The sequence below is a fragment of the Ruegeria sp. BE1 genome (assembly GCF_056538885.1).
Genome location: NZ_JBQFTY010000003.1, coordinates 334,003 through 552,293 on the forward strand (window position 1 = coordinate 334,003; position 218,291 = coordinate 552,293).

General features: G+C 60.0%; 213 protein-coding genes, 1 other RNA gene, 1 pseudogene and 1 riboswitch (1 of these 216 running past the window's edge). Of the genes and pseudogenes, 135 read left to right on the forward strand and 80 right to left on the reverse strand.

Features of this window, described 5'->3' with window-relative positions:
- From ACR0J5_RS11795 to ACR0J5_RS11810, 4 genes are all read left to right on the forward strand, one after another.
- A protein-coding gene (locus ACR0J5_RS11795; RefSeq protein ID WP_480653529.1) for a metal ABC transporter permease crosses the window boundary here: on the forward strand, positions 1-777 show its 3' portion. 429 nt of this gene lie to the left of the window's left edge; 777 of the gene's 1,206 nt are visible here — the last part of the coding sequence; its start codon lies off the left edge, out of view; its stop codon occupies positions 775-777.
- Positions 774-1,703: a metal ABC transporter permease gene (locus ACR0J5_RS11800; RefSeq protein ID WP_480653530.1), complete on the forward strand. Its 930-nt coding sequence runs from the start codon at positions 774-776 to the stop codon at positions 1,701-1,703. Before ACR0J5_RS11795 ends, ACR0J5_RS11800 begins: the two co-directional genes overlap by 4 nt.
- Positions 1,704-1,985: 282 nt before the next feature.
- A complete protein-coding gene (mutL, locus tag ACR0J5_RS11805) occupies positions 1,986-3,845 on the forward strand; it encodes a DNA mismatch repair endonuclease MutL (protein WP_480653532.1) in 1,860 nt (619 codons plus the stop codon).
- Positions 3,846-3,897: 52 nt separating this feature from the next.
- Positions 3,898-5,127, forward strand: coding sequence for a DNA recombination protein RmuC (locus ACR0J5_RS11810; RefSeq protein ID WP_480653534.1), 1,230 nt, complete (start codon positions 3,898-3,900; stop codon positions 5,125-5,127).
- Positions 5,128-5,130: 3 nt separating this feature from the next.
- On the opposite strand, the gene ACR0J5_RS11815 is transcribed toward ACR0J5_RS11810, so the two are convergent.
- From ACR0J5_RS11815 to ACR0J5_RS11825, 3 genes are read right to left on the reverse strand one after another with little or no spacing between them, the layout of a single operon-like run.
- The gene (locus tag ACR0J5_RS11815) at positions 5,131-5,535 is read right to left on the reverse strand and encodes a hypothetical protein (protein ID WP_480653536.1); all 405 of its coding nucleotides are present in this window, start codon (positions 5,533-5,535) and stop codon (positions 5,131-5,133) included.
- A gap of 58 nt (positions 5,536-5,593) precedes the next feature.
- Entirely contained in the window at positions 5,594-6,244 is a 651-nt protein-coding gene (locus ACR0J5_RS11820) for a ChrR family anti-sigma-E factor (protein WP_480653538.1), read from the reverse strand.
- Positions 6,245-6,254: 10 nt separating this feature from the next.
- Entirely contained in the window at positions 6,255-6,911 is a 657-nt protein-coding gene (locus ACR0J5_RS11825) for a sigma-70 family RNA polymerase sigma factor (protein ID WP_480653540.1), read from the reverse strand.
- A 147-nt stretch (positions 6,912-7,058) separates the two neighbouring features.
- Between ACR0J5_RS11825 and ACR0J5_RS11830 the strand changes: the two genes are divergently transcribed.
- From ACR0J5_RS11830 to ACR0J5_RS11850, 5 genes are all read left to right on the forward strand, one after another.
- Positions 7,059-7,832, forward strand: a complete 774-nt coding sequence (locus ACR0J5_RS11830) for a DUF1365 domain-containing protein (protein ID WP_480653542.1) — start codon at positions 7,059-7,061, stop codon at positions 7,830-7,832.
- An 87-nt stretch (positions 7,833-7,919) separates the two neighbouring features.
- Positions 7,920-8,237: a DUF3775 domain-containing protein gene (locus ACR0J5_RS11835; protein ID WP_480653544.1), complete on the forward strand. Its 318-nt coding sequence runs from the start codon at positions 7,920-7,922 to the stop codon at positions 8,235-8,237.
- A gap of 63 nt (positions 8,238-8,300) precedes the next feature.
- Positions 8,301-8,780, forward strand: coding sequence for a tetratricopeptide repeat protein (locus tag ACR0J5_RS11840; RefSeq protein ID WP_480653546.1), 480 nt, complete (start codon positions 8,301-8,303; stop codon positions 8,778-8,780).
- 401 nt (positions 8,781-9,181) lie between these two features.
- Positions 9,182-9,418 (forward strand): DUF1127 domain-containing protein, encoded by a 237-nt coding sequence (locus tag ACR0J5_RS11845; RefSeq protein ID WP_480653548.1) that lies wholly within the window; start codon positions 9,182-9,184, stop codon positions 9,416-9,418.
- 30 nt (positions 9,419-9,448) lie between these two features.
- Positions 9,449-9,649 carry a DUF1127 domain-containing protein gene (locus ACR0J5_RS11850; RefSeq protein WP_480653550.1) on the forward strand — a complete coding sequence of 67 codons (201 nt, stop codon included), beginning with the start codon at positions 9,449-9,451 and terminating at the stop codon, positions 9,647-9,649.
- A gap of 58 nt (positions 9,650-9,707) precedes the next feature.
- Here ACR0J5_RS11850 and ACR0J5_RS11855 read toward each other — a convergent pair whose 3' ends face one another.
- From ACR0J5_RS11855 to ACR0J5_RS11870, 4 genes are read right to left on the reverse strand one after another with little or no spacing between them, the layout of a single operon-like run.
- Positions 9,708-10,850, reverse strand: a complete 1,143-nt coding sequence (locus tag ACR0J5_RS11855) for a saccharopine dehydrogenase family protein (protein WP_480653552.1) — start codon at positions 10,848-10,850, stop codon at positions 9,708-9,710.
- 3 nt (positions 10,851-10,853) lie between these two features.
- Positions 10,854-11,906, reverse strand: a complete 1,053-nt coding sequence (locus ACR0J5_RS11860) for a saccharopine dehydrogenase (protein ID WP_480653554.1) — start codon at positions 11,904-11,906, stop codon at positions 10,854-10,856.
- A 14-nt stretch (positions 11,907-11,920) separates the two neighbouring features.
- Complete coding sequence (locus ACR0J5_RS11865) at positions 11,921-12,535, reverse strand: glutathione S-transferase family protein (protein WP_480653556.1); 615 nt, start codon at positions 12,533-12,535, stop codon at positions 11,921-11,923.
- Between the two features lie 11 nt (positions 12,536-12,546).
- Complete coding sequence (locus tag ACR0J5_RS11870) at positions 12,547-13,197, reverse strand: histidine phosphatase family protein (protein ID WP_480653558.1); 651 nt, start codon at positions 13,195-13,197, stop codon at positions 12,547-12,549.
- Positions 13,198-13,546: 349 nt separating this feature from the next.
- Here ACR0J5_RS11870 and gcvT point away from each other — a divergent pair, with 349 nt between their 5' ends.
- The 6 genes from gcvT to ACR0J5_RS11900 all read left to right on the forward strand — a co-directional run bounded on the left by gcvT (position 13,547) and on the right by ACR0J5_RS11900 (position 21,893).
- Entirely contained in the window at positions 13,547-14,641 is a 1,095-nt protein-coding gene (gcvT, locus tag ACR0J5_RS11875) for a glycine cleavage system aminomethyltransferase GcvT (protein WP_480653560.1), read from the forward strand.
- Between the two features lie 18 nt (positions 14,642-14,659).
- On the forward strand, positions 14,660-15,025 hold the full coding sequence (gcvH, locus tag ACR0J5_RS11880; protein ID WP_480653562.1) for a glycine cleavage system protein GcvH: 366 nt from the start codon (positions 14,660-14,662) through the stop codon (positions 15,023-15,025).
- 145 nt (positions 15,026-15,170) lie between these two features.
- Complete coding sequence (gene gcvP / locus ACR0J5_RS11885; protein ID WP_480653564.1) at positions 15,171-18,026, forward strand: aminomethyl-transferring glycine dehydrogenase; 2,856 nt, start codon at positions 15,171-15,173, stop codon at positions 18,024-18,026.
- Positions 18,027-18,224: 198 nt separating this feature from the next.
- A complete protein-coding gene (locus ACR0J5_RS11890; protein ID WP_480653565.1) occupies positions 18,225-19,379 on the forward strand; it encodes a phosphoserine transaminase in 1,155 nt (384 codons plus the stop codon).
- A gap of 72 nt (positions 19,380-19,451) precedes the next feature.
- A complete protein-coding gene (gene serA, locus ACR0J5_RS11895; protein ID WP_480653567.1) occupies positions 19,452-21,047 on the forward strand; it encodes a phosphoglycerate dehydrogenase in 1,596 nt (531 codons plus the stop codon).
- Between the two features lie 120 nt (positions 21,048-21,167).
- The gene (locus ACR0J5_RS11900) at positions 21,168-21,893 is read left to right on the forward strand and encodes a metallophosphoesterase family protein (RefSeq protein ID WP_480653569.1); all 726 of its coding nucleotides are present in this window, start codon (positions 21,168-21,170) and stop codon (positions 21,891-21,893) included.
- Here ACR0J5_RS11900 and ACR0J5_RS11905 read toward each other — a convergent pair.
- From ACR0J5_RS11905 to ACR0J5_RS11915, 3 genes are all read right to left on the reverse strand, one after another.
- Positions 21,886-23,397 carry a malonate--CoA ligase gene (locus ACR0J5_RS11905; protein ID WP_480653571.1) on the reverse strand — a complete coding sequence of 504 codons (1,512 nt, stop codon included), beginning with the start codon at positions 23,395-23,397 and terminating at the stop codon, positions 21,886-21,888. The two genes, ACR0J5_RS11900 and ACR0J5_RS11905, sit on opposite strands and share 8 nt — an antisense overlap.
- 80 nt (positions 23,398-23,477) lie before the next feature.
- Positions 23,478-24,182: a UTRA domain-containing protein gene (locus tag ACR0J5_RS11910; protein WP_480653573.1), complete on the reverse strand. Its 705-nt coding sequence runs from the start codon at positions 24,180-24,182 to the stop codon at positions 23,478-23,480.
- Between the two features lie 9 nt (positions 24,183-24,191).
- Positions 24,192-25,547 (reverse strand): formimidoylglutamate deiminase, encoded by a 1,356-nt coding sequence (locus tag ACR0J5_RS11915; protein ID WP_480653575.1) that lies wholly within the window; start codon positions 25,545-25,547, stop codon positions 24,192-24,194.
- Positions 25,548-25,628: 81 nt separating this feature from the next.
- Here ACR0J5_RS11915 and hutI point away from each other — a divergent pair, with 81 nt between their 5' ends.
- The 8 genes from hutI (at position 25,629) to ACR0J5_RS11955 (ending at position 32,931) form a co-directional block, all read left to right on the forward strand.
- On the forward strand, positions 25,629-26,837 hold the full coding sequence (gene hutI / locus ACR0J5_RS11920) for an imidazolonepropionase (protein WP_480653577.1): 1,209 nt from the start codon (positions 25,629-25,631) through the stop codon (positions 26,835-26,837).
- Positions 26,834-28,369 (forward strand): histidine ammonia-lyase, encoded by a 1,536-nt coding sequence (gene hutH, locus ACR0J5_RS11925; protein WP_480653579.1) that lies wholly within the window; start codon positions 26,834-26,836, stop codon positions 28,367-28,369. The genes hutI and hutH overlap by 4 nt, the downstream gene beginning before the upstream one ends.
- Positions 28,369-29,166, forward strand: a complete 798-nt coding sequence (gene hutG, locus ACR0J5_RS11930; protein ID WP_480653581.1) for an N-formylglutamate deformylase — start codon at positions 28,369-28,371, stop codon at positions 29,164-29,166. The genes hutH and hutG overlap by 1 nt, the downstream gene beginning before the upstream one ends.
- Complete coding sequence (gene hutU / locus ACR0J5_RS11935) at positions 29,163-30,845, forward strand: urocanate hydratase (RefSeq protein WP_480653583.1); 1,683 nt, start codon at positions 29,163-29,165, stop codon at positions 30,843-30,845. Before hutG ends, hutU begins: the two co-directional genes overlap by 4 nt.
- A 62-nt stretch (positions 30,846-30,907) precedes the next feature.
- Positions 30,908-31,786, forward strand: a complete 879-nt coding sequence (gene serB / locus ACR0J5_RS11940) for a phosphoserine phosphatase SerB (protein ID WP_480653585.1) — start codon at positions 30,908-30,910, stop codon at positions 31,784-31,786.
- Positions 31,787-31,844: 58 nt separating this feature from the next.
- Positions 31,845-32,174 (forward strand): ArsR/SmtB family transcription factor, encoded by a 330-nt coding sequence (locus ACR0J5_RS11945; RefSeq protein ID WP_480653587.1) that lies wholly within the window; start codon positions 31,845-31,847, stop codon positions 32,172-32,174.
- On the forward strand, positions 32,162-32,587 hold the full coding sequence (locus ACR0J5_RS11950; RefSeq protein WP_480653589.1) for an SRPBCC family protein: 426 nt from the start codon (positions 32,162-32,164) through the stop codon (positions 32,585-32,587). The genes ACR0J5_RS11945 and ACR0J5_RS11950 overlap by 13 nt, the downstream gene beginning before the upstream one ends.
- 23 nt (positions 32,588-32,610) lie before the next feature.
- Positions 32,611-32,931 carry a YciI family protein gene (locus tag ACR0J5_RS11955; protein WP_480653591.1) on the forward strand — a complete coding sequence of 107 codons (321 nt, stop codon included), beginning with the start codon at positions 32,611-32,613 and terminating at the stop codon, positions 32,929-32,931.
- A 2-nt stretch (positions 32,932-32,933) separates the two neighbouring features.
- On the opposite strand, the gene ACR0J5_RS11960 is transcribed toward ACR0J5_RS11955, so the two are convergent.
- Entirely contained in the window at positions 32,934-33,932 is a 999-nt protein-coding gene (locus ACR0J5_RS11960; protein ID WP_480653593.1) for an asparaginase, read from the reverse strand.
- Positions 33,933-34,110: 178 nt separating this feature from the next.
- Here ACR0J5_RS11960 and ACR0J5_RS11965 point away from each other — a divergent pair, with 178 nt between their 5' ends.
- The 4 genes from ACR0J5_RS11965 to ACR0J5_RS11980 all read left to right on the forward strand — a co-directional run bounded on the left by ACR0J5_RS11965 (position 34,111) and on the right by ACR0J5_RS11980 (position 37,193).
- A complete protein-coding gene (locus tag ACR0J5_RS11965; protein ID WP_480653595.1) occupies positions 34,111-34,644 on the forward strand; it encodes an invasion associated locus B family protein in 534 nt (177 codons plus the stop codon).
- A gap of 55 nt (positions 34,645-34,699) precedes the next feature.
- On the forward strand, positions 34,700-35,077 hold the full coding sequence (locus tag ACR0J5_RS11970) for a lysozyme inhibitor LprI family protein (protein ID WP_480653597.1): 378 nt from the start codon (positions 34,700-34,702) through the stop codon (positions 35,075-35,077).
- 79 nt (positions 35,078-35,156) lie between these two features.
- Positions 35,157-36,344, forward strand: coding sequence for a dual-specificity RNA methyltransferase RlmN (rlmN, locus tag ACR0J5_RS11975; protein ID WP_480653599.1), 1,188 nt, complete (start codon positions 35,157-35,159; stop codon positions 36,342-36,344).
- 234 nt (positions 36,345-36,578) lie between these two features.
- Positions 36,579-37,193, forward strand: a complete 615-nt coding sequence (locus ACR0J5_RS11980; RefSeq protein ID WP_480653601.1) for a cytochrome P460 family protein — start codon at positions 36,579-36,581, stop codon at positions 37,191-37,193.
- Here ACR0J5_RS11980 and ACR0J5_RS11985 read toward each other — a convergent pair whose 3' ends face one another.
- Positions 37,194-37,532: a hypothetical protein gene (locus ACR0J5_RS11985; protein WP_480653603.1), complete on the reverse strand. Its 339-nt coding sequence runs from the start codon at positions 37,530-37,532 to the stop codon at positions 37,194-37,196.
- A complete protein-coding gene (locus ACR0J5_RS11990) occupies positions 37,529-38,446 on the reverse strand; it encodes a DnaJ C-terminal domain-containing protein (RefSeq protein ID WP_480653605.1) in 918 nt (305 codons plus the stop codon). Before ACR0J5_RS11990 ends, ACR0J5_RS11985 begins: the two co-directional genes overlap by 4 nt.
- A 142-nt stretch (positions 38,447-38,588) precedes the next feature.
- Here ACR0J5_RS11990 and ACR0J5_RS11995 point away from each other — a divergent pair, with 142 nt between their 5' ends.
- The gene (locus ACR0J5_RS11995; RefSeq protein WP_480653607.1) at positions 38,589-38,972 is read left to right on the forward strand and encodes a hypothetical protein; all 384 of its coding nucleotides are present in this window, start codon (positions 38,589-38,591) and stop codon (positions 38,970-38,972) included.
- Here ACR0J5_RS11995 and ACR0J5_RS12000 read toward each other — a convergent pair whose 3' ends face one another.
- Both ACR0J5_RS12000 and ACR0J5_RS12005 read right to left on the reverse strand, forming a co-directional pair.
- Positions 38,973-40,067: a cystathionine gamma-lyase gene (locus tag ACR0J5_RS12000; RefSeq protein ID WP_480653609.1), complete on the reverse strand. Its 1,095-nt coding sequence runs from the start codon at positions 40,065-40,067 to the stop codon at positions 38,973-38,975.
- A gap of 3 nt (positions 40,068-40,070) precedes the next feature.
- On the reverse strand, positions 40,071-40,913 hold the full coding sequence (locus tag ACR0J5_RS12005) for an LOG family protein (RefSeq protein ID WP_480653612.1): 843 nt from the start codon (positions 40,911-40,913) through the stop codon (positions 40,071-40,073).
- Between the two features lie 79 nt (positions 40,914-40,992).
- Between ACR0J5_RS12005 and ACR0J5_RS12010 the strand changes: the two genes are divergently transcribed.
- A complete protein-coding gene (locus ACR0J5_RS12010; protein ID WP_480653614.1) occupies positions 40,993-41,904 on the forward strand; it encodes a threonine/serine dehydratase in 912 nt (303 codons plus the stop codon).
- Between the two features lie 98 nt (positions 41,905-42,002).
- Positions 42,003-42,830 (forward strand): 2,3,4,5-tetrahydropyridine-2,6-dicarboxylate N-succinyltransferase, encoded by an 828-nt coding sequence (gene dapD, locus ACR0J5_RS12015; protein ID WP_480653616.1) that lies wholly within the window; start codon positions 42,003-42,005, stop codon positions 42,828-42,830.
- A 51-nt stretch (positions 42,831-42,881) separates the two neighbouring features.
- Here dapD and ACR0J5_RS12020 read toward each other — a convergent pair whose 3' ends face one another.
- Positions 42,882-43,217 (reverse strand): cupin domain-containing protein, encoded by a 336-nt coding sequence (locus ACR0J5_RS12020; protein ID WP_480653618.1) that lies wholly within the window; start codon positions 43,215-43,217, stop codon positions 42,882-42,884.
- Positions 43,218-43,316: 99 nt separating this feature from the next.
- On the opposite strand from ACR0J5_RS12020, the gene ACR0J5_RS12025 reads away from it, so the two are divergent.
- Entirely contained in the window at positions 43,317-43,661 is a 345-nt protein-coding gene (locus tag ACR0J5_RS12025; RefSeq protein ID WP_170427741.1) for a hypothetical protein, read from the forward strand.
- On the opposite strand, the gene ACR0J5_RS12030 is transcribed toward ACR0J5_RS12025, so the two are convergent.
- Complete coding sequence (locus tag ACR0J5_RS12030; RefSeq protein ID WP_480653620.1) at positions 43,658-44,716, reverse strand: transporter substrate-binding domain-containing protein; 1,059 nt, start codon at positions 44,714-44,716, stop codon at positions 43,658-43,660. The two genes, ACR0J5_RS12025 and ACR0J5_RS12030, sit on opposite strands and share 4 nt — an antisense overlap.
- A 197-nt stretch (positions 44,717-44,913) precedes the next feature.
- Between ACR0J5_RS12030 and dapE the strand changes: the two genes are divergently transcribed.
- Together dapE and rnr are read left to right on the forward strand one after the other, a co-directional pair.
- Complete coding sequence (dapE, locus tag ACR0J5_RS12035; protein ID WP_480653622.1) at positions 44,914-46,053, forward strand: succinyl-diaminopimelate desuccinylase; 1,140 nt, start codon at positions 44,914-44,916, stop codon at positions 46,051-46,053.
- 48 nt (positions 46,054-46,101) lie between these two features.
- Entirely contained in the window at positions 46,102-48,360 is a 2,259-nt protein-coding gene (gene rnr, locus ACR0J5_RS12040; RefSeq protein WP_480653625.1) for a ribonuclease R, read from the forward strand.
- Here rnr and ACR0J5_RS12045 read toward each other — a convergent pair.
- The gene (locus ACR0J5_RS12045) at positions 48,351-48,737 is read right to left on the reverse strand and encodes a DUF1801 domain-containing protein (RefSeq protein ID WP_480653627.1); all 387 of its coding nucleotides are present in this window, start codon (positions 48,735-48,737) and stop codon (positions 48,351-48,353) included. The two genes, rnr and ACR0J5_RS12045, sit on opposite strands and share 10 nt — an antisense overlap.
- A gap of 111 nt (positions 48,738-48,848) precedes the next feature.
- Between ACR0J5_RS12045 and ACR0J5_RS12050 the strand changes: the two genes are divergently transcribed.
- Complete coding sequence (locus ACR0J5_RS12050; RefSeq protein ID WP_480653629.1) at positions 48,849-50,147, forward strand: lytic murein transglycosylase; 1,299 nt, start codon at positions 48,849-48,851, stop codon at positions 50,145-50,147.
- A 75-nt stretch (positions 50,148-50,222) separates the two neighbouring features.
- On the opposite strand, the gene ACR0J5_RS12055 is transcribed toward ACR0J5_RS12050, so the two are convergent.
- A complete protein-coding gene (locus ACR0J5_RS12055; RefSeq protein ID WP_480653631.1) occupies positions 50,223-51,620 on the reverse strand; it encodes an aspartate aminotransferase family protein in 1,398 nt (465 codons plus the stop codon).
- A gap of 75 nt (positions 51,621-51,695) precedes the next feature.
- A complete protein-coding gene (locus ACR0J5_RS12060) occupies positions 51,696-52,379 on the reverse strand; it encodes a GntR family transcriptional regulator (protein ID WP_480653633.1) in 684 nt (227 codons plus the stop codon).
- A 140-nt stretch (positions 52,380-52,519) separates the two neighbouring features.
- Here ACR0J5_RS12060 and ACR0J5_RS12065 point away from each other — a divergent pair, with 140 nt between their 5' ends.
- The 5 genes from ACR0J5_RS12065 to ACR0J5_RS12085 all read left to right on the forward strand — a co-directional run bounded on the left by ACR0J5_RS12065 (position 52,520) and on the right by ACR0J5_RS12085 (position 57,807).
- On the forward strand, positions 52,520-53,608 hold the full coding sequence (locus ACR0J5_RS12065) for a polyamine ABC transporter substrate-binding protein (RefSeq protein WP_480653635.1): 1,089 nt from the start codon (positions 52,520-52,522) through the stop codon (positions 53,606-53,608).
- Between the two features lie 68 nt (positions 53,609-53,676).
- Positions 53,677-54,804, forward strand: coding sequence for an ABC transporter ATP-binding protein (locus ACR0J5_RS12070; RefSeq protein WP_480653637.1), 1,128 nt, complete (start codon positions 53,677-53,679; stop codon positions 54,802-54,804).
- Complete coding sequence (locus ACR0J5_RS12075) at positions 54,804-55,694, forward strand: ABC transporter permease subunit (RefSeq protein WP_480653639.1); 891 nt, start codon at positions 54,804-54,806, stop codon at positions 55,692-55,694. The genes ACR0J5_RS12070 and ACR0J5_RS12075 overlap by 1 nt, the downstream gene beginning before the upstream one ends.
- Entirely contained in the window at positions 55,691-56,509 is an 819-nt protein-coding gene (locus tag ACR0J5_RS12080) for an ABC transporter permease (protein ID WP_480653641.1), read from the forward strand. The genes ACR0J5_RS12075 and ACR0J5_RS12080 overlap by 4 nt, the downstream gene beginning before the upstream one ends.
- A complete protein-coding gene (locus ACR0J5_RS12085) occupies positions 56,506-57,807 on the forward strand; it encodes an NAD(P)/FAD-dependent oxidoreductase (RefSeq protein WP_480653643.1) in 1,302 nt (433 codons plus the stop codon). Before ACR0J5_RS12080 ends, ACR0J5_RS12085 begins: the two co-directional genes overlap by 4 nt.
- Before the next feature lie 3 nt (positions 57,808-57,810).
- Here ACR0J5_RS12085 and ACR0J5_RS12090 read toward each other — a convergent pair whose 3' ends face one another.
- The 3 genes from ACR0J5_RS12090 to ACR0J5_RS12100 form a co-directional block, all read right to left on the reverse strand.
- Complete coding sequence (locus ACR0J5_RS12090) at positions 57,811-58,644, reverse strand: phosphotransferase family protein (protein ID WP_480653645.1); 834 nt, start codon at positions 58,642-58,644, stop codon at positions 57,811-57,813.
- A gap of 85 nt (positions 58,645-58,729) precedes the next feature.
- A complete protein-coding gene (locus tag ACR0J5_RS12095; RefSeq protein ID WP_480653647.1) occupies positions 58,730-59,395 on the reverse strand; it encodes a flagellar hook capping FlgD N-terminal domain-containing protein in 666 nt (221 codons plus the stop codon).
- Between the two features lie 2 nt (positions 59,396-59,397).
- On the reverse strand, positions 59,398-60,603 hold the full coding sequence (locus tag ACR0J5_RS12100) for a flagellar hook-length control protein FliK (protein WP_480653649.1): 1,206 nt from the start codon (positions 60,601-60,603) through the stop codon (positions 59,398-59,400).
- Positions 60,604-60,714: 111 nt separating this feature from the next.
- Between ACR0J5_RS12100 and ACR0J5_RS12105 the strand changes: the two genes are divergently transcribed.
- The 6 genes from ACR0J5_RS12105 (at position 60,715) to ACR0J5_RS12130 (ending at position 64,438) form a co-directional block, all read left to right on the forward strand.
- Positions 60,715-60,996, forward strand: a complete 282-nt coding sequence (locus ACR0J5_RS12105; RefSeq protein ID WP_480653651.1) for a rod-binding protein — start codon at positions 60,715-60,717, stop codon at positions 60,994-60,996.
- Positions 60,980-61,339, forward strand: a complete 360-nt coding sequence (locus tag ACR0J5_RS12110) for a flagellar biosynthesis protein FlgN (protein WP_480653653.1) — start codon at positions 60,980-60,982, stop codon at positions 61,337-61,339. Before ACR0J5_RS12105 ends, ACR0J5_RS12110 begins: the two co-directional genes overlap by 17 nt.
- Before the next feature lie 210 nt (positions 61,340-61,549).
- Complete coding sequence (locus ACR0J5_RS12115) at positions 61,550-62,797, forward strand: flagellin N-terminal helical domain-containing protein (protein WP_480653655.1); 1,248 nt, start codon at positions 61,550-61,552, stop codon at positions 62,795-62,797.
- A 77-nt stretch (positions 62,798-62,874) separates the two neighbouring features.
- Positions 62,875-63,249 carry a flagellar biosynthesis regulator FlaF gene (gene flaF, locus ACR0J5_RS12120; RefSeq protein ID WP_480653657.1) on the forward strand — a complete coding sequence of 125 codons (375 nt, stop codon included), beginning with the start codon at positions 62,875-62,877 and terminating at the stop codon, positions 63,247-63,249.
- Positions 63,249-63,650 (forward strand): flagellar biosynthesis repressor FlbT, encoded by a 402-nt coding sequence (gene flbT / locus ACR0J5_RS12125; protein WP_480653659.1) that lies wholly within the window; start codon positions 63,249-63,251, stop codon positions 63,648-63,650. Before flaF ends, flbT begins: the two co-directional genes overlap by 1 nt.
- A complete protein-coding gene (locus tag ACR0J5_RS12130; RefSeq protein ID WP_480653661.1) occupies positions 63,647-64,438 on the forward strand; it encodes a DUF1217 domain-containing protein in 792 nt (263 codons plus the stop codon). Before flbT ends, ACR0J5_RS12130 begins: the two co-directional genes overlap by 4 nt.
- 41 nt (positions 64,439-64,479) lie before the next feature.
- Here ACR0J5_RS12130 and ACR0J5_RS12135 read toward each other — a convergent pair whose 3' ends face one another.
- The 3 genes from ACR0J5_RS12135 to ACR0J5_RS12145 all read right to left on the reverse strand — a co-directional run bounded on the left by ACR0J5_RS12135 (position 64,480) and on the right by ACR0J5_RS12145 (position 67,117).
- Positions 64,480-66,051 carry a DUF427 domain-containing protein gene (locus ACR0J5_RS12135; protein ID WP_480653663.1) on the reverse strand — a complete coding sequence of 524 codons (1,572 nt, stop codon included), beginning with the start codon at positions 66,049-66,051 and terminating at the stop codon, positions 64,480-64,482.
- A 105-nt stretch (positions 66,052-66,156) separates the two neighbouring features.
- Positions 66,157-66,858 carry a winged helix-turn-helix domain-containing protein gene (locus tag ACR0J5_RS12140; RefSeq protein ID WP_480653665.1) on the reverse strand — a complete coding sequence of 234 codons (702 nt, stop codon included), beginning with the start codon at positions 66,856-66,858 and terminating at the stop codon, positions 66,157-66,159.
- Positions 66,830-67,117, reverse strand: a complete 288-nt coding sequence (locus tag ACR0J5_RS12145) for a hypothetical protein (RefSeq protein WP_480653667.1) — start codon at positions 67,115-67,117, stop codon at positions 66,830-66,832. The genes ACR0J5_RS12140 and ACR0J5_RS12145 overlap by 29 nt, the downstream gene beginning before the upstream one ends.
- 177 nt (positions 67,118-67,294) lie before the next feature.
- Between ACR0J5_RS12145 and ACR0J5_RS12150 the strand changes: the two genes are divergently transcribed.
- The 4 genes from ACR0J5_RS12150 to ACR0J5_RS12165 all read left to right on the forward strand — a co-directional run bounded on the left by ACR0J5_RS12150 (position 67,295) and on the right by ACR0J5_RS12165 (position 71,258).
- Complete coding sequence (locus ACR0J5_RS12150; protein WP_480653669.1) at positions 67,295-67,783, forward strand: hypothetical protein; 489 nt, start codon at positions 67,295-67,297, stop codon at positions 67,781-67,783.
- Between the two features lie 112 nt (positions 67,784-67,895).
- A complete protein-coding gene (locus ACR0J5_RS12155; RefSeq protein WP_480653671.1) occupies positions 67,896-68,513 on the forward strand; it encodes a ribonuclease HII in 618 nt (205 codons plus the stop codon).
- A 107-nt stretch (positions 68,514-68,620) separates the two neighbouring features.
- Positions 68,621-69,724, forward strand: coding sequence for a DNA methyltransferase (locus ACR0J5_RS12160; RefSeq protein WP_480653673.1), 1,104 nt, complete (start codon positions 68,621-68,623; stop codon positions 69,722-69,724).
- A gap of 145 nt (positions 69,725-69,869) precedes the next feature.
- The gene (locus ACR0J5_RS12165) at positions 69,870-71,258 is read left to right on the forward strand and encodes an adenylate/guanylate cyclase domain-containing protein (protein WP_480653675.1); all 1,389 of its coding nucleotides are present in this window, start codon (positions 69,870-69,872) and stop codon (positions 71,256-71,258) included.
- Positions 71,259-71,336: 78 nt separating this feature from the next.
- Here the strand turns inward: ACR0J5_RS12165 and ACR0J5_RS12170 are convergent, their stop codons facing one another.
- Together ACR0J5_RS12170 and mutY are read right to left on the reverse strand one after the other, a co-directional pair.
- Positions 71,337-72,473: an alkane 1-monooxygenase gene (locus tag ACR0J5_RS12170; protein ID WP_480653677.1), complete on the reverse strand. Its 1,137-nt coding sequence runs from the start codon at positions 72,471-72,473 to the stop codon at positions 71,337-71,339.
- A gap of 68 nt (positions 72,474-72,541) precedes the next feature.
- The gene (gene mutY, locus ACR0J5_RS12175) at positions 72,542-73,594 is read right to left on the reverse strand and encodes an A/G-specific adenine glycosylase (RefSeq protein ID WP_480653679.1); all 1,053 of its coding nucleotides are present in this window, start codon (positions 73,592-73,594) and stop codon (positions 72,542-72,544) included.
- An 81-nt stretch (positions 73,595-73,675) separates the two neighbouring features.
- On the opposite strand from mutY, the gene ACR0J5_RS12180 reads away from it, so the two are divergent.
- A complete protein-coding gene (locus tag ACR0J5_RS12180; protein WP_480653681.1) occupies positions 73,676-74,182 on the forward strand; it encodes a DUF721 domain-containing protein in 507 nt (168 codons plus the stop codon).
- A 14-nt stretch (positions 74,183-74,196) separates the two neighbouring features.
- On the forward strand, positions 74,197-74,859 hold the full coding sequence (locus ACR0J5_RS12185; RefSeq protein WP_480653683.1) for a DsbA family protein: 663 nt from the start codon (positions 74,197-74,199) through the stop codon (positions 74,857-74,859).
- Between the two features lie 37 nt (positions 74,860-74,896).
- Here ACR0J5_RS12185 and lpxK read toward each other — a convergent pair whose 3' ends face one another.
- Genes lpxK through ACR0J5_RS12205 form a run of 4 tightly spaced genes read right to left on the reverse strand, consistent with a single transcriptional unit; the run spans position 74,897 to position 79,247 of the window.
- On the reverse strand, positions 74,897-75,895 hold the full coding sequence (gene lpxK, locus ACR0J5_RS12190) for a tetraacyldisaccharide 4'-kinase (RefSeq protein WP_480653933.1): 999 nt from the start codon (positions 75,893-75,895) through the stop codon (positions 74,897-74,899).
- The gene (locus ACR0J5_RS12195; RefSeq protein WP_480653685.1) at positions 75,882-77,117 is read right to left on the reverse strand and encodes a 3-deoxy-D-manno-octulosonic acid transferase; all 1,236 of its coding nucleotides are present in this window, start codon (positions 77,115-77,117) and stop codon (positions 75,882-75,884) included. Before ACR0J5_RS12195 ends, lpxK begins: the two co-directional genes overlap by 14 nt.
- Positions 77,114-77,914, reverse strand: coding sequence for an inositol monophosphatase family protein (locus ACR0J5_RS12200; RefSeq protein WP_480653687.1), 801 nt, complete (start codon positions 77,912-77,914; stop codon positions 77,114-77,116). Before ACR0J5_RS12200 ends, ACR0J5_RS12195 begins: the two co-directional genes overlap by 4 nt.
- A complete protein-coding gene (locus tag ACR0J5_RS12205) occupies positions 77,901-79,247 on the reverse strand; it encodes a TldD/PmbA family protein (RefSeq protein WP_480653689.1) in 1,347 nt (448 codons plus the stop codon). Before ACR0J5_RS12205 ends, ACR0J5_RS12200 begins: the two co-directional genes overlap by 14 nt.
- Positions 79,248-79,488: 241 nt before the next feature.
- On the opposite strand from ACR0J5_RS12205, the gene ACR0J5_RS12210 reads away from it, so the two are divergent.
- Positions 79,489-80,415 carry a hypothetical protein gene (locus ACR0J5_RS12210; RefSeq protein WP_480653691.1) on the forward strand — a complete coding sequence of 309 codons (927 nt, stop codon included), beginning with the start codon at positions 79,489-79,491 and terminating at the stop codon, positions 80,413-80,415.
- Between the two features lie 147 nt (positions 80,416-80,562).
- Here the strand turns inward: ACR0J5_RS12210 and ACR0J5_RS12215 are convergent, their stop codons facing one another.
- Positions 80,563-82,077 (reverse strand): DUF2125 domain-containing protein, encoded by a 1,515-nt coding sequence (locus tag ACR0J5_RS12215; RefSeq protein WP_480653693.1) that lies wholly within the window; start codon positions 82,075-82,077, stop codon positions 80,563-80,565.
- A 139-nt stretch (positions 82,078-82,216) separates the two neighbouring features.
- On the opposite strand from ACR0J5_RS12215, the gene ACR0J5_RS12220 reads away from it, so the two are divergent.
- From ACR0J5_RS12220 to ACR0J5_RS12230, 3 genes are read left to right on the forward strand one after another with little or no spacing between them, the layout of a single operon-like run.
- Positions 82,217-82,960, forward strand: a complete 744-nt coding sequence (locus ACR0J5_RS12220; protein WP_480653934.1) for an SDR family oxidoreductase — start codon at positions 82,217-82,219, stop codon at positions 82,958-82,960.
- Positions 82,957-83,565, forward strand: a complete 609-nt coding sequence (locus tag ACR0J5_RS12225; protein ID WP_480653695.1) for an enoyl-CoA hydratase/isomerase family protein — start codon at positions 82,957-82,959, stop codon at positions 83,563-83,565. The genes ACR0J5_RS12220 and ACR0J5_RS12225 overlap by 4 nt, the downstream gene beginning before the upstream one ends.
- The gene (locus ACR0J5_RS12230) at positions 83,562-84,299 is read left to right on the forward strand and encodes a VOC family protein (RefSeq protein WP_480653697.1); all 738 of its coding nucleotides are present in this window, start codon (positions 83,562-83,564) and stop codon (positions 84,297-84,299) included. The genes ACR0J5_RS12225 and ACR0J5_RS12230 overlap by 4 nt, the downstream gene beginning before the upstream one ends.
- Here the strand turns inward: ACR0J5_RS12230 and ACR0J5_RS12235 are convergent, their stop codons facing one another.
- A complete protein-coding gene (locus tag ACR0J5_RS12235) occupies positions 84,300-84,596 on the reverse strand; it encodes an HNH endonuclease (RefSeq protein WP_480653699.1) in 297 nt (98 codons plus the stop codon).
- A gap of 48 nt (positions 84,597-84,644) precedes the next feature.
- Between ACR0J5_RS12235 and ACR0J5_RS12240 the strand changes: the two genes are divergently transcribed.
- The gene (locus ACR0J5_RS12240; protein ID WP_480653700.1) at positions 84,645-85,829 is read left to right on the forward strand and encodes a TIGR03862 family flavoprotein; all 1,185 of its coding nucleotides are present in this window, start codon (positions 84,645-84,647) and stop codon (positions 85,827-85,829) included.
- Here the strand turns inward: ACR0J5_RS12240 and holA are convergent.
- The 4 genes from holA to ACR0J5_RS12260 form a co-directional block, all read right to left on the reverse strand.
- Positions 85,821-86,849, reverse strand: a complete 1,029-nt coding sequence (gene holA / locus ACR0J5_RS12245) for a DNA polymerase III subunit delta (protein WP_480653702.1) — start codon at positions 86,847-86,849, stop codon at positions 85,821-85,823. The genes ACR0J5_RS12240 and holA overlap by 9 nt on opposite strands.
- Positions 86,846-87,337, reverse strand: a complete 492-nt coding sequence (gene lptE, locus ACR0J5_RS12250) for an LPS assembly lipoprotein LptE (RefSeq protein WP_480653704.1) — start codon at positions 87,335-87,337, stop codon at positions 86,846-86,848. The genes holA and lptE overlap by 4 nt, the downstream gene beginning before the upstream one ends.
- Positions 87,324-89,858: a leucine--tRNA ligase gene (gene leuS / locus ACR0J5_RS12255; RefSeq protein ID WP_480653706.1), complete on the reverse strand. Its 2,535-nt coding sequence runs from the start codon at positions 89,856-89,858 to the stop codon at positions 87,324-87,326. The genes lptE and leuS overlap by 14 nt, the downstream gene beginning before the upstream one ends.
- Positions 89,859-89,930: 72 nt before the next feature.
- Positions 89,931-90,416 carry a DUF3576 domain-containing protein gene (locus ACR0J5_RS12260; protein WP_480653709.1) on the reverse strand — a complete coding sequence of 162 codons (486 nt, stop codon included), beginning with the start codon at positions 90,414-90,416 and terminating at the stop codon, positions 89,931-89,933.
- Positions 90,417-90,698: 282 nt separating this feature from the next.
- On the opposite strand from ACR0J5_RS12260, the gene ACR0J5_RS12265 reads away from it, so the two are divergent.
- Together ACR0J5_RS12265 and ACR0J5_RS12270 are read left to right on the forward strand one after the other, a co-directional pair.
- Positions 90,699-91,715 carry a porin gene (locus tag ACR0J5_RS12265; protein WP_480653711.1) on the forward strand — a complete coding sequence of 339 codons (1,017 nt, stop codon included), beginning with the start codon at positions 90,699-90,701 and terminating at the stop codon, positions 91,713-91,715.
- A gap of 102 nt (positions 91,716-91,817) precedes the next feature.
- Positions 91,818-92,477, forward strand: coding sequence for a YggS family pyridoxal phosphate-dependent enzyme (locus ACR0J5_RS12270; RefSeq protein WP_480653713.1), 660 nt, complete (start codon positions 91,818-91,820; stop codon positions 92,475-92,477).
- Here ACR0J5_RS12270 and ACR0J5_RS12275 read toward each other — a convergent pair.
- On the reverse strand, positions 92,461-92,961 hold the full coding sequence (locus ACR0J5_RS12275; RefSeq protein WP_480653715.1) for a L,D-transpeptidase family protein: 501 nt from the start codon (positions 92,959-92,961) through the stop codon (positions 92,461-92,463). The two genes, ACR0J5_RS12270 and ACR0J5_RS12275, sit on opposite strands and share 17 nt — an antisense overlap.
- Positions 92,958-94,052, reverse strand: coding sequence for a GTP cyclohydrolase II (ribA, locus tag ACR0J5_RS12280; protein WP_480653717.1), 1,095 nt, complete (start codon positions 94,050-94,052; stop codon positions 92,958-92,960). The genes ACR0J5_RS12275 and ribA overlap by 4 nt, the downstream gene beginning before the upstream one ends.
- A gap of 160 nt (positions 94,053-94,212) precedes the next feature.
- On the opposite strand from ribA, the gene ACR0J5_RS12285 reads away from it, so the two are divergent.
- The 6 genes from ACR0J5_RS12285 (at position 94,213) to ACR0J5_RS12310 (ending at position 98,282) form a co-directional block, all read left to right on the forward strand.
- Complete coding sequence (locus ACR0J5_RS12285; protein ID WP_480653719.1) at positions 94,213-94,899, forward strand: response regulator transcription factor; 687 nt, start codon at positions 94,213-94,215, stop codon at positions 94,897-94,899.
- Between the two features lie 288 nt (positions 94,900-95,187).
- The gene (locus ACR0J5_RS12290; protein ID WP_480653721.1) at positions 95,188-95,547 is read left to right on the forward strand and encodes a hypothetical protein; all 360 of its coding nucleotides are present in this window, start codon (positions 95,188-95,190) and stop codon (positions 95,545-95,547) included.
- A gap of 101 nt (positions 95,548-95,648) precedes the next feature.
- Positions 95,649-96,437: an exodeoxyribonuclease III gene (locus ACR0J5_RS12295; protein ID WP_480653723.1), complete on the forward strand. Its 789-nt coding sequence runs from the start codon at positions 95,649-95,651 to the stop codon at positions 96,435-96,437.
- A 76-nt stretch (positions 96,438-96,513) separates the two neighbouring features.
- Positions 96,514-97,431 (forward strand): thioredoxin, encoded by a 918-nt coding sequence (trxA, locus tag ACR0J5_RS12300; protein WP_480653725.1) that lies wholly within the window; start codon positions 96,514-96,516, stop codon positions 97,429-97,431.
- A 27-nt stretch (positions 97,432-97,458) separates the two neighbouring features.
- Positions 97,459-98,100, forward strand: a complete 642-nt coding sequence (locus tag ACR0J5_RS12305) for an LON peptidase substrate-binding domain-containing protein (RefSeq protein WP_480653727.1) — start codon at positions 97,459-97,461, stop codon at positions 98,098-98,100.
- Positions 98,097-98,282: a Trm112 family protein gene (locus ACR0J5_RS12310; protein WP_480653729.1), complete on the forward strand. Its 186-nt coding sequence runs from the start codon at positions 98,097-98,099 to the stop codon at positions 98,280-98,282. Before ACR0J5_RS12305 ends, ACR0J5_RS12310 begins: the two co-directional genes overlap by 4 nt.
- Here ACR0J5_RS12310 and ACR0J5_RS12315 read toward each other — a convergent pair.
- Entirely contained in the window at positions 98,279-99,541 is a 1,263-nt protein-coding gene (locus ACR0J5_RS12315; protein ID WP_480653731.1) for an FAD-dependent monooxygenase, read from the reverse strand. The two genes, ACR0J5_RS12310 and ACR0J5_RS12315, sit on opposite strands and share 4 nt — an antisense overlap.
- 52 nt (positions 99,542-99,593) lie before the next feature.
- Between ACR0J5_RS12315 and ACR0J5_RS12320 the strand changes: the two genes are divergently transcribed.
- The 4 genes from ACR0J5_RS12320 to ACR0J5_RS12335 all read left to right on the forward strand — a co-directional run bounded on the left by ACR0J5_RS12320 (position 99,594) and on the right by ACR0J5_RS12335 (position 105,756).
- Complete coding sequence (locus tag ACR0J5_RS12320; protein WP_480653733.1) at positions 99,594-100,922, forward strand: amidase; 1,329 nt, start codon at positions 99,594-99,596, stop codon at positions 100,920-100,922.
- Positions 100,923-101,029: 107 nt separating this feature from the next.
- Entirely contained in the window at positions 101,030-102,211 is a 1,182-nt protein-coding gene (locus ACR0J5_RS12325) for an aminotransferase class I/II-fold pyridoxal phosphate-dependent enzyme (protein WP_480653735.1), read from the forward strand.
- Between the two features lie 14 nt (positions 102,212-102,225).
- Positions 102,226-105,120 (forward strand): DNA translocase FtsK, encoded by a 2,895-nt coding sequence (locus ACR0J5_RS12330; RefSeq protein ID WP_480653736.1) that lies wholly within the window; start codon positions 102,226-102,228, stop codon positions 105,118-105,120.
- A gap of 39 nt (positions 105,121-105,159) precedes the next feature.
- Complete coding sequence (locus ACR0J5_RS12335; protein WP_480653738.1) at positions 105,160-105,756, forward strand: LolA family protein; 597 nt, start codon at positions 105,160-105,162, stop codon at positions 105,754-105,756.
- A gap of 13 nt (positions 105,757-105,769) precedes the next feature.
- Here ACR0J5_RS12335 and ACR0J5_RS12340 read toward each other — a convergent pair whose 3' ends face one another.
- Positions 105,770-106,351 carry a transglycosylase SLT domain-containing protein gene (locus ACR0J5_RS12340; RefSeq protein WP_480653740.1) on the reverse strand — a complete coding sequence of 194 codons (582 nt, stop codon included), beginning with the start codon at positions 106,349-106,351 and terminating at the stop codon, positions 105,770-105,772.
- Between the two features lie 60 nt (positions 106,352-106,411).
- The gene (locus ACR0J5_RS12345; protein WP_480653741.1) at positions 106,412-107,293 is read right to left on the reverse strand and encodes an AEC family transporter; all 882 of its coding nucleotides are present in this window, start codon (positions 107,291-107,293) and stop codon (positions 106,412-106,414) included.
- A gap of 80 nt (positions 107,294-107,373) precedes the next feature.
- Between ACR0J5_RS12345 and hspQ the strand changes: the two genes are divergently transcribed.
- Positions 107,374-107,700, forward strand: a complete 327-nt coding sequence (gene hspQ / locus ACR0J5_RS12350; protein WP_480653743.1) for a heat shock protein HspQ — start codon at positions 107,374-107,376, stop codon at positions 107,698-107,700.
- A gap of 4 nt (positions 107,701-107,704) precedes the next feature.
- Here the strand turns inward: hspQ and ACR0J5_RS12355 are convergent, their stop codons facing one another.
- The 3 genes from ACR0J5_RS12355 to ACR0J5_RS12365 all read right to left on the reverse strand — a co-directional run bounded on the left by ACR0J5_RS12355 (position 107,705) and on the right by ACR0J5_RS12365 (position 110,304).
- On the reverse strand, positions 107,705-109,282 hold the full coding sequence (locus ACR0J5_RS12355) for a gamma-glutamyltransferase family protein (RefSeq protein ID WP_480653744.1): 1,578 nt from the start codon (positions 109,280-109,282) through the stop codon (positions 107,705-107,707).
- A 212-nt stretch (positions 109,283-109,494) separates the two neighbouring features.
- Complete coding sequence (locus tag ACR0J5_RS12360; RefSeq protein WP_480653746.1) at positions 109,495-109,935, reverse strand: ATP-binding protein; 441 nt, start codon at positions 109,933-109,935, stop codon at positions 109,495-109,497.
- 30 nt (positions 109,936-109,965) lie between these two features.
- Entirely contained in the window at positions 109,966-110,304 is a 339-nt protein-coding gene (locus ACR0J5_RS12365; RefSeq protein WP_480653748.1) for an STAS domain-containing protein, read from the reverse strand.
- A gap of 103 nt (positions 110,305-110,407) precedes the next feature.
- On the opposite strand from ACR0J5_RS12365, the gene ACR0J5_RS12370 reads away from it, so the two are divergent.
- Positions 110,408-111,580: a thiolase family protein gene (locus tag ACR0J5_RS12370; RefSeq protein WP_480653750.1), complete on the forward strand. Its 1,173-nt coding sequence runs from the start codon at positions 110,408-110,410 to the stop codon at positions 111,578-111,580.
- A gap of 94 nt (positions 111,581-111,674) precedes the next feature.
- Positions 111,675-112,127 carry a GAF domain-containing protein gene (locus tag ACR0J5_RS12375; RefSeq protein ID WP_480653752.1) on the forward strand — a complete coding sequence of 151 codons (453 nt, stop codon included), beginning with the start codon at positions 111,675-111,677 and terminating at the stop codon, positions 112,125-112,127.
- 45 nt (positions 112,128-112,172) lie between these two features.
- Here ACR0J5_RS12375 and ACR0J5_RS12380 read toward each other — a convergent pair whose 3' ends face one another.
- Positions 112,173-112,562 (reverse strand): SHOCT domain-containing protein, encoded by a 390-nt coding sequence (locus tag ACR0J5_RS12380; protein ID WP_480653754.1) that lies wholly within the window; start codon positions 112,560-112,562, stop codon positions 112,173-112,175.
- 151 nt (positions 112,563-112,713) lie between these two features.
- On the opposite strand from ACR0J5_RS12380, the gene ACR0J5_RS12385 reads away from it, so the two are divergent.
- The 10 genes from ACR0J5_RS12385 (at position 112,714) to rarD (ending at position 124,315) form a co-directional block, all read left to right on the forward strand.
- A complete protein-coding gene (locus ACR0J5_RS12385; RefSeq protein ID WP_480653756.1) occupies positions 112,714-113,460 on the forward strand; it encodes a hypothetical protein in 747 nt (248 codons plus the stop codon).
- A gap of 156 nt (positions 113,461-113,616) precedes the next feature.
- Positions 113,617-114,192: a helix-turn-helix domain-containing protein gene (locus ACR0J5_RS12390; RefSeq protein WP_480653758.1), complete on the forward strand. Its 576-nt coding sequence runs from the start codon at positions 113,617-113,619 to the stop codon at positions 114,190-114,192.
- A complete protein-coding gene (locus tag ACR0J5_RS12395) occupies positions 114,193-114,816 on the forward strand; it encodes a LysE family translocator (protein ID WP_480653760.1) in 624 nt (207 codons plus the stop codon). It begins immediately after the preceding gene.
- Positions 114,817-114,820: 4 nt separating this feature from the next.
- Positions 114,821-115,201: a GFA family protein gene (locus ACR0J5_RS12400; RefSeq protein WP_480653762.1), complete on the forward strand. Its 381-nt coding sequence runs from the start codon at positions 114,821-114,823 to the stop codon at positions 115,199-115,201.
- 15 nt (positions 115,202-115,216) lie between these two features.
- Positions 115,217-117,664 (forward strand): GcvT family protein, encoded by a 2,448-nt coding sequence (locus ACR0J5_RS12405; RefSeq protein WP_480653764.1) that lies wholly within the window; start codon positions 115,217-115,219, stop codon positions 117,662-117,664.
- Between the two features lie 3 nt (positions 117,665-117,667).
- Positions 117,668-118,720: a zinc-binding dehydrogenase gene (locus tag ACR0J5_RS12410; RefSeq protein WP_480653765.1), complete on the forward strand. Its 1,053-nt coding sequence runs from the start codon at positions 117,668-117,670 to the stop codon at positions 118,718-118,720.
- Positions 118,721-118,733: 13 nt separating this feature from the next.
- On the forward strand, positions 118,734-119,627 hold the full coding sequence (locus ACR0J5_RS12415; RefSeq protein ID WP_480653767.1) for a homocysteine S-methyltransferase family protein: 894 nt from the start codon (positions 118,734-118,736) through the stop codon (positions 119,625-119,627).
- Between the two features lie 10 nt (positions 119,628-119,637).
- Positions 119,638-120,612, forward strand: a complete 975-nt coding sequence (locus tag ACR0J5_RS12420) for a GlxA family transcriptional regulator (protein WP_480653769.1) — start codon at positions 119,638-119,640, stop codon at positions 120,610-120,612.
- 89 nt (positions 120,613-120,701) lie between these two features.
- A complete protein-coding gene (locus tag ACR0J5_RS12425) occupies positions 120,702-123,155 on the forward strand; it encodes a GcvT family protein (protein WP_480653770.1) in 2,454 nt (817 codons plus the stop codon).
- A 254-nt stretch (positions 123,156-123,409) separates the two neighbouring features.
- The gene (rarD, locus tag ACR0J5_RS12430) at positions 123,410-124,315 is read left to right on the forward strand and encodes an EamA family transporter RarD (protein WP_480653772.1); all 906 of its coding nucleotides are present in this window, start codon (positions 123,410-123,412) and stop codon (positions 124,313-124,315) included.
- Here the strand turns inward: rarD and ACR0J5_RS12435 are convergent.
- Positions 124,306-125,010, reverse strand: a complete 705-nt coding sequence (locus ACR0J5_RS12435) for an SGNH/GDSL hydrolase family protein (protein WP_480653774.1) — start codon at positions 125,008-125,010, stop codon at positions 124,306-124,308. The genes rarD and ACR0J5_RS12435 overlap by 10 nt on opposite strands.
- Before the next feature lie 2 nt (positions 125,011-125,012).
- On the reverse strand, positions 125,013-125,423 hold the full coding sequence (locus ACR0J5_RS12440; protein ID WP_480653776.1) for a nuclear transport factor 2 family protein: 411 nt from the start codon (positions 125,421-125,423) through the stop codon (positions 125,013-125,015).
- Positions 125,424-125,520: 97 nt separating this feature from the next.
- Here ACR0J5_RS12440 and ACR0J5_RS12445 point away from each other — a divergent pair, with 97 nt between their 5' ends.
- A complete protein-coding gene (locus tag ACR0J5_RS12445; RefSeq protein WP_480653778.1) occupies positions 125,521-126,168 on the forward strand; it encodes an RluA family pseudouridine synthase in 648 nt (215 codons plus the stop codon).
- A gap of 3 nt (positions 126,169-126,171) precedes the next feature.
- On the opposite strand, the gene ACR0J5_RS12450 is transcribed toward ACR0J5_RS12445, so the two are convergent.
- Complete coding sequence (locus ACR0J5_RS12450; RefSeq protein WP_480653780.1) at positions 126,172-126,357, reverse strand: hypothetical protein; 186 nt, start codon at positions 126,355-126,357, stop codon at positions 126,172-126,174.
- Positions 126,358-126,459: 102 nt separating this feature from the next.
- Between ACR0J5_RS12450 and ACR0J5_RS12455 the strand changes: the two genes are divergently transcribed.
- From ACR0J5_RS12455 to ACR0J5_RS12470, 4 genes are all read left to right on the forward strand, one after another.
- Positions 126,460-127,152: a helix-turn-helix transcriptional regulator gene (locus ACR0J5_RS12455; protein ID WP_480653782.1), complete on the forward strand. Its 693-nt coding sequence runs from the start codon at positions 126,460-126,462 to the stop codon at positions 127,150-127,152.
- A gap of 118 nt (positions 127,153-127,270) precedes the next feature.
- Complete coding sequence (locus ACR0J5_RS12460; RefSeq protein ID WP_480653784.1) at positions 127,271-127,936, forward strand: YiaD family glycine zipper/OmpA-like lipoprotein; 666 nt, start codon at positions 127,271-127,273, stop codon at positions 127,934-127,936.
- 119 nt (positions 127,937-128,055) lie between these two features.
- Positions 128,056-128,598 (forward strand): NADPH-dependent FMN reductase, encoded by a 543-nt coding sequence (locus ACR0J5_RS12465; RefSeq protein ID WP_480653786.1) that lies wholly within the window; start codon positions 128,056-128,058, stop codon positions 128,596-128,598.
- A 103-nt stretch (positions 128,599-128,701) separates the two neighbouring features.
- Positions 128,702-129,610, forward strand: coding sequence for a hypothetical protein (locus ACR0J5_RS12470; RefSeq protein ID WP_480653788.1), 909 nt, complete (start codon positions 128,702-128,704; stop codon positions 129,608-129,610).
- Positions 129,611-129,652: 42 nt separating this feature from the next.
- On the opposite strand, the gene ACR0J5_RS12475 is transcribed toward ACR0J5_RS12470, so the two are convergent.
- Positions 129,653-130,687: an NAD(P)/FAD-dependent oxidoreductase gene (locus ACR0J5_RS12475; protein ID WP_480653790.1), complete on the reverse strand. Its 1,035-nt coding sequence runs from the start codon at positions 130,685-130,687 to the stop codon at positions 129,653-129,655.
- Positions 130,688-130,742: 55 nt separating this feature from the next.
- Between ACR0J5_RS12475 and mnmC2 the strand changes: the two genes are divergently transcribed.
- Both mnmC2 and ACR0J5_RS12485 read left to right on the forward strand, forming a co-directional pair.
- Positions 130,743-131,408: a tRNA (5-methylaminomethyl-2-thiouridine)(34)-methyltransferase MnmC2 gene (gene mnmC2 / locus ACR0J5_RS12480; protein WP_480653791.1), complete on the forward strand. Its 666-nt coding sequence runs from the start codon at positions 130,743-130,745 to the stop codon at positions 131,406-131,408.
- The gene (locus tag ACR0J5_RS12485) at positions 131,405-132,274 is read left to right on the forward strand and encodes a DMT family transporter (protein ID WP_480653793.1); all 870 of its coding nucleotides are present in this window, start codon (positions 131,405-131,407) and stop codon (positions 132,272-132,274) included. Before mnmC2 ends, ACR0J5_RS12485 begins: the two co-directional genes overlap by 4 nt.
- Here the strand turns inward: ACR0J5_RS12485 and ACR0J5_RS12490 are convergent.
- The gene (locus ACR0J5_RS12490) at positions 132,248-134,212 is read right to left on the reverse strand and encodes a lytic transglycosylase domain-containing protein (protein ID WP_480653795.1); all 1,965 of its coding nucleotides are present in this window, start codon (positions 134,210-134,212) and stop codon (positions 132,248-132,250) included. The genes ACR0J5_RS12485 and ACR0J5_RS12490 overlap by 27 nt on opposite strands.
- A 133-nt stretch (positions 134,213-134,345) precedes the next feature.
- Between ACR0J5_RS12490 and dapA the strand changes: the two genes are divergently transcribed.
- Entirely contained in the window at positions 134,346-135,218 is an 873-nt protein-coding gene (gene dapA, locus ACR0J5_RS12495) for a 4-hydroxy-tetrahydrodipicolinate synthase (RefSeq protein ID WP_480653797.1), read from the forward strand.
- Between the two features lie 95 nt (positions 135,219-135,313).
- Here dapA and ACR0J5_RS12500 read toward each other — a convergent pair whose 3' ends face one another.
- The 6 genes from ACR0J5_RS12500 to pdxR all read right to left on the reverse strand — a co-directional run bounded on the left by ACR0J5_RS12500 (position 135,314) and on the right by pdxR (position 144,476).
- Positions 135,314-136,201 carry a dimethyl sulfoxide reductase anchor subunit family protein gene (locus ACR0J5_RS12500; protein WP_480653798.1) on the reverse strand — a complete coding sequence of 296 codons (888 nt, stop codon included), beginning with the start codon at positions 136,199-136,201 and terminating at the stop codon, positions 135,314-135,316.
- A complete protein-coding gene (locus tag ACR0J5_RS12505) occupies positions 136,201-136,950 on the reverse strand; it encodes a 4Fe-4S dicluster domain-containing protein (protein WP_480653800.1) in 750 nt (249 codons plus the stop codon). The genes ACR0J5_RS12500 and ACR0J5_RS12505 overlap by 1 nt, the downstream gene beginning before the upstream one ends.
- 97 nt (positions 136,951-137,047) lie before the next feature.
- On the reverse strand, positions 137,048-139,867 hold the full coding sequence (locus ACR0J5_RS12510) for a molybdopterin oxidoreductase family protein (RefSeq protein ID WP_480653801.1): 2,820 nt from the start codon (positions 139,865-139,867) through the stop codon (positions 137,048-137,050).
- A 27-nt stretch (positions 139,868-139,894) separates the two neighbouring features.
- The gene (locus ACR0J5_RS12515; protein ID WP_480653803.1) at positions 139,895-140,926 is read right to left on the reverse strand and encodes a YeiH family protein; all 1,032 of its coding nucleotides are present in this window, start codon (positions 140,924-140,926) and stop codon (positions 139,895-139,897) included.
- A gap of 184 nt (positions 140,927-141,110) precedes the next feature.
- Complete coding sequence (gene xsc / locus ACR0J5_RS12520; protein WP_480653805.1) at positions 141,111-142,889, reverse strand: sulfoacetaldehyde acetyltransferase; 1,779 nt, start codon at positions 142,887-142,889, stop codon at positions 141,111-141,113.
- A 126-nt stretch (positions 142,890-143,015) separates the two neighbouring features.
- The gene (pdxR, locus tag ACR0J5_RS12525) at positions 143,016-144,476 is read right to left on the reverse strand and encodes a MocR-like pyridoxine biosynthesis transcription factor PdxR (protein WP_480653807.1); all 1,461 of its coding nucleotides are present in this window, start codon (positions 144,474-144,476) and stop codon (positions 143,016-143,018) included.
- 132 nt (positions 144,477-144,608) lie between these two features.
- Here pdxR and ACR0J5_RS12530 point away from each other — a divergent pair, with 132 nt between their 5' ends.
- Positions 144,609-144,965, forward strand: coding sequence for an ArsR/SmtB family transcription factor (locus tag ACR0J5_RS12530; RefSeq protein WP_480653809.1), 357 nt, complete (start codon positions 144,609-144,611; stop codon positions 144,963-144,965).
- A complete protein-coding gene (locus tag ACR0J5_RS12535; RefSeq protein ID WP_480653811.1) occupies positions 144,958-145,986 on the forward strand; it encodes a permease in 1,029 nt (342 codons plus the stop codon). The genes ACR0J5_RS12530 and ACR0J5_RS12535 overlap by 8 nt, the downstream gene beginning before the upstream one ends.
- Positions 145,987-146,024: 38 nt before the next feature.
- Here the strand turns inward: ACR0J5_RS12535 and ACR0J5_RS12540 are convergent, their stop codons facing one another.
- Together ACR0J5_RS12540 and ACR0J5_RS12545 are read right to left on the reverse strand one after the other, a co-directional pair.
- Positions 146,025-146,417, reverse strand: a complete 393-nt coding sequence (locus ACR0J5_RS12540) for a hypothetical protein (protein WP_480653813.1) — start codon at positions 146,415-146,417, stop codon at positions 146,025-146,027.
- Positions 146,418-146,467: 50 nt separating this feature from the next.
- The gene (locus ACR0J5_RS12545) at positions 146,468-147,229 is read right to left on the reverse strand and encodes a DUF1013 domain-containing protein (RefSeq protein WP_480653815.1); all 762 of its coding nucleotides are present in this window, start codon (positions 147,227-147,229) and stop codon (positions 146,468-146,470) included.
- A gap of 130 nt (positions 147,230-147,359) precedes the next feature.
- On the opposite strand from ACR0J5_RS12545, the gene ACR0J5_RS12550 reads away from it, so the two are divergent.
- Positions 147,360-147,989 (forward strand): ribonuclease T2 family protein, encoded by a 630-nt coding sequence (locus tag ACR0J5_RS12550; RefSeq protein ID WP_480653817.1) that lies wholly within the window; start codon positions 147,360-147,362, stop codon positions 147,987-147,989.
- Here ACR0J5_RS12550 and ACR0J5_RS12555 read toward each other — a convergent pair.
- From ACR0J5_RS12555 to ACR0J5_RS12570, 4 genes are all read right to left on the reverse strand, one after another.
- Positions 147,986-148,474 (reverse strand): hypothetical protein, encoded by a 489-nt coding sequence (locus ACR0J5_RS12555; RefSeq protein ID WP_480653819.1) that lies wholly within the window; start codon positions 148,472-148,474, stop codon positions 147,986-147,988. The two genes, ACR0J5_RS12550 and ACR0J5_RS12555, sit on opposite strands and share 4 nt — an antisense overlap.
- 626 nt (positions 148,475-149,100) lie before the next feature.
- A complete protein-coding gene (gene recR, locus ACR0J5_RS12560) occupies positions 149,101-149,694 on the reverse strand; it encodes a recombination mediator RecR (RefSeq protein ID WP_480653821.1) in 594 nt (197 codons plus the stop codon).
- Positions 149,695-149,755: 61 nt separating this feature from the next.
- Positions 149,756-150,100, reverse strand: coding sequence for a YbaB/EbfC family nucleoid-associated protein (locus ACR0J5_RS12565; RefSeq protein ID WP_170328851.1), 345 nt, complete (start codon positions 150,098-150,100; stop codon positions 149,756-149,758).
- Positions 150,101-150,286: 186 nt separating this feature from the next.
- Complete coding sequence (locus tag ACR0J5_RS12570) at positions 150,287-152,032, reverse strand: DNA polymerase III subunit gamma/tau (protein ID WP_480653824.1); 1,746 nt, start codon at positions 152,030-152,032, stop codon at positions 150,287-150,289.
- 67 nt (positions 152,033-152,099) lie between these two features.
- Here ACR0J5_RS12570 and ACR0J5_RS12575 point away from each other — a divergent pair, with 67 nt between their 5' ends.
- Positions 152,100-152,672, forward strand: coding sequence for a dual specificity protein phosphatase family protein (locus ACR0J5_RS12575; protein WP_480653826.1), 573 nt, complete (start codon positions 152,100-152,102; stop codon positions 152,670-152,672).
- A 1-nt stretch (position 152,673) separates the two neighbouring features.
- Here ACR0J5_RS12575 and ACR0J5_RS12580 read toward each other — a convergent pair whose 3' ends face one another.
- Entirely contained in the window at positions 152,674-153,081 is a 408-nt protein-coding gene (locus ACR0J5_RS12580) for a hypothetical protein (protein WP_480653828.1), read from the reverse strand.
- A gap of 80 nt (positions 153,082-153,161) precedes the next feature.
- A riboswitch (cobalamin riboswitch) is annotated at positions 153,162-153,383 on the reverse strand.
- A 140-nt stretch (positions 153,384-153,523) separates the two neighbouring features.
- On the opposite strand from ACR0J5_RS12580, the gene ACR0J5_RS12585 reads away from it, so the two are divergent.
- Entirely contained in the window at positions 153,524-154,381 is an 858-nt protein-coding gene (locus tag ACR0J5_RS12585) for an alpha/beta hydrolase family protein (RefSeq protein WP_480653830.1), read from the forward strand.
- Positions 154,382-154,407: 26 nt separating this feature from the next.
- Here ACR0J5_RS12585 and ffs read toward each other — a convergent pair.
- Together ffs and ACR0J5_RS12595 are read right to left on the reverse strand one after the other, a co-directional pair.
- Positions 154,408-154,506, reverse strand: an RNA gene (gene ffs / locus ACR0J5_RS12590) — signal recognition particle sRNA small type.
- Between the two features lie 39 nt (positions 154,507-154,545).
- Positions 154,546-156,426: a bifunctional 2',3'-cyclic-nucleotide 2'-phosphodiesterase/3'-nucleotidase gene (locus tag ACR0J5_RS12595; RefSeq protein WP_480653832.1), complete on the reverse strand. Its 1,881-nt coding sequence runs from the start codon at positions 156,424-156,426 to the stop codon at positions 154,546-154,548.
- A gap of 175 nt (positions 156,427-156,601) precedes the next feature.
- Here ACR0J5_RS12595 and nudC point away from each other — a divergent pair, with 175 nt between their 5' ends.
- Positions 156,602-157,582, forward strand: coding sequence for an NAD(+) diphosphatase (gene nudC / locus ACR0J5_RS12600; protein WP_480653834.1), 981 nt, complete (start codon positions 156,602-156,604; stop codon positions 157,580-157,582).
- Positions 157,583-157,623: 41 nt separating this feature from the next.
- The gene (locus ACR0J5_RS12605) at positions 157,624-158,091 is read left to right on the forward strand and encodes an SRPBCC family protein (RefSeq protein ID WP_480653836.1); all 468 of its coding nucleotides are present in this window, start codon (positions 157,624-157,626) and stop codon (positions 158,089-158,091) included.
- 176 nt (positions 158,092-158,267) lie between these two features.
- Here ACR0J5_RS12605 and ACR0J5_RS12610 read toward each other — a convergent pair whose 3' ends face one another.
- Positions 158,268-159,101: a prephenate dehydratase gene (locus ACR0J5_RS12610; protein WP_480653838.1), complete on the reverse strand. Its 834-nt coding sequence runs from the start codon at positions 159,099-159,101 to the stop codon at positions 158,268-158,270.
- 120 nt (positions 159,102-159,221) lie between these two features.
- Between ACR0J5_RS12610 and ACR0J5_RS12615 the strand changes: the two genes are divergently transcribed.
- The 5 genes from ACR0J5_RS12615 (at position 159,222) to ACR0J5_RS12635 (ending at position 165,590) form a co-directional block, all read left to right on the forward strand.
- Positions 159,222-159,731 carry a c-type cytochrome gene (locus ACR0J5_RS12615; RefSeq protein ID WP_480653936.1) on the forward strand — a complete coding sequence of 170 codons (510 nt, stop codon included), beginning with the start codon at positions 159,222-159,224 and terminating at the stop codon, positions 159,729-159,731.
- 175 nt (positions 159,732-159,906) lie between these two features.
- A complete protein-coding gene (locus ACR0J5_RS12620; RefSeq protein ID WP_480653839.1) occupies positions 159,907-161,814 on the forward strand; it encodes an extracellular solute-binding protein in 1,908 nt (635 codons plus the stop codon).
- 9 nt (positions 161,815-161,823) lie between these two features.
- Positions 161,824-162,909 carry a microcin C ABC transporter permease YejB gene (locus ACR0J5_RS12625; protein ID WP_480653841.1) on the forward strand — a complete coding sequence of 362 codons (1,086 nt, stop codon included), beginning with the start codon at positions 161,824-161,826 and terminating at the stop codon, positions 162,907-162,909.
- On the forward strand, positions 162,910-164,016 hold the full coding sequence (locus ACR0J5_RS12630; RefSeq protein WP_480653843.1) for an ABC transporter permease: 1,107 nt from the start codon (positions 162,910-162,912) through the stop codon (positions 164,014-164,016).
- Positions 164,013-165,590 carry an ABC transporter ATP-binding protein gene (locus tag ACR0J5_RS12635; protein ID WP_480653845.1) on the forward strand — a complete coding sequence of 526 codons (1,578 nt, stop codon included), beginning with the start codon at positions 164,013-164,015 and terminating at the stop codon, positions 165,588-165,590. Before ACR0J5_RS12630 ends, ACR0J5_RS12635 begins: the two co-directional genes overlap by 4 nt.
- 20 nt (positions 165,591-165,610) lie before the next feature.
- On the opposite strand, the gene ACR0J5_RS12640 is transcribed toward ACR0J5_RS12635, so the two are convergent.
- Positions 165,611-167,539: an elongation factor G gene (locus ACR0J5_RS12640; protein WP_480653847.1), complete on the reverse strand. Its 1,929-nt coding sequence runs from the start codon at positions 167,537-167,539 to the stop codon at positions 165,611-165,613.
- 204 nt (positions 167,540-167,743) lie between these two features.
- On the reverse strand, positions 167,744-169,099 hold the full coding sequence (gene hemN, locus ACR0J5_RS12645; protein WP_480653849.1) for an oxygen-independent coproporphyrinogen III oxidase: 1,356 nt from the start codon (positions 169,097-169,099) through the stop codon (positions 167,744-167,746).
- A gap of 61 nt (positions 169,100-169,160) precedes the next feature.
- Between hemN and fnrL the strand changes: the two genes are divergently transcribed.
- Together fnrL and ACR0J5_RS12655 are read left to right on the forward strand one after the other, a co-directional pair.
- Positions 169,161-169,904, forward strand: coding sequence for a transcriptional regulator FnrL (gene fnrL, locus ACR0J5_RS12650; protein WP_480653851.1), 744 nt, complete (start codon positions 169,161-169,163; stop codon positions 169,902-169,904).
- A gap of 44 nt (positions 169,905-169,948) precedes the next feature.
- Positions 169,949-170,200 (forward strand): GlsB/YeaQ/YmgE family stress response membrane protein, encoded by a 252-nt coding sequence (locus ACR0J5_RS12655; RefSeq protein WP_480653853.1) that lies wholly within the window; start codon positions 169,949-169,951, stop codon positions 170,198-170,200.
- Between the two features lie 30 nt (positions 170,201-170,230).
- Here ACR0J5_RS12655 and ACR0J5_RS12660 read toward each other — a convergent pair whose 3' ends face one another.
- A complete protein-coding gene (locus tag ACR0J5_RS12660) occupies positions 170,231-171,070 on the reverse strand; it encodes a universal stress protein (RefSeq protein ID WP_480653855.1) in 840 nt (279 codons plus the stop codon).
- A gap of 196 nt (positions 171,071-171,266) precedes the next feature.
- Between ACR0J5_RS12660 and ccoN the strand changes: the two genes are divergently transcribed.
- From ccoN to ccoP, 4 genes are read left to right on the forward strand one after another with little or no spacing between them, the layout of a single operon-like run.
- Positions 171,267-172,874: a cytochrome-c oxidase, cbb3-type subunit I gene (ccoN, locus tag ACR0J5_RS12665; RefSeq protein WP_480653857.1), complete on the forward strand. Its 1,608-nt coding sequence runs from the start codon at positions 171,267-171,269 to the stop codon at positions 172,872-172,874.
- 14 nt (positions 172,875-172,888) lie between these two features.
- Positions 172,889-173,617 carry a cytochrome-c oxidase, cbb3-type subunit II gene (ccoO, locus tag ACR0J5_RS12670; protein WP_480653859.1) on the forward strand — a complete coding sequence of 243 codons (729 nt, stop codon included), beginning with the start codon at positions 172,889-172,891 and terminating at the stop codon, positions 173,615-173,617.
- Between the two features lie 10 nt (positions 173,618-173,627).
- Entirely contained in the window at positions 173,628-173,813 is a 186-nt protein-coding gene (locus tag ACR0J5_RS12675) for a cbb3-type cytochrome c oxidase subunit 3 (protein WP_480653861.1), read from the forward strand.
- On the forward strand, positions 173,810-174,673 hold the full coding sequence (gene ccoP / locus ACR0J5_RS12680) for a cytochrome-c oxidase, cbb3-type subunit III (RefSeq protein ID WP_480653863.1): 864 nt from the start codon (positions 173,810-173,812) through the stop codon (positions 174,671-174,673). The genes ACR0J5_RS12675 and ccoP overlap by 4 nt, the downstream gene beginning before the upstream one ends.
- Positions 174,674-174,798: 125 nt before the next feature.
- On the opposite strand, the gene ACR0J5_RS12685 is transcribed toward ccoP, so the two are convergent.
- Positions 174,799-174,981 carry a hypothetical protein gene (locus ACR0J5_RS12685; RefSeq protein ID WP_480653864.1) on the reverse strand — a complete coding sequence of 61 codons (183 nt, stop codon included), beginning with the start codon at positions 174,979-174,981 and terminating at the stop codon, positions 174,799-174,801.
- A 100-nt stretch (positions 174,982-175,081) separates the two neighbouring features.
- On the opposite strand from ACR0J5_RS12685, the gene ACR0J5_RS12690 reads away from it, so the two are divergent.
- The 12 genes and pseudogenes from ACR0J5_RS12690 (at position 175,082) to rplA (ending at position 184,471) form a co-directional block, all read left to right on the forward strand.
- Positions 175,082-175,957, forward strand: a complete 876-nt coding sequence (locus ACR0J5_RS12690; protein WP_480653866.1) for a LysR family transcriptional regulator — start codon at positions 175,082-175,084, stop codon at positions 175,955-175,957.
- A gap of 99 nt (positions 175,958-176,056) precedes the next feature.
- Complete coding sequence (gene ccoG, locus ACR0J5_RS12695; RefSeq protein ID WP_480653867.1) at positions 176,057-177,484, forward strand: cytochrome c oxidase accessory protein CcoG; 1,428 nt, start codon at positions 176,057-176,059, stop codon at positions 177,482-177,484.
- A gap of 1 nt (position 177,485) precedes the next feature.
- The gene (locus ACR0J5_RS12700) at positions 177,486-177,947 is read left to right on the forward strand and encodes a FixH family protein (protein ID WP_480653869.1); all 462 of its coding nucleotides are present in this window, start codon (positions 177,486-177,488) and stop codon (positions 177,945-177,947) included.
- Positions 177,948-177,951: 4 nt separating this feature from the next.
- Positions 177,952-180,129 carry a heavy metal translocating P-type ATPase gene (locus ACR0J5_RS12705; RefSeq protein WP_480653871.1) on the forward strand — a complete coding sequence of 726 codons (2,178 nt, stop codon included), beginning with the start codon at positions 177,952-177,954 and terminating at the stop codon, positions 180,127-180,129.
- Positions 180,130-180,133: 4 nt separating this feature from the next.
- Positions 180,134-180,292: a cbb3-type cytochrome oxidase assembly protein CcoS gene (gene ccoS, locus ACR0J5_RS12710; RefSeq protein WP_170355309.1), complete on the forward strand. Its 159-nt coding sequence runs from the start codon at positions 180,134-180,136 to the stop codon at positions 180,290-180,292.
- Positions 180,293-180,360: 68 nt separating this feature from the next.
- Positions 180,361-180,558 (forward strand): preprotein translocase subunit SecE, encoded by a 198-nt coding sequence (gene secE / locus ACR0J5_RS12715; protein ID WP_480653873.1) that lies wholly within the window; start codon positions 180,361-180,363, stop codon positions 180,556-180,558.
- Between the two features lie 192 nt (positions 180,559-180,750).
- On the forward strand, positions 180,751-181,284 hold the full coding sequence (nusG, locus tag ACR0J5_RS12720) for a transcription termination/antitermination protein NusG (RefSeq protein ID WP_480575707.1): 534 nt from the start codon (positions 180,751-180,753) through the stop codon (positions 181,282-181,284).
- Positions 181,285-181,411: 127 nt separating this feature from the next.
- The gene (locus tag ACR0J5_RS12725) at positions 181,412-182,560 is read left to right on the forward strand and encodes an alpha-hydroxy acid oxidase (RefSeq protein WP_480653875.1); all 1,149 of its coding nucleotides are present in this window, start codon (positions 181,412-181,414) and stop codon (positions 182,558-182,560) included.
- Between the two features lie 236 nt (positions 182,561-182,796).
- Positions 182,797-182,901: pseudogene (locus ACR0J5_RS12730) on the forward strand (Ltp family lipoprotein); the annotation flags it as partial.
- Between the two features lie 12 nt (positions 182,902-182,913).
- A complete protein-coding gene (locus ACR0J5_RS12735) occupies positions 182,914-183,078 on the forward strand; it encodes an Ltp family lipoprotein (RefSeq protein ID WP_480653877.1) in 165 nt (54 codons plus the stop codon).
- Between the two features lie 243 nt (positions 183,079-183,321).
- Positions 183,322-183,771, forward strand: a complete 450-nt coding sequence (rplK, locus tag ACR0J5_RS12740) for a 50S ribosomal protein L11 (RefSeq protein WP_037314971.1) — start codon at positions 183,322-183,324, stop codon at positions 183,769-183,771.
- 1 nt (position 183,772) lies between these two features.
- Positions 183,773-184,471: a 50S ribosomal protein L1 gene (rplA, locus tag ACR0J5_RS12745; RefSeq protein WP_480653879.1), complete on the forward strand. Its 699-nt coding sequence runs from the start codon at positions 183,773-183,775 to the stop codon at positions 184,469-184,471.
- A 108-nt stretch (positions 184,472-184,579) separates the two neighbouring features.
- Here rplA and ACR0J5_RS12750 read toward each other — a convergent pair whose 3' ends face one another.
- Both ACR0J5_RS12750 and ACR0J5_RS12755 read right to left on the reverse strand, forming a co-directional pair.
- On the reverse strand, positions 184,580-185,605 hold the full coding sequence (locus tag ACR0J5_RS12750) for a Hint domain-containing protein (protein ID WP_480653881.1): 1,026 nt from the start codon (positions 185,603-185,605) through the stop codon (positions 184,580-184,582).
- A gap of 151 nt (positions 185,606-185,756) precedes the next feature.
- Positions 185,757-186,620, reverse strand: coding sequence for a phosphotransferase (locus ACR0J5_RS12755; protein ID WP_480653883.1), 864 nt, complete (start codon positions 186,618-186,620; stop codon positions 185,757-185,759).
- Between the two features lie 545 nt (positions 186,621-187,165).
- Here ACR0J5_RS12755 and rplJ point away from each other — a divergent pair.
- The 4 genes from rplJ (at position 187,166) to rpoC (ending at position 196,812) form a co-directional block, all read left to right on the forward strand.
- Positions 187,166-187,684 (forward strand): 50S ribosomal protein L10, encoded by a 519-nt coding sequence (gene rplJ, locus ACR0J5_RS12760; protein WP_170355300.1) that lies wholly within the window; start codon positions 187,166-187,168, stop codon positions 187,682-187,684.
- Positions 187,685-187,763: 79 nt separating this feature from the next.
- Positions 187,764-188,138 carry a 50S ribosomal protein L7/L12 gene (gene rplL, locus ACR0J5_RS12765; RefSeq protein ID WP_480653885.1) on the forward strand — a complete coding sequence of 125 codons (375 nt, stop codon included), beginning with the start codon at positions 187,764-187,766 and terminating at the stop codon, positions 188,136-188,138.
- A gap of 249 nt (positions 188,139-188,387) precedes the next feature.
- Positions 188,388-192,521, forward strand: a complete 4,134-nt coding sequence (gene rpoB, locus ACR0J5_RS12770; RefSeq protein WP_480653887.1) for a DNA-directed RNA polymerase subunit beta — start codon at positions 188,388-188,390, stop codon at positions 192,519-192,521.
- A gap of 49 nt (positions 192,522-192,570) precedes the next feature.
- On the forward strand, positions 192,571-196,812 hold the full coding sequence (gene rpoC / locus ACR0J5_RS12775) for a DNA-directed RNA polymerase subunit beta' (RefSeq protein ID WP_480653889.1): 4,242 nt from the start codon (positions 192,571-192,573) through the stop codon (positions 196,810-196,812).
- A 430-nt stretch (positions 196,813-197,242) separates the two neighbouring features.
- Here rpoC and ACR0J5_RS12780 read toward each other — a convergent pair whose 3' ends face one another.
- Positions 197,243-197,689 carry an Lrp/AsnC family transcriptional regulator gene (locus ACR0J5_RS12780; RefSeq protein ID WP_480653891.1) on the reverse strand — a complete coding sequence of 149 codons (447 nt, stop codon included), beginning with the start codon at positions 197,687-197,689 and terminating at the stop codon, positions 197,243-197,245.
- A gap of 522 nt (positions 197,690-198,211) precedes the next feature.
- On the opposite strand from ACR0J5_RS12780, the gene ACR0J5_RS12785 reads away from it, so the two are divergent.
- From ACR0J5_RS12785 to ACR0J5_RS12810, 6 genes are all read left to right on the forward strand, one after another.
- Entirely contained in the window at positions 198,212-199,303 is a 1,092-nt protein-coding gene (locus tag ACR0J5_RS12785) for an aromatic ring-hydroxylating oxygenase subunit alpha (protein ID WP_480653893.1), read from the forward strand.
- Positions 199,304-199,322: 19 nt separating this feature from the next.
- Entirely contained in the window at positions 199,323-199,757 is a 435-nt protein-coding gene (gene gloA / locus ACR0J5_RS12790) for a lactoylglutathione lyase (protein WP_480653895.1), read from the forward strand.
- A gap of 4 nt (positions 199,758-199,761) precedes the next feature.
- Positions 199,762-200,160, forward strand: coding sequence for a cupin domain-containing protein (locus ACR0J5_RS12795; protein ID WP_306201564.1), 399 nt, complete (start codon positions 199,762-199,764; stop codon positions 200,158-200,160).
- 104 nt (positions 200,161-200,264) lie between these two features.
- Complete coding sequence (locus ACR0J5_RS12800) at positions 200,265-201,704, forward strand: glutamine synthetase family protein (RefSeq protein WP_480653897.1); 1,440 nt, start codon at positions 200,265-200,267, stop codon at positions 201,702-201,704.
- A 16-nt stretch (positions 201,705-201,720) separates the two neighbouring features.
- Complete coding sequence (locus ACR0J5_RS12805; RefSeq protein ID WP_480653899.1) at positions 201,721-202,737, forward strand: alpha/beta fold hydrolase; 1,017 nt, start codon at positions 201,721-201,723, stop codon at positions 202,735-202,737.
- Between the two features lie 325 nt (positions 202,738-203,062).
- Positions 203,063-203,710 carry a tyrosine-type recombinase/integrase gene (locus ACR0J5_RS12810; protein ID WP_480653900.1) on the forward strand — a complete coding sequence of 216 codons (648 nt, stop codon included), beginning with the start codon at positions 203,063-203,065 and terminating at the stop codon, positions 203,708-203,710.
- 273 nt (positions 203,711-203,983) lie between these two features.
- On the opposite strand, the gene ACR0J5_RS12815 is transcribed toward ACR0J5_RS12810, so the two are convergent.
- From ACR0J5_RS12815 to ACR0J5_RS12830, 4 genes are read right to left on the reverse strand one after another with little or no spacing between them, the layout of a single operon-like run.
- Complete coding sequence (locus tag ACR0J5_RS12815; protein ID WP_480653901.1) at positions 203,984-205,297, reverse strand: aspartate aminotransferase family protein; 1,314 nt, start codon at positions 205,295-205,297, stop codon at positions 203,984-203,986.
- Positions 205,294-207,672: a GcvT family protein gene (locus ACR0J5_RS12820; RefSeq protein ID WP_480653903.1), complete on the reverse strand. Its 2,379-nt coding sequence runs from the start codon at positions 207,670-207,672 to the stop codon at positions 205,294-205,296. Before ACR0J5_RS12820 ends, ACR0J5_RS12815 begins: the two co-directional genes overlap by 4 nt.
- Positions 207,669-210,035: a GcvT family protein gene (locus ACR0J5_RS12825; RefSeq protein ID WP_480653905.1), complete on the reverse strand. Its 2,367-nt coding sequence runs from the start codon at positions 210,033-210,035 to the stop codon at positions 207,669-207,671. Before ACR0J5_RS12825 ends, ACR0J5_RS12820 begins: the two co-directional genes overlap by 4 nt.
- The gene (locus ACR0J5_RS12830) at positions 210,035-211,564 is read right to left on the reverse strand and encodes a trimethylamine methyltransferase family protein (protein WP_480653907.1); all 1,530 of its coding nucleotides are present in this window, start codon (positions 211,562-211,564) and stop codon (positions 210,035-210,037) included. The genes ACR0J5_RS12825 and ACR0J5_RS12830 overlap by 1 nt, the downstream gene beginning before the upstream one ends.
- 79 nt (positions 211,565-211,643) lie before the next feature.
- Between ACR0J5_RS12830 and ACR0J5_RS12835 the strand changes: the two genes are divergently transcribed.
- Positions 211,644-212,609, forward strand: a complete 966-nt coding sequence (locus ACR0J5_RS12835; protein ID WP_480653909.1) for a LysR family transcriptional regulator — start codon at positions 211,644-211,646, stop codon at positions 212,607-212,609.
- Positions 212,610-213,089: 480 nt separating this feature from the next.
- Positions 213,090-213,959, forward strand: a complete 870-nt coding sequence (locus ACR0J5_RS12840; RefSeq protein ID WP_480653911.1) for a DMT family transporter — start codon at positions 213,090-213,092, stop codon at positions 213,957-213,959.
- On the opposite strand, the gene ACR0J5_RS12845 is transcribed toward ACR0J5_RS12840, so the two are convergent.
- Positions 213,944-214,750: a putative rhamnosyl transferase gene (locus ACR0J5_RS12845; protein ID WP_480653913.1), complete on the reverse strand. Its 807-nt coding sequence runs from the start codon at positions 214,748-214,750 to the stop codon at positions 213,944-213,946. The genes ACR0J5_RS12840 and ACR0J5_RS12845 overlap by 16 nt on opposite strands.
- Before the next feature lie 396 nt (positions 214,751-215,146).
- Here ACR0J5_RS12845 and rpsL point away from each other — a divergent pair, with 396 nt between their 5' ends.
- From rpsL to ACR0J5_RS12865, 4 genes are all read left to right on the forward strand, one after another.
- Positions 215,147-215,518 carry a 30S ribosomal protein S12 gene (rpsL, locus tag ACR0J5_RS12850; protein WP_005621086.1) on the forward strand — a complete coding sequence of 124 codons (372 nt, stop codon included), beginning with the start codon at positions 215,147-215,149 and terminating at the stop codon, positions 215,516-215,518.
- Positions 215,519-215,533: 15 nt separating this feature from the next.
- Entirely contained in the window at positions 215,534-216,004 is a 471-nt protein-coding gene (gene rpsG, locus ACR0J5_RS12855; RefSeq protein WP_039529242.1) for a 30S ribosomal protein S7, read from the forward strand.
- A gap of 18 nt (positions 216,005-216,022) precedes the next feature.
- On the forward strand, positions 216,023-218,140 hold the full coding sequence (gene fusA, locus ACR0J5_RS12860; RefSeq protein WP_480653915.1) for an elongation factor G: 2,118 nt from the start codon (positions 216,023-216,025) through the stop codon (positions 218,138-218,140).
- A gap of 60 nt (positions 218,141-218,200) precedes the next feature.
- Positions 218,201-218,291 (forward strand): GTP-binding protein (locus ACR0J5_RS12865; RefSeq protein ID WP_215675807.1); only part of this gene is annotated, 91 nt, incomplete at its 3' end.

Below are 218,291 nucleotides of genomic sequence, written 5' to 3' on the forward strand. Positions count from 1 at the left end.
GGGATGTTGTGGGCGGATGCGCTCACCATTGCGCTGGGCGGGGCGGCGACGCTGATCCTGGTGATGATCATCCGGCGCCCCATGACGATGGTGGCGTTTGATCCTGAATATGCTGCCGCACGGGGCCTGCCGGTGCATCGCATTGACCTTGCGATGATGGGCTTGGTCATGGCGGTCACCGTGGTCGGCCTCAAGATTGTCGGCCTGATCCTGATTGTGGCCCTGCTGATCATTCCCGCCGTGACAGCGCGGTTCTGGACGGATCGGTCCGACCGGGTGGTGGTGCTGGCCGGGCTTGCGGGCGGGCTGGCGGGGTATCTGGGGGCGGCGCTGTCGGCTTCGGCCCCCAATCTGCCGACCGGTCCGATCATCGTTTTGGTCAGCTTTGGCTTTTTCGCACTGTCGCTGCTGTTCGCTCCGGTGCGCGGGGTTCTGGCGGCTGTGCTGAAACACCTGAAGTTCCAGCGCCGGGTTCATATCCGTCAGGGCTTGTTGGCACTGGCGCAGGACCAAAAGATTTATGAACCGCTGACCCTGCGCCTGTTGACCCGCGCCGGGCTGGCCCGTGCCGATGGCGTCGCGACCGAGGCGGGCAAAGCCCGCGCGGCCAAGGCCCTGCGCGATGAAAAACGCTGGGAAATCGTGCGCGCGGATCAGGCGCATGAGGCGACAGCCGCGCTTTATGACGGGTTGCGCGACATCGAGACCGTGCTGACCCGCGACCAGATTGCCGAGATCGACCGCCGCATTGGCGGCCCGCAGGGGGTGCCGTCATGAGCGGTGAGGAATTTGTACCCCTGTCCCTGACGCCTTTGCTGATCGGCACCTTTGCGGCCATTGCCTGCGCGCTGCCGGGCAATTTTCTGGTGCTGCGCAAACAGGCGCTGATCGGGGATGCGATCAGCCATGTGGTGCTGCCGGGGATCGTGGTGGCGTTCATCCTGACCGGAACGATTTCGACCTGGCCCATGATGCTGGGCGCGGCGGGCGCGTCGATTGTCGCGGTGCTGATGATCGAGGCGGTGCGCCGTCTGGGGCAGATCGAACCCGGCGCCGCGATGGGCGTGGTCTTTACGACGATGTTCGCCGCTGGTGTGCTGTTGCTGGAGCAGACCGATACGTCATCGGTGCATCTGGACGTGGAACATGCGCTCTATGGCAATCTGGAAAGCCTGATCTGGCTGGACGCGACGGGGTGGTCCTCGGTCCTGGATTTCACCGCGCTTGCGGGGCTGCCGCCGGAACTGCCGCGCATTGCGGTCACTCTGGTCGGCGTGGTCTTGTTTGTCACACTGCTGTGGCGGCCGCTGAAAATCTCGACCTTTGACGAAGGCTTTGCCCGCACCATCGGTATCCGCACCGGCCCCTTGGGCTTTGCGCTGGTGATCGTCGCCGCGATTGCCGCTGTGGCCGCGTTTGATGCTGTGGGATCGATCATCGTGATCGCCATGTTCATCTGCCCCCCGGCGGCGGCGCGGATGATGACCAACCGGCTGGAAACCCAGATCGCGTGGAGCGTCGCCTTTGCCATCCTCTCGGCTGTCACCGGCTATGTTCTGGCGGGCTACGGCCCGCTTTGGCTGGGTGGTGCGGACGCTGTCAGCGCGGCGGGCATGATTGCAACACTGTCCGGCCTGATCCTGGCCTGCGCCGCCCTTTGGGGCCCCTGCCGCACCCGCGCCGGAGCCCCCCAGAGCCCTTGACACGGCGTGTTCCTGCCGCCCCGTTCTGCGCGCGATCGGCTGGAATCTGCTCAGTTACCTGGTGCTTGCAAAGTTAACCACTTTCAATGCGTTATTCGTGCTAACACCGTCGCCATTACATTTGGATGACCACCACTCACTTCGGATCGTTCGGACAATCGTGACCTGATTTGCCGCCATTTTAGACAAGCTGGATGCGATTGTTCGAACGCCCCCTCCCCCAAAATTTGAGAACGCCAAACCAGTGGTAGAATCGTGCGCGAATGTGCTAGGTCTGGTGGTATGGTGCAGGCAAACCCCAATATCAGCGAAAACCGACCCGTAATTCGGCAACTCGACGATGCTGCGATCAACCGCATTGCGGCGGGCGAAGTGGTCGAAAGGCCAGCCTCGGCCGTCAAGGAATTGGTGGAAAATGCCATCGACGCCGGGGCCAGCCGGATCGCGATCGATGTGGCGGATGGGGGCAAGACGCTGATTCGTGTCACGGATGATGGTTGCGGAATCTCGGCCGGGGATTTGCCTTTGGCCCTGTCTCGGCACGCGACGTCCAAGATTGATGGCACAGATTTGCTGAACATCCACACGTTTGGGTTCCGGGGTGAGGCCCTCCCGTCGCTGGGCGCGGTGGGGCGGCTGACCATCACCAGCCGGGTGCCGGGGGCCGAGGCGGCGTCGATGCATGTATCGGGCGGCAAGATCGGCGCGGTGAAACCCGCGGCTCTGCGCGCAGGCACGGTGGTTGAACTGCGCGATCTGTTCTTTGCCACGCCTGCGCGGTTGAAATTCATGCGCACCGACCGGGCCGAGGCGCAGGCGATCACCGACACCGTCAAACGTCTGGCGATGGCCGAGCCCGCGATCACCTTTACCCTGCGCGATGTCTCGGGCGGGGGTGAGGGGCGGGTGACCTTCCGCGCCGACCGCGAGAATGGCGATCTGTTCGATGCGCTGCACGCCCGTCTGGCCCGCGTGATCGGACGCGAGTTCGCCGAGAACGCCTTGCAAATTGACGCCACGCGTGAGGGGATCAGGCTGTATGGCTATGCTGCCTTGCCGACCTATTCGCGGGGCGCGGCGGTGGCGCAATACCTTTTCGTCAATGGCCGCCCGGTGCGGGACAAGATGCTGACCGGTGCGCTGCGGGCGGCGTATTTCGATTTCCTCAGCCGGGATCGCCATCCGGCGGCGGCGCTGTTCATCGATTGTGACCCGACGCTGGTGGATGTGAACGTGCATCCCGCGAAATCCGAGGTCCGGTTCCGCGATCCCGGCGTGGCGCGCGGGTTGATCGTCTCGGCCCTGCGGCACACGCTGGCCGAGGCCGGGCATCGGGCATCCTCGACCGTGGCCAATGCGACCTTGGGCGCGATGCGGCCGGAACCTGCGTTGCCGGCACAACCCGCACCGGCGCGGGTGTATCAGATGGATCGCCCCTCGCCCGCGGCGCGGCAGGCGGCCTTTCGGGCGCAGGCGCCGGGTTTTGCGGAACTGTCGCAGGATTACAGCGGCAGCATTGTGGAGCCGACACCAGTGGTTGCAGAGGAACCCCCGTCGCAGGACCTGCCATTGGGCGCGGCGCGTGGACAGGTGCATGAGAACTACATCATCGCCCAGACCGCCGATGGCATGGTGATCGTCGACCAGCACGCCGCGCATGAGCGGTTGGTATATGAAAAACTGAAAACCCAGATGGCCGAAAATGGCGTCGCCGCGCAGGCACTGCTGATCCCCGAGATTGTCGAACTGTCCGAAAGCGACTGCGCGCGCCTCATGGCGGTGGCCGATGACCTGACGCGCCTTGGCCTGACGTTGGAGCCTTTCGGCGGCGGGGCTATCGCCGTGCGCGAAACGCCCGCGATTCTAGGTGAGGTCGATGCCCGCGCGATGATCCTGGATATCCTCGATGAACTGGCCGATCAGGGTGAAAGCCAGACGGTTCAGGCGCGGATCGAAGCGATCCTCAGCCGCGTGGCCTGCCACGGCTCGGTCCGGTCGGGCCGCCGGATGCGGGCTGAGGAAATGAACGCCCTGCTGCGCGAGATGGAGGCGACGCCCCATTCCGGTCAGTGCAACCATGGGCGGCCGACTTATGTGGAGCTAAAACTGGCCGATATCGAACGTCTGTTCGGGCGCAGTTGATCCCGCGCGCACCGCGCGCTAAGAAGAATAAAACAAGAACATTCGAGGCGACATGATCGAGATTGCTGGAACACAAATTGCCCTGAACGACCCCGTGATCCTGATCGGGGGCGGTTTGGTTGCGCTGATCCTGCTGCTGCTGTTCCTGTCGCTACGCGCCGCCAACCGATCCGCCCGCATGGCCGAGCCTCTGGCCCGGCAGATGGCACATCTGGGCCAGCATGTGCAGCAATTGGGGCAGGGGCAGGAACAGCTGCGCGGGGGCCTCCAGCATGTTTCGGACACGCAGGCCAATGCGCAGGTGCAGGTGATCCAGACGGTTGAATCCCGCCTGTCCTCGGTGCAGCAGCAGATGAATGACCGGTTAGCGGATAACGCGATGAAGTCGGCCCGCGCACTGGCCGAGATGCAGGAGCGGATGAAGGAATCGCTGCATGGTTCGTCGAAACAAACCGCGACCTCGCTGACGCAATTGCAGGAACGGCTGGCGGCCATCGACAAGGCGCAGGACAATATCACCAAACTGTCGGGCGATGTGCTGTCGCTGCAGGACATCCTGTCAAACAAACAGACCCGCGGCGCGTTTGGTGAGATTCAGCTGAACGATATTGTGTCCAAGGCGCTGCCTTCGGACAGTTTCCAGCTGCAAGCAACCCTGTCGAACGGTCGGCGCGCGGACTGCCTGATCCACTTGCCCAATCCGCCGGGGCCCATCGTGATCGACAGTAAATTCCCATTGGAGGCGTATGAAGCGCTGATTGGCTCGACCAACGATGCCGAGTTGAAAGCGGCGGTGCAGATGTTCCGCAGCACGGTGCGCAAACACATCAACGACATTGCCGAGAAATACATTCTGGACGGCGAAACCGCCGATGGCGCGCTGATGTTCCTGCCGTCCGAGGCGGTCTATGCCGAGTTGCACGCCAAGTTCCCCGAGCTGGTGCAGGAAAGCTTCAGTAAACGCGTCTGGATCGTATCCCCCACCACCTGCATGGCCACGCTGAACACCATGCGCGCGATCCTCAAAGACGCTCGGATGCGGGAACAGGCGGGTGCCATCCGCAAGGAATTGGGGTTGCTGCACAAGGATGTCGAACGTCTGGGCGACCGGGTGTCCAATCTGGACCGTCATTTCGGGCAAGCTGCCAAAGATATATCCGAGATCAAGATCAGCGCCGAAAAGGCCGGTCGTCGGGCGCAGCGTCTGGACAACTTCGATTTTGAGGAACTGGCCCCCGACGATCACACCAACGTGGTGCCGCTGGGCCAGTCTGAAGGTTAGGCCCTATTGGATCGACAGGTCCAAATTATAGCCAACCGTCTTGCCGGTATCACGGTCGTTACCCATCAGGTAGACGCGGATCGTGAAATCTCCGCTTTCAGGCAGGGCGATGCGGGCGGTGTTGCCATCGATTGAGCCGATATACATCGCCTCGCCTTCGCTGTTCGGGGGCAGGATGTTGAAGTAGATCACTCCGTTGCCATTGGTGTCGCTGACATTGAGTTCAGCGAACATTTCCTGCCCGGCCTGCGCAAGCAGTTTGTAATCGAAATACTCGTCTCCGGTGATGGTTCCGCTGACCGTTGCGCCGTAGTTCCCGGCCTCGAACTTCACATCCGCCGCTCTCTGGGCGGATGAGGCCGAGGCACAGACTGCCAGAAATAGGGAAAAGGCCAATATGCGTTTCATGATACCAATCTCCTGCAAGGGGTGACCGGGCCATTTGGCGGCAGATTGGCCCGCTCGGTCAAATTCTGAGGAACGGCTGAAACAGGCGCGGCATCAGCTTGTTGAACTTCAGCGGCGCGTCTGTGACGGCCAGACAGATGCAGTCCTCGGAAATGTCGGCTGTTGGCGTGTGGTGCAGGTCTTCATCCGCGATCTCAACATCGCCGCGGGCGAAATGATCGACTTCATCCGAGAACGCGCCTTGCAGAACCATCGTCAATTCCATGCCGTTATGGCTGTGGTCCGGCACGGCGGCACCGGCGGGAATGAACAGCAAACGCGCCGTCGCCTCGCGCGTGGTCGGCAGGATGGCCTGTTTCACGCCCATGCCGATAGATCGCCATTTGATGTCATTGACGTCGCCGCCCACATAATCCTGCAACGGCGTCGGTAGGACCGCGCAGCCCGGACGCGCCGGTTTTGCAATCGGGGCACCTTGGGCAATCATCGCCATGGTGGCGGCCAGCGACCCGTCGCTCATGCTGACGGAGGTGTCCTGTTCCTGCAACACGCATCCGCCCACCGCGTCAAAGCTTTCGGCCCGTGCGCGGCAATGGTCGCACAGGGACAAATGCGTGGCGACCATCAGGTCGAACGCCTCGGGCAGAGTGCCTGTGGCATAGGCCATCAGCAGATCGTCTGTCAGGTGATGTTTGATCTTGTTGCTCATCTTCGTCATCTCAATTCATTGCATGGCGCAAGCGGTCCAGCGCCAGCCGTATACGTGATTTGATCGTGCCCAGCGGCAACCCGGTCTGCGTCGCAATCTCGCGATGGCTCAGGTCGCCAAAATAGGCCTTCTCAATCAATTCTCTCTGCGCGTCGGGCAACGCCGCCATGGCGTTACGCAGCTGCGCGGTTTCCTGTTGCATCGCCAGTACGTCGTCCTGTTCCGGCTCTGCCTCGGGGCCCCATCCCAGATCTTCGGGTTCGGGCCGACGTTGTTTGCGCAACACATCGATGCGCTTGTTTCGTGCAATCGTGAACACCCAGGTGGCCACGGTCGCGCGGGCCGGGTCGAACAAATGGGCCTTGTGCCACAAGGTTGCCATCACCTCTTGTGCGCATTCTTCGGCCGTCGTGGCGTCTGATCCTGACTTGATCAGGAACGCCTTGATACGAGGCGCAAAGTGCTGGAACAACTCGGCAAAAGCCGCCTGATCCTGCGCGTCGCGGATACGTCTGACGTGGGACACCCACTCAGTCCTGGTCTCACATATGCCATCCGCTTTGTTCACCGGCTTGCCCCTGATGCGTTTCTTCGCGCGCCAAGGTTTCTGTGCTGGCCGTTCGGCCACCGGTTCATCCAAGGTCACGGTATCGATCTCGGTAAACATAACCACATTACGCAGGCCAGCCCAAGACGGATCACTCTGGATAAAGTTTTTGATCCGCGCAGAGCAGAGTCGCGTATTATCTGTTAAGCAAGGATGCGGGAAATAAATGCCGTTAGAATGGTTTACAGGCAGTTTGGGGAAAAAGGCGTGAACGGGATCGACCATATAGCAGGCCATACGTTTCACGGGCGCAAGGGGGCTATTCAAAACGCCTTTCGCTATTCCGTGGACTACATCCTGTTCGATCCCGAGGCGCAGACCAAAACGCCGCTGCTGTTTTCACTGAACCGCGCCAATGTCACCAACTGGCGCGACCGCGACCATGGAGGAGAGCCCGGACAGGGGCGCGGGGCCGTCTGGCTGCGTGAACAGTTCGACCAATTGGGCGTGACGCAGCCATCGCGCCTGATCCTGCTGACCCAGGCGCGCGTATTCGGCCATGTGTTCAACCCGGTCAGCTTCTGGTTCTGTTTCGACGCGGATGATCACCTCTACGCTGTTGTGGCCGAGGTCACGAACACCTTTGGCACGCGCCACAGCTACCTGTGCCACAATGCGAATTTCTCACCGATCCGACCAACGGACAGGATCGTGGCGGATAAGCTGATGCACGTCTCGCCATTCCAGAAGATTGTGGGGACGTACACGTTCCGCTTTGACTATCGGCCGGACCGCGTGGGCGTTTGGATCGACTATGGGCGTGAGGGTGGCGGGCTGATCGCCACACTCACCGGCCCGCGCGCGCCGCTGAGCGATGGCAAAATCCTGTGGTCCTTGCTGCGCCGCCCGTTTGGTGCGCGCCGTGCCTTTACCCTGATCCTGTGGCAAGCCCTGAAACTGTGGTTGAAAAAGGCCCGGTTCCGCCCGTTTCGCACAGCGCCCGTGCCCGACCACCCGGTTTCCCGCATTCGCGAGCCCTGAACCGGGTCTGTTTGCGTAAGATCAAAGACTCAGACGCCTTGGGGTGGTTTTCGTAGGATGAGAACCGCGAACAGTAGGAGTTGGGTCATGTTGGAAATCTCGGCAAGAAAGATCGCTCAGGTCGCCATGATGGGGCGCGAGTTGGACCGCGCCGAGGGTGAGCTGCGGGCCTTTATCGACCGTATGGGTGAAGATGAGCAGGCCGAACTGGTCGCCGTCATGTGGATCGGGCGCGAAAGCTTTTTCGCCGAAGACCTGCCCGAAGCGATCGCCACCGCCAAGTCCGAGGCCTCGACCCCCTGCGCCGATTACCTGATCGGCACGCCGCACCTGTCGGACCATCTGGAAAACGGTCTGGATGCGTTGGGCATTTCGGCAGAGGATGTGGAAAACGACTTGATGTAGGGGCACTTTACAAGGCGCTGCCCGTTTGGTTCAGTGCGGCCAGATATACTTCTGGTTGTTTGAATGACGTCTGAAAATCCTTCCACTTCTCCCAAACGCAAAGTGACCTTTGTGCGCGTGGCCATTGTTGTTGTCATGCTGGCCACTGTTGCGACGCTGGCCTTGAGTCAAAAACGGGATGAATTGATCGACATCTGCAGCTCGGCCGAGGGTGATGTGCAAACCACCCTCGACGCCTGCGATTGGTTGCTGGACTGGGCCGTCTTCAACCCGGCTGAGCGGTCTATGGCGTATCGCAACAAGATGCGGCTTTACATGGGGTTGAAGGATTGGGAGGCCGCAAGGCGCGAGGCCGACCTGGCGATTGCAGCCGATCCCGACAGCGAAGTGCCGTTGCAATGGAAGGCATTTGTTTTGACGCGTACCAAAGATTACGCAGGTGCGTTGGTGGCAATTGAGGCGGCATTGGAACGCGCACCAGACAACCACTATTCGCTGGACATGAAGAGAAAACTGCTGCGGTCCATGGGGCAGAACGACTAGTTACCAGCCTGTCTCGGATTGAGAGCAAAATAGCCCACCTTTGTCTTCTGAACAGCAGACCACTCATCTGGGATTTTGAGGCTAGTTGTTCCTTAGGAAGAAGCGGAACGCTTCATTATGGTTAGTGCCGTCTTCGACTGCGTTTTCCCCGAAAATACATCTACCCACTCCAGTATATCGGCCCTGAGGGGGACGATGCTGCGAGAGTTTGGGCGCATTTATTCACCCCGCCTCTGCGTCAAAACCTGCTTGATCTGGCGTATTTCTACCTGAATGCACCCCACCAAGCACAGTGATCCATCGCATTAAGCGGTCTTAACGTGGCAGGAAGGGCCTCTTAATCCTGACCTCTTTTATCTGTTTAGCAACGCCAATCGCAATTCAGGGAAAAGGAGAAAGTCATGGGATACGCGCAGACAGCAACGCCGCAAAAGGGGCTCTTCTTCGGTTTGTTCTCGAACTATGCTGAAGCACGGGTCGAGCTTTACCGGCGGGGCATCTTTGCCAAAACCGTGCGGTCGCTGGAGCAACTGACCGACAAGCAGTTGGATGACATCGGAATTCCGCGCAGCGAAATCAAGCAGCGCGCTTATCAGAGCGTGTATGAGGGCAAATCCGTAAGCCACTATTCGCACTGATCCGCCGCACAGCATATCGAGGAGGAGACGATGCTGGATTTCAAACCCACAAGTGATGCGCCAGTCAAGGCAAGTACTGTGCTGTTGTTCGACCGGGCCATGCGCCTGCAGACGATCCGAACAGACATCGTGCGCGCAGCACAGGAGCTGAACCGTCTGACCGATCAGGACCTGGCCGAACTGGGCATCAACCGCAGTGATATCGATGACGTCATCCAACGCTACATCTGAAGGATCGCGGTCAAGCGATGCAAAAGCCATTCCGGGAATTCGGAATGGCTTTTGTTGTTTAGTTCAGGTGGTCGACGACCTGTAGGTGTTGGGCCAGCGTGTCGATCTCGGCCATCCAGTCCTGCACCAGTTTCGGATCGCTGGGGGCGGCGTGGACACCGGCGGCGATGGCACGGTTCAGGACTGCCTCGACCGCCAGCGACACGGGGATCGACACCAGACGGGCCATCGCCGTGCCGCGCGCGTCGCCCCAGGCATCCATGACATAGGTCTTGTTCCAGACCGGGATGCCGTCTTTTTCAGCCTTCAGGCCCACGCACAGAACCACGCGGTCGGGTTCGCCTTCGTCATAGGCGTTCTCGGCCCAGAACTGATCCGACATCTCTTTCAGACGCGCATCGCCCTCGGGGCCCGAGAGGGTTTCGATCTCGGTGAACACATCCGACCACGCATCGGCCCAGCCGTTCAGGCGCAGGGTGCCGCGGACGAATTCCTTGACGGTCCAGTGATCCTCGAACTGGTATTCGGCCATGAAAGGCAGCGAGTCGCGGTTGGGATAGACTTCAAAGCTTTCCGGTGTCGGCAGCGGCGCGATATAGCTGCTGATCGCGTCCCAGGGGCGGGCGACGTCCAGCGGGGCGTAGTCGCGGATCGACTTGGACGGGGACCGCAGCGCCTTGAGCACGCCCAGAGGCGACCAGCTGAACTTGTACCGGAACGGGTTGGGGGTCTTGGGGATACCACCGCAATAAGAGATAAAGCTCAGGTGGTTTTGCGCATCGAACGCGTCCGAGGCGCGGTAGTCCGCGACCAGAGCGTGCGCCATCAGGTGGTCGATGCCCGGGTCCAGTCCGACCTCATTGACCAGCGCCACACCGGCCTCGCGCGCTTTGTCGTCCAGTACGCGCATTTCGGGGGCGATGTATGAGGACGAGACAAAGTTGGCCTCTTTCGAGATCGCCAGTTCCGCCAGCGGCACATGCCAGTCGCCGGGCAGCATGGACACGATCACGTCGCCCTTTTTCAGCACAGCGCCAAGCGCGTCGATGTCAAAGGCGCGGATGTCGTCGGTCAGGTCTCCGACCACGGCCTTGGCTTTTTCGATGGTCCGGTTCCAGACGGTAACCTTGTGCCCGCCGTCGATCAGGCGGCGCAGGCCGGGGATGGCCGACAGGCCGGTGCCACACCAGTGAATCGTCATCTCTCAGAGTCCTTCAATATGGGTTTTGTAAGTTGCTTCTGCCCGACCCCAGACGCCGCTGTCCAGATCGGTCAGCGTCAGCAATGAGGGCAGCAGCTGCGCGGCATAGTCCTGCGAGCTTTCGACAGGCAGCATTGAGGGCAGGTTGTCAATGGCCATCACATCCATCACCGGATCATCGGCCACGCGCAGGGCGGGGGCGTCCCAAGTTGTGGCGCGGTCATAGACCGGGACCGGGTTGTAATCGCTGTCCGGGTCGCAGGCCACGTCACCGATCGCGGTCAGTTTGCGCGGTGCGGTCAGCGCCTCGCGCGGGACAAAGACCGGCGTACCGGGGCGCGCAAAGATGCAGTTCAGGAACAGGTCGTGATCAAGGATTTCGGGGAAGGGTCCGCCGCTGGCGGTCTCGGCCATATCCCAATTCGTCACGGCAACGCCCATCGCCTCGCACAGATCCGCGGCGCCCGTGCCCACGCGGCCCAAGGCGCCGATGACGATGGCGGTGGGGCGGGTGCCGGTGGCGTCCAACTGTGCCAGCAATTCGGCGTTCAAGGCGTCCTTGCCGGGATATACACCGACCGGGGGGCACTTCTGCCCCTGTTGCTGGGCAACCCATGTCTTCAGCGTGACGGCAGCGCCCGCATACCCGGCCCAATAGCCAAAGGCGGCCACGCGGCGGCCGTCTTCATCTACCAGATATTCCAGATCATAAAGCGTGCCGCCGCCCGCCTTAAACCGTTCCAACAACGCATGGCCCGAGTGCTGGCCCTTGTAGGCATGGCCAAACATGATGTGGCGGTGGGGCAGGGGCGTGCCGTCTTCGGGCAGCTCTTTCAGGCCAAAGATGATCGCATCCATTGCGGCCTCGGGCCATGAATTCTCGGCCGCGATCTCACACCCGGCCTCTTTGTAGCCATCCAGCGGGATGGCGCGGACCGAACTTTCCTCGACCGTTACGCGGATGCCTGCGGCGATGAGGGCGGCGGCGCCATCGGGGGTCAGTCCAACCCGTTCCTCGTTCGGGCGCTGTTCTGCCCGGACCCAGAGATGTGTCATTTTCGTTCCTTTTGTCAGAGCATTCCGGCGGCACGCACCGCCTGAACTGAAGGTCTCGCCTCCATCGCCTCGCGGAAGGCGATAATCTTGGGAAAGGCCCGGACATCAACCCCGTCCCCTTCCAGCCAGCTGCACACCACATAGAGATAGGCGTCGGCCAGCGAGAACGCCTCGCCCAGCACATACGGACCGCGCAGCCCGTTCGAGCAGATATAGTCGCAAGAGGCAGTCATGGTCTGCGCGACCTTGTCCTTCATGTCTTTCCAGCTGGATTTCTTGTCGGCCCAGCGGTGCCCGCGCATCTTGTGCGCGTGGTTCACATGCATGGTTGAGGCAAGGTAATACATCACCTCACGCATCCGCGCCGCCATGACCGGATTTTCCGGGATCAATCCGGCCTGCAGTGCAATGGTGGCAATGTAGTCCAGCAACGCGCCGGTCTCGGTCAGGATCCCGCCATCCACCACCAAGGCGGGCACGCGGCCTTTGGGGTTGATCTGCCGATAGGCTGGCTTGGTCTGCTCTCCGCCGGCAAAGTCCAGCTGGATCGCCTCATAGCCCAGACCGGCTTCCTCCAGCGCGATGGCCACGGCGACCGAGATCGTACGGGGGGCATAGTAAAGCTGCATCCGGGGGCTCCTTACAGGTGGGTCTGTGCGTATTGGCGGTCTGGCGCTTCCAGATGCGGAACGGCGTTGAACAGGACCGGGCTAAGCTGTGCGCCAATCGGGTGCAGACGATGCATTGACGTGTTCATGATGGCAAGCGCCACCCGCGCCATCGCCGGAATCTCCAGCCCCATTGCCTGACGCACCACCATCGAGATCAGCGCCCCCGAGGTCACGACAATCGCCGGGCCGCCCTCGGTTCCGATCTCGCGCAGGGCGTCGCTGACGCGGGTTTCGAACGCGTCAAACGTTTCCGGTGCGCCCGCGATCTCTCCGTTGGCCCAGGCTGTGAAGGTCCGCGGCAGGTGATCGACGAACCCCTCACGGTCGGTCGGGATCGCGATGCCGTGCTGCTGTTCATAGAGCTGCGCGATGGTGAAATATTCGATCTCATTCAGGCGCGGGTCGCGTATGGGATCGGGCAATCCCATGCTGGCTGCGGTTTCCACATGCCGCCGCAGGGTGCCGCAATAGACACGCGGATAATGCGCGCGCGTATCCTGCAGATGGCGCCCAAGCCAGCGCGCCTGCTGATGGCCCAGATCGCTGAGCTTGTCATAGCTTTCCTCGTCACGCGCGGCGGTGTTGGCCTGACCGTGACGCACCAGTGTGATATGTGACATGGCGCTCCCTCTTGGGGCGAAGTCTTAGGGCAGGTTGCAGGCCGGGGCCAGAGGCGTTCAGCGTCCAATTGTCAAAAATCCTTGGCGGTAAAAGCGGTGGCTTTACGCTCAACAGGAAGGTCTTAGAAAAATTGAGGTTGCGCAACGGAAAAAAGTTTCCTATTGGAAACATGAGAGCGGCATGCGGGTGTATACCACTAAGGCGACCCCGCCCTGCCTGCCATGACACAGGTCAAATTCGCAAGCCTGTTGACTTACGCAAAAGTCATGAGAGGCTGTGTTAAACCGTTTCTGTGCAGGGCAGGCTTTTGCGGCGCTCTGTGGCAACGGCTTAGGAAAGAACAGACCCATGACCGAGACGAAGCGCACACCCCTGTACGACCTGCATGTCGAACTTGGCGGTAAGATGGTTGATTTCGCGGGATGGGAGATGCCCGTTCAGTACCCTTTGGGGATCATGGGGGAACATAAGCAGTGCCGCGAAAAGGCCGCTTTGTTCGATGTCAGCCATATGGGTCAGGCGATCCTGCGCGGCGAGAATGTAGGCGAAAAGCTGGAATCGCTTTGCCCGCAGGCTTTTGCGACGTTGAAAGAGGGCAAGGCGCGGTACGGGTTCTTTACCAATGCGGACGGCGGGATCATGGATGATCTGATCGTGTCGAATGCGGGCGATCATTATTTCGTGGTGGTGAACGCAGCGCTGCGCCATCAGGACATTCCGCATATGCAGGCCCATCTGGATGGCGTCGAGGTGACCGAAATCTTCGACCGCGCGCTGGTTGCAGTGCAGGGACCGAAGGCTGAGGACGTGGTGGGCGACCTGTGCCCGGCGGCCCGCGATCTGACTTTCATGGAAACCACCGTGGCCGAGATCATGGGCGTCGAATGCCGCATCTCGCGCCTTGGTTACACAGGTGAAGACGGGTACGAGATTTCGATCCCCGAGGATAAGGCCATAGAGATCACCCGCGCCTTTCTTGATCATGACGATTGCGAACCGGCGGGTCTGGGCGCGCGCGACAGCCTGCGGCTGGAGGCGGGGCTTTGCCTATATGGCAATGACATCGACCAGAGCACCTCGCCGATTGAAGCGTCTCTGAGCTGGGCGATTCAGAAACGCCGCAAGGAAGAGGGTGGTTTTCCCGGCGCGGACCGTATCCAGAGGGAACTCGCCGAAGGCCCCGTGCGCAAGCTGGTGGGCATCAAGCCCGAGGGCCGCGCGCCTGCCCGTCAAGGCGTGGAAATCCAATGCGCCGAGGGCAATACCATCGGTGAAATCACCTCGGGCGGGTTTGGTCCGACGGTCGGCGGACCGGTTGCGATGGGCTATGTCGCGGCGGGACACACGGAACCGGGCGAGACCGTCAATCTGATCATCCGGGGCAAGCCGCAACCGGCGCAGATCGTGGCGCTGCCCTTCGTCACACAAAACTACAAGCGTTGAAGTCAGGAGAAAAACCCAATGGCAACCTATTATTCCGAAGAGCACGAGTGGATCGATGTTGACGGCGACACCGCCACTCTGGGCATCACCAAACACGCGGCGGAACAATTGGGCGATGTGGTCTTCGTTGAACAGCAAGAGGTTGGCGAAGAATTCGCCAAGGATGGCGAGATCGGCGTTATCGAATCCGTCAAGGCGGCCTCGGAACTCTATGCCCCCGTCGATGGTGAGATCACCGAAGTGAACGAAGCACTGGCCGACAATCCCGGCGCGCTGAATGAAGACCCCGAAGGTGAGGCATGGATCTACAAGATCAAGATCACCGACGCGTCTCAGCTGGAAGATCTGATGGATGAGGCCGGCTACAAGACCTTCATCGGTTAACTCTCACATTGGGGCCTTTTCATTGGGGCTCCGCCCGTTCGGGCCTGAAACTGTCCCCCGGACAGTTTCCAAGACGGCCCTCACTCCCCGCCGGAGGCATCTGTTACAGCGGCCCAGGCGGGACATTCCTTGAGGAGCGCAACACATGGCCTTCAAACTGACCGACTACGAAGCCTATGACTTCGCCAACCGCCGCCATATTGGTCCCAGCCCGACCGAGATGCGCGATATGCTCAAGGTGATCGGTTTCAAGACGCTGGACGCGCTGATCGACGCCACCGTTCCGCCGGCGATCCGCCAGAAGGACCCGCTGGACTGGGGTCCCGCGATGACCGAGCGTGATGCTCTCTTCCACATGAAAGAAGTGGCGAGCAAGAACACCGTTCTGACCTCGCTGATCGGTCAGGGCTATTACGGCACCACAACGCCCGCGCCGATCCTGCGCAACATTCTGGAAAACCCGGCTTGGTACACCGCTTATACGCCCTATCAGCCCGAGATCAGCCAAGGCCGACTTGAAGCTCTCCTGAACTTCCAGACAATGGTAAGCGATCTGACCGGTCTGGATGTGGCGAACGCGTCCTTGCTGGACGAAGCCACCGCCGCGGCCGAAGCCATGGCGATGGCCAAGCGCGGCGGCCGGTCCAAGGCCAACAACGCGGCGTTCTTTGTCGACCGCAACTGCCACCCGCAAACCATCGCGGTGATCAAAACCCGGGCTGAGCCTCTGGGCATCGACGTGCAGGTGGGTGTCCCCGATCAACTGGATGCAGGCGCGGTCTTTGGCGCGATCTTCCAGTATCCCGGCACCCATGGTCATGTACGCGACTTCACCGCCGAGATCGCAGCGCTGCACGAACACAAAGCCATCGCCATCGTCGCTGCCGACATCCTGTCGCTGGCGCTGCTGAAGTCACCGGGTGAGATGGGCGCGGATATTGCCATCGGCTCGACCCAACGGTTTGGCGTTCCGATGGGCTATGGCGGGCCGCACGCGGCCTATATGGCAACCACCGACAAGCTGAAACGCGCCATGCCGGGCCGGATCATCGGCGTCAGCATCGACAGCCGCGGCAACAAGGCTTATCGCCTCGCCCTGCAGACCCGCGAGCAGCACATTCGCCGCGAAAAGGCGAACTCGAACGTCTGCACCGCACAGGCGCTGCTGGCCGTCATCGCCTCGATGTATGCCGTGTACCACGGTCCCGATGGCATCAAGGCTATCGCGCAATCGGTGCACCGCAAGACATCACGCCTGGCCGCTGGTCTGGAAGAGGCGGGCTTCTCGGTCGAACCCGAAGTGTTCTTTGACACCATCACGGTCGAAGTCGGCCATTTGCAGAAAACGGTCATGGAGGCCGCCGTCGCCCGGGGCGTCAACCTGCGCAAGGTCGGTGACACGAAAGTGGGCATCAGCCTCGATGAGCAGACCCGCGCTGAAACCATCGAGGCGGTCTGGGGCGCCTTTGGCATCGACCGCAAGGACGACAGCTCAAACGTGGCTTACCGCCTGCCGGATTACGCCCTGCGCGAGACGCCTTATCTGACCCACCCGATCTTCCACAAGAACCGGGCCGAGGCCGAGATGACCCGCTATATGCGCCGTCTGGCCGACCGCGATCTGGCGCTGGACCGGGCGATGATCCCGCTGGGATCCTGCACCATGAAGCTGAACGCCACGATCGAGATGATCCCGGTCACCTGGCCCGAGTTCGGCAATCTGCACCCGTTCTGCCCCGAAGATCAGGCGCAGGGCTATCATGAGATGATCGCCGACCTGAACGACAAGCTGTGCCAGATCACCGGCTATGACGCGATCTCCCAGCAGCCCAACTCGGGCGCGCAGGGCGAGTATGCGGGGCTTCTGACCATCCGCAACTATCACTTCGCGCGTGGCGAAGGGCACCGCAATGTTTGCCTGATCCCGACCTCGGCGCACGGAACCAACCCGGCCTCGGCGCAGATGGTGGGCTGGCAGGTGGTGCCGGTGCAATCGGATGAGAACGGCAATATCGACCTGAATGACTTCCGCGCCAAGGCCGAGAAGCATTCCGATCATCTGGCCGGGTGCATGATTACCTACCCCTCGACCCATGGTGTGTTCGAGACCACCGTGCAGGAGGTCTGCCAGATCACCCATGATCACGGCGGTCAGGTCTATATCGACGGGGCCAACATGAACGCCATGGTTGGCCTGTCGCGCCCCGGTGACATTGGCGGCGATGTCAGCCACCTGAACCTGCACAAGACCTTCTGCATCCCCCATGGCGGTGGTGGCCCCGGCATGGGCCCCATCGGCGTCAAGGCGCATCTGGAGGAACATCTGCCCGGCCACCCGGAATACGGCACCGCCGTGGGACCGGTCTCGGCGGCGCCCTTCGGCTCGCCGTCGATCCTGCCGGTTAGCTGGGCCTATGTGCTGCTGATGGGCGGTGCGGGTTTGACGCAGGCGACCAAGGTGGCAATCCTGAACGCCAACTATATCGCGGCCCGTCTGCAGGATGCCTATCCGATCCTCTATACCTCTGAGTCTGGCCGGGTGGCGCATGAATGTATCCTTGATACCCGCCCGCTGGATGCCGAGGCGCATGTGACCGTGGATGACGTGGCCAAGCGTCTGGTCGATTCAGGCTTCCACGCGCCGACAATGAGCTGGCCCGTGGCAGGCACCCTGATGGTGGAACCGACGGAATCGGAACCCAAGGACGAGTTGGACCGCTTCTGCGACGCCATGCTGTCCATCCGGGCCGAGGCGCAGGACATTATCGACGGCAAGATCGACGCGGAAAACAACCCGCTGAAGAACGCCCCTCATACGGTGCGTGATCTGGTCGGTGACTGGGATCGCCCCTATAGCCGCGAGCAGGCTTGCTTCCCTCCGGGGTCGATGGGGGTCGACAAATACTGGTCGCCGGTGAACCGCGTCGACAATGCATACGGCGACCGGAACCTTGTCTGCACATGCCCGCCGATGTCGGACTATGAGGAAGCCGCTGAATAAAGACGCAACAAACCCCGCCCCTAAACCGGCGGGGTTTTTCGCCAATCGGAAACCTGTGTTCCGATCTGTAACCTGTTTCCGTGTCGTTTTCCGCGCGACTTGGGTCTTTTTTGCTTGCTGCGCCTGTAATCGCCCCATACCCCTGTAGGTGGGACACCCCTCCCCAACGAGGGGCGTGTATCTGGAAGGGTAATACAGATGACAAAAGAACAACCGGTCACGCGGCCGGCGAATCCGCGTTTTTCCTCGGGCCCTTGTGCCAAACCCCCTACATTTGATCTGTCTAAACTGGCCGATGCTGCGCTGGGCCGCTCGCACCGTGCCGCTGTCGGTAAGGATAAGCTGAAGGCAGCCATCGAAGGCACGCGTGAGGTTCTGGGCATTCCGGCAGATTACAAGATCGGCATCGTTCCCGCCTCGGATACCGGCGCGGTTGAGATGGCGCTGTGGTCGCTGCTGGGCGAACGCAAGGTCGAGATGCTGGCATGGGAGAGCTTCGGTGCGGGCTGGGTCACGGACGTGGTCAAGCAGTTGAAGATCAATGCCGAGGTGAAAACGGCAGAGTATGGGCAGATCGTTGATCTGGCCTCGGTCGATTTCGCCAACGACGTAGTGTTTACGTGGAACGGCACCACCTCGGGCGTGCGGGTTCCCAACGGTGACTGGATCGCGGATGACCGTCAGGGTCTGACCATCTGTGACGCGACCTCGGCCGCGTTTGCGATGGACCTGCCGTGGGACAAGCTGGATGTGACCACGTTCAGCTGGCAAAAAGTGCTGGGTGGTGAGGCCGCGCATGGCATGCTGATCCTCAGCCCCCGTGCGGTGGAGCGGCTGGAAAGCTACACCCCTGCATGGCCGCTGCCCAAGATTTTCCGCCTGACCAAAGGTGGAAAACTGATCGAGGGTATCTTTACCGGGGCCACGATCAACACGCCTTCGATGCTGGCGGTTGAGGATTATCTGTTCGCACTGGACTGGGCGCGCTCGGTCGGTGGGCTGCAGGGCTTGATTGCCCGCGCGGATGCCAATGCCGGGGCGGTGCACGCGTTTTGCGACCAGAACGACTGGATCGCCAATTTGGCCAACGACGTGGCGACGCAATCGAACACGTCCGTTTGCCTGAAGTTTACCGACCCGCGCATTCAGGATGGTGCGACATTCGCCAAGGCCGTGGCCAAACGGCTTGAGGCTGAGAATATCGCGCTGGACATTGGGGCCTATCGCGACGCTCCTGCGGGTTTGCGCATCTGGTGTGGCGGCACGGTCGAGACCTCGGACATTCAGGCCATGCTGCCCTGGTTGGCCTGGGCCTTTGAGGCCGAGATCGCTGCGCAATCGGCAGCCGCCTGACAAGATTTTTCGACGAAAAATCTGGGCCCGCCTGTGGCCCGGACATCTCCCTATAGTTCAAGGACCAGAGATATGGCCCCCAAAGTACTCGTATCTGACAAGCTCAGCGAAACCGCCGTGCAGATTTTCCGCGATCGCGGCATTGATGTGGATTTCATGCCCGATCTGGGCAAGGACAAAGACAAACTGGTCGAGGTGATCGGCCAGTATGACGGCCTCGCCATCCGCTCGGCCACAAAGGTCACGCCGACCCTGTTGGAGAAAGCCGACAATCTGAAAGTGATCGGTCGCGCCGGGATCGGCACCGACAATGTCGACAAGGAAGCGGCCTCGAAGAAAGGTGTGATCGTGATGAACACGCCTTTTGGCAACATGATCACCACCGCCGAACACGCCATCGCGATGATGTTCGCCGTGGCGCGGCAAATCCCCGAGGCCAGCACCTCGACCCATGCGGGTAAGTGGGAAAAGTCCAAGTTCATGGGGATCGAACTGACCAACAAGACGCTGGGTGTGATCGGTGCTGGCAACATTGGCGGCATTGTTTGCGAGCGTGCGCTGGGGCTGAAGATGAAGGTCGTCGCATATGACCCTTATCTGAGCGAAGAGAAAGCCGACAAGATGGGTGTTGAAAAGGTTGAGCTGGATGAACTCTTGTCTCGCGCCGATTTCATCACCCTGCACGTGCCGTTGACGGACCAGACCCGCAACATCCTGAGCCGCGAAAACCTGGCCAAGACCAAACCCGGTGTGCGCATCGTCAACTGTGCCCGTGGCGGTCTGGTTGACGAAGAGGCGCTGGCCGAGATGCTGCAATCCGGTCACGTCGCCGGCGCGGCCTTTGACGTGTTCAGCGAGGAACCGGCCAAAGAAAACGCCCTGTTCAACCTGCCCAACGTAGTCTGCACCCCTCACCTTGGGGCGGCCACGACTGAGGCGCAGGAAAACGTGGCGCTGCAGGTGGCCGAGCAGATCTCGAATTATCTGCTGACCGGGGCGGTGGAAAACGCGCTGAACATGCCCAGCGTGACGGCGGAAGAGGCCAAGGTCATGGGCCCCTGGATCAAGCTGGCCGGTCATCTTGGCAGCTTTATCGGCCAGATGACGGATGAACCGATCAAGGCGATCAACATCCTCTATGATGGTGTTGCGGCCGAGATGAACCTGGCGGCGCTGAATTGTTCGGTCGTCGCGGGGATCATGAAAAAGTTCAACCCCGAGGTGAACATGGTCTCGGCCCCGGTTGTCGCGAAAGAGCGCGGCATCCAGATCTCGACCACCAATCAGGACAAAACCGGCGTCTTTGACGGCTATATCAAGGTCACAGTTGTCACCACCAAGCGTGAGCGGTCAATCGCGGGCACCGTGTTCAGCGACGGCAAGCCGCGCTTTATCCAGATCAAAGGCATTACAATCGATGCCGAGGTGGGCGCGCATATGCTCTATACCACCAACGAAGATGTGCCGGGCATCATCGGTGCGCTGGGTCAGACGATGGGCGAGAACGACGTGAACATCGCCAACTTTACCCTTGGCCGGTCCGGGGCCGGGGGCGAGGCCATTGCGCTGCTATATGTCGACGAGCCGGTCCCGGCCGAGGCACGGGCCAAGCTGGCCGAGACGGGTTTGTTCACCCAGATCAAGCCGCTGGAATTTGACGTCGCCTGACCTGCGGTGTTGGAATTCTGAGACTCTTCTTACCCGCGTCCCCCAGGGCGCGGGTATTTGCTTTTCTACCCCCGTCATTCGCGGCACAAACGGGGCAATCGTTTCGCCCAAGGATTTCTCATGACCTCCCCCATCTATGCCATTGGTGACATCCACGGCCAGCTGAGCATGCTGGAGAACGCCCTGCGCCTGATCGAACAGGATGGAGGGTCGGACGCGCGGGTTGTGTTTCTGGGCGACTATGTGGATCGCGGACCAGACAGCCGGGGTGTTCTGGACCTGTTGGTCGAAGGTCAACGCGCCGGGCGCAACTGGGTGATGGTCAAGGGCAACCACGACCGGATGATGGCCCGGTTCGTGCAGGACTGCGAGATTGCCGATAGCCATCTGCCCGTTACGCTCAGCTGGCTGCATCCGCGTTTGGGCGGGCGCGAGACACTGGCCTCATACTGGGTGGATGTCACTGACAATGATCGTATTGTCAACGTTCATCAACGCGCGGTTGATGCTGTTCCGCCGCAGCATCTGGATTTCCTCAACGCGCTGCCGAACTACCACCAAGAGGGCGAATTGCTGTTTGTTCACGCGGGTATCCGACCGGGCCTTCCGCTGGAACAACAATCCGAGAATGACCTGATCTGGATTCGCAACGAGTTTCTGATCGAAGCCGCCCCGCATCCGTGGCTGGTTGTCCATGGTCACACGCCCGTCGATCAGGCCGAGCATTGCGGCAATCGCGTCAATCTGGACACAGGTGCAGGGTATGGCCACCCGTTGGCCACGGCTGTTTTCGTAGGGCGTAAGAGCTGGCTTTTGACCCCGACCGGACGCGTGCCGCTCAGGTAAAGAGCTCGGAGAAACGCTCGCGCAGGGCGTTTTTCTGCACCTTGCCCATGGTGTTGCGGGGCAGTTCGTTCACAACGATCAGCTTTCGGGGATGTTTGAACCGGGCCAGTGCGTTTTGCACATTGGCCAGAATGGCCCCGGGGTCCGGGGTCTGCCCCGGTGAGGGCACCAGAATGCCCACGGGGGTTTCGCCGAAATCCGGGTGCGGCACGCCGATCACCGCGCTTTCCAGCACGCCGGGCTGGTCATCCAGCAGCAGTTCGATTTCTTTGGGATAGATGTTGTAGCCGCCCGAAATGATCAGATCCTTGCCGCGCCCGACGATATGGACATAACCGTCCGCATCCACCCGCCCCAGATCACCGGTGATGAAGAACCCGTCCGGGCGCAGCTCGGCGGCTGTCTTCTCGGGCATTTGCCAATAGCCTTTGAACACGTTCGGGCCGCGCACCTCGATCATGCCGATCTCGCCCTGCGGCAGCACATCGCCGGTTTCGGGATCGGTCACTTTCAATTCAACGTCCGGCAAGGGGAAGCCGACTGTGCCCGCGCGGCGTTCACCCTCGTAGGGGTTCGAGGTGTTCATGTTGGTTTCGGTCATCCCATAGCGTTCAAGGATGCGGTGGCCGGTGCGGGATTCAAACCGCTCATGGGTTTCTGCCAGCAAAGGGGCCGAGCCCGAGATGAACAGCCGCATATGCCGCGCGAGATTGCCGGTAAAGCGCGCATCCCCCAGCAAGCGGGTGTAAAAGGTTGGGACCCCCATCATCGAGGTCGCCTGCGGCATCAGGCGCAGCATGTCATCAAGATCGAACTTCGGCAGAAAGATCATCGACCCGCCCGCGGCCAACACCACGTTGGTCGCCACGAACAGCCCGTGCGTGTGGAAAATCGGCAGGGCGTGCAGCAGCGCGTCATCGGCTGTGAACCGCCATTCCCGCACCAGCGTTTCCGCATTCGACAAAAGGTTGGCCTGCGTCAGCATCGCGCCTTTGGACCGACCGGTGGTGCCCGAGGTGTACAGGAACGCAGCCAGATCATCCTCAGTGCGGCGCACGGGTTCGAACGCGGGAAGCATGCCCAAAGACCGCCGCATCAGACTGCCTGACCCATCGGCGTTCAGTGTCTCTAACCTTGCGTTTTGCGCGGCAGCGATCGGGGTCAGCCCCTTGGCCTTGGTGTCATCGCAGACGACCAGCTTGGCGCCGCTGTTTTCGATGAAATACTGCAACTCGGCTGTCGTGTAGCCGGTGTTCAATGGCAAAAAGATCAGCCCGGTCTGCGCGCAGGCCGCGTACAATGCCAGCGCCTGAGGGGATTTTTCCACCTGAACGGCCACCCGTTCGCCCGGTTCCAATTCATACCCGGTTAAGGCATTGGCGATCTGTGCGGCCATATCCAGAAACGCGGCATGGGTCAGGGTCTGACCATCCGGCAGATGCAGGAACGGGGTATCCTTGCCCGCATGAATGCCAAACAGCCGGTCATAAAGCGGGTTGCCCATATCGTCCTTCCTTTACGCCTGTTTCAAAGCCGAATCTGGATCGGATCAACCTGTTGGTAAAGCGGAAATCGGGGGCAGGTCTAGAATTGCGTCGTCATCCGGTAGCCTGCCGCGAAATACATCTTGGCAAAGGTCACAGGCTGGCCTTGCAGCCAGGTGATCCGCTCGCCGGTGAAGACAGGTTCACCCTCTGGCACGTCCAGAAACCCGGCGACCGTGGCATCGGCGCGGCTGGCCAGAAAGCTCAGCTCGACATTGGTGAAGGGTACGGTCTGGATCAGCCATTCATTGGGGCCGATTGCCGTGAAATCCGCCTGTTCCACCTGCGGGACCGAGGCGGTGACGATCCAGCGATCCTCATACTGAAACGGGGTGTTGCCGTTGAAATGCATGCAGCGCACATGCACCACGCTCTGCCCCGGTTGCAGCGCCAGACGGGCGCTTAGCCATTCGGGCGCAGTTTCGGTGCCCGATGACACCAGCGCATAGCGATAGGTGCCGCCAAGCGCCTCAACCTCATCGCGGACCATGGGGATGGTGAACCGCGCCTGCCGCTGAGGCGCGCTGAGCACGCGGGTTCCGGCCTTGCGGCGGCGTTCCAGATAGCCCTCCTCGGCCAGTTCGCGCATCGCCCGGTTGACCGTCGTGCGGGTGCACGAGAACTCGACCGCAAGCTCCTGTTCGTTGGGTAGCAGCGTGTCGGGCTGCCATTCGCCCGACCGGATACGCTCCAGAACGGTGTGCTTGATGTCTTTGTAGCTGGTGGTCTCGGTGGATTGGGGCATGGTGTAGCTCTAGACCGAGGCCAGCAGCTCTGCAATTGCAGACCGATAGGCAGGGATGATCCGGTCACGCGCGACATGGCGACCCTGTTTGACCACATGCCGCCCGGCCGACCACAAATCAGTGACCAGCCCGTCGGGCGCTGCAAAGCACAGCCCGTCCAGCAGTTGGTCATCTCGCAAGGCGCAAAGGGACGGGTGGGTCCGGTCAAATGCCACCAGATCGGCCAGTTTCCCCTCGGCGATCTCACCGGCATCGCGACCCAACGCCTGCGCGCCGCCCTGTGCTGCGCCGGTATACAGGGCGTGGCCGACGGACCCCTCGCCATTGACCAGAACCGCGCGCTGCTGGTCGCGCAGGCGCTGGGAATATTCCAGCATGCGCAGCTCTTCGGGCAGCGAAATTCTGACATTAGAGTCTGACCCAACGCCGAACCGCCCCCCGTCGGCGATGTACTGCGCGCCGTTGAAGATGCCATCGCCCAGATTGGCCTCGGTGATTGTGCAAAGTCCCGCAACGGCGCCTGATTGGGCCACAGCGCGGGTTTCTGCGTCGGTCATGTGGGTCGCGTGGATCAGACACCATCGCTGGTCCACCGGCGCATTGTTCAGCAGCCATTCGACTGGGCGTTGACCGAGTGCCTGCTGCACGTCGGCGATTTCCTTCACCTGTTCCGCAATGTGGATATGGACCGGCCCGTCAGGCGTGGCGTCCAGAGCCTCGGTCAGGTCCGCAGGAGAGGTGGCCCGCAGGGAATGTGGCGCAATACCTAGATTAGAGTCTGTTTCCGGCAAGTTGGCACGACATTCATCGACCAGTTTAAGAAACCGATCCACATCATTGCCAAAACGCAGCTGGCCGCCCGCCAACCCCTCCTGTCCGACACCGCCATAGGTGTAGAGGACCGGCAGGTGCGTCAGGCCAATCCCCGTCTCCTGCGCGGCGGCAAAGATGTGCTGGCTGAGTTCCGACAGCTGCGCATAGGGCGCGCCACCGGGTTGGTGATGGACATAGTGAAACTCACCGACCGAGGCATATCCGGCCTCCTGCATCTCCATGAACACCAGCGCGGCGATGGCCTGTATCTGCTCGGGCGTCAGGCGGTCGAGAAAGCGGTACATCAGGTCGCGCCATGTCCAAAAGCTCTCGCGCCCGGCGGCGCGGGTTTCGGTCATCCCCGCCATCGCGCGCTGAAAGGCGTGGCTATGCAGGTTCCCAAGGGCCGGCAACAGGACGTCAACACGCAGGTCATCGGGCAAAGCGCCGACACCTGTTTCAAGATCACGGATACGTCCCTGATCGATCCGCAGCCGAACATCCTGAGCCCAGTCAGAGCCTATCAAGGCGGTTTTGGCGTGAATCAACATACCACTTCCAATTTGTGTAGACTTTATACTTTTACACATATACGAAAAAATCAAACAAGAGGGGAGCGGAAAAGAATCGCCATGACCCAAAGAAAGGTCCTGACCAGCGCTGCGATGGCCACGATGCGGCAAGGCGGTACGCCTTATGGCCTCTGCCCGGATGCGGCGATTGCCATTGACGGAACCGACATTGCTTGGTCGGGCGCGCGGTGCGACTTGCCTGCCGATTATACCGATTGGCCTATGACCGATTTCGGCGCGCGTCTGATCACGCCAGCCCTGATCGATGCCCATACGCATGTGGTCTTTGGCGGCAATCGCGCGGCCGAGTTTGAGATGCGCCTGAACGGGGCCTCATACGAAGACATCGCGCGGGCAGGCGGGGGTATTCTATCCACGGTCAATGCAACGCGGTCCGCGACCGAAGATGAGCTGCTGAGTGACGCGCTGACCCGGGTTGATGCACTGTTGGCCGAAGGGGTCAGCACGATTGAGGTCAAATCCGGCTATGGTCTGGACACCGAGACCGAGCTGAAGATGCTGCGCGTGGCCCGCCGGATTGCCCGGATACGCCCGGTGCACATAAAGACCAGCTTCCTGGGGGCCCATGCGGTGCCGCCCGAATTCTCGGGCAAGGCGGACGATTACATCCGGGATGTCTGTATCCCGACCTTGCGGCAGGCCGATGCTGAGGGGTTGGTGGATGCGGTGGACGGGTTCTGTGAGGGTATCGCCTTTACTCCCCCCCAGATCGCTCAAGTTTTCGATGTGGCGCAGGAGTTGGGCCTGCCCGTCAAACTGCATGCCGAGCAATTGTCCAACCTGGGCGGTGCGCGACTGGCGGCGTCTTACGGGGCGCTGTCCGCCGATCACATCGAGTATCTGGATGCCGATGGCGTATCGGCCATGGCCGAGGCCGGAACATCCGCTGTTTTGCTGCCGGGCGCCTTCTATACGCTACGCGAAACGCAGGTGCCACCAGTTGACCTGTTGCGCCAACACAATGTGCCTTTGGTGCTGGCCACGGATTGCAACCCCGGCTCGTCCCCGCTGACCTCGCTGTTGCTGACGATGAACATGGGCTGCACCCTGTTCCGCCTGACGCCCGAAGAGGCCCTGGCCGGTGTCACACGCAACGCGGCCCTTGCGCTGGGGCTTGGCGATACAGGCTCTATTACGAAGGGAAAGCGGGCTGATCTGGCTGTCTGGGACGTGGACCACCCTGCCGAACTGTCCTATCGCGTTGGCTTCAACCCCCTGCACAAACGTATCTTCGGAGGTGCAGTATGACGTCTCTGTCTTTACAACCCGGCCATGTGTCACTGGGTCAATTGGCGAGGGTCTATTGGGACCAGACGCCGGTGACTTTGGACCCGTCCTGCAAGCCTGCGGTTGAGGCTGCGGCGCAGCGTATCCAGACCGCCGCGCAGGGGGATGCGCCGGTCTATGGCGTCAATACGGGCTTTGGCAAACTGGCCAGTCACAAGATCGCGCCCGCTGATACCTCGACCCTGCAGCGCAACCTGATCCTCAGCCATTGTTGCGGGGTCGGCCCGGCGGTGCCCCGACGGGTGACGCGTTTGATGATGACGCTCAAGCTGCTGTCCTTTGGGCGCGGTGCGTCCGGCGTGCGGTGGGAACTGATCGAACTGCTGCAGCAGATGCTGGCCAAAGGGGTCACGCCAGTGATCCCGGCGCAGGGATCGGTCGGCGCGTCGGGTGATCTGGCGCCGCTGGCCCATATGACCGCCGTTGTGATCGGGGCAGGTGAGGCCGAGGTAAACGGACAGACCCTGCCGGGCGAACAGGCGTTGAAATCAACCGGTTTAGAGCCTATTCAGCTAGGCCCGAAAGAGGGTCTGGCCTTCATCAACGGCACGCAGTTTTCAACCGCCTTTGCCTTGGCGGGACTGTTTGAATCGTGGCGTGCAGCGCAGAACGCGCTGGTGATCTCGGCCTTGTCCACGGATGCGATTATGGGGTCCACGGCCCCGTTGCAGCCCGAAATTCACACCCTGCGCGGCCATCGCGGCCAGACCGAGGCCGCCAGTGCCATGCGGGCAACCCTGGCCGGGTCCGAGATACGTGAAAGCCATCGCGACGGGGATACTCGGGTGCAGGACCCGTATTGCATCCGCTGTCAGCCTCAGGTCACCGGGGCGGCGATGGATGTGATGCGCCAAGCGGCGATGACGCTTGAGATCGAGGCCAACGCCGCCACCGACAATCCCTTGGTCTTGACCGAAGCCGGGGCCATCGTATCGGGCGGAAATTTCCATGCCGAGCCAGTGGGCTTTGCCGCCGACATGATCGCGCTGGCCCTGTCCGAGATCGGTGCGATTGCCCAACGGCGCATCGCGCTGATGGTGGATCCCGCGCTCAGCTTTGATCTGCCGCCCTTCCTGACCCCTGATCCGGGTCTGAATTCGGGCCTGATGATCGCCGAAGTCACCGCCGCCGCGCTGATGAGCGAGAACAAGCATCTGGCCAACCCTTGCGTGACGGACAGCACGCCCACGTCGGCCAACCAAGAGGATCACGTCTCGATGGCCGCCCACGGGGCGCGGCGTCTGAGCCGGATGGTCGAGAATCTGAGTTATATTCTGGGGGTCGAACTGCTTTGTGCCGCGCAGGGGGTGGAATTCCGAGCGCCTTTGACCACAAGCGGCCCGTTGCAGCAGGTTATCGCCCGGCTGCGGGCCGACATTCCCGCACTGAACGAAGATCGCTATCTGGCGCCTGAGTTGGAAATTGCGAAAACACTGGTATCGGACGGGGCCGTTCTGGCCGCTGTTGGCACACCTCTGCCGGAGCTGATGTGATGCAGGTGGTCAGCGTCGCGCGCGGCGATAGCCCGATCGTGCTGGGCCAGCCCCACGGCGGTACTTTTGTGCCAGATGGTATTGCGGCCCGGCTGAACTGGGCGGGGCGGGCGCTGGCGGATACGGATTGGCACATAAACAGGCTCTATCATGGGCTTTTGGGCTGTGTGACGGTGGTGCAATCCCACATCCATCGCTATGTCATCGATGCCAACCGCGATCCCAACGGGGTCTCGCTCTATCCCGGGCAGAACACCACGACGCTGGTGCCGTCGACCGATTTTGACGGGCAGCCGATCTGGCAGGACGGGCAGGAACCCTCAGATGATGAGGTCGCGCAGCGCAGACTGGCCTATCACGCCCCCTATCACGCGGCCCTGTCCGAAGAGTTGCAGCGCGTCCGTGACCGTCACGGCGTGGCGATTCTGTTCGATTGCCACTCGATCCGCAGCCACATTCCGTTTCTGTTTGAAGGCACTTTGCCTGACCTGAATATCGGCACGGATGGAGGCGTGACTTGTGCGCCAAAAATCGAGTCTATTACAGGAGATTTGGCAGCCTCATCCCCCTATAGCACCGTTCTGAACGGTCGATTCCGGGGCGGCTGGACAACGCGCCACTATGGCCGTCCAGCCGACGGGGTGCACGCCATTCAGATGGAACTGGCGCAATCCACCTATTTGTCCTCGGAGGCCGCGCCCTGGGGCTATGACGCCGCCAAGGCCAACCAACTACGCCCCTGGCTGCGCGATATTCTGATTGCCATCCAAGACACTGCATTGGAGCTGACAGCATGACCGATCCTCGCAAGAACACCCGTGACGTCTATCCGCCCACCGGCACCGAGCTGAACGCCAAAAGCTGGCTGACCGAGGCCCCTTTGCGGATGCTGATGAACAACCTGCACCCCGATGTGGCCGAGAACCCGCATGAGCTGGTGGTCTATGGCGGGATCGGGCGTGCCGCGCGCACGTGGAAGGATTTTGACACGATCGTGGCCGGTTTGAAGGATCTGGAAGAGGATGAGACCCTGATCGTCCAGTCCGGCAAGCCCGTTGCCATCATCCGCACCCACAAGGATGCGCCGCGTGTGCTGATCGCGAATTCGAACCTCGTGCCGCATTGGGCGACCTGGGATCACTTCAACGAGCTCGATAAGAAAGGTCTGATGATGTACGGCCAGATGACCGCTGGCTCTTGGATTTACATCGGCACGCAGGGCATCGTGCAGGGCACCTATGAGACCTTTGCCGAGGCCGGGCGTCAGCATTATGGCGGAGATCTGACGGGCAAGTGGATTCTGACTGGCGGTCTGGGTGGCATGGGCGGTGCGCAGCCGCTGGCGGCGGTGTTTGCCGGGGCCAGCTGTCTGGCGGTTGAATGCAACCCCGACAGCATCGATTTCCGTCTGCGCACCAAATATCTGGATGAAAAGGCCGAGACGCTGGACGAAGCGTTGGAGATGATCGACCGCTGGACCAGGGCGGGCGAGGCGAAATCGGTGGGTTTGCTGGGGAACGCGGCAGAGGTGTTCCCCGAGATTTACCGCCGCATGGCGGCAGGTGGCATGCGCCCGGATATTGTCACCGATCAGACCAGCGCCCATGATCCGATCAACGGCTATCTTCCGCTGGGCTGGTCGATGGCCGACTGGCGCGAAAAGCGCGAAACAGACCCTAAAGCGGTGGAGAAAGCTGCGCGCGCCTCGATGAAACAGCATGTCGCAGCGATGGTCGATTTCTGGAATGCGGGCGTTCCGACGCTGGATTACGGCAACAACATCCGTCAGGTGGCGCAGGATGAGGGGTTGGAAAGCGCCTTTGCCTTCCCCGGTTTCGTGCCTGCCTATATCCGTCCGCTCTTCTGTAAGGGGATCGGCCCGTTCCGCTGGTGTGCTTTGTCCGGCGACCCCGAGGACATTTACAAAACAGACGCCAAGATGAAGGAGCTGTTCCCCGAGAACGAGCACCTGCACCGCTGGCTGGACATGGCGCAGGACCGCATTGCATTTCAGGGCCTGCCAGCGCGGATTTGCTGGATCGGGCTGGGCGACCGTCACCGCGCCGGGCTGGCCTTTAACGAGATGGTTGCAAATGGCGAGCTGAAAGCGCCGGTTGTGATTGGGCGGGACCATCTGGACAGCGGCTCGGTCGCCAGCCCAAACCGCGAGACCGAGGCGATGCTGGATGGCTCGGACGCGGTCAGCGACTGGCCTCTGCTGAATGCGCTGATCAACACGGCCAGCGGGGCGACCTGGGTGTCGCTGCATCACGGTGGTGGTGTCGGCATGGGGTTCAGCCAGCACGCGGGCGTGGTGATCTGCGCCGATGGCACCGAGGACGCCGCGCGGCGGTTGGAGCGGGTGTTGTGGAACGATCCGGCCTCGGGCGTATGGCGGCATGCGGATGCGGGGTACGAGGTCGCCAAGGATTGCGCCCGCGCGCATGGGTTACGCCTGCCGGGCATTCTTGGCTAAGTGTCTCTGGTGAATTGGCCCTCTCTGCGCTATGCGCAGGGAACCCCCGCAGGAGACCGACCATGTACGTAGCCACTTTGTTGACCGACCCAAACACGCCAAAGCTGGATGAGGCTTTGGTCGAGACGCTGTGCAACGCCTGGGGCGGGTCTGAGCCGGTCTGGTTGAGCGAAAACGAGGCTGCAGAATTCCGGTTTCCCGAAAAGACCGACAACCAGTGGGAGGTGTGGGCCGAACTGCAATTGCTTGAGGTCGATCTGATCGTTCAGCCTCTTGGCAAGCGCCGCAAGCTGATGCTGCTGGCCGATATGGACAGCACCATGATCCGGCAGGAATGCATTGATGAATTGGCCGATGAGGCCGGTGTCGGTGACCGCGTCAAAGAGATCACCGCCCGCGCCATGAACGGTGAGCTGGATTTCGAAGGCGCGCTGATCGAACGGGTCGGGTTGCTGAAAGGGCTGGATGAGGCAGTGATCGGCAAGGTGCTTGAGGAACGTATCACGCTGATGCCGGGCGGTCGGGAATTGGTGACCACGATGCGCGTGAATGGCGGCTACGCGGCGCTGGTGTCGGGCGGGTTCACGGCTTTTACCGCCAATGTGGCGGAGCAATTGGGCTTTAACGAAAACCGCGCCAACACGCTGCTGGCCGAGAACGGTAAACTGACCGGCGATGTGCAGCGGCCGATTCTGGGCAAACAGGCCAAGGTGGATGCGTTGGAACAGATCACCAAACGTCTTGGTCTTTCCGAGGATGACGTTCTGGCCGTGGGCGACGGGGCCAATGATCTGGGCATGTTGGGTCGGGCCGGAACTGGGGTTGCGCTGCACGCCAAGCCCTCGGTCGCGCGGCAATGCGATATTCGCGTGAACTATGGCGATCTGACCGCATTGCTGTACTTGCAGGGCTATTCCCGCGCGGCGTTTGCGGACGTCTGACACAAAGCTCTTTCTCTTGGGGCTTTCTTTTATTTAACAAAAATGTTAAACAGTGGTCATGAACACGCTTCTGACCGCTTTCTCGGCCTTGTCCGATGCCACCCGATTCTCAATCGTTGAGCAGTTGATGCAGGACGGGGAATTGCCAGTAAGTGAGTTGATCGAAGGCCGCGGCATGTCCGGTGCCGCGATCTCGCGCCATCTGAAGCTGCTGCGTGAGGCGGGTCTGGTTCAGCAACGGGTGCACGGCAGCCAGCGGATGTATTCCATCCGGTCCGAGGGGCTGCGGGCAATTGCCGAATGGACCATCTCGAAACGGCAATTCTGGGAAAGCAGTCTGGATCGTCTTGCCGACGCAATCGAAAGGGAAAATTCATGGCCGACCTGAAACTGGAACGCACGTTCCCGACCAGCCCGGAAAACCTGTTTGCCTGGATCAGCGATGGCGCAAAGCTGTTGCAATGGTGGGGGCCCGAAGGAATGCACGTGCCGGACCATGATCTGGATTTCTCGCGCATAGGGCCGTGGTTTTCGGTCATGGTGAATGGAGAAGGACAGCGATTCAAGGTCTCGGGCCACGTTACCCATGTCGATCCGCCCAATTCGGTGGGGTTCACCTGGGGATGGCATGACGATCAGGATCAGCGCGGTGCGGAAAGCCATGTCACGTTGACAGTCACCGCAACAGCAACGGGTGCAAAACTGGTTCTGGACCATCGCGACCTGGCCGATGCCGAGGTCGCCGGGAACCACAATCAGGGTTGGACCTCGTCACTGCGCAAGCTCGAAGCTCAGTTTTAAGGATTTCAACATGGAGGACGACAATGCCCCAATTTCTGTTTGTCTATCACGGCGGTCATACCCCAACCGATCCCGCCGAAATCGAAGCAACCATGGCCGCATGGGGCGCGTGGTTTCAAAACATGGGTGAAGCGCTGGACATCCCCGGCAACCCGGTCGGCCAGTCCTATACGGTCAGCGCAGGCGGTGTCGTCGACAATGGCGGTGCAAACCCGGCCTCGGGCTTTACCGTCATCAAGGCCGACAGCATCGATGCCGCGACCGAGATGGCCAAGGGGTGCCCCATGGTCGTGAATGGCTCAGGCTCGGTCGAGGTGGCCGAGGTGCATCCGATCGAGATGTAGCCTTAGACCGGAAACCCCGGCGCAGGACGGATCACGCCGCATTCCAGCCCGCGGCGGCTGTACTGCACGGCGTTCATGAATTTGAGCGTGGCCGGGTGATCCGCCTCTAACACGCCCAGATGCACCAAAAGGGCCGCAATGGCGCATTCGCTGGCGCGGGTGGTACCATCGGTGATTTTCAACGCGACGCCCATTCGTTTTTCCGGCAGGATAGCGACGAAAACGGCCTCGGCCCCGGTTTTAATCGCGGCGCGACCGTTCATGGCGCGCATCAGCTCGGTACAGGCGCGGGTTTCTCCGGCGACCAGTTCGGGATGTTTGATCATCGCTGCCGTCAACTGCTGTGCCGCGTCGCTGGCCCGATCCGACCGGTCTGCAGCGCTGGCAAACCACGCCATCGACCGCGCAAGCCCAACCAGCGACGTTGCAAAGTTCGGCGCGGAACAGCCATCGATCCCATAGGCGGGGCTGGTTTCACCCGTGGTTTCTTCCAGCGCGGACAGGCAGGCTTGTTGCACCGGGTGGTCGATGTCCAAATATTCCGGCCCCGCGCCCATGTGCTGGGCCACGGTCAGAAAGCCGCAATGCTTGCCCGAACAGTTGTTGTGGATCTGGCAGGGCGTGTCGTCGGCCAGAATAAGCCCGTCGCGCGCCGCCATGTCCTGTGGCTCTTGCGGGCCGCAGCGCAGGTCGGGTTCGGACAGGCCCAGATGGTCCAGCCAGGCGGACACGCGGTCTGTGTGGATATGCGCGCCACTATGCGAGGCGCAGGCCAGCGCCAGATGTTCCGAATTCAGCCCATATTTGGCCGCCGCGCCCGAGGTGATCAGCGGCAGTGCCTGGATCATCTTGGCCGAGGATCGCGGATAGATCACCGCGTTCGGATCGCCCCAGCTTTGCACGATCTGGCCGCTGTCATCGCAGATCACCGCATGGCCCAGATGCAGGCTTTCCAGCAGGGGCCCGCGCCACAGTTCTGTCATTGGTACCGGCTGCGTCATCTGGCCCCTCCTCAATATGCGCAAAATTCTGCCAATCGCCCTTTCGCCTGTGGCGAAACCTGCGTTAGTGTGTGTATGTCGACAATCATCGGAATACGCAACTTAACAGACGAACCGGCAGAGTTCGCAGCAATGTCCGATGGGTATGAGGTATTAGGTCGAGCTAGGAGGCTGGACAATGGGATCGAAACTCGTCCGCGTGATCGCGGGCCTGTGCGTGGCAGGGATGGCCACCACTGCAATCGCTCAGCAAGCGACAAGCACCAATCGCGTGGCCGCCAAGACGGACTGGAGTGTGTTCGTCGAAGATGATCCCACCGAATGCTGGAGCGTGTCCGCCCCCAAGGAAACGGTCAATACACGTGGTGGACGAGTGGTGTCGGTGCGCCGCAGCGATATTTTGCTGTTCGTATTCTATCGCCCCAACGCCGAGGTCAAAGGTCAGGTAACCTTCACCGGTGGCTATCCCTTTGCCGCAGGATCGACCGTCAATCTTGAGATCGACGGGACCGAGTTCGAACTGATCACCGAGGGCGAATGGGCCTGGCCTGCAACCGAAGGTGAGGACCTGAAAGTTGTGGCTGCGATGAAACGCGGGACCGAGGCGGTGCTGACCGCACGCTCAGAACGGGGCACGCAAACCAAAGACACATTCTCATTGCTGGGTTTCACCGCAGCGATCGAGGATGCGGAAAAGCGTTGCACCAACTGATCCGGTCACGGCGATGATGTGGTAACATAGGGCGTCCGCTATCGGAGGCCCTGCTATGCGTTACACCCTTCTTTTCTGCCTGTTTCCCTGTTTGGCTTTGGCCGACCCGATGCTGGAATGCGCCGATGCCGCGTCGCAGGTCGAAATTGGCGCCTGCGTGTCTGATGTGGAACGGCGCGTGGATATGGCGTTGCAGGCCGCATATGGTTTTGCCCTTGATGCCGCTCAGGAATTGGACGAAGTGACCGGCCGCACCGTGGCCCAACCCGCCCTTGAGACGGCGCAGGTGGCCTGGAGCACCTATCGTGATGCGCAATGCGAGGCCGTGGGGGCTTCGTTCGGCGGAGGGTCGGGCACGGGGATCGGCATCACTGCGTGCCGGGTCGATTTGGGCCGGGCGCGTGTAGATGAATTGCTGCGCATGGCAAATTAAGCGGCACGATTTCTTTTGATCTTTGCGCGCGATCCTATATAGAGGCGCATCCCAAGCCAGAATCCTCAGAGATACGCCAATGTCGCCCAAAGCGCCGATCACTCAAGACGTCATGACCATCCCCCGCAAACTGCCCGAGGGGAAGGTGAACCTCGTCGGTTTGACCCGCGATCAACTGCGCGCGGCGCTGATCGAACATGGCACGCCGGAAAAGCAGGCCAAGATGCGGACCGGGCAGATCTGGCAGTGGATCTATCAGTGGGGTGTGCGCGACTTTGCGCAGATGACCAATCTGGCCAAAGCCTATCGCGCGCAACTGGCTGAGAGCTTTGTGATCGAAATCCCCGAAGTGGTCACCCGTCAGGTGTCCGAGGACGGCACCCGCAAATACCTGTGCCGCATCGCAGGCGGGCACGAGGTTGAGGTGGTGTATATCCCCGAGGATGACCGCGGCACGCTGTGTATCTCATCGCAGGTGGGGTGCACGCTGACCTGTTCCTTCTGTCATACCGGTACGCAGAAACTGGTGCGCAACCTGACCGCGGCGGAAATTGTCGGTCAGGTGATGATGGCCCGCGACGATCTTGAGGAATGGCCGGTCCCCGGTGCGCCCAAGGATGAAACGCGGCTGCTGTCGAACATCGTTCTGATGGGCATGGGCGAGCCCCTGTACAATTTCGACAACGTGCGCGACGCGATGAAGATCGCCATGGACCCCGAGGGGATTTCCCTGTCGCGCCGCCGGATCACCCTGTCGACCAGCGGTGTGGTGCCCGAAATCGCGCGCACGGCGGAAGAGATTGGCTGTCTGCTGGCGATTTCCTTCCATGCCACCACGGATGAAACCCGCGATGTGCTGGTGCCGATCAACAAGCGTTGGAACATCGAGGAACTGCTGGGCGCGCTGGCAAGCTATCCCAAGGCGTCGAACTCGGAACGGATTACCTTTGAATATGTGATGCTGGATGGTGTGAATGACAGCGACGAAGACGCGCATCGCCTGATTGACCATATCAAGCGCCACAAAATCCCGGCCAAGATCAACCTGATCCCGTTCAACGAATGGCCGGGCGCGCCCTATAAGCGCAGCTCGAACAACCGTATCCGGGCTTTTGCGAATATCATCTATCAGGCTGGCTATGCCTCACCCATCCGTAAGACACGTGGCGAGGATATCATGGCCGCCTGCGGGCAGCTGAAATCGGCCACCGAACGGGCGCGGAAGTCACGCAAGCAGATTGAAGCCGAGGCTGGCATGCGACGCTGAGCTGCCCAATTGTGCCTAAGTGGGCAACAATAATTTAATGTTGCCCCTTCTGTCTTTCGCATAGGAAATTTGATATATTTGGGCTGTCACGGCAGGATGGACGTGTCTCACTCTTGCGCACAAAGCGGTGAAGACCGCGATCTTGTGGTGGCATGTTTGTTCAGCGCCGCTATCTGAATTACAGCACGACACGCGGCGTTCAGGCGAACCTTATGGATCAGGTGGGCCAGTTATATGTTTTTTGGATTTATACGACTTTCGACGTTACTCATTGTAATCTTTTCGTTTTCGGGCGTCTCCGCTCAACAATCCCCGGGTGAGGATGCACATATCACCATTGAAAACCCTGCAGAGCTGACCAAGGCCGAAGCGGCGCAAATCTATGAATCGCTGCAGCGGCGCATGGCGCGCGGGTATGGGGCAGCGCAGTTGGATTTGCTGCTGAATTATCAGAACTGGCCGCTGTTCAACGATGCGCCCTATATCTCGGCCACCCATGGCCAGCGCTATGTGAACAGCTATGCCAACCGGATGGCGCATAATTATGGCACCTTGCAAGAGGGTGAGGTGCTGCCTGTCGGCTCGGTTCTGGCCAAGGACAGCGTGACTGTCACGGATGAGGGCAATATCCACCCCGGTGCCCTGTTCGTTATGGAAAAGCTGCCCGCAGGCACCAGCCCTGACACTGCGGATTGGCGCTATATCATGGTGCTGCCGGACGGGTCTCTGTTCGGTGACACGATGGGGGACCGCGCCCGTGCCGTAGCCTATTGCCATGACTGTCACGAGGCGGTCGCGGATCGCGACTACACGTTTTTCGTGCCCGAGGACTATATCGCCGGGAACTGATTATCCGCGTTTGAACCGTGCCGCCCCGATCACCTCGATCAGGGATTGGCGCACAGGTTCGGGCTGTGCCTCAACCGCGTTCAGCACCTCGCGCAGTTCAGCACGCAATCCGTGCATCTGGTCGATCAGCGAGATCATCATGGACAGGGCGTCGGGCTCCATCTCGTATTGATCGTGCAGCTCGCAGGCCAGTTCCAATCGGGCAACGTCGAGGCTGCGATAGACAAGGCCCTGTTCGCCCTGTTCCGGGATCACGATTTCAGCCGCCAGATACTCGGTCAACCGGGTCGAGGTCAGGCGGGTAACGGTTGCGATCAGTTCCTTTTCGGTCAGGGTCATGATGGCATTCCTTTGCGCGGATCATAGCTGTTGGTCTCGCGCCATGTCTCCATGAAGTTCTTCAGGTCCTCGTCAATCTGGTCGGGCATGGTCACGGTCAGTTCGATCAACTGATCCCCCCGGTTGGTCGAGCCGCGCTTCTTCACCCCCTTGCCGCGCAGGCGCAGGGTCTTGCCGCTGCTGGTGCCCGGCGGGACGCTGACATTGACACCGCCGTCGATCGTGGGGGCGGGGACTTTGCCGCCCAAAATGGCCTCATCAATGGTGATCGGCAGGGTGATGTGGATGTCGTCACCCTGACGGTCGAAAACCGGATGTTTTGCAACCGAAACCGTGACCAGAGCATCCCCAGCGGGGCTATTCCCAAAGCCCGGATCGCCCTTGCCGCGCAGGCGGATGGTCTGGCCATCGGTGATGCCTGCGGGAATTTTCACCTCGATCCGGTCGCCATCGGGCAGGGTCAGTTTCTGGCTGGCGCCAAAGACAGCGTCCAGAAAGCTGATCTGCAGGCTGTAGGCCCGATTGTGGCCGGGCGCGTGGAATTCCTGGCTGCGCTGGCCATACCCGCCGCGCCCCCGCATGAACTCGGCAAAGATGTCCGACATGTCCTCCGGGTCCGCCTGACGCCCGCGATAGGGGTTCCCGGCGGCTTCGGCATAGTCGCGGTAATATTGCTGTTTGGGCCGCTCCTGACCCGAGGCGCCAATTTCGCCCCGGTCAAACTGCGCCCGTTTCTCGGGGTCTTTCAGCAGATCATAGGCGGCGGCTGCGGCTTTGAACTTGGCTTCGGCCTCGGCGTCGCCGGGTTTGAGGTCCGGGTGGCACTCTTTGGCGATGCGCCGATAGGCTTTTTTGATCTCGGCATCGCTGGCGTCTTTGGTGACGCCAAGGGCGGAATAGGGATCGTCGCTCATCTCACCTCTCGCGGGTCGGTCTGAACAGGTGGTTTTATCATGCGTTTTCAACGGCCCAAAAGGAAGAGGCTTTTGAAACCGCTCGCAAATCCCTAAAGACCTGCTAACATATGCATGTTTTTATTGTATGACCGGAGGCCCCATGACGCGCCGATTGAAATCCATTCTGGCCCTGCTGGCCGGGAACGCCATCGGGCTGTTGCTGGCGGCGATTTTGCTGCCGGAATTTGCGATCAAGCCGATCTCGTTTGTCGTGGTGGTGATCGTCTTCACGCTGGTGCAATGGGTGGCCGAGCCCTTGATCCTGAAGCTGGGCGAAAAGAAAGCACCTGCGCTGAAAGGTGGGATTGCGCTGATCGTCACATTTGTGGGGCTGCTGATCACCGATCTGGTGACCAACGGGCTGACCGTGGGTGGGATTTCCAACCTGCTGGCGGCGACGCTGCTGGTGTGGCTGGGCGCGCTGGTGGCCAGCATTGTGCTGCCCATCTATCTGTTCCCCGAACTGCGTGGACCCAAGAAGTAACTACAGCGCATCCAGGCTGGCTTTGATGGCCTGCCACAGCTCATCCACCGGTTCGCATCCCACCGACAGGCGGATAAAGGCGGGGTCGACATCGTCACCCCAGCGCGCGCGGCGCTCGGCGGAACTGTGGACGCCGCCAAAGGACGTTGCGGGGCGCAGCATCGGGCAGGCGTTGATGAAGGTTTCGGCCTTCGCTTCGCTGTCCAGCGTGATCGACATCAGGAACCCGAACCGGCTGGTCTGCGCCTTGGCCAGAGCGTGCGAAGGGTCGCCGGGAAGGCCCGGATAGCGGATATGTTTGACCGCAGGGTGATCGGCCAGTCGTTCTGCCAAAACCTGCGTTGAACTGCACATGCGGTCAAAGCGCACCTCCAGCGTCTCTAACCCGCGATGCAGCAGCCAAGCCTCATGCGGGCCGGGGATCGCGCCGGACACGCGCCGCCATTCTTCGACCCGTTCCATGATCTGCGCATTGCGGCTGGCGACATGGCCCATCAGCAGGTCGGAATGCCCGCCCATGGCCTTGGTGTCCGAGGCCACAACCACATCTACGCCCAGATCCAGCGGGCGTTGGCCCAGCGGCGTCATGGTCGTGTTGTCGGCAATTGTGATGCCTCCGCCCGCGCGCACGGCTTTGGCGATGGCCGGCAGGTCCATCATGTCCAGCCCGGGGTTCGACGGACTTTCAACAAAGACCACATCGAACCCGTCAAACCCGCCCTCGGCAAAGGTGGTCGTCGGGCGTTCTGTGACCGTAACCCCCAGCCCGGACAGGAACCGGTCGGCCAGCACGCGGGTGACGTAGTACCCGTCCGAGGGGATCAGCAGGCGCGATCCGGCCTTCAGCGTCGCAAACAGCGTGGCTGAGATTGCCCCCATCCCTGATGGAAAGACCAAACAGGGCGCGTCTTCGAGATGGGCCAAAACATGTTCCAGATGCGTCCAGGTGGGGTTGTCAGCCCGGCCATAGGTGGGCAACCCGTCAGGCGCGCCCGGCAGGTGGTACATGCTGCTTTGGGTCAGCGGCAGCGCCACCGGATCGCCGGGGTTCAGCGCATTGCCGCGCAGGTGCAACATCTCTCCGGGTTTGGGCATCCCTCAGCGCCCCGGGATTTCGTCGCGCGGCGGGGCGGGTTCCCAGTTCTCGATAATGTCGACCGCTTCTTGCGCGGTGTCGACAAAGCGGAACAGGTCCAGATCTTCGTCCGAGATGGTGCCCGCATCTGCCAGCGCTTCCCAGTTGATGACCTTTTCCCAGAATTCCCGGCCGAACAGCAGGAAGGGCACGCGCTCCATCCGGCCGGTCTGAATCAGGGTCAGCGACTCGAACAACTCATCCATCGTGCCGAAGCCGCCGGGGAAAATGGTGATGGCACGGGCACGCATCAGGAAGTGCATCTTGCGGATGGCGAAATAGTGGAAGTTAAAGCTGAGGTCCGGCGTTACATACAGGTTCGGTGCCTGCTCATGCGGCAGTACGATGTTCAGACCGATGGAACAGCCGCCCGCATCCTGCGCGCCGCGGTTCCCGGCCTCCATCACGCCGGGGCCGCCACCGGTGACGATGACGTTCTCGCGGCAGCCTGTCTGGTTCGATTTTTCGGTCATCAGCCGGGCGAACTCGCGCGCTTCGTCATAATATTCCGACAAATCGGCCAGTGTTTGGGTGCGCGCGGTGTGTTTCTGCGACGGCTCGGGGATGCGCGCGCCACCGAACATGACGATGGTCGAGGTGATCTCACGCTCGGTCATGATCATCTCGGGTTTAAGCAGTTCCAGTTGCAGGCGCACCGGGCGCAGCTCATCCCGGCACAGGAAATCGTCATCGGCAAAGGCAAGGCGATAGGCCGGAGACCGGGTTTGCGGCGTATCGGGGACCTCGCTCGCGGTTGAGCGGTCAGTCTGTGCGTCGCGGAAGGGGCTCAGGCGGTCTTCTCTCATGTGTGATGGTTCCCTGCTTGCGTGTTCACAAAACAGCTATAGGGTTCGCGGCCAGAGCGCCAGTCACGGAAGAACAACAATGAATTGGAAAAGCGAGATTTCAGCCGCCGCAGACCGGATCGCCGGACATGCGCAGGTGACACCGGTGATGGAGAGCGACATGCTGGGCTATCCCATCGAGCTGAAGCTGGAGCATCTCCAGCACACCGGCAGTTTCAAGGCGCGCGGGGCGTTTAACACATTGCTCAGTTCGGACGTGCCCGAGGCAGGCGTCGTGGCCGCATCGGGCGGCAATCACGGAGCGGCGGCGGCTTATGCGGCGCGGGCGCTGGGCTATCCAGCCAAAATCTTTGTGCCGGAAATTGCGGGGCCGTCCAAGATTGCCCTGATCGAACAGACCGGTGCGGACCTGAGCGTGGTGTCGGGGGAATACGCAAATGCCCTGACCGGCGCGCAGGCGCATGAAGAGGCGACCGGCGCGATGCAAATCCATGCCTATGACGCGCCCGCCACCGTGGCCGGGCAGGGCACTTGTTTTGCCGAGTGGGAGGCGCAGGGCCTGAAGGCCGATACGGTTCTGGTTGCCGTTGGCGGCGGCGGGCTGATCGCAGGTGCTTTGGGTTGGTTCGAGGGCGCGCGCAAGGTCGTTGCGGTGGAACCCGAAACCTCATGCGCGCTGAACGCGGCGCTACAGGCCGGGGAACCGGTGGATGTGAGCGTTTCAGGTATCGCCGCCAACGCGCTGGGCGCGCGGCGGATCGGGTCGATCTGTTTCGATCTGGCGCAGGGGATGACCTCGGTTCTGGTCAGCGATGACGCCATTGCCGAGGCCCAGCAACTGCTATGGCGCGCGCATCGGATATTGGTGGAACCCGCAGGGGCTGCGGCGCTGGCGGCGCTGTTGTCGGGGGCGTATCAGCCCGAGCCGGAAGAGCGGGTGGCAGTGCTGATTTGCGGCGGCAATATCGCGCCGGACCCGCTGGGCGGGTGAAACAGCCGCAAACCGCGCGTTCTGCGTCGCATTGCGCCATGGATGGCGCTTGCGTATAGGCAAAACCAACGTGAACAGATTCGTCAGGGAGCCCCGAAATGTCCAACGCCCAACTGGAAGCCGCCATCGAAGCCGCATGGGAGGCACGTGACACCATCACCCCCGCCACCACCGGCGAAACGCGTGAGGCCATCGAAGACACGCTGAACGCGCTGGACAGCGGCGCGCTGCGCGTGGCGGAAAAGCTGGAAAGCGGTGACTGGCATGTGAACCAGTGGGCCAAAAAGGCGGTTCTGCTGGGGTTCCGCATCAAGGACATGGAGCATCAGGCCGGCGGCCCGCAAGACGGTGGCTGGTGGGACAAGGTGGACAGCAAGTTCGCCGGTTGGGGCGAAAACCAGTGGCAGGCTGCCGGGTTCCGCGCTGTGCCGAACTGCGTTGTCCGCAAATCCGCCTATATTGCACCCGGCGTTGTGCTGATGCCGTCCTTTGTGAACCTGGGCGCCTATGTGGACAGCGGCACCATGGTTGATACCTGGGCCACCGTGGGCTCGTGTGCCCAGATCGGCAAGAACGTGCACCTGTCGGGTGGCGTCGGGATCGGCGGCGTGCTGGAACCGATGCAGGCCGGACCGACCATTATCGAAGACAACTGCTTTATCGGCGCGCGGTCCGAGGTGGTCGAGGGCTGCATCGTCCGCGAAGGCTCGGTTCTGGGCATGGGCGTCTTTATCGGCAAGTCAACCAAGATCGTCGACCGCGAAACCGGTGAGGTCACCTATGGCGAGGTTCCGCCTTATTCGGTGGTTGTTGCAGGTTCGATGCCGTCCAAGAACAACATCAGCCTCTATTGCGCTGTGATCGTAAAGCGGGTGGATGAGAAGACCCGCTCGAAAACCGGGATCAATGAACTGCTGCGCGACTAACCCGCGCGCAGAACAGACAGGGGCCGCAGCACCGCGCTGCGGCCTTTTTTGTTACCCTTTGATCGGATAGCGGTCGGGTTCCTCGAAAACGTCGATCACCCGCGACCCGGCCTTGATCTTGCCGCCATGTTCCACACCCGACGGGATCGAATAGCTGTCGCCGGGGCGGTAGATGCGCGTTTCATCGCCAATGGTCAGCTCAACCTCACCCTCGACCACGGTGCCCCATTGGGCCTTGTGCGAATGCATGGGCAGTTCGAAATCCTGCAAAAAGGTGAAAAACGCCACCAGCCCGGCATCGGATCGGATGACGGCTGTCTGCACCACGTCTTCGGGGAACGGCACATCAAGGCTGGGAAAATCGGTGATGAAATCGGGATAGGTCATAAGCTGTCCTTGCTGGCTAATCGCGCGGTTACTATGGCGTCGTGGCTGCATTGTTGCAATTGCTTGACCGGACAGGGGCGCGCGGCTATGGCCCCTTGCATGGAAAAGCAAAAGAAACCTTCCCGTCAGCAAGTCTATACCCTGCTTGTGCAGATCGGCCGCAAGGATGGCGATGGCCTGCCCGAAGGCGCGACCGGGGCGGCGCTGATGTGCTTTGCCAGCGGCGTGGACGAGGCCGAGGCGGTGCGCGAAACCGTGGCGATCCTGAAACAGGCCGACACCGCGCCTTTGGATGTGACGGGCTATGGCACTCTGGCCGAGCGTGAGGCGCAGGGCCATGACATCGACCCGGATGAGCGCGCCCTGATGCAGCGCGCGCTGGATGAGAACGCCGTCATAGTCGCGCAGATGACACCGTTTTTCGGGGATGAGGGAACCGCCTAGTTCCGCACTCCGAACCAATTGCGGTAAATCTCGTCATAGGTGCCGTCTTCACGCAGGGCCAGCAGCGCCTGATTGACATCCTCGACCAGCGGAGAGCCGGTCGGGAAAGCAATCCCGTAGCTTTCGCGCAGGAATACCCCTCCGGTCATCGTCGCGATCCGGCGCCCTTCATGCGAGGCGTAGTAGGACAGGATCGGCGCGTCGAATACCACCGCGTCCAAGTCCTTGTTCTCGAACGCGGCCAGCAACTCATCCAGACCGGCGTAACCGGTGAATTCAACCTCGCGCCGGTTCAGAAAGCTGGCGGCGGTCGAGTTTGAGATGGTGCCGACCTGCTTGCCATAGAGGTCATTGACCGAATTCACACTGCCGCTGATCGCATCCACCGTCATGACCGAGGTGATACGCGCCGTAAACACCGACACGATGAACAGCGACGAAACCACAAGGACGACGCCCAGCAGGCGGCCAAAGGGGGTGCGGGGCATACGCTCTTCGAACCCGCCATTGACCACGAGGTTCAGCGCCCACCAAAAGGACGGGAACCACGCCTCGTCCAGGCTGCGGTCAAAATAGGGTTGCGCGCGGCGTTCAAATGTCCACATCAGCATGCCGCCGCCCAAAAGGATGGCAAAGGCCAGGCCAATGGCGATGAACAGCTCGCGCGAGAGAAGCGCCGACAGCAGCGACGGCTGGCGCGCGGCCTCGGACGGGACCATGATCTGCAGGCCGGCCTCAAAGATCGGCTGGCTGAAGTCCATCAGTGTTTCCCGCGAGGCGGTGATCGAGATATTGGCGATGGCCAGATCGGCCGCGCCTTCCTGCACGGCCCCCAGCATGTCGCTGAACCCTTCGACCCGGTTAACCTCGTAGTCCCAGTTCAGAGACTCGGCCAGCGCTGCCAGCAGGTCCATGGAAAACCCGGTCTGTGCCCCGTCCTCGACATAGGAAAACGGGGGGCGGGTCACCGTGGTGACAGTCAGTGTCTGTGCCTGGCTTTGCTGAGCGAGAGCGGCGAAAGTCAGGCACAACCATACGAAAAGCGCGCGTATCATCGTCAAGTTACCTGTTTCGGCGGGCTCTAGCGCAATTCCACGCGACCGGGCAAGCGTGCCGCTGCGAAAACGCGTTGTTTTGTTGGAGTGTCAGAGCGATACGCCTGAAAAAATGGCGGATTTTTCACTCGGGTAGGGGTTGGCAATCCGCTCAATTCGTTGAATCTGTGTGCGCAAACCAATCAGAGGGGGCCGCGATGACTGATCCGGTGAAACTGACTGCAGACCTGATCCGTTGCCCATCGGTCACACCCGAGGAAGGCGGTGCCTTGGTTCTTTTGGACAACCTGCTGTCCGAGGAGGGCTTTTCCTGCACCCGCGTCGACCGTGGTGGCATCAGCAATCTGTTCGCGCGTTGGGGTGACAAAGCGCATCCGCGCAGCTTTGGGTTCAACGGCCATACGGATGTGGTTCCGGTCGGGGACAAGGCCGCGTGGACCATGCCGCCATTTGGCGCGGAGATCCGCGATGGGGTGATGTATGGCCGGGGCACCACGGATATGAAATCAGGCGTGGCGGCCTTTGCCGCGGCGGCCATTGATTTCGTGCGCGACACCCCGCCCGACGGGGCTATCATCCTGACCATCACCGGGGATGAAGAAGGCGACGCGCTGGATGGCACCACGGCTCTGCTGGACTATATGGATCGCGAGGGCGAGGCGATGTCGGTCTGTCTGGTGGGTGAGCCGACCTGCCCCAATACCATGGGCGAGATGATAAAGATCGGGCGGCGCGGCTCGATGAATATCTGGTTCACGGTGACCGGCGTGCAGGGCCACGCGGCCTATCCGCACCGGGCCAAAAACCCGATGCCCGCGATGGCGCGGCTGATGGACCGGCTGGCCAGTCATGAGCTGGATCAGGGCACGGACCATTTCGACGCCTCAACGCTGGCGGTTGTGAACATCGATACCGGCAACCCGGCCACCAACGTGATCCCGGCGCAATGCAGCGGCACGGTGAATATCCGGTTCAACGATCTGCATTCGGGCGAAAGCCTCAGCACGTGGCTACGGGCCGAGGCCGCAGCCGTCGCCGACGCCTTTGGCGTCGAAATCGATGTGCGGATCAAGATTTCAGGCGAAAGCTTTCTGACCCCGCCAGGCCCCCTGTCCGATCTGGTGGCTAATGCGGTTCAGGCGGAAACGGGTGTTGCGCCTGAACTCTCGACCTCAGGCGGGACTTCGGATGCGCGGTTTGTCAAAAACCACTGCCCGGTGGTCGAGTTTGGCCTTGTGGGCCGCACCATGCATCAGGTGGACGAATGCGTTGAGGTGGCGCAGATCGAACAGCTTCGGGCGATTTACGCGCGCATTCTGCGGGACTATTTCGCCTGATCCGTTTTTAGTCATGACGCGGTCGCATACCCGTGCTAGGCCGGGATTATGACTCGCATCCCCACCAAGCAAGAGGTCCTTGACTGGATCTCGGCGAACCCCACCCTGACCTCGAAACGCGATATTGCCAAAGCCTTTGGGATCAAGGGCGCGGCGCGGATCGACCTGAAACGCATCCTGCGCGAGCTTGAGGCCGAAGGTCATCTGGAAAAGCGCAAGCGCAGCTATAGCGACCCGGATCGTCTGCCGCCTGTCAGTGTGCTGCAGGTGAAGGCCCCGAACGCTGATGGCGACCTGTTCGCCCGCCCGCTGGAATGGCATGGCGAAGGGGTCGAACCCATCGTGCTGCTGATCACCCGCGCCAGCGATCCGGCGTTGGGCGAAGGCGACCGGATTCTGGCGCGCCTGACCGTGGTGCATGAAGAAGACCATAACTATGAGGCGCGCCTGATCCGCCGCATTGGCACCAACCCGCGCAAGATCGTCGGCATTTTCCGCAAAGGGGCCGAAGGCGGGCGGATCGTGCCCATCGACAAAGCGGGCCAAAACGAATGGCTGGTGCCCGACGGCGCGGTGCATGGGGCCAAGGACGGTGAGCTGGTCGAGGCCGAACAGGCCGGGCCCAAGAATCGCATGGGCCTGCCCCGCGCGCGGATTGTCGAACGGTTGGGCGACCCGACCGCGCCCAAAGCCGTCTCGCTGATCGCGATCCACCAGCACGGCATCCCGGACGACTTCCCCGACAAGGTGATCGATGAGGCCGACAAGGCCAAACCCGTCGGTCTGAAAGGGCGCGACGACCTGCGGGATATGCCGCTGCTGACCATCGACCCCTCGGATGCGCGGGATCACGACGATGCTTGTTATGCCCACGCCGACGATGATCCGAAGAACCCCGGCGGCCATGTAATCTGGGTCGCGATTGCCGATGTCGCCGCCTATGTGCAGCCCGGCACCGCGCTGGACCGCGAGGCGCGCAAGCGGGGCAATTCCAGCTATTTCCCCGACCGCGTGGTGCCGATGCTGCCGGATCGTCTGTCGGGCGATCTGTGTTCGCTGCACGAAGGCGTCCCGCGCGCCTGTATCGCCGTGCGGATGCAGATCGATGCGGATGGCAACAAGATCGGTCACCGGTTCGTGCGGGGCCTGATGCGCTCGGCCGCATCACTGCATTATGCCGAGGTGCAGGAGGCCATCGACGGCAATCCCAACGACCGCACCGGGCCGCTGTTAGAGACGGTCTTGAAACCGCTCTATGCCGCTTATGCCGCGCTGAAAAAGGCGCGGGCGGAACGGCAGCCACTGGATCTGGACCTGCCTGAGCGTCAGATCGTACTCAGTGACACGGGCGAAGTGACCAGCGTGGCCTTCCGCGATCGGCTGGACGCGCATAAGCTGATCGAAGAGTTCATGATCCTCGCCAATGTCGCTGCGGCTGAGACGCTGATCGCCAAACGCCGCCCGCTGCTGTTCCGCGTCCACGAAGAACCCGCGCCGGAAAAACTGGAAAGCCTGCGGGAAACCGCGCAGGCTGCGGGGCTGAATCTGGCCAAAGGGCAGGTGCTGCAGACCCGCCACCTGAACGCCCTGCTGAACGCCGCCGCCGGGACCGAGGATGCGGAGCTGATCAATCTGTCCACCCTTCGGTCGATGGCGCAGGCGTACTACAACCCCGAGAATTTCGGCCACTTTGGTTTGGCGCTGCGGAATTACGCGCATTTCACATCTCCCATCCGCCGCTATGCGGACCTGATCGTGCACCGCGCGCTGATCTCGGCCCATGGCTGGGGCAAGGATGGGCTGACCGAGGATGAAATCGCGCGGCTGGACGAAACCGCCACCCATATCTCGGATACTGAACGCCGTTCTATGATGGCGGAACGGGATACCACCGACCGCTATCTAGCGGCCTATCTGAGCGAACGGGTGGGCAATGAGTTCACAGGTCGCATCAGCGGTATTGCCCGCTTTGGGGCCTTTGTGAAAATGGATGAAACCGGCGCGGATGGGCTGGTTCCTGTGCGGTCTCTGGGGCGTGAGTTCTTTCATTTTGACCGCGAGGCCGGGACGCTGATGGGATCGGATACCGGGTTGATCATCGCAATCGGTCAGCGTGTTACCGTGCGCCTGGCTGCGGCGACGCCTGTGACCGGCGGATTGGAGCTGGAGCTTCTCTCAATCGACGATCAGGCTCTGCCGCGCGGGCGAGGTTCCACGAAACGTGGCGCGCGTCGCAAGGCGGTCAGCACCAAGCGCAAGAAGGACAAGATCAAGCGCAAGGTCGAACGCAAACGCCGTCAAAGGTGATAGGTCAAAGCCCGCGCAATCAGCCAGCCGTGGCGCGTTGCGTCGATCTGTGCAGGGTCGTCGAACAGCACCGCCCTGTTGCCCTCAATCCGGTCCTCGCCGGGAAAGGCCGAGGTGAAATCCCCCATCAACCGGCTTTGGCAATGTACAAACAGTGCAAAGCTGGCCGCTTTGTGCCCGCCCAGACGGATGGTCGACCCCTTGGGGGCCAGATAGGCTGGCTGACCCCAGCGCAGCGCCTCTTGCAGCGGGTGTGCGCGGGGCAGGGACGCCGCAGTCTCAAAGATCAATTCACGCAGAGCCAAAGCGCCGTTGCGGGCCTCGGGTGAAAGAGTGTCATAGGCGGCGGCGACTTTCGGGTCGGTAAAAGGTGTCATGCCAGCAGCTTAACTGCTTTGTGTGGTCACGTCAGACATTTCGCTCAGAGCGCTTTGTGAAAATCGCTTTTTGCGCTATTCTATGCCTGAGCAGTAATCAGGAAAATCGGAATGCGTAAATGCATGGGTGGCGTCGTTGCCGCCGCATTATGGGCATCCATTGTGCAGGCGGAAACTCTCAACACACCGGATGGGCTGAGATCCATCCAGCTGGCCTCGGCGGATGTGACGGTGTCCATCCGACCCGTCTTGCGGCCCCAGATTAAGGAGGTTCGGGTGTCGACCGAAGGAAACGCGCGGTTTCAGGCGTGGCTGGGCGCGTTTCGCGAGCGGGCGCAGGCACAGGGGATTTCTGCGGCAACGCTTGATCAGGCTTTGGCGGGCCTGACCTATGACAAGAAGATCATCGAGCGGGACCGAAATCAGGCCGAGTTCTCGAAACCGATTTGGGAATATCTGGACGCCGCCGCCTCAGACCGGCGGATCGCGAACGGGCGCGCGGCGCTGGATCAGCATGGGGCAACCCTGACCCGGATCGAGGCGCAATATGGCGTCGAAAAAGAGGTCGTGACCGCGATTTGGGGGCTTGAGACCTCGTTCGGTACGTTCCGGGGCAGTGATCACACGATCCGGTCGCTGGCCACGCTGGCCTTTGACGCGCGCCGGTCACAGTTCTTTGAGACCCAGCTGGTCGCCGCCCTGCAGATCATTCAGGCCGGCGATGTCAGCGCCAACCAAATGATTGGCAGCTGGGCCGGGGCCATGGGGCATACGCAGTTCATGCCGACCTCATACCTAGAGCACGCGGTGGATTTCGACCGCGATGGGCGGCGCGATATCTGGTCGGATGACCCGACCGACGCGCTGGCCTCGGCGGCGTCATACCTGGCGCGGCATGGTTGGACCAGGGGGCAACCTTGGGGGGTGGAAGTCCGTTTGCCCGATGGGTTCGACTATGCGGCGGCGCGTCGGGATTTCACCCTGCTGCCTTCGGATTGGGCCGCACGCGGGGTTGTTGACCGGACCGGTCAGCCTGTGCCTGATCACGGTCAGGCCGCCATCCTGCTGCCGGCCGGAGGGCAGGGTGTGGCGCTGATGATCTTCGACAATTTCCGCGTGATTGAGGCTTATAATGGTGCGGATGCCTATGTCATCGGCATCGGCCACTTGTCCGACCGTTTGTCAGGCCGCGTACCGTTTCAGGCCAACTGGCCGCGCGGTGACCGGACTCTGAGCTTCACGGAAAAGAAAGAGCTGCAAACCCGCCTGACCGAAGCCGGGTTCGACACGCAGGGTATCGACGGGCGAACCGGGCCGAATACGGTGAACGCTGTGCGCGCCTATCAACTGGCGCAAGGGTTGGTGCCGGATGGGTATCCGTCCCTGCGGCTGCTTGAGCGGCTGAGGTAGGGGAGGGGGCTCTGCCCCCGCCGCGGCAAGCCGCGACTCCCCCGGGATATTTTTGGCCAGATGAAGCTGCGCGGATCAGCTTGCCGCTTTCATTAGTCCCTGTTCGATGATGTCGGTCTGCGCCTCATCCAGCGATTTGTGAATGCGTATGAACATCTCGTCGATATCCGCAGGCGTCAGGATCAGCGGGGGAGAGATGATCATCCGGTCGCCCACATGGCGCATGATCAGGTTGTTGCCAAAGCAGCGGTCGCGACAGACATAACCCACGGTGCCTGGGGCTGACGCAAACTTGGCGCGGCTGGCCTTGTCCGGGGTCAGCGCGATTGAGGCCATCATGCCGACGATCTTGGCCTCGCCCACCAGGGGGTGATCGGCCAGGGCCTCCCATTTCTCTTTCAGGTAGGGGGCGGCCACGTCGCGGACATGCTCGACGATCTTTTCCTCTTCTAGGATACGCAGGTTTTCCAGCGCCACGGCGGCGGCGACCGGGTGGCCGGAATAGGTGTAGCCGTGGTTAAACTCCGTGCCGCCGATCACCTCGGCAATCTCGTCATTGACGATGGACCCGCCGATGGGCGCGTAGCCCGAGCTGAGGCCCTTGGCGATGGTCATGATGTGCGGCTTGATGCCCACGGTTTGTGAGCCGAACCAGTTGCCGGTACGGCCGAAACCGCAGATCACCTCATCCGCGATCAACAGGATGTCGTATTTGTCGCAAATGCGCTGGATTTCCGGCCAATAGGTGTCGGGTGCCACGATCACGCCGCCTGCGCCCTGCACCGGTTCGGCGATAAAGGCGGCGACGCGGTTTTCGCCCAGTTCCTCAATCGCCTCTTCCAGCTCGCGCGCGCGGGCGAGGCCGAACTCTTCGGGCGACATGTCACCGCCCTCGGCCCACCAGTTGGGTTGGTTGATGTGGTGGATGTTCGGGATCGGAATGCCACCTTGTGCGTGCATCCCTGCCATTCCGCCCAGCGAAGCCGACCCAACCGACGAGCCATGATAGGCGTTGTGGCGGCTGATGATGATGTTTTTGTCAGGCTGGCCTTTTTCGGCCCAGTAAGTACGGACCAGGCGGATGTTGGTGTCATTTGCCTCGGACCCGCCCGCAGCGAAGAAGACGTGGTTCAAGTCGCCCGGGGCCAATTCGGCCAATTTGATGGCCAGCGCGATGGCGGGCACGTGGGTCGTCTTGAAGAAGGTGTTGTAATAGGGCAGCTCGCGCATCTGGCGGGCGGCGACCTCGGCCAATTCATCGCGGCCATAGCCGATATTGACGCACCACAGACCGGCCATGGCGTCCAGAATCTCTTCACCTTCGCTGTCGGTCAGGTAGACGCCCTTGGCACGGGTGATGACACGGGCGCCTTCTTTGCCCAGTGCGCCGTTGGCCGAGAACGGGTGCATGTGATGGGCTGCATCCAGCGCCTGCAATTCGGCGGTGGGCATGTGGTTGGTGATGGTGGACATCCGAAATCCTCCTGAAAGAGCGGTTGGCTTTCACAATATGATCAAATTTTTTCCTGTCAATCGAATCGCACAAGGTCAGTCTTTGGCAAGGGCATCCGCCATCAGCTCCATCCCCTGTTCGATGTCCTGAGCGGTTGCTTTCGCCACTGCATCGGCGTCCCGGGCGCGCAAGGCTGTGATGATGTCCTTGTGCCTGTCCGGCAGGCTGCGGGTGCCAAAACGCCCGCAGACCACCCGCAGCGAAGGCCCGAATCTGAGCCACAACCGCTCGGCCAGATCGCTGAGAATCGGAGCGTCGGCATGGGCATAGAGCATCTCGTGGAACTGGTGGTTCAGGCGCAGATAGCCGCTGACATCCCCATCGGCGATGGTTCGGTCCAATTGCTGATCTGTTTGCTCAAGCTCGTCGATATCAGCACTGTCCATATTACCGGCAGCGCGCCTGGAAAGCTCTGATTCTATTGATATTCTGGCGAAGATCATCTGTTCGACATCATCTTTGGACAACAAAGGCACACTGACCCGTCGGTTGCCCTGAAACACCAGCGCGCCGTCCGAGATCAGCCTGCGAATCGCCTCGCGTACCGGGGTCATGCCGACACCCAGAGAATCGGTCAGCCCCTGGATCGTTACGGGTTGTCCGGGCACCAGATCACCAAACATGATCTGTGCTTTGAGGGTGTGGTAGACCTGTTCGTGCGCGGGTCTTTTCTCGGTGTCCGCTTTTGGGGCGAATGCCTTGTTTTTGATCAAATCCAATTGGTTTGCCCTGTTTCGACTGATGCTGCATTGCCAGGTATCTGACCTCATGGAATCATACGCGTGATCGGGGGAAAACGCAAAACTTGATCAAATCCAAAAAAACGGGAAAATACCCGAACACTTGCAGGGAGAAGAAAATGTCAATCAAAACGCTGACCGTGACAGCGGCGGTAATCGCATTGGGGACTTCGGCGGGTTTCGCCGAGGAAGTGCGTGTCTACAACTGGTCCGACTATATCGATGAGGGCCTTCTGGAGAAGTTTGAGGAAGAAACCGGCCTGACGCTGATCTACGATGTGTTCGACAGCAACGAAGTACTGGAAACCAAGATGCTGGCCGGTGGGTCGGGATATGACGTCGTGGTTCCGACCGGCAGCTTTATGAGCCGCCAGATTCAGGCTGGCGCGTTTCAGCAACTGGACCCGGCGCAGCTGTCCAATCTCGGCAATGCCTGGGATGTCATCGCCGAGCGGGTGGCGCAGTTCGATCCCGGCAACAAGCATTCGGTCAACTATATGTGGGGCACCACCGGGCTGGGCGTGAATGTCGGCAAGGTACAGGAAGTGCTGGGTGAAGATGCACCGCTGGATTCGATGGAGCTGATCTTCAACCCCGACAACATGGCCAAGCTGGCCGAATGCGGTGTCTATTTCCTGGACGCGCCGGATGAGATGGTTCCGGCCGCTCTGGTCTATGCCGGGCTGGATCCGAACAGCCACGACAAGGATGACATCGCCAAGGCCGAAGAGGTGTTTGCCGCCGTCCGTCCCTATGTGACCAAGTTCCACAGTTCGGAATATATCAATGCGCTGGCCAATGGGGACATCTGTGTGGCCGTCGGTTTCTCGGGCGATGTGCTGCAAGCCCGCGATCGCGCAGCTGAGGCCGATAACGGAGTCGAGATTGCCTATAACGCCTTCAAGGAAGGCTCGCAGATGTGGTTCGACCAGATGGCCGTGCCAGTTGATGCGCCGAACCCCGAAGGCGCGCATAAGTTCATCAACTTCATGCTGGATGCGCAGAACATGGCGGCGGCATCGAACTATGTCTACTACGCCAACGGTAACAAAGCCTCGCAGGAATTTCTTGAGGAAGACGTGATCACCGATCCGGCGATCTATCCGTCGGCTGAGGCGATGGACAATACCTATATCAAAGGGCCCTACCCGCAGAAGACGCAGCGCGTCGTGACGCGGATGTGGACCAAGATCAAATCGGGCACCTGACCGGGTGTCTGCGCGGGGCGGTATGAACCGCCCTGCGTGCTATTCCAGACCGATGCACGGGGGCCGATTTGAACGCTGACGTTTTTGCGCCGTGGGAAGACCCGCAGGCGAAACCCTTGATCCAGTTCCGCAATGTCACCAAACGGTTTGGCGACTTTACGGCCATCGATAACCTGTCTCTGGACATTTTCGAGCGTGAGTTTTTCGCTCTGCTGGGGCCGTCGGGCTGCGGCAAGACCACCATGATGCGGATGCTGGCAGGGTTTGAGACACCCACCGAAGGACATATCATGCTGGGGGGTCAGGACATTGATCCAATCCCGCCGAACAAGCGGGCGGTGAACATGATGTTCCAGTCCTACGCGCTGTTTCCTCACTTAAGTATCTGGGAAAATATCGCCTTTGGCCTGCGCCGGGACAACATGCCCAAGCATGATCTTGAAGACCGGGTGGAAGAAATGCTGCGCCTCACCCGGCTGGAGCAATTCGCCCGCCGCAAACCGCATCAGATCTCGGGCGGACAACGCCAGCGGGTGGCTCTTGCCCGGTCTCTGGCCAAAGCGCCCAAGCTGTTGCTGCTGGACGAACCGCTGGGCGCGCTGGACAAGAAACTGCGGCAGGACACGCAGTTTGAACTGATGGATATTCAGGAAAAGACCGGCACCACCTTCGTGATCGTGACCCATGATCAGGAAGAGGCCATGACCGTCGCCAGCCGCGTGGCCGTGATGGATCAGGGCAAGCTGATGCAGGTGGCCACGCCGGATCGGATTTATGAGAATCCGAACTCGGTCTATGTGGCTGATTTCATTGGCGACGTGAATATCATCCAAGGTCGTGCCTCGGCCAATGGTGAGGATACCTATCAGATCGACTGGGCCGAAGGACAAGCGCCGCTGACCGCGACCTCGGCCAACGGGTTTGCGCAGGGGCAGTGGTGCCATCTGGCCATCCGCCCGGAAAAAGTGACGATCTCTGCCGACCGTCCCACGGATGCGATCAATGCGGTGCAGGGCAAGGTGCATGACATCGCCTATCTGGGCAACCTGTCCACTTATTACGTCGAGCTGCCGAACGGCACGATCATCAAGGCGCAGACGGCCAATACCCGCCGTATCTCGCGCCGGTCCTTTACATGGGAAGACCCGGTCTGGCTGTCCTGGACAGCCACCGCTGCGGTTCTGCTGGCCGACTGATGCGCCGCGCGGTTCTGATTGCCATCCCCTATGTCTGGCTGTTGGCGCTGTTTCTGGTGCCGTTTTTCATCGTCCTGAAAATCTCTCTGTCGGACACGGAACTGGCAATACCGCCCTATACACCCACGCTGGATCTGTCGCAGGGTTGGGCGGGTATCAAAGAGTTCTTCGGTCAGCTTGATCTGGAAAACTATGTCTGGCTGGCTGAGGATGATCTGTATTGGAAAGCCTACCTCTCCAGCGTCAAGATCGCGGTGATTTCCACGTTTTTCACGCTGCTGGTGGGTTATCCCATCGCCTATGGCATGGCCCGCGCACCTGCAGAATGGCGTCCGACGCTGATGATGTTGGTGATCCTGCCCTTCTGGACCTCGTTCCTGATCCGCGTTTATGCGTGGATGGGCATCCTGTCGAACGAAGGGTATCTGAACCAGTTCCTGCTGTGGACAGGGATTATCTCAACCCCGTTGACCATTCTGAATACACCCACGGCGGTCTATATCGGGATCATCTACACCTATCTGCCGTTTATGATCCTGCCGATCTATTCGGCGTTGGAACGCATGGACGAGTCGCTGATCGAAGCGGCCGAAGACCTTGGCTGTTCGCGCCTGCAGGCTTTTTGGCTGGTGACAATCCCGCTGTCGCGCCCCGGCATCATCGCGGGATGCTTCCTTGTGATGATCCCGGTGATTGGTGAGTTCGTGATCCCCTCGCTGCTGGGTGGCTCAGGCACGCTGATGATCGGTAAAGTGCTATGGGAGGAGTTCTTCTCGAACCGCGACTGGCCGGTGGCCAGCGCCGTGGCTGTGGTGCTGCTGCTGATCCTCGTGATCCCGATCGTGCTGTTCCAGCGCAACCAGCAGAAACAGACGGAGGCCGAGCGATGAACAGGCTAAGCTGGTTCAACACGGTGTCGCTGACGCTGGGGTTCGCGTTTCTCTACATCCCGATGGTCATCCTGATCCTGTATTCGTTTAACGAAAGCAAACTCGTCACCGTCTGGGCCGGGTTCTCGACCAAATGGTACGGCGAGTTGATGCAGAACGAAGGGTTTCTGGATGCGGCCTGGGTGACAATCCGTGTGGCCGTATTCTCATCGACATTGGCGACGATTCTGGGGACCGCTGCGGCCTATGTTCTGGTGCGGGGCGGGCGGTTCTTTGGCCGCACCCTGTTTTCCGGGATGATCTATGCGCCGCTGGTGATGCCCGAGGTGATCACCGGCCTGTCGCTGCTATTGCTGTTCATCGGAATCGGGCTGGACCGAGGCATTCTGACCATCGTTCTGGCCCATACGACCTTTTCGATGTGCTTTGTTTCGGTCGTCGTCTCGTCGCGTCTTGTGACTTTCGACAAGTCGCTGGAAGAGGCCGCGCTCGACCTTGGCTGCTCACCCGCGCAGGCGTTCCGGCTGGTGACCCTACCGATTATCGCGCCCGCCGTGATTTCGGGCTGGTTGCTGGCTTTTACCCTGTCTCTGGATGATCTGGTGATCGCGTCCTTTACCTCGGGGCCGTCGGCGACAACCTTGCCGATCAAGATTTTCTCGGCGGTCAGGTTGGGTGTCAGCCCTGAGATCAACGCCTTGTCCACCCTGATGATTGCGGTTGTGACGGTGGGCGTCATCACCGCATCCCTGGTGACCAAACGCGCAATGATGCGGCAAAAACAGGACGAAATGGCCGCCGCGCGCGCCGAATGAGACGGATTTTCCCTGACTATACCTATGGGGACGGGCCGCGCTCGGGTTGCTGGTGGGATGACACGGCAGACAGCCCGGACTGGCCTGTCCTGCATGGCGATCTGACCACAGATGTGGTGATTGTTGGGGGTGGGTTCACGGGGCTGGCCGCCGCTTTGCATCTGGTTGAATCCGGCGCGTCGGTTGCTGTGCTTGAGGCCGAGACACCGGGCTGGGGTGCATCTGGGCGCAATGGCGGGTTTTGCTGTCTGGGCGGTTCGAAACTAAGCCCCGCTGCGATGACCCGTCGGTTCGGGGACGAGGCAACCCGCCACTATGAACAGGCCGAGGAAGAGGCCGTGCACCTTGTCGCGGACTTGCTCTCGGCCCACGGGATCAAGGCGGATACGCATTCGAAGGGTGAGACGCAGCTGGCCCATACCCCACGCGCGATGGAGCGGCTGCGGCGTCAGGCCGGACCTGCGGGCACGCTTCACGAAGCGGGTGATTTGCCCGGTCTGGGCTTTGGGGCCGGGTTTTATGGCGGGTACACAAATCCGGTTGGCTTTGCTCTGAACCCCCGAAAATACCTGTTTGGTCTGGCCCATGCAGTGCAATCGCGCGGTGGCGGCCTGTTTCAGAAGACACCGGCGCAGTCTATCACCAAAAACCGCTCTGGGTTCGAGATTCAGACAGGATCGGGCGCGATCCGGGCGACCAATGTGCTGATCTGCACCAACGGATACTCCAGCGAGGATGTCCCTGATTGGATGTCCGGGCGCTACATGCCCACGCAATCCACGGTTCTTGTGACGCGCCCGATGTCACAAGATGAGTTGCAGGCGCAGGGCTGGACCACGGGACAGATGTCCTACGATACCCGCAACCTGCTGCATTATTTCCGCCTGATGCCCGACGGCAGATTTCTGTTTGGCACGCGTGGTGGTTTGCTATCCTCAGCCCGGGCCGAGGCCGCCATTCGGCGCAAAGCCCTAAAGGATTTCAGGCGCATGTTCCCGCATTGGGCAGGCGTTGAGGTCACGCATATGTGGTCAGGCATGGTGTGCCTGTCGCGCGCGCTGACGCCGTATGCCGGGCCCGTGCCCGATCAGCCGGGCCTGTTCGCGGGGTTTGCCTATCACGGGAACGGGGTGGCGATGGGCACCTATTGCGGGCGGGCGCTGGCCCGGATGGTCCTGGGTCAGGACGCGAACCTGCCCGAGCCGATCGCACAGCCGCCGGGGCGATTCCCGCTTGGCCGCTGGCGGCGCGCTTTGAAGCCGCCTGCCTATGCCGCGATGACATTTACGGATTTCTAGCGGTCAGAGCGTCGCAAGCTCCAACTCTAACCCCGCCGCGTAATCTGCAGCCCCGTTTTCGACGCGCCACAGGCAATAGGCGGCCATTCGCCACGCATACCATTGGCGCAAGGCGACGTACCGGGTCACGATCTGCGCATCGCCATAAGCGGACAGGAAGTGTTTCTCTTCCGTCTGGGTCAGGGCCTTGCCGCGATACACATGCTGCATTGCGGGTGACAGGAACAACGCAATATCCTCGCAGGGATCACCCTGCGCCGGGCATTGCCAGTCGATCAGGGTCAGTCCCGACGGGGCCGACAGGATGTTGCCGGGGACCGGATCGCCGTGGATCAAACAGGTGCGGTCGGTGGGCGGCACATCATCCTTCGGCCTAAGCTGTTCCAACCGTCCGCGTGTGTGCGTTGCGCATCGGTCAAGAATGCTATGCCCATGCGCAGCAAGATCCGCGCTGCCGTTGCACCCCGATGGGGCCTTCACGGAAACCGACAGGCCATGCAGCTTGCGCAGCAATTCCCCCACCGGCGCAGTCCCTTCACGCCAGGTCGATCCCGGAGCGTGATCGTAAAACACCCATTGGCCGGTTTCATGCTGCCCTGCTGCGCGCAAACGCGGCACGAATCCCGTGTGCTCCAGCGCCGTCAGGCATTGCGCCTCTAGCGCGGCGTCATTGCGAAACAGTGGATTGCGCAGGCCGGATCGGTACAGTTTCAAAACCTTGCCGCCGTTTTCCCCAACCACTTTCCATACCTGATTGGTGCGCCCGCCATACAGGGTCTGAAACTGCGTTTCCTGCGCAATCAATCTTCGGTCGCGCAGGTCTTCAACTAGGTCCACAGGAGGCGTCGGGTCAGGCAGAGGGATCACCGGTACAATAAGCGAGTCGCAGGTTGCACAGGTGTGGCCCGTCCTGCCGGGCAGATCAAGCTCCGGTTCGGACCGCTGTTACCAATGCCACGGGTACAACCTCGCCGCTTTCCAGGGTCAGCATCACCGTGTCATCGCCAACCTGCGCCTCAACCACCTGATTATAGCTTGAGACCGGTTGGCTCGATAGCAGCTCCTCTCCGTCATAGCTTTCGAGGCTGGCCGAATATGTGCCTGCGGGCAAAGGGCTGCCATCACCTGCGGTCCCGGCCCAGACAAATTCCGTTTGATCGATTGGGACGGAAATGCGTTCGATTTCGGTGCCTTTGCTGTCGCGGATCACCATGACAGCACCGTCAGCCGTCGGCGCAGCCTGGGCAAACAGATTCACAGGCTCACCGTCAAACCGAAACGGCGCAGTTGTTCGCACATCCATGCCAACCCAGTTGGCCAATTCTTCGAGTTTTATGCCGCCCAGTGACGCCACCAGCTCGACCAGCGATTCGTTGGTCTGAACTTGCTGCTCGACCATCGAGAACTGCGCCAATTGCGAGGCATATTCGCTGGAATCCATCGGCTCCAACGGGTCCTGATTCTGGGCCTGGGTCGTCATCAACAGCAGAAACGTGTCGAAATCTGAGGCTACAGTCGCAGCCTGTGATCGCGACGCTGTCTGCGCTGTTGTGCTGGCCTGCGTGGCTGATTGAGTGGGGTTAATCATGGTCAAAGCCTCATATCGATGCGCCCATCCGGGCCGATGCGTGGGTATGTGGGGGCCGTGTCGGTAAGCGGTTCGGCTTGCACGGCTGTGAATTCAGCCTCTTCACCGCTGTCCGATGCGTCTTGTTGTGTATCCGCCGAGGTGCCGAGGTCAAAGGACAGATCACCCAGCCCGAAATTCTTGAATTCGGCCTCGAGCACCGACAGATGGCGGCGCATCATGTCCAGAGTTTCTGGGCGTTCGGCGCTGATCGTCAGGTGCAAGCCGTCGTCCCGACCATTCAGAACGATTGAGACCCGCCCGAGCTCCTCAGGGTTCAGCGCAACTTCGATCGCGCCGGGCTGGGATCGCACGTTGACCGCGGTGGCCATCTGATTCGCAATGGCCCGCGCCGTTTCCGCGCGAGCGGTAGCTGTCATCGCCTGAATGCCGGGGGCCGTGTCGCGGGTTGCCGCAAGCGTCGGGGCCTCGCGCGCGGGCTGGATGTCATCAACCTCGGCCCCCTGTGTGGTATCTGCCTGAACGGTGACCGGGTCCGAGGCCAAAAGCTGTATCTGCGCAAAACTTGTTGCGCGTTCCGGCCCTTTTGGTGCTTGCGCCTTGGGGGCGATCGGTGTCTGGACCGGCGCCTCTGGTAGCGCCGCAGTAAACGAAGTGCGCGTCATGTCTTGTGGTCCGCCGCCCATCGGTTGCGGAGTCACAGGGTGCATCTTGGGCGGGATGGCCGTCTCTGGTTTTCGAGACTGGCGCTCAGCGCCCAGCATAAGTGCCGTAAACGCTGAGGAGACAAGCTGTTGTGCCGGATGCTCGGTTTGGGGCGCTGTCTCGGGGTTTGGGGCATCGGGCTGGGGTTGCTTTATCGCGGTCTCAGCCACTTGGGGAGACGAAGAAGCAGCCTCGGGCGGGGTAACTGAATCTGATTCCGGCGGCAGAACATCGACGGCAGGGCGGGCTTTATCGGGCTGTTGACCTTCAACCGGCACGGGCAGTTCGGTACCTTCGACCTCGGCTGTGGACCCCTCTAGCTCGGCAGCTTCATCAGGCGCTTGCACCAACAGATACGTCAATTCTGCTTCGCCCGAATCCGGGTTGGTTTCCTGATCCATGACCGATTGAAACGATGCAGCCTCGCCGGTTTTGGGGGGGGCAGCATCGGGTTTGGCGGTCGCGGTTGGTGAGGAGATCACCGCTGTAAGAGGGTTGGGCATTTTGCTCCGACTCCGGTTGTGTCGCCAGTAATCTGCCCGCAGGAAGTTACGTTTATTTTAACTGCTTTCGCCTTTGATCAAGAAAGTTCGATGCAAATTTCGGAGAACCCGATGAAGATTTCCACGCCCCTTCCCACCGCCCAACCTCCAACGATAAACCAAAAACTAAAGGCTGCCGCCGTCGAGTTGGAGGCAGCATTTCTTGCCGAAATGCTCAAGTCTTCGGGTCTGGGTAAAACCAGCGAGTCCTTTGGCGGCGGCGCGGGTGAGGATCAGTTCGCCTCGTTCCTTGTGCAGCATCAGGCGCGGGCGCTGGCCGAATCCGGCGGCGTCGGGCTGTCCGAAATTCTGTTTCAGTCCATGATGGAGAAAACCAATGCCGACGAAACCTGAAACCGATCTGATCACGTCTTTGGAAGAGGTGCTGGACCTTGAGAGGGCCGCGCTTGTCGATGGCGATCTGGATCGGTTGAATCACATGGCGCCGGAAAAGGAAAAGCTGATCGGTGCGATCAATGAGCTGCAGGTGCTGGACAGTGCCGAATTGATTCGCCTGCAACAAAAGGTCGAGCGGAATCAGGCGCTGTTGAACAGTGCGGCCGAAGGGATTCGCGCCGTGGCCAGCCGTATGGCCGAACTGCGCCGCGTGCGGCAGGAATTCAGCACCTACGGGGCGGATGGTCAGCGCAACGGATACACCATGCGCCATCATGCCAAGCTGGAGAAACGGGCTTAGCGATGGGTTTGATTCAAATCCTAAGTTTCTGATTGGGGCGCTTTAGCACTCCGTTAGGAGATCAGGGTCAAAGGTGGTCGGGCACCTGAAACAGCAGGTGGCGCGAACAGCCGGACGGCGGATCGCAGTGATCAGAAAGACGTTAAAGCCCGCAGATGGTGCGGGGTTAGCACGGGCGCAAAGGGCCCATACGTAAAAAAGGAAGAAGCTATGTCCAGCATTCTGACCAACAATGGCGCAATGGTTGCGCTGCAGACCCTGAAATCGGTCAACAAGAACCTGGCAATGACCCAGAACGCGATCTCGACCGGTAAGGACGTCGCAACTGCCAAAGACAACTCGGCCGTCTGGGCGATCTCGAAAGTGATGGAATCCGACGTCAAAGGCTTCAATGCGATCAAGGACAGCCTGGCGCTGGGTGAATCGACCGTTGCGGTGGCGCGGAACGCGTCGGAGACCGTGACCGATCTGCTGAACCAGATGAAAGGCAAGATCGTCGCGGCGCAAGAAGACAACGTGGACCGCGGCAAGATCAACGCAGACGTGAGCGCGCTGAAGGATCAGATCGAATCCGTCGTTGGTGCGGCGCAGTTCAACGGTCTGAATCTGGTCAACGGGTCCTCGGGTCCGGCATCGATTCTGTCGTCGCTGGATCGTGATGCCGGCGGTAATGTCTCGGCTTCATCGATCAGCGTTGCCGCGCAGGATCTGTCGGTGGGTGGCTACACGGCCAAGGGTGTTCTGGCGGGGTCGGATAACGTGACCACCGACAATGACACTGCCGGTTTCACCATGGATAAGACCGGTGGTACTGGTGACATCGTGATCGACAGCTCGACCGACAACTTCGAGGCGGGTGACAAGGTCTCGATTGCGGTGGGTGATCAGGTTGCGACCTACACCATCCAAGCCTCCGATCTGGATCCGTCGGGCACCTATGATGCGGCCTATACCGATGCCGTTGTTGCCGTGGGTCTGAAAAACAAGATCGACTCTCTGGGTGTCACCGGTGTCGCGATTGACTACGACTCGGGCGACCCTGGGCGTTTGACATTCGTGACCGGTACCGCAACTGCGGGCGCTGATGCGGATCGTGATGTGACCGTTGCGGCACAGTTCACCAACGCCGGTGCTGGTGGTCTTGGTGCCCTGGATTCGATCGACGTTTCCACGGATGCGGGTGCATTGGCTGCTTTGGGTACCATCGAAACGCTGATCGACACGGCCATTGATGCCTCAGCCGCCTTCGGCTCGGCGCAGGGTCGGATCGAGACGCAGAAAGAGTTCATCTCGAACCTGTCGGACTCGTTCAAATCCGGCATCGGCTCTTTGGTTGACGCCGACATGGAAGAGACCTCGGCCCGTCTGCAGGCCCTGCAGGTGCAGCAGCAGCTGGCGACACAGTCGCTGTCGATTGCCAACCAGGCACCGCAGTCGATCCTGTCTCTGTTCCGTTAATCTTTGGAACCTGGTCGGGGCGTGGAAACGCGCCCCGACACTGACCGGCAAAAGACGGCTTATTGGAAGGATTTCAAGTGACACCGCACTCTCTTGCACAGCGAGCCTATGCGCAGACCGCCGCGCCCACCCGCACCCCGCGCGACACCGAATACGAGGCAATCTCAAAGATCACGCATCGGCTCAAGGCCGCTGCCGCCCGACAAAAGACAGATTTTGGCGGATTCGTTCAGGCCCTGCACGAAAATCGCCGCCTTTGGAGTGTGCTGGCCAGTGGCGTCACCGATTCCGACAATGGATTGCCCAATGAGCTGCGGGCGCGGATTTTCTATCTGGCCGAGTTTACCGAACAGCACAGCAGTCAGGTTTTGGGCAATAAGGCCACTGTTGAACCATTGTTGGAGATCAACATGGCCGTTCTGCGGGGTCTTCGGCAGATGAGGGCCACCTGATGGGCGGGTTGGTTCTGAAACTGGCACCGAAAGAAAGGGTGCTGATCAACGGTGTTGTTGTCGAAAACGGGGACCGGCGCAGCCGGTTCTCTATCATGACGCCAGAGGCGAATGTTCTGCGTCTGCGGGATGCCATTCACCCTGATGAGGTGAACACCCCGGTCCGGCGCGTATGTTATGCGACGCAGCTTGTTCTGTCGGGCGATATGGCCCCCGAACAGGCCCGCCAGCAATTGCTGCGGCGGGTCGAAGAACTGAGCCAGGTCTTCACCGATGCGGACAGCCGCCGTGTTCTGTCCGAGGCGACCGAGGCACTGTTGGCCGAGCAGTATTACAAGTGTCTGAAATCCTTGCGCGCCCTGTTGCCGCGCGAAGAGCGTTTGATGGCGTATCAGCAATGACCTTTCAACCTGTCATCCCCACAGGCGGTATCGTCGGCTGGCGGTTTCTGCAGCGCACCTATGACGCGCAGCTGGACAGCTTTTCGTCCTCCTCCGTCAATGAGAGGGAGACGCAGTATTTTCTGGACAATATCGGTAAGGTTGAAACGGCCGAGGATCTGGTCTCGGACCGGCGACTGTTGCAGGTGGCACTGGGGGCTTTTGGGTTGGAGGAGGATATCAACAACCGCTATTTCATCCAGAAAATCCTGTCCGATGGCACCAGCGCCGAAGACGCCCTTTCGAACCGCTTGTCCGATGGGCGGTATCGGGAATTTGCCGAGGCTTTCGGTCTGGGCCCTGGTGAGATACGGAGGACAGGTCTTGTGACCTTCATGGAGGACATTGTCCGTAACAATGTCGTCTCGCGTTTTGAAGTGGCGGTGGGCCAATCTGATGAAACCATGCGGATTGCCCTTTACGCGCAGCATGCGCTTGCTGATCTGGCGTCAGAGAGCAGCAGCAAGGATACCAAGTGGTTTGATTTGATGGGCCTGCCACCGCTGCGCAACATGATGGAAACGGCGCTTGGGCTGCCATCGAGTTTTGCCCAGCTGGACCTCGACCGTCAGCTTGAGGTTTTCAAAGGCCGGCTTTCGGGGCTGACGGGATCGGATGATCTGGCGCAATTCACGGATGAAGACGCCGTGGCGCAGCTCACCGACCGCTTTCTGGCCCGCAGCCAGATCGCGCAGTTGCAAAGCACGATGTCACCTGCGCAAACGGCCCTGATCTTGCTGGGCGGCTAGGACCGGGCTGCACAATACAGTCCCAGAGGGTCAGGAGACCGTCACGCGTCCAGAACTGCGTCCGCGGCTGTACGTAGCGCAAAGGATGTCACCGGCTGGGACACGTTGTGCAGTTTGACCTCGCCCAGCGGAACCGCATTTGCGCAGGCGGGCTGAATATCGGCTGACACAACGATCCGGTGGCCGAGCTTTTTGCCATATTCGCCAAGCCGCGCTGCCACGTTCGCCGCCTGCCCGATAACGGTGAAATCCAGCCGCTCTCGCGACCCTATATTGCCATAGGTCACACGCCCATAGGCGACGCCGATCGAGCAATCGCAATGGGTGTCAGACCCGGATTGGCGCAGCTCACCCAGTTTTTCGACGATTTCGGTTGCGGATTTCTGGGCGTTGCCACGCGCCGCATCCGGGTCGTCGCCTGCGGGGAACACGGCCAATACCGCGTCTCCGATGAACTTCAGCACTTCGCCGCCATTGTCATGCACAATACCCGACACGGTTTCGAAGAAATCGTTCAGCAGGTTGATATAGGCGGCGCGGCCAAGGCGTTCTTCCAGACTGGTTGAGTTGCGCAGGTCGCAGAACATGATGGCGGCGTCGATCTCATCGCCATCGCCACGCCGTATCTCACCCCCCAACACCCGCGCGCCCGAGCGTTTGCCGACATAGGTCTCTAGCAGCACCTGCGCATTCTCGCGCTGCATGAAGACCTCATAGTACCGGGCAATCACGGCAGAACATTCAAACACCAGCCCAAGATTTTCGGTGGTAAAGCCATCGGGGTGGTCGCAGGTCAGGGTCAGAACATTGGTTCGCCCGTCCGAGAACGGCAGCGGCATGGCAACATAGTCGGTGGCCCCTTTGGCGCGCAAATCCTCCATGATCGGAAAGCTGTTATGCGGGTTTTCGTCGTTCAGCCGCTGACGCACGCCGCCCAACCCGTTCGACACATGGCGCAGGGGACTGTTGATATAGGCTGGGTGGTCATGGATTTCATAGGTGGGCACGTTGGTCGAAATCTCTGCCTCACCCTTTTCCCAGATGTAGTGTTTGCCCGCGATCAGGGGATGCAGCGACCATGCCAGAATACTGAGGCGCTGAATCGCGAGACCATGGTCCAGCATCTTTTCGGCCAGCGCCTTGGTGAATGCCTCGGGCGTCTGGTTTTCAGATGCGCCGCGCATCAGCCAGTCGATCAGAGGGCCGCTGATATTGCCGTCTTCGGGCTCGTGCAGTTGATTTTCACCCAGATCGATCCGCGTATAAGCATCGGGCATGAAACCGATATGGCCCTGAATGCTGGTGCTTTCGGGCAGGGCGTCCTCATAGGCCCAAACGGAATTCGCAAGACGCTGCCCCGCGACGACGATGTCGTGATAGGTCGCTGTGCCTTTGAACGGGCAAAAGGTCTGAAGCTCGGTCTCTTCGCCCAGGTCGATGCACACATCCTGGCGCGGAATATAGACCGTGGCGGGCAGCCGGGTCTCATACATGACTTTGGCGTTGTGGCTTTCGGCCAGCAGGATGTCATCCCGGTAGATCGCAATCCGGCCGCTCAGGTCCTGAACCGAGATGCCATAGCCTTTGGTCTTTGGGGTGGTGTGGATGTTCATCATCAGACTCCCTGACGCGAGTCCTTATAGGATGGGCCTTTCCGCACCGCTTTCCAAGGGGGTCGGGCTGGTTTTGCCACACAGGCCCTGTGCGCGGTGGCAGGTTCAGACCATCTGGATCACATCTTTTTCGATGGACAGCATATAGCCCTTTTTGGCGATATTCTTGACCAACAGCTCACTGACCATCTGATTGCCCAAGGCATCCCGCAGTCGCTTGATGCGGGTGGCACCGGCGGCCTCATCGCAATCGGCAGCGTCCCGGCCCGAGATCACGGATTCGATCTGGGCACCGGACAGGACCTCATCATCCAACCGGGATTCGGCCAGCACCGACAGGGTTTCCATCGCGGCGGGGGTCAGTTTGAAATCCATGTTGTTGAGGTAGACGGTGTTTTCCTCGCGGCTGATCAGCAGGGATGTGACCTGAATCCCATTGCGTTCGATCTGCGCCATGCGGCGGTTCAAAAACACCAGCATCACCAGAAACACCAGGGCCGAGATCAGCATTGCGCTGGCAAAGACCAGCAGCACAAAGATCACCATACGGTAGCTGGACAGCGTATCGGCAAAGGCGGTGCCGGACTGGGCCAGAATCTCCAACAAGCGGATTTCGGTTTGCGAGGTCAGGTCGCTTTCGATGAACAACCGTTCGACCCGGGCGTTAAAGGCGTTGGCGTCGGGCAGGGTCCAGAACAGGAACACCGCCGCCGTTACCAGAATCAAAACGATCGCCGCGATGCCCACGCCAACCAGCCTGACACCCGACCGGCGGGCCTCAGTAACGGAGATAGAATTGTCCGGCATTGGCCTTCCTCTTATCCAACCCTTCCGGTCCGAAAACGGACATGATGTTCAGCAGGGTCCAGCCCGACCTTTGCAGGCGCTGGGCGACTTCGCGTTTTGCCTGCCCTTTGTCACAGGCTGACACCTGCATGACACCGTAATGCAGGCGCAGCGGGTTGTCCTGTTTTGCCTTGTAATCAGCATAGCAATCGGCCGCCGCAGCAGCAGAGCCAAGCGATAGCAGGGCAATCAGGACCAGAGAAGAGAGGATCTGTTTCATAGGCCGCATCCTGCGCATGGGTTGGCGGGATATTCAATAACCTAAGGGGGTTCGGGGACCTGATATCGAATAACATCCCCGCGTTATTGCTTGTCTGAAGGGCGCAGGCCCAGTGTCGGGTCATCGAGCACACGGCCCGTCACCCGGGCCTTCCAAGACGACTGAAGGACACACACCATGCATAAGAAATTCATCGCCCTGATCATAGCTTCGGCTGTTGCCATCACCGGAGTGTCCGCGTCGCAGGCGCGGGCCGCAGATGCCGAGGACATTATCGGTGGTCTTGCGGCGCTGGCGCTGTTGGGCGTCGCGGTCAAGCACTTTAACGACGAGCGCAAACAGAACACCGTGACGCACAACTACAACCACGTCTATCAGCTGCCCAAGCAGCCAGCCTACACCAAGCCCAAGCCGAAACCGCATCATGTGCGCCCGCTGCCCAAACATGTGGCCCGCTATAACCTGCCGCAGCGCTGCCTGCGGACCTTCAAGGCTTATTCACACAACAAACGCCTGTTGGGGCAGACTTGTCTGAAAAATCACTACAAATACGCCAAAAGCCTGCCGCACCAGTGCAAGGTGAAGTTCTGGAATGGCAAAAAGACCAAGCGGGCATATCACCCCGGCTGTCTGCGCCAGAACGGTTACCGGATCAGTTACAAGTAACGTGTTTCGAGCAGGAGCGGCGCCACAGAAGCGCCGCGCAGAGAGGGGGTGGCGCAAGCTGCCCTCTCTTTTTTGGCTTGCGATGCTGTGTGAAACGCTGTTTTCCGGGGGTATGACGCAACCGGATTACGAAATTGAAAAGGCCGCCCATGCGCAGGGCTATCTGCGCATCGCGGGCGTGGACGAGGTCGGGCGCGGGCCATTGGCCGGGCCCGTTGTGGCCGCTGCGGTGGTTCTGAACCCGGCAGACATCCCCGAAGGGCTGAATGATTCCAAGAAACTGACGGCTAAGCGCCGTGCCACGCTTGAGACCGCCCTGCGCGAATGTGCCGAAGTTGCAATTGCCGAGGCATCGGTGGCTGAAATCGACGAACACAACATCTTGCGCGCCTCGCATCTGGCGATGGAACGCGCGGTGGCGGCGTTGGACCCACCGCCCGACTATCTGCTGATTGATGGAAACCTGATTCCGCGCGGGCTGACGATCCCGGCACAAGCGGTGGTGAAAGGCGACGCGCATTCGGTGTCGATTGCGGCAGCCTCGATCGTTGCGAAAAACTGGCGCGATCAACTGATGGTGGATTTGGCGCAACAGCATCCGGGCTACGGGTGGGAGACAAATGCAGGTTATCCGTCAAAACAACACAGGGATGCGCTGCGAAATCTTGGTGTAACCCCACACCATAGACGTTCGTTCAAACCGGTCCACAATATCTTGTATCAAGAGTAAATTGTAAGTCGCTGATTCAAAAAAGAAATTGACGACGATTCGTCTTTGACTCATCCTTGTCTCAACCAAATGAGCGCAAAAGCGCCGTGGACACTTGAGGCAGTGATATGACTACGACCACCAAAAAGGGCGCAAAAGCGCTCCCTTTAAACACGATTCTATCCGGGGACTGCATCGATGTGATGAACAGTCTGCCCGAGGCGTCGGTTGACCTGATCTTTGCAGATCCCCCCTATAACCTTCAGTTGAAAGGCCAGTTGCATCGGCCGGACAACTCTCAGGTGGATGCAGTTGACGATCACTGGGACCAGTTTTCGAGCTTTGGGGCCTATGATCAATTCACCCGCGACTGGCTGAAGGCGGCGCATCGGTTGCTCAAGCCCAATGGCGCGATCTGGGTGATCGGATCTTATCACAATATCTTCCGCGTGGGTTCGGCCCTGCAGGATGCCGGGTACTGGATTCTGAACGATGTCGTTTGGCGCAAGTCGAACCCGATGCCGAATTTCCGCGGCAAACGCTTCACCAATGCGCATGAGACGATGATCTGGGCGTCCAAGCGGGAAGGCGCGAAATACACGTTCAACTACGAGGCGCTGAAGGCGCTGAACGAAGGTGTGCAGATGCGCAGCGATTGGGTACTGCCGATCTGCACCGGGCATGAACGTCTCAAGGATGAAAACGGCGACAAGGCCCATCCGACGCAAAAACCGGAATCACTGTTGCACCGCGTTCTGGTCGGTTCGACCAATCCCGGCGATGTGATTTTGGACCCGTTCTTTGGGACCGGCACGACCGGTGCGGTGGCCAAGATGCTGGGGCGCGAATTCATCGGCATCGAGCGCGAGGAAAGCTATCGCAAAGTGGCCGAAAAGCGCATCTCCAAGGTCCGAAAATTCGACCGCGAGGCGCTGGAGGTCAGCGCCAGCAAACGCGCCGAGCCGCGCGTGCCCTTTGGCCAGTTGGTCGAACGCGGCATGCTGCGCCCGGGCGAAGAGCTTTACTCCATGAACCAGCGCCACAAGGCCAAGGTGCGCGCCGATGGCACGCTGGTCGGCGACAACGTCAAGGGCTCGATCCACCAAGTGGGCGCGCATCTGGAAAACGCGCCGTCATGCAACGGTTGGACCTACTGGTGCTTTAAGCGCGACGGCAAAACGGTGCCGATTGACGTGCTGCGTCAGCAGATCCGCGCGGAGCTGCACAACTGATTTCACGAATACCGCCGGTGCCTGTGGCCTGACACAAGGCACTACGCCTTGCCCCGCCGTTCTCGGCGGGGTCTTTTGTTTTCTTCACATTCTTGTTTCTGTATGAGTTCCTTAAAGCCCGCAGCGCAGCGAGGGAGCCTCAGCAATGTCGGATACCACAGTCGGCGAGTCCCGTTTTGGTCGGTTTTTTGTAACCCAGCCCGAAACATACGATCTGGACAACAAATACACCGAGGCCGCTTTGGAACGGCACAAGCGCGAAGGGTTGGAGCTGGCCGTCCGAGCCCGCTGGATTGCGATGGGGCTGACCGGGGTGTTGCTGGTCTTTCTCAACCCTGCTTGGGACGTGATGTGGTATCATTTCATCCTGCTTTTGATCTGCGCGAATGGCTGGCTGATCCGGCGGGCGGGTCGTGTTGGGCAGTCTCGGGTCGAGCTGCTGCTGATTTTCGTCGATCTGCTGATCATGACCCTGGGTATGATCGTTCCGAACCCGTTCAGTGATGATGTGCGCCCGCTGGCGATGCAGTACCGGTTCGACAACTTTCAGTATTTCTTCATCATTCTGGCTGCGGGGACACTGGCCTATTCCTGGCGCACGGTGATTGCGCTTGGATCCTGGACCGCAGGCATATGGACGGCGGGATGGATCATCGCGTGGTGGGTGGCGACCCCGATGCCCGACCTCAGCGAACGGGTGGCCGGGGCTTTGGCCGGGTTCCCTGATGTGGCCGAGTTGCTGGACCCCAACAGCTTTGATCCATCGCTGCGCATACAGCAGGTGATTGTCTTCATGATGGTTGCGGTGACTTTGGGCGTGTCGATGCGGCGGCTCAACCGGTTGCTGATGACCAATGCGGGGTTGGAGAGGGAGCGGGCGAACCTGTCGCGGTATTTCTCACCCAATGTGGTCGAGGAGCTGAGCCAGAATGACGAGCCGCTCAAGCAGGTGCGCAAAGAGAATATCGCCGTGCTGTTTGTCGATATCGTCGGGTTCACAAAATACGCTGCCGGGCGCGATCCCTATGAGGTGATCGAGGTTTTGCGGGGGTTTCATGCACGGATGGAAACCGAAGTATTTCGCCACCACGGGACGCTGGACAAGTATCTGGGCGATGGGTTGATGGCGACCTTTGGAACGCCGGTTCCCACACCTTTGGATGCCAGTAACGCATTGGCCTGCGCCCGTGCGATGGTCGAGGTGATGAACCGTTGGAACACCGAGCGCCGTCGGGCAGGCGAGCCCGAGATACATGTGGGGATCGGGGTGCACTACGGGGCCGTTGTTCTGGGTGACATCGGAGCCAACCGATTGGAGTTTGCAGTGATCGGGGATGCGGTGAACGTGGCCGCCAAGTTAGAGGCGCTGACCCGCGAGTTGCAGGCCCGGGTGGTGATCAGTGACGCGGTGCGGGACCAGTTGCGAAACGAAGGCAACAGCGCGCCGGAACTGATGACAGGCTTTGACAGGCGCGCAAACTATGCCGTTCGGGGGGTCGTCGCGCCGATGGACGTGTGGGAACTGAAGGGTTAGGGGCTCCCGCCCGTTGCCCCTGCATCAAAGATGCAAGGCCACCCGTTGGGCCCGGCAGCGCGCTGGCGCGCGCTGCGGTCAGGCCCGTGGGTGCGGGTTTTCTGCGCGATTATAGAGCGTCCAATCTGTAACCTCGGGGTAGTATTGGCGCCGCCAGGCGCGGACGCGGGGGTTCATGACGCGCCGCCACAGCGGTGGGATCATGGCCGCGACGGTCATCACCGGGTAGCCATAGGGCAGTTGTGGGGCTGCGTCTTCGGAATGGTGTTGCAGCAGGGGAAAGCGGCGGTTGGGCTTGTAATGGTGGTCGGAATGGCGCTGCAGGTTGATCAGCAGCCAGTTCGACGCTTTTTGCGAGGCATTCCACGAATGGCGCGGCTGGATGTGTTCGTATTTTCCGTCGCCCAGATGTTTGCGGGTCAGGCCGTAATGTTCGACATAGTTGACCAGTTCGAGCTGCCAGATGGCCGTGCCCGCCTGAATCAGGAACAGGGCGAGGCCGGGCAGTCCTCCGATCAGCAGCGCCAGAGCCAGCATCGCGCCTTGCAGCGCCCAGTAGCGCCAGAACGGGTTTGCTGCGTCTGTCCAGGGGCGATCTTTGCGGGCGAGTTTTTCGCGTTCGGCCCGGAAGGCCGAGGTCAGGCAGGCGATCAGGACGCGTGGGTAAAAACGGTGGAACCCTTCGTTATAGCGCGCGGTCACCGGATCGCGCGGCGTTCCGACATAGCGGTGATGGACCAGCAGGTGCTCGGACCGGAAATGCGAATAAAGCACCATCGCCAGAAGGATATCCCCCAGCCAGCGTTCGAACCGGCCTTTCTGGTGCATCAGCTCGTGGCTGTAATTGATGCCGATCGTGCCCGAGATCACACCCATGCCAAAAAACAGCCCGATCTTGGCCGGTGTGGACAGATGGTCGGTATGGGTGGCGTACCAGATCAGCCCATAGAGGGTGAGGAACTGCACCGGCACCCATAGTTTGGTCAGCAGAATGTACCAGCGCAGGACCGTGTCGGGCGTGTCGGGGTCAGCGTTACCCAGTTCCAGCCCGGTCAGCCGGTCCAGCACAGCAAAGGCCCACCAGGTCGACAGAGGGACCAGCAAGACCCACCAGCCGCCCGCGACCGCCGCGAACCAGATCAGAGGGATCAGCAGGAATGAGACCCAGAACGGCAGGGCCGATTGCCAGCGGGACAAAGTGGCTGATGCGATCATTCTTGACCTCCGAACACCTGGGGTGAGCCTAGCCCCAGCCTGATATATAGTACAATGGTGACCGGGCGTTACGGATTGCGCCAGAGGTCATGGGCCTTGCGCATCACGGTCGGCAGGTCGCTGGGTCGAAAATCATGTTTGCCGATCAGGATCAGACCGTCTGGGATTGGTTCCGACAGGGTGGCCGACCAGACGCGCAGGATCAAATGAAAATGGGTGAAGGTATGGCGCACCTCGCCCGCAAGCATTTGCCACTGCGCTGCAAAAGGTGGGGCCTCGGCGGGGTTTTCCGACCAGTCTGAGCCGGGCCAGCCCAGCATACCGCCCAGCAGGCCCTTGTCGGGGCGGCGTTCAAGCAACAGGGCGCCATCGGCGTCTTGAGCGATGTAGATATGGCCGTAGCGCGTGGGTTTGGGCTTTTTCGGGGTTTTGCGCGGCAGGTCAGGCTGCGTGCCGGCAACACGGGCCTGACACGGGTCGCGCAGCGGGCAGATGCCACAGGCCGGGGATTTCGGTGTGCAAATCGTCGCGCCCAGATCCATCACCGCCTGCGCATAATCGCCGGGGCGCGTGTCGGGCGTCAACGCGCTTGCCTTGTCCTTTAGCAGGGGTTTTGAGCCGGGCAGCGGGTCGTGGATGTCGTAAAGGCGCGCCATGACGCGTTCGACATTGCCGTCCAGAACGGTTTCAGGCCGGTCAAAGGCAATGGCCGAAATGGCGGCAGCGGTATAGGGGCCGATGCCGGGCAACTTCAGCAAGGCGTCATAAGTGTCGGGGAATTTGCCACCATGGTCCTGCGCAACCACGCGGGCGCATTTCAACAGGTTGCGGGCGCGGGCGTAATAGCCCAGCCCGGCCCACTCTCCCATGACCTGGTCATCGGGGGCCGCTGCCAGCGCCTCAACCGTCGGCCAACGCGTTGTAAAGCGGGTGAAATAGTCACGAACGGCGGCCACGGTTGTCTGTTGCAGCATCACCTCGGACAGCCATACGCGATAGGGGTCCGGCACGACGCCCGCCGCCCGATCCGCCGGGCCAACACGCCACGGCATCTCGCGGGCGTGGCGATCGTACCAGTCCAGCAGGGCAAGGCTCAGGTCAAAGTCACCGGTGTCACGCAATTTTTAACTATCTCCCTGTCGGGTTTCGCTGGCGCCTGTAGCTGTGCCCTTTACAATAGCGGCGCAGGAGTTGGAAACCAGATGCAGCGCAGACGTTCTTCGACCCGCGGGTTCAAACGCACCGCGACATTGCTGAACGGCCAGATTCGGCGGGCCGGTGAAAGCCGGGGCTTTGCCGTATCGCGCCTGCTGACCCATTGGGCCGAGATCGTCGGTCAGGATCTGGCCGCCATCGCGCGCCCGGTCAAGGTAGGCTATGGCCGCGAAGGAATGGGGGCGACGCTGACGGTGCTGACGACAGGCCCGCAGGCCCCGATGCTGGAAATGCAAAAGGAATCCCTGCGCGGCAAGGTGAATGCGGTTTACGGCTATAACGCCATCAGCCGGGTGCGCATCACTCAGACCGCTCCGACCGGATTTGCCGAGGGGCAGGCCAGTTTCGATCACAAGCCGAAATCGATCAAACCCAGGATCGACCCAGAAATTGCCGCCGAGGCCGACCGGGCCGCAGGTGACGTTCACGACAATGATCTGCGTGCAGCCCTTGAACGTCTGGGCCGTAACGTTTTATCCAAGCAAAAACGCTGAGAAAGGGCTGAGAGATGAGCCGTATTGCAACCGGAATCTGCGCGGCTGTTGCCGTGGCCGCAGGCGGCTATTGGCTGTCGCTGTCGAATTCCACCACTTCCTATCCGCTGATCAGCAGCGCCGAGGCACAAGAGGCCGAGCTGGACACCTCGACCATTGTCGAGATGACGCTGGGGGCCGAGGACGCACCGGTCGAGATCATCGAGTACGCCTCGTACACCTGCCCGCATTGCGCGAATTTCCACAATGGCGCGTTCAAGCAGCTGAAAGAGGATTTCATCGACACCGGCAAGGTCAAATTCATCTACCGTGAGGTGTATTTTGACCGCTATGGCCTGTGGGCCTCGATGGTGGCGCGGTGTGACGGCCCTGAAAAGTTCTTTGGCATCTCGGATCTGATCTATGAAGGCCAGTCCGAATGGACGCGCGCGGGTGGCCCGGCCGAGATCGTCGACGAATTGCGCAAGATCGGGCGTCTGGCCGGGATCGACAATGATCAGCTTGAGGCCTGTCTGCAGGACGGTACCAACGCGCAGACGCTGGTCGCGTGGTATCAGGAAAATGCCGAACGTGATGGCGTGCAGGCCACACCGTCCTTTGTTGTGAACGGCAAGAAGGTCGACAACCAGTCGTATTCTGAATTCAAACAGCTGATCGAAGACGAACTGGGCAGCTAAGTACCTGACGCGACCGGCCTGTAACTGGCCGGTCGCCCTAGGGTGACGGTGCGATCTGCAACAGCATCTGCCGCACCTTGTCCCCCTCATCCACCTGCAAACGCACCGGGAGTGTCAGGACCTTGCTGCGGAAGGCAGTGGGCAGGCGCACGGCGTCTTTTTCGGTGGTCACCATCTGTGCACCCAGCAGGCGTGCCTCGTTTTCCAGCCGAGTCATCAGGGCAGGTGTCAGGGGTTGGTGATCATCCAGCGCTTCGGACCGCAGCAATTTTGCGCCCTGTTGGCGCAAAGTGCGAAAGAACTTCTCGGGGTGCCCGATCCCGGCAAAGGCCAGAACCGGCGTATCCGTCCAGTCCATGCCCGTCTGTAGCGGAGCGACTTCTCCGGTCGCGTGCGGCACTGTCAGGGCGCTGCTCCAGCGATCTGCGAACTGGCTTTGGGCCTCGGCATCCCCCAGTGACAGCACCAGATCGGCCCGTTGCAGGCCGACATCCACCGGCTCACGCAGGGGGCCTGCGGGCAGGCACAGGCCGTTTCCGAACCCGCGTGCCGCATCCACAACAATGACCGAGAAATCCTTGGCGACCGAGGGGTTCTGAAACCCGTCATCCAGCAGGATCACGGTCGCCCCGGCCTTTGCGGCAGCTTGTGCCCCTGCGGCGCGATCCTTGGCCACCCACACTTCGGCAAAGGCGGCCAGCAGCAGCGGCTCGTCCCCCACCTGTGCGGCGGTGTGTTTGGCAGGGTCCACGCGTACGGGCCCCTCCAGCGATCCGCCATGGCCGCGAGTGACCACGTGGGTCGTGTGCCATGCGTCGCGCAATTGCTCGATCATCCAGATCACGGTGGGGGTTTTGCCGGTGCCGCCTGCATTCAGGTTGCCGATACAGATCACCGGGACCCCCGGTTTCACACCGGCCTCAGACTTCACCCGACGTGCTGTGGCCGCCGCATAGATCCGCCCCAGAGGGGCCAGCAGTCTGGCGCGGAAATCCAGTTGCCCGGGCGCGGTATTCCAGAAATCAGGTGCGCGCATCATCTGTCCCCCGCCGATCCAGATAGTCCTGTACCATATCAATCAGGCGATCCGTTTGCGGCGCACCCTCAGACACGATCTGCCAGCCGGCCAATGCCATGTCTGCGGCGCGATCCGGCGAAAGCAACTCGACCACGGCGTTGCCCAGTTCGGTCGCGGTTTTCACCATACGCGCCGCGCCGCCGCGATCCAACTGATCATAGGTCTGCTGATGGCGGTGCACAAACGGTCCATGCACGACCGACGACCCCAGCGCGACTGCGACAAGGGGATCATGCCCTCCGGCCCCGCGCTCCAGCGAATTGCCCATGAACGTGACCGGCGACACCCGGTGCCACAGGCCAAGATCATCGCGTTCTGCGGATAGAATGACCTGCGAGGTATCCTCGATCTGCCCGGTTGCATCCCAGTTGGAGCAGCGCAGGTCCATATTTTCGAGGCGGCGACGCAGCGGCTCGGCTTCGGCCGTATCGGCCACATGCAGAACCAGTGTCAGCCGCGGCAACATGCGCATCGCCTGACGATGGGCGCTGAGGACCGAGATGAATTCTTTGTTGCCGACGCAGGCGGCAAGCCAGACCGGGCGACCGGCGAGGGCGTGATTGGTCTCGATTAGTTCATCTTCGGGCCATGGCTTTGGATTCGGGCTGACTTGCAGCGGGGGCGATTCATTGACCTTGTTCGACGCGATCCCCAACCTGCGGATCGTCCGGCTGGTTTCCGAGGTTGTGGTCAGGATCGTCCTGAAACAATCCAGAGTATAACGCGTGATATCCGGCAGCCATCGTGCGCCACGTGCGGTTCGGATGTCGATCTGCGCTTCGATCAGGATCAGAGGGATGCCGCGTTCCTCGGCACGGGTGATCACGTTGGGCATCAGCCCGCCCCCGACCCAAAGCCCCAGATCGGGCTGCCAATGGTCCAGAAAGGCCCGTGCTGCGCCGGTCTGTTCCAGCGGCAGGTTGATCAGCAGGTAGTCATCCAGATCCCACTGCCGCACATCCGCATCGGGCGGGGCGGTCAGCAGGATGTTCAGTGTGGGTCGGATCTGCTGCAGCCGTTGGCAGAAATCCACCACGGCCCGTTGCCTGTGTTGGGCGTCGATATGCACCCAGATCAACTCGCCCTCGGGGCGCGGCGTGCCGGTGTGACTGGCCGCGTCAGACACGCCCCAGGACAGCACCCGATAGGCCGCCAGGCTGAGAGAGCGCGGCTTGCTCATGACCCGATACCGCTGCTGTTGGGGTCAAGCTGCGCGTGCAGGGCGTTATGCACGAAACGGCCTGCGGCGACGACGCCGTTCAGGCGCGGATGCGCATTGTTGAACCGCAACGGATGATTCAGCCGGTCCGAACACAGACCGCCCGCCTCGCGAATGATCAGATCCCCGGCGGCGATGTCCCATTCCCAACTGGGTCTGAGTGTCAGCATCCCGTCAAACCGCCCTTGCCCTACCAAAGCCATGCGGTAGGCCAGTGACGGGCGATAGGCCCGTTGAAACGCGGGGACCTGACCGTCTTGCCAATGGCGTGGGTCCATGTTGGGCTTGGCGGCCAAAAGTTCGGCCGTTTTCAGGTCCGTGATGCCAGAGGTGTGGATCGCGTGCCCGTTCAACGTCGCGCCCTCATCCTTGGCCGCCGCATACAGCAGATCGCGTTGCGGGAGGTAAATCACGGCGGCCACGACCTCACCCTGTTCGGCGACGGCCAGCGAATGTGCCCATGTGCGGGAGCCTTCGGCAAAGCTGCGGGTGCCGTCGATCGGGTCGATGATGAACACGCGGTCGCGCGTCAGGCGATCGGTGGAATCCTCAGTCTCTTCGCTTAGCCAGCCATAGCCCGGGCGGGCGGCTGGCAGGCGCTGTTCCAGCATAGCGTTGACGGCCAGATCGGCCTCGGTCACGGGGCCTGCGCCGTCCGGTTTGTCCCACCGTTGCGCCGTTGTGCCCGTATATCGCGTGGCAATCTTTCCCGCCTCGCGGGCGGCGTCGATCAACAGATGCAGGTCAGCTGCCGGCAAGTGTCATTCCTTCGATCAGCACCGACGGCACCACCCGCGACAGATGCGGCCGCGCATCATTGGCCGGGATGATCCGTTTCAGCATATCGCGCAGGTTGCCCGCGATGGTGCATTCATTGACCGGGTGCGTGATCTCACCGTTTTCAACCCAAAACCCTGACGCGCCGCGCGAATAGTCACCGGTGTTGGGGTTGATGGTCGATCCGATCATCGACGTGACCAAAAGGCCGGTGCCCATGTCACGCAACAGGTCTGCACGGCTGTGACTGCCCGGCGTCAGGCTCACGTTCCAGCTGCTGGGCGAAGGGGGGCCGGATACGCCACGCGCGGCGTTCCCCGTTGATGCCATATCCAGCTTGCGCCCGCTGGACAGGTCCAGCGTCCAGCCGGTCAGAATGCCGTTTTCGACAATGGCACGCCGCTGGGTCGCCAGCCCCTCGGCATCGAAAGGGCGCGAGCCCGAGATGCGTGGCCGGTGCGGGTTTTCGATCAGCGACAGATGTGCGGGCAGGACCTGTTCGCCAAGGCAATCCTTGAGCCATGAGGCCCCTCGCGCGATCGCCGCCCCGTTGCTGGCCCCCAGCAGATGTCCGATCAGCGAAGACGAAATACGTTCGTCAAACAGCACCGGGAAACTGCCGGTCGCGGGCTTTTGGGCCCCAACCATGGCCACAACGCGCTCACCTGCCGTGCGCCCGATTTCAGAGGGGCTGCGCAGGTCGCATTGAAAGGTGCGGCTGTCGCCGTCATAGTCGCGCTCCATCCCGGTGCCTTCGCCGGAAATGGCCACGCACGAGGTGGATCGGCTGCTGCGGGAATAGCCGCCAGAAAACCCGTTGGTGGCCGCCAGGTGGACGCGATGCGTGCCATAGCTTGCAGCGGCATCCGAGACTTGGGTGACACCTTCAACAGCCAGCGCTGCGGCTTCGGCCTCAAGCGCATCTTGCAGCAGGGCCTCTGAGGCCGGCTCAGGGGTGGGGTCAAACAGTTCCAGCGCGGCCAGGTCCCAACCTGTCGTCAGCTGGTCCGGTGCGGCCAGCCCGGTAAAGGGATCTTCGGGTGCCTCGCGCGCCATGGCTACCGCGCGCTCGGCCATCGTGGTCAAGGTCTCGGGGCGGCTGTCGGAACTGGACACGATGGCCTGCCGCCGACCCAGAAAGACACGCAACCCCAGATCGGTGCCTTCTGACCGTTCCGCATGTTCCAGCGCCCCGCCGCGCACCTCGACCGAAATCGATGACCCATCCAGCACAATGGCATCCGCCGCCTCGGCCCCGGCTTTGCGGGCGGCGTCCAACAGGGCCTGGCTGATCTCTTCGGGTGTACGTGTCATGCGACCTCCGGTTGTCATGCATTGGACCTAGCCTTGGACTGTCCGTCCCGCAAGACCTCTGGACGGATTGATCCCTTGTTAAACCTTGTTCGCTATGCGTGAAATCAATTGGAATGGCCGAAGGGTTTACATTTCAGGTGAAACTTCCATTAGTTGGGGCAACTAAATGATTTGCAGAACTGCAATCACAACAGGTTGAAACCTTCGTCCGTTTGGGTGGCGGTATACAGGAGTGCTTGGTTTGGCCCAGTTTTTTGTTGTCAAATTTAACGAACCCCATGTCATTGCTGTCGGCAAGGGGTCGAAGAATGTCATCAACCACTTCACGAAATCGCTGAACAACCTGAAGGTCAATGCCGAGGTTTTGACGTTTGAAGAATTGATGGCGCGCGGGCCAACCACTGATCCCAAAAGCTATGTTCTGTTGCATTACAACGAGCTTTTCGTGGTCCAGCACGACAAGGTCGATTGGCTGCGCGCGCGCGAGGCAGAGCTTACAGCCCTGGGTTACAAGATGGTTCACTCCATTGAGCAGGGCCGCGTCGTTGGTCACAAGGTACGACAGAACAAAGTTCTGACAGCCGCTGAGGTGCCCATGCCGCAACTGATTGAGGCCGGGGATCAATTTGACACGGTATTCTCAAACCAGGTGTCGAATGCGCATGTTCCGGTTCAATTGCTCAAAGAGGCCGATGAATTGGATCCAGAACGGTATAACACCGAATATGTCGATTGCCGGCATGAATTCCGTGGTGAGACCTGGAATGTCTGCATCCGGGCGCAAGCTATTGGTGAGCAGGTCCTGTTTTCCTGGATTCGCGCCGGTAAAGGACCCAGTGTGCATACCAAAGATACGCCCGTGGATGTTGAGCTGGTTCACCATTTCCACAAGAAACTCATTACGCCCAATAAAGACCAGATCAATGAGATCGCCAAAGGTGTCAAAAAGGCCCTGGGTGTCGGTCTGTATGCGCATGACATACTCCCCTGTGCCAAGACCGGGCGATTGTTTTTGTGCGAAACGAATTTCAAGTTTTATGATGGCAACCACCGGTTCCACATGGTGTCGATTGCGGACAGGCACCCCAACCCTGCAATGTTTCACGGTACAAAGGTCGGTCGCCGCATAGCGCGCGCTCTGGTGCAGGAACTTGAATTGAACCCCTAAAGCGTCTCGGGTTCAACTTGAGACACGAAAACCCTGCCATGCCTGCGGCGTACTCGGGACATTCGTGTCGCAGAGTGATTCAGGTAAAACCCGAAGCGCTTTAAAGGGGTCAGGGGCGAAGCTTGGGTAAGCTTCGCCCGGCAAGCATCACTTGATGCGCTGACCGTTGGCCAGGATGTGGCCTTCATCGGTGAATTCGATCTTGGAGTTCAGTGTGTCGGGTTCTTCGCCCGGCACCGCCATCAGACCCATCATCATGCGCGCACCCAACGCATCGCTTTCCTGCAACAGACCCATGCCGATCAGTTTGTCGATCAGCGCATTGGCCCCGACCAGTTCCAGGTTGGCGACACCTTCCGGTGCGGGCAGGCCGTCGAACTCTTCGGTATTGGTGTTGTCAAAGGTGAAATCCGCGTCGCCCGTCAGCTTTGCCCCCACCAGCGAAACCAGCAATTTGTTGATCTTCAACGAATTCAGTTCGCCCGGTGCCTCGTCCAGATTCTCCAGCGCTTCGGGGTCGAAGAAATCGGTCAGGATTTTCGCGGTTCCTGTCGTGTCCAGCGCGATGGTCGCCGGGTCGCGGGGCAGGGTACCTGCAGGGTCAAAGATGCTCCACAACACGTCCGACATGGTAAAGTCGGTCAGGTTGATGGCAAAGCCAAAGGGCTGCTCTTCTTCCGATTTCTGAACCGGGAACTCAAAGCTCAGCCCGGTTTTGGCCATCGCCATTTCGATCGGGAAGGGTAGGTCGGCAGTGGTAACGGCCAGTTTGGTGCTGTTTTGTTCAATGTCATACGCCAGGCGCTGTTCATCGAGGCTGGCGCCGAACCGGCCGCCCTCGGATTCGCTGCCCATCGAAAAGGGCTGCCCCTCGCTCGTGCCGGCAATCGCCGTCTGTCCCGCGCCATAGGTGAACAGGCCCGAAAACGCAGTGTTGCCCTTGAAGAAAGATGTCGGATCAGAGGCATCGAAATCCGAGGGGATCACGCTGATGCCTTCGAAGGTCAGATCGCTCATCGAGCCGTCGATCTTGCCGTTGCCTTCCCCCTCGGGATCGGTAAAGGCCAGATCATAGGTCAGACCCTTGGCGGTGAATTTCTGATCCATGTCGCGGTTCTCGCCGATTTTCATCTGCGAGCTGCCTTCAACCTCGGTCAGTTTGACATCAACGGCCAGGGCATCTGCGGGGATTGCCTCTCCGTCGACGGTCAGGTTGCTGAGCTTAATGCCGACGGACGGGGCTGTGTAGTCATAGGTCACGTCGTCGGGATCACCCGAGACGACCGTTTCAAGCCCGTCATGGTAGTATTCGATACCGGCCGAGAATGAACTGTCCTCGGCACCGCCTGATATGGTCAGAGGGAAGCTTTCGGGAAAGTCGATGTTCACGGTGCCGTTGCCATTTTCCGTCAGCGTCATCTGCGGAAGGGACATCTGCATATCGCCCTCGCCGTCGAGGCCATCAACTGACATGACCAAATTGGTGATCGTGGTTACATTGCCGGAAACGGATTGTTCGGCGGTGACCGTATAGCCCATCTGGGTCAGATAGGCCTGCCAGTCCTCCCAGACCTGTTGTGCGGTGACATCGGCCAGCGCACCCTGCGTGACAACGGAGTAAGCCAAAACTGCGCCGCCGCAGCGGCGAAGGAAAACGGACATCAGAGAACCCTTCTTGATCAATTTTGCCGGCATCGTCGTGCTTGCAGCGTCGGGCGTCAAGGGGCAAGGACTGGACCCTTTCCCCGTCGGCGGGTTAGAGATTCACACAATCTCAAGCCAACGGAGGTACAGCGGTCAAATGCAGGGCAAAACCGTACTGATAACAGGGGCAAGTCGCGGCATCGGGGCCGAGGCAGGGCGCGTATTTGCCGCAGCGGGTGCAAATGTCGCGCTGGTCGCGCGCAATCGTGAACAGATCGATGCGCTGGCTGAGGCGCTGGGCGAGAACGCGATCGCCCTGCAATGCGATGTCAGCGATTTCGCGCAGGTCGAACAGGCCGTTGCCGACTGCGTCAACCGGTTTGGCGGGCTGGACGTTCTGATCGGTAATGCAGGTGTAATCGATCCGATCTTTCACCTCTCCAACGCCGATGTTGCCGCCTGGGGCGCGGCCATCGACATCAACCTCAAAGGGGTTTTCCACGGCATGCGTGCGGCCTTGCCGGTGATGCGCGCGGCAGGGGGCGGCACGGTGATCACGGTGTCATCGGGCGCAGCCTCGAACCCGATTGAGGCGTGGAGCCATTATTGCGCCTCGAAAGCCGGGGCCAAGATGCTGACCGAATGCCTGCATCTTGAGGAATCGATCCACGGTATTCGCGCGATGGGCCTGTCGCCGGGCACTGTGGCCACCGATATGCAGCGGGTGATCAAGGCCAGCGGGATCAACGCCGTCAGCCAGTTGGACTGGAGCGATCACATTCCAGCCGACTGGCCCGCGCAGGCGCTGCTGTGGATGTGCTCGGCGGACGCGGATGAGTTTCTGGGCGGCGAAATCTCATTGCGGCGCGAGGATATTCGCCAACGGGTTGGCCTGACGTGATTGATCTGACCAAATCTGACGGGCTGTGGACAGTCACGCTCAACAACCCGGACAAGGCCAACGCGCTGACGGGCGCGATGCTGACCGAACTGGCCGAGATTGCCGAGGGTGCGGGCGAGGCCCGCGCCCTGATCCTGACGGGTGCCGGTAAGGTGTTCAGCGCCGGGGCCGATCTGGATGAGGCCCGCGCGGGGCTTGCCACGTCGGACCTGTGGGAAAGGCTGTCAGGGGCGATTGCGGCGCTGCCTTGCCTGACGATTGCCGCGCTGAACGGAACGCTGGCGGGCGGCGCAAACGGGATGGCTTTGGCCTGTGACATTCGCATTGCGGTGCCGCAGGCGAAAGTCTTTTACCCGGTGATGAGGCTGGGCTTTCTGCCGCAACCGTCTGATCCGGTGCGTATGGCGGCCCTGATCGGGCCTGCGCGCACCAAGATGATCCTGATGGGCGGGCAGAAAATCACGGCGGCTGAGGCTTTTGCCTATGGTCTGGTGGATCGGGTGGTGGCCCCGGACGAACTGTTGCCCACCGCACATGCACTTGTGGCCGACAGCTTGGCCGCCGACCCCGAAATTGCCGCTGGTATTGCAAGGATGTGCCAATGAGGATGTCAGCCGTTTTGCTGCGCGTTGCCGACCCCGACGCTTTGGCCAGGTTCTACACGGACATGCTGGGCATGCGCGCGCAGGCACAGGGCCCGAACCGCCGCGTGGGGTATGCGGGGCAGGATGCTGACCTGCTGTTGATGCCCGGTGGCGGTGGCTACACCCATGACGGCGGGCAACGTTATTGGAAGATCGGGATCACCGTGCCGGATGTGGACCTTGCCGCCGCATATCTGCGCCGGAACGGGGTTGAGGTGTCGAATCCGAAACAGTTCCTCGACATCGGATACATGTGCCATCTGAAAGACCCCGAGGGCTTTGTGATCGAGTTGTTGCAGCATGATTTCCAAGGCAACCGCCCGGAAAATGCCGGTGATCCGGCCGATCCGTTTGCCAAAGCCTGCATCGGCCAGATCACCTTGCGCACCGGGGATATTGCGGCCGAGGATGCGTTTTGCCGCGCGCAGGGCATGCGATTGCTTTCGGTGCAGGATGTGGCCCAATACGGGTTCGACCTGCATTTCTATGCCTTCACGGATGAGGTTCCGCCAAATTCCGATCTCTGGTCCGTAGACAACCGCGAATGGCTGTGGAAACGCCCCTATACCACGTTGGAGTTTCAGCATCTGGCAGGCGCGCAATTCGCGCCCGCCCCGGATTATCGCGGGTTGGAGGTTCAGGGGCTGGAGGCGTCCATCCGGGATGCCTTTGGTGATCCTGTGCGCCCCGGCTGATCACCGCCCGCGCCGCTTGCCCGGTACTTTGGATCGAAATCCGGGCGGACGCTTGCGGACCCAGTTCAGGAATTTCTCCAGCCTTGGATGGGTGCGCAGTGCCTCAACCGTGTTGAAGCTGCGCGCCAGTTCGGCCTCGGACAGGGTGGCGTGCACCTCTTTGTGGCAGATGATGTGCAGCAAAACCGTGGGTCCACCCTTGCCCCCTTTGAGTTTTGGGATCAGATGGTGCAGGCTGCCGCCCCCATCCGGAATGGGGCGGTCACAAAGCGGGCAGATCGGTTCGCTGGTCGACATATCACGGACAAACTTGCGCCGGATGGCGTCAAAGGCAAGGGGACAGCAATGGCACAGGCAGTGGTAATCGGGGCCGGACCCGCCGGTCTGATGGCCGCCGAGGAACTGGCCGCCGCTGGCCACGACGTACTGGTGGCCGAGGCCAAGCCATCGGTCGCGCGTAAATTTCTGATGGCGGGCAAGTCTGGCTTGAATCTGGCCAAGGATGAGCCGTTTGACGTTTTGATGCAGGCTTATGGTGACGCCGCAGACTGGTTGCGCCCGATGATTGCCGATTGTGATGCTGCCCATGTGCAACGCTGGGCGCAGGATCTTGGGCAGGAGATATTCACAGGCTCGACCGGACGTGTGTTTCCCACGGCGATGAAAGCCTCACCGCTATTGCGGGCGTGGTTGGGGCATCTGGATGCAGCGGGCGTGCGGGTTGAGACGCGGTGGCGGTGGCTGGGCTGGGACGGCGATACATTGTTGTTTGACACGACCCAAGGCACGCGACGCGTTACGCCCGATGTCACCGTGCTGGCGCTGGGCGGGGCCAGTTGGGCGCGGTTGGGCTCAGACGGGCACTGGGCCGACACCCTGCGGGAAAAAGGCGTCGATCTCGCGCCCTTCGCCCCGTCAAATTCTGCGCTTTCGGTGGGTTGGAGCACCCATATGCAGCCGCACTTTGGTGCTGCGCTGAAATCGGTGCGCTGGATGGCCGGAGAGTTGGACAGCCGGGGGGAGGCTACGATCTCGGCGACCGGGTTGGAGGGTGGAGGGCTGTATTCCCTGACCCCGGCTGTGCGAATGGGTTCGGATTTGTGCGTCGATCTGCTGCCTGATCTGGGCATTGAGACGTTGCAGGCGCGATTTGCGGCCAAGAACCCAAAGACCACATTCACCCAATGGCTGAAGAAATCGCTGAAACTGCCAGCGCAGAAGGTTGCGCTGTTCCATGAGATGTCCAAGAAAATGGCCTTGCCCAAGGGGCAGGAGGTTGCGGCGCTCAAACAGCTTCCGATCTTTGGCGCGCAGTTGCGTCCGATGGATGAGGCGATCTCGACGGCGGGTGGCGTCAGGCGCGCGGCCCTGAACGACGGGCTGATGCTGACAGCATTGCCGGGCGTGTTCTGCGCCGGTGAGATGCTGGATTGGGAGGCCCCGACCGGGGGCTATCTGCTGACGGCCTGTTTTGCCACGGGGCGCTGGGCCGGGCGGTCTGCGGCTGATTGGCTGACCGGCTCAGCGTGACCGCGCCAGCATCGCCAATCGGATCATGGCCCGTTCGACCAGCGCCATCGCGGGTGCGGTTTGCCCGGCGGATCGCAGCGACAGGTCGGTATCGGTCAGCACGGTCAAAGCGGTTTGCAATTTCGGGGCACCCCATCCCTGCGCCTGCCGCAGAATACGGTCGCGGCGTTTTCCGTAAACCGGCGGACGCAGCTTGCCGATGCCCTGCGCCGCGCCGCCCGGGTCGGACGCGCAGGCATAAAGCGTTCGGAAATGCCGGGTCGCCCCGATGCAGAGGCTGACCGCGTTGGTGCCTTGCGATTGCAGGCGACGGATTAGCGGGCCGATCTCACCGGCGCGGCCCTCGGCCACCACGTTCAACACATCGTCCAGCGCGGCCTCGGTCGAGCGGGGCGCGCAGGCTTCGATATCCTCAATGGTCAGTTCCGACGCATCGCCACGTTTATAGAGCGACAGTTTTTCAATGGTTTGCGTGAAATCACCCGGGCTGATCCCGGTGGCCAGTTCGGCCAGGGCCGACATCGAATCGCGGGGGATGTTCTTTAGACCCGCCTCGGACAGTATCCGCTCAATCTCACCGCGTGAGGGCGGATCGTCATAGATGCCAACCGCATAGGCGGCAGGGTGCGATTCGAACGCTTTGCGGATTTTTGAGCTGGGTTTCAGCTGGCCTGCGGTCACGATGATCTGGGCATCGCCGGGGGCCCAATCCTGAAACGCGGTGATGATCGCGGGGGCGGCCACATCGGTGGTGTCTTCGACAAAGACAGCGCGCGGGCCGGGGAAAAACCCCACCGCTTTGACTGCATCCAGCAACAAGGCAGGGTCACCGCGCAGGTCACTGCCCGGCATGCGGGTCAGGCGCATTTCTTCTTCGGCGTTTGCACCGAGCAGCGCGGCCAGAACTTGCTGACGCTTTAGCGCCACGCGCATCGCATCTGCGCCATAGATCAGCAACCCGGCCTTGTCGGCGTCTGGCCGTGCAAAATATCCCTCAGCCTCGCGCGGGCTAAGCTTCATGAGCCAAGGCCCGGCGCGGCATAAAGCTCGTTCACGATCTGATCCGCCAGAATCACCATAAGCCGTTGGCGTGCGTCACGTTCATCGGCCAGTGTGGATACCGTTGATCCAGCCGCGGAATAGCCAACGAAGTTATTGACCCTGCCCGAGGCTATGATCTGGCCGGTGGTATTGGAGGTCAGGGCGTAATTCGCGGTGCCTTCGATAGTCAGACGGTTGATCTCATTGGTGGTTGTGATTGCCGCCGATCGGATCGCCGTGGTGACGCTGACATCCAGTTCATAGGCATTGCCGGACGTTGCGCTGCGCCCCAGCCTTTGTTCCAGATTCTGGACCAGCAAAAAGCTGTTGGTCGAGTTCGGGGCCGATACCGCGACCTGACCGTCCAGTGCGGCCCCCGCGCCGCCGGGGGCGTAGACCGGTTCAAAGCCGCAGGCAGCAAGTGCCAGCGGCATCATCAACAGGGTTCTGCGATCAAACAACGACATTCACGATCCGGCCCGGCACAACAATCACCTTCTTGGGCGCATTGCCTTCCAGCGCCTTTTGCACAGCTTCGGTGCTGAGCGCGATTTTTTCAACCTCATCCTTAGGCATATCTTTGGCCACGCTGATTTCTGCGCGGCGCTTGCCGTTGATCTGAATGGGCAGCGTAACAGTGTCGTCGACCAGCATCGCCTCATCCGCGACGGGCCAAGGGGCGGTGGCGACCAACCCTTCGCCGCCCAGAAGTTGCCACAGTTCTTCGGACAGGTGCGGGGTCATGGGGGACATCAACTGCGCCAGTGTCTTGGCCGCCTGACGTTTGGCATCGCTGCCCGCCTTGGATTTCGCCAGCGTGTTGGTGAACGCATAGAGCTTGGCGATGGACGCGTTGAACCCAAAGGATTCAACGCCGCCGGACACATCATGGATCGCCTTGTGCATTTCGCGCAGCAAGGTTTCGTCTTCACCATTGGCCGGAACGTCCGACTCGGCGATTTCCGAGGCGATGCGGTGCACACGGCTCAGGTGCTTGAACGCAGCCTCGGCCCCGGATGCGGTCCATTCCACGTCGCGTTCAGGCGGCGAATCGGACAGGACGAACCAGCGCGCAGTGTCGGCACCGAAGGCCGAGATGATGCTGACCGGGTCCACCACGTTTTTCTTGGATTTCGACATTTTGGCCGAGGGGATGATCTCAACCTCGGTGCCGTCGGCCAGTTTGCCGTCGGTCACGTCTTCGGGCAGGTGATAAATCGGGCGGCCATTGGCGTCACGGGTCTGGTAAATTTCATGCGTGACCATGCCCTGCGTGAACAGCGCATTGAACGGTTCAATGGCTTTTTTCGGCAGGTGTCCGGTGATCTGCATCGCCCGTGCGAAAAAGCGCGAGTAGAGCAGGTGAAGAATCGCATGCTCAATCCCGCCGATATACTGGTCTACGTTCATCCAGTATTCGGCCTCGGCCAGATCGGTCGGCGTTTCTGCGCGCGGGGCGGTGAAACGAGCGAAATACCAAGACGAATCAACGAATGTGTCCATCGTGTCGGTTTCGCGTTTCGCTGGTGCACCACATTTCGGGCAGGCGCAATCACGCCATGTCGGGTGACGATCCAGCGGGTTGCCCGGTTTGTCAAAGGTGACATCGTCAGGCAGCTGAACGGGCAGGTTCTCTTTCTTTTCAGGCACCACGCCGCAGGTGTCGCAATGCACCACGGGAATCGGGCAACCCCAATAGCGCTGACGGCTCAGGCCCCAGTCTCGCAGGCGATACTTGGTGACACCTTCACCCCAACCGGCCTTTTCGGCGAAATCGACGGTGGCGTTGATCGCCTCATCGCCTGTTGCCTCGGTCAGGCCCGCGAAATGGTTCACCCAGCGCACTTTCTCGGTTTTGGGCGGGACGAAGGCGGTTTTGTCGACCGGCGTGTCATCGTCCAGCGCAAAGAACGTATCGACCACGGGCAGATCGTACTTGCGGCAGAAATCCAAATCGCGCTGGTCATGCGCCGGGCAGGCAAAGATCGCGCCGGTGCCGTAATCCATCAGGATAAAGTTGGCGATCCAGACCGGCAGTTCCCAGTTCGGGTCCAGCGGGTGTTTGACGGTGATGCCAGTGTCATAACCCAGCTTTTCAGCCGTTTCGATCGCCTCTTCTGTGGTGCCGCCCTTGCGGCATTCGGCAACGAATTCAGCGACTTCTGGGTTCTCGGCTTCCAACGCTTTGGCAATCGGGTGATCCGGTGAGATGCCAACAAAAGACGCACCCAACAGCGTGTCGGGGCGCGTCGTGTAGACGGTGATCGGTTCCCCCCCATCGGTGCGGTCAAACGAGAATTGCAGACCGCGCGACTTGCCGATCCAGTTTTCCTGCATCAGGCGCACTTTGGCCGGCCAGTTTTCCAGTGTGTCCAGCGCGTCCAGCAATTCCTCGGAATAGTCCGAGATTTTGAAGAACCATTGTGTCAGCTCGCGCCGTTCCACCAAAGCGCCCGAGCGCCAACCGCGCCCATTTTCCACCTGCTCGTTGGCCAGAACGGTCATGTCAACCGGGTCCCAGTTCACCACGGCGTTCTTGCGATAGACCAGCCCGGCCTCAAGCATATCGAGAAACAGTGCCTGCTGCTGGCCGTAATATTCCGGGTCGCAGGTGGCGAATTCGCGCGACCAGTCGATGGACAGCCCCAGCGGTTTCATCTGCCCGCGCATGTCGGCAATGTTGCCATAGGTCCAGTCTTTCGGGTGGCCGCCAATCGCCATCGCCGCATTCTCGGCGGGCATCCCGAAGGCGTCCCAGCCCATCGGGTGCAGCACGTTATGGCCGGTGGCCAGCTTGTGCCGCGCGATAACGTCGCCCATCGTGTAGTTGCGCACATGCCCCATATGGATTCGGCCGGACGGGTAGGGGAACATCTCAAGCACGTAGTATTTCGGCTTGTCCGCCTTGTGATCGGCAGCGAAGATTCCGGCCTTATCCCAGGCCTCTTGCCATTTTGCTTCGATTTCGGTGGCCGAATAGCGCGACATCGTGCGGTCCTTCGTGAATGAAAACGCCGGGCGTGAACCCGGCGTGGTAATATTGTGATTTTCAGCGGGTGGCTAGAGCTTGTTGTCCGCAATACGCAGCTGACGGGCCCGCGACAGGATCGCATCCTCAATCGCGCGGGATGTGGCCGCACTGACCGGAGCGCCGCCGCTGGTCTGCAGTGAGACCGACAGGGACCGGGCTGCAAGCGCCGGATCGCTGATATGCACGGTTGCGCGATACTGACGTCCACCGCCCGGAGGAGTGCCATAACCCGTTACGATCACACCCGTAAACGGGTCGACCTCTTGCACGGGCAGGAAATTCAGCACGTCCAGAGACGCGGCCCAGAGATAACGGTTCACATTTGTGACTTGCTCGGCATTTCCGTTGTTGAACAGATCCCAAATGGTCGAGCGATTCGGATCATTGAATTCCTGCTCGTCCGAATTGCCGCCCGTTGCCAGCACATTCGGATTGGGATCGGCCCCCCGATTCAGTCCGCAGGCCGACACGGCAGCAGTCATTATGATCAAACCGAAAATCGTCTGCAGGCGCATTGTCGACTGGTCCTGTTCACTATGGTCCTATTGTTACGGACTACTCCTAGACAAGGACCCGTTTCGCAACAACCCTATTATTGTCACTAAAGGGTGGGGCCGGGACGTATCTGGGCTGAAATCCGACTGTGGCATCCTTGCACCAATTTTGTGGCAATGCGCCCGGATCATTTATGCCAAGCTTGCGTGACAGGGGCAAAAAGAGCGAAACGGTTCCCGTGCTGAGACATGTGCTTAGGCATGTGTCGAGTAGATAAACTTTTTGAAACCGAGGGAAACAAGATGAAAAAAGTTCTCTTCGCATCGACCGCTCTGATCGCGACCGCCGGTATGGCAGCCGCAGAGTCCGGTGTTAACTTCAGCGGTTACGGCCGTTTTGGTATTGGCTACGTTGAAGATCGTACCGGTACTGTTCCGAACTTCACCTCTGCAGGTGCTGCAGCTGGCACAGCTACCGTCGACACCGATGACGCGATCCTGATCTCGCGTTTCCGTCTGAACATCGACGGCTTCACCGAAACCGACGGTGGTGTTCGCTTTGAAGGTCGTGTTCGTCTGCAAGCCGACGAAAACAGCGGCAACGGCGAAGCCAACACTGCTGGCCTGAACGGCGCACGCTTCTCGGTCATCTACGGTGGTCTGCGTGTTGACGCGGGCAACGTTGCCGGCGCGTTCGACAACCTGGCAAACTACTACGGTAACGAAGTTGGTCTGGAACTGTTCGCAGGTCAGTACTCGGGCGTTAACTACAACTTCCTGGCCTACAGCTCGACCGGCGCAGGTTCGAACGCTGTGTTCTTCCAGTACGCAGTTGGCGACTTCGCTTTCGGCGCATCGTATGACCAAGCGACCATCGGCATCAACGGCGCGTCCGACGATGCAGACCGCTGGGACATTAGCGCGACCTACACCTTCAACAACATCACCGCAGCTGTTGCTTACGGTCAGACCGACAACCCGTTCGCGGGCGGCGACGATCCGAGCCTGGCAGTCCTGACACTGGGTGCTGAATTCGGCGACTTCTCGGGTACTTTGTTCCTGGCGGACGATAACACCGAGATCGACGCAACTGACGGCACCGCATGGGGTCTGTCGGCTGCTTACAACCTGGGCGCAGCAACCACCCTGCTGTTCACCTATGGTGACGGTAACGCAGACGCCGACCTGCAGCAGATCGCTCTGGGTGCCATTTACGACCTGGGTGGCGGTGCATCGCTGCGCGGTGGTATCGGCCGCAACGACTCCGACGCTGGCGACGACTCGATCGTTGCTGACTTCGGTGCGCAGTTCAACTTCTAAGTTGATCTGAACCGCAAGGTTTAAGGGCAGGTCTTCGGACCTGCCCTTTTCTTTTGTGCCGACATGGTGTTTCTCTGCGGGCAAAGCAGATTGAGGAACCCCATGTCGCTGCAGGAAATCACCGCTCGTATCGCCAAAGCCGAAACCGCTGCCGGGCGGGAGGCCGGGTCTGTCAAACTGATCGCGGTGTCCAAAGTGCAACCAAATGACCGCGTTCAGGCCGTTCTGGAACAAGGTCATCGTTGTTTCGGCGAAAACCGGGTGCAAGAAGCCGCAGGCAAATGGCCTGACTTCAAGGGCACGTATCCGGATGTCGACCTGCATCTGATTGGTCCGCTGCAATCCAACAAGGTCCGGCAAGCGATGGAGTTGTTCGACGTGATGCATTCCGTTGATCGGCCCAAGCTGGCCAATACCCTGGCCCGATTGGCGCAAGAGATCGGCGCATGCCCCGATCTGTTCATTCAGGTCAATACCGGTGAAGAAGACCAAAAGGCGGGTATCTTGCCGTCCGAAGCAGACGCTTTTGTTGCCGAATGTCGCGCTCTGGATCTTCCGGTTCAGGGGCTGATGTGCCTTCCGCCGGTTGATGAAGAACCCGCGCTGCACTTTGCCCTTTTGGCCAAGATCGCGGCGCGCAACGGGCTTGACGGCCTTTCAATGGGCATGAGCGGCGATTTCGAAAGCGCGATTGCGTTGGGGGCAACACATGTGCGCGTCGGCTCCGCCATTTTTGGCGAGCGCGTCAAAACTCAGGAATAAGGACCCGCGTACCAAGGGTCACGTGTTCCGCAATCCAGCGTAGGTGATCGCGGCGAAAGGCAAGGCAGCCCTCAGTCGGATAGCCGGGGCGGCGCCATTGGTGGATAAAAATGGCCGAGCCGCGCCCGGGTACGGCATTGGGCCAGTTCCAGTCGGTGATCAGCACCAGATCATACAAGGGATCTGCGCGGCGCAGCTTTTCGTGGCTATGGGCATAGGGCGCAGTGACGAGGTGGTTATAGCCAGCGTCCCGAACATCATCCGACCAAAGATCACGTGGTCCAATGGGAATCGCCCAGTCCACCGGCTGTGTGATCCGGTCCGGGCGGTACAACATGCCTACGATGTGATGCGTACCGGTTGGGGTGGCGCCATCCCCTTCGTGTTTCGCATTGCTCAGGCCGCCTTTGCCAATCGAACAGGGAAAGAGACGACCGGCAAAGCGCACCCCGCGCGGCGTCAGAACCAGATCGGCAGGGGTCACAGCAGGTGCCCGGACTTGGCGGCTTTGGTGGCCAGATACCCTTGGTTATGGGCTGTTTCGCCGACTTTCAGCGGCACGCGTTCGGTCACGGCGATTCCGGTTTTCTCCATCATCGCGATCTTTGCCGGGTTATTGGTCAGCAGACGGACCGAGTTAAAGCCCAGAGATTTCAGTATGTCCGAGCCCAACCGGAAATCGCGCTCGTCATCCTCAAACCCAAGGCGATGGTTGGCCTCAACCGTGTCAAAGCCCTGATCCTGCAGGAAATAGGCGCGCATCTTGTTGGCCAGGCCGATGCCACGGCCCTCCTGATTGAGGTACAGCAGAACACCGGCCCCTTCGGCCCCCATCTGCGCCAGCGCCCCCCGCAGCTGCGGCCCGCAATCGCATTTCAGGCTGCCCATCAGGTCGCCGGTAAAACAGGCCGAGTGCAACCGGGCCAGAACCGGTTTGTCACGGTCGGGGCGGCCGATTTCGACCGCGTAGTGCTCTTCGCCGCCATCCTCGGGACGGAAAACATGCAACCGCCCGGCCTCAGAGACTTCCATGGGCAGGCGAGCGGCCACCACTTCATTCAGCGCGCTGCGATTCGCCAGGTAGGGTGCGGCACGAGTGTGATCGATGCAGGTCAGACCGTTTGCCGCGGCAAACGCGCGACCACCCTCGACGGGCACCACCACAGCTGCCGGCAGCAGACGCGCGGATTTGGTCAGGGCGATGGCGATGCGATGCAGGTTGGTATTGCCCTGACGCTCAGTCATCAGGGGGCCCTTCATGGGAGTATTCAGATCGTCCGACGGGTCGGCTACGGCCTGCACCCACGCAATGTCGGCATCGGCGGGGATGATGACACGCGCCAGATCGCCATCATAGGCGCGCGCCTTCAGGGTTTCGGCCCGGCGCCCGGTGATGGCGACAACCGGTTCAGGCCCAAGACCGCGCAGATCGGCCAGCCTTTGGGCGCTGAGCGTTTCAGCCGCAACGGCCAGCACGCTGAAACCGCTGGCATCCGTCAGCACAACGGCCACCCCCATGCGCAAATCGGCGCGGGCCCGCGCCAGCAATTCTGAAATATCCGGGATCAGACTCATCTATGTTACCCTGTAACGCTCTGGCCTTCCTGTAGCCTGATAAGACGGAAATGTGAAACAATTCCTCCCCGTCAGACACGAGGGCGTGAAAGTATTGCAGCAAACCTTGTTGATTGCATTCAATATACGCAAGTGGTGGAAAAGCTTAGGAGGACCGGGAATGGCACAGCTTAAGAAAATCCTGCTGGTGGATGACGACGAAGACCTGCGCGAAGCGCTGAGTGAGCAACTTGTGATGACCGAAGACTTTGACGTGTTCGAAGCGTCAGACGGGTCGTCCGCGATGGAGCGTGCGCGCGAAGCGATTTACGACCTGGTCATTCTGGACGTCGGTCTGCCGGACACGGACGGTCGTGAACTGTGCCGCCTGATGCGCAAGCAAGGCGTCAAAAGCCCGATCCTGATGCTGACCGGTCATGACAGCGATGCCGATACCATCCTGGGCCTAGACGCTGGTGCCAATGACTATGTCTCTAAGCCATTCAAATTCCCGGTTCTCCTGGCCCGCATCCGCGCCCAGCTGCGCCAGCACGAACAATCCGAGGACGCCGTTTTTGTTTTGGGGCCGTACACGTTCAAGCCCTCGATGAAGATGCTGATCACCGAAGAGGATCGCAAAATCCGGCTGACCGAGAAAGAGACGAACATCCTCAAGTTCCTCTATCGCTCGACCGATGGGGTTGTCGCCCGCGACGTGCTGCTGCATGAGGTCTGGGGCTATAACGCCGGTGTCACCACCCACACGCTGGAAACCCACATCTATCGCCTGCGCCAGAAGATCGAGCCCGATCCCTCGAATGCACGCCTTTTGGTCACAGAATCGGGCGGATATCGACTGGTCTCTTAACTCGTTGTGGATTGACGTAGATCAAAGTGATACTCTGGATGCGTAATTAGGTTACTCCCATCCCGCACATGTCCGGGTTATGACATGTACCTCCCTGTTGGACTGCCGGGCCTTTGGCCCGGCTTTTTTTGCCCCAAGCGAATTTCTACGGCTCGTGACGCATCCATTCTTGACGGCCTTGATGCTGGCCTAGAGTGTGTCGGTTGTTTGGGATTCATATCTAAGTTGAAGGGGTGACAACTTTTGGCGGGAACAAATACGAAGCCACTACCGGCTCTGGAAAAAGGGATGTCATGGTGGGTAGTTGAAAGTAAGCGTCTCAATCTAAGTACCAAAACTACGTTTCGGGTTTTCGAAGCGGTAATTGCAAATTCCAAAGAACAAGCGATCCATCACGCGAATATTTCGGATTCGCAACTTAACACTGCATTGATGAACGCAGCGATACGTAGAGGTGACATCAAAGGCCAATATGATTGGCAACCGATCAGTCAACTGGTTGAACGCCTGGCGATTTTGCCAGTTCTTACTCAAGAAGAAATAGCCGCACTAGACCCGGTGTTGCTTGGTATGCTGCTTGAGCATGAATTCTTCATTGACGAGTTTTCTGAAGACCCTGAAATGGCAGTTGGGGGGGGGAATATATGACTATGAGCCACTAAATTAGGTCGCTCATACACTCTATTTCCGATGGCCCATCCTCTCTGACCACGCTAACCTCCGTCCAACCCGTGACAGAGGAATCCCCCATGCCCTTTACCCTTGCCACCTGGAACATCAACTCGGTCCGTCTGCGTGAGCCTATCGTGCTGAAATTGCTGCAGGAAGAGGCCCCCGATGTTCTGTGTCTGCAAGAGTGTAAATCTCCGGTTGAGAAAATCCCGACCGAAGGCTTTGCCGAGCTGGGCTACACCCACATGGTGGCGCGCGGGCAGAAGGGGTATAACGGCGTCGCCATCCTGTCGCGCATCCCGATGGAGGAGGTGGGCGACAAGGATTTCGCCGGTCTCGGCCATGCCCGCCACATCGCGGCGCGGCTGGAAAATGGGGTGACCATCCAGAATTTCTATGTCCCCGCCGGTGGCGACGTGCCGGATCGTGAGGTGAATGAGAAGTTCGGCCAGAAACTCGACTACCTCTCTGATATGCGCGACTGGTTCCGCGCCGAAAAACCCGAGAAATCGATCTTGGTGGGCGATCTGAATATAGCTCCGCGTGAGGATGATGTGTGGTCGCACAAGCAACTGCTCAAGGTCGTCTCACACACTCCGATCGAGGTTGAGGCACTGGCCGAGACGCAGGAAGCCGGCGGTTGGGTCGATGTCACGCGGCAGGATATTCCCGAGGGGCAGCTTTATAGCTGGTGGTCTTACCGGGCGCGCGATTGGGATGCGGCGGATAAGGGGCGGCGGCTGGATCACGTCTGGGCGACGCCCGACATTTCGAATGCGGGTCATTCCAGCCGCGTTCTGCGGGACGCGCGCGGGTGGGAAAAACCCAGCGACCACGCCCCTGTTTTCGCCACATTCGACCTGTAATTGCGCAAATCTGCCCTTGGTTTCCGCCGCGCGCGGCTGCATATAAGGCGCAAATTCGAACCGGAGACCTATAGCCATGGACCTTTTGAACACTGCCACCGGCCCCGCAGCGAGTGACCTGATCAAGGACGGATCTGAGGCCACCTTTATGGCCGATGTTGTCGAAGCCTCTCAGGAGGTCCCGGTCATCGTCGATTTCTGGGCGCCCTGGTGTGGTCCCTGCAAAACGCTGGGCCCGATGCTGGAAGAGGCCGTGACCGCCGCCAAAGGCGCGGTGAAGATGGTCAAGATCAATGTGGATGAGGCGCAGATGATCGCGGGTCAATTGCGCATCCAGTCGATCCCGACGGTTTATGCCTTTTTCAAGGGCCAGCCCGTGGATGGTTTTCAGGGCGCGGTTCCAGGGTCCGAGATCAAGGCATTTATCGACCGCGTGATCGAAGCGGCAGGCGGTGAAAGCCCCGGTGGGCAGTTGGATGATGCCGTCGCAGCAGCCGAGGAAATGCTGGCTGAGGGTGCGGCCACGGATGCGGCACAGACCTTTGCCGCCATTCTGGGTGAAGACCCCAACCACGCCGGTGCTTATGGCGGGCTGGTGCGCGCCCACATCGCGGCGGATGATCTGGAGCAGGCCGAAGCGATCCTGAACGGCGCCCCGGCCGAAATTTCTGCCTCGCCCGAGCTGGAAGCCGCGCATGCGCAGCTGGAACTGGCCAAGCAGGCCGCCGATGCGGGCCCTGTGGCGGAACTGACGGCGACGGTTGAGGCCGAGCCCGACAACCATCAGGCCCGCTTTGATCTGGCGCAGGCGCTGCATGCCAATGGTCAGGTCGAAGAAGCCGTGGCGCAATTGCTGGAACTGTTCCGCCGGGATCGCGAGTGGAATGAGGGTGCAGCCAAGGCACAGTTGTTCACGATCTTCGACGCGCTCAAGCCCAATGACCCGATTGTTCTGAACGGGCGGCGCAAGCTCAGCTCGATGATATTTGCCTAATCTCTGATCAGAGCTACACTCGGGTCTATGATGCATCCTGCCGACTTGCCGGAAACGGTATCCGTGTTTCCATTGCCCGGGGCGCTTCTGTTGCCCCGATCGCGCCTGCCCCTGCATATTTTTGAACCGCGTTACCTGCAGATGCTGGATGACGCGCTGAAAACACAGGAACGGCTGATTGCGATGGTGCAGCCCAACCCCAGCAAAAGCGATGAGAACCGCTTGCACCGGATCGGGTGTGCCGGTCGGGTGACGCAGTTTTCGGAAACCGAAGATGGCCGCTATCTGATCACGCTGACGGGAATTTCGCGTTTCCGTATCCAGTCCGAGCTGGACGCCTTTACACCTTACCGGCGCTGCGCCGTGTCCTGGGACGGGTTTGAACGCGATCTGGGCAAGACCGAGCATGACAGCGGGTTCAACCGCGCCGGATTTCTGAACCTGCTGGAACGGTATTTTTCGTCCCGCAATCTGTCGACCGATTGGGAAACGCTCAAGGATGCGGATAATGAATTGCTGGTCAATTCGCTGTCGATGCTGCTGGAGTTCGACCCCGAAGAAAAGCAGGCCCTGCTTGAGGCACCTTGCCTCAGCACCCGGCGCGAGACATTGGTGACACTGATCGAATTCGCCATGCGCGGCGGATCGAATGAGGAAAAACTGCAATGAGCGACGCTGAACACCCCTTTGACCGTCATATGCTTGAGGCGCTGATCTGCCCGCAGACGCATACCACGTTGCAATATGACGCCGACCAGCAGGAACTGGTGTCGAAAGCCGCCGGTCTGGCTTTTCCCATTCGCAACGGCATACCGGTCATGCTGGTCGATGAGGCGCGGCAGCTGGATTAAATTGCCCGACCTTGCAGCAATTTCGGCAGGTCTCCGGTCAGGCCCGCGGCCTCACGCACGAAGTTGCGGCGCAGGCCCGGCATTGATCCGACAATCCCCATGCCGATGTCCCGCCCGATGCGCAGCAGCGGATTGTCGTTGGAAAACAGCTTGTTGAACACATCCGTCGCCATCGCCAGCGATGCCGTGTCGAACCGCCGCCATTCCTGATAACGCTCTAACACCAGAACGGATCCAAAGTCTTCGCCCCGGCGTCCGGCCAGGGTCAGCACTTCGGCCAGCGCACCCACATCGCGCAAACCCGCGTTCAGCCCCTGACCTGCGATGGGGTGCATGCCGTGGGCCGCATCCCCCACCAGCGCCAACCGATCCCCGATAAAGGAATTGGCGATGGTCAGGTTCAGCGGATAGGTGAACCGATCTCCGGCCAGCCGGATATCGCCCAGAAAATCGCCGAAACGGGGGCGCAGAACCTGCAGATACTCGGCCTCATGCAGGGCGTTTATGCGCTGCGCTGTCTCGGTCCGTTCGCTCCAGACAATGGAACTGCGATTGCCGGTCAGCGGCAGGATCGCCAGCGGACCGGGCGGCATAAAGAACTGATGCGCGATGCCGTTGTGGGGCAGGTCATGTTCAATCGCGCAGACCAGCGCGGTTTGACCGTAATCCCAGCCGGTGCGTTTGATGCCAGCGCGCGCGGCGGTTCCGCTGCGGCGACCGTCACAACCAACCAACAGGCCACCGTGCAGGGTCGCGCCGTCGTCCAGCGTTACGGTCACGCCGGTTGCTCCGGCCTCTTGTGCAACCACGGTCCGGCCACTGATCTGCGTGATCCGGGTTTCCCCGTCCATCGCGTCCAGAAACGCGCGGCGCAGGTGGCGGTCCTCGACCATATAGCCCATCGGGCCTTCTTCGATCTCGGCATGGTCGAAATGCATGAAAAACGGCGAGGGGCCCGCGCCCGCATGGCCGTCCGTGACCTTGATTTCCAGCATCGGCTGGGCGTGGTCTGCGACGCGCTCCCACACGCCCACCGCGTCCAGTAACCGTTGCGAGGCCAGCGCCAGCGCATAGGCGCGTCCGTCAAACGCTGCGTCTTTGCGCACGGTTTCGTCCAGCGCGTCAATCACGGTGACGGAATGCCCCGTCTGTGCCAGAGCCAGTGCCAGCGCCGGGCCGTTCAACCCTCCGCCTACGATCACGATGTCGGTCTTGTGTTCCATGCCCCGCAATATGCGCCCCGTTTCGGGATTGTCCATGTGCGGTCCTGTCGCTACCGTCCTGTCAAGACGATTTTCCAAGGGGGCAGGGATGCAGGACTGGTTGACCATGACGGCATGTGATCTGGGGCGCGGCATCGGCATGGGTCGGATCGACCCGGTGGACCTGACCGAGACCTATCTGGCCGCCATCGACGCCCATCCGCACCGCGACCGCATCTATGCCCGCGTGACACATGACCGCGCGCGAGCCGAGGCTAAGGCCGCGCAGGAACGGGCGGGCTTGGGCCTGCGCCGATCTCTGCTGGATGGCGTGCCGATCAGTTGGAAGGACCTGTTCGACACAGCGGGCACCGCGACCGAGGCCGGATCGGCCCTGTTGAAAGGCCGCGTGCCGGACGCCGATGCGGTTGTTCTGTGCAATGCCACTGCCATGGGGTCGGTTTGTCTTGGCAAAACCCATATGAGCGAGCTGGCCTTTTCCGGCCTTGGCCTGAACCCGATCACCGACACGCCGCCTTGCATCGACAATGAGGATGCGGTGCCCGGCGGGTCATCTTCGGGCGCGGGGGCGTCGGTGGCCTGGGGGCTGGCGGCGGGCGGCATCGGCTCAGACACGGGCGGATCGGTGCGCATTCCGGCGGCGTGGAACAATCTGGTGGGGCTGAAAACCACCGCCGGACGTGTCAGTCTTGAGGGGACGGTGCCGTTGTGCCTGCGGTTTGACACTGTTGGCCCGCTGGCCCGCTCGGTCGAGGACGCCGCACATCTGCTGGCCTTGCTAGAGGGCGGCACGCCTGCCGATCTGCGCGGCGTCAGCCTGAAAGGCCGCCGTTTTGCCGAATTGCGGACCGTTGCGCAGGACGATCTGCGCGACGCACCGCGACAGGCGTTTGAAGACTCGCTGGCCCGATTGCGCGACGCCGGGGCCGAGATCGTGCCGCTGGAAGTTCCTGAACTGACCGACACGATGGGCCTGTCCGGGGTCCTCTATACGACCGAAGCCTACGGGCTGTGGCGCGATGTGATCGAGGCCAACCCGGACGCGATGTATCCCGAGATTCTCGAACGATTCCGTGCGGGCAAGACCGTCTCGGGCCCCGATTACGTCGCAGCTTGGTCCAGGTTAAAGGCCAGCCGGGCCGCCTGGGATGCGGCCACGTCGGGCTTTGACGCGGTTCTGGCCCCGACGGCCCCCATCCTGCCGCCGAATTTGAACCGGCTGATGACCGACCATGATTATTACATCGCCGAAAACCTGCTGGCCCTGCGCAATACACGGATCGGCAACCTGATGGGGCTGGCGGCGCTGACATTGCCCACCGGAACGCCCGGCTGCGGGTTGATGATGATGGGCTATCCGGGGTCCGAAGAGGCGCTGCTGCGGCTTGGAACAGCCGCCGAGGCCGCATTGGCCTGAATGCCACAATCCCCTGATTCGACGTCTCTTTGGCTGGACGAAGCGGGGTGTGATCTGTAACCTGCCAGAAAACGGGGCGGTATGATCCCGATATTGAGGCAGTAGATATGAAGTTCCCCGAGCGGTTTTCGAACCTACCGGAATACGCATTTCCGCGTCTGCGCACCCTGTTGGACCACCACCAGCCGGGCGGTGACGTGATTCACATGACCATTGGCGCGCCGATGCACGATTTCCCGGCCTGGGTGACCGATGTCATCACCGAGAATGCGGCAGGGTTTCAGGGCTACCCGCCCAATGAAGGCTCACCCGAACTGCGGGGTGCCATCACCGACTGGATCGCGCGCCGCTACGGTGTGACGATGGACCCGGACACTAACGTGATGGCCCTGAATGGCACGCGCGAGGGGCTGTACAACGCCGCGATGGCACTGCTGCCGGAACAGAAGAACGGGAAAAACCCGGTCGTTCTGTGCCCGAACCCGTTTTATCAGGTCTATATGGTCGCCTCGATCTCGGTCCGGGCCGAGCCGGTTTTTGTGCCGGCCACAGCCGCGACCGGCCATCTGCCGGACTACGCAAGCCTGCCCGAGGACGTTCTGAACCGCACTGTTGCGGCCTATATCTGCTCGCCCGCCAACCCGCAGGGGGCCGTTGCCTCGCGCGCCTATTGGGCCGAATTGATCGGGCTGGCCGAGAAATACGATTTCCGTATTTTCGCTGACGAATGCTACTCCGAGATTTATCGCGACGAGGCTCCGGTTGGCGCCCTTACCGTTGCGCAGGAACTGGGTGCTAATCCCGAACGGGTTACGCTGTTCAACTCACTGTCGAAACGGTCCAATCTGGCGGGCCTGCGATCGGGTCTGATTGCCGGTGGGCCCGAGACGATCAAACAGGTCAAACAGCTGCGCAATTATGCGGGTGCACCGCTGCCGCTGCCGTTGCAGGCCGCTGCGGCCCGTGTCTGGGCTGATGAAGAACACGTCGCCGAGAACCGCGCGCTGTATCAGGAGAAATACGCGATTGCCGATGAGGCTTTCGCGGGTCTTCAGGGCTATATGTCGCCCGAGGCCGGGTTTTTCCTGTGGCTGCCGGTCGAAAACGGCGAAGAGACCGCATTGAAGCTGTGGCAGCAGACCGGAGTCCGCGTGCTGCCGGGCGCATATCTTTCCCAAGGCGACCCGGGGCAAAACCCGGGCGAGCAATTTATCCGGGCCGCTTTGGTGGCTCCAAAAAATGAGATGCAGCAGGGGCTGATCAAGCTGCGTGACTGCATCTATTCGTGAGGTACGAGGGCAAAATGGCATCATTGAACGCGCGCAACCGTGATCCATTACTGGACAGCACCACTCAGGCCGCGATTGAGCGGCGCAGCAAGGAACTGATCGGGATCGCCCTGATCCTTCTGGGGTTGGCCGCTGCCGCGATGATCTGGTCTTACACGCCGGAGGACCCGAATTGGATGGTGTCAACAGATGCGCCGGTGCAGAACTGGATGGGCCGGATTGGCGCGTCCATTGCCGCGCCCTTGTTCATGATCGTTGGCTGGGGCAGCTGGAGCATTGCCATGGTTCTGATCGGCTGGGGCGTGCGCTTTGCCGGTCACTTTGGTGAAGATCGTGCCATTTCCCGCCTGATCTTTGCGCCGATCTGGATTGCCGTTGTCTCGGTCTATGCTGCCACCTTGGTGCCCGATGAGGCATGGCGCGCGACCCATAGCTTTGGTCTGGGTGGCCTGTTTGGTGATACCGTCATGGGGGCATTGCTGACCCTGTTGCCGATTTCCTCGCATTTCATGGTCAAACTGATGTCGCTGGCGATGGCTGTCGGCATGCTGGCGCTGGGCGTGTTTGTTCTGGGCTTCACCCGGGCCGATGTGCGCAAGGGGTTCCGTGCCTTCCTGCTGGGACTTGTGATGTCCTATGATATGCTGATGAACCTGCTGGGCCGGGGGGCGTCGGCCACGGCTCAGGTGGCACGTGACCGTCGTGCGCAATGGGAAGACCGCAAGGCCGCGCGGGTCGAGCCTGCGTTCGACGACGATCTGGCCTATGCCGACCCGATGTTTGAAGAGTTCGAGGTTGAGGAGGAAGAACCCGCCAAGCCCGGCCTTCTGGCCCGGATGCCCAGCCTGATCCGCCGTCCTGAACCGATGCCTGAGCCCGAGTTGATTGACCGTGAACCGGTTGCAGATTTCGACGAAATGCCGGGCGAAGACCGCATTCGCTCGAAAATCTCAGCCGCCGTGCGCAATCGCAAGGTCGCGGCGGGTGAAATGGCGCCCGCGCATGATCCGAACCTGCCCTTGACCAAGGGCCGTGGCCGTGGACCGGACCCGCTGATCCTGAACCCCCGAGGAACAGAAGAGCTGCCGCCCGAACCGCCGGTGACGTCGGCCGGTCTGCCGCCCGAACCGATGCTGACCGCAGATTCTGAACCGGAATGGCAACAAGAGCCCCTGCATCAGGATTTCGCGCCGGAACAGGAGTTCGAAGAAGAGGCTGTGTTCGAGGATGACCCGATGCCTGAACCCGCGCCGCAAGCGCGCCCTGCGATGAAAATTCCGGTGGCCGAACCGCGCAAGCCGGTGGTTGCACAGCCCGTGCGCCGTACCCCCCCGCCATCGCGTCGGGCGCAGGCCGAAGCACAGCCGGCGTTGTCCTTCGAGGACAAACATGCGGATTTCGAACTGCCCCCGCTGGGTCTGTTGTCGAACCCCGCCGCGATTCAGCGTCATCACCTCAGCGATGAAGCGCTGGAAGAAAACGCGCGGATGTTGGAGAACGTATTGGATGACTACGGCGTCAAAGGTGAGATCGTCAGCGTCCGCCCCGGCCCGGTGGTTACCATGTATGAACTGGAGCCCGCGCCCGGTCTGAAAGCAAGCCGCGTGATCGGTCTGGCTGACGATATTGCACGGTCGATGTCGGCGCTGTCTGCGCGGGTGTCGACCCTGCCGGGCCGCTCGGTCATCGGGATCGAACTGCCCAATGAAAACCGCGAGATGGTGGTGCTGCGCGAAATTCTGGCCAGCCGTGATTTTGGCGACGGCAATCACGCGCTGCCGCTGGCACTGGGTAAGGATATCGGCGGCGAATCTGTCGTGGCGAACCTTGCGAAGATGCCTCACCTGCTGATCGCTGGGACCACGGGCTCGGGTAAATCGGTGGCAATCAACACGATGATTCTGTCGCTGTTGTACAAGCTGACGCCGGACGAATGCCGCCTGATCATGATCGACCCCAAGATGCTGGAATTGTCCGTTTATGATGGCATCCCGCATCTGCTCTCGCCCGTTGTGACCGACCCGAAAAAGGCTGTTGTCGCCCTGAAATGGGTCGTGGGCGAGATGGAGGATCGTTATCGCAAGATGTCCAAAATGGGCGTGCGCAACATTGCCGGTTACAATGGCCGCGTAAAAGACGCTCTGGCCAAGGGCGAGATGTTCAGCCGCACGGTCCAAACCGGCTTTGACGATGAAACCGGCGAACCAATGTTCGAGACGGAAGAATTCGCGCCCGAAGCGATGCCCTATATCGTCGTCATCGTTGATGAGATGGCCGACCTGATGATGGTCGCGGGCAAAGAGATCGAAGCCTGCATCCAACGTCTGGCACAGATGGCGCGGGCCTCGGGCATTCACCTGATCATGGCGACGCAGCGCCCCTCGGTCGATGTCATCACCGGTACGATCAAGGCGAACTTCCCCACGCGGATCTCGTTCCAGGTGACGTCGAAAGTCGACAGCCGCACCATTCTGGGCGAAATGGGGGCTGAGCAACTGCTGGGGCAGGGCGATATGCTGTATATGGCCGGCGGAGCCAAGATCACCCGTTGCCACGGGCCCTTTGTTTCGGACGAAGAGGTTGAGGAAATCGTCAACCACCTGAAACAGTTCGGCCCGCCCGACTACATGAGCGGCGTGGTCGATGGCCCTGCCGAGGAAAAGGCAGACAATATCGACGCCGTTCTGGGCCTGAATACCGGCGGCAACACGAACGGAGAGGATGCCTTGTACGATCAGGCGGTGGCGATTGTGATCAAAGATCGCAAATGCTCGACCTCATACATCCAGCGGAAACTTGCCATCGGCTACAACAAAGCCGCGCGGCTGGTTGAGCAGATGGAGGACGAAGGCGTTGTTTCGGCGGCAAATCACGTCGGTAAGCGGGAAATCCTCGTCCCCGAGCAATAGGATATTTAATAACAAGGGCGGAACGCCTATCTGTGAGCCATGAAACAGATTGCTTTTGCCCTTGCCCTGACCCTGGCCGCCCCGGCGGCCTGGGCGGCTGATAAACTGCCCTTGTCGCAGATTTCCAACTATCTGAACGATTTGAAAACCGTTCAGACGACGTTCACTCAGGTCAATGATGATGGCACGCTCAGCACGGGTAAGCTGTGGATGCAGCGGCCCGGCAAGATGCGGTTCGAATATGATCCGCCTAGCAGCGCTGTGGTTCTGGCCAATACGGGCACCGTGCAGATCTTTGACCCGAAATCAAACCAACCGCCCGAGCAATACCCGTTGCGGCGCACACCCCTGTCACTGGTGCTGGCGCGGAATGTGAATCTGGGGCAGGCGAATATGGTAGTGGGCCATACGTTCGACGGAACGGCCACGGTTGTGACTGCTCAGGACCCCAAGAACCCCGAATCCGGCCGGATTGAGCTGATGTTCACCGATAATCCGATTGAGCTGCGCAAATGGGTGATCCATGACAACGCGGGGACCCAAACAACCGTGTTGCTGGGGCAGTTGGATACAGATGCCGACCTGAGCCGCGATTTGTTCTCAAAAGCAAAAAGAACCGGGTCAGCCAACCGCTGACCCGTATCCCGTTTTAATAGCGGCAGCCTGACAGCTGCGCCTGATACAGCTTGGCCCGTGCATCCACGTCATTGGCGACGTTCAGCAGCCATGTCTTGCTGTAGTGGCTGCCGCGGGCATAGCCGGTATGGCCTTCGTGATAGGCCAAATACTGGTTGCGCGTGTCGCTGGGGTGGATGCCGTTACGCTCATAGCTTTTGTTCATGTACCAGCCGATGAAATCCGACGCATCGCGGATGCGGTCGCGTTTGGCGCGGCGCTTGCCGGTTTCGCGCTGGTATTCCTCCCATGTGCCGTCCAGCGCCTGACTAAAGCCATAGGCGCTGCTTTGACGGCCCATCGGGATCACGCCCAGAACATATTGATGCGGCGTGCGCGCGTCATGCTTATAGCGGCTTTCCTGATAGATCGTCGCCATCTGAACGTGAACGGGAACACCCCATTTCCGTTCCGTGCTTTTGAACGCCTTGATGAATTCGGGCCGCTCGCGCGCAATACTGCACGCGTCATTCAGCTTGCTGGGTGGCTGTTTCGAGCCACCCCCACAGGATGCCAAAAGCAGCACCCCGAAGAGTACGAAAAGAATTCTGCTCATGTGCCTCATGCCTTTTTCTTTTATTCTAGCGCAGATTGAGCTTTTTGGAAATCACAATCGTTACAAAACAATAGCTAGAATTAAGGGCAATGCGCCCACAGACAGGATGGTTGAGATCATGACCATCCCCGCAACCGCATCCGCATCCGCGTTGAACCGCGCCGCCAGCAGGTAGGATGTCACCGCGACCGGGGTGCACATCTGCAGAACCATCACCCCAAATCCGACCGTATCCAGACGGAACAGAACCGCCAAAACCCAGCCCAGCACAAAACACACAATCAGCTTGAGCACAGACAGCCAGATCGCCTGTCCGATCTTTTGCGTGGTCAGCCGGGCAATCGCGACCCCCACCGTGATCAGCATCATCGGAATGGCCATCTGGCCCAAAAGCTCAAGCGTGTTGGTCAGGAAAACCGGGGTCTGCCAGCCACGCCACAGGAACAGGGCCCCCAGCAACGTGGCCCAGACCATAGGCTCGCGCACCGCTTTGCCAAACCCGCCTTTGCCCGCCACGACATAAAGCCCGTAGGTGAAAGACAGCAGCGCGGTGACCGCCAGGAAAATGACCGCATAGCCCAACCCCGCCTGACCAAAGGCGAAAATGCACAGGGGCAGGCCCAGATTGCCGGAGTTGCCGAATACCAGAGGCGACAGATAGGTCCTGCGATCCAGACCGCGCAGGCGCACGAATACCTCGAACACGAGGGCCAGCCCGACATGCCCGGCAATGGCAGCCAGCGTAAAGCGCGTCAGCTCTCCGGCCGGGATTTCGGTCTGCATAAGGGCCACAAAGATCAGGCTCGGCACTGCCAGCGTGACGCCCAGACGGGTCACAAACTCCAACCGATATTCGAAGCCCAGCTTGACCCAGGCAAAGCCTACCGCCGCCAAAAGAAAGACCGGAGCGGCGATTTCGAACACTGTCAGCAGAAGGTTCACAGACTGTTTCCCTTAATTTCAGATCAATGATTGGCATTTTTTCCCGGAACGAGGTAGTAAGACCTTTGGGGGCATAAACAATGCTGAAGACACATGCCAAGTACGGGTTGGGCCAGGTTGTCCGCCACAAAAAACATCCCTTCCGAGGGGTGATTTTTGACGTGGATCCAGAGTTTTCGAACACCGAAGAATGGTATCAGGCCATCCCCGAAGACAGCCGCCCGATCAAGGATCAGCCGTTTTATCACCTGCTGGCCGAGAACGACCAATCCTTCTATGTGGCTTATGTTTCTGAACAAAACCTGATTGAAGACCAGTCGGGTGAGCCGGTTGAGCATCCCGACATCCCCGACATGTTTGGCCCGTTCGAAAACGGTGCTTACCCGCTGCACTTCCATTTGAACTGATGGCTCAGTAGCCAAGCGCACACCCGTCTTTTCGCGGATCGCTTGCGCCTTTCAACACACCGGTGTCGCAGATTCGAATGGCTTGCGCGCCACCCAGCGGTGTTTCCGGAACATCGACGTTGTGCCCCATTTCCGACAATTGTTGGGCGACCTTAGGCGAAATTCCGCGTTCCAGCTTGAGAACACCCTTGTCGGCAAAGGCGCGCGGGGCATCGATGCTGGCTTGCAGCCCCAACCCGTGATCCGTCATGTTCGACAGGAACCGCGCGTGGCCGGTTGGCTGATAGGCCCCGCCCATCACGCCAAAGGGCATCAAGACCTTGCCATCTTGTTTCAGCGCGCCGGGAATAATCGTGTGCATGGGGCGCTTGCCGCCGCCCAGTTCGTTGGGATGGCCCGCCTGCAGGGTAAAGCCCGCCCCCCGGTTTTGCAGCAGAATGCCATATTTCTCTGATGCGATACCCGAGCCAAAGCTGTGAAAGATCGAATAGATCAGCGAGACCGCCATCCTGTCCCGATCCACCACGGTGATGTAAACTGTGTCTTTGTGGATGGCCTCGGTCAGCGGGGCTGCTGCTGGCATCGCGCGTCTTGGGTCGATCAGAGCGGCCAGCTTATCTGCCACATCCTGATCCAAAAACCGATCCGCATGCGTTGTGTGATCCGGGTCGGCGATGAACCGGTTGCGCGCATCATAGGCGAGTTTCGAGGCTTCGGCCTCAAGATGCAGCCGTTCCGCACCAAACGGGTCCATGCCGGACAGGTCGAAATTCTTGAGTATATTCAACAGCAAAATCGCCGTTGCACCCTGGCCGTTGGGCGGATGTTCAACCAGCTCTATCCCGTTATACATCCCGCTGACGGACTGAGTGTCCGTGCAGGCAGTGGTCAGAAAATCATCTGCCGTGTGGGTGCCGCCAAGTTTGGTGAGGGTCGAGATCATGTCCTCGGCAATCTCGCCCGAATAAAAGGCGTCGCGCCCGTTTCGGGCGATCTGGCGCAGAACTTCGGCCTGACCGGGTGCGCGGAACACCTGACCCAGTTCTGGCGGTTGGTCGTCGAACAGGTAATGCGCCCGTGCCGCGCCTTGCAGGGCCTCAGCCCCGGATCGCCAATCCTGCGCGACCCTCTGGGCAACCGGGACGCCTGTGTCGGCATAGTGAATGGCAGGCTGAAGAATGGCGTCCAGCCCCAGCTTGCCCTCGGTCTCGGCCAGATGGCAGAACGCATCGACAGCCCCCGGAACAGTCACCGCATCGGGCGAATTCAGCGGAACCGAGGCCAGACCTTGCGCGCGCAACCGTTCAGCATCCGCCGCGGCGGGCGCACGGCCCGAACCGTTCAGCGCGCGGATTTCATCCTCGCCCGCCCGGTTGTAGAGGACAAAGCAATCGCCGCCCAAACCGGTCATCTGCGGCTCGCAAATTCCCAGCAGAACGGCCCCGGCAATGGCGGCGTCCATCGCGTTGCCACCTTGCTGCAGGATATCCACCGCCACTTTCGCGGCCAGAGGGTGCGACGTGGCGCACATCCCCTCGGTTGCCAGAACTTCGGACCGGCCCGGAGTGTGAAAATCCCGCATGGTGTACTTCCCCGATTTGAACGCGCCGAAGGTACCGCGCGGTCGGAACTTGTCCAGTAAAATCAGTGGGAAGATCCTCGGCGCCGTTCACTGGGTGGGGGCTGTGACACATGGCGCCGAGGGAAGCTATCTGAGCTACAGGTACAGTTTTGTCCCTTGTTTGCGGCGCCACAATGGTTCGATCTGGGCCTTATTGTGACGTTTTTGCGCCGTCAGGCCGGTTCGGGAAAGTCAAACCGCAGCGACAGGCGATTGCAGCCGTTGCTGCGTTCATACCGGATATCATTGGTCAATTCGTGGATCAGGAACCAGCCGAACCCGCCCTCTGGCAACTCATCCACGCAAGACCCAAGCGGCGCTGGAACGCCATCGGGCACCCGAAATCCTGGCAACGGATTGCCTGTGTCCGAAATCAGAATATCCAGCCAGTCCCGGTGCAGATGACACCGCACCTGCACCTTTGCCGGGGTCACATCCGCATAGGCGTGTTCGACAACATTGTTGATCGCCTCGGCCAGCGCGATCTTTACATCTGCGGCCTTGTGCATTGGCAAACCTTTGGCGGCAAGGCACCGGCTGAGCTGCGCAATGCCGCTACTGGCTTCGGCCTCGGTTGCCGCAAAAGTCAGATTTACACACTTGCCGTCACACATAGGGGGTGGCCTGCTCAGAAGATCGGAAAATCAATCAGCGGTGGCCGAAAGGGCGTCATCCAATGTCGGGAACAGCTTAAAGACCGTATCCATGCGGGTCAGCCGAAAGACCTTTTCGACAAAGGGATGCAGGCCTGCCAAATCCAGCCTGCGGTCATTGCCAAGCTGCTTCATCGAGGCAACGATGGCCCCCAAACCGCTGGAATCAATAAACTCGACACTGCTGAGATCCAGAACCACACGCTTTATGCGACCGTCGGCCTGATTTCGCATATCTTCCTTGAACTGAATGGCCATAGCGGCATCAATGCGGTCAGAATGGACCTTGATGATCTGAGTGTCGTCGGTCGTAGTACTTGTCAGGGCCATTCGCGACGGTCCTTTGATCTGAAATTCACTGGTAGAAATACGCTAGACGGCAAATCTTACCATTCGGTATCCATCGATACTGAAAAAGAGGAGGAACATCGTGATGAAACAGGTCGTAATCGCGGGTGCCGCACGCACTCCTATGGGTGGGTTTCAGGGTATGTTCGACGGAGTTCCGGCGGCGGAACTTGGCGGAACCGCCATCCGCGCTGCGTTAACGGGCGCTGGCACCGCGACGGTCGATGAGGTTCTGATGGGCTGTGTTCTGCCCGCAGGGCAGGGGCAAGCGCCCGCACGGCAGGCCGGTTTCGCGGCGGGTCTGGGCGAAGAGGTGCCGGCAACGACGCTCAACAAGATGTGCGGATCGGGGATGAAAGCCGCGATGATGGCCTTTGACCACATCGCGCTCGGCCATGCCGATACGATGGTCGCAGGCGGGATGGAGAGTATGACCAACGCCCCGTACCTTCTGCCGAAAATGCGTGGCGGCGCGCGGATCGGGCACGGTCAGGTGGTTGATCACATGTTCCTGGACGGGCTCGAGGACGCCTATGACAAAGGCCGGTTGATGGGTACATTCGCCGAGGACTGCGCCGAAGCCTATCAGTTCACTCGCGAGGCGCAGGATGAATACGCGCTGCAATCGCTGTCGAACGCCCTGACCGCGCAGGAAAGCGGTGCCTTTGCAGATGAGATAACATCTGTGACCACCCGCACCCGCAAGGGCGAGGTCACCTGCGCACAAGACGAACAACCCCAATCCGCACGCCCCGACAAGATCCCGACTCTGAAACCGGCCTTTCGCAAGGACGGAACCGTGACAGCCGCCAATTCCTCATCCATCTCGGATGGTGCGGCGGCCCTTGTGCTGGCCTCAGCGGACGCGGCCGAGGCGCAGGGCCTGACCGTCCGCGCCCGGATCGTCGGCCACGCCAGCCACGCGCAGGCACCGGGCCTTTTCACCACCGCGCCTGTTCCCGCAGCTCAAAAGCTCCTCTCTGCCATCGGTTGGTCCAAAGACGATGTGGACCTGTGGGAGGTGAACGAGGCTTTCGCCGTCGTCCCCATGGCCTTCATGCAGGAAATGGGCCTGCCGCGTGACAAGGTGAACGTCAACGGCGGCGCCTGCGCGCTGGGCCACCCAATCGGTGCCTCAGGTGCCCGGATCATGGTCACATTGCTCAACGCGTTGGAGAAACGAAACCTCAACCGTGGCATTGCGGCCATCTGCATCGGCGGCGGCGAAGGTACAGCCATCGCCATAGAACGCGTTTGACCCTTCTTCTTGTTTCAAATACGGCGGGGGTGAATTGAGCCATCGGCTCAAGAGGGGGCGGCGCCCCCTTGCCCCGTCGCAAAAAGGCACCACCATGACCACAGACTTCGCCACGCTTGCAAAAACCATAACTTCAATCACCGAAGGTGAAACGGACCAGATCGCACTGATGGCCACGATCGCCTGTGAGGTGCACCACGCCGATGACCGCTTCAACTGGACCGGCTTTTACCGCGTGACCGAGCCCAATCTGCTGAAGATCGGGCCCTATCAGGGTGGGCATGGCTGTCTGGTCATTCCCTTTGAACGCGGCGTCTGCGGCGCAGCGGCCCGGACCGGAGAAGTGCAGCTTGTTCCCGATGTGGACGCTTTTCCGGGCCATATCGCCTGCGCGTCCTCAACGCGTTCCGAGCTGGTGCTGCCGGTGCGGGATACATTGGGCACTGTGATTGCGGTGTTTGATATCGACAGTGATCAGCCCGACGCTTTTACGGAAACGGACGCGGCAGCACTCACCACGATTCTGAACAGCGTCTTTGCCAGATGAACTCGACCGAGCGCGCCCGGTCGACACTCTTTTCAGAACAAGAGATCAGGCGCCAAGCACCTTGGCTTTCTGTGCGGCAAATTCCTCATCCGTCAGATGGCCTTTGTCCTTGAGCGCGGCCAATCGCTCAAGCTCGTCTGCGGCAGATACGCTGGCAACGGACCGGATGTAGTCCTTTTGTGCCTCTTCGATCTGGGTCATGGTTTCAACGCTATGCTGGTGCATCTTGTCGCCGCGAATGATCAGGTAGCACAAGACGCCAAGCCATGGGATCAGGATCACAAAGGCGATCCAAACAGCCTTGCCGCCACCGCTCAGGTCTTTTGAGCGAAAGACATCGGCCACCACCGAAATCATCACCCAGAACCAGGCGACCATCAGGAACAGCCAGAAGATCGACCAGACGATATCGAAGAACCCAAGTCCGTTTTCCATTGTTTACATCCTTTGAATGCTAATGAGGAACGACACCTCTCAATAGTGCCCGTTTGTAACAGGCGTCGAGCTTTTTGGTTAGAGTGTTGTTACAAGTATCAATTTCATGGATAGCTCTTGGTTGTACTTGCGATGAATTGAGGGCGGAAAAATGCTGGGTTCAGATGGGCTATTCATCAACCGTGTGTATGATGCCCCGATCAGAAGAATTGCCGTTATGGGTGAACGATCTTCGGGCACAAACGTTAGTAAATTTGTGCTTGAACGCGCATTTCGCTTGGAAAAAGATGGAAAGCTTGGCTGGAAACACGGCTTTGTTCAGGGTTCTGGAATTGCTAAGGACACTTTGGTCGTTGTTTCTGTACGCGCGCCATATGACTGGGTCATCAGTATGTTCGACAAACCATGGCATTGTACCGAAACGATGCGAAATCTTGAGTTTCCTGGGTTTATTCGCGCCCCGTGGGATACCGTTGTGGATCGGCCCAAGGCATATTTTGGACTGCCGCGAAAAGAGTACGCAAGCGTGCCGTTGTTGCAGGACCGTGATCCTATGACCGGTAGACGATTTAGTAACCTAATGCAGATGCGGACTGCAAAGCTGAGACATTGGACGGGATTGCGCCATGACCTTTGCAATTTGGTTGTTTGGCGTTTCGAGTCGTTCAAAAAGACTCCGGAAGATATTATTCGAGCCGTTTCCAGAAGTTTTGATCTGGACGTCGACAAAGTTGAATGGCCTGTGCGGGCCTTGGGAAGTATGCGGCCTGATTTGCGCCAGGGTAAAATTCAAAAAGTAGAAGCCCAAGACATGCGTTTCATCAATTCTCAACTCGACCCGGCTTTGGAGAAAAGTCTTGGCTACCAACTACAAGAGCCTGGCGGTCAGTCATTTTGATCGTCACGGAATAGGCTAGTTTTCTCGCCTTAGATTACCGGTTCGGCCAGCCCCTCCAAAAAGGCATACTTTGGTGACCCGCGTGAAAAAACGCTTGGAAATTTCACCGACTCGGGTCATCGTGAAAAAAGACCGTCAATTTTCACGCACCCGGAGATGTCAGTGAACACCCAAGCCCCGAACCGAGCGACCCTTGGTGCCGATATCCGGGCCTTGCGCAAGGCGCGTGGGTTGACCTTGACCGAGATCGCAGAGCGGCTGAACCGGTCGGTCGGCTGGCTCAGCCAGGTTGAGCGGGACATGTCTGACCCCTCGATTTCCGATCTGCGGCAGATCGCGACATGTCTGGGTGTTCCGATGTCGATGCTGTTCGCCCATTCCGCGGCACCCGCAGATGAGCAGGGATACGTGGTGCGCGCAGGCTCACGCCGCCCGATGGGGTCGGGTGAGGAAGGGTTGATCGAAGAATTGCTCTCGCCCGATCTGACCGATGATTTTGAGATGGTGCATTCCACCTTTGAGCCTCGTTCCAAGATGCAAACCCCGGCCCACCGTCCGACGCAAGAGGTCGGCTATATGGTCTCGGGCCGATTGGACCTGATCATCGGAGGGCGGCAATTCTCGGTCGGGCCGGGTGACAGTTTCCGCATCAAACATGAACCCTATCAATGGGCGAACCCTTTTGATGAGCCCGCCGTGGCCATCTGGGTCATCGCCCCGCCGGTGTATTGAATGAGCTTTGAGGCATGGACCATATTCGCCCTGTTCTGGGTGGTGTTCGTCACCACGCCGGGGCCGAATGCGGTCAATTGCATCTCAAACGGGATGAGCCTGCCCTTTCCCAAAGCCATGCTGGGCGTGCTGGCGATCTTGACGCAGGCCAGTGCGTTTCTGATCCTGTCGGCGCTGGGCATCACGGCGCTGATTGCGGCTTCGCCCATGGGATTTTTCATTGCGAAACTGATCGGTGCCGGGTTCCTGATCTGGATGGGTATCCGCGGCTGGATCAACGCCAGCAAGCCCGCACCCGCGTCCGAGCGGCCCGCGCGCCACGTCTATCTGCACGCGCTGGCTGTAGCCACGATCAACCCCAAAAGCGTGGCCGGGTATCTGGCGGCGTTTTCACAATTCGTGCAGCCCGACGTGCCGGTCTGGCAGCAGATGGGGGTGATCATGCCCACTGCGCTGGTCATCACGACGCTCAGCTATACCGGGTTCACCCTGCTGGGCGCGCTGATGGGCAAAGCCGCGCTGGGCGCGGTGTTCAACATCTGGGTCCGCCGCATGATGGCGACCTGTTTCATCATCTACGGCGTGTTGCTGGGCACCAGCACATCGCCCACAGCAAGGGGGTAAAGACATGCACACCGGTTCCTGCCTCTGCGGCAAGGTTGCCTTCACCATTGACGGAGACCTCAGCCCGCCCAATGCCTGCCATTGCGGCCAATGCCGCAGGCAATCGGGACATCTTTGGGCCTCATGCGAGACGCATCAGGACAACCTCAGATTTACCTCGGACGAGACGCTGGGATGGTACCACGCCTCGGACATCGCCAAGCGCGGCTTTTGCAGCGCCTGCGGCTCGTTCCTGTTCTGGCAGCACAATGACGAGGACACGATTGCAGTTTCGGTGGGATCGTTGGACGAACCCACCGGGCTGAAACTCGCCCAGCACATCTTTGTGGCGGACAAGGGCGACTACTACGACATCACAGACGACCTGCCCAAGCGGGCACATTAATAGGGAAGCAAGACCATGAGTGATTTTCCAACCAAGGCCCGTGTGGTCATCATCGGCGGCGGCGTTGTCGGCTGTTCGTCGCTTTATCATCTGGCCAAAAAGGGCTGGACCGACTGCGTTCTGCTGGAAAAGAACGAACTGACCGCCGGCTCCACCTGGCACGCCGCGGGCAACGTGCCGACCTTTTCGACCTCTTGGGCGATCATGAACATGCAGCGCTATTCGACCGAGCTGTATGCGCGCCTTGCGGATGAGGTCGATTACCCGATGAACTACCACGTTTCGGGCTCGATCCGTCTGGCGCACAGCAAAGAGCGGATGCAGGAGTTCGAGCGCGCCCTGTCCATGGGCCGCTACCAAGGCATCCCGATGGAGATGTGGACGCCCGAACAGGCGAAAGAGCGGTATCCGTTCCTTGAAACCCATGACCTAGAAGGCGTGCTGTACGACCCGACCGATGGCGATATCGACCCGGCCCAGCTGACGCAAGCCTTTGCCAAAGGCGCGCGGGATTTGGGCCAGAAGATTATCCGCTTCTGCCCGGCGACCAATGTGACCCAGCATGACGATGGCACCTGGACCGTGCACACAGATCAGGGCGACATTGCCTGCGACTACGTGGTCAACGCCGCAGGTTACTATGCGCAGCGCGTGGGTGAGATGTTCAAGCCATACGGTGGTCGCACCGTGCCCGCGATGGTGATGAGCCATCAGTATTTGCTGACCGACGAAGTGCCCGAGGTTGAGGCGTGGTCGAAAGAAAACGGTGGCAAGCTGCCCCTACTGCGCGACGTGGATATTTCGTACTATCTGCGGCAGGAAAAGAATGGCTTCAACCTTGGTCCCTATGAGCCCAACTGCAAGGGCCACTGGATGACCGAAGATGACCCGATGCCCGAGGATTTCAGCTTCCAACTGTGGAACGACGATCTGGACCGGATCGAGGATATCATGATGGACGCGATGGAGCGGGTGCCGCTGATGGCAACTTCGGGTGTGGGTCGTGTCATCAACGGCCCGATCCCGTACGCGCCGGATGGTCTGCCGCTGATCGGCCCGATGCCCGGCGTGGCAAACGCGTTTGAGGCGCACAGCTTTACCTTCGGCATCGCGCAAGGTGGTGGTGCGGGTAAAGTGCTGGCCGAATGGATCGTCGATGGCGCGACCGAGTGGGACATGTGGGCCGTCGATCCGCGTCGCTACACCGACTACACCGATCAGGATTACTGCAACCAGAAGGGCATGGAGGTCTATGGTAACGAATACGCCATGCACTTCCCGCATCACGAATGGCCTGCGGCGCGGGATAAGAAGGTTTCGCCTGTTCACGCCAAGATCAAGGAACTGGGCGGTGTCATGGGCGCCTATAACGGCTGGGAGCGCGCCAACTGGTTCGCCAAGCCGGGCGACGACACCTCGCTTGAGGCCACGCACACATGGGGTCGGTCAGGCCCGTGGGAGCAGCGGATCAAGGAAGAATGCGAGGCGGTGCGCGATCATTGCGGCGTGCTGGACCTGCCGGGCTTCTCGCGCTTCATGGTCAAGGGCGACGGCGCGGCTGAGGCGCTGCGTGGTCTGGTTACGGGTGGTCTGCCCAAAGTGGGTCGGATCAATCTGGTCTATATCTCGGACGACCGGGGCCGCATCCTGACCGAAATGTCCTGCCTGCGTCTGGGCGAGGATGAGTTCGTCATGATCACCGCCGCCACTGCGCAATGGCATGACCGCGACATTCTGGTGAATGCGATGCCCTCGGGCGTCAGTGTCGAGGATGTCACCACCACCCGCGATACGCTGATCGTAACCGGCCCGAAATCGCGTGAGATCCTGTCGGGCCTGACCGATGCAGATCTGTCGCTGGGCTGGCTGACCCATCAGTCGGCCACCGTGGCGGGGCAGCCTGCTCATCTGATCCGCGTCTCCTTTGCCGGTGAGCTTGGATGGGAGGTTCACGCCCTGAACGACCACATGCCTGCGATCTATGACGCGATCCTCGGTGCGGGTGCCACACCGTTTGGCATGTATGCGCTGAACTCGCTGCGGATCGAGAAAGGCTACCGCGCGTGGAAGGGTGATCTGTCCACCGATTACTCGCTGCTGGAAGGCGGGCTGGGGCGGTTTGTCAAACTGGACAAACCGCAGGACTTCCCCGGCAAGGCCGCGATCCTGAACGAAAAGCAGCAGGGCGTGAAGAAGTCGTTCGTGACCCTGACGGTCGAGGCCGGTGACTGCGACGCGCCCTACATGTCCTGCATCTGGCAAGGCGATCAGATCGTGGGTGAGACGACGTCCGGAGCATGGGGTTATCGCGTCGGCAAATCCATCGCGCTGGGCATGGTCAAGGCCGAACTCGCCAACCCCGGCACCACGTTGGAGGTTGAAATCTACGGTCAGAAATACCCTGCCGTGGTGCAAGAAGATCAGCCCCTCTGGGATCCGGCCAACGACCGGCTGCGGGCCTGATCCATGACTGCTCCGCGCGTCATGCAAGGCGTCTACCTGACCCGTCACGGCGGGCCAGAGGCGCTGGAGTGGCGCGCGGATATTCCCGTGCCGCACCCCGGACCCGGCCAGGTTCTGGTTCGGGTCGCGGCAGCCGGGGTGAACAACACTGACATCAACACGCGCGTCGGTTGGTATTCGTCGGATGTGACCGGTGCGACCGACGCGGTGGATCAGGATGTAGAGGCCGGAGGCTGGGGTGGCGCGCTGCACTTCCCCCGCATTCAGGGCGGCGATCTGTGTGGCGTTGTCGAACAGGCCGCACCGGATACCGGGTTCCGCCCCGGTCAGCGCGTGACCTGCCCGATCAACCTGCCACGTCCGCGCCCCGGCAACCCGACCGGGTTTATTGCGCTGGGGTCGGAAATCGACGGGGCCTTTGCGCAGTATTGTCTGGTTGAAGCGTCTGATCTGTATGATGTCTCAGCCTCACCCTTGTCGGATATTGAGATTGCCGCCATTCCCTGCGCCTTTGGTACGGCTGAGAACCTGCTGACCCGGGCCGGTGTGACTTCAGGGCAAAAGGTGCTGATCACCGGTGCCTCGGGCGGAGTCGGCTTGGCAGCGGTACAACTGGCCGCGTTGCGCGGGGCCACGGTGTGGGGTGTGACCAGCCCCGCCAAGGCCGATGTGGTCAAAGGGCAGGGCGCGGTCGATATCTTTGCGCGCGATGCGACACTGCCTGCGGACATGTTTGACGTGGTGATTGATGTGGTGGGCGGACCCGCATGGCCCGGCCTGATCCTCGCCCTGAAACCGGGCGGTCATTATGCGGTGTCCGGCGCGATCGCCGGGCCGATGGTCCAGGCTGATCTGCGTGACATCTATCTGCGCGACATCACCATTCACGGCTGCACCCATCAGGCCTTTGACGTGTTTGGACGTCTGGTCGAGATGATCAATGCCGGTCGGATCAAGCCATTGATCTCAAAAACTTATCCGTTAAGGGATATCGCCACGGCGCAGCAGGATTTCCAATCCAAAGCCTATCCGGGCAAACTTGTCCTGATTCCGTGAAAGGGCTGGGAAAATGGCACAAATCACTCTACTGGATGGCTCTGTCGGGCAAGAGCTGGTCAAGCGCAGCGGTGAAAAGCCGACCCCTTTGTGGTCGACCCGGGTAATGATCGACCACCCCGAACTGGTCGGGGATGTGCATGCCGATTACTTCCTTCGCGGTGCGACCGTCGCCACCACGAATACCTACGCCGTTCACCGCTCGCGCCTTGTGCGCGAAGGGTTGGATGATCAGCTGGCCGCGCTGATCGATGCTGCGTTGACACAGGCTGAACAGGCGCGCGCGAAAACAGGCGGGCGGATCGCGGGGGCATTGGGGCCCTTACTGGCCAGCTACCGCCCGGACCTGAACCCCGACGTGACCGAGGCAGCCGAAAAATTCGGCGAACTGGCCGCCCTGATGGCCGGTCGGGTCGATCTGTTTCTGATCGAAACCGTCTCATCCGTGCAAGAGGCCGAAGGGGTCCTGCGCGGTGTGGCAGATCTGGGCAAACCCGTCTGGCTGGCGCTGTCGGTCATGGATGCGGATGGAACATATCTGCGCTCGGGCGAGCCCTTGTCAGAGATCGCGCCTTTGGTTGCCCAATTCGCGCCCGAGGCCGTGCTGATCAATTGCTCGCGCCCCGAGGCGATTCCGGCTGCGTTAAAGGTCATTGCCACACTGGGTCGGCCGTTTGGGGCCTATGCGAACGGTTTCACTGGGATCACCCAGCAGTTTCTCGAAGACGCGCCCACAGTCGATGCGTTGGAGCAACGGCAGGATTTGGGGCCTGATGCCTATGCCGATCATGCGATGGCCTGGGTCGAACAGGGCGCCAGCATTGTCGGCGGCTGTTGCGAGGTTGGCCCCGATCACATCGAAACCCTTGCCAAACGGCTGCGCGCCGCCGGGCATGAGATCGTCTAGGGAACCGCTGATGCCCAAGGCTGCGCCCTCATCCCCCCGGACCGATCAGCACCATTTCGATATTCTGGTCGCGCCGGGCTTTGTGCTGCTGGAGCTGGCGTCGCTGGTCGAGGTGCTGCGCCTGGCAAACCGGGTGTGCCCGGCCCCTCCGTTTACCTTTACCTACAGATCGCTCAGGGGTGGGCCGATTGCCAGCAGCAGCGACGCGGTGGTGCAGACCGAGCCCGTTTCAGCGCAGCCCCGGGCCGACTACCTGTTCGTGGTTGGCAATTCCGACCCGGACCACCCTGACCTGTCCCTTGGGCGCGTTGTCTCGGGCTACACATATCGCGGGGCGCAGGTGTTTCTGCTGGCCGAGGCCGCCAGCCGTTACATCAAAGAACAGGGCAAGGACAATATGGCGACCCATTGGGAGAACGCCTCGTTCCTGCGCGAGCGCGGTGCCCGGTTCGAGGCCAAGCTGTCTATCGCCACCGAACAGGGCGCCGTCGTCACCTGCGCCGGGATGGAGGCGACAACGGATGTGGCACTGGCCGTGATCGGGCGGCATATCTCGGGGCCGGCCAAAATGACGGTGGCAGACATCATGCTGCATGAAAACATCCGCGATTTTTCATCGATGCAGCCTTTTTCGGGCACGCGCCTGACGGCCACCGGGGATGCCAAGCTGGATCAGTGTATCAAGCTGATGCAGGCCAATATCGAAGACCCTCTGCCTATCAACCAGATTGTCGACGAATTGCACCTGTCCAACCGATCGCTCGAACGTAAGTTCAAAACGTTCTTTGGCACCACCCCCAACGGGTTTTATCGCGAAATGCGGCTGGCCAAGGCCAATAACCTGCTGCTGAACACCACCATGAGTGTGCGCGAGATCGGCCTGGCCTGCGGCTTTCCGAACGGGTTTTCCTCGGTCTACAAAAGCTTTTTTGGTGTGACGCCCTTTGTTTTGCGGCGCGAGAAACGGGCGGCTGCACATCGGTGATTTTCGCCAATAGAGTGACGCTTTTGGTGCATTTATTGTCGATCTTTCATGGCATTTTGCCCGAAACCTGACAGTGCGGAGATTTCAGGATGGTTGATCTTCCCAACAAGGCCCGTGTGGTCATCATCGGCGGCGGCGTCATCGGATGCTCGGTCGCGTATCACCTGACCAAAAAGGGCTGGAGCGATGTTGTCCTGCTGGAACGCAAGCAGTTGACCAGCGGCACCACATGGCACGCCGCCGGCCTGATCGCGCAGCTGCGGGCGACGGCAAACATGACCAAGCTGGCGAAATACAGTCAGGAGCTTTACGGCTCGCTCGAAGAGGAAACCGGTGTTGCGACCGGGTTCAAACGCTGTGGTTCGATCACCGTGGCCCTGACCGACGAGCGCAAGGAAGAGATTTACCGTCAGGCCGCCATGGCCCGCGCCTTTGGGGTCGAGGTTGAAGAAATTTCGAACGAGCGCGTGGCCGAACTGTATCCGCATCTGAACATCGAAGACGTCAAAGGTGCTGTTTACCTGCCGTTGGACGGGCAAGGCGATCCGGCGAACATCGCGCTGGCGCTGGCCAAGGGTGCGCGTCAACGCGGCGGGATCGTCAAGGAACGCGTAAAGGTCACTGACATTGTCCGACAAGGGCGCAAAGTGACCGGCGTGGACTGGGTTGCGGATGATGGCAGCGCCTCGGGCCATATCGAATGCGACATGGTGGTGAACTGCGCGGGGATGTGGGGGCATGAGGTCGGCCGGATGGCAGGCGTGAACGTTCCCCTGCACGCGTGCGAGCATTTCTATATCGTCACCGAAGGTATCGATGGCCTGACCCAGCTGCCGGTTCTGCGCGTGCCGGACGAATGCGCCTATTACAAGGAAGACGCGGGTAAAATTCTGCTGGGCGCGTTTGAACCCAACGCGAAACCCTGGGCGGTGGAAGGCATCCCCGACAGTTTCGAGTTCGACCAACTGCCCGAAGATTTCGACCATTTTGAGCCGATCCTTGAGGCCGCAGTGAACCGGATGCCGATGCTGGCCGAGGCGGGGATTCATACCTTCTTCAACGGGCCTGAATCCTTTACCCCCGACGATGCCTACCATCTGGGTCTTGCGCCCGAGATGGACAATGTCTGGGTCGCCGCCGGGTTCAACTCGATCGGTATCCAATCCGCCGGCGGTGCTGGCATGGCGCTGGCCGAGTGGATGGATAGTGGCGAAAAGCCCTTTGATCTGGGCGACGTGGATATTGGCCGGATGCAGCCGTTTCAGGGCAACAAACAGTACCTGTTTGAACGGTCCAAGGAAACGCTGGGCCTGCTCTACGCAGACCACTACCCCTATCGCCAGAAGGCCACCGCGCGCGGAGTACGGCGCACGCCCTTCCACCATCACCTGCTGGAGCAGGGTGCCGTCATGGGGGAACTGGCCGGGTGGGAGCGCGCCAATTGGTTCGCCAATGAAGGCCAGGAACGCGAATACCACTACAGCTGGAAACGCCAGAACTGGTTCGAAAACTCAGCCGCAGAACACCGTGCGGTGCGCGAGAATGTGGGCATGTATGACATGTCCTCCTTCGGCAAAATCCGCGTCGAAGGGCCGGATGCTGACCGGTTCATGAACTATATCGGCGGTGGCGATTATTCGGTTCCCAATGGCAAGATCGTCTATACCCAGTTCCTGAACCGCACAGGCGGGATTGAGGCGGACGTGACCGTCACCCGCCTGTCCGAGACCGCCTATCTGGTGGTCACGCCCGCAGCGACACGTCTGGCGGACCAGACCTGGATGATGCGTAACAAGGGTGATTTCAATGTGATCATCACCGATGTGACCGCAGGCGAAGGGGTTCTGGCCATCATGGGCCCGAACGCGCGCACGCTGCTGCAAAAGGTCTCGCCCAGTGATTTCTCAAACGCGGCCAACCCGTTCGGCACCGCGCAAGAGATCGAGATCGGCATGGGCCTCGCCCGCGCCCACCGCGTGACTTACGTGGGTGAACTTGGGTGGGAGATCTATGTCTCTTCTGACATGGCCGGACACGTGTTTGAGACGCTGCATGAGGCCGGACAGGACATGGGCCTCAAGCTTTGCGGCATGCATATGATGGACAGCTGCCGGATCGAGAAGGGCTTCCGCCACTTTGGTCACGACATCACCTGTGAAGACCATGTTGTGGATGCGGGGCTGGGCTTTGCCGTGAAAACTGACAAAGGCAGTGATTTTATTGGTCGCGAAGCAGTGATCGCACGCAAGGAAAGCGGGCCCAAAAGCCGTCTGGTTCAGTTCAAACTGGCTGATGCCGAGCCACTGTTGTTCCACAATGAGCCGATCATCCGGGATGGCGAATATGTGGGTTATCTGAGTTCGGGCAATTACGGCCACACCCTTGGCGCTGCCATTGGTCTGGGATATGTGCCATGCGAGGGTGAGAAACCAGCGGATGTGCTTTCGTCTACCTATGAGATCGACGTCTGCGGCGTAAAGGTCAGGGCCGAGGCCTCGCTGAAACCCATGTATGACCCAAAATCCGAACGCGTCAAACTGTGATGAGGGCCGAAGGGGGCGCTGCCCCCGCCGCCCGTTCCGGGCGACTCCCCCGGGATATTTAAGGCCAGATGAAGTCGGGATCCCTTGTTCATCTGTCCAAAAATATCCCGGAGCGCGAGGCAGAGCCTCGCATGATGACAGGGCGCCACCAGCGTGACCTATCACGTTTCCTGATGACCTGCTTCACAGTTTTCGCAGTTTCCAACCCGGTCTGATTTGCCGTAGAGAAGCGCAATATCAATCGGAGACGTGCTGTGGCAGATACCCCTGTACCACCGAACAGAGAAGACACGCCCAAGGGGTTGGCACTGGCTGTAACGGCCTATCTCCTGTGGGGGTTTTTGCCTTTGTATATGAAAGCTTTGTCCCATGTTGGCCCGATTGAAATCGTATCGCATCGCATCATCTGGTCGGTTCCGGTGGCGGGGCTGCTTTTGGTGGCGCTGGGGCGGACCCGAGACCTGAAGGCGGCTTTGACGAACCCAAAGATGCTGGGCATGGCCTGTTTGACGGCGGCGCTGATCTCGGTGAACTGGGCGATTTATGTCTGGGCGATCGCCAATGATCGGGCGCTGGATGCGGCGCTGGGGTATTACATTAACCCCCTGTTCAGCATTGCGTTGGGCGCTGTTTTGCTGCGCGAGCCGTTGACGAAGACGCAATTGGCTGCCGTTGCCATCGCGGCGCTGGGTGTGCTGGTTCTGGTGATAGAGGCGGGCAGCCTGCCATGGCCTGCGCTGGGTTTGATGATCAGTTGGGGCTTTTATGCGTTTTTCAAACGGTCGCTGCCCATAGGCCCCAATCAGGGGTTTCTGCTTGAGGTACTGATACTGCTGATCCCGGCGCTGGTGTATGTCACGTGGCTGGGCGTGCAGGGCACCGGGCATTTCGGCGTTGGGGCTTCGGACACTATCTTGTTGGCCAGTGCCGGGGTTGTCACGGCTGTACCGCTGCTGGTCTATGCAAACGGGGCCAAGCTGGTGCGGCTGTCGACCATGGGTATTCTGCAATATATCGCACCGACCATGATCTTTGTCACAGCCATCACTCTGTTCGGCGAACAGATCGACCGGGGCCGCATGATTGCCTTTCCGCTGATCTGGACGGCGCTGGTGGTGTATTCGATTCCAATGATCCGGCAGATGCGGGCTCAGGCCTGACGCAACAGCCGGGCGGCTTCTTCTGCCCAGATTGCATATGTTTTTGGGCTGGGGTGATAGCCATCCGGCGCGGCCAAAGCAGGGTCATCGGGCAGGTCCAGTTGCAGATGCCGCGCCTGCGGGTATTGGGCCGCGACCTGTTGCAACCCGCGATCCAGACGTGCGGCTTGTTTCCCCAGAACCCACGCCAGCGGTTGCGGCAGGGCCGGGAAGCGGTGCATCTGTGGCACCGCCGTGACGACCAGTCTGCGCACGCCAAGCGGACCGGTCAGAAGCCCAAGCAATTCGGTCTGGCGGGTGATGAATTGTTGGCGCGTGACGCCTCGGGTTACGTCGTTTACGCCAAGCGCTGTGATCGCCATGTCAAACTGGCCGGTTAGGCCGCTCAGCCGATCAACCGTGTCTGACGTGGTGTGCCCGGTTGTGGCCTCGAGCCGCCATTCGACCGAATAGTGTTTGGCCAGCAGTGAAACGAGATGCCCGGACAGGGCCTGTGTTTGCGTTCCGGCGCCGACGCCTGCTGCCGAACTGTCGCCCGCAATGAGCAGCCGCAGACGGGGGCCGCGACCTGCGCGCCCCTCGCGCGGGCCTGTGGGTTCGGGCAACAGCTGCGCCCTGCGGCGCACAGACAGGCCCTGTGCGGCCAAAACCGGCAACAGGGGAACCCGCAACAGCTGATCAGCAGCCACGGGCATGGTCAGCTCAGCGCATTCTTGTATTCGAGGAAGCGGGGATCGGTCATGACCCGTGCCATCATCGCCTCGCGTAGGGCGCCGATGGTTTTATAGGGGCGCATGACGACCTCAAACTCCTGTATCAGCCCGTCATCGTTCAGGGTGATCAGGTCGACCCCCACCGCATCCAGATCGCCAACCTTGCACTGAAACTCCAGCGCCCAGTCGTTCCCCGCGCCCATCACGCGGCGGTAGCGGAAGTCGGAAAACACCTGCCCCACGTGACCCAGCACCGCTGCCACCGGCGCACGGCCAGTCCATGTGCTGTAATAGGTGGGCGGGGAGAACCGGACATCTTCGGCCAACAGGTCATGAATCAGGCTCTCATCGCCTTTGGCGACCACCTCTTGCATGCGTTCGATCGTGGGGTGCATGGGCTCTCCTCTCAGTTCGCGGTCAGAGTTGCTGAACCGCTCCGTTCAGGCAAGGCCGACGTTGCGGGAGGTGGCGCGCTGCGATAGGCAGGCGCGCATGAGCGAGACCTATGATCCCCCGATGACGCCCTTGGATGTGCTGCACGAGGATGCGCAGCTGATTGTGGTGAACAAACCGCCGGGCCTGTTGTCGGTGCCGGGACGGGGAGAACATCTGGCCGATTGTCTGCTGACCCGTGTACAGGCGGCGTTTCCACAGGCGTTGCTGGTGCATCGGCTGGACCGGGACACCTCGGGCGTGATGGTCTTTGCCCAGACCCCCCATGCGCAGCGTCATCTGAGCATGCAGTTCGAGGCTCGCCAGACCCGCAAGACCTATGTGGCGCGTGTCTGGGGACGGGTTGAGCCGAAAACCGGAACCGTCGATTTGCCGCTGATCGTCGATTGGCCCAACCGTCCGCGTCAGATGGTGTGTCATGAGACCGGCAAACCGGCTGTCACCGATTGGCGCGTGTTGAAACACGAAGGCGATACGACCCGTGTGCGCCTGTCCCCGAAAACGGGGCGGTCGCATCAGTTGCGGGTACATATGCTGGCGCTGGGCCACCCGATTTTAGGTGACCCGTTCTATGCCGAAGGCGCTGCGCGGGACTTTCCGCGCCTGATGCTGCATTCCGAGGAACTGCGCCTGAAGAACCCCGAAGGCGGTGTCTCGATGAAATTCCGCGCCAAGGCAGATTTCTGACCCTCAGGCCGCGCTGGTCCACAGCATTTTCAAATTACCCAACGAAAACCGTCTGCGCCGCGTGCGCGGGGCGCTGGGCTGGCGGGCGGCCATGATCTCGCGTTCGATCTCAAAGCCGCGCAGGGTGTGATCCTGTGCCCAGCGGTCCAGTTTCAGGGTCATCAGCACGTGATTGTCGTGATACGGCATCGGTGATCTCCTTTTTTCCGCGATCAACCTTTGCCCATTACTGCTGACACCACCTTGTCAGGGGGGTGTGCTAGAGTGTCAGCAGATGAACCGGAGACACCCATGCGCCGTTCCACCCGCTTGTTTGAGATCATTCAGATTCTGCGCGCCGCCGAGGCCCCTGTGACGGCGGACACGCTGGCCGAAAAACTTGAGGTGTCGGTGCGCACGGTCTATCGCGACATCGCTGCCCTGCAGGCGCAACGCACCCCGATTGAGGGCGAGGCGGGCGTCGGCTATCTGATGCGGCGCGGCTATGATCTGCCACCGCTGAATTTTGACGCCGAAGAGGTTGAGGCGCTGTGGGTTGGCTTGTCGATGCTGGCCCGGACCGGGGACAGCACGTTGCAACAGGCCGCTGATCGGGTGTGCCGCAAGATCGAGGCGCTGCGTGTGCCCACCGACTGGTTGCAGGTCGCGCCATGGGGTGCGCCGCTGGACGACCCGGAAAAGGGCTGTATCCCCGTCGTCAATTACCGCGAGGCCATTCGGGATGAACGCAAGATTCGCATCACCTATATCAGTGGCGAAGGCGTTCAGACCGAACGTGTCATCCGTCCCGTTGCCCTGATCTATCATATCGAATGCACCATGCTGGCGGCCTGGTGCGAGCTGCGCAACGGATTTCGCCATTTCCGTACAGATCGTGTCTGGGCCTGCGAACTGACGGGCGATCACTTTTGCGGACAGGGGCAACCTCTGCGGGCAATCTGGCAGGAACAGACGGACTGGGATCAGACGACGCGGGTGTCCTGAATGGCGGGTATTTGCCGCATTCACCGGATTGTTGCTTGAGAACACAGGCTGACAAGGCGATATACTGCTTTGAACAAGACGTACCCGGTAAACGGGTGCCAGAGCAGAAGGTGATACCATGACGATTTCCAAGTTTGTTTTGTCTGCCGGGCTGTGCTCGGCTTTGTTTCTGGGCGCCTGTACGGACCCGGGCACGCTGAACCTGCCGGCCGATCCCAACCAGAACGCTAAACAAGGCGCGATTCTGGGTGGTCTGATCGGCGCCGGGGTAGGCGCGATCGCAAATGATTCCGATCCGCTGTTGGGCGCGCTGGCCGGGGGCGCCATTGGCGCAGCCGGTGGCGGTGTGATCGGCAACCAGTTGGACAAGCAAGCGGCCGAGCTGCGCCAGCAACTGGCCAATCAGGGTATCACCGTGACCAATGCGGGTGACCGCCTGATCGTGACCGTGCCCAATGACATCACCTTTGACACCGACAGCGCGACGGTCCGCCCGGCGCTGCGGGCCGATCTGGTGCGGGTGGGTCAGAACCTGACGCGCTATCCGAATTCGAACGTGCAGGTCATCGGCAATACCGACAGTGATGGCTCGGCGGCGTATAATCAGGGTCTGTCCGAGCGTCGCGCGCGCTCGGTTGCGGATATCCTGCAGGCCAACGGCGTCAACGGCGCGCGGATCACCACAATCGGTCAGGGTGAAAGCCGTCCCATTGCGTCCAACCTGACGCCCGAGGGCAAGGCCCAGAACCGCCGCGTGGATATCGAGATCATTCCCAGCGGCTGATCCAATCAAACAGGGCACCTTCGGGTGCCCTTTTTTGCACAGTGACTGCGCGTCATGTGGTCTTTGGCTACCCGCGCTGTTGCGCTAGCTATTGGGAAACATCATGACGGAGTTTCCCAATGTCCGAACCGATCCTGCTGAGCCTGTCGGGTTCCCTGCGCCAAACCGCCACCAACCGCAAATTGCTGCGCGAAGCAGCACGTCTGTTCAATCCCGGCACCTATATCGAGGCTGATCTGAACCTGCCGCTCTATGACGGTGATCTGGAGGCTGGCGAAGGTATTCCCGCAGCCGTGCAGACCCTGTCGGATCAGATCGCGCAGGCGCATGCGGTGATCATTTCGACACCGGAATACAACAAGGGCCCCTCGGGCGTTCTGAAGAACGCGCTGGATTGGGTGAGCCGGACCAAGGGTAGCCCCTGGGCCGATAAACCGGTGGCCGTGATGTCTGCGGCAGCGGGCCGTGCAGGTGGCGAACGCGCGCAGATGGTGCTGCGTGGGTATATGGTGCCGTTCCAGCCGCGTATCCTGCAGGGGCCGGAAATCCATCTGGCCGACAGCTCCAACGAATTCGACGAAAACGGCAAGCTGACCAGCGAGCGTTATGAGAGCAGTCTGAAGGTCCTGATGGATAAACTGCGGGCCGAGGCAGGCTTCTGACTATATGAAACCATTAAATAACATTGGTTTTTTCTCGAAAGCCAAATTACATAATCTCAAAACAGGACATATCTAAGACGCAATTTTTTCCTAACTTCTAACCATGGAACGGCCCGTTTTTACATTTAGACAAGCGCAGTCTGCATTTGACCTGATCTCGCATTTGCAATCGTTTGATGATGAGCGTTTGATGCGCGTTGGTGGTGACGCACTTGTGAGAATTGTGCGCGAATGTGCGTGCCGTTTTGAGCGTCAGACCGATGCCGCATGCTTCGAAGCGCTTGCCACTTCGGCGTTAGACGCGGCAGAGGAATCGGAGATTGCAGTCGCTTTGCTTGTTGCTAACGCACTCCAACAAGGGTTGTGGGCCGATGACACGGCTGAGTTTGCCGAGGCAGCGGTTGAACGCGTTTGCAACGCACCCAGAAGTCTCCGCACGGCGGTTTTGCGCGGTTTGGATACCGTTCAGGACTTTACCAATCCGTACGAACAGGCGGTGTACCTCGTGCCGAACGAAGACCGCCTGACCCGGCCTATGGATCAGATTTTACCATCTCTATGCAAGATCGCACGCAACATGGACCAGTCGACACGCAGCAGTGTTGCTGCCGCCGATTATGGGGATCGTACAGACGAACACCTGAGAGCGTTGAATGAAGTTCTTTCTACTGCTGACTGCCGGTTTCCTGATGGCGAAATGTGGTTTCCAAGCGAAGTCGTCGAACTTGTGGCGCATGTCAGAAGTACCCCTGGATTTGTTCCCTGCACGGCCCTTTTATTGGCAAATGCCCTTCCGGTCATGGATCACTTCGGATGGTTCGAGTTTCGTTGGGAAAATCTTGCTGTTGAGTATAATGCCTTGCCTGACAGCGTTCGTCCGACCATTCTGGCGGGGATAAGGTATCTCTACGAAGAGGATACCACATTCCTGCAGCACTCACCGGGGGCGTCCTGGGATCCCGTTCTCGCTCCGGGCCGCATGATACATTTGGTTGATCTTCCCGAAGACTGAAATTTGGATTGAGGCGCATTGAAAAGGGGTGCGCCGCCTCGGTCAGAGTGACGCCTCGGGCCGGAAATCTTCGGGGATGGTATCGCGGCCGTCCAGCATCAGATCGGCCATGACCTCAGCCACCTTCGGGGCCATGCCGAACCCGATCTTGAACCCGCCATTGGCGATGAACTGGCCCGGATGCAGCGGATGCGCCCCCAGCATGGGCGCACGGCTTTTGCTGCGGGGGCGGACCCCGGCCCAGCGGTCGATCACCTGCGCGCCATGCAACAGCGGCAGCGCCCGCACGGCGCGGTCCAGAACATCGTCCAATGCGCTGTCCGTACTGTTTGGATCGTCATACTCGCGTTCCGAGGTGGACCCGATGGCCAACGTGCCATCCGCGTGGGGAATGATGTGAAGGGCGTCTGCAAAGAGTTGCGGCACCGCTCCGGCATCGAACCGCAGCAGCGCCGCCTGACCCTTGACGCCATTGCCGACGGTTTTGCCCAGTGCGGTGCTTAACTCTTGCAAGCCCGCGACCCCTGTTGCGTGGATGACCTGTCCCTTGTCGGGGGCTTCTGCCTGAATGTGAACGCCCATGACTTCCAGCGCGGCAACCAGAGCAGCACAGGCGCGGCGCGGGTGCATCCGGGCGCTGAGCGTATCGTGGATCACGAACCCTGTCGGGCTGGGCGGGCACCATGCGCCCAAAGCCTCGGCCTCGACCACGCGCCATTCGGCGCGGCCCTGCCACAACGTAGCTGCGGTTTCGGCGCGGGCATGGGCCAGCTCCAGCGTGCGCGCGTCCGCGATGGGCTGTAATCGGCCAAGCCGGGCGTAACCCGGGGACACGCCCCCGGTGTCTTCGACCTGCGCCCAAAAGGGATCAGCCATGATCAGACTGTCGAACTGAAAAGCTTTCTTGGCGTTCCAGTTTTCAGGCACATGCGGGGCCAACGCGCCGACCAATCCGCCGCTGGACCCTGCGCCGGGGCCAAACGGGTCGACAACCTGAACGCTGGCACCGCGCCGGGCACAGGTCCAGGCGACGGACAGGCCAAAGATGCCCGCCCCGCGCACCGTTACATCGACCATTGCCAATCCCCTTTTCCTTGTTCAGTGTCGCGCCGCTTAGCTACAGGATTCCCCGATGGCAGACCAGCATGCAGACCTGACATGGCGAGACGGGCAGATTCCCGTCTCAGAGCGGTTCGATGACCCCTATTTCTCGCTGCAGAACGGGCTGGAAGAGACGCGGCATGTGTTCCTTGCAGGCAATGATCTGCCCGCCCGGTTTGCGCCGGGTTTCCGTATAGCCGAGCTGGGTTTTGGCACCGGCCTGAACATGCTGACCGTCTGGGCCGCGTGGGAGGCATCGGGCCAGACGACGCCCCTGACCTTCACCAGTTTCGAGGCCTTCCCCATGGCGCCCGACGACATGTCCCGCGCCTTGGCGGCCTTCCCCGAGCTTGCCCACTGGAGCGACCGTTTTCTTGCCCGGTGGCAGGGCGGGCGCTGCGATCTGGGAACATTGCGGCTTGAGGTGATCGAAGGGGACGCGCGCCAGACCCTGCCGGTGTGGGATGGGGCTGCGGATGCGTGGTTTCTGGACGGGTTCTCTCCGGCCAAGAACCCCGAGCTTTGGGGCGCGGACCTGATGCAGCAGGTGGCGGATCACACCGCCACGGGCGGCAGCGCTGCGACCTATACCGCCGCTGGTTTCGTGCGGCGCGGGCTTGAGGAGGCCGGGTTCACTGTCACCCGCGCCCCCGGCTATGGCCGCAAACGCCACATGACCCGGGCGGTCAGGGAATGACGCAACAGAACAATATCCGCGCGGGTATCGCGCTGATGATCGCGGCGACGGTTGTGTTTGCGCTGCAGGACGGAATCTCGCGCCATCTGGCAGGCACTTACAACACCTATATGGTCGTGATGATCCGCTATTGGTTCTTCGCCGCCTTCGTGATCGCATTGGCTGCACGTGCGCCCGGAGGGCTGAAAGAGGCGGCCCGGACCAGCCAATTGCGACTTCAGATATTCCGGGGCCTTTTGCTGGCTACTGAGATCTGCGTCGCCGTCTTTGCCTTTACCGTCCTTGGGTTGATTGAAAGTATGGCGGTGTTCATCTGCTACCCGCTGGTGGTCGCCGCGCTCAGCGGGCCGGTTCTGGGTGAAAAGGTCGGTTGGCGGCGCTGGGCTGCGATCGGCGTGGGGTGCGCCGGTGTTCTGATCATCCTGCAGCCGGGCATGGGTGTGTTTAACCCGTGGGCCATTGTGCCGCTGATCTCGGCGTTTCTGTTCGCGCTTTATGGGCTTCTGACCCGCTATGCCGCCCGCAAGGACAGCGCCGCTACCAGCTTTTTCTGGACCGGGGTTGCGGGGGCCGTTGCGATGACACTGGTGGGTGCGTGGTTCTGGGAGCCGATGGCCCGTGCGGATTGGGCATGGATGGGCGCGTTGTGCGTCAGCGGTGTCCTGGGCCACTGGCTGCTGATCAAGTGCTATGAGATGGCCGAGGCCAGCGCCGTGCAGCCCTTTGCCTATTTCCATCTGGTCTGGACGGCCATGATCGGCATTGCGGTCTTTGGCGAGGCACTGCGGCCAGCGGTTATTCTGGGCGCAGCACTGGTTGTTGCGGCGGGTCTTTTCACCCTATGGCGCGAACGACGCCAGGGTTGAGCCCGTGAGTTCCTGCGAGAACGGCACCGGCAATGCAGCTTGCCCCAAACGCGCGCGGTAGACCGGCAGGCTTTCGGCCACCCGCATCACGTAATTGCGGGTCTCGCTGAACGGGATCGTCTCAATCCAGTCGACCACGTCGATCTCACCGGCGCGCGGATCACCGTACCGGTCCATCCAAGAAATCGGGCGGCGCGGCCCGGCGTTATAGCCTGCGGCCATCATCACCACATTGCCGTTGAAATCCTCGGCCAGGCTGGACAGGTAGTTGGCCCCCAGCTTGGCGTTATACTGCCAGTCCGAGGTCAGCTTGCCCGTATTGTGACCGCTGAGAATACCCATATTCTTGGCGACCAGCTGCGCTGTGGCGGGCATCACCTGCATCAAGCCGCGCGCACCTGCGCCGCTGATCACGACCGGATCAAATTCGCTTTCGCGGCGGGCGATGGCCAGCGTCATCTCTTGCGCCATGGGCAGGCCAAGGTCGGCCACCGGGTGCACCGGGTAATAGGCCGCGGGGAGCACAGTTCCCGTCGTGGCCGCCCGTTTGGCGATCATCACGGCCAGATGCGGCTCTTTCAACTCGATCACCAGATCGCCCAGTTGGGTGGCCTGAACCGGATCAAGCCCCTCGACCAGATGGGTCAGGAACCGTTCCGACAGGTTGTCTTCACCCGCACGTAGCAACAGCAGGCCGGCCTCCAAAACGCTGGAGTCGGCGAAATCTGCCTGTTTCCAATGGGGCGCGCGGCGGGGATTGGCCAGCTCACTGTCAAACGGTCGCCCGATCTGCTCGGCTGCCAGCAATCCGTAGAACGAGGTCTGGTAATCAGCGCCCATGGCGTAGGCATCATACGCCTTCTCGGCATCGCCCAGATCAGCATAGGCCCGGCCCAGCCAATAGCCGCCGCGCCCTTTTGAGATCGGCGAGGCAACAGCGTCCGAGAAGTTCTGGAAATGCCGCACCGCCGTGGCCGGATCGTTCAGCTTGCGCAGGGCAAGAAACCCCGCCAGCCATTCCAGATCAGCATAACCATAGCCCATTTCCGGCGTCATGTGATGGTTGGCAGCCACCTGATAGGCGCGCCGCACATCACCCTGACGCATCTCAAGCCGGGCCAGACGGCGGCGGCCCTCGGCCCATTTGTCGGGCTCGCCCAACGCATCGGGCCCGGTCGAGCGTGCCAGCATCAGGTCAATCGCGCTATCGTCCAATTCCTTCTTGTCGCGCCAGACAAACCGGTCAAAGGCCAGCCCCGGCGCATCGGCCAGCGATTGCGGAACAGCGGCCACCTTGCCATCCACGCCGGGCTGGCGTTTTTGCAGGGCGATCCGTGCCTCGGCCAGTTTGCGCTGATCGGTACTGACCAAAGTCAGCATCTGTCCGGCGCTGACAAGGTGATTGTCCCACAGCATGCGGTCCAGCCGCGCCGCATGATGCGGTTTCAACAGCGAGCCAAAATTCTCAAGGTAGTCCTTCTGCAGCCCCGCCCCCATGGGCATCGTGCGCCAGGCGGCAACAACATCGGCCTCAGCATCCCCGTTCCGCCCTTTGGCCTTCAGCGCCACAGCGTAGTTCAGCGCACCTTCGGCCGTCTGGGGCGGATTATCGGCGTAGAACCTCAGCACCCGGTCCGGGTCGGCACCGGTAAAGGCGGGTTCGCTCTTGCGCCGCAGCCACGCCAGACCGGGCCAATCCGGTCTGCGGTCCAGAAACACCAGCACGTCGCCCGAACTGCCAAAGCCCTGCCGCAGCCAGTGCCATACGATGATGTCACGACTGACCGAGCCGCGCTGGCCCGACACACGCAGGGCTGCGTTCCAGTCGCCCTTGCGCATTTCGTTCATCCCGGCGCGCAGATCGCCCACCGCATCGGCCTGCGCCTGCCCGATTGACCCCAGAATCACCGCTATCAAAAGCGCCAGAACGCGTGTCATGCCTTGCATTTCCCAACCAACCAAGGATAGAGCCATTCAGGATAAACCTTGCGCCGCCGGGATCAACTCACATCGGTTCAAATGTGATGGCCCGTGGCACAAAAAATGCTAACCGCACACGAAGGAGCGTGTCATGTTCAAAGGCTCAATGCCAGCCCTCGTCACCCCGTTCACAAACGGCGAGTTGGACTTGAAGACGCTCAAACACCTGGTCGAGTGGCATATTCAGGAAGGGTCCACCGGCCTGGTTCCCGTTGGCACCACCGGCGAAAGCCCGACGCTCAGCCACGAAGAACATGAAACTGTCGTGGCCGAGGTGGTCAAAGCCGCCAACGGACGCGTTCCGGTGATCGCGGGTGCGGGATCGAACAACACGGTCGAAGCAGTCCGGTTCGTTCGATTCGCCGAGAAGATCGGCGCTGACGCGGCGCTGGTTGTGACGCCCTATTACAACAAGCCCACGCAAAAGGGCCTCATCGCGCATTTCCGCGCGCTGCATGACTGCGCCGATGTTCCGATCATCATCTACAACATCCCCGGTCGCTCGGTCATCGATATGACCCCCGCAACCATGGGCGAACTGGCAGAGCTGCCGCGCATCGTGGGCGTCAAGGACGCCACGGGCGATCTGGCGCGGGTCAGCCAGCAACGTGCATCCTGCGGTCCTGAGTTCTGCCAATTGTCTGGCGAAGACGCCACCGCGCTGGGCTTCAACGCCCATGGCGGCGTCGGCTGCATCTCGGTCACCGCAAACGTCGCGCCGAAACTCTGCGCGGAATTCCAGCAGGCCACGCTGGACGGCGACTATGACAAAGCGCTGGAATACCAAGACCGCCTGATGCCCCTGCACGAGGCGATCTTCATCGAACCCGGCCTTGTCGGTGCAAAATACGCGCTGTCCAAACTGGGCCTCTGCAGCACCGAGGTCCGCTCGCCGCTGACGGAGCTGGAAGACAGCACCAAAGCCGCCATCGAGGCCGCAATGAAACACGCGGGCTTGCTATAAACCACAGCAACCACCCGGATCCGTACTTCATCTGGCTATAAATATCCCGGGGGTGAATTGAGCCGCAGGCTCAAGAGGGGGCTGGCCCCCTCCCTTCACCGTTTTCCGTAATACAGCCCAATAACATGTTCGGCCTGCGCAAAGAACAACCAGCGTGACACGACCACTCCGGTCAGATGTGAAAGCACTGCAAACAGTGCAAAGATATGTTTTATCACAATGCCCGAAACCGGGATCAGGATCAGCAACAGTGGCAGCGCAAACCCCAGACCAAAGGCGATGACCCGCAGTTTCTGCGCATGTTTGCGGCCAACCACATGGACGAATTCCCGCAACAGGTAATTGGTGCCTGTATGGGGCGGCTCAAAGGCGCGTACCGTACCGCGATCGCCCAGTCCCGTAGCTGTACCCAGTGTCGTGCCTGACCGGGCCAACGCACCATCACCTTTGGCCCAGTAGGCAAGCTGAACCGCGCCCGCAATGGCCAGCAACCAAGGGGCCAGAGCTTCGGCCCCGGCCAGCAACGCGCCTCCTGCAAGGCTGAACGACAGAAACATTGCGGGTGTCAGGTTCATGTTCCAGCGCGGGATGGTTTTCAGCTGTGTGTATATCATTGACGTGGTGAAGACGGTGGCAAGGCTTAGCAGCGCGCCAACCCAACCGATCACAGCCCAGTGGCTGCCCAGAAACACGGCGCCCAACGCATAGAGACCCATGACAAGCAAAGCAGCAACGGCGCAGACGCCCTCGCGGCTCAACCAGCTGGATTTCCACTGGCTGAACGCTTTCCACGCCCGTTCCGGGTGCCCCAGATGGAAGGTTGAGGCCAGCAAACCGCCCAGCGCCAGCGCATAGGCAATGGCGTAGAACACGAAGGCCACAAAGCCGGTGACGTCGGGTTGGCCGAGGCCGAGAAAGAACAGCAGGCCAAAACCCAACCCGGAGAAGGTCGTGAAGATGATGACAGAAGGGGCCGGGTGCATCAGAGCTTCTCCAGAGTTTTGTCGAGCCAGCCGAGGAACCCTTTGGGCTCTTCGGCGACGGGGGCCAGCAGGGGGGCCAAAATGTCGATCTGGTCCTCGATCTGATCCTTGGGCCGCGGTGGCAGGTATTTGTTGACGGGTTTGGTGCCCATTTCAGGCATCAGGTCCATGCCCTCGCGCTCGGCCACAAGCTTGCTGACATCGCTGTCAGGATCGCCGAGATCGCCGAAATGACGTGCGCCCGCCGGGCAGGTGCGCACGCAGGAGGGGACGCGATCCACCTCGGGCAGGTTTTCATTGTAGATGCGGTCGACGCAAAGCGTGCATTTCTTCATCACCCCTTCGGCCGCGTCCAGTTCCCGCGCACCATAGGGGCAGGACCAGGCGCAGAGACCGCAGCCGATGCAGTCGCTTTCATTGACCAGCACGATCCCGTCCTCGACCCGTTTGTAACTGGCGCCGGTGGGGCAGACCGTGACGCAGGGCGCATCCTCGCAATGCAGGCAGGATTTGGGGAAGTGGATGAGTTGGGCCGCGCCTTCGGCTGGCTGCACTTCGTAGGAGTGCACGCGGTTCAGGAAGGTGCCCGAAGGGTCGGCCCCGTAGGCGTCCTGATCCGAAAGTGGCGCGCCGTAGTTTTCTGTGTTCCAGCCTTTGCAAGAGATTACGCAGGCATGGCAGCCGACGCAGGTATCGAGGTCGATGACGAGGCCCATTTTGCGATCGGTCGATGGGGGGAGCTGAGTCATGTGTTTTGACCTCCGCGCAGGTGGTGAGGGTAGGGGCGAGGGGCCAGCCCCTCGCGCTCCCCGGGATACTTTTGGCCAGATGAAGTTTGGATCCTGCTCATTTGCCCACCTTCCATGCCAAGTCCTTGGGGCCAGTGCCTACAGGGGACTGGATCGGGGCGAATTCAGGCTGGCTTGTGGCGTCGGATGGCGGATTGGCCTTTTCGATGTTTACCTTGAGGTCGAACCACGCGGCCTGTCCGGTGATCGGGTCCGAATTGGCCCAGCGCATGCCGTCGCCTTTGGGGGGCAGCAATTCGTGGATCAGGTGGTTGAGCAAGAAGCCCTTTGTGGCCTCGGGCGCGTCCTCTTGCAGGGCCCATGCACCTTTGCGTTTGCCGATGGCGTTCCATGTCCAGACCGTATTGTCGTTCAGCGCGGCCATCTCCATCACAGGGACGGTGATTTCCCCGTGGGGCGAGGTGACTTTGGCCCAGTCGCCGTCCTTAAGGTTATGTTCCCGCATCAGTTTGGTGGGCACGTAAAGCGGGTTGCGCCCGTGCAGTTGCCGCAGCCATGCGTTCTGGGTGCCCCAGCTGTGATACATCGCCATCGGGCGCTGGGTCAGGGCGTTGACTGTGAAGCCTTCGTTGCCCTGCTGGTCGGTTTGGTACCAGATGGGCAGCGGGTCCATCGTGTCTTTGAGGCGCTGGCGCAGGTGGTCCGGGGGCTGGCGGTCTCCGTGTCCCTCGGCGGCCAGTTGGAACTTGCGCATCGGCTCGGAATAGAGCTGGAACAGGTAGGGTTGCGGGCTGTCATAGAGGCCCATGCCAACGGCCCAATCCTGATAGGCGGTGTTCCACGGTTTGTAGTAGTCCGCGCCTTCGGGGATGTGGGCCACATAGAAGCCGCCGTTTTCGATATAGCGGTTCAACTGGTCCGGGTTGACCGCGCCGCGGCCTTCCTTGTCGCCATCCTCGCCCCGGAACCCAGCCAGCGGACCGATGCCGGGTTTGCGTTCGTGGTTGACGATATAGTCGGCGTAGTCCTTCCACTTGGGTGTGCCGTCTTCGTTGGTGAAGCCCGGCAGGCTCATGCGGTTGGCGAGCTGGATCAGTACTGACTGGAAACCGCGTACGTCGCGGTCAGGTTCGACAACCGGCCAGCGGATGGCGTCAGCGGCGGCGTCAGCCTCGCAGATCGGGCGATCCAGCAGCGAGATACAGTCGTGGCGCTCCAGATAGGTGGTGTCTGGCAGGATCAGGTCGGCATAGGCGACCATTTCCGATGAATAGGCATCGGAATAGATGATTTTGGGGATGACGTATTTGCCGTCTTCGGTCTTGGCCGACAGCATCTCCATCACGCCCTTGGTGTTCATGGACGAGTTCCACGACATGTTCGCCATATACATGAACAGCGTGTCGATCTTGTACGGATCACCGGCGGCGGCGTTCGAGATCACCATATGCATCAGCCCGTGGGCCGACATCGGGTTTTCCCAGGTGAACGCCTTATCGATGCGCTGGGCGTTGCCTTGTTCGTCCAACAGCAGGTCTTCGGGGCCGCGCGGAAAGCCGAGGTGCGGGCCCTCCAGCGGGCGGCCCGGGCGGCGGTCGCCGTGCGGGGTGGGGTGCGCCTCGACCGGTTTGGGGTAGGGCGGTTTGAAGCGGAAACCGCCGGGAACCTCGACCGTGCCCAGCAGGATTTGCAGCACATGCAGGGCGCGGCAGGTCTGGAAGCCGTTGGCATGGGCTGAAATTCCGCGCATGGCATGGAAGCTGACCGGGCGGCCCGTCATTTTGGCGTGTGTCTCGCCCCGGAAATCGGTCCATTCGTGGTCCAGCTCGATGGCCTCGTCAAAGGCGACGCGGGCGATCTCAGCCGCGATGGCGCGGATGCGTTTTGCGGGGATGCCGCAGCGCTCGGCCACATTTTCCGGCGCGTGATCGTCGGACAGGTACTTCTTGGCCATCAGGTGAAAGACCGGGCGATGGGTGACGCCGTCTTTGTCGTAGGTTGCTGACAGGTCCGGGCGGACACCGGGTTTGTCAAAGGCGGTTGGTTCGCCGGTCACGCGGTCGATCACCAGCGGCTTGCCATCAGCGTCGCGCAGGAACAGACCTTTTTCGGGACCCTCGGCAGCGTTCACCAGTACCGGGGCGTTGGTGTAGCGGCTGAGATAGTCGAGGTCGATCTTACCCGCCTTCATCAGCACATGGATCAGCGACAGGATGAACAGCCCGTCGGTGCCGGGCGTTATCCCGACCCAATCGTCAGCGACAGCGTTATAGCCCGAGCGGATCGGGTTGACCCCGATCACCCGCGCGCCGCGTGCCTTGATCTTGCCAATCCCCATCTTGATCGGGTTGCTGTCATGGTCCTCGGCCACGCCGAACAGCATGAACAGCTTGGTATGCTCCCAATCGGGCTGGCCGAATTCCCAGAACGCGCCGCCCATCGTGTAGATGCCACCCGCCGCCATGTTGACGGAACAGAATCCGCCATGGGCCGCGTAGTTGGGGGTGCCGAAATGCTGGGCCCAGAAGCTGGTGAAAGACTGCGACTGATCGCGACCCGTGAAAAAGGCCAGTTTCTGAGGGGCTGTTTCGTGCAACTCGTTCAGCCAGCCGACAGCGGTGCTGATCGCCTCGTCCCACTCGATCTCGCGGAATTCCCCCGATCCGCGCGGCCCCACGCGGCGCAGCGGTTTGCGCAGACGCGACGGCGCGTTGACCTGCATGATCCCCGCGCTGCCTTTGGCACACAGAACGCCCTTGTTCACAGGGTGGTCGCGGTTGCCCTCGATATAGGCGACCTTGCCGTCCTTCATGTGCACGTTAATGCCGCAGCGACAGGCGCACATGTAACAGGTGGTGCGCCGAATCTCGTCCGAGACTTTGGGGCTGGTATCGATTGTCGGTTGCTCGATTTTCATCTGGCGTCCTTCTGTCGCGACAGCGTGTCAGGTGAGGAATGTTATTCCGGCAAGTATAAGTCCCGCAATAAAAAGCGTTTCTGCGACGATCAGGGCGATTGCGGGGCCCCCGACCGAAAGGATCTGTTTCAGGTTGGTCTTCATCCCAACGGCGGCAATCGCGATCAGCAGCAACCAGCGCGAGACCTGGCTGAGCAGTTCAGCGATAGACGGTGGGATCAGACCGAATGAGCTGGCCGCTGCCAGCGCAAGAAAGCCCAGGACAAAGCCGGGCAGGATCGGAGGGCGTTTGCCGGTTTCATCTGCTTCGGCAACGCGGCGGATGATTAGGGATGCCACCAGCACCACCGGGGCCAACATCGCCACGCGGAACAGTTTGACCAAAGTCGCGGTGTCGCCCGTCTGTTCCGAGATTGAGAAGCCCGCGCCCACCACCTGCGCCACATCGTGGATCGTACCGCCCAGAAAGACACCGCCTGCGATGTCGGTCATGCCCAGCATGCGGACAAGGATCGGATAGGCAACCATTGCAACGGTCGACAGGACGGTGACTCCCAAAACGGTAAAGATCAAACGTTCCTCGGATCGGTCATCTTTGGGCAGGATGGCGCTGATGGCCATCGCGGCAGAGGCACCACAGATGGCAACAGACCCAGCGGTCAGAAAGGCAAAGCGCCATTGATGGCCGAAAACCCGGGCAACCAACAGGCCGAAAGCGATGGTGGCCAGCACGCCGCCGACAACCAGCACGATCAGGTCCAGACCCAGACCCATCATCAGTGTCATTGACACGCGCACACCCAAAAGCGCGACGCCCAGGCGCAGCAGGGTACTGGCGGCAAAGCCGATGCCGGGGACGGTCTTGCCCTCTTCGCCCAGAAAGCTGAGCGCGATGCCCAATAACAGGGCCATCAGCATCGCGGGTGTCGCGTAATGTTCCGAGAGAAACTTGGCCGTAACCGCGACGGTGATCGCAACCAGCACACCGGGGAACAGAGTGCGAAGGGATTCAGCGCCTTTGGCACCAAGCAAAGCTTTCAGGTCAAACTTGTCCGACATCTTTTCGAGGTGCCCTCTGCAGGTCATTGCGATAGCGGCGACCAAGGCGCCGGGGATGTGCGTTGAACTGGCTGACACTTAGATGGCTCGGGGCTGGGGTGTTTCGCTTGTTGTTGTTTTGGGGGTGATCACCGCCCCGCTATTGGGGCGATGATCCTGATTTTTTAAGGATGCAGGCTGCGGATTAAGCCCCGGCTTGCGGGGTCATATCCTCGGCTGAGATTCCGGCCACTGCGACCGGCTTCTTCATCGCATCGCGGCGGAAGGGTTCACCCAGCTCTTGGTTGATCATGGCTTCGATCAGGGTGGTGATGCCGTTCTTTTGGTCCACGATCGCCTGATTCAGCGCTGCGGTCAGCTCGTCCTGCGTGCGGGCGACTACCCCTTTCAGGCCACAAGCCTGCGCGATCCCTGCATAGGACACTTTGGTGTCCAACTCGGTGCCGACAAAGTTGTCGTCGAACCACAGGGTCGAGTTCCGCTTTTCCGCACCCCACTGGTAGTTGCGGAAGACGATCTGGGTCACGGCGGGCCATTCGTCACGGCCAATGGCGGTCAGTTCGGTCACGGCGATGCCAAAAGCACCGTCACCCGAGAAACCGACAACGGGCACATCCGGGCAACCGATCTTGGCACCGATGACCGACGGCAGACCATAGCCACACGGACCGAACAGGCCCGGAGCCAGATATTTGCGGCCTTCGTCGAACGACGGATAGGCGTTGCCGATGGCGCAGTTGTTGCCGATGTCGGACGAAATGATCGCCTCTTTCGGCAGCGCGGCCTGAATGGCGCGCCATGCCATGCGCGGGCTCATCCAGTCGGGCTTGGCCGCACGGGCGCGTTCGTTCCAGGTGGTGCCGGGATCGTCCTGCTCGTGGTCCATCGAGGTCAGTTCCTGCGCCCAACGCGACTTGGTTTCGGCGATTTTCGCCTTGCGTGCGTCGCGGCCTTCGTCGCCAGCGGTGTCCGAGAGCTGTGCCAGAATGTTGGTGGCTACGGTGGCGGCGTCGCCCACGACGCCGACCGAGATCTTCTTGGTCAGGCCGATGCGATCCGGGTTGATGTCCACCTGAATGATTTTCGCGTCTGTCGGCCAATACTCCAGACCATAGCCGGGCAGGGTCGAGAACGGGTTCAGACGGGTGCCGAGGCACAGAACAACGTCGGCCTCTTTGATCAGCTCCATCGCAGCTTTCGACCCGTTATAGCCCAGCGGGCCGGCAAACAGCGGGTGCGAACCGGGGAAAGCGTCGTTGTGCTGGTAGCCAACGCAAACCGGGGCATCCAGACGTTCGGCCAGCGCTTTCGAGGCTTCGATGCCGCCAGCGGACAGAACCGCACCGGCACCGTTCAGAATGACTGGGTTCTTGGCATCCGACAGCAGCGCGGCGGCTTCTGTCACGGCCGATGCACCGCCCGAAGGCAGTTCGAATTCGACAACGGCGGGCAGCTCGATATCGACGACCTGAGTGAAGAAATCACGCGGCACGTTGATCTGCGCCGGGGCCGAGGCGCGCTTGGCTTTGGTGATCACGCGGCTGAGAACTTCGGCCATGCGCGACGGGTCGCGCACTTCTTCCTGATAGCAGACGCAGTCCGCGAACATGCGCATCTGTTCCATTTCCTGAAAACCGCCCTGACCCATGGTCTTGTTTGCGGCCTGCGGTGTGACCAGCAGCAGCGGCGTGTGGTTCCAATAGGCGGTTTTGACGGCGGTGACAAAGTTGGTGATGCCGGGCCCGTTCTGCGCGATCATCATCGACATTTTGCCGGTGGCGCGGGTGTAGCCATCGGCCATCATGCCGCCCGAACCTTCATGCGCGCAATCCCAGAATGTGATACCAGCCTGCCCGAAGATGTCCGAGATTGGCATCATGGCCGAACCGATGATGCCAAAGGCATGCTCGATTCCGTGCATTTGCAGAACCTTAACAAAGGCTTCTTCTGTGGTCATTTTCATCTGGGTGATCTCCGCGCATGGGTGGGTGGAGCCGGGCCCCGGGCCCAGCCTTTGGGTATGGTTTTGGCGTAAGGTGCAGGGTCGCGTTAGGGCCAGAATTTGAACCCGGATAGGTCCAGTGTTTCGTCAGCTTGCCGCAATGGCGTCGGCAATCAGCTGAACCCCCGGCGCGATGCGTTTCTGTGGGATAGAAGAATAGCCCAGACGATAGAAATTCTGCGGACGATCCGGCCCTGCAAAAAAGGGTGCGCCGGGCTCGATATGAACGCTTTGATCCTGCAATCTGCGGGCCAGTTTCGTGGTGTCGACGTGATCAGGCGCTGACATCCACAAGGATGACCCGCCCATGATTCCTCGTCCCGCAACCGTCAGCCCGTGTTCTTCGACAGCGGCATCCAGGGTTTCACGGCGGCTGGCCAGAACCTTTGACATGCGGCGGATCTGGGCGTCGTAATGGCCCAGCGACAGGAAATAGGCGGCTGTGCGCTGGATATGCCCCGGCGGGTGGCGCAAAACCAGCGACCGCAAGGCGCGGGCCTCGCGGATAAATGGCTCGGACCCGACCATGTAGCCCAGCCGCAATCCCGGAAACAGCGATTTTGAGAAGCTGCCCACATAGATCACCCGCCCGTCGCGATCCATCGACTTCAGCGCGGGGGAGGGCGCGCCCAGAAAGGCCATCTCGAACTCGTAGTCGTCTTCGACGACCATCGCGTCGAGGTCCCGCGCGCGTGCCAGCAGATCTGTGCGTCGGTCTACGGGCATGGTCGCGGTGGTCGGGCTTTGATGACTTGGGGTGGTGAAGATGACATCGGTCTCATCCGGCAGGGCCTCGGGCGGTAGGCCGTCACGATCGACGGTGACCGGCATCACGTTGCAATCCGAGTGATTCAGCAGGCTGCGCAGCGCGTAATAGCAGGGGTCTTCGATCACCGCGGTTCGATCCCGGCTCATCAGGATGCGGGCGGCCAGCCAAAGCGCGTTCTGCGCGCCCATGGTGATCAGGATTTCCTCGGGCCGGGCGGCGATGCCGCGACGGGGCAGGGTGTGGCGGGCGATGAACTCGACCAGCAGCGGGTCATCCTGATCCACATAGTCGCCGGTCAGCGAATCGAAATCCTTGTGCCCCAGGGCCCGCACGGCGCAGAGCCGCCAATTGGCGTGGTCAAACAGCGATTGGTCCGCCTGCCCATAGATGAAAGGATAGCGATAATCGCGCCAGTCGCTGGGCTTTGTCAGCACATCCCCGTCTGAAAATCTGCGCGCCAGCGCCCGGGTCCAGTCGACATTCTCAGCCCCGCGCGGTGTCGGAGTGTATTTTGGCGGCACCGGGGCGTTCTGTGACACGTAATACCCGGACCGACCTTTCGCCGTCAGGTAGTCATTCGCCAGCAATTCCGTATAGGCCAGCGTCACCGTGATCCGGCTAACCCCCAGATGCGCCGCCAGTTTGCGGGAGGATGGCAGCTTTTCCCCCATGTGGAACCGACCGGATAGAATGCCCTCGGCAATCATCTGCTGAATCTGCGCCTGCAGCGTGCCCTGACCGTTGAGTTCCAGAAAGAAAGTGTCGACCGAGATGCTCATAGGGCTTTATAGGTTGGACTTATGGGATGGGCAATCTGGACTTACCGGGTTCCGACCTTTTCTGCGGCGCTGTTGACAGGAGATTTCAATTCACCTAAATAACTAGAAATCTAGTTTATTGGGTGAGAAAAGATGTGGGAAGCTGCAGCAGCAGGGTTTTCAGCCATGGGGTCCGAGGCCCGGCTGAAAGTTCTTAAAACTCTGGTCCGGGCCGGTGAGGCCGGGCTGACCGTTGGAGACATACAAGAGCGGACGGGAATGGCGCCGTCGACTCTGGCGCATCATTTGCGGTTTCTGGCTGCCGGTGGTGTCGTTGAGCAGGAAAAGGTCGGGCGCAGCACGATCAATCGCGCCTGTTATGATGAGTTGCGAAATCTGGCGCAGTTCATTCTGGCCGAATGCTGCGTGGACGCGCCATCGGACTGTTGTTCCAAGGACAGCGATGATTGTTGCGCGGACGACGAGGAAAAGGCTGTGATCAATGGCTGAGTTGACGCAAAGCCCAAAGGCTCCGGCCAAGGTGCTTGATCTGATCAAGACGCCTTGGGCGCTGATCGTGGCGATTTTACTGGCCGTGGCCGTGCTGGACCCCGGCAATTGGGTCGCGGTGATCACCTTTGCGGGCAAGGCGCTGGCCCATACCGGGCAATACATCCTGTTTGCGGTCTTGCTGTTGTCCTACCTCAAGGCCACCGGCGCCGAAGTGATGGTCGCGCGCGCCTTTGAGGGGCGAGAGACGCGGATGATCTTTCTGGCCGCGCTGTTTGGCGGGCTGGCCCCGTTCTGTTCCTGCGAAGTCATTCCCTTCATTGCCGGGCTGCTGGCGCTGGGCGCGCCTTTGTCGGCGGTGATGGCGTTCTGGCTCAGCTCACCTTTGATCGACCCGCCGACCTTGCTGATCACTGCGGGCGCTCTGGGGTGGCCCTTTGCCATCGGCAAAGCGGTGGCTGCCGTGGCGCTGGGTTTGTTCGGCGGGTTCGTCGTGCGTGGCCTGATGCGCTCGGGCGCTTTTGCCGAACCGCTGCGGGTCTACAAACCGGCGGGGTGTTGCGGGTGTGGTCCGAAGCAGGAGGACAAGCCGGTCTGGCGGTTCTGGCAAGAGCCCGAGCGCCGTCAGCGGTTCAAGTCTGAATTTGCCCAGAACGCGATGTTCCTGCTGAAATGGCTGGCCTTGGCTTATGTGCTTGAGGCGCTGCTGGTCAGCTATGTTCCGGCAGACCTGATCGTCCGCGTGGTTGGCGGTGAGGGCGTCCTACCCATCGTGATTGCCGCTTTGGTCGGGATGCCTGCTTACCTGAACTCTTACGTCGCGCCGCCGCTGCTGGCGGGGTTGACCGAACAGGGGATGAGCGCAGGTGCGGCGATGTCCTTCATGATCGCGGGCGCGGTGAGTTCGATCCCGGCGATGGCCGCAGTCTGGTCGCTGGTAAAGCCCAAAGTGTTCGCGACCTATCTGGGGCTGGGCATTACGGGGGCCATTATCGCAGGGATCATCTTTCAGATGATCTAAAGGAAAAACCGCCCGGAGATGCCTCCGGGCGGTTTTGCTTATTGGGTGGCCTCGCAAAGGCTCGGCAATTTCAGGCGATACCGTGCCTCGCCGCTTTTGACGTAGACGCGTTTTTCGACGCAGGCGGTCGCGCTGACCGTGCGGGCGATATGTTCTTTCGGTTCGTTAATCGAGGTGGCTGTGCCGTCGGGCAGTTGCACCGAAGCGATGACGCCGTATTTCAGATCCCCGTTCACAGGCGTCGCCGACAGGACCGATACAGTCAGGTAGGAGTCATGTTCGTGTTCGCCATCGTCATTGAACACAAGCAATCCAGCGGCGATCGAAAGGGTGCCAACGATTGCCACGGCCAACAGGCCCCAGGTCTTGAGAAACGCATAGATCGAAACGGCCCGATGCGGGCCAAAGATTTTCGACAAAAAGGTCAGCATGGTTCACCAGAAAAAAGCCCCGGTCAGGTCTGGCCGGGGCTGTTTGTCATTCAGGGACGCAGATCGTCGTCGTCTTCATCCTCGGCCCCGCCCTTGGGCAGGTTGAAGAAGCTGTCGGCGTCGAGTATCGGCTCATCGTCTTTCTCTTCTGCCGGATCATCCGACAGCGAGAAGGTTTCCAGACCCTCGATGGCCGTCGGGATCTTGGGTGCAGCGTCCATTTCCAGCGACTGCTCGGTCGAGACCAGCTTGCGACGCTCATCATCGCTCATGACGCCGCCTTCGGCGGCTTTCTTGGCGGCGGCTTTCTGAACAATCGCATCCAGTTCGGACTGTTTACACAGACCCAGCGCGACCGGGTCGATCGGCTGCATGTTGGCGATATTCCAATGGGTCCGTTCGCGGATCGACTGGATGGTGGGCTTGGTGGTGCCGACCAGCTTGGCGATCTGACCATCGCTGAGCTCGGGGTGGAATTTTACCAGCCACAGGATCGAGTTCGGGCGGTCCTGGCGTTTGGACAGCGGGGTATAGCGCGGACCACGGCGTTTTTCTTCACCTGCGGCAGCGGCGTTGAACTTGAGCTTCAGCTTGTGCAGCGGGTTGTTCTGCGCCGAGTCGATCTCGTCCTGGGTCAGCTGGTTGTTGGCGATGGGATCAAACCCTTTGACGCCAGCGGCCACGTCGCCGTCCGCGATGCCCTGCACCTCAAGCTCGTGCATGCCTACGAAATCCGCGATCTGCTTGAAGCTGATCGTGGTGTTGTCCACCAGCCATACGGCTGTTGCCTTGGCCATAAGCGGTTTTGCCATCAGCCCGTCTCCTATAAATACATCTGTCCCGTCGCCGGAATTCGGCGGCCCCGTGGTCTTGGGGCAGGTTTCCGTTGTCGGGGAACTTCGGGACTATATAGTCGCGTCAGGTTCAGAAGGGAAGAGGCGAATGCGCTGGGTCATTTTGTGGGTGTTGAGCGCCGTGGCCGCGGTGGCCGAGGGCGAGACGGCGGGTGAGTTCGACTATTACGTCCTGTCGCTCAGCTGGTCGCCCAATTGGTGCGCGCGCGAAGGCGATGCGCGGGGATCGGATCAATGCGATGCGCGTCATGACCATGGCTGGATATTGCACGGGCTCTGGCCTCAGTTCCATCAGGGCTGGCCATCCTATTGCCGTACGCCCGAGGCGCCGCCGTCGCGCAGCATGACCCGCGCGATGGAGGATATTCAGGGCAGTGCGGGTCTTGCCTGGCACCAATGGAAGAAACACGGCACTTGTTCCGGACTGAGAGCGCCGGACTATTTCGCCCTGTCGCGGCAGGCCTATGACGCCGTTGCGCGGCCACAGGTGTTCCGCAAGCTGGACACTTCGGTGAAACTGCCCGCCTCGGTCGTGGAAGAGGCCTTCGTGAAGGCCAATCCGGGGCTAGAGCCGGATATGATCACCGTCACCTGCAAGCAGGGCTATATCGAAGAGGTCCGCCTGTGCCTGTCCCGCGCCCTTGATCCGGTGCCCTGCGGTCGCGACGTAATCCGCGATTGCACGGCGACGGATGCGCTATTCGATCCGATTCGTTAAAGTTTGCGGTCCTGACACTCGCGCGCATAGTCCAGCGCTTTGGCCGTGCCTTTCAGATCGATGGCCATCACCACCTCGCCTGCCGGGTTGTAGACCGTCAGCGTCTTGTTCTTCGCGATGGCATCCACAAAACTGCGGTCGGTGAAAAAGACGGTCGCACCGGGCACATCGCGCTGGTTGAACCCGATGGCGGTGGCATCAAAGCTTTGGCCGTCCAGTTCAAAGCGGATCGGATAGCTCTGCCCTTGCTCAATATCGCCCCATGCCTTGTTGTAGACGGCGAAATACCCGCGATTGTCCAGTGCGTCATAGCCGATCCGCACCACCGAGAGGTCCTGATACACCGTCTGGATCAGGCACCCGTTGCCGAGCGCGGGGTCCATCATGATGTTCCAGCCTTCGACAAAGCCCTTGTCGATGAGCTCTTGCGCGAAGGCAGCGGTTGCGGTGAAGGCGGCGAAGGTAAGTGCGAGAAGGCGGGTCATAAAGATAGTCCAGGCATACGATCTTGTCATCGTGCCAACGGTAGTACGCTGGAAACGAGAAATTTAGCTAGTTTGGCTTGTAGGTTTGTCGACCTGCACACGTGATACTTTCTGCTGAGGTAAGATAGCAATAGTTTACCGTTTTCACTGAACCTACCGCGTTAGTCACGATCCAAAGACCCCCATCCAAAGCGCCAATTAGTATTGTCGAGTTTCCACGGCTCGGAATTGTAATGTTTGCGGGCGAAGTGTCAGATGTATTGGGTCTGTACGCAATTGCTTTCTTGCATTTGAAATCTCGTAGGCCCGGTCGAGGCGAAACAGAAAAGCAATAGTTTATGGTTCTTATTGTGTCTGCAAAGGCGGTTACTACCCAGACGCCTCTTCCAGCATCGACCAGAGTGGTAGAGTTTCCAGAGCCAGGTAGTTTTATGCCACTAGATTCAACTCCATCCCCAATCGTGCAGGCGGTCAACAGAGCTAGCATGCTGAAAATTTTTAATATTGTCATCTTGGTTAAGACCTATAGTAAAATCACTGGTTACCAGAATACACAATATTTTAGAATGGTGTTCCGAATTAAGGCCTCAGCATAGCAACAATAGGCACACCACGCTTTTATAGAACTACAATTCCTTCCGCGCCCGCAACGCCGCCGTAATCGTCCCATCATCCAGATAGTCCAGCTCTCCGCCGATCGGCACGCCTTGTGCCAGTGAGGTCAGGCGAACCTGTCCCTCAAGCTGATCCGCGATGTAGTGAGCGGTGGTCTGGCCGTCGACGGTGGCGTTCAGGGCGAGGATGACCTCGGTGATACCTTCGGCCATGACCCTGTCTTTGAGGCGCGGGATGCGCAGCTCATCCGGGCCAACTCCGTCCAGTGCGGACAATGTCCCGCCCAGCACGTGATAGCGGCCTTTGAAGACGCCTGCGCGCTCCATCGCCCACAGGTCGGCCACGTCTTCGACCACGCAGAGCTCTCCGGTGGCGCGGGCCTCGGCGTCGCAGATGTCACAGATGTCGGTGGTGCCCACATTGCCGCAGTTCAGGCATTCGCGGGCGGTGATGGCGACCTGCTGCATGGCGTCGGACAAGGGCGTCAGCAGCAGCGCACGTTTGCGGATCAGGTGCAGCACCGCGCGGCGGGCCGAGCGGGGGCCGAGGCCGGGCAGTTTGGCCATCAGGTCGATCAGATTGTCGATGTCGCTGTTCGAGCTCACGGCCTGTCCTGTCTGGGGCCAGAGGGAGCCTCCGGCCGGGATAATTGGAAAGAGATGAAGGTCAGAACGGCAGCTTGATGTCCGCTGGCAGACCCATGCTTTCGGTCAGCTTGGCCATTTCCGCCTGAGAACGCTCGGCCGCCTTGGTCTGGGCGTCCTTGATAGCAGCCAGTATCAGGTCTTCCACCACTTCCTTGTCGTCGCCGTTAAAGATCGAGGGATCAATGTCCAGACCTTTGAGCTCGCCCTTGGCGGTGGCGGTGGCTTTGACCAGACCTGCACCGGATTCACCGACCACCATCAGGTTGTTCAGCTCTTCCTGCATTTCGGTCATCTTGGTTTGCAGGTCCTGTGCGGATTTCATCATCTTGGCCATGTCGCCCAGACCGCCTAGTCCTTTGAGCATCGTGTTTTCTCCTGTGGTTCGGTTTGCAGCCTAAATACGGGCGCTGTGCATGCGGCACAAGGGCTCCCGCCCGTCGTCAAGGTCTTTGGCAAGACCTTTCCTCCCCTTGGGCCAGTCAGGGGTATCGGCGTCAGCCGATGGCCCGTGGCGGGCGCGGGAGGGCTTGTTGGTTTTGGCAGGCCAATGTCAGTCTTCCTCGAACGGATCCCATTCGTCCTCGACCTCGGGCAGGGCTTCGGTTTCGACCTTGGCGGCGCGTTGTTCGGGGGTTTCTATGCTTTTGATCCGGGCCTTGGGGAAATGCATCAGAACCGCCTGAACCAGCGGATGTTGCTCGGCCTCGGCTTTGACCGCCAGATCGGCGGCATCGCGCAACTCGGCGATGGTTGCGGCTTCTCCGTTGGCCACGATCGTGACGGCCCAACGGTTTCCGGTCCAGCGTTGCAACGCCGTTCCCATCCGTGCGGCAAGATCGGTGGGCGCGGAATCCGTGGGTGTAAACTCAATCCGCCCCGGTTGGTATGAGACCAGCCGGACACCGTTTTCAACCTCGACCAGCAGCTTCACATCCCGGTTCGTGCGGATGAGTTCGACCACATGCTCAAAGCTGGGGTAGCGGGCCAGAGCCGTCTGCACATCCTGCGCCAGAGCAGCAGTTGGCGCGCCGGCACTGCCGCGCGCGGGCGGCACATAACTCGTGGCTACCGAGGCGGCGTGTGTCGGAGCGGGTATTCCTCCGCCGGGCCCGCCGTTGGGCGGTGGGGGTGGAGCATCCTGCAGCCGTTTGATCAGCTCTTCCGGGCTGGGTAGGTCGGCCACATGGGTCAGGCGGATCACGGCCATTTCGGCGGCCATCATGGCGTTGGGCGCGGCCGAGACCTCCTCGAGCGCTTTCAGCAGCATCTGCCACATGCGGGTCAGAACGCGCATCGGCAGGGCCTCGGCCATTTGCTGTCCGCGGGCGCGTTCATCGGGGGACACCGTGGGGTCTTCGGCTGCATCCGGGGTGATTTTGACGACCGAGACCCAATGGGTGATCTCGGCCAGATCGCGCAGCACGGCCAGCGGGTCGGCCCCTTCGGCATATTGCGCGCCAAGTTCGGTCAGCGCGCCGGCGGCGTCCCCACGCAGGATCATGTTCATCAGGTCCAGCACACGCCCGCGGTCGGCCAGACCCAGCATGGCGCGCACCTGATCGGCGCTGGTTTCCCCGGCGCCGTGGGAAATAGCCTGATCCAGCAGCGAGGTTGCATCCCGTGCCGACCCTTCGGCAGCACGGGTGATCAGGGCCAGCGCATCCTCGGCGATTTGCGCGTTCTCGGCCGCTGCGATCTTGTTCAGAAGGCCGATCATGTCCTCGGGCTCGATCCGCCGCAGGTCAAAGCGCTGACAGCGGGACAGGACCGTCACCGGCACTTTGCGAATCTCGGTGGTGGCAAAGATGAACTTTACATGCTCGGGCGGTTCCTCAAGCGTCTTGAGCAGCGCGTTGAAGGCGCTGGTCGACAGCATGTGGACCTCATCGATGATGTAAATCTTGTAGCGGGCGCTGGCCGCGCGGTAACGGACACTGTCGATGATCTCGCGGATGTCATTCACGCCGGTACGGCTGGCGGCGTCCATCTCCATCACGTCGACATGGCGGCCTTCCATTATGGCGGTGCAGTGTTCACACTGGCCGCAAGGCTCGGTCGTTGGGCCACCAGTACCATCGGGTCCGATGCAGTTCATGCCCTTGGCAATGATCCGGGCCGTCGTGGTTTTGCCGGTGCCGCGAATGCCGGTCATGATGAAGGCTTGCGCGATCCGATCCGCCTCGAACGCGTTTTTCAGGGTGCGCACCATGGCGTCCTGACCGACCAGATCGGCAAAGGTTTCCGGGCGGTATTTGCGGGCAAGAACCTGATAGGCGGGGCTGGGCGTGTCGGTCATGGGGGCTCTGTCGGATTCGGGTTCCGATGCAGCGTAGAGACCCCCGCCGCCCGCGTCCACCGCCGCAATGGGTGAAATTCGGTTTGCATCGCGCTTTGCGCATCGTAGAAGCGCATCTGAAAAAAGGGGCGCGCAGATGAGTCATTTTGCGATTCATGCAGTGAACGTGGGAAACGGGCTGCTTGCCCTGTCGCCTCTGCCGGGTCGGGCGGGGGGCTACGTGCGGGATTTCTCGGTCCTGCGGGAATGGCAGCCGCAGCTGGTGATTTCGATGACCACTGGTGCGGAGATGCAGCAGGCAGGCGCCTCTCGCCTTGGGGATGATCTTCGCGATGCGGGTATCCAATGGGCGCATTTGCCGGTTGCCGATTTTGGCACGCCGCCCTCTGATATTCAGGCCGTCTGGCCCGAGGTCAGCACCGCAGCGAAAGAGGTATTGGCCGGTGCGGGGCGGGTGCTGGTCCATTGTCGGGGCGGGTGCGGACGCTCGGGAATGGTCGTGCTACGCCTGATGGTCGAACTGGGCGAGTTGCCGGACGCGGCGCTGAAGCGCCTGCGCGCGGTTCGCCCTTGTGCGGTCGAAACCGAAGGTCAGATGGAATGGGCGGTGCAAGCCCATCGCGCCACCCCGGAAGGATAGATTAGAGAGCCACCCGCTGTTCCGGCCGGACCGCCGCCCCGGTTGCCAGTTTCGACACTTGCAGCATTGCGCAAGGAGGCGTCGGCAACATCTGAGCCGGGCGGGTGGTGAACTCTGGCCCGAACAGCATTTCTGCGTAGTCCTCCAGCGCGTCGATGGGGGCGTCAGCCTCGGCCCCGCCGAACATGAGGATTTGGTCTCTGTTCGCCCGATACCGAACAGCACATCCTTGCGGGCAATGGGCCAGCTCTGCGCTGCCTTCAAATTCGAAATCGTCGGATGTGGCCGGTATTGCGCTTTCCATGGCTTGCACGATGGCGCGGGCCATCTGCGCCAGGGCCGGGCAGGTCTTGCCGGTTTTCTGGCATAGGGTGGCTGAGAATTCGTGCGTCTTTGTCTTCCAGATCATACTGCGCCCTCCGCGCATTGAGCGGGGCAAAGATCAGGTGTGACAGCGAACTGACGACCTGCCCGGACACCCCGCCCGAGTTACAGTTGTGTTCGATGGCAGGTCTCCTGACTTGCGGGTCATCGCGTTGCCGACCTTCCCAGCCTTTCGGCCAGTGGTATTTTGGCATTGCTCACCGCTTACAGTTGCGGGGGCAGTCGCGGCCTTGGTTCATATCGGCATAGCCAATCAGAACCGCACCGTGTTCCCTTTTCATCCCGCCCCGAAGATCGGGGACGAGAACCATCGCGCAATCGCTAGCGGGTGCAGGTGACCCGAGTCAAGCGCGCAATTGACGCGACGAGGTGGACGCATGGTCATGTTGCGCCCCTGTTGACTTGGGTCGGGAAATCGGGCCGGTATAGAAAAGTGAACCGTCTGGTTCAGAATCGGGAGCCGCGCCATGCTGGACACCGCGCAGACTGTATCGACGCAGGACTTCGAATTCCCCTCGGGCACAGGCACGCTGTCCGCGCGTCTTTATGCGCCGGTGGCTGATCCTGAAGTTGCCGTTGTGATTCACGGTGCGACAGGTGTGCCGCGCGACTATTACCAGCACTTTGCCCGGTGGTTGGCGGCCGAACAGGGCATGGCTTGCATGACCTATGACTACAGCGATTTTGGCCATTCGCTGAAGGGGCCGTTAAAGGCATCCACGGTCACAATGGCGGATTGGGCTTTGATCGATATGCCTGCGGCGCGAACCGAGATGCGGAGACGGTTTCCCGAGGCTCAGCAGTGGAGCATCGGTCATTCCGTCGGTGGTATGTTGGGGCCTGTTCAGCCGGATATTGATCTGATCGACCGTATGATATGTGTCTGCTCCGGGCCTGTGACAGTGTCTGACCATCCTTGGCCTTACCGGGCGCTGGCTTTGTTGTTCTGGTACGGTCATGCGCCGCTTGCAGTAAAAGCGCTCGGCTATCTGCCGGGCAAAGCCTTGGGCTTTGGCGCTGATTTGCCTGCCAGCGTCTATTGGCAATGGCGCCGCTGGTGCACGGCGCCCCGCAATTACCTGCCCGAGATCGGCCAGACCCTGCCCGACGCGGGGTGGGCGCAATCGAGAACCCCGGTGGATTTGTACACGTTTGACGACGATGATGTCGTGCCGCCGAACGCGGTGTGGCGGCTGGCCGATCTGTACGGACCGCACGCGCGCCGCCATCTCTTGTCACCGGGGGATTTCGGTCTGACCAAAGTGGGCCATATCGGCGCGTTCGCCCGACGCAGCGCAGCCGTCTGGCCAAAGCTGATCGCATAGCGCGTATTATTCTTCTTGTGGGGATGAAGTGAGAGGTTGGACATCGACCCAAGCGGGGCTCGTTGTGGCTGCTTCCTTCCGGACCTGACCAGGTTGGCGAGGCGCTCGCCCGCGCCAACCTCTCAGGGCTTGATATAAGTAAGGAACCGGTGGAACGCAACCCGTCACAGGGCCAATCGGATTTGTAAAAAACCCTCGGCGTCTTCGCCCAGCACCTGCGGACGATAAGCATCCAGTTCTGAGATATGTTGCGTCGCTTTCGAGCCGGTTCGGATCAGTGCGGTGGCGCCGCCGGGTATCGGAGCAAACCGAAACGGCCGGGATACATGGTGCAAAGGGTCCTGTGGCAGGTTGCCTGCGATATAGGCCTGTAAGACCTCCTGCACTGACAGGATCGGAAGGGGGATTCGTTCTGCCCGCTCCAAATGCGGGAAGTGACCACCGCCATTGGCTCTGTAATTGTTCAGAGCAACCACAAAACGCTGATCAGGGCGCAGCGGGTTGCCCTGAAACAGGATGTTCCGAACCCGGGAGGCCTGGGGATGGATGGTTTGCCCTGACGGATCAAACCGGGCGGGCTGCGTCAGGTCAATCTGGCAGCTGAGCCCATGAAGAATATCAAAGTTATGGCCCACGCGGCCGGGGTCTACCAAGTTGGTTTCCTGCCCGGGTATGATCTGATTGAACACACTGGCCGACATTTCCAACCAGTCGCCGAGCTGAGCGCCATCAAGGATCAGCGCCTGTAGCTCATTGGGAAAGACATACAGGTCCTTGACGTGGCGCAGGCAAATCTCGCCCGCCGGCACGTCGGTAAAGAACCGGGGCCCGGCCCGTCCACCGAATTTAGACGGGGCGATGGCCGAGATCAGCGGCAACTGCGCATAGGCCGTGCCCTGCAGATAAGGCCGTAGACCCGCGGCCTGTGCGGCTGCGGCCAGCGCTAGACCCCTGTCTTCGGAGCAGAAACTGAAATAGCTGTGCAAGTGTTGCTCGGTATGCCCCACCGCCTGCGCTGCTTTGCGGCGGGTTTCGGTATGTGCCTGCTCGAACAGGTAAATCAGGTCAGGGTCTTCGGTTGCGGGATCGTCGGTAGAAGGGCTCAATGGGCACACCGATCGCAGCTCAGACCGGTGGCTGGCAACCACCCAGCGCCCGTCTGCGGTTTGCTGAACAGTCAGGTCGATCACCCCAAGGTAAGACCCGGCCGATCCCGGCATGACCACGGGCTTGCCGTGAACACAACCGCGCACAGCATCTACATGCTGCCACCCCTCATAGGACGGCCCCGGCAGAGTCAGGTGGGCATGCCCGGCGATGATCGCGTCGATGCCGTCAATGGCGGCTAACGGGATAACAGCGTTTTCCAGATCGGGTTCAGGATCAGAAGGCCCCAGCCCTGTATGCGCCAGCGCGATAACAAGGTCGCACCCGTCAGCGCGTAGCTCTGCCACCTTGTTCCGGGCGCAGGTCAGAATATCGTCCAGGGCGACACGGCCTTGCAGCTTGTGGGCTTCCCATTTGGCGGTTTGCGGCGGCAGGACCGAGAAGAGACCGATTTTAATTTCGCTCTGCTGCCCGTCAATTTCGGTTTTGCGGGTCAGGATCGCGTGGCTCTGCCAAGTCTGAGGCGCGCCCAGCCGATGCGCGTTGCTGCACAGCACAGGGCAGGGCGCGTCGGTCAGAATCCGGTCCAGAACCTCAAGACCAAAGCCGAAATCGTGATTGCCCAACCCAATGGCGTCAAATCCCAGCAGGTTCAGGGCCTGCATAAAGATGTGCGGGCCGTTTTCGGGATCGGCAGACCACTCCCCGATGGGCGCGCCCTGCAGCGAATCTCCGTTATCCAGCAGGACGACATGCGCGCCGCTGGCTTCGGCCTCATCCCGGGCCGTACGGATCAGGTTCGCAGTCCGGGCAAATCCAAAAGACGGGTCCGGGGTGTCGGTGTAATAGTCAAAACCGCACAGGTTCATATGCAGATCGGACGTGCCTAAAATCCGTATGTTGATTTCAGGGCGGGGCGGATGGGGAGAGTACGTCAAATTTCTACTATTAGAAGTTATATGTTAAGCATTTTCTCTAAAAAGTATAGTCAATGCAACTTGTAAGCTGTGCCTGCGTTAATTTGACGACCTTGGGTTTCAGGGTGCCGGCAATTGCCATTGCAACCTGTGCTCAGCCGTGGCAGCCCTGTGCTGACGACCCAAAGGAACATCTATGAAACACGCGGAACTTGTGACGTTTGGCGGCTCGGGCCTGAATCGGGCGGCGCATATCCGCGGGGATGCCGGGCAACTGGCGCAGATGCGCGACCATCCAAGGGCCAGCTGTCTGCTGCTGTGGAAGGGTAAGCCGTTGGTTCTGGGCGATGGGCTGGATCAACTGGCGCTGATCCCCATGTCGCATGATCTGGTTGGTCAGGGGCCGGGCGGGCATATCGAAACGCCGGTTTTCCTTGGGATATCGGATGAAGCTCCGGTATTTGCCATGGACATCTCCAAATGGTCGCCGCAGGGGCTGGACCTGTCTCAGGTCGGTGCCTTTGTCGATTCAACCGAGCAGCAGCACCCGGATTTGCCGCAGGGCCATGTGTTTGCCGAACTGCGCCGGATCATGACCCGCCTGTCCCCCCGTGATGCAGAGCTGGCAGCGACGGCCAAGGCCGTGATCGGGTGGCACGAAACCCACCGGTTCTGCGCCCGCTGTGGTGACGCCAGCGAGATCACGCAAGCCGGGTGGCAGCGGACTTGCCCGTCTTGCAGCGGGCATCATTTTCCGCGTACGGACCCGGTTGTGATCATGTTGATCACGCATGGGGATTCGGTTCTGATGGGCCGCTCTCCGGGCTGGCCCGAGGGGATGTATTCCCTGCTGGCCGGATTTGTTGAACCCGGCGAAACGCTTGAGGCCGCCGTGCGCCGCGAGGTGATGGAGGAGGCGGGCGTTCCTGTCGGTGCGGTCAGCTACCTGTCCAGCCAGCCCTGGCCGTTTCCGGCCTCGCTGATGTTCGGTTGCGCCGGAGAGGCCCTGTCGCGCGAGATCACCATTGACCCGGTTGAGATCGAAGATGCCATGTGGGTCAGCAAGCCCGAGATGATGCAGGCCTTTGCAGGTGAACATCCCAAGCTGTTGCCCGCCCGCAAGGGGGCCATCGCGCATTTCCTGCTGCAAAACTGGCTTGCGGATACGCTGGACTGACAAAATAATACGCCCATAGCTAAAGAGACCCACGAAGAGACATGCAGTTTACAGCGCGCGAAGATATCGAAGCCCCGATCAATGCTGTATTCGAAATGGTCGCCGATTTTGAGCGGTTCGAACGTATGGCCATGCGCCGCGGGATCGAAGTACGTCGCCTGTCAGGCCACATGGGCGTGGTTCAGGGCACGCAATGGGAAACGCAATTCAGGATGCGGGGCAAACCCCGCCATGTGGCGATTGAGATGGTGGAATGCGATCCCCCGTCCTTGTTGCGTTTCGATGCGATCAGCAAAGGGATGAACGGGGTGACAATTGTAGAATTCCTGGCCCTGTCTCAACGCCGCACACGTCTGAGCATCGACATGTCTTTGGCTGCTCGTTCCCTGCCAGCCCGACTGTTGTTGCAATCCTTGCGGCTGGGTCAGTCGCGGTTTCGCCGCAGGTTCCAGCTGCGCCTGAACGAGTTTGCCCGTGAAATTGAAGAGCGGCACCTACACGGAAGCTGACCCGGTGATCCGCCCGGTGAGTTCGGACGGAGCGGGGTGTTCCTGACATTCTGCGGGAAATTTAGCTGCCTGAAACGCCAAAGGTCTATCACATTCCGCCGCCATAGGCTTTGTGTATAAAAGATCGCACAAGGGCAAAGTGAGCAAATCGTTCCAGATCGCGTGAAACGCCCGGTTTAGCCGCGCGGTTGTGCTGCCGGGTAAACGCCCAGGACCTCAACATTGGTGGTGAAGTGTTCCAGTTCATCCATGGCCAGCCGCACGTTGTGGTCATCCGGGTGGCCGACGATATCGGCATAGAACTGCGTAGCGGTAAAGGACCCGTCGACCATATAGCTTTCCAGCTTGGTCATGTTGACGCCATTGGTCGCGAACCCGCCCATCGCCTTGTACAGCGCAGCAGGGATGTTGCGGACCTGAAAGACAAAGCTGGTGATCATTCCGTGCGGGCCGCGCCGGGTGTCATCAGCCTGCCGGGACATGACCAGAAAGCGTGTGGTATTGTTGTCCTGATCCTCGATATGCCGGGCCAGCAGGTTCAAACCGTAAATCTCACCCGCCAGTTCACTGGCGAGGGCTGCAGAATGCAAATCCCCCTGTTCGGCCACTTCGCGCGCGGCACGGGCATTGTCGGGGCTGACGCGGCCCCGAATATTGTGCTGTTTCAGAAACCCCGCACATTGCGGCAGCAGAACCAGATGCGAATGCGCTTCGGTGATGTCGCTCAGCGTTGCGCCCGGCACGGCAAGCAGATTGATATGCACACGGACGAACGCCTCATCGATAATGTGCAACCCGCTATGGGGCAGCAGACGATGGATATCGGCGACCCGGCCATAGGTGGTGTTTTCCACCGGCAACATCGCCAGTTCAGCCTCGCCCGACCGGACCGATTCGATCACATCTTCGAACGTCCGGCAGGGCAGGGCCTCCATATCCGGGCGGGCGTTTCGGCAGGCTTCGTGGCTGTAGGCGCCAAGTTCCCCCTGAAATGCAATACGTTTGGTCATTTTGTGGTTTCCGTGCGTCAAGTTACAAAGTCGGGCGTTTAGTCGCGGTGTCTATACCTTGCCTCTCGTCAGGGGAAGCCTTAGACCTCTGCCCAGACAGCTGAAATGGACAAGCGATCAATGTTCGACACGATGACAGTTACCAAGGCCGCAGCCGGCCTGTTTGGCACCTTTCTGGTGTTGCTTCTTGCCAAGTGGGCCGCCGAGGGTCTGTATCATGCGGATGGGCATGGTGAAACGGCCTCTTATATTATCGAGACCGAAAGCGCGGGCGAAAGCGCCGATGGTGAAGAAGTTGTGTTCGAAGACCTGCTTGCCGCTGCCGATCCGGAAAAAGGCGCGCGGGTGTTCCGCAAATGCACCGCATGCCACAAGCTGGAGGACGGCGCGAACGGCACTGGCCCGTATCTTTATGCGATTGTGGATCGCCCCGTCGCATCGGCCAAGGGTTTCACCGGCTACTCCGCATCGATGCAGGCGCATGGCGGCAACTGGACACCCGAAGCTCTGGACGCCTTCCTGACCCGTCCCAGCGCTTATATCTCGGGCACGTCAATGAGCTTTGCTGGCCTGAAAAAGCCGCAAGAGCGGGCTGATCTGATTGCGTATCTGCAGACCATCGGCAACTGATCCTGCGCTCAACAGGAAGAAATTTCGAAACCGCTGCCCTGTGCAGCGGTTTTAATTTTTGTGTCAGCACATCTTCACAAAGCGTTCACGCATTCTAAACTTGCACCTGACAGTGCTGGTCATTTAGCTGGCGCGCATAAGATTATTGAGACAGGCGAAGCAGGGGATGAGCAATATGAGATCCAACAGAGTTGTCGTGCAGGCGCGTGTCGTGGATTTCGCAGGTCGGTTACATGCTTTGTTGATCGGGTTCTGTGTGATCGCTCTGATTGCGGCCACCCCTTTGTTTGCTGAAGACAAGATCATCAAAAGCCATGGGTTCTCGGAATTCGGTGACCTGAAATATCCCGAAGGCTTTGCACATTTCGACTATGTGAACCCGAACGCGCCACGTGGCGGAGAGTTGTCTTATGCCGCACAAGGCACCTTTGACAGCTTCAACCCGTTCACTCGGCAGGGACGGGCTGGCGCCCGATCTGCAGACCAATACGAATCGTTGTTGGTCCCATCTTATGATGAGCCTGCCTCATATTATGGTCTCTTGGCCGAAAGCCTAGAGTATCCGGAAAGTCAGGATTGGGTCATCTTCAATATGCGGCCCGAGGCTCGGTTTTCCGACGGAACACCGGTGACTGCCGAGGATGTCGTCTTTTCTCATAACCTGCTGCTGGACCAGGGCCTGAAGTCCTACGCAGATGCGGTTCGCAAGCGTATTCCGCGTGCCGAAGCGTTGGATGAGCACCGGGTCAAATTCTACTTTGCGCCAGACATCCCGCGCCGGGCTTTGATCTCGCAGGTTGGCGGTACGCCGGTGTTTTCGAAAGCCTGGTTCGAGGCCGATCCGGAAAACAGGCGTTTGGACAAATCCCGGTTGGTTCCCGGGATCGGGTCGGCCCCGTATTTGCTGGACAGCTACGACATCAACCGACGTATCGTTTACAAGCGCAACCCTGACTATTGGGGTGATGACATCAATGTAAATGTGGGTCGCAACAACTACGATACCATTCGCATCGAGTATTTCAGCGACTCCATAGCGGCAATGGAAGGGTTCAAGGCAGGCACTTTCACGCTGCGGCAGGAAAACAATTCGAAAAGCTGGGCCACAGCCTACGATTTTCCGGCGATTACGAATGGTTCGGTGGTGCGGGCTGAGCTAGAAGACGGCAGCGTCCCGGCTGCGACCGGGTTCATCATGAACCTCGACCGTCCCAAGTTTCAGGACCCGCGCGTGCGTGAAGCCGTTCAGCTTGCCTATAACTTTGAATGGACCAACGAAAGTTTGCAATATGGCCTGTTCCAGCAGCGCGACTCGTTTTGGGAAGGCACACATCTGGAAGCAAAGGGCGTTCCAGAGGGACGCGAGCTGGAGGTTCTTCAAAGCTTGGGTGACGCTGTAGACCCAGCGGTTCTGACGGACGAACCGGTCATGGCCCATGAATCCCGTCCTGCGCGGCAGAATGACCGACGTAACCTGCGCGCCGCTATGGCGCTTTTGGACGAGGCGGGCTGGATTGTCGGCACGGACGGCATCCGGCGCAACGCAAACGGAGAGGTTCTTTCCATCGAGTTTCTGTCGGATCAGCCGACCTTGGACCGGATCATTCAACCCTTTGTCGACAATCTGCGCGCCATGGGCATTGATGCGATCTATAACCGTGTGGACAACGCGCAGTTTACATTGCGCCGCCGGGATCGGGACTTTGATATGATCAATGGTGGGTATCAGAAGTCTCTTCAGCCTTCGACCGGCCTTTACCAGCAATACGGGACCGAGGCGGCGTCCTATTCTGTTTTCAACCCGTCCGGCGCGCATGGTCCTGATATCGAACCGTTGATCGACAACATCGTAGCAGCAACGGAAAGCGAAGAGCTTTTCGCAAACGTGCGCGCGTTGGATCGTGTTCTGCGGGCCAAACGGATCATGGTGCCCACTTGGTACCTGGGTAAGCACTGGGTCGCCTATTGGGACATGTATGAACATCCCGAAAACCTGCCACCGTACGCGTTGGGTGTGGAAGATCTGTGGTGGATCAATGCAGAGAAAGAAGCCAAATTGAAATCTTCAGGCGCGTTGAGGTAATCCACCCCCATGGGAGCCTATATTCTAAGACGCCTGTTGCTGGTCATTCCGACTCTGCTTGGGATCATGATTGTCAACTTTACGCTGGTGCAGTTCGTACCCGGTGGCCCGATTGAACAGATCATCGCGCAGATGGAAGGTGGCGGTGACGTGTTTGAGGGGATCGCGGGCGGTGGCAGCGATATCCAGCAACAGTCCGGCGGCGTCAATGATCGCTATGTCGGAGCACGTGGCCTGCCACCTGAGTTCATTGAAGAGTTGGAAAAGGAGTTCGGGTTCGACAAACCTCCGCTTGAGCGATTCCTCGACATGATGGGCAATTATCTGACGCTGGATTTCGGCCAAAGCTATTTTCGCTCGATCAGTGTGATTGATCTGGTTCTGGAGAAGATGCCGGTTTCGATCTCTCTGGGGCTGTGGTCGACGCTGATCGCCTATCTGGTGTCGATCCCGCTGGGTATTCGCAAGGCGATCAAGGATGGGTCGACCTTCGACACCTGGACCAGTGGGGCCATCATCGTGGCCTATGCCATTCCCGGCTTTCTGTTCGCCATCCTGCTTCTGGTGCTGTTTGCTGGTGGGTCTTATTGGCAAATCTTCCCGTTGCGGGGGCTGACATCCGACAATTGGGACAGCCTCAGCCTGATGGGCAAGATCGCGGATTATTTTTGGCATATCACCCTGCCGGTAATTGCCCTGACAATTTCGGCTTTTGCAACGCTGACACTACTGACCAAGAACTCATTTCTGGATGAGATCAAAAAGCAATATGTCATGACCGCCCGCGCCAAGGGGCTGAGCGAGCGTAAGGTGCTCTATGGCCATGTCTTCCGCAACGCGATGCTGATCGTCATTGCGGGTTTTCCGGCGGTATTCATCGGCGTGTTCTTCAGCGGCTCGATCATTATCGAGACGATTTTCTCGCTGGACGGTCTGGGCCGTCTGGGGTTTGAGGCCGCCGTCGCGCGCGACTATCCGGTGATCTTTGGCACGCTGTTTATCTTCGGCCTGATGAGCCTTGTTGTCGGCATCATCAGTGACCTGATGTATGTGCTGGTCGACCCGCGCATCGATTTCGAAAAGCGGGAGGGGTAAATGGCACTGTCCCCACTCAACCAGCGCCGTTGGCGCAATTTCCGCCGCAATGGGCGCGCTTTCTGGTCGCTGATCATCTTCTCGGTGCTGTTCGGCCTGTCGCTGTTCGCCGAGTTTATCGCCAATGACAAACCGATTCTGGTGAACTATCGCGGCGAATACTACACGCCGATTTTCAACTTTTACCCTGAGACGGCCTTTGGAGGCGATTTCCAGACCGAGGCGATCTATCGCGACCCCGAGGTGCAGTGTCTGATCGACAGTGGCGGGATCGAAGACTGTTTCGACGACCCCGAAGGCATCATCGAACAAATCAATGCCGGCACCTATCAGGCCGACGGGTTCGAGCGTGGCTGGGCCCTCTGGCCGCTGATCCCTTATTCTTTCAACACCAGCGTCGATCGCCCGGGCGCAGCCCCTCTGCCGCCCAATGGGCAGAACCTGCTGGGCACAGATGACACCAAACGCGATGTGCTGGCGCGGGTGATCTACGGGTTCCGCCTGTCGATCCTGTTCACATTGATGGTCACGGGTGTCGCCAGCATCATCGGTATTTTCGCCGGGGCCATACAGGGGTTCTTTGGCGGCTGGCTTGATCTGGTGTTTCAGCGCGTGATCGAAATCTGGTCGGCCACGCCCTCGCTGTATGTCATCATCATCATGTTCGCCATTCTGGGGCGCAGTTTCTGGCTGTTGGTGATCCTGATGATCCTGTTCAGTTGGACCGGGCTGGTCAGCGTTGTCCGGGCCGAGTTCCTAAGGGCGCGCAACCTGGAATATGTGCGCGCGGCCCGTGCGCTGGGCGTGGGCAACATGACCATCATGTTCCGCCATATGCTGCCCAATGCCATGGTCGCGACGCTGACATTCACGCCCTTCATCGTGACAGGCACCATCGGTGGTCTCGCCTCGTTGGATTTCCTTGGCTTTGGCCTGCCATCCTCGGCCCCGTCACTGGGGGAACTGACCTTGCAGGCAAAACAGAACCTGCAAGCGCCTTGGCTGGCCTTCACCGCGTTTTTCACCTTTGCCATCATGTTGTCGCTGCTGGTCTTCATTTTCGAAGGCGTGCGCGATGCGTTTGATCCCAGAAAGACCTTCTCATGAGCCTTTTGGATGTGAAAAACCTCAAGGTCTCGTTCAAGCAGGACGGGCAGATCAGCGCGGCGGTCAAAGGCGTGTCTTTCACCGTTGATCGCGGGGAAACTGTGGCGCTGGTGGGTGAATCCGGCTCGGGCAAGTCTGTGACCGCCCTGTCGACGGTGTCCTTGCTGGGGGACAGCGCGATTGTCGAAGGCTCGGTCAGCTACGACGGGGATGAGATGATCGGCGCATCGCCTGACAAGTTGATGGATGTGCGCGGCAATGACATCAGCTTTATCTTCCAAGAGCCGATGACCTCGCTCAACCCGCTGCATACGATCCAAAAGCAGATGGCGGAATCGCTGGCCTTGCATCAGGGTCTGAGCGGCGACGCCGCGCGCGACCGGATCGTCGAACTGCTGACCAAGGTGGGCATCCGCGACCCGCGCGAGCGGCTGGACAGCTATCCGCATCAGCTGTCGGGCGGGCAGCGTCAGCGGGTCATGATCGCCATGGCGCTGGCCAATAAGCCGGACATTCTGATCGCGGATGAGCCGACAACGGCGCTGGACGTGACCATTCAGGCGCAAATCCTCGAATTGCTGGCCGAGCTGCAGAAGTCGGAAAACATGGGGATGCTGTTCATCACGCATGATCTGGGCATCGTGCGCCGCATCGCCGACCGGGTCTGCGTGATGAAAGATGGTGAGATTGTCGAGACCGGCATCACAACCGAGATTTTTGACAACCCGCAGCACCCCTATACGCGCAAACTGCTAGGGGCCGAGCCCTCGGGCCAGCCTGATCCGGTGGCGGCGGATGCCGAAGAGGTCGCCCGGACCGATCACCTGAAGGTCTGGTTCCCGATCCAGCGCGGTTTCCTGAAACGTACCGTTGGCCATGTGAAGGCGGTGAACGACGCGACGCTCAGCGTGCGCGCGGGTGAGACATTGGGCATCGTTGGCGAAAGTGGCTCGGGCAAGACGACGCTGGCGCTGGCGATCATGCGCCTGATTGCCTCCGAGGGTGAGATCACCTTCCGCGATCAGGATGTGCGCCGCTGGTCCACGCGCGAATTGCGACGGCTGCGCAAGGATATGCAGATCGTGTTTCAGGACCCGTTCGGCAGCCTCAGCCCCCGGATGACCTGCATGCAGATCATTGCCGAGGGGTTGGCGATCCACAATGTCGATCCGCATCGCGCGCCGCGTGATCTGGTGGCCGAGGTGATGGACGAGGTTGGTTTGGATCCTGCCGCAATGGACCGTTACCCGCATGAATTCTCGGGCGGTCAGCGCCAGCGGATTGCGATTGCGCGCGCCATGGTGCTGCGGCCCAAGCTGTTGGTGCTGGACGAACCCACCAGCGCGCTGGACATGACCGTGCAGGTGCAGATCGTCGATCTGCTGCGCGACCTGCAACGGAAATATGGGCTGGCCTATCTGTTTATCAGCCACGACCTCAAGGTCGTACGCGCCATGTCCCACAACGTGATCGTCATGCGCAACGGCGATGTGGTGGAAATGGGTGCGGCCGAAGACCTGTTCGAAAATGCCCAGACCGATTATACGCGCGAGTTGATTGCGGCGGCGGGCTGAATTCAGCCCGCCACTTTCACTTAGGCATTTGCCGTTTCTTTTGCGGCCGGTTTCGGCACCGGCCCTCGCAATTCTTCATAGTGATCAAAGCTCAGCTTGACCCAGCCGGTGCCGCGTGTGGCGCTGGCGAGGGTGCGGTGCAGCTCATCCTCGGCGACGGCGGGCAGCTGGGCGTTGAAAATCTCCCAGCCCGAGGCGTTGGGGTTGCCCTCAAAGCCCAACACCTGACCTTGCAGAGAGCTGATGGTTGGAACCAGATCGCCGACGAAATCCGAGGGCAGATGAATCTCGGCGTTCAGGATCGGTTGCAGCACCACGGGTTTGGCTTGTGGCAACGCCTCGCGCACTGCGTTCTTGCCCGCGGTGCGGAATGCATAGTCGGAACTGTCCACATTGTGGTGTTTGCCGTCGCTCAGCGTGACCTTCACGTCGACCACGGGGAAGCCTTCGGGCCCCTGCACCAGCGCATCCTTGGCCCCGTGTTCGACCGAGGGGATATAGTTGCGCGGCACCGCGCCGCCCTTGACCACCTCTTCGAACTGGAACCCTGCCCCGCGCGGCATGGGCGCGACCGAGATCACTACGTCGGCAAATTGCCCTGCTCCGCCGGATTGCTTGCGGTGACGGTGGCGATGTTCGATGGGTGCGCGGATCGTCTCGCGATAGGCGGTTTCGGCTTGGTCTGTCGCAATCTCGATGCCGAAATCCTCGGCCAGTTTGGAGGTGACGCGCCGCATATGCTGCGGCCCTTGCGAACCCAGAATGGCGTGGCCGCTCAACTCATCCTGCCCCAGATGCAGGCCTGGGTCGATTTCGACCAGACGGGTCAGCGCATTTGACAGGCGCACGTCATCGCGTTCATGCGCGGGGGACACGACTTGCCGATGTGCAGCGGGATGAGAGGACGCCCATTCCGGCAGCGGTGTTGCACCTGAGCTATCGTAGATGTTGCCGGGATTGAGATGATCGGATTTGACCGCCAGCCCGATTTGCCCGGCGGGCAGGTCCGCGATCTGGGTCTTGGCGTCCAGTGTGGTCAGGTTGCCGACCGTTTCGCCACCCAGATTTTCATGGGCCTTCACGCCTGCGCCCAACCCACGCAGTACCACGATCTTGCCGATATGTTTCTTTACATCGGCAAACCCGGCAATGGCGCGGGCATCCTCGGCCGCCTCATCGCGATCTGCGGCGATGTTGAACTCGGGCGCTTCGTGCCGCAGGGCTTTCATCAGGCGGGTCAAGCCGTTGCCATGGCTCGCCGCGCCCAGACAGGCCGGGATCAGCTGATGGTTCTGCAATACCTGCGCGGCCAGATCATAGACCTCGGCGCTGGGGGGCTGCTTGTCCTCGATCAGCTGTTCCAGCAGGTGATCGTCGAAATCCGACAGGGTTTCCAGCAATTCGGTGCGCGCTTCCTGTTCGCGATCCTCGACCGATTGCGGCAACTCGATCAGGGCCGAGGGCTGCCCCTCCTGATACTTCCACGCCCGCTCCGAGATCAGATCGACTGCACCGATGATCGTGTCACCCTCGCGGATCGGGACCTGCCGCAGGGCGATGTGATGGGTGCAATAGGTCTGCAGCGCCGAGATAATGTCGCGGATGCGACCATTGGGGCTGTCCATGCGGTTGATGAACAGGAAGCAGGGAATGCCGGCCTCTTCGACCAGCCTCAGATAGGGGGCGCATAGTACGGCCGCGTTGGGGTCGGGCGGAACAACAACGACCGCCGCGTCCGAGATCGCCATGGCAGGGCCCACATAAGCAAGGTTATCGCCGCCCCCGTCGACGTCGATGGCGCACCATGGCTCGTCCAAGTAAGAAAAACCGTGCAGGTGCACGGTTCCGGATACGTCGAATGTGGTGGGCCGCCCGTCGAGGCGGCTGATGGCCTCGACCAGAGTGGTTTTGCCCGATTGGCTGGGGCCGAGGACGGTAAAAACGCGCATGAGTGCTGTCCCTCTTTCAGGTTGCAGATATACCTGCACGAAAAGGGCCAACCAACGCGGATGCGCGGGTGTGAACTGTCTGCGAATTCGCCTGCCTCGGGGTGCGGTCGCACGCCCCGAGTGTGGAGAAAACCAGAGGCCTGCGTCAAGCCCCTGTGCCGGTATCAGAGGGGCAGGCCAGCAATCCGGCCCGCCGAATAAAGGTCAGATCGCCGAACTGTGGCCCGCCTTGCTGAGGTCATAGGCGTCGAAGTTACGTGCGATCATACGGGTCAGGGCGCGGGCCTCATGCGGGATGAACAGGCCATCTTCGGTGACGCGCAGCAGCCCGTCGAAGGTCGCATTGGTGTCTGTGTACATGGTCTGCAACTCGGCCTCGGTGATGTCGTGGTCTCGCAGAATCTCGGCCGAGTTGATCTGGAAATCGCACATCAGCGCTTCGATCAGGCGCGAGCGTAAAACGTCCTGCCCTTTGAACACATGCCCGCGTGAGGTCGAGAAACGCCCTTCGCGAATGGCTTTTGTATGGGCCGATGTGGCGGGTGCGTTTTGCGCATAACCCTGCGGGAAGCGCGAGATCGAGCTGGCACCCACACCGATCAAAACCTCGGCCTGATCGTCCGTATAGCCCTGGAAGTTTCGCTTGAGCCGCCCGGCATTCAGCGCGTGCGTCAGGCCATCATCCTGTGTGGCAAAGTGGTCAATGCCGATCTCGGCGTAGTTGTCCCACATGAACAGGCGGCGGGCAGTGTCGAACAGGTCCAGACGCTGCTCGGGGGTCGGAAGCGCGTCTGACGGGATAAGCTGTTGCCGCTTGGCCATCCACGGCACATGCGCATAGCCATAAAGCGCCACGCGATCCGGGCTGAGCGACAGCAGCTTTTGCACGCTTTCAGTCATTCGTGATTTGGTCTGATGCGGTAGACCATACAGGATGTCTGCGTTCAGGCTGCGGATCCCGCGCGCGCGGATCATATCGACGGCGTCGCGTGTGGTGTCATAGCTTTGGATGCGCCCGATGGTCTTTTGAATCTCATCATCGAAGTCCTGAACCCCGATCGAGGCACGGTTCATCCCGGCCTCGGCCAGCGCGTCCAGACGGGCCTCGTCGATCTCATTCGGGTCGATCTCAACCGAAAACTCGGCGTTTGGCCCCAGCGGAACTACATCGAGAATCCGTGCGGCCAGATCACGCATCAGATCCGCGTTCAGCAAGGTGGGCGTGCCACCGCCCCAGTGCAGGCGCGACAGTGTCACGTCATCGGGCAGATGCGCAGCCAGCAGGTCCAACTCGGCCTTAAGCACATCGACATAGGCGATCACCGGATTATCCGACTGGGTGCCCTGTGTCCGACAGGCGCAGAACCAGCACAGCCTGCGACAGAAGGGAACGTGGATATACAGCGATACCTCGCTTCCGGGTTTTATTCCGGAAATCCAGTCGCCAAAAAGACTTGGCCCCACATCATTGCTGAAATGGGGGGCCGTGGGGTAGCTTGTGTAACGCGGGACTTTCGCGTCAAATAGTCCAAGCTTTGCCAATTGTGGTTTCACTATCATGGCGATACACTTACTGGACGCAACAGCTAGATGCTTTGACAGAGATCAAGTGAAGACGCGCATGACACCGACATTTAAAATTGACCACGCCAACTGCGAAGAATGCCCGATCCGGCATCGTGCCGTCTGTGCGCATTGTGACACGCATGAGCTGGAAGAGCTTGAAGGCATTAAATATTATCGCAGTTTCGAAGCGGGCCAGACGATCATCTGGTCCGGAGATCAGATGAATTTCGTGGGCTCTGTTGTGTCGGGAATCGCCTCGTTGACCCAGACAATGGAAGATGGGCGCACGCAAATGGTCGGGCTTTTGCTGCCCAGCGATTTCGTCGGACGCCCGGGCCGCGACTCGGCCGCTTATGACGTTCAGGCGACCACGAATGTGGTCATGTGCTGCTTTCGCAAAAAGCCTTTCGAAGAATTGATGAGCACGACGCCGCATATTGCACATCGCCTGCTGCAGATGACTTTGGACGAGTTGGACGCCGCGCGCGAATGGATGCTGGTTCTGGGGCGCAAAACCGCACGTGAAAAGATCGCCAGCCTGTTGTCCATCATTGCCCGGCGTGATGCCTCGATCCGGCAAGGTGGTAATAGCGGCCCCATCGTGTTCGATCTGCCACTGACGCGTGAGGCGATGGCAGATTATCTGGGTCTGACACTGGAAACGGTCAGCCGTCAGATATCGGCCCTGAAAAAGGACCAGGTCATTTTGCTTGAGGGCAAGCGCCACGTCACCATCCCGGATATGGGTCGCCTGATGGAAGAGGCCGGAGACGATACGGATGGCGGGTTCCTGGTCTGAGGCCAGCGCGCCTGACCCAACCCACCAAAGACTAGGGGGACGCCATGGGGTTTACTAGTATTCTGGCAATGCTGTTTATCGGTGCCATTGCCGGGTGGCTGTCCGGAAAAATCATGGAAGGTCGGGGCTTTGGCCTGATCGGTAACATAATTGTCGGTATCGTCGGTGCCTTTGTCTCTGGCCTGATTTTTCCGGCGCTGGGCTTTGCGGTTGGCGGCGGCATGATCTCTTCGATCTTTTTTGCCACAATCGGTGCTGTGATCCTGCTGTTCCTGATCGGACTGGTTAAGAAATAGCCGAGGCAGGCTTTGGCCGTGGAAACCCTGTTAGTGTGCCATAAACACCGGCACCGGGGATTGTTCCAACATGTTACGTGTTGCGCCGCCCAGAATGGCTTCGCGGAACCGCGAATGGCCATAGGCGCCCATAACGATCATGTCTGCAGAAGTATCCGTGGCGTGCCGTTTCAACACGTCCGACACCCGCGACATGGTTTTACTGAGCACGTCAATTTCGATTTTGACCCCGTGTCGGGCCAGCATCTGCGACAACATTCCGCCCGGGTCTGATCGGTCAGGCCCGTGACGCGGAGGATCGATCACGACGATGCGCACAAGCTCGGATTCGATCAGGAAAGGCAGAGCCTGGCGGATCGCTCGCATTGCCTCGACGCTTTCGTTCCAGGCCAGCAGGGTCGTGCGGGGGCGGTCGAATGGCTCAGTGTTTTCCGGTGTCACCAGAACCGGCGCGTGTCCTTCGAACATCGCGGCTTCGATAATGGGTTCCGCCTCGGCGCCGCGATCCTTGCCATAGGGTTGCGGCAGGATCACCAGATCCGAGAAACGGGCCCGATGGGCGACATGGCGGCCGATATCCGAAATCTGAGCGACCCCGCTTTCGGCTGACCAGCGCGTGTTGGTTCGGCCCAGATAGGTTTTCGCATAGGCCAGAATCTCATCCGCTTCGGCATTGGCGCGGTTCAGCGTCTCTTGCAGGATCAGGGCGTTGGCCCCGGCATAATAATAGCCAGTCTGGCTGCGGTCGACGCCCAGACACAGCGCCTCGGCATGGGCATCCTGCGCGGCTGCCAGCGCGGCCATCTGGGCAAGGGCAGGGTCGCTTTGCTCAGTTTCCGTCATGACTGTGAGAAGAGATTTGTAAGCCATTGCGACCTCATGCCTTCAGAATGTGCTCATCCCGGGCCTTAAGGCCCGTTTACGTCACAACGATAGACACAGAAATCACGTGATTGTCTTGACACAGATCAAAGCAAGTCACGCGCCAATCAGAGAAAACCGCAGCCAGTCAAACAGGTCCCGCGACAAAAAGAGAATCGCGTGGGGCATGGCAAAGGGACGCAATATGTCAAATTACATCAAGCTGATCGTGCTTGGTCTGGTCGTGATATTCGCAGCGATCGGGACCAACTATGCACGCGATTTGGCGTATCAGGTGCACGCATTTCTGGTGATGTTGATCGCCGGTGGTTTGTTCATCTGGACGCTTCGAAAAACCGATGAGCCAGATATCCTCGTAGATCGCTCGGGCGAATACATGGACGGCGTGATCCGTTACGGTGTCATCGCAACAGCCTTTTGGGGCGTGGTCGGGTTCCTTGCAGGGACCTTTATCGCGTTTCAGCTGGCCTTTCCGACGCTGAACTTCGAATGGGCACAGGGGTACCTGAACTTTGGCCGTTTGCGCCCGCTGCACACCTCGGCGGTGATTTTTGCCTTTGGCGGTAACGCGCTGCTGGCAACATCGTTCTATGTGGTCCAGCGCACCAGCGCTGCGCGCCTGTGGGGCGGTAATCTGGCGTGGTTCGTGTTCTGGGGCTATCAGTTGTTCATCGTGCTGGCGGCGACCGGATATGTTCTGGGCGGTACGCAGTCCAAGGAATATGCGGAACCCGAATGGTATGTTGACCTGTGGCTGACCATCGTCTGGGTGGCTTACTTGGCTGTGTTCCTGGGCACCGTGGTCAAGCGGAAAGAGCCGCATATCTACGTGGCGAACTGGTTCTACCTGGCCTTTATCGTGACCGTTGCGATGCTGCACGTTGTCAACAACCTGACCATCCCGGTCAGCATCTGGGGCTCGAAATCGGTCATCGTCTGGTCGGGCGTACAAGACGCCATGATCCAGTGGTGGTACGGCCACAACGCTGTGGGCTTTTTCCTGACCGCGGGCTTCCTGGGCATGATGTACTATTTCATCCCGAAACAGGCCGAACGTCCGGTCTTTAGCTATAAGCTGTCGATCATTCACTTCTGGGCGCTGATCTTCCTGTATATCTGGGCCGGTCCGCACCACCTGCACTATACCGCGCTGCCGGATTGGGCCTCGACGCTGGGCATGGTGTTCTCGGTCGTGCTGTGGATGCCGTCGTGGGGTGGTATGATCAACGGTCTGATGACCCTGTCGGGCGCATGGGACAAGCTGCGCACCGACCCGGTGATCCGGATGATGGTGATCTCGGTCGGCTTCTATGGCATGTCCACTTTCGAAGGGCCGATGATGTCGATCCGCGCTGTGAACTCTCTCAGCCACTATACCGACTGGACCATCGGCCACGTGCATTCAGGCGCGCTGGGCTGGAACGGTATGATCACCTTTGGTGCGCTCTACTATCTGGTGCCTGTATTGTGGAAGCGCGAGCGTCTGTATTCGCTGCAGATGGTCAGCTGGCACTTCTGGCTCGCCACCATCGGCATCGTGCTCTACGCCGCGTCGATGTGGGTCACCGGTATCATGGAAGGCCTGATGTGGCGCGAAGTGGATGCCAACGGCTTCCTGGTGAACTCGTTCGCTGACACCGTGGCTGCCAAGTTCCCGATGTACGTGGTGCGTGCGCTGGGTGGCGTGATGTTCGTCGCCGGTGCGTTGATCATGTGCTACAACCTGTGGATGACTGTGCGCAAGGCACCGGCCAAAGAGGCCAGCCTGACCGTCGCGGTCCCGGCTGAATAAGGAGGGCCGGAGCAATGGCAATTCTCGACAAACATAAGATCCTCGAGACCAACGCGACCCTCCTGCTGGTGTTCAGCTTTCTGGTCGTGACCATCGGTGGCATCGTGCAGATCACCCCGCTGTTCTACCTTGAGAACACCATCGAGAAGGTGGAGGGCATGCGCCCTTACACCCCTCTCGAAATGGCGGGGCGCGAGATCTATCTGCGTGAAGGCTGCTATGTCTGCCACAGCCAGATGATCCGCCCAATGCGGGATGAGGTCGAACGCTATGGCCATTATTCGCTGGCGGCTGAGTCGATGTATGACCACCCGTTCCAGTGGGGGTCCAAGCGGACCGGTCCTGATCTGGCGCGTGTTGGTGGCCGCTATTCGGACCAGTGGCATGTGGACCACCTGCGTGATCCGCAGTCGGTTGTGCCGGAATCGGTGATGCCGAAATATGGCTTCCTTGAGCATCGCAAGCTTGACGGCGAGTACATCGCCGATGTGATGAAAGCGAACGCGGTTCTGGGCACGCCCTATACCGAGGAAATGCTTGAAAACGCGCAGGCCGACTTCCGTGCGCAGGCCGATCCGGACAGCGACTATGACGGTCTGCTGGAACGCTATGGTGACAAGGTCAGCGTGCGCAACTTCGATGGTCAGTCTGAACTGACCGAGGCTGATGCGTTGGTCGCTTATCTGCAGATGCTGGGGACATTGGTTGATTTCTCGACCTTCACCCCGGACGCAAGCCGCTAAGGAGGGTGTGATGGAAGAATATACTCTCTTACGGCAGTTCGCGGATAGCTGGATGTTGTTGCTTCTGTTTACGTTTTTCCTTGGGATCGTGATTTGGGTTTTCCGCCCGGGGTCCAGCAAGGAATACAAAGATACCGCCAACATCCCGTTCAGGCATCAAGATAAACCCGCCGAATCCAAGGAGGCGCGGCCATGAGCAAGACACCTGAGAAACTGCCGGGTGATCCCAAGACCACCGGGCACAGCTGGGACGGTCTGGAAGAGTTCGACAACCCGATGCCGCGCTGGTGGCTGTGGACCCTTTACGTCACTATCATTTGGGGCGTGATCTACACGATCATGTATCCTGCCTGGCCGCTGGTTCAGTCGGCGACCGCGGGTGTGACCGGATGGTCTTCGCGCGGTGAAGTGCAGGAGGACATCGTTTCCTTTGAAGAGGCCAACGCGCCCTGGAATGCCCGGCTGGTGGACACACCGCTTGAGAGCATTTCAGCCGATGCCGATTTGCAGCAATATGCTGTGAACGCGGGCGGTGCTGTGTTCCGGACCTGGTGCGCGCAGTGCCACGGCTCGGGCGCGCAGGGTGCGCCAGGCTTCCCGAACCTGCTGGACGACGCCTGGCTGTGGGGCGGTACACTTGAGGATATCGAGTTTACTATCGCCCATGGTATCCGGAACGAGGAAAGCGACGATGCGCGCTATTCCGAGATGCCGGCCTTTGGTGAGCTGCTTGAGAAAGAAGAAATCACCCAAGTGGTTCAGTACGTCATGTCCCTGACCAACGCCCAGAGCGACGACGCGGCGGCGCAGGCAGGCAAAGTTGTCTTCGAAGACAATTGCGCAGCGTGCCACGGCGAAGATGGCAAGGGTGATGCCTTCCAGGGTGCACCGAACCTGACTGATGCGATCTGGCTGTACGGCGGCAGCGAAGAGGCCTTGACCGAAACGGTCACCTACAGCCGCTTTGGCGTGATGCCCGCCTGGGAAAATCGCCTTACCGACGCGCAGATCCGCGCGGTTACCGCCTATGTCCACCAATTGGGTGGCGGTCAGTAAGGGCAAAAGAATACCTTCGGGCGGTTCGCCGTCCGAAGGTTCAGGCACCGGCTGTTCCATCTGTTCGCGCGTTTCCTGAACAGCCGGTGCTTACCCTCTATCTTACAAATCACGGATGAGGCGGTCTAGGCGCGGCCCTTGGTTTGTGAGGTGCAGTGCGAAAAGCGTGCGCGTTTCCCCTCTTTCCACCAGTGGTTTTCCGGTAGCCAGCGTTGTTTCTGCACATCGCGGCGATCCCGTGGGTCTGGTTCGCCCTCAACACGTGTCTGCGTGGCGGTCATGAATGTACGCGCAAGAATAGAAAGCATCTGACGTCTCCTGAATGTAACTTCATCTGTATTCAAGATTGATCTGCGAGCGTTAAAATGCGACTCAATTGCCTAATTGCTATGTAAGTCAGGATTACATATGGATTGGATGAAGATGCCTCCGATGGCGGCGCTGAGGGCCTTTAGCGCCTTTGCAGACAGCCGAAACGTAGTGCAGGCAGGTGCGATGCTGAATGTTAGCCACGCTGCCATCAGCCAACAGTTGCGGGCCCTGGAAAACCATCTTGGGGTGGTTCTGCTGGACCGGCGCGGCAAATCCATGACCCTGACCGCCGAGGGCGAGAAACTGGCCCGCGCCCTGCATCTTGGGTTCGGTGCAATCGGTGACGCGGTGGCTGATCTGATGCATATTGCCCAAGATCGCCCGGTTCACGTGTCGCTGACCCCATCCTTTGCCGCATCGTGGCTGATGCCGCGCCTGCCTGCGTTTCAGGCCAAACATCCAGACATTCCCCTGGTGCTGGACCCGTCGCCGCATCTTGTTACTCTGCGGCCCGGCGGTGTGGATATCGCCATCCGGTACGGAGATGGTGATTGGCCGGGTTTGAACTCGGAACTGCTGCTGCAAAGCCCGATTGTCATCGTCGCGGCGCCGTCCTTGTTGCAAGGCCGGACCCGGATGACCCCGGATGAGTTGAGCCAACTGCCCTGGCTGGAAGAGCTTGGCACAACCGAAGCGACCTCATGGCTGGCGCGTCAGGGGGTCGCGCACAATCCCGGGGCCGGACGCATCGCGCTGCCCGGCAATCTTGTTCTTGAGGGGCTGCGCGCCGGTCAGGGCGTCACGGCAACGGCGCGGCATTTTGTCGAGACCGACATACGAGAAGGGCGTATTGTTGAACTGTTTTGCGAACCGGGCGGGCAGGGATATCATATCGTCACAGGCGATACGCCGCTGCGCCCGGCGGTGAAGACACTTGTCGGGTGGCTCAGACGACAATCCGGTCGCATGTGACAAAAGGTGTCTGTGCGATGCGCTTTTGACACATGTCAAAGTGAGCGGACGTGTGATCTGGGACAAGTCGCTAAAATCAGCCACATCTGGAGCCAGCTCGTGAGCGATTCCGACCCCGCCCCCAGCCTTTATGCTGCCAGGGAGCCTATCTTTCCCCGACGCGTAGCCGGGCCGTTTCGAAACCTGAAATGGATTATCCTCGCGGTCACGTTGGGGATTTACTATCTTACGCCCTGGATCAGATGGGACCGCGGTCCCAGTCTGCCGGATCAGGCGGTGTTGCTGGATCTGGCAAACCGTCGTTTCTATTTCTTCTGGATCGAGATCTGGCCGCACGAGTTCTATTTTGTGGCCGGGCTGCTGATCATGGCCGGTCTTGGGCTTTTCCTGTTTACCTCAGCATTGGGTCGCGTGTGGTGCGGCTATGCCTGCCCGCAGACCGTCTGGACCGACCTGTATATTCTGGTCGAACGCTGGATTGAGGGCGACCGCAACGCCCGTCTGCGTTTGCACCGTCAAGAAAAGCTGGATTTTCGCAAGGCTCGGTTGCGGGTTACGAAGTGGACCGTCTGGTTTCTGATCGGTGTGGCGACTGGCGGGGCCTGGGTGTTCTATTTTGCCGATGCCCCCACGTTGCTGCGTGATCTGGTTACCGGGAATGCGCATCCGGTCGCCTATACAACGGTCCTGATCCTGACTGGCACGACGTTCCTGTTCGGCGGTTTTGCGCGGGAACAGATTTGTATCTACGCCTGCCCCTGGCCGCGTATTCAGGCCGCGATGATGGATGAGGATACGCTGGTCGTAGGTTACCGCGAATGGCGGGGTGAGCCGCGTGGCAAGGGCAAGCGGACAGCTGATTCCGAGCTGGGCGATTGCATTGACTGTATGGCCTGCGTGAATGTCTGCCCCGTGGGCATCGACATTCGCGACGGTCAGCAGTTGGAGTGTATTACCTGCGCCCTGTGTATCGACGCCTGCGATGACATGATGGCCAAGATCGGCAAGCCGCGCGGGTTGATCGACTACATGGCGCTCAGCGATGAAACCAATGAGCGTGCGGGCAAGCCACCCAAGAACGTATGGAAACACATCCTGCGGCCCCGGACCATCATGTATACCGCCATGTGGTCGGCGGTGGGCTTTGCGCTGCTGTTTGCACTGTTTATCCGCTCGGACATCGATCTGACGGTGGCCCCGGTGCGCAACCCGACCTTTGTGACCCTGTCTGACGGAACGATCCGCAACACCTATGACGTGCGCCTGCGCAACAAGCATGGCGAAGAGCGTCCGTTCAAATTGTCTCTGGCCGGTGATCCGGCGCTGCAGGTGCAGATCGAAGGGATTGACGGAGACACTGTCAATGTCGCGGCGGATACGGCACAATTGACCCGTGTTTATATCGTGACCTCAGGCGATACCGGGCCTGCCGCTGCTGATGTGACCTCGGTCCGAATCTGGGTCGAAGACCTGGAAAGCGGTGAGCGCGCCTATAAGGACACCACGTTCAACGGACGAGGAAACTAAGATGGCCAAAGAACGCAAATTTACCGGAAAGCACGCTCTGGCAGTGTTTGTCGGTGCCTTCGGTGTGATCATCGCGGTGAACATGGTTCTGGCCTATAACGCGGTGAAGACCTTTCCGGGCCTTGAGGTCAAGAACTCGTACATCGCCAGTCAGGAGTTCAACGAGCGTCTGAAGGAACATCAGGCGTTGGGGTGGTTTGTCCGGGCTGAGGTCTCGGGCGGGTTGCTGATCCTGCATATCACCGACAAAACCGGCGCACCGGTGCAGGTGGCCGAATTGCAGGCCGTTGTAGGCCGCGCAACCCATGTGAATGAGGATTTCTCACCCGATTTCACCTTTGACGGTCAGGCTTATGCGACACCTGCGTCGTTGGGTGAGGGGAACTGGAATATCCGTCTGGTGGCCCGCGATAGTTCCGGCGCCGAGTTCGCGCAGCGCGTGCCGCTGTATGTGAAGGGCTGATCGGATGACGGCGCAGCTGACATCGGGTACGGCGGCGTGTCCGGGGTGCATTGCCAGCCCGGCGGAACCGGCCCGGCCCATTCCGCAGGATGTGCAGATTGCGCTGTCTCTGCCGGGTATCCACTGCTCGGCCTGTATTGCCACGGTCGAGCGTGAGCTGAACGCCCATCCCGGCGTCGAAGACGCCCGCGTCAACCTGACCCTGAAACGCGCGATGGTCAAAGCGGCCCCGGATCTGCGGGCAGCGGATCTGATTCCGGTTCTGGAAGGCGCAGGGTTCGAAGCGCATGAGCTGGACCCCGGCGCGCTGTCCGCCACGCAGTCGGACAAGGCAGGCCGCGATCTGCTGATGCGGTTGGCGGTGGCCGGATTTGCCTCGATGAACGTGATGCTGTTGTCGGTGTCGGTCTGGTCGGGCGCATCAGACGCCACGCGCGACATGTTCCACTGGATTTCAGCGGCGATTGCCCTGCCAGCGATTGCCTTTTCGGCGCAACCCTTCTTTGCGAATGCCTGGTCGGCTTTGCGTGTGCGCCGCCTGAACATGGATGTGCCGATCGTTTTGGCGATCTTGCTGGCGCTGGTGACATCGCTGTGGGAAACCGCGCTCAGCGGTGAGCATGCCTATTTCGATGCCGCTCTCACACTGACCTTCTTTTTGCTGGCCGGCCGCTATCTGGACTATCGCACCCGCGCTGCTGCCCGATCTGCGGCTGAGGAGCTTACCGCGCTGGAAGTCCCCCGCGCCATTCGTGTGGTGGATGGGGTCGAGGAAGAAGTTGCTGTTGCAACCCTGAACGTGGGCGATCTGATCCTTATCCGCCCCGGCGGGCGGATGCCTGTGGATGGTGAAATCGTATCGGGTCAGTCGGAACTCGACCGGTCCCTGCTGACGGGGGAAACCCTGCCGGTTTTTGCCGAGGCGGGAACGACCGTCAGCGCTGGTGAGGTCAACCTGACCGGCCCTCTGACCATCCGCGCGACGGCGGTGGGTGAAGATACCTCGCTGCACCGCATGGCCGATCTGGTGGCCATCGCGGAATCGGGGCGGTCGCGCTACACCTCGCTGGCCGACAAGGCCGCCAAGCTCTATGCGCCCGGTGTGCATATCCTGTCTGCGCTCAGCTTTGTGGGCTGGTATATCTATTCCGGTGACGTGCGGACGGCGCTGAATATCGCCGCTGCCGTTCTGATCATAACATGCCCCTGTGCGCTGGGTCTGGCCGTGCCTGCGGTGACCACGGCGGCCTCGGGGCGGTTGTTTCGCAAGGGGATGCTGATCAAGCACGCCACTGCGCTGGAACGTCTGGCCGAGGTCGATACGGTTGTTTTCGACAAGACCGGCACGCTGACTTCGGGCACGCCGGAACTGACCAACCTCGGCGATCATTCCCGCGCTGACCTTGCGGTCGCGCTGGCGCTGGCCGAGGCGTCCTCGCACCCGCTGTCGGTTGCTTTGACCAAGGCCGCGCGCGAGGCGGGGATCAAACCCGCCACGCTGAAAGATGTTACCGAGGTCCCGGGCTATGGCACCGAGGGCACCCATCGCGGTCAGCGTGTGCGTCTGGGCCGCGCGGCATGGACCGGCGCGGAAGAGGGCGACCAGACCGCCGCATGGCTGTCTATGGCGGGGCAGGCGCCCACACCGTTCCTGTTCTCGGACAGCCTGCGCCCCGGCGCGGCGGACGCGGTGCAAGCGCTGCGCGATGCGGGGAAAGAGGTGATCCTGATCTCGGGCGATACGCAGGGCGCGGTTCAGGCGCTGGCCGCGAAGCTTGGTATCGACAACTGGGTTGCGCAGGCATTGCCGCAGGACAAAGCGACCCGTGTGCAGGACCTCAGCGATCAGGGTCATCATGTTCTGATGGTGGGCGACGGTCTGAACGACACCGCAGCACTGGCTGCGGCGCATGTGTCAATCTCGCCGGCCTCGGCGCTGGATGCGGCGCGGGTGGCCTCCGACATCGTGCTGCTGGGCAATGATCTGTCGCCCATCGCCGATGCCTGCGACACGGCGGAAAAAGCCACCAAACGGATTCGTGAAAATTTCCGTATCGCCACCGTTTACAATATCATCGCGGTCCCGCTGGCGGTGGTCGGGCTGGCCACCCCGCTGATCGCGGCGCTGGCGATGTCGACCTCGTCGATCACCGTGTCCCTGAATGCCCTGCGGCTGAGGTAACCTTATGGAAGTTCTGGCCTATCTCATACCGATTTCCCTGTTTTTGGGCGGGGTTGGACTGGTGGCGTTTGTCTACACGGTGCGCTCAAACCAGTATGATGACCCCGAGGGCGACGCGCGCCGCATCCTGAGCGACGAATGGGACGACAAGCCCAAGCCCTGACAGCCCTTGAAATTACCGCAATGCCCGGTTATGTCCGGCCCATCCGCTAGCAGAGAGACCCAAGCCACATGGCAACTATGAATCCGATCCAGTTCATTCAGCAAGTCCGCGCCGAAGTCGCCAAGGTCGTATGGCCCACGCGCCGCGAGGTTTTGCTGACCACGGTTATGGTGTTCATCATGGCGGCGCTGACGGCTGTGTTCTTTGCCCTGGTCGATCTGGGCATTCGCGGCGGGCTGCAGCTGATCCTGGGCGCGTTCAACTAAACAGCTCTGGGCCGGTGGAAACGCCGCTGCCCCCTTGCACCGCGCGCAATGTCAGAGTAGTGACGCGGGACTATTCGGAATGGGCGTGCGGCGATTCGGGCTGCGCGCCGCTTTTTATTCCGGGTCACGTGATGGAATTTCAATGACAGGCACGCGTTGCCGCTGCCTGAGAAAAACAAGGACGACAGGTTCATGGCGAAACGGTGGTACTCGGTCAGCGTTCTTTCGAATTTCGAAAAGAAGATCGCAGAACAGATCCGCACGTCGGTTGCAGAACACGGCCTTGAGGACGACATCGACGAGGTTCTGGTGCCCACCGAAGAGGTGATCGAAGTGCGCCGGGGCAAAAAGGTCACGACCGAACGCCGTTTCATGCCCGGCTATGTACTGGTGCATATGGAGATGTCGGATCAGGGCTATCACCTTGTGAACTCGATCAACCGCGTTACCGGTTTCCTTGGCCCCCAAGGCCGCCCGATGCCGATGCGTGATGCCGAGGTAAACCAGATCCTCAACCGCGTTCAGGAAGGCGAAGAAGCGCCCAAGCTGATGATCAGCTTTGAGGTTGGCGAGAAGGTCAAGGTCAATGACGGCCCGTTCGAAGATTTCGACGGCATGGTCGAAGGCGTGGACGACGAAGCGCAGAAGCTGAAAGTTTCGGTTTCGATCTTCGGTCGCGAAACCCCGGTCGAACTGGACTTTACGCAGGTGACCAAGCAAAGCTGACCGTTTCCGCGCGTTTTGCAAAAGAATTTGAACCCGCCGATCCCAATCGGCGGGTTTTTTCTTGAAAACCCCGGCAAATTTAGGCAGGGATATTTTGGTAAGAAAATTTTACCAAACGGGGAAGCGCATGAATCTTTCGGATTGTCACAACTTTCAGCAGTTCCGCAAGCTGGCCAAAAAGCGCCTGCCCGGACCGATCTTTCACTATATCGACGGTGCCGCCGATGATGAGCTGACCTATCGGCGCAATACCTCGGCCTTTGATGACGTCGACCTGGTGCCCAACGTGCTGGTTGGTGTGGATGAGGTAGACATGAGCGTTGAGGTCATGGGTCAAAAGTTGGACATGCCGATCTATTGCGCCCCCACTGCTCTGCAACGCCTGTTCCACCATGAAGGGGAACGCGCTGTGGCCCGCGCCGCCGACAAATACGGCACTATGTTCGGAGTGTCCTCGCTGGCGACCGTGACAGTGGAGGAAATCGCCCAGATCACCAACACGCCCAAGATGTTCCAGTTCTACTTCCATAAGGACCGGGGCCTGAATGACGCGTTGCTAGAGCGGGCACGGGCGGCGAACTTTAACGTGATGGCCCTGACCGTGGACACCATCACCGGGGGCAACCGTGAACGCGACCTGCACACCGGCTTTACCTCGCCGCCGAAACTGACGCCGTCGTCACTGCTGAGCTTTGCGACCCATCCGATGTGGGCGTGGAACTTTCTGACCAAGGAAAAGTTCGACATGCCGCACCTATCGGGCCACGTCAGCGCAGGCACCAATCTGGCGGTGTCGGTGGGGGAATACTTCTCGACCATGCTGGATCAGTCGATGAACTGGAAAGATGCTGAGAAACTGTGCGCACAGTGGAACGGTCAATTTGCCCTCAAAGGCATTATGAGCGTCGAGGACGCCAAGCGCGCGGTCGACATTGGCTGTACGGGGATCATGGTGTCAAACCACGGTGGCCGTCAGTTGGACGGCTCGCGCGCGCCGTTCGATCAACTGGCCGAGATCTGCGACGCAGTAGGCGACAAGATCGACGTCATCTGCGAAGGTGGCATTCAGCGTGGGACCCATGTGCTCAAGGCGCTGTCGGTTGGGGCCAAGGCTTGCTCGGGCGGTCGTCTGTACCTGTACGCGCTGGCGGCTGCGGGGCAGGCGGGTGTCGAAAAGGCACTGGGCAACCTGCGCACCGAGATCGAACGCGACATGAAGCTGATGGGTGTCACCAAGTTGGATCAGTTGAACCGCGAGAATTTGCGGTATCGGTGATGAGTGCAGCGGCCTGTCTGATGGGTCCGGCTGCAAGAGGCGTGCTTTTTGAAAAGTCCTGAAAACAGCTTAGGGTTGAAGTCCCATTGAGTCTGCATTTATGAGAGCAAGTACTGATTTTTGCGAGGATTTCCTATGTTTCGAATATTTAGCGCAATAGCCCTTTTCTGCGGCATGCTGAGTTCACCAATGGTATCGGCTCAGAGCTTGTCCGGTCCACAGAAAAACGCTGTCAGATCAGCCCAGAATTACCTGAGTTTTTTGGGTTTTCGAGGGTTGGTCTTATTGAGCAGCTTTCCTCCGCATACGGTGACGGCTATGAGGTTGCCGACGCCACAATCGCGGTTGACAGCATGAATATCGATTGGAACGCACAGGCGGTTAAGTCCGCTCAGCAGTATCTGCAGATTTCAGGGTTTTCCTGCAGGGGGCTAATCGATCAGCTTTCCTCGGATTACGGCGACAAGTACACCAAAGATCAAGCGACCTTTGAGGCTCAACAAGCAGGGGCTTGTTGAGCTTTAGGCGAACATAGCTGTTCGGTTTCAAAGGGTCGGATTCAGTAATTGATGATGGTTTTTCTAAAACAGCAGTGTTGTGGGGCAGGCCCTTGCCAACCCCATCATTCCTCTATAAATGCCGCCTCTATCGTCTTCGGGCGAGATTCTCTCGTGGGAGGTTGCTGGGATCGCGATCCCGGATCGGACCACGCAACATAATCTGGGCGAAACGCGTTTCGCCCGAGTTGAAAGGAAAACCAAATGGCCAAGAAGCTTGCTGGTACAATGAAACTGCAGGTTCCTGCAGGTCAGGCGAACCCGTCGCCGCCAGTTGGTCCGGCGCTGGGTCAGCGCGGCATCAACATCATGGAATTCTGCAAGGCGTTCAACGCCAAGACCGCAGACATGGAGCAAGGCGCCCCTTGCCCGACCGTGATCACCTATTATCAGGACAAGTCCTTCACTATGGACATCAAGACGCCGCCCGCGTCTTATTACCTGAAAAAAGCGGCCGGCCTGAAGCCGGTCGGCAAGCGTAACCGCCCTCGTGGTGCGGAAAACCCAGGTCGTGAGACTGTGGCCACCGTGACCTCGAAGCAGGTTCGCGAAATCGCCGAAGCCAAAATGAAAGATCTCAACGCCAACGACGTCGAAGGCGCAATGCAGATCATCCTGGGCTCGGCCCGCTCTATGGGCATCGAGGTGAAGTAAGATGGCAAAACTCGGTAAACGTACCCGCGCTGCGCGCGAAGCTGTCGCTGGCAAAGAAAACCTGTCGGTAGAAGAAGCTGTTTCCCTGGTCAAAGGCAATGCAACCTCGAAATTCGACGAGACCATCGAGATCGCGCTGAACCTGGGCGTTGACACCCGTCACGCTGACCAGATGGTTCGTGGCGTCGTCGGCCTGCCCAACGGCACCGGCAAAGCGATGCGCGTTGCTGTGTTCGCGCGTGGCCCCAAAGCTGACGAAGCGAAAGAAGCTGGCGCAGATATCATTGGCGCAGAAGACCTGATGGAAACCATTCAGGGCGGCACCATCGAATTCGACCGCTGCATTGCTACCCCGGACATGATGCCCATCGTCGGTCGTCTGGGTAAGGTTCTGGGCCCCCGTAACCTGATGCCGAACCCCAAAGTTGGCACCGTGACCATGGACGTGAAAGCAGCCGTGGAAGCAGCCAAGGGCGGTGAAGTTCAGTTCAAAGCGGAAAAAGGCGGCGTTGTGCACGCCGGTGTTGGCAAAGCGTCGTTTGACGAAGCCAAGCTGGTTGAAAACGTCCGTGCTTTCATCTCGGCTGTGGCCAAAGCCAAGCCGTCGGGCGCCAAAGGCACCTACATGAAGAAAATCGCGCTGAGCTCGACCATGGGCCCGGGCGTGACTCTGGATGTGGCGGCTGCGTCTGGCGAATAAGCCTGAACGTTTAGAAAAGATTTGGTCCCGGGTGGTGCACACTGCCCGGGATTTTTATTGGAATGTTCGAATTTCACGACGAGTCTGTTTGCGCGCAACGAATGCGCGCTAAAGGTAAGCACGCAACACGGCTGCTTCGCGGGCGTTGATAGTGGTTGCTGCGGTCTTCTGAAACACCTCATGAGCGTGCTCGATAGAGGGGAATAGGGTCAGAAGCTCCAACGCCTGTGGCGAAGAGCGCGCCTTCTTTGAAACTTCACCATAATAATAGCTTTCTGTCAGGGCGCCGTTGGACCGGACGATATGGTGCCCGTCCAGCATGAAATGGGTGTAGGAAATCCGCTCGGTTGGGCGGATCGACACCCCGGGAAGGCCGCACAGGTGTTTGGCGGCCACAAAAACTTCGGGGGTGGCGAACAGCATGTCCGAGGCGGGTGCTTTGATGAGCATCCGGTGCTGCTGAGAGACAATCAGGTCACGAGAATTGCCCAGAGCCCCGGCCTCGATCAGGACCGGGGCGAACGCTCCTTGTCCCGGAACAGCGGTGGTGCCGATCCACAGGATCGGCTGCATCCCGCCATCGCGTGTCCAGACGCGTTGACCTTTTTCCAACTGCTCCACTGCGATATCGCCCCGATCTGTTTCGATCAGCGTGCCGGGCCCGAAGCAGGTGATATAGTCGTCATAGGCCGAGGAGCCCGCGTTGGACCCGGTGATTTTGATATACGATGTGCCCGGAACCAAAGGGGCCGAGGTGGCAAAGCCCCAGACATCCTGCGTGACCCCGTTCTGGGAAAAGACGTAGATGTCGATCTCGGGGCCGGTTGGTGCGCCGGTTTCGTCCAGCGCGCGCACCGTGATGAGGGATTCAGATTCCACAGGCGTTCCGTTGGCGACGATTCCACCACCATCGGTGATGACGTGGCCTGCTGCTTGGTCGTCGTCAAAGACATCGGGACTGCCGCTGGTGTCGTCCAGGGTTACTGTGGTGCCGAACCCGCCCGAAAACTCAAAGATCGTGCCGTCCGGCGTGTCCGAATTGTTGATGATCGGGTTGCCTTCGATGGTTTCGTCAGGACTGAAGGTGACGACCAAACTTTCGCTGTCTTGTGCGAAGAAACTGCGGGTGACCATTTGAGCGACTGACCTTTCCGATACTGGTAACCTCGGGCCGGGCCTGTGGCCGCCCGTTTGAAACTGTTGGCCTCAGTAAGAAGAGCGCGCGCTCTGCCAGTCAATCGGGTAAGACCCCAACGATTCTACACGATTACGTTAGATTTGCCTCTTAGAGGTCGAAGGCGATATGCAGCCGGGTGGCAAGGCGGTGCTGCCGGTCACGTTCATAGTCGCTATAGGTTTGATCGGTCTGAGACAGGGTCAGCCAGTCTTTCAGCAATCGGCCCCGGATACAGTGGTCCAGTATGTCGCGGTTGATCGGGTGTCTGTAGCGGCGAAAGAACATGTCCTTGTTGCGTCTGGTGATGCCACTGCGATCCACATCCCGGGCCGCAGTCTCGCGAAAAATGTCTGATTTCAGAAAATCGACAATATCATAAACAGCCAGTTTCTCGCTGGCTTCGGTGAAATCCAGACCGAAGGTTTGACCCTGTCCCAAAATCAGGTTCTGCCCGTGAAAATCGCCATGCGCCAGCACCCGGATTTCGGCGATCCCCTTGAGGCGCTCTCCCTCGGCCAGCATGACGTCCAGCATCCGCTGGCCCTGATTGACGATTTCTGGCGGTACATTGGTAAGCAGTTCGCGGATACTGTCCGTCATCCATTTGGGGCGAAATCCGTAGTCGATCGGCGGTTGGCGTCCGTGAAAGTCATTCAGCCAAGCGCCGGCGCGGCGAAAGACCTGAGCGACCTGATCGTCATCCGTGCTGTTGTGGATCAGGTCAACGGCGGTAGGCCGGTCTATGAACTCGGTGACGAAAAACGTCTCGGACGGGCTTAGGTAAAATGGCGTGACGACCTGCGTTGACGCATTGCTCTGAAAATAGCCGTGCAGATCGGTCAGCAGAGCAAATTCCTTGCGCAGCCGACCGGTATTTGGCGAAACGGTATCGATTTTCAGCGCGTAGTCCCGGTTTTGTCCGCTCAGCTTTAGCACCATGCGCGTGTCGGCAAAGTCATGTGAGCGGTACACGCATTCGAAGTCTTGAAATTGGCCTGTTCTGCGGTGGCGGGCGAATTCCTCCACGCAAGAGGCAGCGCGCGCCTTTTCGTCCTCAGTCATTGCCAGCATAGAAGCGACCGTACAGCCCTGTTATTCACGGTTTCCTGCACGACAGGACCGCAGTTGCCCCCCCCTGTCAACGGCAAGCTTTGGTCTTGCCTTCAACGCTTCGATACCCATATCGGATATATTACAAGGGCGACCCATCCGGCGCAGGCCGGAATGGGCAAATCAAAGCAATTTACCTCTTGGAAACCCACGCCATCTGCCCTAAAGAGACTTGCGGAGTAAAGCGTGCGATTCGTCGTGCGCTTTATTTCGTTTCGTCCAAGACGGTGGGTGGTGCCATCTGGCCCCTTAATTCCCTGCCTGAGACGGGTAAGACCAAAGAATTCTGAGGGTCGCGATCCTCGGGCGCATTTTGGCCAATCCCGTAACAACGGACCTGAACGCTGTGGTTTCGGCCGCAGCAAATATGAGCCGGGATGTCCATCATCCCAAACTTGGAGAGAACTGTGGATAGAGCCCAGAAAGAGAAAGTGGTCGAGGAACTCGGCCAAATCTTCGAAAGCTCTGGCGTCGTAGTGGTTGCCCATTACGCCGGTCTGACAGTTGCCGAGATGCAGGACCTTCGCGCACGTGCTCGTGACGCGGGTGGTGCCGTGCGTGTTGCCAAGAACAGGCTCGCCAAAATCGCCCTCGACGGAAAGCCATGTGAAAGCATTGGTGACCTGCTGACGGGTATGACCGTTCTTACCTATTCCGAGGACCCCGTGGCAGCAGCCAAGGTGGCCGAGGACTTCGCCAAAGAGAACCAAAAGTTCGAAATTCTTGGCGGTGCAATGGGTGAGAACGCTCTGGACCGGGCTGGTGTTACAGCTGTGTCGAAAATGCCGTCGCGTGAAGAGCTTATTGCTACGATCGCGGGTATGCTTGGCGCGCCTGCTTCGAACATCGCCGGTGCAATTGGCGCACCTGCAAGCAACATCGCAAGCATCCTTTCCACCATCGAAGAGAAGGCGGAAGCTGCGTAAGCGGTTGGCACTGAATGATCTGCGTAGGGAATACACCCTGACGTTGGAACACACACTGTAAACGGAAAGAGCTGATAAAATGGCTGATCTGAAAGCACTCGCAGAAAGCATCGTGGGTCTGACCCTGCTGGAAGCACAAGAACTGAAAACCATCCTCAAAGACGAATACGGCATCGAGCCCGCAGCAGGCGGCGCAGTTGTCATGGCAGCTGGTGGCGACGCCGGCGGCGCAGCTGAGGAAGAAAAAACCGAATTCGACGTCGTTCTGAAGAACGCCGGCGCTTCGAAAATCAACGTGATCAAAGAAGTTCGCGGCATCACCGGTCTGGGCCTGAAAGAAGCCAAAGAGCTGGTCGAAGCTGGCGGCAAGATCAAAGAAGGCGTCGACAAAGCCGAAGCCGAAGAGATCAAAGGCAAGCTGGAAGCAGCTGGCGCCGAGGTCGAGCTGGCCTAAGCCTGCTTATTGGCGCGTCGCTGATGTGCCGAAAAATTTGGCTGGGTCCGGAGAAATCCGGGTCCAGCCGAACCTGTCTTAGAAAGGGCCTCATGGGGTGGGGCGTTTTCTAAGACGCGGTTCTTGGATCGGGAGGCTGCCTTCGGGACGGTGGCCATGAATTGATCCGGACGTGTCGTCTCGAATGTGCAGGATGCCGGGGCCCGACGGTGTCTTTGCCCGCTGAGAACTTGAAAGGTGACATCTGACATGGCTCAAACGTTCCTTGGCCAGAAACGTCTTCGTAAATACTACGGCAAAATCCGCGAAGTGCTGGAGATGCCGAACCTCATTGAGGTCCAGAAATCTTCTTATGATCTTTTCCTGCGCTCCGGCGATGCAGAGCAGCCCACTGACGGCGAAGGCATCAAAGGCGTGTTCCAGTCGGTTTTCCCGATCAAGGATTTCAACGAAACCTCCGTTCTGGAGTTCGTGAAATACGATCTGGAAAAACCTAAATACGATGTCGAAGAGTGCATGCAGCGCGACATGACCTACAGCGCGCCGCTGAAGGTCACTCTGCGTCTGATCGTGTTTGATGTCGATGAGGACACCGGCGCGAAATCGGTCAAGGACATCAAGGAACAGGACGTGTTCATGGGCGACATGCCCCTGATGACACCGAACGGTACGTTCATCGTGAACGGAACCGAGCGTGTGATCGTGTCCCAGATGCACCGCTCGCCCGGTGTGTTCTTTGACCACGACAAGGGCAAGACCCATTCCTCGGGCAAGCTGCTGTTTGCCTGCCGCATCATCCCGTATCGCGGCAGCTGGCTGGACTTTGAGTTCGACGCCAAGGACATCGTATTCGCCCGTATCGACCGTCGCCGCAAACTGCCTGTGACAACCCTGCTGTACGCGCTGGGTCTGGATCAGGAAGCGATCATGGACGCGTATTACAACACCGTGTCCTACAAGCTGGACAAGAAGAAAGGCTGGGTCACGCCCTTCTTCCCCGAGCGTGTGCGCGGCACCCGTCCGACATACGACCTGATCGACGCAAAATCGGGTGAAGTGATTGCCGAAGCAGGCAAGAAAGTCACCCCGCGCGCGGTCAAGAAGCTGATCGAAGAAGGCGTGGTCACCGACCTGCTGGTGCCCTTCGACAACATCGTGGGCAAGTACGTCGCCAAGGACATCATCAACGAAGAAAACGGCGCGATCTATGTCGAAGCCGGTGATGAGCTGACCCTGGAATACGACAAGGACGGCGACCTGATCGGCGGCACCGTGAAAGAGCTGATCGATGCGGGCATCACCGACATCCCGGTTCTGGACATCGACAACGTCAATGTCGGCCCCTACATGCGCAACACCATGGCGGCCGATAAAAACATGGGCCGCGACACCGCGTTGATGGACATCTACCGCGTCATGCGTCCGGGTGAGCCGCCCACCGTCGAAGCGGCCTCGGCCCTGTTCGACACGCTGTTCTTCGACAGCGAGCGGTATGACCTGTCCGCCGTTGGCCGGGTGAAGATGAACATGCGTCTGGCTCTGGACGCGCCGGACACCCTGCGCACCCTGCGCCGCGAAGATATCGTGGCCTGCATCAAGGCGCTGGTGGAACTGCGCGACGGCAAAGGCGACGTGGACGATATCGACCACCTCGGCAACCGTCGTGTGCGCTCGGTCGGCGAACTGATGGAAAACCAGTACCGCGTTGGCTTGCTGCGCATGGAGCGCGCGATCAAAGAGCGTATGTCGTCGGTCGAGATCGACACTGTCATGCCGCAGGACCTGATTAACGCGAAACCGGCTGCGGCTGCTGTCCGCGAATTCTTTGGCTCGTCGCAGCTGTCGCAGTTCATGGACCAGACCAACCCGCTGTCCGAGGTTACCCACAAACGCCGCCTCTCGGCGCTTGGCCCCGGTGGTCTGACGCGTGAGCGTGCGGGCTTTGAGGTGCGCGACGTACACCCGACCCACTATGGCCGGATGTGCCCGATTGAAACGCCCGAAGGCCCGAACATTGGTCTGATCAACTCGCTGGCGACCTTTGCCCGTGTGAACAAGTATGGCTTCATCGAAACACCCTATCGCGTCGTCAAAGACGCCGAGGTGACCGATGAGGTTCACTACATGTCCGCGACTGAGGAAATGCGTCACACCGTGGCGCAGGCGAACGCGACGCTGGATGCGGATGGCAAGTTCATCAACGATCTGGTGTCGACCCGTCAGGCCGGTGACTACACCCTTGCCCCGCGCGAGAATGTGGACCTGATCGACGTGTCGCCGAAGCAGCTGGTCTCGGTCGCCGCATCGCTGATCCCGTTCCTTGAAAATGACGACGCCAACCGCGCTCTGATGGGCTCGAACATGCAACGTCAGGCGGTTCCGCTGCTGCGGGCCGAGGCGCCGCTAGTCGGTACCGGCATTGAGGAAAAGGTTGCGATCGACTCAGGCGCTGCGATTCAGGCGAAACGCGCCGGTATCATCGACCAGGTCGATGCCCAGCGTATCGTTATCCGTGCCACCGAAGATCTGGAACTGGGGGACGCTGGCGTTGACATCTATCGTCTGCGCAAGTTCCAGCGGTCCAACCAGAACACCTGCATCAACCAGCGTCCACTGATCAAGGTGGGTGACACCGTCCAGAAGGGCGAGGTCATTGCCGACGGTCCGTCGACCGATATGGGTGAACTGGCCCTTGGTAAGAACGTGGTCGTCGCGTTCATGCCGTGGAACGGTTACAACTACGAAGACTCGATCCTGATCTCGGAACGTATCGCGCGTGACGACGTCTTTACCTCGGTCCATATCGAGGAGTTTGAAGTCGCCGCCCGTGACACCAAGCTGGGCCCGGAAGAGATCACCCGCGACATTCCGAACGTCGGTGAAGAAGCGCTGCGCAACCTCGACGAGGCGGGCATCGTTTACATCGGCGCGGATGTTGAGCCGGGCGATATTCTGGTCGGCAAGATCACTCCGAAGGGCGAAAGCCCGATGACCCCGGAAGAAAAGCTGCTGCGCGCCATCTTTGGCGAAAAAGCATCTGACGTGCGCGACACCTCGCTGCGCGTGAAGCCGGGTGATTACGGTACGGTTGTTGAGGTTCGCGTCTTCAACCGTCACGGCGTCGAGAAAGACGAGCGTGCGCTGCAGATCGAGCGTGAGGAAGTCGAACGTCTGGCCCGTGACCGGGACGACGAGCTGGCGATCCTTGACCGCAACATCTATGCGCGTCTGCAAGGCCTGATCCTGGGTAAAACCGCTGTCAAAGGCCCGAAAGGCGTCAAGGCAGGGTCGGTGATCACCGAGGATCTGCTGGAAACCCTGACCCGTGGTCAGTGGTGGCAGCTGGCGCTGGAAGGTGAGCAGGACGCACAGATTGTTGAAGCTCTGAACGAGCAGTATGAAGTGCAAAAGCGTGCTCTGGACGCCCGTTTCGAAGACAAGGTCGAGAAGGTCCGTCGCGGCGACGACCTGCCGCCGGGCGTGATGAAGATGGTCAAAGTCTTCATCGCAGTGAAGCGTAAGCTGCAGCCGGGCGACAAGATGGCCGGTCGTCACGGGAACAAAGGTGTGATCTCCAAGGTTGTTCCGATGGAAGACATGCCGTTCCTGGCCGATGGTACGCCGGTCGACTTCTGTCTGAACCCGCTGGGTGTGCCGTCGCGTATGAACGTTGGTCAGATCCTTGAAACCCACATGGGTTGGGCCGCACGCGGTCTGGGTCTGAACATCGATGAGGCTCTGGGTGAATACCGCCGTTCCGGCGATCTGACCCCGGTGCGCGAAGCGATGAAACTGGCCTATGGCGAGAATGTCTACGAAGAAGGCATCACCGGTCTGGACGAAGATGGCCTGATCGAGGCTGCGGGCAACGTGACCCGCGGTGTTCCGATCGCAACCCCAGTCTTTGACGGCGCCAAAGAGGCCGACGTGAACGACGCGCTGGTGCGTGCGGGCTTCTCGGAAAGCGGCCAGTCGGTTCTGTTCGACGGTCGCACCGGTGAGCAATTTGCACGTCCGGTCACCGTGGGCATCAAGTACCTGCTGAAACTGCACCACCTTGTGGATGACAAAATCCACGCGCGTTCGACCGGGCCGTACAGCCTGGTGACCCAGCAGCCGCTGGGTGGTAAGGCGCAGTTCGGTGGTCAGCGCTTTGGTGAGATGGAGGTTTGGGCACTGGAAGCTTACGGCGCCGCCTACACCCTGCAGGAGATGCTGACGGTGAAATCGGATGACGTCGCCGGCCGGACCAAGGTCTATGAGTCAATCGTCAAGGGCGAGGATAACTTTGAAGCGGGCGTACCGGAATCGTTCAACGTTCTGGTGAAAGAAGTCCGTGGCCTCGGCCTGAATATGGAACTCCTGGATGCGGAGGAAGAGTAGGGGCGGCAACGCCCCACACTCATCCCATCCCAATTTGTAAGGACGCAAAATGAACCAGGAAATCACCAACAACCCGTTCAACCCGCTGACGCCTCCGAAGGTTTTCGACGAGATCAAGGTCTCGTTGGCGTCGCCTGAGCGGATCCTGTCTTGGTCCTATGGCGAGATCAAGAAACCCGAAACCATCAACTACCGGACGTTCAAGCCCGAGCGTGACGGTCTGTTCTGCGCGCGTATCTTTGGCCCGATCAAAGATTACGAATGCCTGTGCGGCAAATATAAGCGGATGAAGTATCGCGGCGTTGTCTGCGAGAAATGCGGTGTGGAAGTCACCCTGCAGAAAGTCCGCCGCGAGCGTATGGGCCATATCGAACTGGCCGCGCCCGTTGCACATATCTGGTTCCTGAAATCGCTGCCGTCCCGCATCGGTCTGATGCTGGACATGACGCTGCGTGATCTGGAACGCGTTCTGTACTTTGAAAACTATGTCGTCATCGAGCCTGGTCTGACTGACCTGACCTACGGCCAGATGCTGACCGAAGAAGAGTACATGGATGCGCAAGATGCCTACGGCATGGACGCGTTCACCGCCAATATCGGTGCCGAAGCCATCCGTGAGATGCTGGCCCAGATCGATCTCGAAGCCGAAGCCGAACAGCTGCGCGCTGATCTGGCCGAAGCAACCGGCGAACTGAAGCCCAAGAAGATCATCAAGCGTCTGAAGGTTGTTGAATCCTTCCTCGAGTCGGGCAACCGGCCCGAATGGATGGTGATGACCGTGATCCCGGTCATTCCGCCGGAACTGCGTCCGCTGGTTCCGCTGGATGGTGGCCGTTTCGCGACCTCGGATCTGAACGATCTGTATCGCCGCGTCATCAACCGGAACAACCGTCTGAAGCGTCTGATCGAACTGCGCGCGCCTGACATCATCGTCCGCAACGAAAAGCGGATGCTGCAGGAATCCGTGGATGCTCTGTTCGACAACGGCCGTCGTGGCCGCGTGATCACCGGCGCCAACAAGCGTCCGCTGAAATCGCTCTCGGACATGCTGAAAGGTAAGCAGGGTCGCTTCCGTCAGAACCTTCTGGGTAAACGCGTCGACTTCTCGGGCCGTTCGGTCATTGTGACCGGCCCGGAGCTGAAGCTGCATCAGTGTGGTCTGCCCAAGAAGATGGCGCTGGAACTGTTCAAGCCGTTCATCTATTCGCGCCTTGAAGCCAAGGGTCTGTCTTCGACCGTGAAACAAGCGAAGAAACTGGTCGAGAAAGAGCGTCCCGAAGTGTGGGATATCCTCGACGAGGTGATCCGTGAACACCCTGTTATGCTGAACCGTGCGCCGACGCTGCACCGTCTTGGCATTCAGGCGTTCGAACCGGTCCTGATTGAAGGTAAAGCCATCCAGCTGCACCCGCTGGTCTGTTCGGCCTTTAACGCCGACTTCGACGGTGACCAGATGGCCGTTCACGTCCCGCTGAGCCTTGAGGCCCAGCTGGAAGCCCGTGTTCTGATGATGTCGACGAATAACGTTCTGTCGCCTGCAAACGGTGCGCCGATCATCGTTCCGTCGCAGGATATGATCCTGGGTCTGTACTATGTGACCCTGGAACGCGAAGGGATGCCGGGCGAAGGCAAGGTGTTCGGGTCGATCGACGAAGTTCAGCACGCGCTGGATTCCGGCGAAGTGCACCTGCACACCAAGATCACCGCGCGGATCACGCAGATCGACGACGAAGGCAACGAAGTTCAGAAGCGTTACGAGACTACTCCGGGCCGTCTGCGTCTGGGTGCGTTGCTGCCAATGAACAACAAAGCCCCGTTCGAGCTGGTCAACCGCCTGCTGCGGAAGAAAGAAGTGCAGCAGGTCATCGACACGGTCTACCGCTATTGCGGTCAGAAAGAGTCGGTTATCTTCTGTGACCAGATCATGTCGATGGGCTTCAAAGAAGCGTTCAAGGCGGGCATCTCGTTCGGTAAAGACGACATGGTTATCCCCGACGACAAGTGGGGCATCGTTGATGACACCCGCAGTCAGGTGAAGGACTTTGAACAGCAGTACATGGACGGCCTGATCACTCAGGGCGAAAAGTACAACAAAGTTGTTGATGCCTGGTCGAAGTGTAACGACCGCGTGACTGAGGCGATGATGAGCACCATTTCGTCGTCTGAACGGGCAGAGAATGGGTCCGAACAGGAACCGAACTCGGTCTACATGATGGCCCACTCGGGCGCGCGTGGCTCGGTCACTCAGATGAAACAGCTGGGCGGTATGCGCGGCCTGATGGCCAAGCCGAACGGTGACATCATCGAGACGCCGATCATCTCGAACTTTAAAGAAGGTCTGACCGTTCTCGAGTACTTCAACTCGACCCACGGTGCCCGTAAGGGTCTGTCGGATACCGCTCTGAAGACGGCGAACTCGGGTTACCTGACCCGTCGTCTGGTGGACGTGGCGCAAGACTGTATCGTTCGTGAGATCGACTGTGGCACCGAGCGCGCCATCACCGCCGAAGCAGCCGTGAACGACGGTGAGGTTGTCGCCTCGCTGGCCGAACGTGTGCTGGGCCGTGTGGCCGCAGACGATGTCCTGCGTCCGGGCACCGATGAGGTGATCGTGGCTGCAGGTCAGCTGATCGACGAGCGCATGGCAGATACCATCGACGAAGCCGGTGTTGCCTCGATGCGCATCCGCTCGCCTCTGACCTGTGAGTCCGAGGAAGGCGTTTGTGCAACCTGCTACGGTCGTGACCTTGCGCGCGGTACCATGGTGAACACGGGTGAAGCTGTCGGCATCATCGCCGCCCAGTCCATCGGTGAACCCGGTACGCAGCTGACGATGCGGACCTTCCACATCGGTGGTGTTGCCCAAGGTGGTCAGCAGTCGTTCCAGGAAGCCAGCCAGGAAGGTATCGTTTCCTTCGAGAACCCGCAGATTCTGGTCAATGCCGCAGGCGAAAGCCTGGTCATGGGCCGGAACATGAAGCTGGTGATCAGCGACGAGCATGGCGAAGAGCGGGCCAGCCACAAGCTGAGCTACGGTTCGAAGCTGTTCGTCAAGGACGGCGCAACGGTGGCCCGTGGCGACAAACTGTTCGAATGGGACCCCTACACCCTGCCGATCATCGCCGAGAAAGCCGGTACTGCGAAATACGTTGACCTTGTTTCGGGCCTTGCCGTCCGCGACGAGACCGACGAAGCCACCGGTATGACCCAGAAGATCGTGATCGACTGGCGCGCCGCCCCCAAAGGCAGCGACCTCAAGCCCGAGATCATTCTGGTCGGTGAAGATGGCGAGCCGGTCCGCAACGACGCGGGCAACCCGGTTCACTATCCGATGTCGGTGGATGCGATCCTGTCGGTCGAAGATGGCCAGCAGATCGAAGCCGGTGACGTTGTTGCGCGTATCCCGCGCGAAGGCGCTAAGACCAAGGACATCACTGGTGGTCTGCCGCGTGTGGCCGAACTGTTCGAAGCCCGTCGTCCGAAAGATCACGCGATCATCGCAGAAGCCGATGGTTACGTGCGCTTTGGCCGCGACTACAAGAACAAGCGCCGCATCAGCATCGAACCGGCGGACGAGTCCATGGAGACCATCGAATACATGGTGCCCAAGGGCAAGCACATCCCGGTCGCCGAAGGGGACTTCATCCAGAAGGGTGAATACCTGATGGACGGTAACCCAGCCCCGCATGACATCCTGTCCATCATGGGTGTCGAAGCGCTGGCGGATTACATGATCGACGAGGTGCAGGATGTTTATCGTCTGCAGGGCGTGAAGATCAACGACAAGCACATCGAGGTCATCGTGCGCCAGATGCTGCAGAAGTGGGAGATCCTGGATTCAGGCGATTCCACCCTGCTGAAAGGCGAACATGTCGACAAGCAAGAGTTTGACGCAGCCAACGAGAAGACCATCGCCCGCGGTGGTCGTCCGGCACAGGGCGAGCCGATCCTTCTGGGGATCACCAAAGCCTCGCTGCAGACGCGTTCGTTCATCTCGGCGGCGTCGTTCCAGGAAACCACCCGCGTTCTGACCGAGGCTTCGGTTCAGGGCAAGAAGGACAAGCTGGTTGGCCTGAAAGAGAACGTCATCGTCGGTCGCCTGATCCCCGCCGGTACCGGCGGTGCGACCCAGGCCGTGCGCCAGGTTGCTCAAGGCCGCGACAACGTCGTTATCGAAGCCCGCCGGGAAGAGGCCGAAGCGGCCGCTGCCCTGGCTGCGCCGACCATCGACGACGACATGGTTGGCGACGAGCTGGACGTTCTGGTGGAAACACCGGAAAGCCGCGAATAGACTTCGCCATAGAAAAACACAGAAGGCCCTGCGGATACGCGGGGCCTTTTCTTTTGTGGGCGAGTGTCTACAGGGGATTTTCTAAGGGTGCTCAATCCAACACCAATGTCCGCTTTGAGCCCAACGCGGTCATCGCATTTTTGTGCTGCGCGCGCTCGCAGTGCGAAAATCGCCGCACATGCTTGGTTCATGACACCGCGCGAGACAAATCTGCCGATTGCTTGTCTGAGCTGAGTGATTGTTCACCAACGCAAAGCGGCGCTTCGCTGAAGAACCCGCCATTCAAAGTGAGTTTTAGACTACATCTTTCGCACAATTTGGATGACTGATTGCGGTCGGAGGCGGCATCAAGATCGGCGTTAAATATCGCTCAAAAAACTCTGTCGAAGTCTTTTGGCTCTATTGGCTTCAGCGATGGACTTCTCCCTGGTCACTCCCTCACACCCTGCTTCAGCAGGAACTGGTTTTTGAAATTTTGCAGCCCCGGCATAACGTCGGCCTTTGCAATATCGTCACTCGCGTGGATTTCATGCTCAAGAAATTCCTTTAGTGCGTCACCGTCGTCGCTGACGAGTTCGATAATCAGGTCATAACGGCCCGCGACCCATAGGATGAAAACAACCCGGGGATTCTTTTCAAGCCGCTCTGCCACCTGCCGTGGGGTCGCGCCAGCCGCTACATTCAATCCAATCATCGCGTCGGTTGTGTACTCTGTGGCCACAGGATCCGACATCGCAACGATCCGCAACATGTTGTTGTCTCGCAGCCCGCTCACCCTGTTACGAATGGTTCCTTCGGAGACATCCAACCGCTGCGCAATTTCAGAAAAGGCCATCCGACCATCTTGCTGCAAAAGCCGGATGATCTGCTGGTTCAAGTCATCCCTTGGAGATCGAATGCGCTGAGTAGCGCTCATGTTCGATTGCTTTTTTACCGCCATAAACCTGATGCTCGATTGCTGTATTCGTAACTGAGGTTAAGTGAGAGCATCGAAATCCGCAATCATCCCCTGCAAATTCTCCTGAAGGAAGTGCGGAAAACGACATCTTTCGAGCTAAACACCGCAAAATCCAAGTGCCCTATTTCGGAATCTTTGCCGAGTTACCCGTAGTATTCTACTGAAATTGCGGATCTCATTACCGGCGCGGCAAGAAAATTCGAAATTCGTACTTACGTGCCGCTTTTAGACCAGATTGTTTCTAATTCTTGCCAGAAAATCTGGAATCATAGCGAATATCGAAAAGTTTACAGCTGAAAGTGTGCGATATTCGTAGGTTAAGAATTTCAACCCCGGCGCGGTGGGACAGAGCCTGCAAACAGGCCATCCGCGAGAAACGGTGAAAACCATGCGCATACCATTGGATCGAAGGGTGCGGTGGCAGTGTCGAAGGGAGGACAAATGACAATTGCCGAGGAAAGAGTGCAAGCCGTTAGCGGGCCTCAGCACGGGCTCACCGCGGGGGCGTATCGCAGCGAAGAGTTCTGGCAGCAGGAATGCCAGACGGTTCTGGCCAAGAACTGGGTGTTCATCGGCTTTGCACATCAGATAGCCAAACCAGGCGATGTGCAGCCTGTCACTTGCGCCGACTTGCCACTGCTGGCGGTACGCGGTCGTGATGGCGACATCCAGGTTTTTCACAATGTTTGCTTGCACCGCTGCATGACATTGGTCGATAAACCCAAGAATGTCGGTAAGCTGATCCGCTGCCCGTATCATGCATGGGCCTATGATCTGGATGGACGCCTGCGGGCGGCACCGCATTTTGCCGGAACCGGCAAGCAGGAGTTCGATGGTTTTGACATAAAAGAGCACCGGCTGAAACCCGTACGCACCCATGTCTGGCATGATTGGATTTTCGTCAATCTGGATGGGAACGCACCTGATTTCGAAGACTATGCCGCGCCTTTGATCAGTCGGCTGGAGGGAATGGATTTCACTAGAGTGGAACCAATTGGACTGCTCGACTTTGGTGAAATTGACACCAACTGGAAACTGATCATGGAGAACTTTATCGAACCCTACCACGTCCAGTTTGTACATGCCTCAACCACCGAACAACCGTTGGAAAACCACTATACCCTCATCGACGGCAACTGCATCGGCAGCGCGGTGGATCTGAACGAAGAACTAGGCACATCCGGCAGTCTGGGTGTCAGCTCTCGATATCTGACACTGTACCCCAACTTCATTCTGGGTCGTTATTTCCCTGATCAACTGGGCGTCTATCTGAACGTGCCCATTGGTCCCGGAAAGATGCGCCAGTACCGGGCACTTTACACCACCGAAGGCCAACAGCTGAACGCCGAGGAAATAGAGGCCCTCAGAAACCTTTGGTGGGATGTCCACAAAGAAGATCACGAGATGGTTGAACGCATGTTTGAGGGCCGCAAATCCCCGGTTGCCGAAGATGGGGGTCTGTTGTCGCCCGCTTGGGAGGACAGCGTGCGCGCCTTTCAGGATCTGATCGAGCGGGACGTGGCCGGTGCTTAATCAAGAAGGAACAAGACCAATGAACAAGTCCATATCCAAAGGGTTTCGTCTGGCCCATACGATGATGCGGGTTACAGATATGGAGAAGTCACTGGACTTCTACTGCGGAATTCTGGGCATGGAAGTGTTGCGACGCACGGATTACCCCGAAGGCAAATTCACCAACACGTTTATCGGCTACGGGCCCGAGGCCGAGTTTCCCACGCTGGAGCTGACAGCCAATTGGGATCAGGACACGCCCTATGACAAAGGCGACGGCTGGGGTCACATCTGCATCGAAACGCCAGATGTTTATGCCGCGTGCGAACAGCTGGCGGCAGAGGGAGTAAACATCACCCGCCAGCCGGGACCGATGAAAAACGGCACAAGAGTCATTGCATTTTGCGAGGACCCCGACGGTTACAAGGTCGAATTGAACGAATCCATACTGAAACATCTGGCACAGGAAGGCTGACCAAATGGGTGACACACCTCAACTTTTCAAATTCGATCTGGTTCAAAATCGCTACGATTCGATGGGTGACAGCGACACCTACATCAAACCGATGGTGACCAGCGAATTCAGCAAGTCCATGTGCGGCGGTATCAACGTCCTGAACAACATCAAGGTGCCTTGGGATCTGACCTGCGACGAGATCATTTATTGCCTTGAGGGCACCTTCCGGCTGGTTTGCGACGGCAAAAGCTATGTCTGCAATCGTGGTGATGTGCTGTTTGTCCCCAAGGACAACCACATTTCCTACGAGGCGGACGGCAAGTGCGTGATCTTCTATGCCGCCTACCCTCACAATTGGAAACAGCTTGCCGGGATCACCCAAGTTCCGGGCATTGACCCTGACGATTTTGTCCCCGGCTGAACACCATTTTCGCTGAGCGACAGAACAAACGAAACCACTGCGACCACTGAGAAGTCACGCTCAGTGATTGATATTTGATTGATTGTTCGATCGGAGGACACCGAATGCCCAAGGACAATACCAACGCCCGCATGTACTACGAGACATTCAACGACGCAGTCGAGCGTAACCGCCCGCGTATCCCGGAAGTTCAGCAGCGTTTGGAGAAGGCTGGCGTTAAGTACGTGATGGCCGCCTGGATTGACCTGCACGGAATCCCAAAAACCAAACCCGTACCGATGAGCGATTTTGAACCGCTGTGCCTTGGGAAAGGCCCGCAATTCGCGGTGCATTCGATTTCTTACGTGCCTGAACTTAGCCCTGCGGACAGCGATCAGGTGGTCGTGCCGGATCTCGAGGCCGTCTACATCTGTCCGTGGGACACATCGATGGCGATTATATTCTCGGACCTCTACTGGGAAGATGCCCCTTACAATGTCTGCCCGCGCCAGGCCCTGAAACGTGCCATGCACGAGGCCGCGCTGGAAGGGTACACAGGTTATGCCGGGGTCGAGCCCGAGTTCATCGTCATGAAATACGACGACGCCGGACAGCCTGTGAAAGCCTTTGACGACGACCCAGCGGACGGGTTTCGCCCGCGTCGTCAGGCCTTTGGCTATGATGTGGAATACTCCATTGACTCGATGCCGTTCCTGAAAACCCTGATCGACATCATCGAAGGTTTGGGCTGGAACTTGCACGATGTGGTGGCCGAGGGTGCATATTCCCAGTTTGAGCTCGATTTCCACTACACGAACTTGCTGGAGATGTCTGACCGGCTGGCATTTCTGCGCATTACCCTGAAAGAGGTCGCCAAAAAGCACGGGATGTTCGTAACCTTTATGCCAAAACCGACCGTGGGTGACTGGCGATCGGGTGCGCATATCAACATGTCGATGCAGCATGAAAGCCGTCCAGGCGAGAACATCTTTGAAACGCCCGATGGCGAATGGAGCGACGAAAGTCGCTGGGCCGTGGGCGGATTGATGCAGCATGCAGAAGCGATCACCGCGATCACCTGCCCGACCGTGAATTCCTATAATGGTCTGGTACCTCGTGTCGGGGGGTTTGAGGGCGGCACCGTCACCTGGGCCCCGACCAATATCACTTATGGCTTCAACAATCGCTCGGCCCAATTCCGCCTGCCACAGAGCCGCCACTGCATCGAAAACCGTGCCTGCGACATGACCATGAACGTCTATCTGGCAATGGCGATGCACCTGACCTGTAGTGTGAAGGGGATCAAAGAAAAGATCGACCCGGGCGAACCAACGGATTTTGATCTTTACTCCAAGACCGAAGCTGAACTTGTCGAGCTTGGAATCCGCCGATTGCCGCGAACCCTGTTTAACGCGATTGAAGCCCTGCGCGGCGATGCAATGGCGGAACATGTTATGGGACCGGTGATGCGTAACTCTTATCTCGAATACAAAAACGACGAGTGGGAGCGGTATCACCAATCGGTCACCGATTGGGAAGTGCAGGAGTATCTGCGACTCTACTGAGGCAGGAGATGACCAGATGGTGTCGGACTTTGAGATATACGAGCTTGGCGACCTTCCACTTTTGTCGGGGGAGGTATTGAAGGATGCCAAGCTTGCCTATCAGACTTACGGTACATTGTCGGCCACCCGTGACAATGTCATCGTTCTGCCCACGTTTTATACAGGTACAAATTCCCGTAACGAGGGGTTCTTTGGCCCGGGTCGCGCGATTGATCCAGCGCGGCACTTCATCGTCAGTCCGAACATGTTCGGCAATGGTCGGTCGTCGTCGCCCTCGAATACGCCAGCGCCGCAGGACGGTCCGCGTTTTCCGCTGGTGCAGATGTGGGACAACATCACTGCCCAGCATCGGTTGATCCATGATCACCTGCGGATCGAGAAAGTCGCCCTTGTCGCCGGCTGGTCAATGGCGGGCTGCCAATCCTATCAGTGGGCGGCGCAGTACCCGGACATGGTACAAGCGATCTTGCCTTTCTGCGCTTCGGCCAAAACCTCACCGCATAACTTCGTCTTCCTCGAGGGGGTCAAGGCTGCCCTTTGTGCGGACCAGAACTGGAACGGTGGCAATTATGACAGCCCGCCTGAGGCCGGGCTCAAGGCTTTTGGTCGGGTCTACGCAGGCTGGGCGTTCTCTCAGACCTTTTACCGCGAGAGGCTTTATAAGCAGCTCGGGTTCCAATCCATTGAAGAGCTCATGCAAGATTGGGAACAGGACCATGTGCAAGGCTGGGATGCCAACGATCTGCTGGCCAAGCTTGCCACTTGGCAGGCGGGCGACATCTCAGCCGGGTCGCTTTACAATGGAGATTTTAAACTGGCGCTAGGTGCCATCAAGGCTCGTGCCATTCTGATGCCCTGTACTCAGGATCTCTACTTTCCCCCAGAGGACAATGAAATTGAGGCCCGCCACATACCTCGTGCCATCTTCCGCCCTTACAATTCCCCTTGGGGCCATTGCGCTGCCAATCCAGGCAACGACAAAGGCTTCACTGCGCAGCTAGATGCCAATATTCGTGAACTTCTTGAAGAGTAACGCGAGCTGAATAACTGCAGGACTGTGCGGATTCACGAGCTAACGATTTTTTCTTTCACGTGAGGGGCAACAATACGGCAACCGGTACGCAAACATGGTGTTTCGGGTATAGGCGCGCTTTGGTTTAGTCGGTAAATTTTTAAAGCCCACTTTAACGCGCACTGCAGATGCCGATACTAGTCGCAGCATTCGAAACATTGGGCTCTCTACGGCCCACTGCGGTTGCAGCGATGGCACAATTCACATATCTCAAAGACAGGCCATTCCCTTAAATCGTAAAATCGCCCTGTCAGCGCTGTGCTGATAATTGGGTGCGGAGGGAGGAATGAAGGGCATATCACGCCAAGAGTCCAACTTCCCGCAGTTATCCCCCAAACGAAAAGTACGGAATAAAGGGGGCATCATCGGACAGAAGCGACCCCTGTTACCGAAGCAGGTCTGGGCAATCCGGACACGGCTCGAACTGGCGGGCAATCTACGTGATCTGGCTTTGTTCAACCTCGCCATCGACAGTAAGTTGCGCGGTTGCGGCCTAGTCAAACTGTTGGTGGCCGATCTGGTCGAGGATGACCGCGTTCGGGAACGTGTTTCTGTGGTCCAGAGCAAGACCAAGCGGGCGGTGCAGTTCGAACTGACGGAAAACACCCATGATACGATTGCTGTGTGGATCAAGTCGCCGGAAATGATTGGCTGCCGCTTCATGTTTACGAGCCGGTTTCGTGATCGCCCGCATATCTCGACCCGCAAGTATGGCCGACTTGTGCGGGATTGGGTGGCCGCGATTGGGCTGGAACCGAGCGGATATGGAAGCCATTCGCTGCGCCGGACCAAGGCGGCAGAAATCAATCGGAAAACAGGAAATCTCAGAGCGGTTCAACTACTGCTTGGTCACACAAAGGTCGACAACGCTGTCCGATACCTTGGCGTCGAACTTGAAGACGCCCTAAATTTCGCCGAACAAATCGACGTCTGAATTATGTTGGCGGGCGCCTTATGCCGTTCGCCAATCCAGATCACACCTACAGCCGCTCCGCAGTAGCGGTTCGGAATGAGCCCAACCCGGTTACCGCAAACTCTAGCGGCTCGCGCACGAAGGACCAAAATCGCTGCATCTGCACGCTTAGCAACGCTGCGATGTGACGGGGATAACGGTCATTGATGCGCAAAGCCGCGAAGATTGGCGCCACAACTTACAGGGCGTGTACAAACTCTGTTTCGATGGGGTGCGCAAATGTCTGCATGCCTGCTAATTTGCGGCATCTGACAATGCCGTATCAAGGCTTTTTGAAACTTGATCCACGTCTTTCGCAGTCAGGCACAGAGGCGGCACCATACGCAGGCATTGCTGGAAGGGGCCGGATTTCGACAGAATGACGCCCTGGGAGCGGCAGGCCTCAAACACCTTGGTGGTCATGTCCTTATCCGGCTCTTTGCTGTCACGATCCTTGACGAATTCGATGGCCAGCATCAGGCCCTTGCCGCGTACATCGCCGATGGCTTTGTGCTTGTCCTTGAGGTCATGCAGGCGCTCCAGCAGCTTGCCGCCAACTTTGGCCGCGTTCTCTTGCAGTCCTTCATCCTTCATTACGGTCAGCACAGCGCGCGCCGCGGCGGCCGAGGTTGGGTTGGCACCATAGGTGTGAAACATGAACTTTTCAGCCATGGGTTCAGCGATGTGCTTTTTTGCCACGACCGCTCCGATGGGAAAACCGTTGCCCAGCCCTTTGGCCATGACCACGATATCGGGCACCACGCCATCAGCCTCGAATCCCCAGAAATGCGCGCCGGTGCGGCCAAAGCCCGATTGCACCTCGTCGGCAATATAAAGCCCGCCTGCCGCGCGCACCTTCTCGGCCGCGCCGGACATGTAGCCCTTGGGCATTTCGATGATGCCGCCATAGCCCTGCACGCTTTCAACGAACATGCCTGCGACCTTGCCGGAGGTCGCCGTGTTGATGGTGTGGTCGATCTCATCGAGGTAGGGCTGTGTACGGGGGCCAAAGATACCACGATATTGGTTGGGCTCGGGCACGAAGGCGACGTTGCCGGGCATGCCGGGGTGACGCCAGCCCGAGATGCCGGTGATCGACTGCGCCGCAGCCGTTGGTCCGTGATAGGCGGTACGCAGAGCCAGCAGATCAAGGTTGCCCGTATAGGTTCGCGCCATCGTCATCGCCAGATCAATCGCCTCGGATCCTGAATTGGTCAGATGCACCACCCAGTCATGACCTTTGGGCATGGTCGCGGCCAGTTCTTCGGCCAGATGGGCCGGAGTGGGGTGGTAGAACATGGTCGTGCAATGGGTAAGTTCTTGAGCCTGCGCCGTCGCAGCCGCCACCACGCGCGGGTGCGAATGGCCGACCGAGATGCAGACATTCATGCCCAAAAGATCGGTATATTTGCGCCCATCCGCGTCCCACAGATACTGCCCCTGTCCTTTCTGGAACACGATCGGTTCACGGAAAGGGGTAAAGCGGGTCAACGAGGCGGCGTAATACCGGTCGCGCCGCGCGGCGGTGTTCGAGAAATCCCAGTCGGTGTGGAGGGGGTGATCGGTCATGTGCGTGCTCCGGCTGTCAGTCGTGAGTTGCTTGGATCAAAGGGGGCTTCGGGCAAAATGGTTGCGGTGCGATGCTGGCCGAGGATCGAGATCGTCAGCCCGTCGCGCGCGGTTGCATCGCGCAGATAGGCCAACGCCAGCACCTTGCCTGTGCGGTGGCCATAGGCGCCCGAGGTGACGATGCCCACCGGCTGGCCGTCGCGCCAAATGGTATGGGCGTAGAAGGGATCAACCTCGCCTGCCTCAACCTCCAACAATACCATGTCCCAGGCGTTCTCGCGGGCCAGCTCCGCACGCAGGTCTTTACGAACGAAAGGCGTCAATCCGGCCTCAAGGGGGCTGCGCTCGGTGGTCAGGTCGCTGCCCCACCCGCGATAACCCTTTTCCAACCGCATCGAATTGGCGGCATAGGCCCCATAGAAGCCAAGGCCATGGGGTTTGGCTACCTCTTCAAGCTTGATGAAGAGCGCGACGGCCTGGTCGCGCGCTACATGCAGCTCCCAGCCGCATTCCCCCAGGTAGGAAACCCGCAGGGCGCGCACAGGGATGCCGGCAATTTCGATTTTCTGTGCAGTGAGCCAGGGCATGGCGGCAAGCTCCGGCAACACCTCGGGCGATTTCGGCCCCATGACGCCGATCACCGCCAGGTCTTCGCAACGGTTGGTGACGGTCACATCGAACGCCGCGGCGACCTTGGTCAACTGGTCCAGGTCGATTTCCTCGGCTGCCGCCGCTGAGGTCAGATAGGCGTGATCCTCGGCCAGTCGGGTGGCGGTGAATTCCGACAGAACCCCACCCGTTGGTGTCAGAACATGGGTCAACCCGATACGCCCCGGTTTCACGGCGCGGTTGGCACCGAGCGCCTCAAGAAACGCCGCCACATCCGGCCCCGTGACATCGAACTTCGAGAAGACCGATAGGTCGGAAATGGCCACGCGGTTGGTGGCGGCGTCAACCTCGGCGGCCACGGCATGGAACCAATTTGCCCGGCGGAAGGTCTCATCGGCTACGGCACCGGGCATATCGGTGAACCAGTTGGGCCGTTCCCAGCCATGGGCTGCCCCCATCACCGCGCCGCGCTCTGCCATCAGGTCGTGCAGAGGCGACACGCGTAGGCCGCGCCCGGCCGGGCGTTCTTCGTGCGGATAATGAACACCGAATTGCAGGCCGAAACATTCGATGGCTTTGGCCACGCGGTACTCGCGATCCGCCCACGACCCAAAGCGCCGGCTGTCCACCGCGAGTGCATCCATCGGCGGGGCACCATGGGTCATCCAATGGGCGAGGAACCAGCCCGCGCCGCCGCCCTCCATCACGCCCATGGACGAGCCGGTCAGCAGCCACGCGTTGTCCAACCCATGGGCCGGGCCGATCAGCGGGTTGGCGTCGGGCGTAAAGGTGATCGGGCCATTGATAACCGTTTTCACCCCGCCGGTTTCCAGCGATGGGATACGCTCCATCGCGGCCATGATGATATGCTCGACCCGGTCCAGATCGGGGGGCATGAGGTCCGCGCCGAACTCGGGCGGTACGCCATCGACAGACCAGACCTGCGCCTCTTTCTCATAGGGGCCAAGGATCAAGCCATCGCGCTCCTGCCGCACATACCAGCTTTCCTCGGGGTCGCGGATGATGGGCAATTCCGGCAGGCCTTGCGCGATCCGGTCTTTGACCGCCTTTACGGTATCGGTAACCAGATACTGATGCAGCACCGGGACAGAGGGGATGTTCAGGCCCATCATATGCCCGATCTCCCACCCCCAAGTGCCCGCCGCGTTCACCACATGCACGGTTTCCACGGCGCCTTTAGGCGTATCGATCACCCAATGCGCCCCTGCGCGGCGGATCGCGGTTACGGGGTAATTGCGCCAGATCTGCGCGCCACCATTGCGGGCAACTTCGGCCATCGCCTGTGTTGCAAGCGTTGGGTCGACGTGACCATCATCCGGTTCATAGATGCCGCCGATCATCCCGTCGAGTTTTGCCAATGGGTGCAGTTCGGCAATACGCTCGGGTGTCAGGACCTCTAGCGGATAGCCGGTAAAATCCGACAGTCCCGCCACGTGGCGGAACTCATCCATGCGATCCGGGTTTCGCGTTATCCGCATTGCGCCCGAACGGTGGAATCCGCAGTCCCGTCCTGTCTCTTCCGGCAGGATATCGCGGTAGAGGCGCACCGAGGTGGCACGCAGTTCCTGAATGGTCGGGTTATGCGCGAAATGCGTACAAAGCCCCGCCGCGTGCCAGGTCGAGCCGTGGGTCAGGTCGTTTTTCTCGACCAGCAGTACATCGGACCAACCGGCCTTGATCAGATGATACATCAGCGACACGCCCATCGCACCGCCACCGATGATGGTAACCTGCGCTTTAGTCATGCGCGCATCCTTTCGCCTGAGGGATCAAAGGGCGGACGGCGCAGCGGCTCTGCACTATAGTCCTGCCCGGCGACCCGGATCGTGAATTTCCTCTCGCAGGTCTGGCTGAGCGTCTCGCCCGGCGCGACTGCGATCAAGGCAAAGCAGAGGTTCAACCCCGTGCGCGGCCCTCGCCCGCCCGAGGTGGTCAACCCCACATGGCAGTCGCCTTCGAAAACAGGTTCGTCATGCAGCATCAGGGCCTCGCCTACGACGCTCAGCAACACCAGACGTCGCGAGACGCCTTCAGCCTTTTGACGTTCCAGCGCCGCTTTGCCCGCGAAATCCTTGGACCAATCGATGGTGAAGCCAAGCCCGGCCTCCAGCGGCGTGATCTCTGGCCCCAGCTCATGCCCCCAGTGTTTGAAACCCTTTTCCAGACGACAGGCATCGAGCGCATAGTGTCCAAGGGGTTTCGCACCCGCGCCAATCAGCGCATCGAACAGCGCCGGGGCGTCAGCATTGGCAATCGTAAGCTCCCAGCCAAGCTCGCCTACGAAACTGACGCGGGTGGCCCGGCAGGGAGTGCCGTTCAAGCGGGCCTCGGCAGCATGAGCGAACGCCATCTCGGGCAACTCGCCCAGACCTTGCAACAACGCCCGGCTGCCCGCGCCCATGACGCCAATGGTGCAGAAACCCTCAGTCACGTCGCGGATGGATACATCGCCCGTCAGGTAGCGGCGCAGGTAGGCAAGATCACGGGCGCGGGTGGCGGCGCCCGAGGTCAGATGGAATGCTTCTGCCCCCAGCCGCGTCACGCTTACATCCATCTCGATCCCGCCGCGCGTATTGACGATCTGAGTGTAAACCACGCGGCCCTCTGGCACATCCATCTGCGCCGTGGTCAGGTGGTTGAGAGCCGCCAGCGCGCCGGGACCGGTGATGTCGAGCTTGGTGAAGGGCGAAAGCTCGATCAACGCCGTACCCTGATCCATCACCGCCGCTTCGGCCCGTGCCAGCGGCCACCAGCCCTGCGCGCCAACGGAGTAATCCTGCGCCGCGCCATAGTAAAGGCCGCGTTCCCATCCGGCGGTGAGGCCGAAATGCGCGCCATGCGCGGCCCAGTGGTTGTGCAAAGCGGTTTTGCGCAGCCCGCGCCCGGATTTGGGTTGCCTATAGGGCCAGTGCAGGTTGAAGAGGTCGGCGACAGCCTCCTGCATCCTCGTGGCCATGTGTTCGGGCGTCGCGGTGGCGGGGTCGACGCGGGCGATATCGACCTCCCACATATCCATCGGGGGGATACCATCAACCATCCAATCAGCCAGCGCGCGGCCGATCCCGGCCGAGGACATCACACCGACCGAGTTCATGCCAGCGGCTACAAACAGCCCGTCAATCTCGGTCTCACCCACCAAGGGCCGCGTGTCGGCGGTAAAGCTTTCCGGCCCGTTCATAAAGTGCTGAATGCCCGTGGTTTCCAGCGCCGGGCACAGCTCCAGCGCGGCTTGCATGAAGGGGGCGAATTGGTCCCAATCTTCGGCCATTTCAAGGAAGGGGCGGTCACCCTCGGGGCCATAAGCGTCCCAGCATTTGGCGTTGGGCTCAAAGCCGCCAATCACCAGTTTTCCCGCGTCGCCCTTGACATAAATACCCCTATCCAGATCGCGGATCACCGGGAATGGATTGGGCAGATCGGGCATAGGTTCGGTCACGACATACATATGCTCGACTGCCTGCAAAGGCAGTGCCACGCCGACACTGGCGGCCAACTCGCGCGACCACGCGCCGGTCGCGATGACCACCTGATCGGCGTTCAATTCGGTGCCATCTGCAAGGGTAACGCCGACGATGCGCCCGCCCGTTTTGCGCAGCGTCTGAACGCCCGTATTCTCGCGGATCACCACCCCGCGATCCCGCGCGCCCCTGGCATAGGCCATGCACAGATCGACCGGGTTCACATTCGCATCTTCGGGCACAAAAAGCGCGCCTACATGGCTGCTCGGATCCAGCAGAGGCACAGGCACATCCGAGGCGTCGACCATCTGCGGGGTCAAACCCTGCGTTTGTCCCAGATCCGCGATGCGGTGCAACTCGTCCAGACGCGCAGGATCTCGCGCCAACCAATAGCCGCCCGTCCGACGGTATCCGGTGGACATGCCGGTTTCGGCCTCAAGGGCTGGGAACACCTCCAACGCGGCAGAGGCCAACCGGGTCATGTTCGGGGTCGCCCTCAGCGGACCTACGATTCCAGCCGCGTGCCATGAGGTGCCCGAGGTCAGCTGATTGCGTTCCAGAACGGTAACATCATCTGCGCCGCGCCTGGCCAGATGATAAGCCACGCTCAGCCCGATGACGCCGCCGCCGATGATGAGGGTCCGCGGCATCAGAAATAGTCCCGATCCGGCTGTTCCGCCTTGCGCATCGCGATGTAGTCCTGCAGGGCCGCGTCAATCTCAGGATCGAGGCCGGGGTCTTCGTACCCCGCCAACCGCTCTTTCCAGATCGCATTCGCCCGCATTGCGGCGTCCTTTTCACCGGCGGCCTGCCATTGTTCGAATGAATTGTCATCCGGCGTCCACGGGCGGAACAGGGCCGACATGAAATTGGCCTGCGTGTGTTCTGACCCCAGAAAATGCTGCCCCGGACCGGTTGCGGCGATGGCCTCCATCGCCTGGGCGTTCTCACTCATGTCGATGCCGTCGAAGAACCGACCGATCTTGCCGCAGAGATCGTGATCAATGATCGTTTTCTCGAACGAGGTCACAAGACCGCCTTCCAGCCAGCCCGTTGCGTGATTTATCAGATTGGCCCCGGCGAACATCGACATCATCAGGCCCCACGCCGCCTCTTGCTGACTTTGCGCATCGGGCAGTTTCGACGCGCTGAGCGTGCCCACAGTGTGCAGCGGCACCCCCAGCCTGCGGGCGAGCTGGCCAGCAGCCAACACCATCAACCCGGCTTCGGGCGTGCCAAAGGTAGGCGCGCCGGATTTCATCGACATGGTCGAGGCAAAGCTGCCCATCAGACAAGGCGCGCCGGGGTTCACCAACTGGGTCAGTGTCATGGCCGCCAGGGTTTCCGCCAGCACCTGTGCCAAAGTGCCGGCAACAGTTGAGGGCGACATCGCCCCGGTCAGAACCCATGGGGTGCAGGCCACCGGCTGTCCCGCTCGGGCATAGGTCTTGAGCGCGCCGGACATATGGCTGTCCATCACCAGCGGTGCGTTCGTGTTCGAGACACAGTAGAGCACGGCGTTTTCGGCCACGAACTCCTCTCCGAATACAATCCGCGCCATGTCGATGGCGTGACCCGCGCGTTCTGCTCCGATGAAGGCCCCCATAAAGGCCCGGTCAGAATGGCGGATATGGCCGTACAGCATGTCCAGATGGCGTTTGTTCGCAGGCAGGTCCACCGGCTCGCACACGACACCGCCGGAGTGGTGCAACCAGGGCAGTGTATGATGCAGCTTGACCAGATCTATGAAGTCCTCATGAGATGCATAGCGCCGCCCCCGGTCCAGATCATGCACGAAGGGAGGGCCCCATGAGGGGCAAAGAACGCTGGCATCGCCGCCAAGCTGGACGTTGTTGGCCGGATTGCGCGCGTGCTGTGTAAACTGAGTGGGGGCGGTGGCAGTAATGGTCTTGCGGCAAAAACCGGGGGAGAAACGCACGCGGGTGCCGTCTATATCGCAACCGGCATCTGCAAAAATCTGCAGGATCTCGGGGTCGTCCTGAAACTCCATCCCCGTCTCGGACAGGATGGAATCGGCATTGGCCTCGATCTGCTCCAGCCCCGCCTCGCCAAGCACATTGAAGGTTGAAAGCCTGCGCAGGATGAACGGCGTGCGCGGCTCCTGCGCTCCAAGATGATTGGCAGATTTGCGTCGGCGAGATGTGCGTTGGCGTGTCATGCCGGAACTCTTGACCAGCGCTTGACACAAACCAAGAAAATACGATCAGTATAAATTATTCTTATACTAAGGATGCGTTATGCTGGATCGCCGGAAACTGTCACCAAGCCTGATGCGCTCGCTTGAAGTCTTCGTTGCAGTTGCTGAGACAGGACAGATGCGGGCCGGTGCAAAACTTCTTAACCTTTCACAACCCGCAGCTTCGCAACACATCACAGCGCTTGAGAAGGCCTTCGATACCACTTTGCTGGATCGCAGCACCCGCCCGGCGCGATTGACTTATGCGGGTACGCGCCTGCATGGCAAAGCCCAGAAAATTCTGCATGCCATGTCGGATATGGAAACCGAATTGCGCCATGTTGGTCAGAACCGCTTGACCCTTCTGCGTGTCAGCATGCAAGCGTCAATCGCAACAACACTGACACCAGCTTTGATTGATCTTGCACAGCAGGACTTCCAGATCGAAGACATCACGCTGCACGCCGGTCAAAGTGGAAATCACGAACACCTCTTGCGTACCAAACAAGCAGATCTGGCGATCACCTCGAACCCGTTCCTTGATATGGATGGGTTGGAGCGTCACCAGGTGCTGAGCGAACGATACCTGCTGGTGCTTCCTGAGACCTATGATGGTCCAACAGACACTCTTGAGGTGATTCAATCGCAGCTGCCGCTTGTGCGGTTCGGAGACACAACAAACGCAGGACGCCAGATTGCTCAACACCTGCGTCGACTCAGGTTCGAACCTGACAGAGTCATTCAGGCAGATCGCTCAAGTATGGTCACATCCTGTGTGTCTGCCGGTCAGGGGTTCAGCCTGCTGACGCCGACGCTGCTGATTGATGGGCTGGTGGAAAACATGAGGCTCAGGCTGTTGAACCTCCCCGTTTCCGGCCTCTCCCGGACTTTGACAGTGGTTGCCAGAAAAGGCGAGTTGCAGGATCTACCAAAGGTGTTTGCCGAGACGTCTGGCAGAATACTACTCCAACAAATCGCACAGCAGATGGGTGACATCGCCAAGTTGAACGTGGACCGTCGCAGGTGACACTGATAAAACAGCTCAATCATAACCCCCATCGCAACAGTCTCTGCAGCGCAAAAGAGCCGATGCCACAAACGCAAACAAATGCCGCGTTAGCCAAAGTTCGAAATCGATTGACGGCAAAGTCCCGCGTCTGGTTTTTCGAAATAGGTTGTGGCGAAAGCTCGGTTTCGACTTGGGTCAAATCTCAACAAACAAACGTCCGGTCTGGCGCCATCGGCTCCACTGCAGCGTGAATTGTGCCACACCTGCGAGCAAATGCTGCGTCAGCAATAGCCGCGTGAGTAAAAGACGGCTCTGACCGCAAAGCCAACCTTTTGTGATGCCTGAGCAGCTCAGCCTCACACGCATTAGGCGGTCGGGTTTAGGCCGTAGGTTGGTTGTGTTTACCGGCTGACCGAATCCAACGAAAGGGGCAGTTGACAAAATCACTGTGCGCTCTGTCTATGGGTTGAGCTTTAGATAGTCCTGGAAGCCGCCACTATGACCCCAAACGTAAAAGGTGCGCTGTTGATGATGGGCAGCATGGCGGGTTTTACCATCAATGATACGTTGATCAAACTGGCCGGTGAGCAAGTGCCTCTGTTTCAGATGGTGGCCATGCGGGGGGTGGTGGCGACGGCTCTTGTCTATCTGATGGCGCGGTATCTTGGGGCGCTGCATCTGAATTTTCCGCATCATGACAAATGGCTGATCGCGGCGCGTTGCCTGGCCGAACTGGCGGCCACGTTCTTTTTCCTGACGGCACTTTTGCATATGCCGTTGGCCAATGTGACGGCGGTATTGCAGGCCTTGCCGCTGACCGTGACGCTTGGGGCGGTGCTGTTTTTCCGCGAACGGATCGGGTGGCGGCGGGTGCTGGCCATTGCGCTGGGGTTCATCGGGATGCTGCTGATCGTGCGACCGGGCCCTGACGGGTTCGATCTTTATGCGATTTATGCGCTGATTGCGGTCGCGTCCGTTACTGTCCGCGATCTGATCACGCGGCGGATGTCCGTCCATGTGCCTTCGCTGGCAGTGACCCTTGCGACTTCGCTGAGCATCACGCTGGCCGCCGCGATCGCCGCGTCTGTGTCGGGCTGGCAGCCGGTACCCCCTGCGGCCGGGGCCATGGTCGCCTGCGCGGCGGTATTCGTACTTGCGGGATATTTGTGCAGCGTCATGGTGATGCGCGTGGGCGAGGTCGGGTTTATTGCGCCGTTTCGCTATTCAAGCCTGATCTGGGCGTTGGCCCTGGGCTGGCTTGTGTTCGGCGACTGGCCGGATATCATCACTCTGCTGGGCGCGGGCCTGGTCGTCGGCGCCGGGCTGTTCACACTATTGCGTGAAAGACGGGCTCATGCGGGTGAATGAGCCCGCCGAACCGCATCCTGATCAATGGCAAAGCGCGCGATGAATTCGCCCTCAAGCTCGGGCGTCAGGGGGGAAAGCTCGGTTGCGCTGTTGCGCGCGTGCGGAGAGTCATTGAACTGGTTCAACGTCCGCACCCACATGGGCGCGTCGGGGTAGCTGACCGCCGGCATGAAGTTCCCGATCCGGTTGTGGGTGAAGTTCATGATCGTCAGCTCGCATCCCCCGCGCACATGCATGGCAAAGCCAATCCCCAGCAGGGACCGAAAGACGGGCGCCGCCTGAATGCCATCGGCCCCGAACCTGGCCAGAAACCCCTGATTGTAGTCGATGGCGACGGTCTTGTTGTTTTGCAGCAAGCTTTTGTTTTCATCTGCGGCAATGCGCAGGCGTTCGATGAAATCCACCGATACAGCGTCATCGTCGTCATGACGGAATTGAATGCACGGCGCATCCGGGTTGTCGCGTGCGGCGTTCAATACGTCTTTCATGACCCGGCGGTGGCGCATCGGACGGCGGGCGAGGATCTCAACCTGTTTCATACCTGCGGTCAGGTCGTGCAGCCGGTCAAGGGCGGGTTTGGGCAGGCATTCCCCGATGACAATCTTCAACTGGTAGTCTTCGTCCGTCTGTTCGCGCAGGCAGGGCAGGGTGGTGGTTTCGAACAGGCGGAACCGTTCCTCAAGCCGGGCGGGGTTGTACAGGTAAGCGCGTCGTTCCTCGATCGTGTCATGTTCGACCTGAAAGCCGCCATGGGCGGGGTAGGAAAAGCGGCACAGGCCGATGATTTGCATGGTTCATCCGTGGTTCAGACCGTCGCTGTGACTATGCCCGCGCGTCCCGAAAGCCGCAACGTGCATCGGGGGTGGAAACTGCAAGAACCGGCGCGTAGATAGGGGGCACAGGTGGCGTGACTTTCTGACAGGGGGTTACTGTTGACACTTGGCCCGACTCCCCCTATTACGCGCCCATCTCGGTACCGGGGGCCGCCCCATAACCGATTTCAGTAATGAACTGGTCAAGGCCCGGACACTTTTATCGTTCGCGCCCTCTGATAACAAACCGCGACGTTCACCTCGGAATGGGAACGCTCGCGGGTTTTGCGCTTGTGGACGCATGAGTGCAGCGAATTTAACCGCACGCAATGCGCGTGCATGTCATGTGTGTTGCAAAACGGGGAAGAAACCGGAATGCCAACTATTCAACAGCTGATCCGCAAACCGCGGCAGCCCAAAGTAAAACGCTCGAAGTCCATGCACCTGGAGCAGTGCCCGCAGAAACGCGGCGTCTGCACCCGTGTGTATACCACCACACCGAAAAAACCGAACTCGGCTATGCGTAAGGTTGCCAAGGTGCGCCTGACCAATGGGTTCGAGGTCATCTCGTACATCCCCGGTGAAAGCCACAACCTGCAGGAACACTCGGTTGTTCTGATCCGTGGCGGCCGTGTGAAAGACCTTCCCGGTGTGCGTTACCACATCCTGCGCGGTGTTCTGGATACTCAGGGCGTCAAAGACCGTAAGCAACGTCGTTCGAAATACGGCGCGAAGCGTCCCAAGTAAGAAGGAGAGGCTGATATGTCACGTCGTCACGCCGCCGAAAAACGCGAAGTCCTGCCTGACGCCAAATTTGGCGACAAGGTTCTGACCAAATTCATGAACAACCTGATGATCGACGGCAAGAAGTCGGTCGCAGAGCGCATCGTTTACAACGCCTTTGACCGCGTTGAGAACAAGATCAAGCGCGCGCCCGTCGAAGTGTTCCACGAAGCGCTCGACAACATCAAACCGTCGGTCGAGGTTCGCTCGCGCCGGGTTGGTGGTGCAACCTATCAGGTTCCGGTCGAAGTCCGGCCTGAGCGCCGCGAAGCGCTGGCCATCCGCTGGCTGATCACTGCCGCCCGTGGCCGCAACGAAAACACCATGGAAGAACGCCTCGCCGGTGAACTGCTGGATGCTGTACAGTCCCGCGGTACTGCCGTGAAGAAGCGCGAAGACACCCACAAAATGGCCGAGGCGAACAAAGCCTTCAGCCATTACCGTTGGTAATCCCAGAGGCTTATCAAAATGGCACGCGATTATACACTCGAACATTACCGTAACTTCGGTATCATGGCGCATATCGATGCAGGTAAGACCACCTGCTCGGAGCGTATCCTGTACTACACCGGCAAATCCCACAACATCGGTGAGGTGCACGATGGTGCAGCCACCATGGACTGGATGGAGCAGGAGCAGGAACGCGGCATCACCATCACCTCGGCTGCGACCACCACCTTCTGGGAGCGCACCGAAGACGGTAAAACCGCCGATACCCCCAAGCACCGCCTGAACATCATCGACACCCCCGGCCACGTTGACTTCACCATCGAAGTTGAACGCTCGCTGGCGGTTCTCGACGGTGCCGTCTGCGTTCTGGACGCAAACGCCGGTGTTGAGCCCCAGACCGAAACCGTGTGGCGTCAGGCTGACCGCTACAAGGTTCCGCGTATGGTTTTCGTCAACAAGATGGACAAGATCGGCGCAGACTTCTTCAACTGCGTTCGCATGATCGAAGACCGCACCGGCGCACGTGCTGTTCCGGTTGGTATTCCGATCGGCGCCGAGTCCGAGCTGGAAGGTCTGATCGACCTGGTCACCATGGAAGAATGGCTGTGGCAGGGCGAAGATCTGGGCGCAAGCTGGATCAAAGCACCGATCCGCGACAGCCTGAAGGACATGGCTGACGAATGGCGCGGCAAGATGATCGAAGCGGCCGTCGAAATGGACGACGACGCGATGATGGAATACCTGGAAGGCAATGAGCCCGACGTTCCGACCCTGCGCGCCCTGCTGCGCAAGGGCACTCTGGACATCGCGTTTGTTCCGGTTCTGGGTGGGTCTGCGTTCAAGAACAAAGGCGTTCAGCCGCTGCTCAACGCTGTGATCGACTATCTGCCCAGCCCGCTGGACGTCGTCGATTACATGGGCTTCAAACCCGGCGACGAAGAAGAAGTTCGTGACATCGCCCGTCGTGCAGACGACAACATGGCCTTCTCGGGCCTGGCGTTCAAAATCATGAACGACCCCTTCGTAGGCTCGCTGACCTTTACCCGGATCTACTCGGGCACCATGAACAAGGGTGACTCGATCCTGAACTCGACCAAAGGTAAGAAAGAGCGCATCGGTCGTATGATGATGATGCACTCGAACAACCGGGAAGAGATCGAAGAAGCGTTTGCAGGCGACATCATCGCGCTGGCGGGTCTGAAAGACACCACCACCGGTGACACCCTGTGTGATGCGAAGGATCCGGTGGTTCTGGAAACCATGACCTTCCCCGATCCGGTGATCGAGATCGCGGTTGAGCCTAAAACCAAGGGCGACCAAGAGAAGATGTCCCAGGGTCTGGCCCGTCTGGCCGCCGAAGACCCGTCCTTCCGCGTGGAAACTGATCTGGAATCCGGTCAGACCATCATGAAAGGCATGGGCGAACTTCACCTGGACATCCTGGTTGACCGTCTGAAGCGTGAGTTCAAGGTTGAAGCGAACATTGGTGCACCGCAGGTGGCCTATCGTGAAACTATCTCGATGCCGGTCGAGCACACCTACACCCACAAGAAACAGTCGGGTGGTTCGGGTCAGTTCGCGGAAGTCAAGCTGGAGATCCAGCCGACCGAAGCGGGCGAAGGCTATTCGTTCGAGAGCCGCATCGTTGGTGGTGCCGTTCCGAAGGAATACATCCCCGGTGTTGAAAAAGGCATCAACTCGGTCATGGACAGCGGCCCGCTGGCTGGCTTCCCCGTGATCGACTTCAAGGTTGCCCTGCTGGACGGTAAGTTCCACGACGTTGACTCGAGCGTTCTGGCGTTCGAAATCGCATCGCGGATGTGTATGCGTGAAGGCATGCGCAAAGCTGGCGCGAAGCTGCTGGAACCGATCATGAAGGTCGAAGTGATCACCCCGGAAGAATACACCGGCGGTATCATCGGCGACCTGACCTCGCGTCGTGGCCAGGTGTCTGGTCAGGAGCCGCGCGGTAACGCCATCGCGATCGACGCATTCGTTCCGCTGGCGAACATGTTCGGCTACATCAACACCCTGCGTTCGATGTCGTCGGGCCGTGCCCAGTTCACCATGCAGTTCGATCACTACGATCCGGTTCCGCAGAACATCTCGGACGAGATCCAGGCGAAATACGCATAACCCAAAATTTGAGGGAGCTCCGGTCGGGGGCTCCCTTCATTACCGAAAAAGGAGGCCATCATGGCAAAGGAAAAGTTTGAGCGTACAAAACCGCACGTCAACATCGGCACGATTGGGCACGTTGACCACGGTAAAACGACGCTGACCGCAG

Excerpts from the sequence above, each read along its gene's own strand:
- ACR0J5_RS11800 (WP_480653530.1), top strand. The coding sequence starts at position 774 with ATGAGCGGTGAGGAATTTGTACCCCTGTCCCTGACGCCTTTGCTGATC.
- mutL (WP_480653532.1), top strand. The coding sequence starts at position 1,986 with ATGGTGCAGGCAAACCCCAATATCAGCGAAAACCGACCCGTAATTCGG.
- ACR0J5_RS11810 (WP_480653534.1), top strand. The coding sequence starts at position 3,898 with ATGATCGAGATTGCTGGAACACAAATTGCCCTGAACGACCCCGTGATC.
- ACR0J5_RS11815 (WP_480653536.1), bottom strand. The coding sequence starts at position 5,535 with ATGAAACGCATATTGGCCTTTTCCCTATTTCTGGCAGTCTGTGCCTCG.
- ACR0J5_RS11820 (WP_480653538.1), bottom strand. The coding sequence starts at position 6,244 with ATGAGCAACAAGATCAAACATCACCTGACAGACGATCTGCTGATGGCC.
- ACR0J5_RS11825 (WP_480653540.1), bottom strand. The coding sequence starts at position 6,911 with ATGTTTACCGAGATCGATACCGTGACCTTGGATGAACCGGTGGCCGAA.
- ACR0J5_RS11835 (WP_480653544.1), top strand. The coding sequence starts at position 7,920 with ATGTTGGAAATCTCGGCAAGAAAGATCGCTCAGGTCGCCATGATGGGG.
- ACR0J5_RS11840 (WP_480653546.1), top strand. The coding sequence starts at position 8,301 with ATGACGTCTGAAAATCCTTCCACTTCTCCCAAACGCAAAGTGACCTTT.
- ACR0J5_RS11845 (WP_480653548.1), top strand. The coding sequence starts at position 9,182 with ATGGGATACGCGCAGACAGCAACGCCGCAAAAGGGGCTCTTCTTCGGT.
- ACR0J5_RS11850 (WP_480653550.1), top strand. The coding sequence starts at position 9,449 with ATGCTGGATTTCAAACCCACAAGTGATGCGCCAGTCAAGGCAAGTACT.
- ACR0J5_RS11855 (WP_480653552.1), bottom strand. The coding sequence starts at position 10,850 with ATGACGATTCACTGGTGTGGCACCGGCCTGTCGGCCATCCCCGGCCTG.
- ACR0J5_RS11860 (WP_480653554.1), bottom strand. The coding sequence starts at position 11,906 with ATGACACATCTCTGGGTCCGGGCAGAACAGCGCCCGAACGAGGAACGG.
- ACR0J5_RS11865 (WP_480653556.1), bottom strand. The coding sequence starts at position 12,535 with ATGCAGCTTTACTATGCCCCCCGTACGATCTCGGTCGCCGTGGCCATC.
- ACR0J5_RS11870 (WP_480653558.1), bottom strand. The coding sequence starts at position 13,197 with ATGTCACATATCACACTGGTGCGTCACGGTCAGGCCAACACCGCCGCG.
- gcvT (WP_480653560.1), top strand. The coding sequence starts at position 13,547 with ATGACCGAGACGAAGCGCACACCCCTGTACGACCTGCATGTCGAACTT.
- gcvH (WP_480653562.1), top strand. The coding sequence starts at position 14,660 with ATGGCAACCTATTATTCCGAAGAGCACGAGTGGATCGATGTTGACGGC.
- gcvP (WP_480653564.1), top strand. The coding sequence starts at position 15,171 with ATGGCCTTCAAACTGACCGACTACGAAGCCTATGACTTCGCCAACCGC.
- ACR0J5_RS11890 (WP_480653565.1), top strand. The coding sequence starts at position 18,225 with ATGACAAAAGAACAACCGGTCACGCGGCCGGCGAATCCGCGTTTTTCC.
- serA (WP_480653567.1), top strand. The coding sequence starts at position 19,452 with ATGGCCCCCAAAGTACTCGTATCTGACAAGCTCAGCGAAACCGCCGTG.
- ACR0J5_RS11900 (WP_480653569.1), top strand. The coding sequence starts at position 21,168 with ATGACCTCCCCCATCTATGCCATTGGTGACATCCACGGCCAGCTGAGC.
- ACR0J5_RS11905 (WP_480653571.1), bottom strand. The coding sequence starts at position 23,397 with ATGGGCAACCCGCTTTATGACCGGCTGTTTGGCATTCATGCGGGCAAG.
- ACR0J5_RS11910 (WP_480653573.1), bottom strand. The coding sequence starts at position 24,182 with ATGCCCCAATCCACCGAGACCACCAGCTACAAAGACATCAAGCACACC.
- ACR0J5_RS11915 (WP_480653575.1), bottom strand. The coding sequence starts at position 25,547 with ATGTTGATTCACGCCAAAACCGCCTTGATAGGCTCTGACTGGGCTCAG.
- hutI (WP_480653577.1), top strand. The coding sequence starts at position 25,629 with ATGACCCAAAGAAAGGTCCTGACCAGCGCTGCGATGGCCACGATGCGG.
- hutH (WP_480653579.1), top strand. The coding sequence starts at position 26,834 with ATGACGTCTCTGTCTTTACAACCCGGCCATGTGTCACTGGGTCAATTG.
- hutG (WP_480653581.1), top strand. The coding sequence starts at position 28,369 with ATGCAGGTGGTCAGCGTCGCGCGCGGCGATAGCCCGATCGTGCTGGGC.
- hutU (WP_480653583.1), top strand. The coding sequence starts at position 29,163 with ATGACCGATCCTCGCAAGAACACCCGTGACGTCTATCCGCCCACCGGC.
- serB (WP_480653585.1), top strand. The coding sequence starts at position 30,908 with ATGTACGTAGCCACTTTGTTGACCGACCCAAACACGCCAAAGCTGGAT.
- ACR0J5_RS11945 (WP_480653587.1), top strand. The coding sequence starts at position 31,845 with ATGAACACGCTTCTGACCGCTTTCTCGGCCTTGTCCGATGCCACCCGA.
- ACR0J5_RS11950 (WP_480653589.1), top strand. The coding sequence starts at position 32,162 with ATGGCCGACCTGAAACTGGAACGCACGTTCCCGACCAGCCCGGAAAAC.
- ACR0J5_RS11955 (WP_480653591.1), top strand. The coding sequence starts at position 32,611 with ATGCCCCAATTTCTGTTTGTCTATCACGGCGGTCATACCCCAACCGAT.
- ACR0J5_RS11960 (WP_480653593.1), bottom strand. The coding sequence starts at position 33,932 with ATGACGCAGCCGGTACCAATGACAGAACTGTGGCGCGGGCCCCTGCTG.
- ACR0J5_RS11965 (WP_480653595.1), top strand. The coding sequence starts at position 34,111 with ATGGGATCGAAACTCGTCCGCGTGATCGCGGGCCTGTGCGTGGCAGGG.
- ACR0J5_RS11970 (WP_480653597.1), top strand. The coding sequence starts at position 34,700 with ATGCGTTACACCCTTCTTTTCTGCCTGTTTCCCTGTTTGGCTTTGGCC.
- rlmN (WP_480653599.1), top strand. The coding sequence starts at position 35,157 with ATGTCGCCCAAAGCGCCGATCACTCAAGACGTCATGACCATCCCCCGC.
- ACR0J5_RS11980 (WP_480653601.1), top strand. The coding sequence starts at position 36,579 with ATGTTTTTTGGATTTATACGACTTTCGACGTTACTCATTGTAATCTTT.
- ACR0J5_RS11985 (WP_480653603.1), bottom strand. The coding sequence starts at position 37,532 with ATGACCCTGACCGAAAAGGAACTGATCGCAACCGTTACCCGCCTGACC.
- ACR0J5_RS11990 (WP_480653605.1), bottom strand. The coding sequence starts at position 38,446 with ATGAGCGACGATCCCTATTCCGCCCTTGGCGTCACCAAAGACGCCAGC.
- ACR0J5_RS11995 (WP_480653607.1), top strand. The coding sequence starts at position 38,589 with ATGACGCGCCGATTGAAATCCATTCTGGCCCTGCTGGCCGGGAACGCC.
- ACR0J5_RS12000 (WP_480653609.1), bottom strand. The coding sequence starts at position 40,067 with ATGCCCAAACCCGGAGAGATGTTGCACCTGCGCGGCAATGCGCTGAAC.
- ACR0J5_RS12005 (WP_480653612.1), bottom strand. The coding sequence starts at position 40,913 with ATGAGAGAAGACCGCCTGAGCCCCTTCCGCGACGCACAGACTGACCGC.
- ACR0J5_RS12010 (WP_480653614.1), top strand. The coding sequence starts at position 40,993 with ATGAATTGGAAAAGCGAGATTTCAGCCGCCGCAGACCGGATCGCCGGA.
- dapD (WP_480653616.1), top strand. The coding sequence starts at position 42,003 with ATGTCCAACGCCCAACTGGAAGCCGCCATCGAAGCCGCATGGGAGGCA.
- ACR0J5_RS12020 (WP_480653618.1), bottom strand. The coding sequence starts at position 43,217 with ATGACCTATCCCGATTTCATCACCGATTTTCCCAGCCTTGATGTGCCG.
- ACR0J5_RS12025 (WP_170427741.1), top strand. The coding sequence starts at position 43,317 with ATGGAAAAGCAAAAGAAACCTTCCCGTCAGCAAGTCTATACCCTGCTT.
- ACR0J5_RS12030 (WP_480653620.1), bottom strand. The coding sequence starts at position 44,716 with ATGATACGCGCGCTTTTCGTATGGTTGTGCCTGACTTTCGCCGCTCTC.
- dapE (WP_480653622.1), top strand. The coding sequence starts at position 44,914 with ATGACTGATCCGGTGAAACTGACTGCAGACCTGATCCGTTGCCCATCG.
- rnr (WP_480653625.1), top strand. The coding sequence starts at position 46,102 with ATGACTCGCATCCCCACCAAGCAAGAGGTCCTTGACTGGATCTCGGCG.
- ACR0J5_RS12045 (WP_480653627.1), bottom strand. The coding sequence starts at position 48,737 with ATGACACCTTTTACCGACCCGAAAGTCGCCGCCGCCTATGACACTCTT.
- ACR0J5_RS12050 (WP_480653629.1), top strand. The coding sequence starts at position 48,849 with ATGCGTAAATGCATGGGTGGCGTCGTTGCCGCCGCATTATGGGCATCC.
- ACR0J5_RS12055 (WP_480653631.1), bottom strand. The coding sequence starts at position 51,620 with ATGTCCACCATCACCAACCACATGCCCACCGCCGAATTGCAGGCGCTG.
- ACR0J5_RS12065 (WP_480653635.1), top strand. The coding sequence starts at position 52,520 with ATGTCAATCAAAACGCTGACCGTGACAGCGGCGGTAATCGCATTGGGG.
- ACR0J5_RS12075 (WP_480653639.1), top strand. The coding sequence starts at position 54,804 with ATGCGCCGCGCGGTTCTGATTGCCATCCCCTATGTCTGGCTGTTGGCG.
- ACR0J5_RS12080 (WP_480653641.1), top strand. The coding sequence starts at position 55,691 with ATGAACAGGCTAAGCTGGTTCAACACGGTGTCGCTGACGCTGGGGTTC.
- ACR0J5_RS12085 (WP_480653643.1), top strand. The coding sequence starts at position 56,506 with ATGAGACGGATTTTCCCTGACTATACCTATGGGGACGGGCCGCGCTCG.
- ACR0J5_RS12095 (WP_480653647.1), bottom strand. The coding sequence starts at position 59,395 with ATGATTAACCCCACTCAATCAGCCACGCAGGCCAGCACAACAGCGCAG.
- ACR0J5_RS12100 (WP_480653649.1), bottom strand. The coding sequence starts at position 60,603 with ATGCCCAACCCTCTTACAGCGGTGATCTCCTCACCAACCGCGACCGCC.
- ACR0J5_RS12105 (WP_480653651.1), top strand. The coding sequence starts at position 60,715 with ATGAAGATTTCCACGCCCCTTCCCACCGCCCAACCTCCAACGATAAAC.
- ACR0J5_RS12110 (WP_480653653.1), top strand. The coding sequence starts at position 60,980 with ATGCCGACGAAACCTGAAACCGATCTGATCACGTCTTTGGAAGAGGTG.
- ACR0J5_RS12115 (WP_480653655.1), top strand. The coding sequence starts at position 61,550 with ATGTCCAGCATTCTGACCAACAATGGCGCAATGGTTGCGCTGCAGACC.
- flbT (WP_480653659.1), top strand. The coding sequence starts at position 63,249 with ATGGGCGGGTTGGTTCTGAAACTGGCACCGAAAGAAAGGGTGCTGATC.
- ACR0J5_RS12130 (WP_480653661.1), top strand. The coding sequence starts at position 63,647 with ATGACCTTTCAACCTGTCATCCCCACAGGCGGTATCGTCGGCTGGCGG.
- ACR0J5_RS12135 (WP_480653663.1), bottom strand. The coding sequence starts at position 66,051 with ATGAACATCCACACCACCCCAAAGACCAAAGGCTATGGCATCTCGGTT.
- ACR0J5_RS12140 (WP_480653665.1), bottom strand. The coding sequence starts at position 66,858 with ATGCCGGACAATTCTATCTCCGTTACTGAGGCCCGCCGGTCGGGTGTC.
- ACR0J5_RS12145 (WP_480653667.1), bottom strand. The coding sequence starts at position 67,117 with ATGAAACAGATCCTCTCTTCTCTGGTCCTGATTGCCCTGCTATCGCTT.
- ACR0J5_RS12150 (WP_480653669.1), top strand. The coding sequence starts at position 67,295 with ATGCATAAGAAATTCATCGCCCTGATCATAGCTTCGGCTGTTGCCATC.
- ACR0J5_RS12155 (WP_480653671.1), top strand. The coding sequence starts at position 67,896 with ATGACGCAACCGGATTACGAAATTGAAAAGGCCGCCCATGCGCAGGGC.
- ACR0J5_RS12160 (WP_480653673.1), top strand. The coding sequence starts at position 68,621 with ATGACTACGACCACCAAAAAGGGCGCAAAAGCGCTCCCTTTAAACACG.
- ACR0J5_RS12165 (WP_480653675.1), top strand. The coding sequence starts at position 69,870 with ATGTCGGATACCACAGTCGGCGAGTCCCGTTTTGGTCGGTTTTTTGTA.
- ACR0J5_RS12170 (WP_480653677.1), bottom strand. The coding sequence starts at position 72,473 with ATGATCGCATCAGCCACTTTGTCCCGCTGGCAATCGGCCCTGCCGTTC.
- ACR0J5_RS12180 (WP_480653681.1), top strand. The coding sequence starts at position 73,676 with ATGCAGCGCAGACGTTCTTCGACCCGCGGGTTCAAACGCACCGCGACA.
- ACR0J5_RS12185 (WP_480653683.1), top strand. The coding sequence starts at position 74,197 with ATGAGCCGTATTGCAACCGGAATCTGCGCGGCTGTTGCCGTGGCCGCA.
- lpxK (WP_480653933.1), bottom strand. The coding sequence starts at position 75,895 with ATGCGCGCACCTGATTTCTGGAATACCGCGCCCGGGCAACTGGATTTC.
- ACR0J5_RS12195 (WP_480653685.1), bottom strand. The coding sequence starts at position 77,117 with ATGAGCAAGCCGCGCTCTCTCAGCCTGGCGGCCTATCGGGTGCTGTCC.
- ACR0J5_RS12205 (WP_480653689.1), bottom strand. The coding sequence starts at position 79,247 with ATGACACGTACACCCGAAGAGATCAGCCAGGCCCTGTTGGACGCCGCC.
- ACR0J5_RS12215 (WP_480653693.1), bottom strand. The coding sequence starts at position 82,077 with ATGTCCGTTTTCCTTCGCCGCTGCGGCGGCGCAGTTTTGGCTTACTCC.
- ACR0J5_RS12220 (WP_480653934.1), top strand. The coding sequence starts at position 82,217 with ATGCAGGGCAAAACCGTACTGATAACAGGGGCAAGTCGCGGCATCGGG.
- ACR0J5_RS12230 (WP_480653697.1), top strand. The coding sequence starts at position 83,562 with ATGAGGATGTCAGCCGTTTTGCTGCGCGTTGCCGACCCCGACGCTTTG.
- ACR0J5_RS12235 (WP_480653699.1), bottom strand. The coding sequence starts at position 84,596 with ATGTCGACCAGCGAACCGATCTGCCCGCTTTGTGACCGCCCCATTCCG.
- ACR0J5_RS12240 (WP_480653700.1), top strand. The coding sequence starts at position 84,645 with ATGGCACAGGCAGTGGTAATCGGGGCCGGACCCGCCGGTCTGATGGCC.
- holA (WP_480653702.1), bottom strand. The coding sequence starts at position 86,849 with ATGAAGCTTAGCCCGCGCGAGGCTGAGGGATATTTTGCACGGCCAGAC.
- lptE (WP_480653704.1), bottom strand. The coding sequence starts at position 87,337 with ATGTCGTTGTTTGATCGCAGAACCCTGTTGATGATGCCGCTGGCACTT.
- leuS (WP_480653706.1), bottom strand. The coding sequence starts at position 89,858 with ATGTCGCGCTATTCGGCCACCGAAATCGAAGCAAAATGGCAAGAGGCC.
- ACR0J5_RS12260 (WP_480653709.1), bottom strand. The coding sequence starts at position 90,416 with ATGCGCCTGCAGACGATTTTCGGTTTGATCATAATGACTGCTGCCGTG.
- ACR0J5_RS12265 (WP_480653711.1), top strand. The coding sequence starts at position 90,699 with ATGAAAAAAGTTCTCTTCGCATCGACCGCTCTGATCGCGACCGCCGGT.
- ACR0J5_RS12270 (WP_480653713.1), top strand. The coding sequence starts at position 91,818 with ATGTCGCTGCAGGAAATCACCGCTCGTATCGCCAAAGCCGAAACCGCT.
- ribA (WP_480653717.1), bottom strand. The coding sequence starts at position 94,052 with ATGAGTCTGATCCCGGATATTTCAGAATTGCTGGCGCGGGCCCGCGCC.
- ACR0J5_RS12285 (WP_480653719.1), top strand. The coding sequence starts at position 94,213 with ATGGCACAGCTTAAGAAAATCCTGCTGGTGGATGACGACGAAGACCTG.
- ACR0J5_RS12290 (WP_480653721.1), top strand. The coding sequence starts at position 95,188 with ATGTCATGGTGGGTAGTTGAAAGTAAGCGTCTCAATCTAAGTACCAAA.
- ACR0J5_RS12295 (WP_480653723.1), top strand. The coding sequence starts at position 95,649 with ATGCCCTTTACCCTTGCCACCTGGAACATCAACTCGGTCCGTCTGCGT.
- trxA (WP_480653725.1), top strand. The coding sequence starts at position 96,514 with ATGGACCTTTTGAACACTGCCACCGGCCCCGCAGCGAGTGACCTGATC.
- ACR0J5_RS12305 (WP_480653727.1), top strand. The coding sequence starts at position 97,459 with ATGATGCATCCTGCCGACTTGCCGGAAACGGTATCCGTGTTTCCATTG.
- ACR0J5_RS12310 (WP_480653729.1), top strand. The coding sequence starts at position 98,097 with ATGAGCGACGCTGAACACCCCTTTGACCGTCATATGCTTGAGGCGCTG.
- ACR0J5_RS12315 (WP_480653731.1), bottom strand. The coding sequence starts at position 99,541 with ATGGACAATCCCGAAACGGGGCGCATATTGCGGGGCATGGAACACAAG.
- ACR0J5_RS12320 (WP_480653733.1), top strand. The coding sequence starts at position 99,594 with ATGCAGGACTGGTTGACCATGACGGCATGTGATCTGGGGCGCGGCATC.
- ACR0J5_RS12325 (WP_480653735.1), top strand. The coding sequence starts at position 101,030 with ATGAAGTTCCCCGAGCGGTTTTCGAACCTACCGGAATACGCATTTCCG.
- ACR0J5_RS12330 (WP_480653736.1), top strand. The coding sequence starts at position 102,226 with ATGGCATCATTGAACGCGCGCAACCGTGATCCATTACTGGACAGCACC.
- ACR0J5_RS12335 (WP_480653738.1), top strand. The coding sequence starts at position 105,160 with ATGAAACAGATTGCTTTTGCCCTTGCCCTGACCCTGGCCGCCCCGGCG.
- ACR0J5_RS12340 (WP_480653740.1), bottom strand. The coding sequence starts at position 106,351 with ATGAGCAGAATTCTTTTCGTACTCTTCGGGGTGCTGCTTTTGGCATCC.
- hspQ (WP_480653743.1), top strand. The coding sequence starts at position 107,374 with ATGCTGAAGACACATGCCAAGTACGGGTTGGGCCAGGTTGTCCGCCAC.
- ACR0J5_RS12355 (WP_480653744.1), bottom strand. The coding sequence starts at position 109,282 with ATGCGGGATTTTCACACTCCGGGCCGGTCCGAAGTTCTGGCAACCGAG.
- ACR0J5_RS12360 (WP_480653746.1), bottom strand. The coding sequence starts at position 109,935 with ATGTGTGACGGCAAGTGTGTAAATCTGACTTTTGCGGCAACCGAGGCC.
- ACR0J5_RS12365 (WP_480653748.1), bottom strand. The coding sequence starts at position 110,304 with ATGGCCCTGACAAGTACTACGACCGACGACACTCAGATCATCAAGGTC.
- ACR0J5_RS12370 (WP_480653750.1), top strand. The coding sequence starts at position 110,408 with ATGAAACAGGTCGTAATCGCGGGTGCCGCACGCACTCCTATGGGTGGG.
- ACR0J5_RS12375 (WP_480653752.1), top strand. The coding sequence starts at position 111,675 with ATGACCACAGACTTCGCCACGCTTGCAAAAACCATAACTTCAATCACC.
- ACR0J5_RS12380 (WP_480653754.1), bottom strand. The coding sequence starts at position 112,562 with ATGGAAAACGGACTTGGGTTCTTCGATATCGTCTGGTCGATCTTCTGG.
- ACR0J5_RS12385 (WP_480653756.1), top strand. The coding sequence starts at position 112,714 with ATGCTGGGTTCAGATGGGCTATTCATCAACCGTGTGTATGATGCCCCG.
- ACR0J5_RS12390 (WP_480653758.1), top strand. The coding sequence starts at position 113,617 with ATGTCAGTGAACACCCAAGCCCCGAACCGAGCGACCCTTGGTGCCGAT.
- ACR0J5_RS12395 (WP_480653760.1), top strand. The coding sequence starts at position 114,193 with ATGAGCTTTGAGGCATGGACCATATTCGCCCTGTTCTGGGTGGTGTTC.
- ACR0J5_RS12400 (WP_480653762.1), top strand. The coding sequence starts at position 114,821 with ATGCACACCGGTTCCTGCCTCTGCGGCAAGGTTGCCTTCACCATTGAC.
- ACR0J5_RS12405 (WP_480653764.1), top strand. The coding sequence starts at position 115,217 with ATGAGTGATTTTCCAACCAAGGCCCGTGTGGTCATCATCGGCGGCGGC.
- ACR0J5_RS12410 (WP_480653765.1), top strand. The coding sequence starts at position 117,668 with ATGACTGCTCCGCGCGTCATGCAAGGCGTCTACCTGACCCGTCACGGC.
- ACR0J5_RS12415 (WP_480653767.1), top strand. The coding sequence starts at position 118,734 with ATGGCACAAATCACTCTACTGGATGGCTCTGTCGGGCAAGAGCTGGTC.
- ACR0J5_RS12420 (WP_480653769.1), top strand. The coding sequence starts at position 119,638 with ATGCCCAAGGCTGCGCCCTCATCCCCCCGGACCGATCAGCACCATTTC.
- ACR0J5_RS12425 (WP_480653770.1), top strand. The coding sequence starts at position 120,702 with ATGGTTGATCTTCCCAACAAGGCCCGTGTGGTCATCATCGGCGGCGGC.
- ACR0J5_RS12435 (WP_480653774.1), bottom strand. The coding sequence starts at position 125,010 with ATGCCCGTGGCTGCTGATCAGCTGTTGCGGGTTCCCCTGTTGCCGGTT.
- ACR0J5_RS12440 (WP_480653776.1), bottom strand. The coding sequence starts at position 125,423 with ATGCACCCCACGATCGAACGCATGCAAGAGGTGGTCGCCAAAGGCGAT.
- ACR0J5_RS12445 (WP_480653778.1), top strand. The coding sequence starts at position 125,521 with ATGAGCGAGACCTATGATCCCCCGATGACGCCCTTGGATGTGCTGCAC.
- ACR0J5_RS12450 (WP_480653780.1), bottom strand. The coding sequence starts at position 126,357 with ATGCCGTATCACGACAATCACGTGCTGATGACCCTGAAACTGGACCGC.
- ACR0J5_RS12455 (WP_480653782.1), top strand. The coding sequence starts at position 126,460 with ATGCGCCGTTCCACCCGCTTGTTTGAGATCATTCAGATTCTGCGCGCC.
- ACR0J5_RS12460 (WP_480653784.1), top strand. The coding sequence starts at position 127,271 with ATGACGATTTCCAAGTTTGTTTTGTCTGCCGGGCTGTGCTCGGCTTTG.
- ACR0J5_RS12465 (WP_480653786.1), top strand. The coding sequence starts at position 128,056 with ATGTCCGAACCGATCCTGCTGAGCCTGTCGGGTTCCCTGCGCCAAACC.
- ACR0J5_RS12470 (WP_480653788.1), top strand. The coding sequence starts at position 128,702 with ATGGAACGGCCCGTTTTTACATTTAGACAAGCGCAGTCTGCATTTGAC.
- ACR0J5_RS12475 (WP_480653790.1), bottom strand. The coding sequence starts at position 130,687 with ATGGTCGATGTAACGGTGCGCGGGGCGGGCATCTTTGGCCTGTCCGTC.
- mnmC2 (WP_480653791.1), top strand. The coding sequence starts at position 130,743 with ATGGCAGACCAGCATGCAGACCTGACATGGCGAGACGGGCAGATTCCC.
- ACR0J5_RS12485 (WP_480653793.1), top strand. The coding sequence starts at position 131,405 with ATGACGCAACAGAACAATATCCGCGCGGGTATCGCGCTGATGATCGCG.
- ACR0J5_RS12490 (WP_480653795.1), bottom strand. The coding sequence starts at position 134,212 with ATGACACGCGTTCTGGCGCTTTTGATAGCGGTGATTCTGGGGTCAATC.
- dapA (WP_480653797.1), top strand. The coding sequence starts at position 134,346 with ATGTTCAAAGGCTCAATGCCAGCCCTCGTCACCCCGTTCACAAACGGC.
- ACR0J5_RS12500 (WP_480653798.1), bottom strand. The coding sequence starts at position 136,201 with ATGCACCCGGCCCCTTCTGTCATCATCTTCACGACCTTCTCCGGGTTG.
- ACR0J5_RS12505 (WP_480653800.1), bottom strand. The coding sequence starts at position 136,950 with ATGACTCAGCTCCCCCCATCGACCGATCGCAAAATGGGCCTCGTCATC.
- ACR0J5_RS12510 (WP_480653801.1), bottom strand. The coding sequence starts at position 139,867 with ATGAAAATCGAGCAACCGACAATCGATACCAGCCCCAAAGTCTCGGAC.
- ACR0J5_RS12515 (WP_480653803.1), bottom strand. The coding sequence starts at position 140,926 with ATGTCGGACAAGTTTGACCTGAAAGCTTTGCTTGGTGCCAAAGGCGCT.
- xsc (WP_480653805.1), bottom strand. The coding sequence starts at position 142,889 with ATGAAAATGACCACAGAAGAAGCCTTTGTTAAGGTTCTGCAAATGCAC.
- pdxR (WP_480653807.1), bottom strand. The coding sequence starts at position 144,476 with ATGAGCATCTCGGTCGACACTTTCTTTCTGGAACTCAACGGTCAGGGC.
- ACR0J5_RS12530 (WP_480653809.1), top strand. The coding sequence starts at position 144,609 with ATGTGGGAAGCTGCAGCAGCAGGGTTTTCAGCCATGGGGTCCGAGGCC.
- ACR0J5_RS12535 (WP_480653811.1), top strand. The coding sequence starts at position 144,958 with ATGGCTGAGTTGACGCAAAGCCCAAAGGCTCCGGCCAAGGTGCTTGAT.
- ACR0J5_RS12540 (WP_480653813.1), bottom strand. The coding sequence starts at position 146,417 with ATGCTGACCTTTTTGTCGAAAATCTTTGGCCCGCATCGGGCCGTTTCG.
- ACR0J5_RS12545 (WP_480653815.1), bottom strand. The coding sequence starts at position 147,229 with ATGGCAAAACCGCTTATGGCCAAGGCAACAGCCGTATGGCTGGTGGAC.
- ACR0J5_RS12550 (WP_480653817.1), top strand. The coding sequence starts at position 147,360 with ATGCGCTGGGTCATTTTGTGGGTGTTGAGCGCCGTGGCCGCGGTGGCC.
- ACR0J5_RS12555 (WP_480653819.1), bottom strand. The coding sequence starts at position 148,474 with ATGACCCGCCTTCTCGCACTTACCTTCGCCGCCTTCACCGCAACCGCT.
- ACR0J5_RS12565 (WP_170328851.1), bottom strand. The coding sequence starts at position 150,100 with ATGCTCAAAGGACTAGGCGGTCTGGGCGACATGGCCAAGATGATGAAA.
- ACR0J5_RS12570 (WP_480653824.1), bottom strand. The coding sequence starts at position 152,032 with ATGACCGACACGCCCAGCCCCGCCTATCAGGTTCTTGCCCGCAAATAC.
- ACR0J5_RS12575 (WP_480653826.1), top strand. The coding sequence starts at position 152,100 with ATGGGTGAAATTCGGTTTGCATCGCGCTTTGCGCATCGTAGAAGCGCA.
- ACR0J5_RS12580 (WP_480653828.1), bottom strand. The coding sequence starts at position 153,081 with ATGATCTGGAAGACAAAGACGCACGAATTCTCAGCCACCCTATGCCAG.
- ACR0J5_RS12585 (WP_480653830.1), top strand. The coding sequence starts at position 153,524 with ATGCTGGACACCGCGCAGACTGTATCGACGCAGGACTTCGAATTCCCC.
- nudC (WP_480653834.1), top strand. The coding sequence starts at position 156,602 with ATGAAACACGCGGAACTTGTGACGTTTGGCGGCTCGGGCCTGAATCGG.
- ACR0J5_RS12605 (WP_480653836.1), top strand. The coding sequence starts at position 157,624 with ATGCAGTTTACAGCGCGCGAAGATATCGAAGCCCCGATCAATGCTGTA.
- ACR0J5_RS12610 (WP_480653838.1), bottom strand. The coding sequence starts at position 159,101 with ATGACCAAACGTATTGCATTTCAGGGGGAACTTGGCGCCTACAGCCAC.
- ACR0J5_RS12615 (WP_480653936.1), top strand. The coding sequence starts at position 159,222 with ATGTTCGACACGATGACAGTTACCAAGGCCGCAGCCGGCCTGTTTGGC.
- ACR0J5_RS12620 (WP_480653839.1), top strand. The coding sequence starts at position 159,907 with ATGAGATCCAACAGAGTTGTCGTGCAGGCGCGTGTCGTGGATTTCGCA.
- ACR0J5_RS12625 (WP_480653841.1), top strand. The coding sequence starts at position 161,824 with ATGGGAGCCTATATTCTAAGACGCCTGTTGCTGGTCATTCCGACTCTG.
- ACR0J5_RS12630 (WP_480653843.1), top strand. The coding sequence starts at position 162,910 with ATGGCACTGTCCCCACTCAACCAGCGCCGTTGGCGCAATTTCCGCCGC.
- ACR0J5_RS12635 (WP_480653845.1), top strand. The coding sequence starts at position 164,013 with ATGAGCCTTTTGGATGTGAAAAACCTCAAGGTCTCGTTCAAGCAGGAC.
- ACR0J5_RS12640 (WP_480653847.1), bottom strand. The coding sequence starts at position 167,539 with ATGCGCGTTTTTACCGTCCTCGGCCCCAGCCAATCGGGCAAAACCACT.
- hemN (WP_480653849.1), bottom strand. The coding sequence starts at position 169,099 with ATGATAGTGAAACCACAATTGGCAAAGCTTGGACTATTTGACGCGAAA.
- fnrL (WP_480653851.1), top strand. The coding sequence starts at position 169,161 with ATGACACCGACATTTAAAATTGACCACGCCAACTGCGAAGAATGCCCG.
- ACR0J5_RS12655 (WP_480653853.1), top strand. The coding sequence starts at position 169,949 with ATGGGGTTTACTAGTATTCTGGCAATGCTGTTTATCGGTGCCATTGCC.
- ACR0J5_RS12660 (WP_480653855.1), bottom strand. The coding sequence starts at position 171,070 with ATGGCTTACAAATCTCTTCTCACAGTCATGACGGAAACTGAGCAAAGC.
- ccoN (WP_480653857.1), top strand. The coding sequence starts at position 171,267 with ATGTCAAATTACATCAAGCTGATCGTGCTTGGTCTGGTCGTGATATTC.
- ccoO (WP_480653859.1), top strand. The coding sequence starts at position 172,889 with ATGGCAATTCTCGACAAACATAAGATCCTCGAGACCAACGCGACCCTC.
- ACR0J5_RS12675 (WP_480653861.1), top strand. The coding sequence starts at position 173,628 with ATGGAAGAATATACTCTCTTACGGCAGTTCGCGGATAGCTGGATGTTG.
- ccoP (WP_480653863.1), top strand. The coding sequence starts at position 173,810 with ATGAGCAAGACACCTGAGAAACTGCCGGGTGATCCCAAGACCACCGGG.
- ACR0J5_RS12685 (WP_480653864.1), bottom strand. The coding sequence starts at position 174,981 with ATGCTTTCTATTCTTGCGCGTACATTCATGACCGCCACGCAGACACGT.
- ACR0J5_RS12690 (WP_480653866.1), top strand. The coding sequence starts at position 175,082 with ATGGATTGGATGAAGATGCCTCCGATGGCGGCGCTGAGGGCCTTTAGC.
- ACR0J5_RS12700 (WP_480653869.1), top strand. The coding sequence starts at position 177,486 with ATGGCCAAAGAACGCAAATTTACCGGAAAGCACGCTCTGGCAGTGTTT.
- ACR0J5_RS12705 (WP_480653871.1), top strand. The coding sequence starts at position 177,952 with ATGACGGCGCAGCTGACATCGGGTACGGCGGCGTGTCCGGGGTGCATT.
- ccoS (WP_170355309.1), top strand. The coding sequence starts at position 180,134 with ATGGAAGTTCTGGCCTATCTCATACCGATTTCCCTGTTTTTGGGCGGG.
- secE (WP_480653873.1), top strand. The coding sequence starts at position 180,361 with ATGGCAACTATGAATCCGATCCAGTTCATTCAGCAAGTCCGCGCCGAA.
- nusG (WP_480575707.1), top strand. The coding sequence starts at position 180,751 with ATGGCGAAACGGTGGTACTCGGTCAGCGTTCTTTCGAATTTCGAAAAG.
- ACR0J5_RS12725 (WP_480653875.1), top strand. The coding sequence starts at position 181,412 with ATGAATCTTTCGGATTGTCACAACTTTCAGCAGTTCCGCAAGCTGGCC.
- ACR0J5_RS12735 (WP_480653877.1), top strand. The coding sequence starts at position 182,914 with ATGAATATCGATTGGAACGCACAGGCGGTTAAGTCCGCTCAGCAGTAT.
- rplK (WP_037314971.1), top strand. The coding sequence starts at position 183,322 with ATGGCCAAGAAGCTTGCTGGTACAATGAAACTGCAGGTTCCTGCAGGT.
- rplA (WP_480653879.1), top strand. The coding sequence starts at position 183,773 with ATGGCAAAACTCGGTAAACGTACCCGCGCTGCGCGCGAAGCTGTCGCT.
- ACR0J5_RS12750 (WP_480653881.1), bottom strand. The coding sequence starts at position 185,605 with ATGGTCACCCGCAGTTTCTTCGCACAAGACAGCGAAAGTTTGGTCGTC.
- rplL (WP_480653885.1), top strand. The coding sequence starts at position 187,764 with ATGGCTGATCTGAAAGCACTCGCAGAAAGCATCGTGGGTCTGACCCTG.
- rpoB (WP_480653887.1), top strand. The coding sequence starts at position 188,388 with ATGGCTCAAACGTTCCTTGGCCAGAAACGTCTTCGTAAATACTACGGC.
- rpoC (WP_480653889.1), top strand. The coding sequence starts at position 192,571 with ATGAACCAGGAAATCACCAACAACCCGTTCAACCCGCTGACGCCTCCG.
- ACR0J5_RS12785 (WP_480653893.1), top strand. The coding sequence starts at position 198,212 with ATGACAATTGCCGAGGAAAGAGTGCAAGCCGTTAGCGGGCCTCAGCAC.
- gloA (WP_480653895.1), top strand. The coding sequence starts at position 199,323 with ATGAACAAGTCCATATCCAAAGGGTTTCGTCTGGCCCATACGATGATG.
- ACR0J5_RS12795 (WP_306201564.1), top strand. The coding sequence starts at position 199,762 with ATGGGTGACACACCTCAACTTTTCAAATTCGATCTGGTTCAAAATCGC.
- ACR0J5_RS12800 (WP_480653897.1), top strand. The coding sequence starts at position 200,265 with ATGCCCAAGGACAATACCAACGCCCGCATGTACTACGAGACATTCAAC.
- ACR0J5_RS12805 (WP_480653899.1), top strand. The coding sequence starts at position 201,721 with ATGGTGTCGGACTTTGAGATATACGAGCTTGGCGACCTTCCACTTTTG.
- ACR0J5_RS12810 (WP_480653900.1), top strand. The coding sequence starts at position 203,063 with ATGAAGGGCATATCACGCCAAGAGTCCAACTTCCCGCAGTTATCCCCC.
- ACR0J5_RS12815 (WP_480653901.1), bottom strand. The coding sequence starts at position 205,297 with ATGACCGATCACCCCCTCCACACCGACTGGGATTTCTCGAACACCGCC.
- ACR0J5_RS12820 (WP_480653903.1), bottom strand. The coding sequence starts at position 207,672 with ATGACTAAAGCGCAGGTTACCATCATCGGTGGCGGTGCGATGGGCGTG.
- ACR0J5_RS12825 (WP_480653905.1), bottom strand. The coding sequence starts at position 210,035 with ATGCCGCGGACCCTCATCATCGGCGGCGGCGTCATCGGGCTGAGCGTG.
- ACR0J5_RS12830 (WP_480653907.1), bottom strand. The coding sequence starts at position 211,564 with ATGACACGCCAACGCACATCTCGCCGACGCAAATCTGCCAATCATCTT.
- ACR0J5_RS12835 (WP_480653909.1), top strand. The coding sequence starts at position 211,644 with ATGCTGGATCGCCGGAAACTGTCACCAAGCCTGATGCGCTCGCTTGAA.
- ACR0J5_RS12840 (WP_480653911.1), top strand. The coding sequence starts at position 213,090 with ATGACCCCAAACGTAAAAGGTGCGCTGTTGATGATGGGCAGCATGGCG.
- ACR0J5_RS12845 (WP_480653913.1), bottom strand. The coding sequence starts at position 214,750 with ATGCAAATCATCGGCCTGTGCCGCTTTTCCTACCCCGCCCATGGCGGC.
- rpsL (WP_005621086.1), top strand. The coding sequence starts at position 215,147 with ATGCCAACTATTCAACAGCTGATCCGCAAACCGCGGCAGCCCAAAGTA.
- rpsG (WP_039529242.1), top strand. The coding sequence starts at position 215,534 with ATGTCACGTCGTCACGCCGCCGAAAAACGCGAAGTCCTGCCTGACGCC.
- fusA (WP_480653915.1), top strand. The coding sequence starts at position 216,023 with ATGGCACGCGATTATACACTCGAACATTACCGTAACTTCGGTATCATG.